The sequence below is a fragment of the Salinibacterium sp. NSLL17 genome, assembly GCF_015864935.1.
Classification (GTDB): Bacteria; Actinomycetota; Actinomycetes; order Actinomycetales; family Microbacteriaceae; genus Rhodoglobus.
In genome coordinates, this window is the sequence record NZ_JADYWH010000001.1 from 1,537,510 (window position 1) to 1,768,195 (window position 230,686).

Below are 230,686 nucleotides of genomic sequence, written 5' to 3' on the forward strand. Positions count from 1 at the left end.
GTGCGCCGCGAGTAACTGTCGTGGTCAGCGCCGCGGCTCACGTGACGATCGATGTGGCATTGCGGTACCTCGGATTTGGCACGCGTTCGCTCGTGACCGTCGACGCCGATGACCAAGGCCGGATGCGCGCGGACAGCCTGCGCGACGCGCTCGCCACCGTGCGTGGCCCCGTGATCATTTGTGCTCAAGCCGGAAACGTCAATAGCGGTGCGTGCGATCCTCTGCGCGAGATCGCCGAGATTGCCAACGAGGCGGATGCGTGGCTCCACGTCGATGGGGCGTTCGGTCTCTGGGCCCGCGCCAGCGCTGAGCTAGCGCCCCTCGTCGACGGCATTGAGAACGCAGATTCATGGTCCACCGACGCCCATAAGTGGTTGAACGTCCCCTACGACAGTGGCGTCGCGATTGTGAAGCACGCGGCCGACCACCGTGCGGCGATGAGCGCATCAGCGGCCTATCTCATCCAGACCTCAGGGGCTGAGCGCGACGCAATCGATTGGGTTCCAGAACTCTCACGGCGGGCCAGAGCGATACCGATTTATGCCACATTGCGCACGCTGGGCCGCAAGGGCGTCGACGACCTGATCGCGCGTAGCTGCAGGCGTGTTCGCCACATGGCGTCGACTCTCCAACGTGAAGACGGTGTAGACGTGCTCAACGAGGTTGTGCTCAACCAAGCGCTCGTGCGGTTTGCCGATTCTGACGACGTCACTCGTGCGGTCGTTGCTGGCGTGCAAGCGGAAGGCACCTGCTGGGTCAGCGGCACAACGTGGAACGGGCACGCGGCAATGCGAGTCTCGGTCACCAATTGGGCGACGACCGAACGAGATATTGATCTCAGCGCTGCCGCAATTCTTGAGGTCTACAGTGCCGAGCGAAGTCGCGGCATCCAATGATCTAGTAGCGCCGGTGAGCGCGCTCTGGATCGAACGGGCCGGTGAGCGTGCAGGCGCTTTGTTCACTCTCGTTGATCGGTCTATCCCTCATATTTGTTGCACTATCTGTTCTGAGTACGGCTCGGCATACCCGCAAAACATTGGTATCGCCTTAGGATCTGTGCATGGCATTCCACGACGACGTTGACGACGCGAACGATGCGAACGACAAAACGTCTTCAGAGCATGAGTTCGAACTACCCTTTCCGAAGCCCGCAACCGGCACATCTCCCGGTGCGGACTCGGCGAATGACACGACCGCTGACGGTCTTGTCGACCTGAGCGAAGCATCCACTGACGGCATTTTCAATCTGGATGCTGCGCTCAATGCAGATACGTCTGTGCCGGCTGCGCCGCCCGCAGACTCTGTCGCACCGCCAGCGCCGCCCGTTGGCGCCTCAGGATTTGCGCCCATCGACCTCAACGAAGAGTTCCAGCGCTCCGACGTCGCAGATGCGCTCGACCAGGGAATGCCTCCTTGGGCCATGGCGCCCGCTCCTGATCCCACCCAGGCTGTTTCGCAGCTCGATGCTCCGAGTGATGCAGATTCCGAGCACGCCGTCGCACCGTCAGCAGCCGATGACAACGATGACGACGACCCCTACCAAATTCCTGCTGATTACACGACGCCAGATTTCTTCGCGTCCCGTATTTCTCGCCGACGCACTCCAGAAGAAATGGAAGCCCACGCTGCGGCAGTAGACGCTGAAAGCGACGCATTGGCTACTGCTCTTGCCGCTGGCGAGGCTGCAGCTGCCGGTGAGAGCGCAACTGCTCCGACTGAGCCTGCGCCGGTCGAATCCGCAGCCGCTCAATCAGCAGCCGCTCAGTCCGCACCGGATGATTCCGCGGCAACCGAATCTGCCCCCGTTGAATCTTCGCCGCTCGATGCTGCGCCAGTCGCACCTGAGCCGCTCGCGTCAGAATCGGTCGAGCCAGCCCCCGTTTCTGCTGACGCCATTGCGCCTGCCGCGGACGAGTTCGATGAAGATCTTGGTGCGTTCGATCTTGGCGCTACCGAGGGCGCAGATGACTCCGAAGAGTTCAGCTTCGAATCGCTCTTTGCAACGCAGGAACCAGAAGCAGCTGCGCCTCACGCGCCCGCTGAAGACGCACCGTCCGGTGACACACACTGGGCAGAGGTTTCCCCTGTCGCGGGTGACAGCTCCGATCCAATTTCAGCCGAATCGGATGCACCCGCTAACCACATCTGGAAGCTCGGGCCGCTTGAGCCCAACGTTCAGGGCTCCACTCCCGCACCGGCTCCTGTAGAGGAACAGGCTGCAGCAGAGGCGCCTCTTCCTGTGGAAGAAGTCATCGACGGTGCCCCCATGTGGAACCTCGACGGCAAGGATGCACCGGCCGTTGTCGAGGCACCGAGCCTGAATAGCGACGGGTTCCTTTCGCTCGATGAGGTTCTCACTCCTGACTCCGACGTTTCGGATATTGCGAGCGACGCTACTGTGCCCACAGCTGAAGAGGTCGCGCCGCAGGAAGACGCGACCGACTCAACTCTTGCCGATGCCGACGCGAGCACAGCTGCTGACGACGACGCTGAATCAAGCGAGTTCGCTAGCGCCCCGTCCGTCGCGAGCGTTTCGGCCTTCGACCTGGATGCTGCGTTCCGCGAAGCCGCCGATCCTGAGCCCTCTGCTGAGAACTCCACGAGTGAATACCTTGCGCCGCCCACGCCTGAGTCCGTGATCGAGCCTGAGTATGTCGCGGCACCAGCAGATCCGGCAGATTCAGTGGCCGCAGACGAACCAGCGTCGACGACGGAGCCCGAGCCGATCGAGGCCTTCGAAGAGGCGACCGAAGCGGTTGCCGAAGAGCCTCTCGACGTGTTCTTCCCCGCGCCGGCCGCAGAGACTGCTCTCGAAGAACCAGAGGGATTTGGCGCGGTTGAGTCCGCAGTCGCCGACGCTGACGACACTGCGGAATCCAACGACGCTGCCGAACCCAGCGAAGTCTCCGAACCTAGCGAAGTCGCAGAAGTCACTGACGCGGCCGAAGTAGATTCACCCTTCACGCGCCGTCAGTCGTTCATCGCACCGGCTGATGAGGAGCCGGCAGCGATTGCTGCAGACGCCGTCGAAACTTTCGACAGTGTGGCGCCCACGACTGAATCAACAGCTGCCATCGCAGAAGTTCCCGAGGTCGTTGAGCCCGTAAATCTCGCTACTGACGCTGTCGAATCGGCGTTCGTTTCAGAACCGGAAACAGAAGCGGAACTAGAAGCCGAAGCAGAAACCGAAGCAGCGTCTGAGGCAACGAGTGCTCCTGAGACTGAGATTGCTTTTGAGGCTGTGACGCTTCCTGAGGCCCCGAGCGCCCCGGAGGCAGCTGACGTTGTCGCTCCCGCGTTTGAACTCCCGGCCGAGCCCTTCGTCGAGTCTGCGGAACCTGCCGAACCCGTCCAGCCGAGCCCAGTTCAGGCCGCGCCGTTCGTTTCGAGTTTTGCACCGGAAGCATCCTTCGTCCCGGTCGCGGAACCAACTCCCGCGGCAGAAGAAATTCCAGCAGCCCCAAACACTCCCGTTGCGGACGAGTCGGCGACTGCGGAAGCACCGGCAGCGAGCGAAGAACAGCCTGCTAGTGCAGAAACTGCGACAGAGGACGACGTCCCGACGCCTCCCACCCGCCGTTCGATGGCGGATGAAGACATTCTGAACTGGGCAGACAGCCCCGAAAACCAGTCAACGGGAACGCTGAGCGTCATTGAGGTTCTCGAAGCTCAGTTGCGATTGCGCGAAGAAGAAGCCCGGGAGTACCGCGAATGGGAAACTACATTCCGGTCCCGAGGCGGCCCCGTCGCCGATCAAGTCATCGAGCAAGTTCGGTCCGAATTCTCGGAGGTCGTCGACCACGATGAAGCGCCCTCTGCGGCTGCGGAGACTCACACGCCGGTCGAGCCCCAGGCAGAGACCGCGCACGTCGACATTGATCAGGCTGCTTCTCACTCCGCTGGAACAGCCAGCGAATCAGCGGATGCGCCTCCCGCAGTGCCGGAAGAATCGTCCGCCACAGTTGCACCCGCGCCAGCACCCGCTGCGGCCCAATTGCCGTCGTGGGACGTTCCGCCGCCCAGCGAGTCGTGGTCGCCTCCCGCGGACTTCGAAGACGAGATCCCCTTTGCTGCTCACGCAGATCCGACCGGGTCGATCACAATTCCTGTTCTAGGCGACGACTCTGAGCAGCCGTCTAATGAGCAGCCGTCTGTCGAGCAGCCTGCTGCTCCGGCAGCGGCTACCGAGCCCATTGCCGACCCCGCAGCTTCTTCGTTCGATGCCGACTCCGGCTTTCTTTCCTTGGGCGATGCTCCGGAAGCTCCCGCGGGCGAAGCGGAAGCTGCCGAAACGCCTGATGCTGCCATCGTTCCTGAAGCGCCGGTAGTTTCCGAATCGTTCGCTGCGCCCGAGTTGCCTTTCGCCACACTGCCAGCAGCTGCGCCCGAGGCGCCCGCCGCGCCCGAAGCGACTGACGAGACCGCAGCTCCGGCCCCATCTGACGTTCAGGCTGCTCCTGAATTCCCCGCCGACGAGGATGGCGACTACGACGAGGTCGAATTCGCTCCGCCTGCTCTCGTGGAGCCGGACGTCGCGCCGAGCATTCCGCGCGCGAACCTCGACGAGCATGTCTCGTTCGGTGATTTCGGATTTGCTCCGCCGCCCGCAGACGGCGCATCGGACGAGGTCAACGCTGAGGCGGCCTCCGCTGAATTCGCTGTCGACTCGGCCGCTGATGAAAGCGACGCACCCTTCGCGTTCGATCTCCAAGCGGACCTGCCGAGCACCGCAGCATCGACGCCTGCTGAGGCGCCGATTGAAACCGAGCAGGACTCCGCAGAAACGACTGCTGTGGCCTCCGAGCCGGTTTCGGAATCTGTTCCCGACGATTCTGCAGCAGCGACCGCCACAACGGAGGGTGCTGCAGCTTTCAGCTTCGCCTCGACCGAGACTCCGAAGTACGTCGCATCGGAGCCGATCAGCTTTGATGACCTGCTGAAGACCGATGACATCGTGGATGCTGACGTCGATTCCGACGCCGATGAAGCGGATGTTGATCCATTGCAGGCGCTCCTCGCGAACGCCGCACCGCCTCTCCATGGTGACCCGCTCTCTGAAGTTCAAACTGGCTCGATGCCCATTGCCCAAGCCGCATTTGAAGCGGACGAGTCGGGAACGGATGACGCTGTTGACGACAGCGACCGCCTTTCGTACCCGACAGAGCTGTCCACCGCCGCATTCAGCGCCGGTGTGAGGGCTGCGCCAATCGACAGCGCTGCGCCAATCGACAACGCTGGCGCCGAGAACGTTCGCGCTGATAACGCCGATGACGAAATTCCCTTTGCCGCTGGGGCGGCAGGTGCTGCGCTTCTTGGTGGCGCTGCCGTTGCTGGTGCTTCGCTTGCGTCGCAGCCGGCACCAACGGGCGCTCCGGCACCTCTCGCTGCACCGCCAATCACTGAATCAAGCGCGGCTGCGCCAGCGCCGATCGATTCAATGCCTCAGCCAGTTGCTCATTCAACATCAGTTGTTGCTCAGCAGCCGCTCGGTCTTGATGAGGTCGCTCCTACTGCGCAGCGCGTCTTCAGCCTTGAGGAGAGTGGCCTGGAGCCGACTCCGGTTGATCGCCGCATCGGTCACGCCGCACGTCTCTTCTGGCTGTGGTTTGCTGCCAACTCGTCCATCGTGAGCCTCGGTCTCGGTGCAGCGGTATTCGCTGTGGGGATGAGCCTTCGCCAGTCGATCGTCGCTATCCTCGCGGGTGTCGCGCTGTCCTTCATTCCCTTGGGCCTCACAACTCTTGCGGGCAAGCGCAGCGGCCAGCCAACCATGGTTGTCTCGCGGTCGACGTTCGGGCTCCTCGGCAATATCGCTCCGTCGGCGGTTGCCTTAGTCGCTCGACTCTTCTGGGGCGCTGTGCTCTTGTGGGTCTTGGCTTCTTCGGTCGCCATTGTGCTGATCGGCTCCGACCTCAACGGTGGTCTTGGCGACCGACAGTTGCTTCTCATCGCATTGGCACTGTCGTTCCTGATCGCGCTGGTAATCGCTTTCGCCGGTTACCCGCTGTTTGCGCGCATCCAATTGATTCTGAGCATCATCTCGGGTGTGCTGATTGTGGGCCTCATCGGCTTCACGGCGCAGTACATCGACGTTTCGCAGGCGCTCACCACTCCCGACGGTTCGTGGCTGCTGACAGTCACCGGCGCCGTCTTGGTGTTCAGCTTCCTTGGTTTGGTGTGGGCCTATAGCGGTGCAGATATTGCCCGTTACCAGCGCCCGTCCTCGAGCGGTCCAGCGTCGATGTTGTCTGCCACCTTTGGTGCAGCACTTCCCGCCTTCGTTCTCATCGCCTACGGTGCGCTTCTTGCGGCTTCCGACCCCGCAATTGCTCGCGGTTTCCTCGCTTCGCCACTCGACACCCTGCTGCTCTTGCTGCCGAGCTGGTACCCGATTCCGTTGCTGCTTGCTGCTGCACTGAGCTTGCTCTCGGGCATCACGCTGAGCCTCTACTCCGGTGGTTTCGCCCTCCAGGCAATTGGAGTGCGGGTGCCGCGTCAGTGGTCAATCGTCATCGTTGCGGTCGTGCTCGGTGCTCTCGGTATCCTCTTCGCCTTCGGCATCGATGGTGGAATCAACGAACTGTTCCGGGATGTCGCAACCACGCTTGCGGTCCCCACCGCTGCGTGGGCGGGCATCTTTGCTTCGGAGACCATGATTCGCACTCGCAAGCTCGACAGCGCTGGGCTGCTTGCTCGCGGTGGAGTGTATGCCGATGTCCGTTGGGTCAACCTCGGTGCCTACATCGTGATCTCGGTGATCGGCTTCGCTCTCACGAGCGCAACGATCAGCTGGCTTTCGTGGCAGGGGTACGGCTTTACGGCACTCGGCGTTGATCTGAGTTCTGACCTCGCCGGCACCGACCTTGGTGTGCTCGTCGCGCTTGGCCTCGGAATCCTGACGCCCCTGGTGGCAGGTATTCCAGCGATTCGTCGTCAAGAGGCCGAGCAGCCTGAGCGCGCACCGCGTCCCGCCTAGACTGATCGCGTGTCTACTACTGTCGCTCATGTCCTTGCCGCGGCCGAACGGCTCTGGCCTGCATCCGGTGCCGAGTCGTGGGATGCGGTGGGGTTAGTCGCGGGAGACCTCGACGCCCCGGTGTCTACGATCTCTTTCGCGGTCGACGCGGTCATTGACACCGTCGACGAGGCTATTGCTGGTGGCGCGGACATGCTCATCACGCACCATCCGCTGCTCCTGCGCGGGGTCACATCCATAGCCAGCGACCGCTACAAAGGAGCGGTGCTGACCAAGCTTGTGCGTGCTGAGTGCGCTCTGTTGGCCGCCCACACGAACGCGGATGTCGTAGAAACCGGAACGTCAGGTCGCTTCGCCTCCACACTGGGCTTGTCGTCGATCGCCCCCATCGTCGCCGGTCAGACTCCCGATCGCGGCATTGGCCGCACGGGGCGACTGCCGGAGCCGATGACGCTCGGTCGTCTCGCTCGCCTGATCGCGGAGATTCTCCCGCCCACGGCTACCGGCGTTCGTGTTGCTGGTGATTTTGAGCAACTCGTTCAATCGGTGGCGTTGTGTGGGGGAGCGGGTGACGCATACTTGAACGAGCCTGCCGTGTTGGCGTCGGATGTCTACATCACGAGTGATCTGCGGCATCATCCGGCTTCTGAAGCTCGTGAGAATGCTCGGCTCCTGAATGGCCCAGCGTTGATCGATGTCTCGCATTGGGCGAGTGAATGGTTGTGGCTCGACGCTGCAGCCGAAGAGTTGCGGGCATTGCTGCCAGACGTAACGATTACGGTGAGCGAATTGCGCACCGATCCTTGGGATTTTGCGGTTGTGCAGTAAGCACACCGGTATACAGAGAGAAACATGACTATGGCATTGACCGCTAGCCCCGCTGATCAGGCGCTGCTCCTCGACCTGCAGGCCTTTGACACGAAGATTGCCCAGTTGGAGCACCGTGCAAAGAAGCTTCCTGAGCACGAGAAACTTACCGAACTGAAGCAGCACCGCGACAAGCTTCAGTTGACGATGTTAGAAGAGCGTGGCATCAAAGAAGACATCGAGCTCGAAATGAGCCGCGTTGAGTCGGATGTCACGGTGGTTGAGGCTCGCATCGCCCGTGATACTTCGCGCCTTGATGCGAGTTCGTCGGCCAAAGATGTTGCTGCGCTTGAGCAGGAGCTCGCCGCGCTGCGCACCCGTTTGAGCAACCTAGAAGACATTGAGCTTGCCGTCATGGAGAAGCTTGAAGCCCAGCAGAAGGTTGTAGACAATCTGACTGAGCAGGCGGACAACCTCCGTACCCAGGCCGCCGAGCTCGAAGCCAGCCGCGATGAAGCCCTCGTCGTCATCGAGGCGGAGTTGGGCACGACCCGTACCGGTCGCTCTGCTTTGCAGGCTACGATCCCGGACGATCTTTTGGCGCTCTACGAACGTCAGCGCGAACGTTACGGTGTTGGCGCTTCGCTGTTGCGCGGGGGAGTTTCGCTGGCATCCGGCGTGAAGCTCCTCGAGAACGAAATGCAAGAGATTCGGGCCGCAGCACCTGACACCGTGATCATGTGTGCCAGCAGTGAAGGCATTCTTGTTCGCACCAACGAGTCGGGACTCTAACCGCTCGTTGAACGCTAAGCTTGGCAGTTGAATGGGTCGGCAAGACGGTCGCGTTATCCGTTTAGGGTACCGAGGAACGTCCGGGCTCCGCAGAGCAGGATGGTGGGTAACACCCACCCGGGGCAACCCGCGAGAACAGTGCAACAGAAAGCAGACCGCCACAGACTTCGGTCTGGGGTAAGGGTGAAACGGTGGTGTAAGAGACCACCAGCGGCCGGGGTGACTCGGCCGGCTAGGTAAACCTCGTCCGGAGCAAGATCAGACAGAAGACGCTAAGGCTGCTCGCCGAGTCTTCGGGTAGATCGCTAGAGGTGTGCGGCAACGTACATCGTAGATAGATGACCGTCCAGCACGAGATTTCGGTCTCGTGTGAACAGAACCCGGCGTACTAGCCGGCCCATTCCTCAGTCTGAATGTGAGCGTCAGGCTCAGCCAGACTCGCCCGTGCGGTCGCCGAGTGCCTCTAGACGACGCCCGAAGTGCCCAAAAGCGTACCGATGAGGAACGTGGTGGCGAGGGCGAGCGCTCCACCGATCACAATCCGCAGCGTTGGTCGCACCCAGCTGTTGCCGCCAACACGCGCCGACAGCGCCCCGGTGATCACCAGTGCTGTCAAGACGGCGATGAAGGTCGCTAGGACCCGGATGGGTTCTGGTGCCAGCAGGATGGCGGCGAGCGGCAGCACTCCACCGATCGTGAACGCGAGCGCAGAGGCCCCGGCTGCTTGCCAGGGGCTCACGACGGCGTGTTCGGTGATGCCTAGCTCCGCTTCGAGGTGGGCCGCTAGAACATCGTGTTCGGTGAGCTCCTCTGCCACGCGTTGCGCTGTTTCTGCGCTGATTCCTTTAGCTCGGTAGATGGCCGCGAGCTCGGCGAGTTCCTCCTCCGGCATCTCGGCGAGTTCTCGTCGCTCTTTCTCGATGAGTGCCCGCTGGCTATCGCTCTGGCTGCTCACGGAAACATATTCTCCCAAGGCCATCGAGATGGCGCCACCGACGAGGCCGGCGACTCCCGCGGTGATCAGGGGAGCGATGGCGGAGGTCGCACCAGCGACGCCGACAACGATTGCAGCAACAGAGACAATGCCATCGTTCGCGCCAAGAACTCCAGCGCGGAGCCAGTTCAGGCGCCCAGCGATGTCGCCGGAATGGGGTTCATTGGTGTGAAAGCTCATGGCTATTCCTTTACGGCGAGGGCGGCAGCACCGAGAATGCCAGCGTTGTTGCGAAGTTTGGCGGGCACGATCGGCGTCTTCAACTTCAGCAGTGGGAGAAACTTTTCGTGGCTTTTTGACACGCCGCCACCGACCAAGAAGAGGTCGGGGGAGAAGAGCAGTTCGAGGTGGGTGTAGTAGCGCTGGAGACGCTTTGCCCACGCTTTCCAACTGAGGCGGCGCCGTTCCTTCGCGGAGAATGACGCGCCTTTTTCGGCATCCTGGCGCCCGATGGTGAGATGACCCAGCTCTGAATTCGGAACGAGGGTTCCGTTATAGATCAGCGCACTGCCGATACCGGTGCCGAGCGTTGTGAGCAAAATCAGACCGGGTACGCCTTGAGCCGCGCCGTAGCGCACTTCGGCGACGCCAGCGGCATCCGCATCATTGACAAAGCGGATGTCGCGGCCGAGGGCCTTCTCGAATAGCGCTTCGGCCTCGAGACCGATCCACTCTTTGGAGATGTTTGCGGCAGACATCGTCTTGCCGTTGCGCACGATTGCGGGGAAACATACGCCAACCGGCATCGACTCGGGAATTCCGCCGAGTTTTTCGATGAGCTCAACGACGACCGCGACGATCGCATCAGGTTTGCCCGATTTGGGCGTCGCGATCTTCATCCGGTCGCTCACCAGCTTGCCGGTGTCGGTGTCGACAATGGCCCCCTTGATTCCGGTGCCACCGATGTCGATTCCTAGAGCCTGAGTCATGCTGTCCTCTTTCGCGTGGTTAGGGGAGCGTCAGATTATTACGGGAGAGTCAAAACTTCGGTGCCACGTTCGGTGACGACCATTGTGTGCTCGAATTGTGCGGTCAAGCTCTTGTCGCGAGTGGTGACGGTCCAGTCATCGGCCCACAAATCCCAATCGTTGGTCCCGAGGGTCAGCATGGGTTCGATGGTGAAGACCATTCCCACCTCGATGACGTCGTCGAACTGCGGTGCGGAGTCGTAGTGGGGGATGATGAGGCCGGTGTGAAAAGCACGGCCAACGCCGTGTCCGGTGAAGTCGCGAACCACGCCGTAGCCGAAGCGCTTTGCGTAGGACTCAATCGCCCGGCCGATCACGTTGACCTGACGCCCAGGGGCTACGGCCTTGATTCCCCGGTTAAGCGCTTCTTGCGTGCGTTCAACGAGATTGCGAGCGTCGTCAGAAACGTCGCCGACGAGGAAAGTCTTATTGAGGTCACCGTGCATGCCATCTTTGTAGGCGGTGATGTCGATGTTGATGATGTCGCCATCTTTGAGCACCGTGTCATCCGGAATGCCGTGACAAATAACCTCATTGATGCTCGTGCAACACGACTTCGGGAAGCCACGGTAGCCCAGCGTTGACGGGTAGGCACCGCGGGACACCATGTACTCGTGCGCGATCTGATCGAGGTGTGCGGTAGTGACTCCGGGGGCAACCGCCGCACCAACTGCTTCGACGGCGCCGGCGGCAATGGTGCCTGCGGCACGGATGCGGTCTACTTCTTCAGCCGTGTAAACATCTGAACCGGTGAAGGTGCGCGGCGCCTTCTTGCCCACGTATTCGGGGCGGGTAATAGCCGAGGGGACGGCAAGTTGGGGTGGGACTACTCCCGGAACGAGGTGACCAGAATTATTCCGAGGCATTTCAGCAGTCTAACCGCGTAGCCTTGCTCTCGACGAAGGGACGAACCGCATGGAGCAATGGTGGTACAACCACAAGACCGGCGAAGTCGAAGAAGGACCGCAGTCGCTAGCCGTAGATCGTGATGGCCCATTCGATACTCGGGCTCAAGCCGAACACGCCCCGCAAATCATCGCGGAGCGCGCACGCAAGTGGGCAAGCGAAGATTCTGAAGACTAGACGCTCGGAGCACTCACGGGCTGTTCCCGGCCGAGGAGACTCCTAGTAGGAGTGCTCCTCTGTCGGGTACGTACCCGCGGCCACATCGGCGCGGTACTCGTCGACAGCGCCCGCGAGCGTTGCGCGCAAATCGGCGTACTGCTTAACGAACTTGGGGATGCGTCCCTTGGTGAGGCCCGCCCAGTCAGTCCAGACCAGAAGCTGCCCATCAACGTGAGGGCCGGCACCGACACCGATTGTCGGAATCGACAGTGCTTCGGTGATCTTGGCTGCGGCATCCGCGGGAACCATCTCGAGCACGACGGCAAACGCGCCAGCCTCTTGAACGGCGAGAGCGTCGGCGAGCAATTGCTCAAACCCTTCTCCGCGACCCTGGATGACGTGGCCGCCGAGACCGTGCTCGCTCTGAGGAGTGAACCCGATGTGAGCCATCAACGGGATGCCGGCATCCACGATGCGTCGGATCTGTTCGGCGCTGCGCACACCGCCTTCAAGCTTCACGGCGTGTGCCCCGGTCTCTTTCATGAAGCGGAACGCGGTATGAAGCGCCTCCTCGGAACCTGTTTCGTAGGACCCGAAAGGCATATCCGCCACGACAAAAGCGCGGGTAACAGCGCCGGCGACGGCGCGCGTCAGGGGGATCAGGTCATCGATGCTTACAGGCAGAGTGGTGTCGTAGCCATAGACATTGTTGCCAGCGGAGTCGCCGACCAGCAGGAAGTCGATGCCGGATTCGTCGAAGATTCCAGCAGTCAGCTGGTCGTAACTGGTGAGCCCAACGATCTTGATTCCGTTCTCTTTCGCCGTCTGAAAATGGCGAGTGCGAACTCGTTTGAGCTTGGCTTGGGCTTCAGCGGCGGCAGAGTCAGTCATAGCCGCCAGTCTAACGACACCGGCGCAGGGTTCAATTGGGCTACCACGGCGGCGAGTGCGCTGCAGAGATGCCCTAGAGCAAGTACCCTTAGAGCGGCAGAATCGATGTCGCAATCTCGCGGCAAAGCACGGATCGAGGGACTATATGTCAATGGACAAGCAGCGCGATTTCGTTCTTCGCACAATTGAAGAACGTGGCATCAAATTCGTTCGACTCTGGTTCACGGATGTTGTGGGAACGCTCAAGAGCGTTGCTGTTGCGCCCGCCGAGATCGAGGGTGCATTCGCTGAGGGTCTTGGCTTCGACGGTTCTGCCATTGAAGGGTTCACGCGCGCCTATGAAGCAGACATGCTCGCGCATCCCGATCCCACCACTTTTCAGATTTTGCCGTGGCGCGGAGAGATCGACCCCACCGCACGCATGTTCTGCGACATCACGACGCCTGATGGCCAGCCCGCAGCATCTGACCCTCGTAACGTGCTCAAGCGCACGCTCGAGAAGGCAGCTGAGCGTGGCTTCACGTTCTACACGCATCCCGAAATCGAGTTCTACCTTCTCAAGTCGAGCAAGCTCAAGAATGGCAGCCCGCAGCCGGTAGATTCCGCTGGTTTCTTTGACAACGTTCCTGGCGGCACGGCACACGACTTCCGTCGCCGTTCGGTGCGGATGCTCGAAGACCTCGGCATCTCGGTAGAGTTCAGCCACCACGAGTCCGGCCCCGGCCAAAACGAGATCGACCTTCGTTACGCCGACGCACTCACCACTGCAGACAACATCATGACGTTCCGCACTGTCATCAAAGAAGTTGCCATTGAGCAGGGCGTGTACGCCACGTTCATGCCGAAGCCGATGTCTGGCCAGCCAGGCTCGGGAATGCACACCCACATGTCGCTCTTCGAGGGCGACCAAAATGCGTTCTACGACGCCAGCGGGCACTACCAGCTGTCGAAGGTTGGCCGCCAGTTCATGGCCGGCATTCTCAAGCACGCTCCGGAGATCACGGCTGTCACTAACCAGTTCGTCAACTCCTACAAGCGCTTGTGGGGCGGAGACGAAGCTCCGAGCTTCGTCACGTGGGGGCACAACAATCGTTCGGCTCTCGTACGAGTTCCGCTGTACAAGCCCGGCAAGGGCCAGAGCGCGCGCATTGAATACCGTGCTCTCGACTCGGCAGCAAACCCCTACTTGGCTTACTCGCTGTTGCTCGCCGCTGGGCTTAAGGGCATCGAAGAGGGCTACGAGCTTCCGCTCGAAGCCGAGGATGCCGTTGGCGACCTGTCCGAGCACGAACGCCGTGCCTTGGGTTACGAACAGCTTCCGTCGAACCTGAACCATGCGCTGAGCATTATGGAAAACTCCGAGCTCGTCGCAGAGACGCTCGGGGAGCAGGTGTTCAACTTCGTGCTGCTCAACAAGCGTCGCGAATGGAAGGCGTACCGGGCTCAGGTCACTCCCTACGAATTGGAGAGCAGCCTAGAGATCCTCTAGACCCTCCGTCACCATGTCGTCGCCGCCATACACTCTGACCGAACTCGCCAAGCTGGGTTTCTTGGAACTCAGCGAGGCCCGAGAGCGTCTTGTGGCGCTCGACCGCCCCGAAGTGCCCGCAGCGTTATTCGCGCGCGCAGCAGACCCCGATCAGGCTCTTCGGCTGCTCGTGGAACTCTCCGAGGGCTCACCGCAGCAACTCACGCCAGTGCTGGCCAACGACGAGGCCGCAGTGCGACTGGTTCGAGTCCTTGGCGCGTCTTCGGGGCTTGGCGACTTCTTTGTGCGGCATCCGCAAGAACTCGACGCGATGTGTTCGCCCATTGCGCAGCCCTACTCGCCCGAGGAATACGTTGAGCTCCTCACCGAAGTCACCAACGACCTCGAGGGCGAAGACGCGTGGGTTGCCTTGCGGGTTCGCTATCGGCGAGAGCTCGCGAAGCTGACCGCCTGGGATCTCGCGCAGGAAGACCCTCTTGCTGCTGTTGACCGTGTGGCAATGGCGTTGGCCGACTTAGCCGGTGCCGCGCTGGAAGCCTCACTGTCTGTGGCACGCCGCTCGGTGAACTTTCCAGAAGCTGACATCGCCGCTACCCGGATTGCCATCATTGGTATGGGCAAGGCCGGCGCCCGTGAACTGAACTACGTGTCGGATGTCGACGTCATTTTCGTCACTGAACCTGACGGTATTAGCGCCGACCGTGCGGTCACGATCGCTACCCCTTTGGCGGTGCAGACGATCCGCGGCATCCAAGACCTCACGGTGGAACCCGCACTGTGGGAGGTCGACACCAACCTTCGCCCTGAGGGCAAAGACGGTGCCCTTGTGCGCACGCTTGAATCGCATCTTGCCTATTACGATCGCTGGGCAGAGAGCTGGGAGTTCCAAGCACTTCTGAAGGCTCGCCCTCTTGCGGGCGACTGGGAGCTCGGCGGTCGCTACATTGAGGGCGTTTCCCCGCTCGTGTGGTCCAGTGCGTCTCGTGAGAACTTCGTGGCGTCAGTGCAGCGGATGCGCGAGCGTGTCACCGAGAACATTCCACCGCAGGAACGCGATGTGCAACTCAAGCTCGGCCCGGGTGGACTTCGCGATATTGAGTTCACGGTTCAGCTGCTGCAGCTCGTTCACGGACAAAGTGACGAAGGGGTGCGTCAAACGTCCAGCCTGCGCGCTCTCATTGCTCTCGCCGAACACGGTTATATCGGCCGCACTGAAGCTGGCGAGTTCGCTCGGGACTACCGCTTTCTCCGGCTGCTGGAACACCGCATCCAGCTGTCGAGACTTCGCCGCACCCACCTCATGCCGCGAGATCAAGATGACCTGCGCGTACTCGCTCGTGCGACGGGCATTGCGACAAGCGCGAAGGATCTCACCGAGCAGTGGCAGCGCACCAAGATTGCCGTGCGCAGACTTCATGAGCGCCTGTTTTATCGCCCGTTGCTCTCGGCCGTGGCCGCTTTGCCCGAAGAAGGCCTCGCGCTCTCGAGCGAGCAGGCCGTCGCTCGACTGGCCGCTATCGGCTTCCTCGACCCCAAAGGCGCACTAGCGCACATTGCGGCGCTCACCGGCGGCGTCTCCCGGCGGGCCACTATCCAGAAGGCTCTGCTGCCCGTGATGTTGCAGTGGTTCTCAGATGGAGCCGATCCTGACTACGGCCTCCTCGCGTTCCGCCGGCTCAGCGAAGCACTCGGTGAGGCGTACTGGTTCCTGCGCATGCTTCGCGATTCTTCTGGGGCTGCAGAGCGGCTTACTCATGTGCTCTCGGCATCCAAATACGTGGGTGGGCTCTTCGAGCGCATCCCCGAAGCTGCAGCGTGGCTGGAGCACGACAAAGAACTCAAGCCGCGCTCTCTTGCGGTGTTGCAAGACGAAGCTCGGGCCATTGTCGCCAGACACAAAGGGCACGAGGATGCCGCGGCCAAGGCGTTGCGCACAGCCCGTCGCCGTGAGATCTTACGCTTGGCCATCGGCTCGATCGTGGGAATGACCACGATTCAAGAGCTGGGCCGCGGGCTCAGCGACGTTACAACGATGATGCTCGAAGGAGCGTTGGCGATTCTCCGTCCAGAACCTGACGGAATAGAGTTCGGGATTATCGCCATGGGGCGTTTTGGGGGAGCCGAAGCAGGTTTCGGTTCCGACACCGATGTCATGTACGTCTACCGGGCAACGGACGGTACTAACGAAGAGGCTGCCAAACGAGCTGACAAGCTCGCCAAGGGGCTCACTCGCATCACTGAGGACGTCAAGCTTCCGCTCGATCTCGACCTCGACCTTCGACCCGAAGGCAAGAATGGGGCCATCGTGCGCTCCCTCGAATCGTATGCGGCCTATTACGCCCGCTGGTCGCTCACCTGGGAAGCTCAGGCGCTCTTGCGCGCCCGTGGCGTTGCCGGCGACGCCGCGCTGCTCACTGATTTCGAAGCACTCGCGAACCGCGTTCGCTACCCCTCCGTGATTTCGCCGCAGGACGTGCGTGAAGTCAAAAGGATTAAGGCTCGCGTGGAGTCTGAACGTCTTCCGCAGGCCGCGGATCCGTCCCGCCACCTCAAACTAGGCCGCGGTTCACTCAGTGACGTCGAATGGTTCGTGCAGCTCTTGCAGCTTCAGCACGGAGCTACGGTCGAAGGTTTGCGCACAACCTCAACGCTCGACGCATTGAATGCGGCGGTCGCCGAGAAGCTCGTCACTGCCTCCGACGCGGCTCGCCTGCGCGAAGCGTGGGTTCTCGCCTCCCGCGCACGTTCGGCTATCACCCTGTGGACCTCAAAGACCTCGGATGTCTTACCCACGGATCGACTTCAACTCGAGGGTGTTGCCCGCATGCTCGAATATCCACCGGGCTCAGCGAGCAAGCTCGAAGAGGACTATTTGCGCGCCACGCGTCGCGCTCGACGCGTCTTTGAGCGCCGCTTTTATGGCGTCGCTAATGTGCCGAGGTCGTAAGGCTCGAGGCAAAGTCTGGCTGCTTCTGCCATCGGCTCGGGTTGCCCTGAAACCGCTCCGAATGTTACGGGCATGTTAAACCTGTAACCACTTATGGTGCCAACGAGCGTCCCCCGGGAGCCTGAAAATCGTGTACCCCATTGTGGGGCAGCGGGTGGGTGCATCCTCGGCAGCCCCTGCTCCGTGCGCTAGGGGCAGACTACTAGTTCTACCCATAAATGGGGCGTCGAGCTGTGGCCAATAGGGTTCCTGACGTGCACTTTTCCGCCTTCACCCGAACTCGCTTTCGGCTCCGGTTGCGCCGGGATTCGAGCGATTCGCGCCCTCCTAGTGGGGTACAAAATTGTGCACAAAATGCGACAGCCTAAGTGCCGACACTCTTCTCGAACTCCTGACCCGGGTGAGACCACCTGGAGGTGTAATACGACGAAATACCCGTATTGCGGTGGGCAAATCCATCGGGCAATAATCAAGCAACTCACCGCTGAGAAGCATCCTCAGCGTCGCGGATGATCACCTTTCCCAATCACAATGTCGGGGGCATCCGTGTTCATATTTATTCTGCAACTTCGCCACATGATCGAGGGTCACCCTGAGATCTACATGTTCGCAATCTACTCGTCGCTCATCTGGGCGCTGTGGTTGCTCAAAGTCGTGTTGTCGTCGCGCTACCGTCCGTATACGGGCACGTTCACCGGAACGACGAGCGTAGTAGTGCCCGTGCTCGATGAGCCGGAGGATCTCTTTCGGGATGTGCTCGCCCGCATGGTCGAGCAACAACCGTCTGAGATCATCGTCGTCATCAACGGTGCGCCGAACCCCACACTGGAACGCATCAGTGAAGAGTTCGCTCCGCTGGTGCGCTGGGTGCACACGCCGATTCCCGGTAAGCGCAATGCCGTGATGATCGGTACGGAGCTGTCGACAGGCGACATCACCGTTCTCGTCGACTCCGACACCGTCTGGACCGACAACACCCTTTCGGAGCTGGTGCGGCCGTTCGCTGACGCGAAGGTCGGCGGCGTCACAACACGTCAGCGCATCCTTGAACCGGAGCGAAGCTGGATCACTCGCTGGGCTGACTGGCTGGAGAACTCGCGAGCTCTCTACTCGATGCCCGCTCAGAGCGTGCTCGGACAGGTCGGTTGCTTACCGGGGCGCACCATTGCGTTCCGTCGCTCGATCATGACGCGCGTCATGGACCGCTTCATGAACGAACGTTTCATGGGCGTATTTCTTGAAGTAAGCGACGATCGCACTCTGACCAACCTTGCTCTTCAAGAGGGTCACCGCACGGTGTACCAGCACACCTCGCTCGTCTATACCGATGCGCCGCTTGAGGTCAAGAAGCTCTACAAGCAGCAACTGCGCTGGGCTCGTGGCAGCCAATACAACACGCTTCGCATGCTGCCATGGATGCTGGGGCACGCACCAGTACTGGCCGTCTTCTTCCTGATGGACATTATCCTGCCGTTCCTTTTGGCTGGAGTGATCGCTGGTTGGATCTATCGCGCCATCAGCGGACAGGGATACAACTTCTACGAAGGGTTCCTCTCGGAGTATGGCGTTCAAAGCGGAGTGCTTCTCGTGCTCGCGCTCATGGTGGTGTCTTCGGTACTGAGCATGGCGATCCGACAGATTCGGCACCTCTCAGAGAAACCGATGGACTTCTTCCGCTTGCCGGCGTTCATCATCGTGTCCACTGCCTTCCTCATGCCCATCCGCCTTATTGGATTTTTCAGGATGGGGCATGCCAGCGGCTGGGGCACCCGTGCCGGGGCCTATGCCGGAGGTAACTCCAACGACCTCTTGGTCGGACAGCTCGACCACGACAGTGCGACGATCGCCGACCTGGACTTCGAACCAAGCACTGCTACTGGTGCTGTTGCCGTGCTGGAAGCGCCTCCGAGGCGGTCAACACGAGCAGCTGCTCCTGCGGCGCCACAGCGACGCCGGCTCAACCCCAAGGCCGCATGGCCTTACGTGATCGGTTTTTCAATCTTTGCAGTAGAGGCGGTTTCCATTGTTTTCTTCTCGTAGTTCCCATGTCCGAAACGGTGCAGCAGCCTGGTGGGCTGTCAGCAGCAGCCGAACCCGCTGGACGGGAGTCGGCAGTGCCGCGCTCGTGCTCACGCTCGGTGCGACAAGCGCATTCGTCTGGATTTCACCCAGCAGCACGGTAAATCAAGCTCTCAGCACGGCAGCAAAAACGGTTCTCCAAGCGGACACCGTGGCCGAGGAACGCGCTGACTGGGAGGCAGAAAAAGAGAGCCTGCTGTCGGAGATTGATGAACTTGAAGCGTCGATTGGTGTCGCCAAGAACAACCTGAAAGAAACGAATGCCCAATCGGCAGCGATCCAACAAGAGCTCTGGTCTGTTGAAGGAACGCTGAAAGCTCTTCAATCCAGTCGAGCCGAAAACGCGACGGTGGCGTCACCGTCGAAGTCGAACACGCCCAATACTTCGTCGGGTCCCGCAGCTATTACTGCCCCGTCAAAGGCCGCGATCGTGAACCCAGCCTCGACGTATCTCGGGCTCTATACCGAACAAGCACCGTTCAACTGGGCGACGTACGACTCGACCGCTACCAAGGTGGGCAGCAACCCGAACGTTGTCGGCTACTTTGGCGGCTGGGATGAGGACTTCCGTGCGAATGCGGTCACGCGTTCGTGGGAGAAGGAAACACTTCCGATTCTTACCTGGGAGTCACGACCAATTGGTTCTGGCAACGATCAGGTAGAAGAGCCCGACTACACGTTGCCCGCTATCATCGGCGATCCTGAAGCGGGCACGCCGGGAACATTCGATGACTATTTGCATCAATACGCGAAAGACATCGTGGCGACAGGACTACCTCTCGGCATCCGACTGGACCACGAGATGAACGGTGTCTGGTATCCATGGTCCGAGACAGACGGCCAAGGCAATTCGATTAACGAGAACCGCGTTGGTGACTTCGTCACTATGTGGCAGCACGTCCACGATATCTTCGCCGAGGAGGGGGCCAACGATCTCGTGATCTGGATCTGGGCACCCAACATCATCAATAACCTTCCGGCGACGCATCAATCGTCGGACTTCCTCGACGGGTTGTATCCGGGCGACGAATACGTGGACTGGGTGGGACTGTCGGGGTACCTTCGCCCCGCTTACAAGCCGGAGAACGACTTCACCTTCAGCTACACGTTTGACGCAAGTTTGAACGAGTTGCGCCGGATCACTAATAAACCAATCTTCCTGACGGAAATCGGAGCATCCGAGACGGGGGGCCACAAAGCCGGTTGGGTGACCAGTCTCTTCGAGTCGCTGGCGAAGCCAGAGAACGACGACATCATCGGAATCTCGTGGTTCAACCTTGCGGTGACCACCTACGTCGAGGGTGAGCGCTCGACCAATGACTGGCGCATCGACTCTCGCGCAGATTCTCTCGCCGCCTTCATCGAGGGCTTGGCGCGACCTGACAGCGATTTCACCCTCACCGCACGCTGAACCGATGAATAAGGAGCACAACATGAACAGCACAGCACCTTCAGCCCAGAACACCATCGGTCAGTATGGAGACGCAGAACGTCCCCGACTGAGCGTCGTCGGCACCGGATATCTCGGTGCGACTCACGCAGCGGCTATGGCAGAAATGGGGTTCGATGTCATCGGCGTCGACACCGATCCGGCCAAAGTAAAGCAGCTCAGCGAAGGAAAGGTTCCCTTCTTCGAACCAGGACTTCCGGAGCTCATCCGCACGCACGTTGCGAGCGGACGATTGCGGTTCACGACAGACCTTGCTGAGGCTACGGCGAATTCCGACATCCACTTCATCTGTGTCGGTACGCCCCAGCAGCGGGGGAGTAACGCTGCAAACCTCGATTACGTGGAGGAAGCTACGCGACAGGTCGCCCGCTATCTGACCCACGACGGCCTAATTGTCGGCAAGTCGACCGTGCCGGTAGGAACGGGAGCGCGCTTGCGTTCGATCATCGCCGATTCTGCCCCGGCAGAGGTGAATGTTGAGTTGGTGTGGAACCCTGAGTTCCTGCGAGAGGGTAAGGCAGTCGAAGATACGCTGCGCCCCGATCGGATTGTTCTGGGCGGAGTGTCACCGCGTTCTGAAGCAGCAATGCGTGCCGTCTACGCCATTCCCATCGAGACGGGAACCCCCGTGATCGTGTGCGATCTGCCGACCGCTGAACTCGTCAAAGTGAGCGCGAATGCCTTCTTGGCGACAAAGATCTCCTTCATCAACGCGATTGCCGAAGTGTGTGACGCCTCGGGCGCTGATGTAGCAGTCCTGGCTGACGCACTCGGCCACGACGTGCGCATTGGGCGGCAGTTCCTCAACGCAGGGCTGGGCTTCGGGGGCGGATGCCTTCCCAAGGACATCCGGGCGCTCATCCACCGATCGAGTGAGCTCGGCGCTACCAAGGCTGCGGCGTTGCTGCAGCAGGTCGATGAGATCAACATGTCCCAACGCTTGCAAGTCATCGGTCTCGCGATCGATGCCTGTGGTGGTTCGGTTCTCAACCGCAGAATCGGTATCCTCGGTGCGGCCTTCAAGCCACTGACTGACGATGTGCGGGATTCTCCAGCGCTCAACGTTGCGGCCGCACTCCATCTCCGGGGAGCTCAGGTCGTCGTCTACGACCCCGAAGCATCCGAAACAGCTCAGCGGATGTTCCCCACGCTCACCTATGTCGACTCGGTCGATGAGGCTGCCGCGGGATCGGACGCCCTCTTGGTCTTGACGGAGTGGGATGAGTTCAAGGCCAGCGACCCTGTGGCGCTTGGGCAGATAGTCGGCAGCCGCGTCATGATCGATGCCCGTAATTGCCTCGACGCCGCGACGTGGCGTGCAGCTGGTTGGTCGTTCAGCGGGCTAGGGGCGTCGTCGTCACGTGCTCCTGTAATCGATGGCATCGGACTGGACCTGACTCGTCGCACGCCGCAGCTCGTGAGCGCCTACTAACTCAGCCGGGACAAATAATAAGGGCCGCATCCCGAAGGATGCGGCCCTTATTGTGTGCTGTGTTAGCGCTTAGACGCCGAAGTACAGTTCGTACTCGTACGGGTGCGGGCGCTGTGCGAACGGAAGCAGTTCGTTCGTACGCTTGTAGTCAATCCAGGTCTCGATGAGGTCCTTGGTGAAGACGTTGCCTTCCATGAGGAACTCATGGTCAGCTTCGAGAGCAACAAGTGCTTCTTCGAGCGAAGCGGGCACCTGAGGAATCAGGCGTGCTTCCTCGGGAGGCAGCTCGTACAGGTCCTTGTCAACGGGCTCGTGCGGCTCAGTCTTGTTCTTGATGCCGTCGAGGCCAGCCATGAGCTGAGCAGCGAACGCGAGGTAAGGGTTACCCGATGCATCCGGTGCGCGGAACTCAATACGCTTTGCCTTGGGGTTCGTTCCGGTGATCGGGATACGGATGGAAGCCGAACGGTTTCCAGCCGAGTACACGAGGTTCACGGGAGCTTCGAATCCGGGGATCAGGCGGCGGTACGAGTTGACCGTCGGGTTGGTGAAGGCGAGCACAGCAGGTGCGTGCTTGAGCAGTCCACCGATGTACCAGCGAGCGGTGTCGCTGAGTCCGCCGTAGCCCTTTTCGTCGTAGAACAACGGGGTTCCGTCGTTCCAGAGCGACTGGTGCGTGTGCATTCCCGAACCGTTGTCGCCGAAGAGCGGCTTCGGCATGAAAGTTGCCGTCTTGCCCCACTCGTTGGCGGTGTTCTTGACGATGTACTTGAACTTGAGGATGTCGTCACCGGCGTGAACGAGGGTGTCGAACTTGTAGTTGATCTCACCCTGACCTGCAGTGCCGACCTCGTGGTGGCTGCGCTCAACCTCGAGTCCAACATCGATGAGCTTCATGACGATGTCGTCACGGATGTCTGCGTGCTGGTCAACGGGGGAGACGGGGAAGTAGCCGCCCTTGAAGGGGGTCTTGTTGGCGAGGTTTCCGCCGGCTTCGGTGCGTCCGCTGTTCCAAGCGCCTTCGCTGGAGTCGACTTCGTAGAAGCTCTTGTTGGCGCTTACTTCGTAGCGAACATCGTCGAAGATGTAGAACTCTGCTTCGGAGGCAAAGAACGCGGTGTCGGCGATCCCGGTCGAAGCGAGGTACTTTTCGGCCTTCTTGGCAACCTGGCGCGGGTCGCGAGCGTAGATCTCGCCGTTGCGGGGGTTGTAGATGTCGAAGATGATGACGAGGGTGCGCTCGACGCGGAAGGGGTCGACGTAGGCGGTCGTGACGTCAGGGATCAGTTGGAGATCCGACTCGTGGATCGACTGGAAGCCACGGATCGATGAACCATCGAAGAGCTGGCCGACAGCGAAGAAGTCTTCATCAACTGCGGCGGCGGGGATGTTGAAGTGCTGCTGGATACCGGGGAGGTCGGTAAACCGGATGTCGACGAACTTGACGTCTGTGTCCTTGATAAAATCAAGAACCTCAGACGAATTGGAAAACTTCGGATGAGACATTGAGTGGAACTCCAAGGGGTTCATTTGATGATCGGCTGTCGTTACAACCATCTCTTAGGGTACAGAAGAAGGATTTCGCAATCATCTCCGAATTGTTTCCGGCATGTTACGGAGCTGCGATTCGTTAGGCTGAACCAGTGAATCAGCATCAAGAAATTCCCGATGAATGGCCAGGTAAGCGCTTTGGGCTCCCAGCGGAAGGCCCGCGTTCGATTGGCCGACTGGGGCGCAGGCTCGTTGCTCTCGCTATCGACTGGGGCTTTGCCGTCGTCGTATCGATAGCGTTTTTCAACTACGACGCGTTCGCCACTCTCGGTGTTTTCGTCGCAGCCCAGATCGTTGTGCTGATCACCACAAACGGCAGCTTCGGACATCTCATCACTGGAATGCGCGTCGTTCCCCTTGCTGGGGGCTACCTCGGCATCTGGCGGCCCATCGTGCGCACTCTGTTGATGGCGCTCGTCATTCCCGCCGTCATTTGGGATGTCGATCAGCGAGGTATGCACGACCGCATCGCAGGCACGCTGCTCGTTCGACGCTAACCTCCGGGTTAACGCGACAGAGCCGACGAGCACAGTCGCTCATTGGCTCTGTGGCTCATCGGCTCTGGAAGCGCGAAAGGGTGATGCGGATTGTTAGGCGCGCTGTGAGCGCTGTGCGCGGGCCTTCATGGGGTCGACTCCCTTAGGAATCGGGAGGCCGTTCTTGTCGAGTGACGTCAGCCGGTTGGAGACTGCGAGAATCTCGGGCTTGCGAAGAACGTTCTTGAGACGGCCGAGGGTGGGTGCGAGCTTGTGCAACGCAACGGAGTCCGCGTCGGGTCCGACATAGATGAAGTGCACGGGAACATTGGGCAGGAAGCGATTCATCTTGCGACGCTCATCTTCCAACATCTTCTGCGTGCGGCTGCGGGGTCCTTCGCCGATGAGCGCGATGCCACCCTTGCCGATTGCGCGGTAAACAGCATCCTGCGTCTTAGGGCTGATCGCAACAGGCATTTCGCTCGCGGTCCAACCGCGACGCAGCGAACTCTTGAGCACGGCACCGACAGCACCGGGCTGGCCGGCAATTTGCGAGTAGGCGGCGCGTTCTGCGCGGCGTCCCAAAACAATGAGGAACGCGAGAAGGCCAGCCATTACACCGGCAATGATGTAAAGCACGAACCCGAAAACGTTGTCCCCGGCGAGAAGGAAAGCCAGAACGAGCCCGACCACAATGGGCAAGAGGAAAGCCAAGAGGAAGAACCAGATTGCGAGGTTGTCGTAGCGCCTCGTCATTTGGAAGACCTGGTACATCTGCTTGATGCGACCGGGTTCTTTTTGAGCCTTCGGAGCCTTCGGAGTCTTTTCGCTGCGTGCCATGCATCTAGGATACGGCCTCTGACGCCTCTATGGATTCGAAGTTCTCACGCGAGGCGTCCGTCGGCCCGTGCGGAGCACTATTCCGAGTCCTGTCCTGAGTGATCTTGTGCGATGGTGCTTGTCCACAAGCGGCTGCTGCAAGCGTCAGCGGGCGCGTATGAGGGCAAATGATGGAGTTGTGAATGACGACTCGATAGCTGGCTACCGCACGGTACGCACCCTCGCAGAGGGCTTATCCTCACGACTTGTTCTCGCGTGCCCGAGTGGTGATATCGAACGGGACGACGCCTCGAGCGTGCGTGTGATCAAACGCTTGCTTCCCGACAGCGGAGCGCTCGACCTGCTCGCCGAGATTGAGTGTCTGTCTCTAGTGCAGGGCGCTCACGCCGTCGAACTGGACGATATCGCGGCGGCCCCTGATGGCTCGCCGGCGCTGATTACGCACTGGCGCACCGCGATAACGCTGAGGCGCGTTATGCGTGAACGACAAACGCTGCGCCCCGGAGAGGTAATCACCATTCTTGCGCCGCTCGCTGCGGCATTGGATCGAGTGCACCGTGCCGGCGTCGCTCTCGGAAACCTGACAATGGACGCTGTGCACTTCGATAGCTCCGGAATGCCCTTCTTTGGAGATTTTGGCTCGGCTCGATTGCACGGCAGCATTCCAACACCAGCGGAGCTGTGCGAGGCGCCGTGGTTCCAAGAAGACCGCTCAGCCTATGCCGTCACGGCAAGCGGCGTCATCGCGGCGATGGCGCTGGAGCATGACCTCCGAACGCCGATCGCGGAGCTTTTGGCTTGGCTGTCCAGCGAGGAGCACATGCGCAGTGCTGAGTGGCAGTGGGAATGTGAACGGCGGCTGTTTGCGCTGGGAGCACCAGAGCCGGTGCGCCTGGGTCCCGCTGAGTCGACGCAGACGTTCGATGCTGTTCAGCACGCACGGGGTAGCGCGGTGACACCACATGATCGACCGCGTCCGCCGCGAACCGAACTCGATTCGGTGGTTGCCCTTCCGGAGTGGCTTCAGGGCAGGGTGGGCGAACTGGTTGCCGCGGCGAAGGATCAGGCTGTGCGCGGCAAGACGATTCTTCGGGACTGGTGTCGCCCGATCAGAAAGCGCACATGGGCTCTCGCTGCAGTCGGTGCGCTCTGTGTGGCGTTGGCGGTTGTTGTCGCGTCTTTTGACGGCACCGAAGCCCCGGCCGCTGTCGCTTCTGCTGATGGCGATTCGTCGGCAGCAGAGTCTCACCCCGAACGCGAGAACGAGGGGGAGGAGATCGCCGTTGGCTCATCAGAAGAGGGCGCCTCAGAGTCGTGGCGCAACGACCTCCCGGCTGAGCCCAAGGCGGCCCTTGACGCGTTGCTTTCGACTCGAAACGAGTGTCTACGGGATCTGTCGATTGAATGCCTTGAAGCAGTTTCCCGTTCCGATTCACCTGCGTTCGCCGCAGATTCTGCCCACATTCACAATGTGTTGAATGGTGCAGAGTTATCTTCCGACGTTCTGTTGACTGCCGCGGATGCCGCAGAGATTCAGCGGCTCGGAGACAGTGTCCTGTTCGAGTTCGTTTCTGCCGATGAAAGCAAACCGGCCTCGCTACTTCTAGTGAAGAGCGAGGCCGGTTGGCGAATCAGGAGCTATACGCTACCTGAGTGAACTGAGATCAGTTAGATTCCAAGCTTGTCAGCGAAGTCTCCGCCTTCGAGGCGGTTCTTCACGTCCACGAGGAAGCCAGCAGCGTCGGCCCCATCGACGATGCGGTGATCGTAGCTGAGCGCGAGGTAAACCATCGAACGGATGCCGATGGAATCACCATTGGCATCGCTGATCACTACGGGCTTCTTGGTCACGATTCCGGTGCCGAGGATTGCCGACTGCGGCAAGAACACGATCGGAGTGTCGAAGAGAGCGCCACGTGAACCGGTGTTGGTTAGCGTGAACGTTCCGCCCGAAAGCTCGTCAGGGGTCAACTTGTTGTCGCGGGTGCGCTGAGCAAGATCTGCGATCTCGCCAGCGAGTCCTGCGATGTCGAGTGACGCAGCGTCGCGGATAACGGGCGTAAGCAATCCACGCTCGGTGTCCACTGCGATGCTCATGTTCTCCTGGGCGGGGTACACGATGGCATTGTCTTCGATCGTCGCGTTGATGATCGGGTGAACGGTCAACGCTTCTGCGGCAGCAAGGGCAAAGAACGGCAGGAATGAAAGCTTCGTGCCAGTCTTAGCCAAGAACTCGTCTTTCACAGAGTTGCGGTAGTTAGCAACTGCAGTGACGTCAACTTCAACGACGGAAGTGAGCTGAGCAGATGACTGCATAGAGAGAACGGCACGCTCGGCGATGACCTTGCGTAGTCGCGACATCGGAACGGTGGTTCCCCGCAACGGCGAGACTTCCCGAGCTGCGGGCGCCGCGGCAGCAGGTGCCTCTGATTCAGCATCAGTTGCGGCTTCGCTTGCAGCGAGAACGTCCTGCTTGCGGATGCGACCGCCGACACCAGTTCCCGTAAGCGTGCTTACGTCGACGCCGCGCTCGTTTGCGAGCTTGCGCACGAGAGGAGTGAGGTATCCGGCTTGCGAGTCATCGCTGTCAGACGCTTCCTCGGCGGCGGGAGCCGACGCGGCAGGTGCAGCTTCGGCAGCAGGTGCCGCTTCGGCAGCGGGTGCCGCTTCGGCAACAGGTGCAGCTTCGGCAGGGGCCTCGGGCGCGGCGACCGGCGCGGCAGCAGCGGCGGGAGCCGCTGATTCTGCGGCGGGCTCGGCAACTGGCGCTTCAGGCGCAGCAGGCGCTTCGGCTTCAGCAGCGGGCGCCTCGACGACGGGAGCGGGCTCGGCCGCGGGGGCTTCAGCAGCGGGTGCTGCAGCCTCTTCGGCGGGCGCTTCGGCGGCAGGTGCTGCAGTCTCTTCAGCGGGAGCCTCTGCTGCAGCGGGAGCCGCTTCGGCAGGTGCTTCCTCAGCGGCGGGAGCAGCATCTGCGCCGCCCGATCCGTCGCCGATTTTTACCAGCGCGGTGCCAACTTCTACTGTTTCGTCTTCGGCAACCAAGATCTCTTCGATGACTCCGGCAACGGGAGAAGGAATCTCCGTGTCGACCTTGTCAGTGGAGACCTCGAGCAGGGGCTCGTCAACCTCTACACGCTCGCCGACTTGCTTCAGCCAGCGGGTCACCGTGCCCTCGGTGACACTCTCTCCGAGTGCCGGAAGGTTAACGGATTCGCTCATCAGTACTGCTCCTTTGTGATGCTTGTCATCAATAGCTTAGTTCCGTGGTTAGGCGGAGCCTAGACCGCGTGCAGCGGCTTGCCGGCCAGGGCGAGGAATGCCTCGCCGAGAGCCTCGTTTTGGGTGGGGTGTGCGTGAAGCAACGGGGTGATGTCTTCGGGGTGTGCTTCCCAGTTGACGATCAGTTGTGCTTCACCGATCAGTTCGCCAACGCGGGCTCCGATCATGTGAACTCCGACGACTGGACCGTCGACTACGCGAACGACCTTGATGGAACCAGCGGTGCCGATGATGGCACTCTTGCCGTTTCCGCTGAGGTTGTAGTCGTAGGCCTTGACGTTCTCAGCGCCGTGGGCTTCGATCGCCTTTGCTTCGCTCAGGCCGATGGACGCTACCTCGGGGTCGCTGTACGTGACCTTCGGAATGTGGAGGTCATCGATCACGATGGGCTTGAGGCCAGCGAGTTCTTCGACAACGAAGATTCCTTGCTGGAATCCACGGTGAGCGAGCTGGAGGCCAGGAACGATGTCTCCGACGGCGTAGACGCCAGGAATGTTGGTGGCGAGGCGCTCGTTCGTGAGAACGAAGCCGCGGTCCATCTCAATGCCGACTTCTTCGAAGCCGAGTCCAGCGGTCGACGGGCCACGGCCGACGGCAACGAGCAGGAGCTCGGCTTCGACCGTTTCGCCGTTTTCCAAAGTAACGACGACGCCGTCGTCGTTCTGCTCGACGCTCTTGAAGCGAACGCCGGTGTGGAAGTTAATGCCACGACGGCGGAATGCTCGTTCAAACTGCTTGCTGACCGACTCGTCTTCCATGGGAACGAGGTGGGGGAGACCTTCAATAATGGTGACGTCGGCTCCCCAGCTCTTCCAGACGCTCGAGAATTCAACGCCGATGACGCCGCCACCGAGCACTGCGACCTTCTTCGGAACGAAGTCGAGTTCAAGTGCCTGTTCGGAGGTGATGACGCGGCCACCGATTTCGAGTCCTGGCAGCGAGCGAGAGTAGGAGCCAGTCGCCAAAATGACGTTCTTGCCTACTACGGTGTCTTCGCCAACCTGAACGGTGTTGGGCGCGACGAGCTTGCCTTCGCCCTCGATGACGGTGATACCGCGCATCTTGATGAGGCCCTGCAGGCCCTTGTACTTGCTCGCGACGATGTCTTGGCGGTACTTGGTTACCGCTGAGATGTCGATGCCGTCGAGTGTGGCGGTGACGCCATACTTCGCTGCTTCGCGCGTCACGTCAGCGACCTCTGCGGAGTGCAAAAGCGCCTTGGTCGGAATGCAGCCCACGTGCAGGCAAGTGCCACCGAGCTTGTTCTTCTCGATCAGGCCAACGGTCATCCCGAGTTCGGCGGCGCGCAACGCAGCTGCGTAGCCACCGCTTCCTCCACCAAGAACGACAAGGTCAAAATTGTGCTCAGCCAATACAGCAGCTCCTCTGTAAGGAAATTTTTCGTCGGAACGCACTGTGTGTAGTCAGTGCGACCGGATGGTGCGGAAAGATCCCGCGTTTAAAAAACCTTACTACGGACGAGAAAATTCCTCGGCCAGTTCAATGAGTGTTCGAACACCGATTCCAGTGGCGCCCTTGCCGACGTAGCCCCAACCTCCGCCGCGGTTGTCTGACGGACCGGCAATATCGATGTGAGCCCACGGGATGGTTTCGGTGCTGTTGGGGCGCTTTCCTACGAAGTCCCTAAGGAACGCGGCCGCGATGAGCATGCCTCCAGCGGTGTTGCCTGGCTTGATATTGGCGATATCGGCAATATCAGACGCGAGCAGTGGGCGGAGTTCAGGGCTAATCGGCATCGCCCAGAAGGGCTCGCCCACACGGTCTGCAACCGCGACCACTTGGTTGACGAGAGCTTTATCACCCATCGTGCCGGCGTAGCGGTTACCCAAAGCGACAACGGCTGCGCCGGTGAGTGTTGCAATGTCCACGATGGCGTCGGGGTTCTCTTCGCTGGCAGCGACCAGACCGTCAGCCATGACAAGTCGACCTTCGGCATCCGTGTTGAGAACTTCGACGGTTTTTCCGCCGCGGATTGTCAACACGTCATTGGGTCGAATTGCGCTGCCAGAGGGCATGTTCTCGGCGAGGCAGAGCCACGCGGTCAATCGCACGTTGGTGCCGAGCTTCGCGCACGCTTCGACAACGGCCATGACAGTCGCTGCTCCGCTCATGTCAAACTTCATGCCGATCATGCCGAGTCCAGGCTTGAGCGAGAGCCCGCCCGAATCGAACGTGATTCCCTTGCCAACAAGTGCGAGGTGCTTTGCGGAGTCAGAAGGGGTGTAGCTGATTTTTACGAGGCGAGGACCGCGAGTGGATCCTTGGCCGACTCCGAGAATTCCACCAAAGCCGCCCTCTTCGAGTTCTTTTTCTGCGTAGACCTCTACTGCGACGTTGTCGAGCGACGCGAGTTCACTCGCACGATCGGCGAAGGTTTCGGGGTAGAGCTCTCGGGGGGCCTCGTTGACCATGTCGCGAGTGACGTGCGTGGCATAAGCGATTACGGTCGCGCGTTCAATGAGCGCGGCATCCGCAATGGGGCTCACTACGGTGATGTCGGTTGCGAGCTTCTTGCTCGCTTCGGGAGTAGTTGAGCGATAAGCATCATAGGAGTAAGCGCCGATCGCAGCGCCCTCGAGTACAGCGAGCGTTTCCTCACTCGACTGCGCTCCGAGGGACAGAGTGATGTGCGGTGCCCCTCGCAATTGGCGAGCGGCTGAACCGGCGGCGTAACGCAAGGATTCGACGGTGGGGGAGGCATCTCCGAGACCGATGAAGGCGACTGCCGGAGCGGCGATATTGGTGGCAGGAATGCGGTGAAGTTCGTCAGCGGCACCGGTCGCGCCAATGACGCTCAGGGCCTGCTCGAACGCTGCAAGTTGCGACGACGTGTCTACAAGCTTCGGCCCGGTGTCGGTTTTCACCACCCCGATAACGAGAACATCGGATTCGACTTCGGAGGCGGGCGCGGTGGACAAGTGCAACGTAGCAACGGTCATGTCCTCATGATAACCAGCATCCGCCTTCGTGTTCGCTAGGAGCTTGACGCTGTGGAGCCGAAACAGAAGGATGCCATCGCACCCGCGATTAGAGTGGAGGCATGCGAGATCCAGCCGGTTTATATGACATCGCCACCGATGTTGCTGGAGTGCCGCGCGGTCTTCCTCTTGTAGCGGGACTCACGGGCTTTGCGGATGCCGGTGGTGCCGTCAGTCAAGTGAGCCAATATCTGCTCGACACCCTTGAACGCACCGTTGTCGCATCGTTCGACAATGATGCTCTCCTGGACTACCGAGCGCGTCGTCCCACGATCTATTTTGATCAGGACCATTTGAGTGACTACCGTCCAGCCAAGCTCGAGCTTTACTTGGCGAAGGATGAGCTGGGGCAGCCCTTCCTGCTTCTCACGGGTTACGAACCTGACTTCCAGTGGGAGCGATTCTCGGCAGCAGTGTTGAGGCTCATTTCGAAGCTCGACGTTAAGTCGACCACGTGGCTGAGTTCCATCCCGATGCCGGTGCCGCACACGCGCAGCATCGGGGTCACCGTGAGTGGCAATCGCTCGGAGCTCATCGACTCACTTTCAGTGTGGAAGCCCCACACTCAGGTGCCTGCTAACGCAATGCATGTGATTGAGTACCGCTTGCAGGAGATCGGGCATCCCGTCGCCGGCTTCGTGCTTCTCATTCCGCACTACCTCGCCGACACCGAATGGCCGACCGCTGCCGTAACGGCGCTCGAGAGTGTGAGTGCTGCAACCGGATTGATCTTCCCCACGGATCGCCTTCGTGAAGAAGGGCGCGCATTCGTCGCAAAGATTGATGGTCAGGTTGAGAGCAACCAAGAACTTGCTCGCCTAGTAGGAACGTTGGAAGAGCGACACGACAACTACATGGAAGAGAACCCCATGCGGTCGCCGTTGACGGATGAAGCTGGAGAGCTGCCTTCAGCAGACGAAATCGCCGCCGAGTTGCAGAAGTTCCTTGCCATCAAACGCGCTGGTGACACTGACGGCACCTCTGGTCTCCCTTTGTAGTACCCGCGGTGTGCGGCATCCGCGATTCTCTTCGCTGGGGCTAAGGGTGTCCGCTTTGCTCCGTCACCCGCATGGTGCGAAGCATGAGAAAAGCGTGGCATAATAGGAGTAAGACCCGGTCTTGTTTCTCGATCTGTTTCGCCATGCGGTGAGATGGGCGGAGGCTTGACATGGGTCTTAGTACTGCCCGAAAACCTCAGAAAGGTGTTCAGATGGCGACCCGAACGAAGGCTGCAGAGTCCGCACCCGCAGCAAAGCAGGCTCCTGCTAAAGCAGCCACAAAGGCTGGCACGCGTAGTAAAGCTGCCGCTGCAGTCGAAGAAGTAGCCCCCGACGCAGAAGGCGCCGAGAGCACGACTACTAAGGCAACGACGAAGAAAGCTGCGACGACGAAGTCGACTGCTGCTGCGTCAACCGCCAAGAAGCCTGCCGCCAAAAAGCCGGCGACGAGGAGCAAAAAGGCAGCTGCAGCTGCAGCTGCAGAAATCGTTGAGGCAGACGGCGAAGAGGCGAAGGCCGAAGACGAGCAAGAAGAAAAGTCAACGAGTAAAGACGAGGCGTTGCCCACAGGTGCGCTCGTTCTTTCGCTCGTCGATGACGAAGACGAAGTTCCTGTCTACTCGGCAGCCATTACTGGCGCTACCGCCGACCCTGTCAAGGATTACCTGAAGCAAATCGGTAAGGTTGCTCTGCTCAACGCCGCTCAAGAAGTTGAGCTCGCGATGCGCATTGAGGCCGGCCTCTTCGCTGAAGACAAGCTTTCACAAATGGCCCCCGGTGAAGTGCGTTCGACTCTCGGTCGAGAACTTCAGTGGGTAGCTAAAGATGGTCAGCGGGCCAAGAGCCACTTGCTCGGTGCCAACCTCCGCCTCGTCGTATCGCTCGCTAAGCGTTACACCGGTCGCGGCATGCAGTTCCTTGACCTCATTCAAGAGGGCAACTTGGGTCTGATTCGTGCAGTCGAGAAGTTCGATTACACCAAGGGCTTCAAGTTCTCGACCTATGCAACGTGGTGGATCCGTCAGGCCATTACACGCGCGATGGCAGACCAGGCTCGCACCATTCGTATTCCTGTGCACATGGTCGAGGTCATCAACAAGCTTGCTCGCGTTCAGCGCCAGATGCTTCAGGACCTTGGTCGCGAACCTACCCCCGAAGAGCTGTCGCGTGAGCTCGACATGACGCCAGAAAAGGTCGTCGAGGTTCAGAAGTACGGCCGCGAGCCCATCTCGCTTCACACACCGCTTGGTGAAGACGGTGACAGTGAGTTCGGTGACCTTATCGAAGACACTGAAGCAGTTGTTCCGGCGGATGCTGTGGGCTTCACGATGCTGCAGAAGCAGCTTGAAAGCCTTCTCGATTCCCTTTCGGAGCGCGAAGCCGGAGTTATCCGCATGCGTTTCGGCCTGGGCGACGGAATGCCCAAGACTCTCGACCAGATCGGCGACACGTTCGGCGTAACTCGCGAACGCATCCGTCAGATCGAGTCCAAGACGATGGCGAAATTGCGCCACCCGTCACGCTCGCAGTCACTGCGCGACTACCTCGAATAGGCCAATAATGGGTGCTGAAGCGAACGCTGGAAAAAGTCTCACTGTTGAGGTTGATGGGGCCGTCTATGAACGGCTTCCCATCAAGACTCGATTGGTGGTTCGTGAAGACGACATCGTTCAGGTCGTATCGGAGTACGCTTCGTCTGTCGTGCAGGATGGCGACCTGTTTTTCGTGACCGAGAAAATCGTGGGCATCACTCAGGGGCGGGCCTACCCGATCTCTGAGGTCGAGCCACGCAAGCTTGCGACCTTCCTCTCGAAGTACGTTACGAAAACGTCGCACGGTATCGGTCTCGGCATGCCCGAGACGATGGAGATGGCGTTGAGGGAGTGCGGAACGCCGCGCATCCTGTTCGCGGCTGCTGTCGCAGCGGTGACCAAGCTTGTGGGGCGTCGTGGCGACTTCTATCGCATTGCCGGGCCCAAGGCTCGTGCGATCGATGGTCCGACGAAGAACACCATTCCGCCTTACAACTCGCACGTGGTGCTCGGCCCCGCGCGTCCAGATGGTGTCGCGCAAGACATCAAGGTCGCTCTCGGCCGCAACATTGAGGTTCTCGTCGTAGACATCAATGACTTCGGTGGCAACATCCTCGGGTCAACGACAACCAAGGCCAACAACGCGCTCGCGCTCAAGGTATTGAAAGACAACCCTCTAGGGCAAGATCACCAAAGTACGCCGCTTGGCGTCATCCGTCGGGCTTAGCAACACTTCGGCACCAGCCAGCCACCGCAAGGTGAACTGGCCGGGGGAGCAATGCCCTAGAAGTCGATGACTTCGCGGAACTTGGGCAACAGGCCTGTCTTGATTCCAGTGAGACTCGGCTTCATCTGAAAGACACCAGTGTTGTAGTTGCCCTCGATGATTGCCGGTCCGTTTGGCGTGATCGCGACGTCCCAGCCGACATACGGGATTTCTGGGATGATGCGGCTGACCGTGTCGAGCATGGCGAGCACGTCGTCGTACAGCGGAACCTGAAACCCCACGATCGGGGTGCCGGTCTGGGGATGCACGGTGAAGGTGTTGGCGTACTTGTCGAAGGCGCCGTAGTTGGCAATTCCGGTCTTTTCGTCGAGCACGGTGTACATGCCACCACGACCATAGTTGTCAACGTCGGCGCCATTGCCCATTCGCAGCACGGCTTCCATTATGTGCACATCGGTGCCATCGAAGAAGGTGATCATCCGCAACGAGTTCACGCTGGTGGGGCAGAGTGCAGACATCCCGGGGTGCTGCTTGAGAAACGCTTCGACCAGGAACTGGCGCTTGTCCATGAGCTCTCGGTACAGAGCATGCGCGTCAGCGAGATCGTCGCCGCCGTGCTTTTCGATGCCGGCACCGCTCATGCTGTCGACAACCTTCACCATGATGGGGTCATGGTGCGCGACGAACTCGACGAAGTCAGCTTCGGAAGCCGTTCTCAAGTCGAGCCAGGCTCGACCAAGCCACTTGTCGAAAGTGGTGTTGAAGGTCGGCTTGTCATAGAAACGTTCGCGGTACTCGCGCTGGTTGTACTTCACAACGATGGAGTTGGCGTTGCCGCTCGTAATCCACGTGCGGCGTTCAGCACGACTGAGAACGTTGAATTCGAACTCTTCGTAGTCGAGGTAGCCCGCTTGATAGACAAGGGAACACCACACCATGTCGAGCAGAATCGCAATCACGGGCGTACCGCTGCGTTTACTGATTGCTCGCGCGACGGCGAGCATGTTTGATACGTCGAGCGAGATAAGTCGCGACACGTAGTGCCGGATGCGCTTCACAGTTCTCCTACGAAGGTCATACCGACACACGTGTCGGCGGCGAGCAAACTATCTGATGATGCTCAACGCTACGTTATGCATTCAGACGGCTGGACTCGTCGTGCCACTTAATCGCTGTCGGGAACAGCTTGTCTTTGAATTTGGCGCCGTGGTGGGCGCAAAAGAGAAGATCGCCACTGGCGAGCGTGGCGCGGATATATGCCTGCGCGCCACAACTGTCACAGCGGTCAGCCGCCGTGAGGGTGTAGTCCATCTCATCGACTGGGGTGTCTTCGGTTGCAATGTTCGACATGGCCTACTCCTTCTTGCTTGCGGTTGTTATTCCGTACGCCTATACAAGCATGGGTGCCTGAAGATTCTTCCTACATTGCGGGCATTTCGCTCAGCGCGTAGCGCGGTTGACGGCTGGCGGTGTGCACGGGGCAGCGGGTGTCGGTGAGCAGCAATGTCGGGCGGAGAACGTACTCTAGAAGATGGCCTTCCGTCGTCAAACCCTAGGAGATCACTATGGCGAGCTCTGACTACTCAGCCCGTCACCTGTCCGTACTCGAAGGGCTTGAAGCCGTTCGTAAACGTCCGGGTATGTACATCGGCTCCACCGACTCCCGCGGGCTCATGCATTGCCTGTGGGAGATCATCGACAACTCGGTGGACGAGGCGCTCGATGGGCACGGTTCAGAGATCAACGTCATCCTGCACGCCGACGAAAGCGTTGAGGTTCGCGACAAGGCCCGTGGCATCCCGGTCGATGTTGAGCCCAAGACAGGTCTCACCGGCGTCGAAGTGGTTTTCACCAAGCTGCACGCGGGCGGAAAGTTCGGTTCGGGCTCCTATGCCGCATCTGGCGGGCTCCACGGAGTGGGCGCTTCGGTTGTGAATGCCCTTTCGGAGCGACTCGACGTCGAAGTCGACCGCAATGGCAAGACCTACGCGATGTCGTTCCATCGCGGCGAGCCAGGCACTTTCGCCGATACAGGTGAACCAACTCCGGATGCTCCGTTCAGCCCCTACGTGTCGGGCAGCGAACTGCGCGTTATTGGCAAGGTTCCCAAGGGGCGTACTGGCACAAGAGTGCGCTACTGGGCTGATCGCCAAATCTTCACGAAGGGCGCGAGTTTCCAGTCTGAGGGGCTGATCGACCGCCTACGCCAGACCGCGTTCCTGGTTCCTAACCTCACCCTGAATGTGTCAGATGAGCGTGGTGAAGAACCCATCCGCGAATCGTTCTCGTTCGAGGGCGGCATCTCTGAGTTCGTTGAGCATCTGGCCGTTGATCCACCCATCACCGACATTTGGCGCCTCACAGGATCCGGCGGGTTCACTGAGAGTGTGCCGGTGCTGCAAGACAATGGCCACATGGTTTCCACCGAGGTCTCCCGCGACTGCGTCGTGGATGTTGCACTGCGCTGGGGCACCGGCTACGACACCGTGATCAAAAGCTTCGTCAACATTATTGCGACGCCCAAGGGCGGAACGCACCTCGCAGGGTTCGAGCAAAGCCTGCTCAAGTTCTTGCGTGCCGAAACGGAGAAGAACGCTCGTCGCCTGAAGCTCGGTAACGACAAGCTCGATAAGGATGATGTGCTCGCGGGCCTCACGGTCGTGTTGACCGTTCGTCTTCCTGAGCCGCAGTTCGAGGGGCAGACCAAGGAGATCCTAGGTACACCTGCGGTACGGGCGATTGTCGCCAAGGTGGTGGCGGCCGCGCTCTCCGAGCGCTTTACGTCAACCAAGCGAGATGACAAGTCACAGGCAGCGCTAGTGCTCGACAAGGTCGTCGCCGAAATGAAGTCGCGCATTTCTGCGCGCGCTCACAAGGAAACTCAGCGTCGCAAGAACGCGCTTGAAAGCTCGAGTCTTCCCGCCAAACTTGTTGACTGCCGCTCCAACGATGTCGCAAACAGCGAATTGTTTATCGTCGAGGGTGACTCGGCGCTCGGCACAGCGAAGCTCGGCCGCGATAGCGAATACCAGGCCCTTTTGCCCATTCGAGGCAAGATTCTCAACGTCCAAAAAGCATCCATCAGCGACATGTTGTCGAATGCGGAGTGTGCGTCGATCATCCAAGTCATTGGAGCTGGTTCGGGGCGTAGCTTCGATTTGTCGACAGCGCGCTATGGCAAGGTCATCATCATGGCCGATGCAGACGTCGACGGCGCTCATATCCGCACGCTGCTGCTTACGCTCTTCTTCCGCTACATGCCCGACATGATTCGCGACGGGCGGGTGTACGCCGCAGTGCCGCCACTGCACCGCGTCGTCGTAATCAATCCGGGCTCTAAGCCCAACGAGACTATTTACACGTATTCCGAAAAGGAACTCAACGGCGTGCTCGCCGGGCTCAAGAAATCGGGCAAGCGCTATCAGGATCCTATTCAGCGCTACAAGGGCCTCGGCGAGATGGATGCCGACCAGCTGGCAACCACCACAATGGATCGCAACAACCGCGTACTCCGTCGCGTGAATATTTCGGATGCCGAGAGCGCGGGAAGTGTTTTCGAGCTTCTGATGGGCAACGAAGTTGCTCCGCGCAAGGAGTTCATCATTCAGGGGCAGGGTCTCGACCGGGACCGCATCGACATTTAGTTGCCAAGCGGATGCGGGGCGTCGTCGACGGCCCGGCACTGATGGTGAACGAAGCAGCGAGAGGGCTGCCCTCTGAATCAATCAGGTGGCAGCCCTCTCGGACGTGCGGCTGTGTCTGTTGCTGCTCGGTAGCCAGCGGTCCTACGGCGTAGTGCCGATGGACCCGACGACGCTGTCGAGTGGCATGCCTGAGCCGTCTCGCTTGGTACGTTCGGTCGGCAGCTGGCGCACGGCACCATCCGGGCCGACCGCCGTTGCCGGGACTGCTCCGACCCACGCCAGGGTGAGCACATCTTCGCCCTTGAGCAGAGAATGCGCCCGCACTCCGCCGGTGCCGCGGCCTTTCGCTGGGAACTGGGAAAACTCACTGAGCTTCACCCGGCCCGGATCTGTGCCCGGGATAGTGACGCTTGAGCCTGAGATCGTGACGGCAACGTTTTCGGAGTCAGCATCCAGTGCGTCGAAGAAGATTACTTCGGCACCAGAACTGACCCGCACACCTGCCATGCCGCCGGCGCTCAGCCCCTGAGGGCGAACAGCAGACGCCGCAAAGTGCAGCAGTTGAGTGTCGGAGGTGACAAACGTTAGCTCTGCGTCGTCGGCGCTGTGAGCCGCACCCACGAGTTCGTCTCCCGGCTTGAGCGAGATGATCTCGAAGTCCGGTTTTGACGGCCAGACGCCCGGTGTGACGCGTTTGACGGTGCCTTGGCGAGTAGCGAGAGCAACGGGCTGATCACTCTCGAGCGACACAATCGCCAACACACGTTCTTTCTTGTCGAGCGTCAAGTACTCACTAATCTTGGCGCCGGCACCGAGCTGAACAGAACTCGTTGGCACGTTGGGCAGGTCTATTGCAGTGAAGCGGATGAGTCGGCCGCGGTTCGTGATCGCACCGATCTCAGTGCGGCTTGTCGTTGTCACGCGCGAACGGATTGCGTCGTGCTTCGAACGACGCGACCCGGCCAAAACGGTGTCGCCCTCGCTGATTCCGACTCGAATGATTCGTCCCGTTGTCGAGAGCAGCACCACGCACGGCTCGTCGGCGATCTCAAGCACAGGCTGGTTCTTGCGCGCAGCTGCACGTGATGTTGTGGCGATGGAGGCAGGAGCTTCTGTCAGCAGCGTGCGTCGCGGTGTTCCAAATTTCTCCGCCACGGCGTCGAGTTCGTTTCCGACGAGTGCTCGGATGAGAGTCTCATCGGCGAGCAAGGCCTGAAGTCGAGCGATCTCGGCCCGAAGTTTCTCTGCCTCGGCTTCCAGCTCGATGCGGCTGAATTTGGTGAGTCGACGCAGGCGCAGCTCAAGAATGTACTCGGCTTGCAACTCGCTCAGATCAAAGACCTCGCGCAGGCGTGTGCGAGCTTGATCGCTGTCGTCGCTCTGACGAATGACCTGGATCACTTCGTCGATGTCCACGATCGCGATCAGCAAACCTTCGACCAAGTGCAGGCGTTCGAGGTGACGAGCAAGGCGATACTTGCTTCGACGAGTGACCACCTGAAGGCGGTGCTTCAAAAAGACTTCGAGCAGAGCTTTCAGCCCGAGCGTCTGCGGGCGCCCATCGACGAGAGTGACCGCATTGATGCTGAAGTTGTCTTCGAGCGGCGTCAGGCGGTAAAGCTGCTCGAGTACGGCATCCGGACTGAAACCGGTCTTGATGCCAATGACGAGGCGCAGCCCGTGGTTACGGTCGGTGAGATCTGTGACATCAGAGATGCCGACAATTTTCTTGTTGTTGACGCCATCCTTGATCTTTTCAATGACGCGTTCGGGGCCAACCAAGTACGGCAGCTCGGTAACGACGAGTCCCATCTTGCGGGCAGTGATTGACTCCACGGTTACGGTGGCACGAGTCTTGAACGCACCACGACCGTTCGCGTAGGCGTCTTTGACTCCGCTGAGGCCAATGATCCTTCCTCCGGTGGGGAGGTCGGGGCCGGGCACAAACTGCATAAGCTCTTCGAGCGTCGCGTCGGGATTTGCGAGCAAATGCCGCGCCGCCCCCACGACCTCAATGAGATTGTGCGGTGCCATATTGGTGGCCATACCAACGGCGATACCGCTGGCGCCATTGACCAAAAGGTTGGGGAAGGCTGCGGGCAACACTTCGGGCTGCGTAGTCGAGTTGTCGTAGTTGGGCACGAAGTCGACAACGTCTTCATCGAGATCATCCGTCATGGCGATCGCGGACGCTTGCAGGCGTGCTTCGGTGTACCGCGGTGCGGCGGGGCCGTCATCCAGCGAACCAAAGTTGCCGTGGCCATCGATGAGGGGCACTCGCAGGATGAAACTCTGCGTCAGACGCACCATGGCGTCATAAATGGAGGCATCACCGTGGGGGTGAAGCTTTCCCATGACGTCACCGACAACGCGCGACGACTTGACGTGGCCCTTTTCTGGGCGCAGTCCCATCTCGCTCATTTGGTAAAGAATGCGACGCTGGACGGGTTTCAGGCCGTCGCGCGCATCGGGGAGTGCGCGCGAATAGATTACGGAGTACGCGTACTCCAAGAACGAGCCCTGCATCTCGGTTGTGACATCGATGTCTTCAATGCGTTCGCCGGCAGGGGAGTCTGGGGTGGGTTTAGTGGGAGTAGCCATAGGATTGCCCTAATGTTACCGGCGCTCAACCCAGACTCAGCGAACCTTACCGATGTGTTGTCAAGTTCATTCCAGGCAATTGCGGGCGAGGAGAATCGGCTGAGCCTGCCTCCCGTGCGCCACGCCGTCGTGTTGCTCGTCGACGGCCTCGGCGCGCATAACCTCAAGGCCCGTGTGGGGCACGCGAGAACTCTGGCCGGTGCGTTCTCAAAGAGTGCCGTTATCCAGTCGGGATTCCCCACCACTACAGCGGCGGCAATAGCGAGCCTGACGACAGGCCAGCGAGCAGGACAGCATGGACTGGTGGGATACAGCGTTCTCGACGCAGGCAACGATCGTGTTATCAATCAACTCTCGGGATGGGATTCCCGCATCGACCCGGCGACGTGGCAGCGGGTGCCGACTTTGTTCGAGCGCGCTACGGAGCGCGGTTTCACTGCGGTGGCGGTCGGAGCCGCTCGCTACCGAGCTTCGGGCTTCACTCACGCGGTCTTGCGCGGTGCACGGTATGTCGCAGCGGGTTCCCTCGCCGAGCGGCTGCGTGTAGCCGTAGCGGTGGGGCACGCCAGCGCCGAGCCGTCACTCACCTATGTCTATGCGCCAGAACTCGATATGGCAGGTCATGCCAATGGCTGGCAATCACCCCAGTGGACGCATGCGCTCGAGTCTCTTGACTCTGCGTTGGCGAGTGCCGTGCGCGAACTCACTTCCGACCAAGGGCTTCTGGTCACCGCCGATCACGGAATGATCGATGTGCCTCATGAGTCACACGTGTTATTCGACACAGCCCCTGAACTGCTCGACGGCGTCGCCTACGTTGCGGGGGAGCCGCGCTGCCTTCAGCTGCACCTCGCGCCCGAGCTCGCTGCAACAGAGCGAGCGGCGGTGCTTGATCGGTGGCAGCAGGCTGAGGGGCAACGTTCGTGGGTCACGAGCCGCGACGCTGCGATCGCTGCGGGGTGGTTCGGTGAAGTACACCCCGAAGTCACGCCACGTATCGGCGACATTATTGTCGCCGCACGTAAGGGGATCGCGTACTACGACTCCCGCGTAACTAACAACGCTGGTCGAAAAATGGTCGGACAGCACGGATCTTGGTCAGACGAAGAGCTTCGTGTTCCGCTACTGAGATTCGGCGCCTTCGCTCGCTAAGCGGGGTCTTCGTCTGGCTTCGTACCGAAGACGATGTCGTCCCAGCTCGGCATAGCGACCCTGCGGCGCCGTGATTTCGCTGTCGGCTGTGGTGCGGTTGCCTGCGGCGGCGCTGGTGCATCGCGGCGTTGCTCTGCGGCGGGCGGATCAAGCAGGCGCATCGACGGCTCGGAACCGGATGGGGGGCTCGACTCGTCATCGTCGGATTCAAAGTTGGCCGGCTCCCGTTCGCCGCGGCGACGGCGAAGAGCATCGAGCAAGTCTGCAGTCTGGTTGCCGACACCCGCTTCAGCGCTGCGATCGCGCATTACAGGAAGTTCCGCCGGCTTGATGGGGGCGGGCTCGTCGTGGAGTTCATCAACGTCGAATGCTCCGCTGTCGAAGCGTGCGGCATCCGTATTCCCCTCAGCGGGCGCAACGGCGCGAAGTCGGGGGATTAGCGCACCGGTGGATTCGCCCTGCTGCGAGAGAGTCTTAGCTTCGTTATTGAGCGGCAAAAGAGACTGACGCTTCGGGTCGTACTGCCAGCGCGCATCGTGATCGATGCTGTTCGAGCTGAACGAAAGTTTGACCGTCCAGCCATTCTCAGGATCTTTCCAGCTAGCCCAACGCTCGTCGGCGGCGTTGACATCCACAAGTCGTTCGCGAATAGCGGATCCGAAGGTGCGTGACGACGTCAGCGAGTCCGTTTCGCCCGCGACATGTACCGGCACCCCGAGCGCAGATTTGACGACGAATTCGCGTTCAGCGACGACAGGCCCCTCGAAGCGCTCGATGTAATCGATGTCGGCTCCCGTAAGGCTCGCAACGTCCTGGGCGGACATTCCTGCCCGGATATGCGCCTGAATCTCACGGGGAGCAAGCTTGGGGCCGCTGCCTGTCTGGGCTCGGCTCTGTCGCAGACGTGACTGCAACACGTTGTCAACGGCGAGACGGAAGCGCGTTCCGTCATTGCTCGACACGATCAGCGCACCGTCTTGTACTTCGATTACCCGAAGGTCTTCCATAGTGAACTTCTCCAGCCCTCACGATTCCCTTTAGGGTCGCACGCATTGAGTGGTTTATATGGGAATAACACGCCTCCATGAACAGTTATCACAGGCGCTGCACAGTGATGCAGAATTGGCGGTTTGCAATTCGTCTCGCTTTCATGGAGACTGTGCCCGCCGATTCCGGTGATTCAACGTAAAAAAGAAGTGGATGGGCATGGCCACCGACTACGACGCACCTCGTAAGACCGACGACGACTCCGAGTCGATCGAGGCTCTTAAAGAGCGTGTTCCTGACAAAATGTCGGGCTCGGTTGACGTCGACGATTCAGACAACCCGGCGAACTTTGAGCTTGCCGGCGCAGACCTTTCTGACCTGGACCTCGATGTGGTCGTTCTGCCTCCACAGGCGGACGAATTCACTTGCGTGAGCTGCTTCCTCGTGAAGCACCGCTCGCAGGTCGACCACACAACCAAGCTGGGCGCTATTTGCCTGGAGTGCGCAGCCTAGACTGCGCGATTGCTCCAGCTAACAATTCGGGAGTGCGACTCGACAACAACCAATACGGTGTCGGGTCGCTCTCATCGAGTAGCTCAAGTTTGACCACGGGCGAGACCCACCCTCGGATCATCAACCAGGCACGCGCATCCAGTCGCTGCCCGCGTTCGAGCGTCGCTTCATCACCGGTGTAACTCGTGACTTCGCCGATGATGGCTATCGGCAGCCGAGCACTTCCCGCACGAAGCTCCTTGTCGTCGACAGTGATCTTTGGTGCAGACCACAGCAGGAACAGCACGATCCCGATGTAGAGCACTGCTGCGGTGATGTATCCCACAAAGATATTGATCGGCAGGAACACCAAAATGCTCGCGGGAATGATGAGTGCGGTGCTGATGTAGAGCCACGCTGTGGGCCACAAGCGTTCACGGTAGTAAGTCACTCATCCATTACACACTGATTTTGCGTCGGGCGTTTCGGGCCGACGCCTTATTTGCACTAGCCTCGACTCGTGATTGACAACGTAGAGGTGCTTATTTCAGCAGGCCAAACACCTGCGTACGCGCACCCGGGGGATGCCGGTGCTGACCTGTATTCGGCGGGTAACTACACTCTCGCCCCCGGTCAGCGTGAGACTGTCGCGACGGGCGTCTCGATCGCCCTGCCCGACGGCTATGTGGCGTTCGTGGTGCCTCGCAGCGGTCTTGCTGCCCGCCACGGCATCACGGTGGTCAATAGTCCAGGAACTGTGGATGCCGGCTACCGGGGTGAAATCCGCGTTACGTTGCTCAATACTGATAGTTCAGCCACATTCGAGATTGAACCGGGCGATAGAATCGCGCAATTGATCGTTATGCCCGTTTCTCGGGCCAGATTCATTCCCGTTTCTACTCTTCCCGGAAGTCATCGCGGTGAGTCGGGCTTTGGTTCGACTGGATACCGCGCAGAGTCAACACAACAAGGAGCCACTTCGTGAGCGACACCACTGAAACCGATCAGCCGCAGGATCACCCGAAGTCCGCGCCGGAGAATCGTGCGACTGATGGTCCTCTCGACGAAAGCGAAGCGAATGCGGTTCGCCCGTATGTCGATCTCGGTGGCGTGAAGATTCTTCCGCGTCAAGAGCTTCATTTGCGCCTCGAAGTCGAGGAAGCAAGCAAGCGCGTTGTCGCCGTTGGGCTCGATTACGCCGGTTCGACCCTCCAAATTCAACCTTTTGCTGCGCCCCGGTCAAGCGGACTCTGGCACGAGATTCGTGAGCAGATCATCGATCAGGTCCACACGCAGGGTGGGACAACGAAGGTCTCTGATGGTCCTTTCGGTCCTGAGGTATTCGCTGAGATCCCTGTCGCCGGCAAACCGGGCGAGAAGCGAATCGCGCGTTTCGTCGGCGTGGATGGCCCGCGCTGGTTCCTGCGGGGAGTAATCGCCGGTGAGGCGCTTACTAGTCAGGAAGCAGCAACCAAGATCGAAGATTTGTTCCGCTCGATTGTGGTCATCCGTGGCACTACGCCGATGCCTCCTCGTGACCTTATCCCGCTCCACATGCCAGCAACGGGTGAGAAAGAAACTCAGGCGTGAGTTCGGTCGACGAACCGTCGAACGCCCCTGGCGATGATCAGGTTTCCGCGGATCCGACGGTTCGTGAAGCGTTAGCCGCGGCGGCCCGTCGTTCTGCCGTTGGCCACGTTGCACCAGGGGAAGCACCGACCTCTGGCGCTCTGCTGGCAGCAATGGGAGGAGTGCGCGGCTTGGTGGAGTCCATTTTGCCGGGGCTCGCTTTCTTGGTGATCTTCACGATCACTCAAGAGTTGGTCGCTTCCGTCGTGGCTCCCGTCATCGTGGCGTTGGGTTTCGTCGCCGTCCGTCTAGCGACGAGAACTCCGGTCTCGTCAGCGATGGTGGGTGTTGTCGGCGTTGCGCTCTCTGCAGGCCTTGCGCTTTTTACCGGCCGTGCTGAAGACAACTTTCTCCTCGGTTTCGTCATCAACGCCGTTTTCCTGGTCGCGATCGTGGTGAGCGTGATTGCGCGACGACCCCTCGTTGGCCTTATCGCGGCGTTGCTGGTGCCAACCGCAGCTGATTGGCGAGAGGACAAGGCAAAGTTTCGCGTTGCACTCATCGCAACCGTGCTCTGGGCATGCCTATTCTCAGTGCGATTGGGTATCGAACTTCCCCTTTATTTTGCCGAAGCAACCCAGGCCTTGGCGACCATGAAGCTTCTCCTCGGCGTTCCGCTGTACGCCGCAGTGCTGTGGGTTACATGGCTTCTCATGCGCACGGCTTACGGGCGCACAGCGTCCGAGTAGTTCTTCACCATCGCCGTGGCGTCGAGGCGAGCGGATGACGATGGTGTATATTTATCTCGACGTCAAGATACTTTTGGCCGCGATCGCAGCGCGCTTGTTGCGATTCAGCCTTAGGCTTGCCTTGCTGGATGCAGCGCACGCTCCGCGCAAGGATTGAAGAACCGTAGCAAGGGAGATGACAGTGTCGACAGTCAATAGTTTTGGGTCGAAAGACACCCTCACAGTCGGGTCATCCGACTATGAAGTGTTCCGCATCGACAAGGTAGCGGGATACGAAAAGCTACCGTTTAGCCTCAAGGTTCTGCTGGAGAACCTGTTGCGTACAGAAGACGGTAAGAACGTCACGAAGTCGCAAATTGAATCCCTCGGGTCGTGGGTGCCCAGTGCAGACCCCGACACCGAGATCCAGTTCACGCCTGCACGCGTTGTTATGCAGGACTTCACGGGTGTTCCGTGCATCGTCGACCTCGCCACTATGCGTGAGGCGGTCGCTGAACTTGGGGGAGACCCCACCAAGATCAACCCACTCGCGCCTGCAGAGCTCGTGATCGACCACTCGGTCATTGCCGACCTCTTCGGTTCCGACAATGCGCTTGAGCGCAACGTTGAGCTTGAGTATGAGCGCAATGGTGAGCGCTACCAGTTCCTTCGTTGGGGCCAGAGCGCGTTCGACGACTTCAAGGTTGTTCCTCCGGGAACCGGAATCGTTCACCAGGTCAACATTGAGCACCTTGCTCGTGTCACCTACACGCGTGAAGTTGACGGCAAGACTCGGGCATTCCCCGACACCCTCGTCGGCACCGACTCGCACACCACGATGGTCAACGGCCTCGGAGTGCTCGGGTGGGGCGTCGGTGGAATCGAAGCCGAGGCAGCAATGCTTGGCCAGCCCGTTTCGATGCTCATCCCCAAGGTTGTCGGTTTCAAGCTCAACGGCACGATCCCCGCCGGCGTCACCGCGACCGACGTTGTTCTTACGATCACGCAAATGTTGCGCCAGCACGGCGTCGTTGGCAAGTTCGTTGAGTTCTACGGTGAGGGAGTCGGCGCAGTGCCGCTCGCCAACCGTGCAACTATCGGAAACATGAGCCCCGAGTTTGGTTCTACTGCCGCGATGTTCCCCATCGACGACGTGACCCTTGACTACCTGCGCCTCACCGGTCGCAGCGACGAGCAGGTCGAACTCGTCGAAGCGTACGCAAAGCTTCAGAAGCTCTGGCACGACCCGAGCGTCGAGCCTAGCTACAGCGAATACATCGAGATGGATCTCGGAACCGTCGTTCCGTCGATCGCTGGACCGAAGCGCCCTCAGGACCGCATCGAGCTCACCAAGGCCAAGAGCCAGTTCGAGATCGATCTCAACAACTACGCCTCGATGGATCACTCCAAGGTCGACGCTGCGGTTGAAGGAACGTTCCCGGCATCCGATCCTGTAGGTCTCACTCCGCAGGATGAGGACTCGGCTCACGAGCGTTCACACTCGCACGCTAGCCATGCGCCTTCGACGGCCTCGCAGCCGACTTCGGTCAAGGTCGACGGCGGAGAGTCGTTCACAATCGACCACGGTTCGGTTGCCATTGCTGCAATCACGTCCTGCACGAACACGTCTAACCCTTCGGTGATGCTTGCTGCTGGCCTCTTGGCTCGCAATGCGGCAGCTAAGGGCTTGAAGTCGAAGCCGTGGGTCAAGACCACGCTGGCTCCCGGCTCTAAGGTTGTCACTGACTACTACGCCAAGTCGGGACTTGATGAGTCGCTTGAGGCCCTCGGTTTCTACACCGTCGGTTATGGCTGCACTACGTGTATCGGTAACTCCGGTCCGTTGGAAGATGAAATCTCCACCGCGATCAATGAGAACGATCTTGCGGTCACCGCAGTTCTTTCCGGTAACCGTAACTTCGAGGGTCGCATCAACCCCGACGTGAAGATGAACTACCTCGCGAGCCCGCCGCTGGTTATTGCTTACGCCCTTGCCGGAACGATGAACTTCGACTTCGACAACGATGCACTTGGCCAGGACCAGGAGGGCAACGATGTCTACTTGAAGGACATCTGGCCCGACGCCGCCGAAGTTCAGGCGACGATCGATTCCTCGATTGACCGTGAGATGTTTACCCACGAGTATGCGGGTGTCTTTGACGGTGACGAGCGTTGGCAGAATCTGCCGACGCCGACCGGTTCCACTTTCGAGTGGGATGACGAGTCGACTTACGTGCGTAAGCCCCCGTATTTCGAGGGAATGACCATGGAGATCACGCCGGTCAGCTCGATCACGGGTGCTCGCGTTCTCGCCAAGCTGGGTGACTCGGTCACGACCGACCACATCAGCCCCGCCGGTTCGATCAAGGGTGACAGCCCCGCTGGTATCTACCTCGCGGAGCACGGCATTGACCGCAAGGACTTCAACTCCTACGGTTCGCGTCGGGGAAACCACGAAGTAATGATTCGCGGAACGTTCGCCAACATCCGTCTTCGCAACCAGCTTCTCGATGGCGTTGAGGGTGGCTACACTCGCGACTTCACCACGCCGGATGCCGAACAGTCGTTCATCTATGACGCAGCTCAGAACTACGCAGCTCAGGAAACTCCGCTCGTCGTTCTTGGTGGCAAAGAGTACGGCTCGGGTTCGTCGCGTGACTGGGCAGCCAAGGGAACAAGCCTGCTCGGTGTCAAGGCCGTAATTTGCGAGAGCTTCGAGCGTATTCACCGCTCGAACCTCATCGGAATGGGCGTTCTGCCCTTGCAGTTCCCTGAAGGCCAGAGCTGGGAGTCATTGGGACTTGACGGTACCGAGAGCATCAGCATCTCGGGCGTCGAAGAGCTCAACGATGACCGCATCCCGAGCACCTTGCACGTTGTGGCCGAGCCGACCGCTCACTCGCCCGAGGGCAAGGCAACGATTGAGTTCGACGCGAAGCTTCGCATCGATACTCCCGGTGAAGCTGACTACTACCGCAACGGTGGCATCCTTCAGTATGTATTGCGTTCGCTGGTCTAACTAGCGGATACACGACAGGCGCGCGGCGGAGAGCATCGCTCTCGCCGCGCGCCTTTTGTGTGTGCTGCTGAGGCTGTGGGTCGTCCCAGAACCTCATGCACATTTGTTCAAAACGCGCACGAAGAAGCCTAGACTGGATGCATGAATTTACTCGAGGGAATCAACGGTCCCCGAGATCTTGACGGTCTCTCCACGGCGCAACTTACTCAACTCGCGCAAGAGATTCGTGAGTTTTTGATCGAGAACGTTTCGCGGACTGGAGGGCATCTTGGCCCCAATCTGGGCGTTGTAGAACTCACCACCGCTATTCACCGGGTGTTCGATTCCCCGCGGGATGCTGTGGTGTTTGATACCGGACATCAGAGTTACGTTCACAAGATTCTTACCGGTCGCAAAGACTTCGCGAAGCTTCGGTCGCAAGGCGGACTCGCGGGGTATCCGCAGCGTTCCGAATCCGAGCATGACATTGTCGAAAGCTCGCACGCGTCTAGTTCCTTGTCCTGGGCTGACGGAATCTCCCGTGCTTTCGAAATGACGGGGCAGGGCGATCGGCACGTGGTTGCCGTTGTGGGTGATGGTGCCCTCACCGGCGGCATGACGTGGGAAGCGCTCAACAACATTAGTGATGACAACAGCCGCAACCTCGTGATTGTCGTCAATGACAACGGTCGTTCCTACGCGCCAACTATTGGTGGCATGGCACACTTCCTCAACAGCGTGCGAACGCGGCGTTCCTACCGCTCGCTCCACGGCTCAAGCGAGCGATTCTTTGGTGCATTTGGTGGGCCTGGGCGCGCTCTGTATCGCGGTATCCGCGGTGGCACCCACGGCTTCCTCTCACGCTTCAGCAACAACGAAGCCCTGTACTCCAATCTCGATATCAAGTACTTGGGTCCGGTTCACGGCCACGACATCGGTGCACTCACCGAGGCACTCCAACAGGCGAAGTCGTACGGTGCGCCGGTAATCGTTCATGCGATTACCGAGAAGGGGCGTGGCTACGAGCCTGCTCTTATGGATGTCGCTGATCAGTTCCATGCGGTTGGCCAGATCGACCCGGTGACAGGCGAACCGATCGAACCCAGCGGTGCGGCATCCTGGACCTCGGTCTTTTCTGAGGAGATCGTCAAGCTTGCGGATGAGAATCCACGACTCGTCGGTATCACTGCAGCGATGTTGCGCCCTACCGGGCTTCACCGCTTTGCAGAGAAGTATCCCAAGCGGGTCCATGACGTTGGCATCGCCGAGCAGCATGCGGTCACGTCTGCCGCCGGACTCGCTTTTGGTGGGTTGCATCCTGTTGTGGCGCTCTACGCCACCTTCATGAACCGGGCGTTTGATCAAGTTTTGATGGATGTCGCACTCCATCGTGCCGGAGTAACCTTCGTGCTCGACCGAGCCGGCGTGACCGGTCCCGATGGCGCCAGTCATCACGGAATGTGGGATCTTGCGCTCTTGCAGGTCGTGCCCAACATCCGCATTGCCGCACCTCGCGACGCTGCGCGCCTCCGTGAGGAGCTGGGGGAGGCTGTGGCGGTCGATGATGCGCCAACCGTTATTCGCTTCGCTAAGGGCACTGTAGGCACCGAGTACGACGCCGTGCGGCGCACTGATGATGGCGTCGATGTGTTACGGGAAGACGATCAGCGTGATGTTCTCATCGTTACGGTCGGTTCGATGGCTAAGACCGGGTTGCAGGTCGCTGAACTCCTTGCGGCTCAGGGCATTGGCGCCACTGTGATCGACCCTCGCTGGGTGGTTCCGGTGCCCAAGAGCGTGATTGACTTTGCTGCTGACCACCGCATCGTGATTACGATCGAGGATGGTGTGCGCGTGGGAGGAATCGGCACGCGCATCAGACAAGACATGCGGGCCAATGGTGTCGATACTGCGGTAAACGAGTTGGGATTGCCTGACAGCTTCCTCGACCACGGTAGTCGCGATTACATCCTCGACCAGGTCGGGCTGACACCTCAGCACATTGCTCGCGATGTGGTCGCTCAAGTGTTGGGGAGCAAGATCCCCGTGGCTCGTCCGCTGGCGGATCGCGACTCCGAAGAGTTCCGCTTGCCCGCCGAGCGCGGCTAGCCGCCTCGGGCCGAACGCCCGAGTAGTCACTGTGGCATTGCGGCGAAACCCCTTGACTAACAGCCGAAGGCCCGGTTCAGAACTGATCTGAACCGGGCCTTTGACGGATACCGTCTATCGACGAGGGGCTACTGCACTCCGCGAATCGGCGGGTTGTGGAACGTGCTGCCGAACGCTCGCTCCGATGCTCCCGCGCGGTCGAGGTACGGTGTGACGCCACCCATCTGGAACGGGTAACCCGCGCCGAGAATGAGGCAGAGGTCGATGTCCTCCGCCGCGGCAACGACGCCGTCTTCGAGCATCCGGTGAATCTCATCGGCCAGACCATCTTCGATCCGGATCTGAAGCTCCTCGGCCGTCATCGGCGTGTTTCCGCCCTTGACGATCTCGACGGCCTTCTTGGAGACGCCCTTTGACTTGCCCTTGTTGTCGCGGTCGAAAATGAATCCGAGTTCGGCGAGCTTGTGAAGGTTCTCACTCTCGAAGAACCGGTCAGGGAACGCGGCGTGGTGAGTATCAAGAACGTGAGCGCCGACCTTGAGACCAACCAACTCGAGGAGTTCGAAGGGAGTCATCGGCAGACCGAAGGGGCGCGTCGATTCTTCAACAACTTCGAACGGCGTGCCGGTATCCACAGCGTGCATGGCCTCGCCGAGCACCTTAGCGAGAATGCGGTTCACGACGAAACCAGGGGTATCGGTCGTGATAACAGCGTTCTTGCGGAGGTTCTTGGCCGTAACCATGGCTGTTGCGAGCGACTCATCGTTGGTGTGCGGGGTCTTCACGACCTCAATCAGCGGCATTACTGCCACCGGGTTGAAGAAGTGGAAGCCCACGACGCGCTCAGGGTGCTTGAGCTTGGCTCCGATTTGTTCCACCGACAGGGAGGACGTGTTCGTCGCCAAGATCGTCTCGTCAGAGATGTACTGCTCGACTTCAGCAAAGACGGCCTGCTTAGCGCCGAGTTCTTCATAGATGGCTTCAATAACCCAGTCGCAGTCAGCGAAGTCAGCCTTGTTGGTTGTGCCCGTGACGAGAGCCTTGAGACGGTTGGTGTCGTCAGACGAGAGACGACCCTTCTCATGCAACTTGTCGATTTCGGTGTGAATGGCGGCAACGCCGGCATCCGTTGCGGTCTGGTCGAGGTCAGTGATGACAACGGGGACCTGCAGTCGACGGACGAAAAGCAGTGCGAACTGACGTGCCATGAGCCCGGCGCCAATAACGCCAACCTTGGTCACCTTGCGCGCAAGCTCCTTGTCGGGAGCTCCCGCTGGGCGCTTTGCGCGCTTCTGCACGAGATTGAAGGCATAAATGCTCGCCTGGAACTGGTCACCGGAGATCATGTCGGCGAGAGCGTTGTCCTCTGCTTCGAAACCGGTCTTCTTGTCGGTGTTCTTGGCGGCCTTGAGCAGCGCGAGAGCAGCGTAAGGAGACTTGGCAACGCGGCCGATGCGGTTAGCCAGCATCTTGTCGGCGATGCCGATAGCGACATCCCACTTCACGGTGCGTTCGATCTTGCCCGGCTCGTTCTTGCGCTTGACCTTGGTGGTGCCAGCGATGACTCCGTCGGCCCAGCGGATTGAGTCTTCAAGGAAGTTTGCCGGACCAAACATGGCGTCGGCGATGCCGAGTTCGAAGGCCTCTGGGCCCTTGAGCATCCGGTTGTTCTTGAGTGGGTTTTCGATGACGACCTTGAGGGCGTTTTCGATACCGATCAGGTTGGGGAGCAACCACGCGCCACCCCAGCCAGGAATCAGTCCGAGGAAGACCTCGGGAAGCGCGAACGCAGGAACCGAGCTGTCGATCGTGCGGTAGTCAGCGTTGAGAGGAATCTCAACACCGCCACCGAGGGCAAGCCCATTGACGAATACGAACGATGGCACGCCAAGTTCGCTGAGCTTGCCGAGCGCCCAGTGGCCCAACTGAGCCATCTGCTTGCCGGTCTCGCGGTCGGGGATTTCGCTTACCTTTGAGAGGTCAGCACCGGCCGCGAAAATGAAGGGCTTGCCCGTGACAGCGACACCGTGGATTTCGCCAGCGGTCGCGCGTTCCTTTTGCTCGTCGAGGACCTTCGCGAACTCGAGCAGAGTTGCCGGGCCGAGAGTGTTTGGGCGGGTGTGGTCCTTGCCGTTGTCGAGCGTAATGAGCGCGAGAGTGCGACCCGCGGAGAGCGGTACATCACGCACGAAGGAGTGAGTAATTACCTCGTCTTTTGCGAGGTCCGAAAGACGTGCGAACTGTTCGGTCATTGTTACTTTGCTCCCTTGTAGTTCGGGTTTTCCCAAATGACTGACCCACCCTGGCCGAGACCAACGCACATCGCGGTGAGGCCGAACTGCACCTCGGGGTGCTGTTCAAATTGGGCAGCAAGCTGGATCATCAGGCGAACACCCGACGACGCAAGCGGGTGGCCCATCGCGATAGCGCCGCCCCACTGGTTGACACGAGGATCTTCGTCATCGATGCCAAAGTGATCAAGCAGCGACAGAACCTGAACCGCAAAAGCTTCGTTCAGCTCGAAGAGGCCGATGTCGTTGATCGTCAAGCCAGCCTTACGGAGCGCCTTCTCTGTGGACGGGATCGGGCCGATGCCCATGATCTCCGGTTCCACGCCAGCGTAGGCGAAGCTCACCATGCGCATCTTGGGCTTCAAACCAAACTCGCGTGCGGCATCCCCGCTAGCAATAATGCTGGCGGTTGCACCGTCGTTCAGCCCGGAAGCGTTGCCAGCGGTAATGCGTCCGTGTGAACGGAACGGCGTCTTGAGCGCTGCAAGGCCCTCAAGAGTGGTTTCGGGGCGCAAGCCCTCGTCGCGGGTGGCCAAGCCCCAGCCGGACTCGCTCTTGGTGGCAACCGAGATGAGGTCAGGCTGGATGTTGTTCGCGTCGTACGCGGCGGTGGCGCGCTGTTGGCTGCGCAGCGCGAACGCGTCGGAGCGTTCCTTGGTGAGATGAGGGAAACGGTCGTGTAGCTTCTCGGCCGTGTTGCCCATGTTGAGAGCTTCAGGATCGACGAGCTTTTCTGAGAGGAAACGAGGGTTGGGGTCAACGCCCGAGCCCATCGGGTGGTGGCCCATGTGCTCGACGCCACCAGCGATTGCGAGATCGTAGGCGCCGAACGCGATGCCGCCAGCCACGTTTGTGACGGCCGTCATGGCACCGGCACACATGCGGTCGATCGCATAGCCGGGAACAGACGTGGGCAGTCCAGCCAGCAAAGCAGCGCTGCGACCGATCGTGAGACCCTGATCGCCGGTCTGAGTTGTTGCCGCGATAGCGACTTCGTCGAAGCGATCCTTGGGGATTTGCGGATTCCGCTCCAGCACACCAATCATCGCCTTGACGACGAGGTCATCGGCTCTGGTATTCCAGAACATGCCCTTCTCGCCTGCACGTCCAAACGGAGTACGGACTCCATCTACGAATACAATCTCAGTTTCCTTGGCCACAATGCCTCCACTAAATCCTTGGATGTAGCACTGATCCTAGGCTGGGGAGATTAGCGGATGGAATCCTTTGACTGTTCCTACGACTTGGTGTCCGCGGAGTCCTCAGGCGTTTGGTTGGCTTCGACAAAGGCTTCGGCGATTGACTGTGCAGATACGTCAAGTTGCCAGCGGCGGGCGCCGAGCGCCGTGAGGGCGTCTGAGATGCTGTCGACCGTGATCTCCGCCGGTGGGTTCCATGCCACACGCCGCAAGTGATCGGGCGTGAGCAAGTTCTCAATGGGGATAGACATCTCTTCAGAGAACTCTGCCATGAGGGCACGAGCCGCTTTGAGGCGACGATCCGCTGCGGGGTTCTTGTCTGACCACACCCGTGGTGGCGGCAGAGTGTCGCTGGCCACTCGCGATGCTGGAATGTCAGTAGACGCTAGCCCGGCCAAAATGGCCTGCCACCAGCGATCAATCTGGGTGCGGCTCGCGCGCCCGCTGAATTCTCGGAGGCTCGACAGCTCCCGCTTCGACTCCGGCAGCAATTTTGCGGCAGACAGCAGGGCGGAGTCTGGAACGAGGCGGCCAGGGGCAGTATCGACTTCTCGCGCGTAGGCGTCGCGGGCCAACCACAGCTCGCGCGCTACAGCCAAGTTTTTGCCGCCGCGAATGGAATGAACTCCACTCAGCCGGCGCCATGGTTCGGCGCGCACGTGACTCAAGTCACGAGCAAGAACTGACTCGAATTCTTGGCGCGCGATTTCGCTCTTGTCGTCGCCCTCAAGAACGTCGCCGAGCGCCTCGCGAAGATCTACGAGCAACTCAACGTCGAGCGCGGCATACACGAGCCACGACTGGGGAAGTGGCCGCGTAGACCAGTCCGCTGACGAATGTTCCTTTGCGAGATGGATGCCCAACAAGTGTTCCACGACGGTTCCGAGTCCCACCCGCGGGAGGCCAGCGATCCGCGCCCCCAGTTCGGTATCGAACAAGCGCGTTGGGTGGAGGCCAACTTCACGCAAGCAGGTGAGGTCCTGTGTCGCTGCATGCAGAATCCACTCTTCCTCAGCGATAACGTCGTTCAGCTCGCTAAAGTCACCAATGGCCGGCGGATCGAACAGAAAAGTACCCGCACCGCGACGGAAGATCTGGATGAGATAGGCGCGCTGCGAGTAGCGGTAGCCGCTTGCTCGTTCTGCGTCTATTCCGATAGGGCCATGGCCGGCAGCGATGGCTGCCACGGCGGCAAGATATTCGTCCCGATCGTCAATGACGTCAACGGGAACATGAGGGGCTTGGGTAGCGTGCGACTCGCCCTCGGGGGCTGCACTGTCGGTGGCGCTACTCACGCCCAGCTCTACGGGCCGACAACATAGTGACTCCTTCATTCGTGGGAGGAAGTCCGGCAAGCATGCAGACTAACTCGCTCCAGCCTTCCACATGTGCGGCGATATCGAGGTCTTGGGGGCTCCAAGACGCGCGAAGTTCGATTTGGGCGCCATCCGGTTGGGACTCAAGTTCGCCAAATCCAGTGGAGAGAATACGGGTCGCGGTTCCCGACACCTGGTCGTATTGTGCACCCCTGCTATCGAGAGCATCGACGAGCCAGGACCAGGTAACTTCACTCAGAAACTGGTCAACACCGATCTCGGGTTCGAGCGGCGCCTGAGCAAAACAGATGATCCGGAATTCGCCCTCCCACGCCTCGGGAGACGAGGGGTCATACAGAAGCACGAACCTGCCAGTGCCAAGATCGGAGTCTTCGCCGTGACGAGAGGGTGTGACATCCGCAGCCAAAGCAAAGGACCACGGGGCAATCTGCGTTGGTGCTGAAATCTCGGTAATGGCGAGCTCAGGGCGCAAAGTCGCAGCACGAAGCGACTCAACCGCTGAAGCAAATGCCGCGGGTGGTGTTGGTCCAGCTGGCGAATCGGGCACGAGTGAAGATTAGGCTTTAGGAGAACGATCGCTAGTGAGGCACGCCGCGCTAGGGCGGCTGCGAGACGGAGGTTTAGGGATGCGGGCACGGGATCGCTTGCGCATAGTCGCCGGAATCGCCGGCGGGGTCGCTATCGGGGCGGCCGCAATCGCCGCGATCGGAGTAGCGGTCGGTGCCGCGCTTTCAGTCTTTGTAGCGCGTCGTGTGGTGACGCCGCCGGGCCGAGCCGACAGTAACCTGCGAATTCTCGCTGTGGGGGAGTCCACGATCGTCTTGTCGTCGGCAGAGGAGAGCAGAGCGCCCGGTCGATTCAGCCTGTGGTTCGCCGACGAAACCGGATTCGCACGCATCGGGCCCGTGGTTTCGCAGGGCGCGCAGTGGGTTGCGCGGGAACTCATCGACGTTGAAACCGGTGTTCCGCATCCGGGAGACAACGCGCGCACGAGTGGATGGTTTTATCTGACGCCGGCTGGGCTAGGGCTTAAGTACTCTGAGGTGCTGATTCGCACAGAGCTCGGCTTCGCGCCCGCGTGGTTGATCCCCGCGGATTCGCCGAGCGCCACGTGGGCAATCCACATTCATGGTCGAGGAGTGCAGCGGCCAGAGACAGTGCGCGCGCTAGGTGAGTTTCACGATGCTGGAATCACTTCGCTGTCAATTTCGTACCGGAACGACACTGAAGCGCCCGATTCGGCAGATGGCCGGTATGGCTTAGGTTCCACCGAATATCGCGATGTTGACGCCGCGATCGCCTACGCACGTTCCGCTGGTGCCGAGCGCATTATTCTCATGGGCTGGTCAATGGGCGGAGCGACTGCGCTTCACACGCTGATCCGATCTCGCTATCGAGACATGATTATGGGGCTGGTGCTCGACTCGCCTGTCATCGCCTGGGGTCCGACGCTCGCGCTGCACGGCGACTTGAACCGCATCCCGTCGTTGATTCCTCGTGCTGCGGTAGCTGTACTGGGGAGCGACCAAGCCCAGTTTCTCGTGGGAACGGAGAACCCACTCGACTTCGCCACGCTGAACTTCGTCGAGCGCGCTCACGAGCTGGATCGCCCTATTCTGCTTATGCACAGCGAAGACGATGGCTACGTTCCCGTCGAACCCTCTCGAGCGTTGGCCGAGGCTCGACCTGACATTGTCACCTACGAGGAGTTCGACACCGCAGGTCACACGCGATTGTGGAACTATGACAGCGAACGCTGGCTATTGGCCATCCGCTCGTGGCTCGCAATCCAACGGGGTGTGGATGCTGCCGCTGACGTCACCGACGTAGCGTAGGGCTCACGACACGGGGTCGATGCGCACTATCCCGGCTGCGTGGCCTCTCTGAGCGAGAGCAGTTACGCGATGCTCTTCAGTCGAATTTGTCGCTTTGCCCGCGCCAACATGCCCGTCATGCCGCGCAATCTCAGCGGACTAACGGCTTTGGCAAGTCCCAGAGACTGCGGGTAATCGTCAGAGAGTTCTAATACCTCTTTGCTACTGAGGCCCGACAATCCTTGCGCCAAGATCGAAGCGAAGCCCCGAGTGGTCGGCGCCTCTGGTGGTGCCGTCGCGAACATGTGTACGACGTCGTTTTCGACCTCGATGAAGATGAAAACGGGGGACTGGCACTCCTCGACCCGTTCGAACAAATCGGGGTGGTCGCGGTACCGGTCTGGCAACTCCGGAAGCTCGTTCGCGAACTCCAGCAGGAGCTGCAGCCGATCCCGTAGTTCGAGCCCCAGAAAGTCGTCACGAATTTCGGCCAACTGGGATGGGATCTGCTGCTCACTCACCGCTTTAGTCTAACGGGACGGAACGTCGCCAGGTTCAGTGCCGACCGTGATCGGTACAGCAACCAAGGAGCCCCACTCGGTCCACGAACCGTCGTAGTTGCGCACGTTCTCGAAGCCCATCAGGTAGTTCAGAACGAACCAGGTGTGGCTCGAACGCTCGCCGATGCGGCAATAGGCCACTACTTGGTCGCCATTTTTGAGACCAGCGCCCTCACGATAGATCGCGTTGAGCTCATCGAGTGGACGGAAAGTTCCGTCTTCTGCAACTGCCTTTGACCACGGCACGCTCTGCGCGCTCGGGATGTGACCGGCACGCAGGGCGCCTTCTTCGGGATACGCGGGAGCGCTTGTGCGTTCGCCGCTGTACTCCTCGGGGGAGCGGACATCGATCAGTGGGTTTCCCAAGTGGGTCAGCACGTCGTCGCGGAACGCACGAATAACTGAGTCATCGCGCTCGATGATGGGGTACTCGGTGGGCGTCGGAGTGGGAACTTCGAGGGTGTATTCACGACCATCCGCTTCCCACTTGGCGCGGCCACCATCCATGAGGCGTACGTCTTCGTGGCCGAACAAGGTGAAGACCCAGAGAGCGTAGGCCGCCCACCAGTTGGTCTTGTCGCCATAAATGACCACAGTCGTGTCGCGCGCAATCCCGCTGCGTGACATGAGTTCGGCAAACTCTTTGCCATTGATGTAATCGCGAGTCACCGGGTCATTGAGGTCGGTGTGCCAGTCGATCTTGACAGCAGTGCGAATGTGTCCGGTTTCGTAGAGCAGTACGTCTTCGTCGGACTCGACGACAACGAGCCCTGGCTTGCCGAGTCGTTCTTCAAGCCAGTCTGCAGTGACCAATCGTTCCGGGTGCGAGAACTCAGCAAATTGCGGGGCTGGGTCGTGTTCGATAGTCATAGCTACCTCCGATTGTGGGTGGAAAAACTGGTGCGGGCTTCAAACTAAGCTTGATGGGTCCCTTGCCCAAGAAATTACGCATTCGCCGCTGATTACACCGCGTTGCCGTAAGACTGCGAAAAATAACCGAGGCTGAGAATGAGCGCTACTGCGCCTACGACTCCTGAGCGTCTAGTCGATCGTATCCCGTCGTTGACCGGAGCGCAGATGCTTGCCGAACTTGTGCCTCCGCGCCAGTTCACCGGCGCGACTTTGGAGTCGTACCGCCCCGACCGGGACTACCCGTCACAGGGTGCTGCCGTAGCAGCAATGCGCCACTTTCTCACTAGTGCGCAGAAGGCCAAGCTCTTCTCTCGCAAGAAGGCGCCGGTGGCGAAGCCGGGCGTGTACCTCGATGGCGGATTTGGCGTTGGCAAGACTCATTTGTTGGCTGCGCTGTGGCACCAGACCGCTGGCCGCAAGTACTTCGGAACCTTCATCGAATACACCGCTCTCGTTGGCGCGGTCGGCTACGCGCCTGCAGTGCAACTCCTCAAGGGTGCGACCCTTGTCTGCATTGATGAGTTCGAGCTTGACGATCCCGGCGACACCCGCCTTATTTCGCGGCTGCTCTCGGAACTGGTCGCATCGGGAACAAAAATCGCGGCGACATCAAACACTCCTCCCAACGCCTTGGGAGAGGGCAGATTCGCCGCCCAAGACTTTTTGCGAGAGATCGACTCTCTCTCTGCCAAATTCGAAACGATCCGAATTGATGGTCTCGATTACCGCCGACGTGACACCGGTGCGCATGCGATTGCGGTGGATGATGCGGCCGCCGCAATTTCCGCTGTGCAGGGGGTCGTAACCCTCGACTCCTTCGACGGAGTGCTCAAGCACTTGGCTGGCGTGCATCCTTCACGTTACGTCAAGCTCATCGAAGGCGTCGACGCGATTGCCTTGACCGGCGTTCACGAGTTCACCAACCAGACAGATGCACTGCGATTTGTGGCTTTTGTGGATCGGCTCTACGACGCCCAGATCCCGGTTTACGCCGAGGGCACTCCGCTCGATGCGGTATTCCCTGACGACATGCTTGATGGGGGATACAGCAAGAAGTATCTCCGAGCAGTTTCCCGCCTCATCGCCCTCACTTCTAACAACGCCTAGTACGATTCGCAGTACTGGCTAGGCGCTCGGTGATCCTGGCAGTGTGCGGGGTGTCTGAGCGGGATCTAGAGGGCCGGGGAGGCTGACGTTGGTGGGAGACGTAGCGACGGCAACTATCGGCGTGGTCGCGCTCGTGACACTGCTGTTCTCCCTACTCGTGCTGTACTCAAGCACGCTGCCGGCTGTGAAATGGCGGAGGCTCGTTCTGGAGTCGCTCGCTTGCGCGATTCCAGGTGCTCTGGCCTGGGCATTGATCGTTCCCGCAATGGGGCTGAGCCTGCGTTTTGTCATGATGCCGTCGCTGGGGGCTCTCGGCGCTGTGTGTTGCCTTCTGGTGACGCTCGTGTCCCGAAGCTCAGGGGCGTCACTCGTTCGAAGTATCGCGTATAGCTGTGTGTGGGCAGTCGGCGTCTATGTTCCCATCGCCGTGCGAACGTTTGAGCCCTTCGGAACGACGACGCCGTTGGGATTGAACCCCATCGACCACGGCGGTGCGCTCGTCATGAGTGTTGCGGTTGGGGCGAGCATGCTCGCGGTGCTGGTGGTAGAACGCCACTCGCTCATCAGGGGCGCCCGAATGACGCTCCCGGCGCCAGTCGGGGTCATCGCCCTCGTCGGAGTTGTCCTGTCGTGGCTGCTGTGGCTCGTAGGGGCCGAATTTGCCCTCGACGACGTTGTAGGCCTCATCCTCACAAACGGAGCCGTGAGCGCGGTATTTGGCGTGATCGGCTGGGTAGCGGTGCAGCTGATCAACCATGGAGTGGTTGGGCTGAAGTCACTCGCCGGTGGCGGTGTAAGCGGCTTGATCGCGGTTACCGCAGGTGCGCCGCTGTTCACTCCGGTATCCGCAGCAGTTGCGGGGTTGATCGCCGGTGCCGTGGCCTGTGCCTTTACCGTTCGAAAAGGATCACCCCTGGGCAATCAGCTTCGCTTTCTCGTGAATGCGCATTTGATGGGCGGGAGCATCGGAGTGGTTTCGCTCGGCGTTCTCGCGACCGGGTCGGGATTCTTATTCACCGGTCAGACCTACATCGTCGAGCAGCAGTTTTTGAGCGTTGTTGCCACAGCAAGCTATGCGTTCGTGGTGTCGTCAGTCTTCTGGTGGCTGCTCGGAAGGATCAGGAGCGTTGTCGAGGGCCCCCGGCCGCGTATCCTCTCCTCGCACTGAACGAGTCAGGAGCGTTGCCCCGGCGAGTGCTGCAGGCATCGCGACGACCGCGCCGAAGGGAATAAGGAATACCAGATAGGTAGCAGCCCCGAACCCGACCGCCCGGGCGCGATTGCCGCGAAGGGCGCGGCGCCGAGCAGTGAGATGCAATCCACGAGCCTCAAAGGGGATGTTGCCCAGTTCGACGACGAGAAGCCAGCCGCCGAGCAGCGCGCCAGCGGTAGCAGCAACGATGCTGCCCACCACTGGGATAAAGCCGAGGACGAGAACGAGAATGGCCAACCCGACTGTCGGAATCAGTACGCGAATACCTTCACCGATGCCCCGGCGAAAGTCCTTCCAAAACCCCAGCGGCTGCTGTGCCGGGGGAGCGCCGTAGACCGCATCCACGTGGGCCGAAATTTTGCGGTAGAACGCATCACCCACCATCAACGTCGCGGTTGTGTAGGTGTTGACTACGAGCAGGATGCTGGCGAGCACCACCGCCAAGCCCGCGGCGAACTGAGTCGCGCCCTTTGCAAGCTCGCTCCAGTCGTTGGCGAATGGCGTAATAAATGCGGCCACCGTTTGGATGTTCGCGAACAGAGTCGCGAGCACAGCAATAGCGACAACACCAACAATTGCGGCTGGAACCATTCCCAGGACCATGAGGCGAGGCGCGCTAATCCATGTCCGAAAACCTCGAAACAAAAAACTCGCACCAACGAAGAACTCGCGGATGGCCGACGGGCGTTTCGGCGAAAGCGTAGTCATGTAGCCAAGGCTACTTGGCCAGACAGAGTCGACTCTCCCGCGAGAACAGGCTTGTGAGCTGTTCAGACGTTCTAAATTTCAGTGGGCGATACCGGACTCGAACCGATGACCTCTTCCGTGTGAAGGAAGCGCGCTACCAACTGCGCCAATCGCCCGCAGAGCAATCTTCGCATATCTTGACGACACGCTCGCCGCCGAATTGGAAGTTCACGCACTCTTCGTATACAGTCATCTAGCACGCGAAAACGGGTAACCGAATAGCTTGTAAATGCGGATGTGGCGCAGTGGTAGCGCATAACCTTGCCAAGGTTAGGGTCGCGAGTTCGAATCTCGTCATCCGCTCAAGTGGGAAGTGTCAGCCTCGCTGGCACTTTCCATGTGCGGTGGAGTGGCCGAGAGGCGAGGCAGCGGCCTGCAAAGCCGTATACGCGGGTTCAAATCCCGTCTCCACCTCGTAACGAGTGTTTTACGTAACTAAATAGCATGAGCGATTGGCGCAGCGGTAGCGCGCTTCCCTGACACGGAAGAGGTCGCTGGTTCGATCCCAGTATCGCTCACAGATGAAGCCCCGGTTCGCCGGGGCTTCTGCTTTTAACTCCCTAGCGCGCACGTGTGCGAAAGCCAATGGCCCACGCGAAGTCAGCGTGGCTCCCTCCCCGCGGCATGAGAGTGCGCGACGATAGGGCCATGGGGAAAATCGGGGAACCGTCACGCCAGAGTGAAGCCTTTGTGAAGCTCCTGCTCGACGAAGGACTGGCGACCCGCAGCCAAATTGCTGAAGCCCGCGCAGTCAAAGCACGCTCCGGCGTTCACATCGACCAAACTCTCGCTAGCCGTGGGCACCTCGACGACGCCACGTTGGTGGATGTGATCTCCCGCGTCTGGGGCATTGATCGTGCCACCATGTCTGACGTCGATGGTGACTTCGCTCGCCGGTGGAGCGGGCAGCTGTACATTGCCGAGAACTGGATGCCTCTCCGCGAGTTGCCAGACGGCCGCGCCCTCGTCGCGACCGCTCGGGTTCCGGACGAAGAACGCAGCGAAAGAATCGCTGATGCGCTCGGGCGAGACGTTGTCTTTGTGGCGGCGACATCCGCCCAGATCTGGCACACCATTCTCGATGTCTTTGGGCCGCTGATTGCCGATCAGGCCGCGAATGAATTGTGGAACCGCAATCCGGTGTTGTCGGCGAGAACTGTTGCGTCCCGCGGCCAGAAGATCGGTTTGCTCATACTGCTTATCGTCTTTGTGATCGCTCTGGTGCTCTGGCCGGTAACAACGGTGATCACCCTCATCGCGATCACCAGCCTGGTATTTCTCGCAGGCACAGCCTTCAAGTTCTTTATTTCCTTGCGCGGAGCGCGGTTCGATCTCGTCGAGCGGGTGTCTGCTCGTGAAGTCGAAGCGCTCAATGACGACGACCTGCCGCGCTATACAGTGCTCGTGCCGGTTTTCAAAGAAGCAAACATCGTCGCCCAGCTGGTCAGGAACCTAGGGGATATCGATTGGCCGACTAACCGGCTTGAGGTCTTTGTCTTGATCGAGGAATCTGACGATGAAACACGAGCGGCGTTCGAGGCGAGCTCTCCACCCGATCACTTTCAAATCATCACTATTCCTGCCGGGCACCCGCAGACCAAACCGCGGGCCTGCAACGTTGGTTTGTTCTTCGCAACGGGCGACTACCTAGTTATTTTCGATGCAGAAGACACGCCTGAGCCTGACCAGCTCAAAAAGGCCTATATTTCGTTCCAGCGCGGCGGCGAGAAGACGGTGTGTGTTCAGGCAGCGTTGAACTATTTCAATGCCAGCGAAAACGTGTTGACCCGGATGTTCTCGCTCGAGTACGGCTACTGGTTCGACTACATGTTGTCTGGCCTCGATTCGCTCGATTTACCTATCCCGCTTGGCGGCACTTCGAACCATTTCCGCACCGAGGCTCTCAAGAGCCTCGGGGGATGGGACCCGTACAACGTCACCGAAGACGCCGATTTGGGCATCCGTGCCAGTGCGCTCGGCTATCGCGTCGGCGTCGTGAACTCGGCAACGATGGAAGAGGCCAACAAGTCCATTCCCAATTTCATACGGCAGCGCAGTCGGTGGATCAAGGGCTACATGCAGACCACCCTCGTGCATGCGCGTCGGCCGGTGGCACTCATGCGAGAGATCGGGTTCTGGCGATTCTGTAGCTTCGTCCTGCTTATCGCCGGCACGCCAGCCACCTTCTTAGGGGTGCTGCCGTTCTACGTGCTCACGGTTCTGTCTCTTGTTCTGCCTACAGAATTTGTGGGGCAGTTCTTTCCCGTGTGGTTGCTCTGGGTGTGCTTTCTCAACTTCATCATCGGCAGCTCGATCATGGTGTATTTGTCGATGATGGGGCCCTATAAACGGGGAACATTCGCCCTTGTTCCCTGGGCGCTGCTGAATCCCTTGTATTGGATTTTGCACTCGATTGCGTCCTACAAGGCGCTCTGGCAGCTCATCACGAAACCGCACTACTGGGAGAAGACGGAGCATGGCCTGACAAGCCAGACCAATCATGAGTGAGCCGCTGACGAATACGCGGGCGCTACGTATCGCGACCCGCCCGCCACGCACTCGCCTCGATGTCTGGCCGCGGCGCACTCCTCGACGGTGGATGCTCCGTGGGGTCTTCGCGCTTCCCTATGTCATCTTTGCGCTCGTCGTTTCAGCGCTTGGAGCGACAGACTCGCCCAACGCCACCCTTGTTGCGCGAGCAACCCAGATAGATTGGCAGCGAGCAGACGCTCAATGGCTGGGAGATATTTTCCCGCCTATCAGCACCCTGCTGGCAGCTTTTGTACCTGGTGGGGCGCTGACGCTCTCGATCATCGGAGCGCTGAGCGCCGGAGTCTTCTTGCAGAAGCTCATCGAGATCATGGTGCAGCGGCGCTTCGCGCGATCCACGATCGTGATCCTGATGATGGCGCTCGCGCTCAACCCGCTCTTTTTCTACAACGCGACTCAAAACTATGCTGCGTTCTTGGGGCTTATTCTCTTCGGCCTCGGGATGTCACACATCGTGAGATTTGTGGCGTGGGGTAACACAGAGTCCGGTTTTCGGGTCGGAATCTACTTCATGGTTGCCGTTCTCACCGATGTGACAGCACTCGTTTACGTCACCGCTGCGGCCCTCTCCGCGCCCATCCTTCGCCATCGTCGCGCGGGAGTGTTCGGCGCTCGACGGGCGAATGCGCTCGTCATCCTCTATCCTGCTGCGTCTGCGCTCATTTCCCTCGCCGTGCTCAACGCTCTGTTTCTCGGACGTCCATTTGCCGGGGCAACGCAATCGGCGTTTATCGGATTCGGCGATCGACTCGTTATCGTTGGCCAGTTCTTCAGCACTGTTGAAGGCTTCTTCGTGATCGCACCACTTGTCAGTGCGTGGCTGGTTGCGCTCATCGTTCGCAGGCCGGGCGCGATCATTATTTCGACCCTTGTCTTCGCGGCCTTTATCGTCGGGTTCGCCCTCGGGCTCTTGCCTGACGGCTCGACCGGAAATATTTTCATGGCGATGACACTTCTTGCTATCGCCCTCATTCCTACGGCTCGCAGCGCCCGGGGAACGCTAATGATCTCGCTCGTGGGGGTGCTGCAACTCCTGATTGGGTGGGCTAACGCGCTCACCAGTACGGCACTTGCTCTGTGGGCGAGCCAGATCTTTGGTGGCTAGCGCATTGAGTGACGCGAAGTTGTCGGTATCGCGGCTAAAGTTGTTGTGTGAGTAAGACTGGATTCGACCTATTTACCGACCGCAACGTCGTCGCCATGCGCGTCAACGGTGAGCTGAAAGACCTTGCCTCGACGGTGACCGACACGGATGAGGTCGAGGCGGTCACTATCGACTCGCCTGACGGACTCAACATCCTTCGCCATTCGGCGGCGCACGTCGCGGCACAGGCGGTTCAGACGATCAACCCCGAAGCGAAGCTTGGTATTGGTCCACCCGTGACCGATGGTTTCTACTACGACTTTGACGTCGAGGAGCCGTTCACGCCCGAGGATCTCAAAGCGATCACCAAGGCGATGGATCGCATCATCCGTCAGGGTCAACGTTTTCAGCGTCGTGTTGTGACGGAGGCTGAAGCTCGTGAAGAGCTCGCCAACGAGCCGTACAAGCTCGAACTGATTGGCCTCAAGGGCGCCGTAGCCGAGGGCGATGCTGACGCTGACAATGAGTCAGTCGAGGTCGGCGGCGCCGAGCTCACCATTTATGACAACGTCGACGGCAAGACCGGCGAGGTTTACTGGAAAGACCTGTGCCGCGGGCCGCACCTGCCGAACACTCGCATGATTGGCAACGGTTGGTCGCTCACACGTACCGCCGCCGCATATTGGCGTGGTTCGGAGAAGAACAAGCAGCTTCAGCGTGTGTATGGCACGGCGTGGCCGACCAAAGACGAGCTTCGTGAGTACCAAGCTCGTCAAGAGGAAGCTCTCAAGCGCGACCACCGCAAGCTTGGTGCTGAGCTAGACCTATTCTCTTTTCCAGACGAAATCGGTTCTGGACTCGCTGTCTTCCACCCCAAGGGCGGAATCATCCGTCACGAGATGGAGGACTATTCGCGCCGGCGTCACTTGCAAGAGGGCTACTCGTTCGTTAATACTCCTCACATCACCAAGGCGGCTCTGTTCGAGACCTCCGGTCACTTGGGCTGGTACAAAGACGGCATGTTCCCACCGATGCACCTCGATGAGGGCCGCAACGAAGAGGGCGAGATCACTCGCCAGGGCGCCGATTACTACCTCAAGCCCATGAACTGCCCGATGCACATCCTGATTTACAAGTCGAGCGGACGCTCGTACCGCGATCTTCCGATGCGCCTCTTCGAGTTCGGCACGGTCTACCGCAACGAAAAGTCCGGCGTCATTCACGGCCTCACGCGAGTTCGTGGCCTCACGATGGACGACGCGCACATTTTCACCACGAAGGAGGGGATGAAGGAGGAGCTCACGAACACCCTCAACTTCGTTCTTTCGTTGCTGCGTGACTACGGTCTGACCGACTTCTACCTTGAGTTGTCGACGAAGGATCCAGAGAAGTATGTCGGCGATGACGACGTGTGGGACGAAGCGACGCAGACCCTTGCTGAGGTTGCAGCCGAATCCGGTCTAGAACTTGTTCCTGACCCGGGTGGGGCGGCGTTCTACGGCCCGAAAATTTCGGTTCAGGCTCGAGACGCTATCGGCCGCACGTGGCAAATGTCCACGGTGCAGCTCGACTTCAACCTTCCTGAGCGTTTCGAACTGGAATACACCGCTGCGGATGGTTCACGCCAGCGTCCGGTGATGATCCACCGTGCCCTGTTCGGTTCGATCGAGCGCTTCTTCGGTGTGCTCACTGAGCACTACGCCGGAGCATTCCCGGTCTGGCTGTCGCCGGTCCAGGTTGTTGGCATCCCCGTTGCTGAGGCCTACGAGGAATACTTGGGTGGCGTGATCGATCAGCTCACAGCGCTCGGTGTTCGCGCTGAGCTTGATGCCTCGAGTGAGCGGATGCAAAAGAAGATCCGCACTCACACCAAATCGAAGATTCCGTTCCAGCTCATTGCTGGTGAACAGGATCAGGCTGCGGGTTCAGTGAGCTTCCGTTTCCGTGATGGAACTCAGGAGAATGGCATCCCGATTGCTGATGCCGTCGCGCGCATCACTGAGGCGATCGCGACCCGAGCGCAGGTTTAGTCCGTGCAGGATTACGACGGTTCGGAATTGCCTGCGGGGGAGTCGAGTGCTGACTTCGCTGCGGTTCCCGATGCCTTCCAGCGGCTGTGGACACCGCACCGCATTGCCTACATCATGGATCAGTCGCAGCCTGACAAGGACGACTGCCCCTTCTGCGTTGCGCCGACCCTTGACGACGAGAAAGCGCTGATCGTCGCGCGCGGTGAGCACGCTTTCGTTCTGCTCAACCTCTTCCCCTATAACAGTGGCCACCTCTTGGTGTGTCCCTATCGGCACGTGCCCTTGTACGACGAAGCGACGGATGAGGAGACGGCAGAGATCGCGTCGCTCACTCAGACAGCGATGCGAGTGCTCCGCGAAACGTCGAAGGCTCACGGTTTCAATATCGGGATGAATCAGGGTGCGCTAGCGGGCGCCGGTATCGCTAATCACCTGCATCAGCATGTTGTTCCGCGGTGGGCAACTGACTCGAACTTCTTCCCGATTGTGGCCGGAACGAAGGCCATTCCTCGGCTGCTTGGTGAGGTTCGCGAAGAACTGGCGAAGGCCTGGCCGACGAACCACTGAGTTCAAATTGGCTGCATTCTTTTGAGGGCTCCGGTCTTAGCGTTGTAGCTATGAGCGAGAACACTTCATCCAACGAATCCGGTACGAGCCGCGTTAAGCGCGGACTGGCAGAAATGCTTAAGGGTGGCGTCATCATGGATGTCGTCAACGCTGAGCAGGCAAAGATCGCTGAGGATGCCGGCGCTGTTGCCGTCATGGCCCTCGAGCGCGTTCCTGCCGACATCCGTTCGCAGGGTGGAGTAGCTCGCATGAGTGACCCCGACCTCATCGACGGCATCATTGACGCAGTTTCAATCCCCGTTATGGCCAAGGCCCGAATCGGACACTTCGTTGAAGCTCAGGTTCTTCAGGCGCTCAAGGTCGACTACATCGACGAGTCCGAGGTGCTGAGCCCCGCAGACTACGTCAACCACATCGATAAGTGGAACTTCGACGTTCCCTTCGTCTGTGGCGCAACCAACCTTGGCGAGGCGCTTCGTCGCATCACCGAGGGTGCTGCGATGATCCGATCAAAGGGCGAGGCGGGCACGGGCGACGTTTCTGAGGCGACCAAGCACATCCGCACCATCAAGGGCCAGATCAATGAACTGCGCTCGAAGTCAGCTGACGAACTGTACGTTGCGGCTAAGGAACTTCAGGCCCCCTATGAGCTCGTGCGCGAAATCGCGGAGACGGGAAAGCTTCCCGTTGTACTCTTCACGGCCGGCGGCGTAGCAACTCCCGCCGATGCTGCTCTGATGATGCAACTCGGTGCCGATGGAGTCTTCGTTGGGTCCGGAATCTTCAAGTCGGGCAACCCGGCGCAGCGCGCGGCCGCAATCGTGAAGGCGACGACCTTCTTCGATGACCCGAGCGTTATTGCCGCTGCCTCGCGCGGACTCGGTGAGGCCATGGTTGGCATCAACGTGTCTGACCTTGCTGCTCCCCACCGTCTCTCTGAGCGTGGCTGGTAGTCACACGGTCGATCAGCTCCCTATCGGAGTATTAGCTCTCCAGGGTGACTTCCGTGAGCACCTCGCTGTGCTCGAACTGCTGGGCGAAACCGCAATCGCGGTCAAGACTGCTCAGCAGCTTGAGCATATTGCTGGACTCATCATTCCCGGCGGAGAGTCGAGCGTGATCGACAAGCTCTCTCGTCTCTATGGGCTGTATGACCCGATACGCGAAGCGATTGCGGGCGGACTTCCGGTCTATGGCACGTGTGCGGGGCTGATCATGCTGGCAGATACTGTGCTCGATTCGATCGACGGGCAACGGTCTTTTGGTGGGCTGGATGTCGTGGTGCGCCGTAACGCGTTCGGGTCACAGACTGACTCCTTCGAGACGGACATCCATGTGCCGGAGTTGGGTGACGTGCCCGTTCACGCCATCTTCATTCGGGCTCCTGTTGTCGAATCCGTTGGCGCGAGCGCGCGAGCAATCGCAACGCTTGACGATGGGCGGATTGTGGCTGTCGAACAGGGAAACCTTCTCGGTACCTCCTTTCATCCGGAGATCACGGGAGATACCCGTTTTCACGAGTACTTCGTTTCTCGCGTGCGCGCTAAGCCATAGTTCCTGCATCATGGGGGAATGCAACTGTACGCAGACCTTCCCGCCCGCAGAGCTCGCCAGATTACGGCCGATGTGTTCTCGCTAGCATTCATTGTTCTCTGGATTGTGATCGGCAGTTGGGTTTACCAACTCATTGCAGCGTTCCAAGAGCTCGGCGCTCAGATGCAGGATGCCGGGGCAGGCTTCCGGTCGACGATGGTCGAGCTGGGAGACACCCTCGGCGCTGTTCCGCTGATTGGATCGGGCATCCGCGCTCCTTTCGATGGGGCGAGTGATGCCGGGGCTGCGCTAGAGGCGGCAGGGCGGAGTCAGCAGGAGACGGTTCTGGCTGCGGCTACTCTGGTTGGCGTCTTCATCGCTGTGGTTCCGGTTGTGCTGATACTGCTCGTGTGGTTGTTGCCACGAATCCGATTTGCTGTGCGAGCGGATGAGGCCAAGAAACTTCTCGCAACGCCGGGCGGCACCAATTTGCTCGCGCTTCGCGCACTGGCTTCTCAGAATTTGACCGCGTTGTCTCAGGTTTCCGCTGATCCGGCTGCCGAGTGGAGGGCAGGGAACGCCACCACTGTCGCCCGGCTCGCCCAGCTTCAATTGAACGATGTCGGTGTGCGCACGAGGCTTGATCAGGCCTAGCGCGGGGATTCGCGCACGCGGGACCTCGCGAGGCCAGATAGAATAGCCGTCATGTCAGGGCATTCTAAATGGGCAACTACCAAGCACAAGAAGGCGATTACTGATTCTCGCCGCGCGAAGTCATTCGCGAAATTGATCAAGAATATCGAGGTCGCCGCCAAGATTGGCGGAGCGGACCTTGCGGGCAACCCGACTCTTGTCGACGCCATCCAAAAGGCTAAAAAAACGTCGGTTCCCAATGACAACATCGATCGTGCGGTCAAGCGTGGCTCCGGCCAGCTTGGCGACGCCATCGAGTACCTCAACATCATGTACGAGGGCTACGGTCCCAACGGCGTTGCTCTCCTGGTTGAATGTCTTACCGACAACAAGAACCGCGCGGCAGCCGATGTTCGCACGATCATGAGCCGCAACGGTGGCTCGTTGGCCGATCCCGGCAGCGTTGCGTACAACTTTGAACGCAAGGGCGTCATCTCGATCACCAAGACTGAGGGCGTCACCGAAGACGACATTCTCATGGCAGTGCTCGACGCTGGTGCTGAAGAAGTCATGAACCATGGCGAAGGCTTCGAGGTCATCACCGATACAGCTCACCTGGTTGAGTCGCGCAACGCGCTTCAAGAGGCTGGCATCGACTATGACGCCTCGGAAGCCGAGTTCGTTCCGAACGTCAAGGTCGAAGTCGACGCCGATACTGCCCGCAAGGTTTTCAAGCTGATCGATGCGCTTGAAGAGTCCGACGACGTTCAGAACATCTACTCCAACTTTGACATCACGCCTGAGGTTCAAGCCGAGCTTGACGAGGACTAGTCGATGACGCTGCGTGTGATCGGGATCGATCCCGGGCTCACGCGGTGCGGCATCGGTGTGGTCGATGTTGCGCCCAATCGTCGTGCGACTTTGGTGTACGTCGGTGTAGTCCGCACTCCGCCAGCAATGGCATTGGAAGAGCGGTTGCGCGAGATTGGTGACGGTATTGACGCCATCATTGCCGAGTTCGCTCCACAGCAGCTCGCGCTTGAGCGAGTCTTCGCCCAAAACAATGTGAGCACGGTGATGGGCACGGCCCAGGCCAGTGGCGTCGCGATGTATGTCGCCGCACGTCACGGCATCCCGGTGACGTTGCATACACCTACCGAAGTGAAGCTTGCCATTACGGGCTATGGCGGTGCGGAGAAGAAGCAAGTGGGTGCCATGGTGGCGCGCGTGCTCGGTCTCGCTGAAGCACCCAAGCCAGCGGATGCCGCTGATGCGTGTGCGTTGGCGATCTGTGGTGCCTGGAAGAGCGGCCCCGGATTCACAGCAGCACCCGTTGCAGCACGAAGCGGAGCGGCAGGCGCACCAGCGGAATCGTCACGCTCAACCGGGCTCACCCCTGCTCAGGAGGCGTGGCGGTCAGCAGAGAAGTCAGCGGGTGCTCGTAGGCTGAACCTATGATTTCTTCGCTTCGTGGCACCGTTCTCGCCGCGGTCGGAACTTCGCTGGTTGTTGAGGTCGGGGGAGTCGGCCTGAGTGTGAGCGTGACTCCCGAACATGCCCTGTCCGTGCGGGTGGGCGCTGAAGCCCAACTCAATACAGCGCTGATTGTGCGGGAAGACGATCTAGCGCTCTATGGTTTCCGCACCACCGACGAGTTAGACGTGTTCAACTTATTGCGCGGCGTCACCGGTGTGGGGCCGAAGAGCGCGATGGGTGTTCTCGCCGCTCTGACCCCTGACGATGTCGCGCGAGCTGTCGCTGAAGAAAACGACTCCGCGTTCCGCAAGGTATCGGGTATCGGCCCCAAGACTGCCAAGCTCATCGTGTTGAACCTTGCCGGCAAGCTCATTGTTTCTGCGCATCGGCCCACCGCTGCAGCACCGCGCTCTACGTCTGTGTCCGAACAAGTGTCATTGGCCCTTCAAGGCTTGGGCTGGGCCGAGAAGCTCGCTCAACCCGCAGCTGAAGGCGCGGTTCAGGATGCCGACGAGTCGGAGCAGAGTGATGTGCAGGCGATTCTGCGCCGCGCCCTGCTGCTTGTTGGCTCGCAGACCGGCAAGGCGGGTCTCTGATGGCGGAGAACGATGACGTCGTGACTTCAGGCGTCGAGTCGGATGCCGAACTTGCGTTCGAGGGTGCCCTCCGTCCGAAATCTCTCGACGAGTTTGTCGGCCAGACGAAGGTTCGCGGTCAGCTGCAGTTGCTCTTGCGGGCGGCAGCGATGCAGAATCGCACGGCTGACCACATTCTTCTTGCCGGTCCTCCCGGGCTCGGCAAGACCACGTTGGCCATGATCGTCGCTCACGAGAGCGATCGCCCGTTGCGCATGTCAAGTGGCCCAGCTATTCAACATGCTGGTGACTTGGCGGCGGTACTGTCGTCGTTGCTTCCCGGCGAAGTACTGTTCATTGACGAGATCCACCGCATGGCACGCTCCGCAGAGGAGATGCTGTACCTCGCGATGGAAGACTTCCGCATCGACATCATGGTGGGCAAGGGAGCGGGAGCGACATCCATCCCGCTCGATATCGCGCCCTTTACTCTGGTCGGTGCCACGACGCGTTCGGGCCTTTTGCCGAACCCGTTGCGCGACCGTTTCGGTTTTACAGCCCACCTCGAGTTTTATGACGAGGGCGAACTTGAGCGAGTGCTGGCTCGAGCTGCGACGATGTTGGAGCTGGATATCGACAAAGAGGCGATTGCAGAGATCGCCGGGCGCTGTCGCGGCACACCTCGAATCGCCAATCGTTTGCTACGCCGGGTTCGCGACTACGCGCTTGTTAACGGTATTCCTGCCAGCACGGATGCGGTCCGTGCGGCGCTCGAACTCTACGACGTTGACGAACGTGGTCTCGATCGCCTTGACCGCGCCGTCATGCACACGGTCCTCAGCCGTTTCGACGGGGGACCAGTCGGTCTCAGCACGTTGGCTGTCTCTGTCGGTGAAGAAGCGGAGACAGTCGAATCCGTTGTCGAGCCATTCCTCGTTCGGATCGGCTTGTTGTCTCGCACCCCGCGAGGCCGAGTGGCAACGCGCGCGGCGTGGGAACATTTTGGAATGGCTGACAGGAATTCGTCGCTGTTCAGCGATGAACTATAGTTTTACTGGCTTAACACGCGCATCAGCTTGAGCGCCAGGCCCACAGACCACCGAAAGGTACCTCATGGATCCTCTTTCTATTGCGATGCTCGCCATCCTCGGCGTGCTCATCTTCTTCATGTTCCGCAACAGCCGTAAGCGCAAAGCTCAGATGGAAGAACTGCGTGAGCAGATGATTCCTGGCGTCGAGGTCATGACCAACTTCGGTCTCTTCGGAACTCTCATCACGATGGACACTGTCAAGAACGAAGCTGAGATCGAAATCAGCAAGGGCGTTATCGTCAAGGTCCACAGCCAGACTCTTGCGAAGGTTGTCGCTGAAGACGCCGTCGAAGATGGTTCACCTCGTTCGGTTGAAGAAGCGATGGAAATCGCTAACCGCGAAGCAGCAGAGCGCGAAGCCGCTGGCGAAGCTGCTGTGTCCGAGACTGACCCGGAGTTCGGCGAGCTTTCCGACTCTAAAGACGACAAGTCGTCTAAGTAGAAGAACGAGTTCCAGTAACCCACTAGTGTTGAGAGTCGTCCTCCCCGGGGGCGACTGTCCAACGGCGTGCGATCCTGCACTGCTCTGTCAAGAAAGCTGAGTCAAATAGGTGGCAAGAACAACCCCTGTGAAAAACGCGTGGCGAGCCATCGTCTGGCTCACAGCACTCACGGTGGGGCTCGCCGTTTTGATCGGTGCTGGCTCCATGTTCGGTGCGGCCTCCTGGGCCCCGAAACTTGCGCTTGACCTTGAGGGCGGAACGCAAATCGTTCTCGCTCCTCAGCTCGAGAGTGGTCAGACGGTCACTGGCGAGCAGCTGACACAGGCTGTGTCGATCATTCGTGATCGGGTCGATGCCAGTGGTGTTGCCGAGGCAGAGGTCACCACTCAAGGTGCTAGCAACGTAGTGGTCTCGATCCCAGGCGTTCCTGACGAAGAGACGCTGAAGCGCATCCAATCGTCGGCAAAGCTCGAGTTCCGTCCGGTTCTGTACACGGATGTTGCGGCAACGTCGACGGCGACCGAAACTCCGGAGCCTACCGACACCGCTACACCTGATGGTGAAACTGCGACGCCGACTCCTGAGCCGACGCTCGCGACGACCCCAACGGCAGCACCTACCGATGCCAGCGACCTCAATTGGATTACTGAGGCGTTGTTCGATGAATTCACTAACTTTGACTGCGCTTCGCTGGATAACTTCAGCGTCGCGCCGGCGGGCGAAGCCCTCATCACGTGTGATTCCGATGGGCTGTACAAGTACATCCTCGGCCCGGTCGAAGTCGAAGGAAGCACGATCACCGACGCCTCGAGCGGACTTGTCACGAGCTCGCAGGGCATCAGCACTGGCCAGTGGGGCGTCTTCCCGACGTTCAACGCTGAAGGAACTGCGGATGTCGCTGAAATGACGACTCGCCTCTTCGGTTTCGATGAGACCGACCCGCGCAACCGGTTCGGCATCGTTCTCGATGGTCAAGTGATATCGGCCCCGACTACGCAGGGTGTCATCACCGGTGGAAACCCGCAGATTTCGGGCAGCTTCACTCAAGAGACTGCTGAGATTCTGGCTGACCAGCTCAAGTTCGGTGCACTGCCGATCGGGTTCGAAGTTCAGAGCAGCGAGAATATTTCCGCAACTCTGGGTAGCAACCAGTTGAACTCCGGATTGATCGCTGGGCTAATCGGTCTTCTGCTCGTTGTTATCTACTCACTCTTCCAATATCGACTTCTCGGTTTGGTGACGGTTGCATCGCTTATTGTCGCCGGCGTACTCACGTACTTGGTCATCGCGTACCTGTCGTGGCGTCATGGCTATCGCCTCTCACTCGCTGGCGTTGCGGGTCTCATCGTGGCTATTGGTTTCACAGCGGACTCGTTCATCGTCTACTTCGAGCGGATTCGCGATGAGCTCCGTGACGGACGTTCACTCACTGGTGCGGTAGAGGCCGGCTGGAAGCGCGCATTGCGCACGATCTTTGCCGCCAAGGCTGTCAACCTGCTCTCTGCGGTTGTGCTCTTCGTTCTTGCCGTGGGCAACGTTCGAGGCTTCGCACTCACGCTGGGAATTACGACGGTAATTGACGTACTCGTTGTGGTGCTGTTCACCCACCCGGTTCTTCAATTGCTCGCAACCACCCGGTTCTTCTCGAGTGGTCACCGTTTGAGCGGACTCGACCCCAATGCGCTCGGTGCGATCTATCGCGGACGAGCACAGTTCCGCACTCCGGCCCCCTCGAAGAACAAGACAGGCGCAAGCCGCGAAGCTGCGCGTCGACAGACTATTGCTGAACGTAAAGCTGCTGAGCTGGCAGGTACTGCCTCTGATGCCAGTTCAGATGGAAAGGACTCCTGATGGCTAGCTTCTCTAAGTTCGGCAACGACCTCTACACCGGCGACGTATCGATCAACTTCATCGGCCGCCGCAAAGTTTGGTACACGCTGGCCGCGGTATTGCTCGCCGTTTCCATCGTCGTACCGGCGCTGCGTGGCGGATATGTCTTCGGCATCGAGTTCACCGGTGGATCACAGTTCCAAATTGACTCGGTTGAGCAGCTTTCGGACCCAGATGTTAACGCTGAGGCCCAGACGCTGGCCACAGACACTGTTATCGATGTTGTAGCGGAAGCTGATCCCAAGGTCACCGTCGTCGGGACGAACTCGCTCCGTATTCAGACGGAGCAGCTTGAGACCGACGAGTCCAACGCCGTGCGTGACGCTCTTGCTAACGCGTTCGATGTCGAAAATGACCTAGTGGCGGCATCCTTCGTTGGCCCCTCGTGGGGCGCCGACATCACGAGTTCAGCCCTTCGTGCACTCATCGTCTTCATCGCCCTCGCCGCGATCATGATGGCAATTTACTTCCGAACCTGGAAGATGTCGATCGCCGCAATGATCGCATTGCTCCACGACATCGTGATCACCGCTGGTGTATACGGAGTCTTCGGTTTCGAAATCACTCCATCGGCGGTGATCGGATTCCTGACGATCCTAGGTTTCTCGCTGTATGACACCGTCGTTGTGTTCGACAAGATTCGAGAGAATACGTCGGAAGACGGCTCTGAATCGCGTCGCACGTTCGCGGAATCAGTGAACCTCGCGGTGAACCAGACTCTCGTTCGTTCGATCAATACCGGTGTCGTCGCGGCTCTGCCCGTCGCTGCCATCCTGTTCATCGGTGCTTACGTGCTTGGCGCAGGAACACTGCGCGACATCGCTCTGGCGTTGTTCATCGGTATTGTCGTCGGCACATATTCCACGATCTTTATCGCTGCTCCGCTCTATGCCCAGTTCCGCCAGAACGAGCCAGCGATCCTTAGCCGCACCAAGCGACTGACCGCTGCCCGCGCTGCAGACAAGGGCGGCAAGTAGCCACTGTGGGCGCACGAACGGTTGTTCGCGCGCAAGCAAAAGCGCTGGTTTGTTGTGGTCGTGAACTTCTTGCTCTCGAACGCGTCCTAGAATCGATCTAGGAGGGAGCGGAATGAGCGATTCGCAGCAGTCATCAGCTTCTTTTCGCGCGCTCCTTCCGCGTCTGTTTTCGCGAGCTCAACCGGCGGGTTCGGTCGAGAAGCTTCTGCGCACCGTCAAGGCGAGTCACCCCAAGGCAAACCTTGCTCTGATCGAGCGCGCGTATGCCGCAGCATTTCGGGCGCACGACGGCCAGAAGCGCAAGAGCGGTGAGCCGTACATCACTCACCCGATTGCCGTTGCGCAGATTCTTGCGGAGCTCGGCATCGGTGAGAAGACGATTGCCGCGGCGCTGCTGCATGACACGGTAGAAGACACCGCCTATTCTCTCGACGAGCTTCGCCTCGAGTTCGGCGATGAGATCGCCATGCTCGTCGACGGCGTCACCAAGCTCGACAAGGTGAAATACGGCGACAGCGCTCAGGCGGAAACTGTTCGCAAGATGATCGTCGCGATGTCGAAAGACATTCGCGTGCTGGTAATCAAGCTTGCTGACCGCCTCCACAACGCCCGTACGTGGGGCTTTGTTCCTCGGGAGTCTGCCTCGCGCAAGGCGCAGGAGACCCTGGAGATTTACGCTCCTCTCGCCCACAGGCTCGGTATTCAGGCGATGAAGACCGAGCTTGAAGATCTGTCGTTCGCGGTGTTGCACCCGAAGATCTATGTCGAGATCGAAAGCCTGGTCTCAAAGCGAACCCCGCAACGTGACGAATTTGTCAAGCAGGTTATCGCGTCGGTGAAAGACGACCTCAGAACGTCGCGGATCAAGGGAACCGTCGCCGGCAGGCCCAAGCAGTATTACTCGATCTATCAGAAGATGATTCTGCGGGGTCGGGAGTTCGACGAGATTTATGATCTGGTCGGTATTCGCGTGCTCGTAAACTCGGTACGCGATTGCTACGCCGTGCTCGGATCGATCCACGCTCGCTGGAATCCGATTCCTGGTCGCTTCAAGGATTACATCGCAACTCCCAAGTTCAACCTGTATCAGTCACTTCACACCACAGTCATCGGACCTGATGGTCGTGCCGTCGAGATCCAGATTCGAACGAACGAGATGCACCACCGTGCTGAGTTTGGTGTTGCTGCACACTGGAAGTACAAGGACCGTGCCGCTGGTAAGGCGATTGAGTCAGGCCCAGCAGACAATGACATGGCGTGGTTAGCCCACATCACTGACTGGCAGGCAGAGACCTCTGATCCCAGTGAGTTCCTCGAGTCGCTGCGCTTCGAAATTGGCGCGAAAGAGGTGTACGTCTTCACTCCTCAGGGCAAGGTAATCGGCCTGCCTGCTGGCGCTACCCCTGTCGACTTTGCCTACGCAGTGCATACGGAAATCGGTCACCGCACCATGGGCGCCAAGGTCAATGCCCGTCTGGTTCCGCTTGAGACGGTACTCAACAGCGGGGACTCCGTCGAAGTCTTCACATCGAAGAGTCCGGATGCGGCACCGAGCCAGGACTGGCTTGGGTTCGTCAAGAGCACGCGAGCGCGCAACAAGATCCGTGCCTGGTTCACAAAAGAACGCCGAGACGAGGCCATCGAGCAGGGCAAAGATGCCATTGCTCGAGCGATGCGCAAGCAGAACATGCCCCTTCAAAAGCTCATGAGCCAAGAGTCTTTTGCCGAGCTTGCTGCGAACATGCGCTACGAAGACGTATCCGCGCTCTATGCGGCTGTTGGCGAAGGGCACATTTCCACTCAGTCAGTGATTGAGAAGCTTGTTGGATCTCTGAGCGCTGGAACCGAAGAAGACGACGGCGAGCTCACCTTCCCCGCTGCGGGCAAATTGCGTCCCTACAAGCATTCAGACTCAGGCATCCTAGTGCGAGGCGCGCCGGATATTCTGGTGAAGCTTGCACGCTGCTGTACTCCCGTTCCCGGCGATGACGTCGTCGGCTTCGTTACTCGTGGAGCTGGCGTTTCGGTTCACCGCGCTGATTGCAAGAACGTGCAGTCGCTTCTCGATGAGCCCGAGCGCATGATCGAAGTGGAGTGGGCTCCTACGTCTAAGAGCTTGTTCCTCGTTCAAATCCAGGTTGAAGCTCTCGACCGTGCTGGACTGCTCTCTGACATCACCAAGGTGCTCAGTGAGACCCATGTCAACATACTTTCGGCTACCGTCAACACGTCGACTGCGCGCCTCGCGATTAGCAAGTTTGTTTTTGAGATGGGCGACACGACTCACCTCGACCGTGTGCTCAACGCCGTACGGCGCGTAGACGCTGTCTACGACGTCTATCGGGTCAATAGCGGCTAGCTGGCAGAGGTGAGCGCTGCGGGAGACTGTAGCGCTGCTAAGCGCGCGAGGGCGATTCGCTTTTGTGGCAAGTTTCGGCGCGCGTTGAGCGAATCGACGCACTGACCGTAGTCGAGTTTGCCCTCGGCCATGAGCACTCTGACTGCAGCCTCTTCTCGGGCTCCAAATGGTTCGCTAAAGCGGACGAGGTCAAAAACTGTGCGCAATCGAGACGTGACGCTAACGCCCGACACCGTGTCGATGTCATCATCGGTGATGACGACCTCCCGGAGCACCGCATTCAGGCTTGGATGTGGTCGCGTTCGGGCGCCAATGGCTACGCACAACTGGTGGCGAGCCGGGGGATTGAGGGCAGCGCCCCACACCCAGGCGGCTGTCATCCGTTCGGCAATTATGCGGGCATCCAAGACGACGCCGAGTGCACGGGCGCGTAAATGAATGGTGTCGAATTCATCGATCGGGCAGAAGCACTGGTCAAGAGCGAACAGTTCACCGTCGAGTGCGGCGCATTGGAGTTCCGCTAGCGGCAAATCGATCGCGCTGAGCACTGGGGGGAGTCGTGGTGTCATGCGTCTATCGTGCGGTCGCGAGCAACCGCACGAAGACAACATCAGCGATTCAGTGGAGAACTAATCACCTGTGGACAACGACCTACTTGAGAGCGCCCAACCATGCCTTGCGGGCATCGAGCGCATCTTGGGCTGAGGCGATCTTCTTTGCATTGCCCGTGGCCTGGGCTTCCGCCAGTTCTGCCTCAAGCTTTGCGATCGCTTCGTTGAGTTGACCTAGGAAGCCTTCTGAGCGTTCTTGACGCTCAGGGTTGTTCTTGTGCCAGTGGTCCTCGTCGAGCTTGCGCACGGCAGTCTCGACCTTGCGGAGGCGTTCCTCAGCGGTCTTGATCTTGTCGCGGGGAACTTTGCCAATCTCATCCCAGCGCTTCTGAATCGAAAAAAGAGCCTTCTTGGCTTGCGCACGATCAGTTGCAGTGAGCAGCGGCTCGGCTTCGTCGAGCAGCGCTTTCTTCAACTCCCAGTTTGCGGTGAACTCGACGTTGTCGTGAGCATCAACTTCTGACTTAGCGGCGTAGAGCACGTCGCCGGCCTGCTTGAACTTCGCCCAGAGAGCGTCGTCAAACTTCTTGCCCGCGCGGCCAGCAGCCTTCCAGCTATCGAGCAATCGACGGTAGGTGTGGATGCCCTCGGCACCCTGCGCGGCAAGAGCCTCTGCTTCGTCGACAAGAGCTTGCTTGTCTGCGCGCGCCTTCTTGTGCGCGGAATCTAGTTCGGCGAAGAAGGCACGGCGGTGGGTGTCGATTGTGCTGCGCGCTGCACGGAATCGCTTCCACAATTCGTTCGCTTCGCTCTTGGGAAGGCGAGGACCGTCAGTCTGATGGGCTTTCCAGCGCGCAAAGATGTCGTCCATCTGAGCCGTGACTTGCTTCCATTGCGCTTTGGCCGGATCGCCAGCAGCGAGCGTCTCTGCCTCAACAACGAGTGCGTTGCGGGCAGCAATTGCCTCCGTGAGGGCAGCTTTCGCTTCTTCGCTTTGCTGTTCTGTGAGCTTCGATACGGAACCGCCAAGCGCCTGCACTCGCGTAAGCAGTGCTGCGAGGTCGCCGACAGCGTTCGCTGTGGCAATCGACTCGTTGAGTGCTGTAACAGCCTTCGCAACGTCAGAGGCGGGAGCGCCGTTCTTGACCCGCTGTTCAAGCAACGTCACTTGCCCAGCAAGTTCGTGATACTTGCGGGTGAAGTAGGCCAATGCCTCTTCGGGAGTTCCGTCAGGGTACTGGCCGACGGCACGTTCGCCGTCCGCCTCGCGGACGAATACGGTGCCTGTCTCGTCGACGCGGCCCCACTCGTTCTGGTTCTCTGTAGCCAATTACTTCACCTTGCTGCTTATGCCGGAAGTTGCTGCCGGGTTACCCAAGCTTAGGACAACCGTACTCACGGTCGCTGACGCTGTTATTGGATCGTGAAGCCCGTGATGCTTGTGGCAGTCACCGGGGCCCCATCTTGGGCATCGCCAACGATGCCGCCAGCGACGATCTCCGATTGGAGAGCGTCGAGTCCAGAGGTGACCTGACCGACGATGCTGTAGCCGCCGGCCGTGTCATCAGGAATGATCGCATCGTCAAAGACGATGAAGAATTGACGGCCATTCGAGAAAGCGTTGTCGCCCGTTCGTGCCATCGCGATGGTGCCTGCGGGGTAGAAGCCGCCGACTCCGGAGTTTTCAACGGGGCCGTAGGCATAGTCGGGGTCGCTCGCGCCGGTGCCGTCCAGCGAACCGCACTGAATCAATCCTGCGTTATCGGTGACGACCAGCCGGTGGCAGACGGTGCCAACGTAGTAGTCGGATGCCGCGGAGTCGACCAGAGAAGCCACGGCTTGTGGTGCCGCTGCGCCGTCGAGCTCAATGCCGAGTGCGACATCGTTGAGAGTAAGTTCCCCAGACCACGTGCGGGCTTCGGCGAGAGCAAGATCCGGAACATCCCCGACATTGCCGGGTTCGGTGGCTTCGGCCTCCGGGGTGAAGGACGGCGCAGGCTCTGGAGTTCCCGGCCCTGCCGAGAAGTAGAAGACCTGAGCCGTAGCTACGAGCGCGATGATGACAAGACCGACGCCCACGGCGAGAACGTTGTCACGCTTGCGGCGAGCCACGGTCTGTTCATGCACTGACGCACGCGCAGTGTAGAGGCGCAGTCGTTCCCGAGCTTCTCGTTGCTCGCGGGAATGCTTCTTGCTGGATGCCACCATTACTCCTTGAAGAATCGCGGACGTCGCCGCTGTCGTAGGAACGCCACAATGAACCTTACGGTCTCCCGGGAATCTCAACCAAACGCCACGACGCCCGAACGTAATGAAGGTGCACTGTGCCGACGGTCAGTGCGGGCGATTACGATTGAGCTATGGATGCTTCCGCAACTCTGCACAGCGGAGCAACACCTCTTGCCGTGCGCATGCGGCCGCTGACTCTCGACGAGATCGTCGGTCAGAAACATTTGCTGCAGCGCGGGTCGCCGCTGATGAGTCTCGCAAACGATGCCGAAGGCAGCCATGGTTCGGCATCCATTATTTTGTGGGGCCCGCCTGGCACCGGTAAGACCACAATCGCTAAGGCGATCGCACGGGGGTCTCAACGAAAGTTTGTAGAGCTTTCTGCGGTCACCGCCGGCGTGAAGGATGTGCGTCAGACCATGGAAGAGGCGCTGACTGCCCGCGATCTTTATGGTGTGTCTACGGTTCTGTTCCTCGATGAGATTCACCGTTTCACTAAGGCACAACAGGATGCGTTGCTTCCTGGGGTAGAAAACGGCTGGGTCATTCTGATTGCGGCGACGACAGAGAATCCGTCGTTCTCCGTGATTTCACCGCTATTGTCGCGGTCCCTGTTGCTGACGCTCAACCCGCTTGACGACAACGATCTGGGGGACTTGGTCGATCGCGCGGTCTCAGACCCCCGAGGGCTTCGGGATGCGGTGGTGCTGGAGCCTGAAGCGCGCGCACTCCTCATCCGACTGTCATCCGGAGATGCGCGCCGGGTGCTGACTGCGCTCGAAGCTTCCGCTGTTTATGCATCGAATGACGAAGACGCAGCAACTCCAGCGCTAGTGACGGCAGAACATGTCGCGAATGCTGTTGATCGCGCCCTATTGCGTTACGACAGAAACGGTGATGAACACTACGACGTGATCAGCGCCTTCATTAAGTCTGTGCGTGGTTCTGACGTTGATGCCGCGCTCCATTACTTGGCACGCATGATCGAAGCGGGGGAGGATCCCCGTTTCATTGCGCGGCGCGTGATTATTAGCGCGGCGGAAGACGTGGGTGTTGCCGACCCCCAAGCGCTCGTCATTGCCGTAGCGGCCGCCGATGCGGTGCAGCTCATCGGAATGCCCGAAGGCCGCATCCCGCTGGCCGAAGCTGTTGTTTATCTGGCGACAGCCCCGAAATCGAATGCTGCCTATTCCGCTTTGGATGCCGCGATAGCCGATGTGCGTGCAGGCAAGATTGGCCGGGTGCCCAAGCCGCTTCGCGATGCTCACTATCCGGGTGCCAAACGTCTCGGCCACGGAAAGGGGTATCGCTACTCTCACGATTCTGAGTTTGGAGTGGTGAAGCAGGAGTACCTTCCCGATGTCTTGAAAGGCACCGAGTATTACACTCCGACGAACAACGGCAACGAACGCGAAGTGTCTGCCCGGCTCGTCAAACTGCGAGAGATTATTCGCGGCGAATAGCTGCCTCAACTCGCGCTCTGGCTCGGTGTGGCGAGTCGTGGCCTGCAGGGTGCTGCCGTGATAGAGTTACACGTCCCAACGATACGGTTTCGGCGCGCGGCTGCAATGAAATCGAATATCGCGGAACACCGGTCTGTAGCCGACCAGGTTCCCTAGGGTCATCCCTCTACTTCGTCTGGTGTGTTGTGTACGCGCGTTCGCGTGCGAGTGATCGCCAGATTGTTCTTACTTGAATCAATCGAAAAGGATCCTGTGTCTACTAAGTCACGTACCCGTAGCAAGACTCGCCTGTCGCGCGCGTTGGGCATTGCCCTCACGCCGAAGGCTGCCAAGTACCTCGAAAAGCGCCCCTATGCTCCCGGTGAGCACGGCCGCACCAAGCGCAAGCAGGACAGTGACTATGCTGTTCGTCTTCGCGAGAAGCAGCGTCTGCGTGCCCAGTACGGCATTCGTGAAGCTCAGCTGAAGATTCAGTTCGAGGAAGCTCGCAAGACCGCTGGCCTGACCGGTGAGAACCTGGTTGAGCAGCTCGAAATGCGTCTCGACGCTCTGCTCGTTCGTTCGGCAATCGCTCGCACGACCGCACAGGCTCGTCAGATGATCGTTCACCGCCACATCTTGGTTGATGGCCAGCTCGTCGACCGTCCCTCGTTCCGCGTTAAGCCGGGACAGCTCATGCACGTCAAGGCTCGCAGCGAAGGCATGGAAATCTTCCAGGTCGCCGCAGCTGGCGGACACGTGGATGTTCTTCCTAAGACTCCTGGTTACCTCGAAGTTGAAATCGACAAGCTGCAGGCACGTCTCGTACGTCGCCCCAAGCGCGCCGAGGTTCCCGTGACCTGTGAAGTTCAGCTCGTTGTTGAGTACTACGCAGCACGCTAACTACTGAAAGAAAGGGCCGGAGCTTTTGCTCCGGCCCTTTCTTGGTTTACGGCGGAGTTCGGCACGATTGTCGAATACCGTGTACTTGTACCTTTTCTTCAGATTGACGGGAGTAGCCATGACTGGTGGAGATATCGCAGGGCTCATTGCAGCCGGAGTGTTCGCAGTGCTGGTGGCATTGCTCGCTGTTCCTCTTCTCAAGCTGGGGAAGGTCTTTGACGAAACCAGCACCGCCATCCGTGGGGTGAGCGATAACCTCGATCCCATGCTGACGGAAGCCACGACAACGATTTCGGAAACTAACCGTCAAATCGCGCGCGTGGACGCCATCACTCGCAATGTGGAAGAAACGACGGGCAACATTTCTGCCCTCGTCGCCCTCGGCGCGGCCACCGTCGGCGGCCCGTTGATTAAGATCGCAGGCTTCAGCGCCGGAGTTCGGGCCGCTGTCCTGAGCCTTCGCCCCAAGCGCCGTCGCTGAGGCGTCGAAACCGCCTAAGCTAATACGGTTCGTGTTACCCCCAATCTGAAGGAGAAATCATGAAAGGCGCAGTCCTTTTCGTCGTTGGAATTGCCGTTGGGTTCGTGGCAGCACACCAAGTCGCAAAAACGCCAGAGGGAAAGCAGTTCTTCTCCGACGTTGACAGCAAAGCACGTGAGTTCACGAGTGCTGTTGTCGATGGCTATCGCGAACGCGAAGCAGAGCTTCGTGACGCCGTAGCGGATGTCGAAGAAGCAGTAGCTGACTTCTCTCAGCGTTCTAAGTAAGACCATCAGGGCCCTTGGGCCGCATCATTGAGTTCCCGGGGATCCCCATGCAAACCGCAGAAATCCAAAAACGTTGGCTGACCTATTTTGGTGAGCGTGGCCACACGATCGTTCCATCCGCATCGCTTGTCAGTGATGATCCGACACTGCTCTTTACTGTCGCCGGAATGGTTCCGTTCGTCCCCTATCTGACTGGTCTGGTCCCGGCTCCGTACGACCGTGCTACCAGCGTGCAGAAGTGCATCCGTACCCTCGACATCGAAGAGGTCGGCAAGACGCCACGCCACGGCACGTTCTTCCAGATGAATGGCAACTTCTCGTTTGGAGATTATTTCAAGAAGGAAGCCATCCAGTTTGCATGGGAATTCCTGACGCTGCCAGAAGATGAGGGCGGACTCGGTTTTCGACCTGATGACCTCTGGGTCACCGTGTACGAAGATGACGACGACGCTGTTGCATTCTGGAAAGAGACAGCAGGACTGCCGGATGAGCGTATCCAGCGACTCGGCATGGACAGCAACTATTGGTCGACCGGGCAGCCGGGGCCAGCTGGACCGTGTTCGGAGATCTTCTTCGACCGTGGCCCCGCTTATGGTGCAGATGGTGGCCCCGCCACCGATGACGACCGTTACGTCGAAATCTGGAACCTCGTCTTCATGCAGTACTTGCGTGGCGAGGGCAAGGGCAAAGACTTCTCGATCCTTGGTGAACTTCCGAAGCAAAATATCGACACTGGTATGGGGCTTGAGCGCGTCGCGTTCCTCAAGCAGGGCGTCGAGAACATGTACGAGATCGACCAGGTTCGCCCTGTCCTTGACAAGGCGGCGGAGCTCGCCGGACGCACTTACGGCGCCGACCACGAAGCTGATGTTCGGCTGCGTGTAGTCGCTGACCACGTGCGTTCGAGCCTCATGCTGATCTCGGATGGCGTGACCCCCGGCAACGAAGGCCGCGGCTATGTGCTGCGTCGTCTGCTCCGTCGCACCGTGCGCGCGATGCGACTCTTGGGCGTCGAAGGCACCACCTTCGCAGAGCTCTTCCCGGCATCCCGCGATGCCATGAAGGCGGCGTATCCCGAGGTGGAGAAAGACTACGATCGCATCTCCCGGATCGTGCTCGCTGAAGAAGACGTCTTCATGCGCACCCTCGCGAGCGGCACCACAATTCTCGACACTGCAGTAGAGAACACGAAGAAGTCAGGCGCGACTGAGCTGCCAAGCGACACCGCATTCTTGTTGCATGACACCTTCGGATTCCCCATCGACCTCACTCTGGAGATGGCTGCTGAAGCGGGGTTGAGCGTCAATCGCGACGCTTTCGACACCCTGATGAAGCAGCAGCGCGATCGCGCAAAGGCGGATGCCGGCTCAAAGAAGCAGTTCTTGGCAGACCTTTCTGTTTACGGCGCGTTCCGTGCTCTCGGCGAAACGACGTTCACCGGCTACGACACCCTGGAAACCGAGTCCAGCGTGATCGGCATCATCGTTGACGGCGTCTCAGTGAGCCGGGCCACGACCGGGCAGACGGCTGAAGTCATCCTTGCCGAGACTTCGTTGTACGCCGAGTCTGGTGGACAAGAAGCGGATGCCGGTGCCATCGTGGGCGCCAGTTTCCACCTTGAAGTTCTCGATGTGCAGCGCCCGGTTAAGGGCCTCATCAGTCACAAGGTCACCGTCACAGCCGGCGAGGTCGGAGTCGGAGATCCTGCTTCTGCGCTTGTTGACGCTGAATGGCGTCGCGGGGCGACTCAAGCTCACTCGGCTACCCACGTCATCCACGCAGCATTGCGTCAGATCTTGGGCGATGACGCTCACCAGTCTGGTTCCTACAACAAGGCCGGCTACATGCGCCTTGACTTCTCTTGGTCGCAAGCGCTGTCGGTTGAGACGAAGACCGAGATCGAAGAGGTTGCCAACACTGCAGTGCGCGACAACCTCGAGGTCTCGACGCGCATCATGGCCTTGGACGATGCCAAGGGGCTCGGCGCTATGGCGCTGTTCGGAGAGAAGTACGGCGACACAGTGCGCGTTGTCGAAATCGGCGGCCCCTGGTCGCTCGAACTCTGTGCAGGAACGCACGTTGCACGGTCATCCGAAATCGGACTGATCTCGCTGGTAGGGGAGTCGTCCGTTGGTTCGGCCAACCGGCGAATCGAATCTCTCGTAGGACTCAATGCATTCCGCAACTTCGCGACGGAACGCGCGATCGTGTCTGAACTGACGACGAATCTGAAGACTCCGCGCGAACAGCTTCCTGACCGTATCGCCGAACTGCTGGCCAATCTGAAAGCGGCTGAGCGCAAAATTGCTCACCTGGAGGCCGGTCAGCTGTCGCAGCGTGTTCCTGCGCTCGTGGAGACCGCTCGTGTTGCCGGCTCTGTGACTGCTGTCATTGAGAATGTTGGCGAGTTGGCTTCGACCGACGATCTGCGCGGTCTTGTTCAGTCGGTGCGCGAACGGTTGGGTGCAGAGTCGGCAGTAGTCGCCCTCGCAGCCACCATCGGTGACAAGCCTGCCGTGATCGTCGCAACCAACGAGGCCTCACGGGCGCATGGCTTCAAGGCGGGCGAACTGGCCAAGGCTGCTGCTGGCGTGCTCGGCGGTGGCGGTGGCGGAAAGCCAGATATTGCTCAAGGTGGCGGTGCACACCCCGCGGCTATTCCCGACGCCCTCGCTCTCATTCTGTCGAGACTGTCGGCGTAACCGATGCGTTCGGGAACCAGAATCGGCGTAGATGTCGGCAAGGTCCGCGTCGGGGTCGCTCGCAGCGACCCCCACGGGATGCTGGCGACACCGGTCGAGACTGTTCAGCGAGCCCAGAAGAGCGTGAAGCGTATTCTCGCGCTTGCGGAAGTGTATGACGCTGTCGAGTTCGTTGTCGGGCTTCCGATTGCGCTCTCTGGCCGGGATACCGCGTCGACGGGCGATGCGCGAGAGTTCGCTCAGCAACTCGCTAACAAGTCGTCGCTGCCCGTGCGACTGGTGGATGAGCGGATGACGACGATGACGGCGCAATCCGCTTTGCGTGCATCCGGTCGAACCACGAAGAATTCACGGTCGGTGGTCGATCAGGTTGCCGCCGTTATAATTTTGCAACATGCCCTCGACTTCGAGCGCTCGGCGGCCCGCCCGCCCGGAGAGCTCGTGGACCCGACGCAAGGATCCTGAATTATGGCTGACGAACCCAACTGGGAAGACATTTTCGGCGAGCAACCCGCCGAGAGTGCTCCTAAGTCAGCGCGCGAGGCTGCCGCGCACGGGACCGATCGTTCCGCGGAGTCGGGCCAGCCAGCTGACAGCGGCACCCCCGCCGAGCCGGCGAACCCCGCGAACCCCGCAAACCCCGCGAACCCCGCTGACCCAGCGAACCCTGTCCTGGGCTCAACGCCACCGGCGGCGAGTGGTCAGCCCATGACCCGTCGCGAGGCTCGGGCGGCGCAAGAGGCCGCGGCTGCCCGGCGGGGCGGCGATCCGCACCTTCCCGCTGTGACACAGGCGGCCCGAGAAGCCGATGCTTTCGCCACCTTTGAACAACTGACCGCCGGAACGGCAGAGTCAGGCAATGATGCCGCCGCAGTGCCCGGGGCGACGGTGCCCGCGCAGGGCGATGGCGATGGAGGAGCGCCCGGTCGCAAGAAGCGTCGGTGGGGGCTCATCATCGGGCTTCCACTGCTCATCATCGCGCTCCTCGGCGCAGGAGTCGCTGCGTACGCCTGGGTCAACTACGAAGACAAAATTCGCGAAGTGATGGGCTGGGAAATTCCCAATGACTTTGAGGGTTCGGGCAACGGCGAAGAGGTTATCGTCACAGTTAATTCGGGCGATATCGGCTCGGACATCGCTCGCAGCCTGAATGTTGCCGGCGTCACGATGAGCTTTGACGCGTTCTATGACCTCCTCTTGGCACAAGAAAGCGACCCAGCGTTCTTTCCCGGAAACTACTCGCTCCAAAAGGAGATGAGCGCGCAATCAGCTCTCGATGCGCTGCTCGATCCCGAGAATATCGTGACGGACAGGCTTCTCATCACTGAGGGCACCACGCTGCCGAATGCGCTTGAGATCATTTCTGAAACGACCGGTATTGCCTTGGCAGATCTGCAAGCGGCATCCGGAGACCTTGAGCACTTCGGGCTTCCGTCGGAAGCGGTGAGTCTCGAGGGGTATCTATTCCCCGCGACGTATGAACTCGATGGCAACCAGGATCCGTACGCCGTGCTCGACCTGATGGTCAACACGATGTACGAGAAGTTGGATGCCGCTGGCGTTGCTGTCGAAGACCGCTACCGCATTCTGACGATGGCGGCGCTCGTGCAACGCGAAGCCGGGCCCAACACGGACGACTTCTACAAGATCGCGCGCGTCTTCTACAACCGGCTCGACCAGGACATGTTGCTGCAGTCTGATGCCACCGTCGCCTATGGCACCGGCAACCTACACACGGTGTGGACGACGGATGCCGAACGTGCGGATGCGAGCAACCCCTACAACACGTACGCGAACCCCGGCTTGCCGGTCGGCCCCATCGGCCTGCCAGGCGAACTGGCGATTGATGCGGCGCTGAACCCTGCAGAGGGAGACTGGCTCTTCTTCGTGCCGATCAACCTGGCCACGGGCGAAACAGTCTTCACGACCAACGTCGACGACCACGAAGCAGCGGCACAGCAATTGCGCGACTGGTGCGCAGCGAGTGACGAAAATGGGAGCTATTGCTAGAGAATTCTGAGGTGCCGGCCGAGGCATCCGATCGTTCGAAGCTCGCGGTACTCGGGTCGCCGATTACGCACTCCTTGAGCCCCACGATTCATCGCGCGGCGTATGAGACGCTCGGGTTCGACTGGGAATATGACGCCGTTGAGCTGACGGGGGAGTCGCTTCCTGCGTTCTTAGGCGCGCTCGACCGGCGTTGGCGAGGTCTCTCTCTTACGATGCCCCTCAAGCGTGACGTAGTGCCCTTGCTCGATTGGGCGGATCCGCTCGTTGAGCTCGTCGGCGGAGCGAACACTGTCGTAGTGAGCGAAGGGCGCCTTCGCGGGTACAACACGGATGTCGAAGGCGCGATGCGCAGTTTTCTCGACGCGGGCCTGTCGAACTTAGATTCCGTGTGGATTTTGGGAGCAGGGGCCACTGCAGCCTCACTTCTCGTGGCATCCATTCGCATGGGCGCTCAGAGTATCGAGATTTTTGCACGCACTCCTTCGAAGGCGGAGCCGTTGAAGAAGCTCGGCGAGTCTCTTGGCGCCACCGTCACGCTGCGGCAATGGCAAGAAGCGGCCACTGCGACCACGACGCCCGACGTCATCATTACGACGGTTCCGGGGGGCGCAATGGATCTCCGTTTCGCCGAAGCTGTGCGCACCACCTCTGTGCTCTTTGATGTCGCCTACGACCCGTGGCCGAGTGATATTGCAACGAGCTGGTTCGAAGCGGGCGGCACCGTAATCTCGGGGCATGATCTCTTGATTAATCAGGCGATCGCACAAGTGCGCATCTTTGCCGCCGGTACCTCCGACGTGCCACTGCCTCATGAGGCAGACGCAATCGACGCGATGCGCGCTTCAATTGAGCAGCCCGAGGGGCACAACCATCCGTAACTGATGGCGCGAAAGTGTCACCCGCTCATGTGGGAGGATTGACGCATGCTTCGATGGTTAACGGCCGGTGAATCTCACGGCCCAGAATTGGTCGCGATCCTTGAGGGGATGCCGTCGGGCGTCCCCATTTCTCCTGAGCAGATTCAGGCGGATCTTGTGCGTCGCACGCTCGGCTACGGCCGGGGTGCTCGCATGAAGTTCGAGCAGGACGAGTTGACCCTCAGTGGCGGAATTCGTTTTGGCGCAACGATGGGAAGCCCCATTGCGCTGCGGATCGGCAACACTGAGTGGCCTCGCTGGGTGGATGTAATGAGCCCCGTTCCCGTCGATCCCGAAACCCTGCCGAAGGGTCGCGGTGCCGCTCTCACGCGCCCTCGCCCGGGGCACGCCGACCTCGTCGGCATGCAGAAATACGACTTCGCCGAGTCCCGCAATGTTCTCGAACGGGCCAGCGCCCGCGAGACTGCAGCTCGGGTGGCGCTCGGAGCGATCGCTCGTGCCTTCTTGGGCGGGCTCGGCATCCGTTTGGTCAGTCACACCCTGTCGATCGGCACCGTTCGTTCGCCCGAGGGAAGCGCGCTCCCTGCGCCAGACGACGTCGCGACGCTCGATGCTGATCTGCTGCGCTGCTTCGACCCCGCTACCTCTGAGCGCATGGTCGCCGAAGTCGATCAGGCTCACGAGGACGGCGACACTCTTGGCGGAGTAGTCGAAGTTCTCGCCTATGGTCTTCCGCCCGGGCTCGGTTCGTACACACATTGGGATCGTCGACTCGACGCTCAGCTCTCTGCCGCGCTCATGGGTATCCAAGCTATTAAGGGTGTCGAAGTCGGCGATGGCTTCGAAACCGCTGTTCGTCGCGGTTCTGTTGCTCATGACGAACTCGTGCAAGACACGGACGGCATCTCACGATTGAGCGACCGCGCTGGCGGTATCGAAGGCGGCATGACAACCGGCACCGTTTTGCGAGTGCGCGCAGCGATGAAGCCGATCTCCACCGTGCCTCGCGCTCTGCGCACCGTCGATGTTGCGACCGGTGAAGCCGCCGTTGCTCATCATCAACGTTCAGACGTGTGCGCCGTGCCAGCAGCCGGCGTTGTTGCTGAAGCGATGGTCGCGTTGACGCTCGCTAACTCAGTACTCGAGAAGTTTGGGGGCGACTCGCTTGGTGAGACCAAGCGCAACCTCGACTCCTACCTCGCATCGATCCCAGAATCGCTCAACACCACACGGGCTTCGCGTGCTGAATGACAGCGGTGCGCTCGTCGTCATCATCGGCGCACCAGGCTCAGGTAAGACGCGCGCGGGCAAGAAGCTGGCGAAGATTCTGGATGCCCCGCTTATCGATACCGACAAAGTAGTAGTGGCATCCCACGGACCGATTCCGGAGCTTTTCGCTGAGTTCGGCGAAGAATACTTTCGGGAACGAGAGCGTGAAGCGGTCGCCAATGCGCTGCTTGAACCTGCTGTCGTAACCCTGGGCGGGGGAGCAGTGCTTAATCTCGACACGCAGGCTGACCTCGCTTCGCACCGTGTTGTCCAACTGACCATGTCAAAAGCTGCGGCTCGGCTTCGAATCGCCGGCAGCAAGCGCCCTCTGGCAAAGAACGCGGACGAGTGGGAGAAACTCGTTGACGCTCGCCGCCCCATTTACGACGAGCTTTCGTCGCTCACGATCGATACCTCACTGAAGCCAATGGAAAAAGTTGCGCGCGAGATCGCCGACTGGTTGGGAACCCAACAACAATGACTGAAACCACGATCATCCCGGTCGCCGGGACCAATCCTTACGACGTTCTCGTCGGCCACGGTTTGTTGCCGAAACTTGCGGAACAGCTTGGTACCCGCGTCGCGAAGGTGCTCATCATCCACCCGGCGACGCTTGGCGCGCGTGCAAACGCGCTGCGCGACTCGCTCTCGGAGAAGTACGAAGTGCTTCTTGCCGAGGTTCCGGATGCCGAAGATGCGAAGCGAATCGAAGTTGCCGCATTCTGCTGGCAGATCATGGGCCAGACCGATTTCACGCGCACGGACGCCGTCATCGGGTTCGGCGGCGGGGCATCAACCGACCTCGCGGGCTTTGTCGCGGCGACGTGGTTGCGCGGCGTGAAGCTTATTCAGTGCCCGACGAGCGTCGCCGGAATGGTTGATGCTGCCGTCGGTGGTAAGACGGGTATCAACACCGCTGAGGGCAAGAACCTCGTGGGCGCTTTTTACGCGCCGAGCGCGGTTGTTGCCGACCTCGATGTTCTTGACGATCTTCCTCGCAATGAGGTTTTGGCTGGCTTCGCGGAAATCGTGAAGTGTGGCTTCATCGGTGAGCCCGAGATCCTCGACCTGATCGAAGCCGATGTGGATGCTGTGACTGATCCGCACTCGGAGTCGTTCCGTCGTGTCGTTGAGCTCTCGATCGGGCTCAAGGCCCGGGTCGTTGGCGAAGACTTTATGGAGAAGGGCCTGCGCGAGACGCTCAATTACGGCCACACTCTTGGCCATGCAATCGAGCATGCCGAACGCTACCGCTGGCGTCATGGTGCCGCAGTGTCGGTCGGAATGGTGTTCGCTGCCGAGCTTGCGCATCTTGCGGGTTCGTTGAGTTCAGACGTGGTGGACCGTCACCGCAGCATCCTGCAGTCGCTGAGTCTTCCCATCGACTACCCGCTCGGCCGCTGGAACACGCTGCTCGCCACGATGCAGCGTGACAAGAAGGCGCGCGCCGGCATGATTCGGTTTGTCGTGCTCGACTCCGTTGGTCATACGTCGATGCTCAATGGTCCCGACGAAGCCATGCTCTACTCCGCCTACCAAGAAGTCGGGGTCTAGCGGGTCATCCTCGCTAGAGTGGAGCGGTGACTACAGTATTCGTGCTCAACGGGCCCAACCTCGGTCGGCTCGGCAGCAGAGAACCCGATGTCTATGGCGGGGGAACGCTCGTCGACTTGAGCGCCGAGCTTGACGCTCACGCGCTGACGTTGCCCAACGCGGCATCCATTGTTCTCGATTTTCGCCAGACTGACAGCGAGACCGAACTCATTTCCTGGCTTCATGAAGCTGTGGATGCCGGTGCTCCCGTCATCATGAACCCCGCGGCGTTCACTCACTATTCGTATGCGCTTCGGGATGCTGCAGCTCAAGTGTCAGGCGCTGGACTGCCTCTGGTTGAGGTCCACATCACGAACCCACACACTCGCGAAGAGTTCCGTCACACCAGCGTGATCTCGGGAGTTGCCACCGGAGTGATCGCCGGCTTCGGTTTTGAGTCCTATATTCTTGCCCTCGACGCGGTTGCTCGACGACTCAGTTAGACTCGAACGTTGGTTTTTGTCGCTAGTCGACTCAATCGCGCTTTTGCTCGTTAACAGAAACGGATTTACGCATGGCCTCTACCGCTGACATCAGGAACGGCGTCGTTCTCAACATGGACGGTGGATTGTGGACCGTTATTGAGTTCCAACACGTCAAACCCGGCAAGGGTGGTGCTTTTGTTCGCACCAAGGTGAAGAACGTTCGCTCGGGTAAGACCGTAGACCGCACGTTCAACGCCGGCGCCAAGATCGAAACCGAAACAGTTGACCGTTCCGAGTTCCAGTACCTGTACAAGGATCTCGAGAACTTCGTGTTCATGAACACGAGCGACTACGACCAGATTACCTTGAGCGAGACTGCCGTTGGCGATGCTGCGAACTTCATGCTGGAAAACCAGAATGTCGTTATCGCGCTGCACAACGGTGAGCCGCTCTATGTAGAGCTTCCGGCATCCGTAGTTCTCGAAATCACGTACACCGAGCCTGGCCTTCAGGGCGACCGTTCCACCGGTGGCAGCAAGCCCGCCACCGTGGAGACCGGTTACCAGATTCAGGTTCCGCTGTTCGTGGAACAGGGCACTCGCGTCAAGGTTGATACTCGTGACGGCAGCTACCTCGGTCGCGTGAACGACTAAATGGGGGCCCGCAGCAAGGCGCGTAAGCGCGCGCTTGACGTCATGTACGGCGCGGATGTCCGCGGTGAGAGCATCAACGCAGCTCTCGCGGCCGAATCTTCGCGCGCAATGAGTGAACCCGCCCGTGCAACAGCATGGGCTTACGCCCAAGACATCGTCGTGGGCATCACCGAGCACGGTGAAGAGATCGATGAACTCATCGAAACTTATTCGCAGGGGTGGCCTTTGAACCGCATGCCTGCGGTTGACCGTGCTCTGCTCCGCATTGGTCTGTGGGAAATCATGTACAACGACGAGGTCCCGACGGGTGTCGCGATCTCCGAGGCTGTTGAATCAGCAAAAGTGCACTCCACCGAAGACTCCGCCGGATTCATCAACGGTTTGCTCGGTCGCATCGCGGCCAGCACCGAGTAGTTCGACTTATGTGACGTAGCGTTACGCCTTTGCGTGACGCTACGTTACGACCTCGCTGGCCAGCGCTTTCGTGCGGCCCTAGCGTTCAGGGATGAGTTCTTCCTCCCTTCGCGACAGCACGGCTGCCGATGCGCTGTCTGTCTCCATTCACGACCTTTCGCGCCGCTTTGGCGACCGCGTGGTCTTGAGCGAACTCTCACTCGAGATCGCAGCAGGAGAGATTGTCGCGCTGATTGGCCCGTCTGGTTGCGGTAAATCAACGCTGCTACGCCACATCGGTGGCTTGGATAGCCCTACCGGTGGCTCAATCGCTATCGGAGGCACTCCCGTCACTGGGCTGGATGCTCGCTCCGCGATCGCCTTCCAGGAGCCTCGCCTTCTTCCGTGGCGCTCCATCACCCGCAACGTCGAGGTGGGGCTCCCGCGCGGTAAGCGCGCCCACGACGATCGGGACCGGGTTGCCGCACTGCTTGCGCTGGTGAAACTTTCCTCGTCGGCCCATCTTCGTCCCCGGGAAATCTCCGGTGGTATGGCCCAGCGTGTGTCGTTGGCGCGGGCATTGGCTCGTCGTCCGGGCGTACTTCTGCTCGATGAGCCGTTTGGTGCTCTCGACGCTCTGACTCGCCTGTCAATGCAGGACCTGCTCCTTGATCTCCACGCCGCAGAGCCCGCGACGATCGTCATCGTCACTCACGATGTCGATGAGGCCCTGTATCTCGCCGACCGCGTGATTCTGCTTGGCGCAATTGACGCCGAGGAGAACGCCGCTCAGGCGAGCATCCGCTCCACCGTCGTCGTGCCGGGGGTTCGCCCGCGCGACCGGGGGAGCGGAGATCTTGCCGAACTACGGGCTGAGTTGCTCGAAGGGCTCGGCGTTCCCACCCATCACCTCGCGGCGCGCTAGCGTCCGCTGACCTTTTCCACCATCCATTCTCATTTCTCTCCCCTGAAGGAAACAATGTCTCCCCGTTCTCGTATCGCTTCTGTTGCCGCTGGTGTTCTTGTTCTCGCTCTTGGCGTCTCGGGCTGCGTCGAAGGCGAAGGCTCGTCGCTCTCGCCCGATGCCCCTGACTCTGCCGCCGGATGGAGCAGTGACCAACTCACGGTCGACTTCGCAACGTACAACCCACTCAGCCTCATCATCAAAGAAGAGGGCTGGTTAGAAGAGACGCTTGGCGACGACGTTGAAGTCACCTGGATTCAGTCATCAGGCTCCGCCGCAGCCAACGATGCGCTCCGCTCCGGCTCACTCGATGTCGGGTCAACGGCTGGTTCCGCTGCCCTTTTGGCGCGAGCCAATGGTTCGCCAATCAAGACGATTGATGTCTACTCGCAGCCCAACTGGTCGGCAATCGTTGTTGCCGCCGATTCGGACATTCAGTCGGCTGACGACCTTCGCGGCAAGAACATTGCGGCCAATGCGGGAACCGACCCCTATTTCTTCCTGCTCCAGACTCTTGCGGAGGCCGGTATCGGCCTCGACGAGGTTACGATCACGCAGCTTCAGCACGCCGATGGAAAGACCGCGCTCGAAGCGGGAACTGTAGATGCGTGGGCCGGGCTCGATCCACTCATGAGCGCATCCGTCGTCAACGCAGGTTCGCGCATCGTTTACGACAATCCTGATTTCAATAGCTATGGCTTCCTGAACGCTACAGAGAGCTTCCTCGAGACATCACCTGACCTCGCGCAGCTCGTCGTTGATGCGTATGAGAAGGCGCGTCAGTGGGCCGCCGATAGCCCGGATGACGCTGCAGCGATCTTCGCGGATGTCGCCGGCATCGATCTCCCCATTGCCAACTCTGTGCTGCTGGAGCGCACGAATCTTGCGATCGACCCCGCGCCCGGCCAGAAGCAGCTCGACGTTCTGAATGTCATTGGCCCGATCTTCGTTGACTCAGGTGCCGTTGCGGAGCAGTCGCAAATCGATGACGCTCTCGCCTCACTCTTCGAAACAACGTATGTCGACGCTGCGGACCCGAGTCGTGTCAGTGAATAGCGGAACGCCGGTGCTCGAGCGGCCTCTGGTCGACGACGCGGCGGGTGCCCCGGTGCCCGTCGCGTCGGCGATACCACGGCCGCGACGCCGTTGGGTGCGGGCCGCCATCCTCGGCGCAGTGATTCCCATCGCCGTGATCGTTCTCTGGCAAGCGATCGCGACATCGGGGTTGATTCCGAGCTACCGGCTGCCGACGCCGCTCAGCGTGTGGGCCGCGGGAGTCGATCTCTACGAGCGCGGAGTGCTCTACCAACACATCGCGATCTCCACGCAGCGCGTGCTGCTGGGGTTTGGAATTGGGGCCATCGTCGGACTGGCGCTTGCTTCGATTGTCGGGCTCTCGGCGCGGGCATCCGAACTCTTCGCACCGACTCTGGGCGCATTGCGGGCCGTGCCGTCTCTGGCCTGGGTACCGCTTCTTGGGCTCTACCTCGGTCTCAACGAAGACTCGAAGGTGGCTCTCGTCGCTATCGGAGCGTTCTTTCCGGTCTACACGACCGTCGCCCCGGCCCTTCGGCATGTGGATGCTCATCTTGTGGAGCTGGGACGTAGCTACGGCTACTCCGGTCCGGCGTTGCTGAGCCTCGTGCAGTTGCCCGCCGTAGTTCCCGCCGTTATTTCATCGCTACGTCTTGCGCTAGCCCAAGCGTGGCTCTTCTTGGTCGCGGGGGAGTTGCTTGGCGCCTCGCTCGGGCTGGGGTTCTTGCTCGTGGATTCGCAACAAAATGGCCGAATAGATCGACTGTTTCTCACGATCATCCTGCTCGGCATTCTGGGCAAGGGAACCGATGGAGCGGTTGGTTTACTCGAACGGTTCTTACTGAAGCGTTGGGGGTCGTAGCGCTGCCGCGAGCGCGGTATAGTCGGTGAAACAGATTTCCTTTAAATTCCGTCCAGAGAGGCGGGGAAGGAGGTCAGAATGTCTGTACGCACCGTCTTGCAGCATGCTGATATCACCCGAGCGTTGACTCGGATTTCCCATGAAATCCTTGAGTCCAATCGCGGTTCCGACGATCTCGTCATTCTCGGTATTCCTACGCGTGGGGTGACCCTCGCTAAGCGGATTGCGGCGATCATCCAGTCGGTCGACTCCACGTCCGTGACGTCAGGTGTACTCGATGTCACGATGTACCGCGATGATCTGGCTCAGAATCCCACTCGAGCAACTGGCCCGACCGACATTCCTGCGGGCGGCATTGACGGCAAGACCGTCGTGCTGGTCGACGATGTGTTGTATTCCGGGCGCACCATCCGTGCGGCACTCGATGCTCTGGGCGATCTCGGCCGCCCTCGCGCTGTGCGGCTCGCGGTTCTGGTCGATCGTGGCCACCGGGAATTTCCGATCCGGGCCGACTTTGTGGGCAAAAACCTGCCGAGCTCCATGGAGGAGCGTATTAACGTGCGCCTTGAAGAGATCGACGGATCGGATGAGGTGACGATCTGATGAGGCACCTACTCAGCACCCAGGGTCTGCCCCGCGACGAAGCTATTGCGATTCTCGATGTCGCCGAAGATATGGCAGCCGTCTCCGAGCGCGAAGTGAAGAAGCTTCCGACGCTGCGCGGCAAGACCGTGATCAACCTCTTTTTTGAAGACTCAACGCGCACGCGCATCTCGTTCGAAGCGGCGGCGAAGCGACTGAGCGCCGATGTCATCAACTTTGCGGCCAAGGGATCGAGCGTCTCCAAGGGGGAGAACCTCAAGGACACCGCTCAGACTCTCGCTGCCATGGGAGCCGACGCGGTCGTCGTTCGACACTGGGCATCCGGCGCTCCGAAGACCTTGGCCGATGCTGGCTGGATCGATGCCGGAATTGTGAACGCCGGTGACGGCACGCATGAGCATCCGACTCAGGCTCTGCTCGACGCTTTCACGATTCGTCGTCGTCTTCACGGGGCTGCTGCTCGGGGCAAAGGTTTGGACGGCGTGACCGTCACGATCGTGGGAGATATCGTTCACTCTCGAGTGGCACGCTCGAACGTGTGGTTGCTCACAACGCTTGGCGCTCACGTGACGCTCGTCGCCCCGGCGACTCTTCTTCCCGTGAACATCAGCGGTTGGCCTGTTGAGGTCTCTTATGACCTTGACCACGCGATCGCCCAGGGCCCCGACGTCATCATGATGTTGCGAGTGCAGGCCGAGCGCATGAAAGCAGCATTCTTCCCTAACGCACGCGAGTATTCACGGCAATGGGGTCTCAATGATGAACGGATGGCGGCCCTGCCAACAAGTAGCATGGTTATGCACCCTGGGCCGATGAACCGCGGCCTAGAAATCTCGGCTGGAGCCGCGGATTCGCCACAATCGACAGTGCTCGAGCAAGTGGCGAATGGCGTCTCGGTCAGAATGTCGGTGCTGTATCACTTGCTGTCCGGAGCTGTGGAGCGGTGAGCGCGGGATTTATGCCTGCCGCCCCTGATTGCGTACTAATCCAGAGAAGAGGACTCTCGTGAGTATCAGAATCGTTAGCGCCACGCTGCCCAACGGTGAGCGCGCCGACTTCACGATTGAGCGCGGCGTTTTCACCGACGCGACATCCGCTGATCGCACGATTGATGCCTCAGGCCTGCAGGCTCTGCCCGGACTTGTTGATCTCCACACTCACTTGCGTGAACCTGGCTTCGAGCAGAGCGAAACGGTGCTTTCGGGCAGTCGTGCTGCTGCGATGGGTGGCTTCACCGCCGTCTTCGCTATGGCCAACACCATGCCGGTTCAAGACACCGCTGGAGTTGTTGAGCAGGTTCAGTCGCTCGGTATTGATCACGGGTACGCGACTGTGCGCCCCATCGGCGCTGTCACCGAAGGGCTTGACGGCGTCAAGCTTTCGGAGATCGGTGCCATGGCCAATTCGCGAGCCGGCGTGCGCGTTTTCTCCGATGATGGCAAGTGCGTTCACAACGCGTTGCTCATGCGTCGCGCGCTCGAATATGTGAAGACGTTTGACGGTGTTGTCGCTCAGCATGCTCAGGAGCCGACGCTCACTGTTGATGCGCAGATGAACGAGGGCGCAGTATCCAGTGAGCTTGGTCTTGCGGGCTGGCCTGCCGTCGCAGAAGAGTCGATCATCGCGCGCGACGTGCTCCTCGCCGAACACGTGGGGGCACGCCTCCATATCTGTCACCTGTCGACCGCTGGCTCGGTTGACGTCATCCGCTGGGCTAAGGCTCGCGGAATTGCTGTGACGGCAGAAGTGACGCCTCACCACCTGCTTCTCACTGAGGAACTTGTGCGCGGCTACGACGCTCGCTTCAAAGTGAACCCGCCTCTGCGTCGTGACGAAGACGTTCACGCGCTTCGTGCCGCTCTCGCCGACGGAACCATTGACATCGTCGCTACCGACCACGCGCCGCACCCGCCAGAGGCAAAAGAGTGCTCGTGGGCAGAAGCCGCGTTTGGCATGGTCGGTCTTGAATCCGCTCTCAACGTTGTTCAGCAAGCTGTCGTCGATACTGGTCAGTTGAACTGGACGGATGTCGCGCGCGTTCTTTCGCAGAAGCCGGCCGAGATCGGTCGCCTCGACGGCTACGCGACCCCGTTCGCTCTCGGCTCGGCCGCGAATCTCGTGCTGCTCGACCCGAGCGCACGGTCAACGTTCTCGACCGAATCCCTGCGGGGCAAGAGCACGAACTCGCCCTACCTAGGCCGCGAACTCCCTGGCCGAGTGATGACCACCATCCACAACGGCTACGAAACCGTTCGCGATGGCGACGTCGTCGATGCGACTGAGGTCGCTCAGCAGGCCAGACTGGCTGAAAGCGAGGCAGCGAATGTCTAAAGACGTCTCACTGCTCATCGTGATCGGCATCCTGGTTATCTTGCTGGCACTCATGGTTGCTGGCTGGTATTCACGAAAGCGACGACAGGCTCACATCGGGCTCCCGGTTGAACCGCCGGCTGACCTCGCCGACACTGACCTGCGGTTTAGCGGCAAGTACGTATCGACCACGGTTGCCGGCGATCAGCTCAACCGTGTGAACGTGCACGGCCTGGGTTTCCGGGCGAACTGTTTGCTCGAAGTGCATCCCGAAGGCATCGTCGTCTCGCGCGCGGGATCAGACGATCTCTGGCTTGCTCGTGACACAGTGCGCGGCATTTCCCGCGCTACCTGGACCATCGACCGTGTGGTCGAAAACAACGGATTGCAGGTGATCGAGTGGACGCTCGATGGCACTGCAGTCGATAGTTATTTCCGAATGGACGACCCCGAGACGTGTGAACGCGCTCTCGATACAGTCGTCGGCAATGAAAGGCAGTCCCTGTGACTTTTGAACCTGCAGTGCTCGTCCTTGAAGATGGCACACGCTATCTCGGTCAGGCCTACGGCGCACGCGGTCAACGCCTCGGCGAAGTAGTCTTCGCCACCGGCATGACCGGCTACCAAGAGACGATCACCGACCCCAGCTATGCGGGCCAGATCGTTGTCATGACGGCACCGCACATCGGTAACACCGGTGTGAATGATGAAGACCCTGAATCCTCACGAATTTGGGTCTCCGGTTTCGTCGTGCGCGATGCGAGTCGCGTGGTGTCGAACTACCGTGCCGATGGATCGCTGGATGACGACCTCGTCACCCAGAACATCGTCGGCATCAGCGGCGTCGATACCCGCGCGATCACCCGTCGCTTGCGCGACTCCGGCTCCATGCGCGGAGGAATCTTCTCCGGCGCGGATGCTGAACTCAGCGACGCCGAGCAACTTGCCGCGGTCACCGCCGCAGCACAGATGAGCGGCCAAAGCCTGTCGTCTGAAGTGTCGACATCTGAGGCCTACGTTGTTGCCGCAGTGGGGGAGAGCATCGGCCGCTTGGCTGTTCTTGACCTCGGAGTGAAGACGTCAACGCTCAACTACCTCGCCGAGCGAGGCTTCGACGTTCATGTGCTGCCCCAGACCGTTACTTTCGACGAGCTGCTGTCGATCGAGCCGGTCGCCGTCTTCTATTCGAACGGACCAGGCGACCCGTCGGCATCCGACGCTCACGTTGCACTCCTCACAGAGGTGCTCAAGAAAGGGCTTCCTTTCTTCGGTATCTGTTTCGGCAACCAGCTTCTCGGTCGCGCACTCGGCTACGGCACCTACAAGCTGCCGTTTGGCCACCGCGGAATCAACCAGCCCGTCATCGATGTGCAGACGCAGCGCACCGAGATCACCGCCCACAACCACGGCTTTGCTGTTGATGCTCCGGTCGGCGAGATCAGCCAATCACCGGCAGGTTTTGGCCGCGTCGAGGTCAGTCACGTCAACCTCAACGACAACGTTGTTGAAGGACTTCGAGCCCTCGATATCCCCGCATTTTCTGTGCAGTACCACCCCGAGGCGGCCTCAGGCCCCCACGACGCCAATTACCTTTTCGACAGGTTCCGCGACCTTGTCCTCGAGAACGCAAAGGACAGTAAGTAATGCCCAAGAGAGAAGATATTTCCTCGGTACTGGTCATCGGCTCCGGCCCGATCGTTATCGGTCAGGCCGCAGAGTTCGACTACTCCGGAACGCAAGCCTGCCGCGTGCTGCGTGAGGAGGGCATCCGAGTAATCCTGGTGAACTCGAACCCGGCCACAATCATGACTGACCCCGATTTCGCCGATGCAACCTACATCGAACCGATCACGTGGGAAGTCATCGAGTCGATCATTGCCAAGGAGCGTCCGGATGCGCTGCTGCCGACATTGGGTGGCCAGACCGCTCTCAACGCAGCGATCGAGCTCGACGCTCACGGCATCCTCGAGAAGTACAACGTCGAACTGATCGGCGCGAACCTCGAAGCGATTAACCGTGGTGAAGACCGCCAGATCTTCAAGCAGCTCGTGATCGATTGTGGGGCCGAGGTCGCGAAGTCCTACATCGCGCATACGGTTCCTGAGGCGGTTGAGTTCGCCGAGGATCTCGGATACCCACTCGTGATCCGCCCCTCCTTCACGATGGGCGGCCTCGGCTCGGGCTTCGCGTATTCACGTGAGGAACTGATCCGGATGGTCACCGACGGCTTGCACCAGAGCCCCACGACCGAGGTGCTGCTCGAAGAGAGCATCCTGGGCTGGAAAGAGTACGAGCTCGAGCTCATGCGCGACACGTCAGACAACACCGTTGTCGTGTGTTCGATCGAGAATGTTGACCCGGTCGGTGTTCACACCGGCGACTCGATCACGGTGGCTCCGGCGCTCACGCTGACCGACCGCGAGTACCAGAACCTTCGCAATATCGGCATCGACATCATCCGCGCGGTTGGCGTCGACACCGGCGGCTGCAACGTTCAGTTCGCTATCGATCCCGCTACCGGGCGAGTGATCGTCATCGAGATGAACCCCCGCGTTTCGCGGTCGAGTGCTCTGGCGTCGAAGGCAACGGGCTTCCCGATCGCCAAGATCGCAGCCAAGCTCGCCATCGGCTACCGTCTCGATGAGATCCCCAATGACATCACGAAGGTCACCCCGGCGAGCTTTGAACCGACCCTCGACTACGTCGTGGTCAAGGTTCCGCGGTTCGCGTTTGAGAAGTTCCCGGCGGCAGACACCCGCCTCACGACCACGATGAAATCGGTCGGTGAGGCCATGGCAATCGGTCGCAACTATTCGACCGCTTTGCAAAAGGCTCTTCGTTCACTCGAAAAGCGCGATTCGAGCTTCCACTGGAAGGGCGAAGTCGGCGACAAGGCTGAACTATTGGCTCTGTCGTCCATTGCGACCGATGGTCGTATCGTCACGGTGCAGCAGGCGATGCGCGCTGGCGCCACGACCGAAGAGGTCTTCGAGGCCACCAAGATTGATCCGTGGTTTGTCGATCAGATCGCTCTCATCAACGAAGTTGCGGTTGACATTGCGGATGCCGCAGAGCTGTCAGCCGCATTGCTCACGCACGCCAAGAACCACGGTTTCAGTGACGCGCAAATCGCTGAGCTTCGGGGGACCACTGAGGCAGAGGTTCGCGACCTGCGTTGGGGACTCGATGTGCGCCCCGTCTTCAAGACGGTCGACACGTGTGCCGGAGAGTTCCCGGCTCTCACCCCGTACCACTACTCAAGCTACGACTCCGAGACTGAAGTTGCCCCGAGCGATAAGACGAAGGTCATCATTCTTGGTTCCGGCCCGAACCGTATCGGTCAGGGAATTGAGTTTGACTACTCGTGTGTTCATGCCTCGTTCGCCCTCTCTGATGCGGGCTACGAGACCATCATGATCAACTGCAACCCCGAGACGGTCTCGACTGACTACGACACGAGTGACCGTCTCTACTTTGAGCCGCTCACGCTCGAAGACGTGCTCGAGATCGTCCACGCGGAAAGCCAGAGTGGCGAACTCCTCGGAGTGATCGTGCAGCTTGGTGGCCAGACGGCACTTGGTCTTGCTCAGGGTCTCAAGGATGCCGGCATCCCGATTTTGGGAACAACGCCCGAGGCGATCGACCTTGCCGAGGAACGTGGTTTGTTCTCCAAGATTCTCGACAACGCCGGGCTGCTCGCACCCAAGAACGGCACTGCCACGAACCAGACCGAAGCGATTGAAATCGCCGAACACATTGGGTTCCCGGTTCTCGTTCGTCCCTCGCACGTTCTTGGTGGGCGTGGCATGGAGATCATCTATGACTCCGAGGCTCTCGCTGACTACTTCGAACGGGTTCGCGATGTCGTCATCATTTCGCCGAGCTCACCGTTGCTCGTCGATCGGTTCCTCGATGACGCGATTGAGATCGATATCGACGCGATTTACGACGGCACTGAGCTCTACGTCGGCGGCATCATGGAACACATCGAAGAAGCCGGCATTCACTCCGGCGACTCTGCCTGCACCCTTCCTTCGGTCACTCTTGGCCGCGACGTGCTCAAGCGCGTGCGGGAAGCAACCCTCGCTATCGCGGAAGGCGTCGGCGTGCGCGGCTTGCTGAACGTGCAGTTCGCGATCGGTCAGGGCATCCTCTACGTGCTCGAAGCCAACCCGCGTGCCAGCCGCACGGTTCCGTTCGTATCGAAGGCACTTGGGATTCCGCTCGCGAAGGCTGCGGCTCTCGTCATGGCCGGTTCAAGCATCCGCCAACTCGTCGACAGCGGACTGCTGCCGATTCTTGACGGCTCGCAAGTACCGTCGACGTCGCCGGTCTCGGTGAAAGAAGCGGTACTTCCGTTCCGACGCTTCCGCACCGTTGAGGGCCAAGTCGTTGACTCGGTTCTCGGCCCGGAGATGCGTTCCACCGGTGAGGTTATGGGTATCGACTCGAACTTCCCCAAGGCATTCGCCAAGAGCCAAGAGGCTGCGTACGGCGGGCTGCCCGATAGCGGGTCGGTATTCGTGTCGGTTGCTGACCGCGATAAGCGTGCCGTCATCCTGCCGGTTCTGCGCCTTAGCCAGCTGGGCTTCACGATTCTCGCCACCGAAGGCACCGCCGAGATTCTCGCGCGCAACGGCATTGAGGCTCAGGTCGTGCGCAAGTACTTCATGGGCCAGGAAGCAAATGCTGCTGAACCGTCGATCGTTGAAATGATCAACGACGGCAAGGTGGATGTCGTGATCAACACGCCAAGCGGACGCAGTGCGCGTGCCGATGGCTACGAGATCCGCACCGCGACAGTCGCCGCCGACAAGCCGATCTTCACGACCATGGCCCAGCTTGCGGCCGCTGTCGCGTCGTTTGAAGCTATTCGCGACGGCTTTGATGTGCGTTCGCTTCAGGACTACGCCTTGGATCGCGCCGCCGAGCTCGAGAAGGTAGCCAACAATGCCTAGTTTCTCCTCACGGCTTGCGCAGACCTTCGAAGAGTTCGGGGGAGTGTGCATGGGAGTGGACCCGCATCCGTTCCTTCTCGAAAGCTGGGGCCTCTCCAATGACGCCCACGGCGTGCGCGAATTCGCCCTCCGTGCGGTGGATGCTGCCGCCGGCAACGTGGGAATGATCAAGCCCCAAGTCGCTTTCTTCGAACGCTTCGGGTCTGCGGGTTACGCGATTCTCGAGGAGTCTTTCGCCCTGGCGCGCTCCGCCGGTTTACTCGTGATTGCCGATGTGAAGCGTGGCGACCTGTCGTCGTCCGTCGATGCTTATGGGCAAGCCTGGCTGACGCCGGGCTCACCCCTGGAGGCCGACGCAATGACTGCCGTGGCCTATCAAGGAGTGTCGGAGCTGTCTGGGCCATTCGAACTTGCTCGCTCAGCGGGCAAAGGAATCTTCGTGCTGGCGGCAACCTCTAACGCTTCGGCGCACAGCATCCAATCGGCGCGAATCGCTGAAGGTGAACACGCGGGCGCGACTGTCGCCGCTAGTGTCGTGCGCGATGTGGCGGCCCTCAATACTGAAAGCGGGCTTGGATCGTTTGGTGTCGTAATCGGTGCGACGGTTGAGGTTGCCGACTACGGCATCCGCAACGGTGAACTGGTTGACTTGCCCATTCTTGCTCCAGGGTTCGGCGCTCAAGGGGCGCAGGTCGAGCAGGCCCGCGAACTGTACGGTGATGCCGTCGCGAATACGATCGTGACCGTTTCCCGCAGTGTGCTGCAAGAGGGTGCCAGCCAGATTCCGGCAGAGCTTCGATCGCTGCGCTCGCAACTTCGTGAGCAGGTTCGCTAATGGGACCTCGCCCGGAGCCACCCGCCGTTGACCGTGCAGCGGCATCTCGCGCGGCAATTGCCGCGCGACGCGCCCGGGCTTCTGTCAAACGTGAAGTTGCTGAGCGCGCTCGAACCGCCCTCAGCGTCGCTCGCACAGCATGGGCTCAGCCCGACAGCGCAGAAGCTCGACTGCTCGTGCGCGAACTACTCATGAGCGTTCCCTCTCTCGGGCCAACCCGGGTCGAATCGATCATGGCCGATCTGGCTATCGCCGATCGCAAACGGGTCGGCGGCCTCGGTCCGAAACAGCGTGAACGCCTCACAAATTACTTGTCAGAGCGTCAGGGGCCTGAGCCAACACGACTCGTTGTCTTGGCTGGTCCGACCGCTGTCGGCAAAGGTACCGTCTCCAGTTTTATCCGCGACAACCACCCCGATGTGCTGCTGAGCGTGTCAGCGACTACTCGTAAGCCCCGTCCGGGCGAGGTGAACGGTGTTCACTACTATTTCGTGACCGACGACGAGTTCGATTCTATGATCGCGAATAATGAATTGCTGGAGTGGGCGGTAGTCCATAATTCCTATCGTTACGGCACTCCACGACCTCCGATCGATATCGCACTCTCTGAGGGAAAGCGCGTGATGTTGGAGATTGATCTGCAGGGTGCACGCTCGGTGCGCAAGGTTATGCCCGAGGCACTTTTGGTCTTTCTTCTGCCGCCAACCTGGGAAGAATTGGTGCGCCGCTTGATCGGTCGCGGCACCGAGGATGCCGCAGAACAGAGCCGTCGTTTGGAGACCGCCAAGGTCGAAATGGCGGCCCAAGAAGAGTTCGATGTGAGAGTCGTGAACACAGAAGTAAGCCAAGCGGCTCAAGAAGTCGTAGAATTGATGGATGCGCCCGCTGGCGCGACCACTTCCCACTCCAAGGAGCACCCTCATGGCTGACAAGAACTCGGGCATCATTGATCCCCCCATCGACGAACTACTGTCGAAGGTTGACTCCAAGTACCAGCTCGTTATCTTCGCTTCGAAGCGCGCTCGCCAGATCAACGACTACTACGCTGACCTCCACGAGGGCAGCCTCTTCGACAACGTCGGACCGCTCGTAGATTCCACGATCGACGACAAGCCGCTGTCCGTTGCTCTCCACGAGATCAACGAAAACAAGCTCGAGCTCAAGCGCCTCAGCAACGAATAGAACCTTTCGGTGGCCGCGCTCAACATTGTCGTCGGTATATCCGGCGGAATAGCTGCCTATAAGGCGGTGTCCGTTGTGCGTGAGCTGGTGCTCGCGGGCCACGACGTTCATGTCGTGGCCACGAGCAACGCTCTCAAATTCGTGGGTCTTCCCACCCTTGAGGCCATCAGCCGAAATCCGGTTCACACCGACCTCTATGAGGGTGTGGACGAAGTACGGCATGTCTCTGTCGGCCAAGCCGCAGATGTCATCGTCGTCGCTCCCGCTACCGCGAATACGATCGCTAAGATCGCGACCGGTCAAGCGAGTGACTTCCTCGGCAACACCATCCTCGCGACCCGTGCGCCCGTCATTGTGGCGCCGGCGATGCACACCGAGATGTGGCAGAACCCGGCGACCGTCGCCAACATCGAGACGCTACGTTCGCGTGGCATCCGCATTGTTGGTCCAGAGTCTGGCCAGCTGACTGGTTCCGATAGCGGGCCCGGTCGGATGTCTGAGCCCAGCGACATCGTCGCCGCGGTCCTCGAAACCGTGGTCTCCTCGCGCGACCTCGTCGGTCGCTCGGTGCTGGTCACGGCGGGTGGCACTCGGGAACCCCTCGATCCTGTGCGCTTCATCGGTAATCGTTCGAGCGGCAAACAGGGCGTCGCTCTGGCAACGGCAGCCGCGGCGCGCGGCGCTGATGTCACCCTCATCGCCGCCAATCTTGAGGTTCCGCTTCCTGCCGGGGTTCGCTGCATCCAGGTGTCTACGACCCTGGAGTTGCAATCAGCGGTGCAGGCTGCAGCGGAGTCGGCCGATGCCATCGTTATGGCGGCGGCGGTTGCTGACTACCGCCCAGCCGAGACTGCTCAATCGAAGATCAAGAAACGCAGCGATTCGAGCACCCTCGAGTTGCGTCTTGAAGAGAACCCCGACATTTTGCGTGGTCTCGCGGCAGAGAGCCCCGAGAGCCAAATCGTCGTGGGCTTCGCTGCGGAGACTGAGCCTCAAGACGCTGCGCTGCTTGAGTTGGGCCGCGCAAAGATCGCCCGTAAGGGCTGTGACTTCTTGGTCATCAACCGCGTCGGGTGGACTGAAGGTTTTGCCTCAGACCGTAACACCGTGATCGTCATCGATAAGGTCGGCGATAGAGTGGGTGAGGCAAGCGGAAGCAAGTTGTCGGTGGCTCACCGCATTCTGGATCTTGTGTTCGCAGCCCGCTGACATCCATTCATCACTACCGGAGACGGCTTATGACTTCGCCCCTGCGCACCTTCACCTCAGAGTCTGTTACCGAGGGACACCCCGACAAGATCTGCGATCAGATCAGTGACAGCATTCTTGACGCTTTGCTCGAGGAAGACCCGAATGCTCGGGTCGCTGTTGAGACTCTCGTGACAACGGGGCTCGTGCATGTCGCCGGTGAAGTGACGACAACCGGCTACGCCGACATCCCCGCGATTGTGCGTGATCGCATTTCCTCCATCGGTTACAACTCGTCTGATGTTGGCTTTGACGGTCGTTCGTGCGGTGTGTCCGTCTCTATTGGTGCACAGTCACCCGACATCGCTCAGGGTGTTGACCGTGCGCTCGAAGCGCGTGAAGGCAATTCAACAGACTCGCTGGATGTCTTGGGCGCTGGCGACCAGGGCGTCATGTTCGGGTACGCCACTAATGAGACTCCGCAGCTCATGCCCGCCCCTGTCTGGTTCGCTCACCGCATGGCCGAGCGTCTCGCGGCTGTGCGCAAAGAGGGGCTTGTCGACTACCTGCGTCCCGACGGAAAGACTCAGGTCACCGTGGGCTACGAGGGATCGGTGCCGCGCAGCATTGAAACCGTCGTGTTATCGACGCAGCATTCGCCCTCGGTGTCAACCGCTCAGTTGCGCCGTGAGATCGAAGAACTCGTCGTGCGACCGATTGCGGAAAGCTCGGGCCTCGACCTGTCGAATCTGCAATCAATCGTTAATCCCAGTGGCCGTTTTGAGATTGGCGGCCCTCAGGGCGACGCCGGTGTCACCGGTCGTAAAGTCATTGTGGACACCTACGGTGGGGCATCCCGTCACGGTGGGGGAGCATTCAGCGGTAAAGACCCCTCGAAGGTAGACCGCTCGGCAACCTATGCCATGCGCTGGGTGGCGAAGAATGCGGTTGCCGCAGGTCTTGCTGATCGTCTCGAAGTGCAGATCGCGTATGCGATTGGCCGGGCAGCACCCGTCAGCCTGTACGTCGAAACCTTCGGCACCGGCCATGTGTCGGACGAGGCCATTCTGGGCGCGATCCATGAGGTCTTCGATCTGCGCCCGGGCGCGATCATCCGCGATCTCGATCTCTTGCGTCCCATTTACGCGAAGACTGCAACCTACGGTCACTTCGGTCGTGAGCTTCCTGAGTTCACCTGGGAGCGCCTTGACCGCGTTGAGGCTCTTCGCGGGGCCGCCGGGCTGTAGAGATGAGTGAAGCATCCATCGCTCGGGTGCTCATTGATTCGCCGCTGCCCCAACTCGACAGACTCTTTGACTACGCGGTTCCCGAGAAGTTTCGTGCCGAGGCGCGCGCTGGCGTTCGCGTCAAGGTGCCGCTGCGCACGCTCGGCCGGCTTGTGGAGGGCTGGATCGTCGAGCTCACCGACACCGTCGCCTACGCCGGCAAACTCAGCGAGCTTGAAGCAGTAATCTCCCCGTTCCCCGTGTTGTCTCCCGAGGTGTGGACACTAGCGCGCACGGCGGCGGATCGAGCGGCGGGCAACGCAGCTGATGTGCTGCGGTTGGGCATCCCGAAACGTCATGCTCGGGCGGAGAAGTCACTTCTCGACCCCACGACGGTGACGTACGAACCGCTCCCTGAAGCACGTGCAGTGTCGTACTTCGACGCGGGTGCCATCGGCACTCTTATCGCCGAGCACAAGCGGGCCGCGCTGGCCGCACCGACCGGCGTAGCGGAGGTCGCTCCCGGCGTGTGGGTTGGCCGTTGGGCTGTCACGATGGCCGAACTCGCCTCGCAGGCTCTTGCTGGCGGCACGACTGCGATTCTGGCGACCCCCGACTTTCGTGATCAGGAACAACTTGAGGCAGCCGTCGCGGCTCTGCTGCCCGCTGAGCGCGTGTTGAGATTGGATGCTCGCCAGAGCGTTCAGAAGCGCTACGGCAACTTTCTGCGCACCCACGAAGACACCCCGTTCGTCATCATCGGCAATCGTTCCGCGGTGTATGCACCCGCGTCTAACCTCGGGCTGATCGTGGTGTGGGATGACGGGGATCCGCTCTACAGCGAGAACCTCACGCCCTACATCCATACGCGGGATGCCGCGCTGCTCCGCCAAGAGCAACAACAGTGCTCGCTGGTGTTCATGAGCCATTCGCGCAGCACCGAAGTGCAACGACTCGTTGAAGTCGGGTGGTTAGCGGCCATCAGCCCCGGCGGCATCCGACCGCCAAAGGTGATTCCCACCGCAAACCAGGAGAGCCAGGACCGCCTCGCAGCCCTTGCTCGTATTCCCTCATCAGCGTGGAAGGCGGCGCGCGCCGGGCTCGACGAAGGTCCCGTGCTCGTGCAGGTGGCGCGCCCCGGCTACGCACCCCGCTTGGCCTGCGCCGAGTGCTCGCAGACTGCCCGCTGCACCACGTGCGCCGGGCCGCTTGCGCAACACTCTGCCTCCGCCACTCCCAGCTGTGTCTGGTGTGGCGCGCTTGCCGTCAAGTGGCGCTGTCGCGAATGTGACGGCACCCGACTGCGCATGGTGGGGTCGGGCACCGGCCGTACCGCGGACGAACTGGGGCGCGCCTTTCCTGGCTATCGAGTGATCGTCGCCGACGGCGAGCATCAAATCCTCACGGTGGCGAACGAACCTTCGCTCATCATTGCCACTCGCGGTGCAGAGCCGATCGCGGAGGGCGGCTACCGCGCCGTCATCCTGCTTGACGGTGCCGGAATGTTGGCGCGAGAGAGTCTGCGCGTCGCCGAGGACTGTCTGCGCGCGTGGTCAAATGCGATTGCTCTCGGCGCTGACGGCGTCCCCTCCGTCGTGGTCGGGGTCGGCGGTTCACTCGCGACGGCACTTGTCACGTGGCGCCAAGAAGATTTCGCGCAAGCGGAACTCGCCGATCGCCGTGAGTTGCGGTTTCCGCCGGCAGTGCGGGTCGCGACTCTCACGGGAAAAATTCCGCTCGTTTCGGATGCGATTAGCCAGCTGCCGGTCGCTCCGCTCGATGTGCTCGGCCCCGTCGATCTGCCCGAAGGGCTGGTTCGCACCATCATCCGTTTCGACTACAAAGACGGAGCAGCCGTCGCTGAGCAACTCAAAGCACTCGTGGTGGCGGCCACGACAGTCTCCCGCAGCAGCCGCAAACCGGGGGCTCCACGCTCCAGCCAGCCGGCGCCAGGGCTACGCGTTCATCTCGACGATCTGGAGCCGTTTGTTGACCTGTAGCCCCAGCGTGCACCCGTTCGGGCCATTTCGCGAGACAATTGGGGGATGACTTCGTTGCGACTTCTTTTTGCCGGTAGCCCCGAGGTTGCTGTTCCCAGTCTCGACGCGCTCTTGAACTCCGAGCACGAGGTAGCTGGCGTCCTCACCCGCACCGACTCGCCGCAGGGCCGTCGACGCGTCATGACATCGACGCCGGTGGCCGCGCGCGCTGAAGAAGCGGGGATCAGCGTGATTCGCGCCAATCGGCTCGACGCCGCTGCAGCATCCGCGATTACTGACCTCACCGTTGATCTGGGCGTCATTGTGGCCTATGGCGGGCTTGTTCCGGCCTCAGTTCTCACGATTCCGCGGCTCGGGTGGATCAACCTCCATTTCTCTCTCCTGCCTCAGTGGCGCGGAGCCGCCCCGGTGCAGCGCGCGATCATGGCGGGCGACACCGTCTCAGGCGCAGCGGTCTTTCAACTCGTCGAACAGCTTGATGCTGGCGACGTTTTCGCGACGATGACTGAACCGATTGGCGCCCAGCAAACAGCAGGGTCGCTCCTGCAACAGTTGTCCTTCTCGGGCGCTGAGCTGCTCAGCCGCGTGGTCGACTCCATCGGCGCAGGCACTGCCACCGCAGTTCCGCAAACCGGCGATGTGACTCTCGCGCCCAAGCTGTCGCTCGAAGACGGCCGCATTGACTGGACAGAGTCCGCTCAGACAGTGCACAACCGCATTCGTGGCGTGACGCCAGAACCCGGTGCCTCGACGACAATCGACGGAGCACGACTCAAGGTTCTCGAGGCCGCGATCGCTCGCGACGTCCCGACGCTCGCGCCGGGGCACTTCGATTTCGTCGGCAAGAAGGTGCTGGTCGGTACCGCAACCGAACCCCTTGAACTTCTCCGGGTCCATCCCGAGGGACGCAAAGCAATGGATGCCGCAGCCTGGTGGCGCGGCCTTAACTCAGAATCAGAGGTGGTGGCTTCGTGAGCTACGCACAGTCAGCCCGTCGGGTCGCGCTCGACGTCATCATGGCGGTGCGCGAGTCGGATGCGTACGCGAACCTTCTTCTTCCCGTGCACCTGGAGCGCGCGAAACTCTCGAGCGCGGATGCCGGCCTTGCCACCGAACTGACCTACGGCACGCTGCGCATGCAGGGCTATTACGACGCGGTGATCGCTCAGGCGGCCGGCCGCGACGTGTCCAAGATCGACCCGCCTGTGCTCGACGTGTTGCGCCTCGCCACGCACCAGTTGCTGTCGATGCGCGTTCCCTCGCACGCGGCAGTGGATGAGTCGGTGCGGCTCGCTAAGACGATCGGATCGCGTTCCGCGGTCGGGTTTGTCAACGCGGTGCTGCGTGCGATCACGAAGCACGATGCTGATACGTGGCGCGAGCGAGTGATTGGTGCTGCAAGCTCGGGGGAGCAAGCCCTTGCGGTGGCGTATTCCCATCCGTTGTGGGTGACCCGGGCTTTCCGGCAGGTATTGGTCGCTGAGGGTCGCGAAGCTGAGCTCGAAGGTTTGCTCGCAGCAGACAATGTTCCGGCCCGGGTATCGGTCGCGGCGCTTCCTGGATTCTCGGAGGTCGCCGACATCGACATCACGCCGGCAGAATATTCGCCCGTTGGCGGAACTTTGCGTGAAGGAGACCCGTCGAAGAACTCGGCTATCGCCGCAGGGCGCGCTCGTGTGCAAGACGAAGGCTCCCAGATTGCGGCACTCGCGCTCAGCCGCGCTCGGCCCATCGTGGCCGGGGAGTCGTGGCTCGATATGTGTGCCGGACCGGGTGGCAAAGCCGCTCTGTTGGCCGCGGAAGCTCTGAAGGGTGGTGCCGTGCTCACCGCCAACGAACTGATTCCGGCCCGCGCCAAGCTCGTTCGCAACGCCCTCGCGGTCTTCGACGCTCCGCCTGTGGTCTGGGAGAAAGACGGCATCGATATCGGCGAGGAGCATCCCGAGCAGTTTGATCGCATCCTTCTCGATGCGCCGTGCACCGGCCTCGGTGCGCTACGCCGTCGCCCTGAAGCTCGCTGGCGCAAACAACCCGGCGATGTCGCTCAGCTGGGCGCGATTCAGACGGCGTTGCTGCAATCAGCATTGAAGGCACTCAAGCCGGGCGGAGTGTTGGCGTATGTGACCTGCTCGCCTCATGCCGCCGAGACAAAGGCGATTGTCGGTTCTGTGCTGCGCAAGGCTGAGGGCATCACCAAGATGGATACGCCCTCCGTGGTTCAGAGTTTCTCGAAAGCAGAACTCGACCTGCCGGAGGCAACTCATGTTCAGCTGTGGCCACACCGTCACGGAACAGACGCCATGTTCATCCAACTCCTTGTCAAAGCAGACTCCTAGATAGGCTCTCGGTATGTCAGTGCGCATTAGCCCCAGTATTCTCGCCGCCGATTTCGTTAACCTTGAGCGGGATATCGCGAAGATTTCGAATGCGGATTTCGTCCACGTCGACATCATGGACAACCATTTCGTGCCCAACCTCACGTTCGGTCTCCAAATGACAGAGCGTATTCAACAGGTCTCGTCGATTCCGCTCGATGTGCACCTGATGATCACCGATCCCGACCGCTGGGCCCCCGACTACGCCGATCTCGGTGCCTATGGTGTTACTTTCCACGCCGAGGCGGCAGCGGATGCGGTGGCCCTCGCCCGCACGCTGCGGGCGAAGGGTGCGCGAGCGGGCATCGCGGTCAAGCCGGGCACCGCCATCGAGCCGTACCTCGAGTTGCTCGAGGAATTCGACCAGGTTCTCGTGATGACGGTCGAACCGGGTTTTGGCGGCCAAAGCTTTATGGAAGAGACAATGCCGAAGCTGCGACAGCTGCGGGAGCTGGTCGACAAGCGCGGTCTCGACGTGTGGCTCGAAGTTGATGGCGGTGTCGATGAGCGCACGATTGAGATTGCCGCAGCTGCGGGTGCCGACACCTTTGTCGCGGGCTCCTCGGTGTATCGCGGAGACGATCCCTCGTTGCGTGTCTCAGAACTTCGTGAGCGCGCGAGCGCGCACCAGCACTGATCATCGCCGCCGCGTGACCACGCCGCCGAGAGCGAACATGGGCTCACGCGGCATCCACTAGCGCCGGTTTTAGTTTTGTTTCTGGTTGACTGGTCATATGACCGATTCAGGAAAAACTAAGCCAGAGGTCGAGTTCTATGCGGGCGATGCCCCCACCGAACTCGTCATTATTGACATTGAAGAGGGAACCGGCGCCGAGGCAACTGCTGGTTCCACCGTTGACGTGCACTACTTGGGCGTCGACTTTGAGACTCTCGAAGAGTTCGACTCCTCGTGGAGCCGCGGCGAGTCCATCAACTTCCCGCTGATGGCGCTCATCAGTGGTTGGCAAGAAGGAATCCCCGGCATGAAGGTGGGCGGCCGTCGCCAGCTCATCTGCCCGCCGCACCTCGCTTACGGTCCCGCAGGCGGAGGGCATCAGCTCTCCGGCCGCACGTTGACCTTCGTGATCGACCTGCTCGGCACGAACTAGTAACCCCACGTTCGAGTCATGCGGCAAGGGACCGCCCTCCGGGGCGGTACCCTTGACGTGTGAAAGACTTCGACGCACTTTTTGCTGAACTCAGCCGCAAAGCGGTAGAACGCCCGGCCGACTCCGGTTCGGTTGCCCTATTGGATGCCGGAGTGCATTCGATCGGCAAGAAGATTGTGGAAGAGGCTGCCGAAGTATGGATGGCAGCCGAGTACCAGTCGGATGAAGAAACCGCAGACGAAATCTCCCAACTCATTTATCACCTTCAGGTTCTGATGGTTGCTAAAGGGCTCAGCCCCGAGGACGTGTGGCGACATCTCTGATGTCCCTACGACCACTTTTCGCACCAACTGACTGAGAGCTGACATGTTAAGAGTTGCAGTGCCCAACAAGGGTTCACTGAGTGAGACCGCTTCCGAAATGCTGTACGAAGCGGGCTACACGGGCCGTCGCGATCCACGCGCGTTGAATGTGCGTGACGACCGCAACGGCGTCGAGTTTTTCTATCTTCGCCCTCGCGACATCGCGACTTACGTGGGCTCGGGAGCGCTCGACGTAGGAATCACCGGCCGAGACCTCCTGCTGGATTCCGGATCCACCGCGACAGAGATCGCCAGCCTCAACTTTGGCGATTCCACGTTCCGTTTCGCCGGGGAGCCTGGCCGCTTCACTGAACTTTCCGATCTCAACGGTGTTCGCGTTGCCACGAGCTACGCCGGGCTCGTCGGTGCCTTCCTCGAACGCAATGGCGTCACGGCAGAGCTCGTCAGCCTCGACGGTGCCGTTGAATCTGCGATCCGACTTGGTGTTGCGGATGCCGTGGCCGACGTCGTGTCGACAGGCTCAACCCTGCGCGCGCAGGGCCTCGAAATTTTCGGCCCCGTGATCCTCGATTCAACTGCTGTGTTGATCAGTTCAGGCAACGAGGTTGAGGGCAGCGCCACGCTCCAACGCCGCCTGCAGGGTGTGCTTGTCGCCCGCCAGTATGTGTTGATCGACTACGACGTGCCGGTAGCCCTCCTCGAGGCTGCGACGAAGGTGACTCCCGGTATCGAGAGTCCAACCGTTTCTCCGCTCCAAGACCCCGCGTGGGTTGCGGTGCGCTCAATGGTGCGTCGCGTCGATACCAATCAGGTGATGGACGAGCTTCACGCGGTTGGGGCGCGAGCGATCTTGGTCAGCGCGATTCACGCAGCGAGGATCTAAAATGGCGGTCGCAGTTCGGGTCATTCCGTGCCTCGATGTCGCCGACGGCCGTGTCGTCAAAGGCGTCAACTTCAAAGATCTCCGCGATGCGGGTGACCCGGTTTCCCTCGCGCGGCTCTACTACGAGCAAGGCGCTGACGAGGTGACGTTTCTCGATGTCACGGCCACAGTCGAGGGACGCGCAACGATGTATGACGTCGTGCGGTCCGCAGCCGAGCAAATCTTTATTCCCTTGACGGTCGGTGGGGGAGTCCGCGAGCCAGACGATGTCTCCAAGCTTCTCGCCCACGGCGCAGACAAAGTCGGGGTCAATAGTGCCGCTCTCGCCCGACCACAGCTCATTGATGACATCGCCCACCGCTTTGGTGCCCAAGTCCTCGTGATGAGCCTCGATATCAAACGGCGTGGTGATGGCTGGATCGTCACGACCCATGGCGGCCGCACCGAAACAGACCGCGACGCGCTCGAGTGGGCGCGCGAGGCGATGGAACGAGGAGCGGGCGAACTACTCGTCAACTCAATCGACGCGGATGGCACGAAAGAGGGCTTCGACCTCGAACTCGTGTCCGCGATCAGTGAGTTTGCGACAGTCCCGGTCATCGCCAGTGGCGGAGCGGGCAAGGTCGAACACTTTGCGCCGGCTATCGACGCCGGCGCCGATGCCCTGCTCGCGGCATCCGTTTTCCACAGTCGCCAGTTGACGGTGGGAGACGTTAAAGCTTCACTCAACAGTCATGGATTGGTTACACGATGAGCGATGAACTCACTCTTGAGACCGTCAGCGATGTGCTTGAACGCGCGCAGTTTGCTGCCGATGGTTTGTTGCCGGCAATTATTCAGCAGTGGGACACCAAAGAGGTGCTCATGCTCGGGTACATGAACGCTGAGGCGCTCACCCGCACGCTCACCGAGGGACGCGTGACGTTTTATAGCCGCAGCCGCCAAGAGCTGTGGCGCAAGGGCGACACGAGTGGGCACCGTCAATACGTCCGCACTGCGGCCCTTGATTGCGACCGCGATGCACTGTTGGTCGGAGTGGAGCAGGTTGGTCCTGCATGCCACACCGGCGCTCATTCCTGCTTCGAAGTAGACCCACTCGTACCTCATCAGGGGTTTTCTCATGAATAGCACGACGAGTCGCGAGGAATTCGAGGCGCTGGTTTCCGGCGGCAATCGCGTTGTCCCTGTTATCCGTCAGCTCTTTGCCGATGGTGAAACTCCCGTTGGGGTGTATCGAAAGCTCGCCAAGGCGAACCCGGGAACGTTTTTGCTTGAGTCGGCGGGCCAGGGTGGCATCTGGTCACGCTTCTCCTTCGTGGGCGTCGCCAGCTTCGGTGTTCTCACCCAACATGAGCACGGCGTCGAGTGGATTGACTATGGGATGCCGCGCGAGCGAATCCTCGGTGATGACTGCCCGACGGCGCCGCTGGAAGCCCTCGCTCATCTCAACGAGCGTTGGAAAACGCCGCGCGTCGAGGGGCATCCTCCGCTCACCGGCGGCCTTGTCGGGTTCATTGGTTGGGAGGCTGTTCGCGAGCTGGAGAACCTTCCCGATGCCCCGCGCGCCGACTTCGAGGTTCCGAGCCAGGCGCTGAGCTTTGTCTCCGACCTCGTGGTGCTCGACCACCGTTTCGGCACCGTCATGCTCATCTCGACTGCGCTGAACGACGGGCATCAGGATGTCGAGGAGATGTGGACCGAGACCCAGTCCCGCCTCGACGTGCTTCAGTCTGGCCTCGCTCAACCCACGGACGCCTTCCTCGCTGATGTGGATATCGAGATCGATCCCGAGCCAACGTCGCGCTCCACGCCGGCGGAGTACGCGAAGGCGATCGAGAAATCGAAGGAGTTCATCCGCGACGGCGATGTCTTCCAGGTTGTCATTTCGCAGCGGTTCGACCATGAGGTTTCGGCGACTCCGCTTGATGTCTATCGCGTCTTGCGCACTCTTAACCCGTCGCCCTATATGTATTTGCTGTCGCTTGTTGACATGGATGGTCGTCCGTATTCGATCGTCGGCGCGAGTCCGGAAGCACTCGTGAAGGTTTCCCAAAAACGCGTGCACATGCATCCCATCGCCGGTTCACGACCTCGTGGCGCTGACACCGAGCGAGATCTTGAGCTCGCCGAGGAACTGCTCGCCGACACGAAAGAACGTGCCGAACACCTGATGCTTGTTGACCTCGCGCGTAATGACCTCCTGAAGGTATGTACGCCGGGTACCGTCGCCGTCACCGAGTTCATGCAGGTCGAACGATTTAGCCACATCATGCACCTCGTCTCCTCGGTGGAAGGCGATCTCAGGCCTGAAGCCTCCGCTGTCGATGTGTTCCGTGCTACTTTTCCTGCAGGCACGCTCTCGGGCGCGCCCAAGCCCCGCGCCCTTGAGATTATCGACGAGCTAGAACCCGCCCAGCGTGGCGTCTATGGGGGAGTCGTGGGCTACTTCGACTTCGCCGGCGATGCTGATCTCGCGATCGCCATTCGCACGGTCACGATCGTGGATGGCGTTGCTCGCGTTCAAGCCGGAGCTGGCCTTGTTGCCGATTCCGACCCTGCCGCCGAGCACCAAGAGGCTCAGAACAAGGCTGCGGCGCCCCTTCGCGCTGTCGCGGTCGCTAATGCGATGACTCACCTCAGCTCATGATCTGGAAACGTTCACGTTCGATCGTGCTGAGCAGCCTGGTGTTGCTCGGTGCGGTAGTAATGCTGTCGTGGACTCAGCGCTGGTTCACGATCACACTCCAGGATGAGGTGAGCGTCGAGGTGCTGGGCAGCGATGTTGCCGGGGCACTTGCTGCGCTCGCGCTCTCGACTTTCGCGCTCGTCGCAGCCCTCGGCATCGCATCGGTCACTGTACGGCGTGTTCTCGGAGTCATTGCCGCCATCGTGGGGGCAATCATCGTTGCAGTCAGCCAGGCGACGCTTGCCGACCCCGCCCGCGCAGCCTCGGAATTGATTACGGAGGCGACGGGAATCAGCGGCATCGACTCAATCCGTTCCTTAGTAGTCGCTGTTGACGGTAGTGCGTGGTCGTTCACAGCACTGGTCGCCGGCGTCCTCATCATCGCTATCGGCATCGCTGCCGCAGTTTCCGCTCGGCACTGGCCGACCGCAACCAAGAAGTATGACCGAACGACCACGGTTATCGCCGATGATCCGGCATCACAGTGGGATGCTCAAAGTCGAGGATTGGACCCGACAGAGGGCTGATTGGCAACGCCAAGCGGGTTACTCCCGCTACAATTTAGGATCAGCAAAGAATGGAGCCTGATGAGTACTGATACTGACCCCGGCCACGGAAATTCCCCGGCGGCATGGACCGCTGTAGTGATCATGTTGGTCGCGTTCACGATCGGAACGCTCGCTTTTTGGTTCAACGTGGCATGGCTGGTGTACGCATCGGCTGGGCTGGTCGTCGTTGGTCTCCTTGTTGGCCAGGTGCTGAAGAAGCTTGGCTATGGCGTGGGTGGCGACAAGCTCACCCCCAAGCCGCACAGCTAGAGTGCTCTCCGATTTAGTTGACGGCGCGCTCGAAGATGCCGCCGTCCGTCGTGAGTCCGTCAGCCTTGCTGATGTAGAGCGTGCTGCCGCTGATGCGCTTCCGGCGTTAGATGCGCTGGAGGCGTTGTCTCCTCGCGAGCGAGTTCACATCATTGCGGAGATCAAGCGGTCAAGCCCGTCTCGTGGTGCTTTGGCTGAGATCAGCGACCCGGCGTCGCTTGCGACGTCCTACCAAACTGGTGGAGCAAGCGCGATCAGCGTTCTGACTGAACAGCGTCGTTTTGGTGGTTCTCTCGAGGACCTCATGACGGTGAAGTCGATCGTGCGCCTCCCGGTGCTTCGCAAGGATTTCATTGCTGAGCCGTATCAAGTGTTTGAGGCGCGAGCTGCTGGTGCTGACCTCGTTTTGCTGATCGTGGCGGCCCTGGAGCAAGAGAAACTTCGCACGCTCTACGACCTCATCGTCGAGCTAGGCATGACGCCGCTCGTCGAAACACACTCCGCAGACGAGGTCTCTCGTGCTCTCGACGTTGGCGCAAGCCTCGTCGGCGTTAACGCGCGCAACTTGAGCACTTTCGAACTCGATCAGAATCTGTTCGGTGAGCTTGCCGACCAGATTCCTAGTGGAGTCATCCGTATCGCAGAATCAGCGGTCAAAACGGCCGCTGATGTCGCGCACTATCGCAACGCCGGCGCCGATGTGGTTCTGGTTGGCGAGGCTCTCGTCACCGGTGATCCGATCGCCACGTTGCAATACTTTTTGGACTGCTAATGCTGAAAGATGAACTGGGCCCCTACTTTGGTGAGTTCGGTGGTCGATTCGTTCCTGAATCGCTCATCGCTGCTCTCGACGAGTTGGATGCCGCCTATAACGAAGCCAAGAATGATCCGGAGTTTGTCGCTGAGCTTGCCGAGCTTCACGCAAGCTACACCGGTCGGCCGTCGATTATCACCGAAGTACCGCGGTTTGCGGAGTACGCCGGTGGGGCTCGCATCATTCTGAAGCGCGAAGACCTCAACCACACGGGTTCGCACAAAATCAACAATGTGCTCGGCCAGGCGTTGCTTGCCCGTCGCCTGGGCAAGACCCGCCTCATTGCTGAGACCGGCGCCGGTCAACACGGCGTTGCAACGGCCACCGCTGCTGCGCTCTTCGGAATGTCATGCATCGTGTACATGGGGGAGGTCGACACCGAGCGTCAAGCGCTCAATGTTGCCCGCATGCGGCTTCTTGGCGCCGAGGTTATTCCGGTCACTGCAGGGTCGCGCACTCTCAAGGACGCGATCAACGAGGGTTTGCGCGATTGGGTAGCCAACGTCGATGACAGCCACTACCTCATGGGAACTGTTGCTGGCCCGCATCCCTTCCCCGTCATGGTTCGCGACTTCCACCGTGTCATCGGTGACGAAGCTCGTGAGCAAGTCATCAAGCTGACGGGCGCACTGCCGGATGCCGTCGTGGCGTGCGTCGGTGGTGGCAGCAATGCCATGGGTATTTTCCATGCCTTCCTCGACGACGCCGATGTTGCGCTCTACGGCTACGAGGCCGCTGGAGAGGGCCACCTGACGGAACGTCACGCCGCTACGCTCACTCGCGGTCGTCCCGGTGTTCTCCACGGGGCGCGCAGCTATATGCTGCAAGACGCTGAGGGCCAAACTGTCGAGTCGCACTCCATCTCTGCCGGTCTCGACTACCCCGGAGTTGGCCCTGAGCATTCGTGGTTGAAAGACATCGGTCGAGCCAACTATGAGCCCATTACCGATGCTGAAGCCATGGATGCGCTGCGCCTGCTCAGCCGCACCGAGGGCATCATTCCCGCAATCGAGTCGGCACACGCCCTCGCCGGAGCGATCAAGCTCGGCAAGGAACTTGGTCCGGATTCGGTGATCCTCGTGAACCTCAGCGGCCGCGGTGACAAAGATATGGAAACTGCGGCGGAATACTTCGATCTGATCGATTCGGCTGAGAAGGCGTCAGCGGAGGACAGGAAGGCGTCCGACAAGAAGGCCGCCGACGAGCAGAACGCTGCGGGGGATAAGCCATGAGCGCTGTAGAAGAAGCAATCGCTCAGGCCAATCGTGACCGTGCGGGTGCCCTCATCGGCTACTTGCCTGTCGGTTTTCCCACTGTTGCTGAGAGCATCGAAGCTGCTGTGGCCCTCGCAGAGAATGGCGTCGACGTCATTGAGCTCGGCCTGCCGTACTCAGACCCCGTCATGGACGGCCCTGCTATTCAGAAGGCTACCCAGCTCGCTCTCACGAACGGTTTTCGCCTCCAGGACGGCTTCGACGCGGTCGCCGAGATCACGTCTCGCGTGTCGACGCCTGTCGTTCTCATGAGTTACTGGAATCCGATCATGCAGTATGGCGTCGATCGTTTTGCCGACGAGCTGAAGGCTGCTGGCGGAGCGGGAATCATCACGCCAGACCTCGTGAGCGATGAGGCCGCTGACTGGATTGCCGCCTCCGAGCGCACCGGTCTTGACCGCATTTTCTTGGCGGCTCCGTCCTCCAGCGATGAACGGCTCGTGCGCGCTGTTGAGGCCAGCACCGGCTTTGTCTATGCCGTATCTACCATGGGTATCACCGGTGCTCGTTCCGACGTAGATATCGCGGCCAAAACCCTCGTGGCACGCTTGCGTGAGGCAGGCTCCACGAGTGCGTGTGTCGGTCTGGGTATCTCCACTGCTGAGCAGGTTCGCGAAGTTCTTACCTACGCGGATGGCGCCATTGTGGGGTCCGTTTTCGTTAGTGCGTTGTCTTCCGGTGGGGTGGATGCTGTCGCTAAAACGGCCGCGTCGCTTTCGACCGGTACTCTTGCTTAGTCGCAGTTCAGAAAGGTCACCGTTTTGTCACTAATGCCGTTGAGCATTCCCAGCCCGCCTGATTCATGGGCGACGCTTGTTACCCTTCCGTTTGGCCAGTGGTTCAGCAACCTGGGCCTCAATTTCGGCGGTACGGTCGTGATTCACACGTACGCGATCTGCATCCTGATCGGCATTATTGCGGCAACATGGCTGACGTCACGTCGGTTGACTCGTCACGGTGCTGAGCCCGGGATTGTCATTGACATCATCATTTGGGCTGTCCCTCTTGGCCTTGTGGGTGCACGTTTGTATCACGTGTTCACCCACCCGGGCGATTACTTCTACGATGGCGCAGACCCTTGGGAGATCATTCGCATCTGGAATGGTGGAAACGCCATCTTCGGATCGCTGATTGGTGGTGCTGTCGGTGCCTACATCGGTGCTCGCCTGACGGGCATCCGTTTCTGGAGCTTTGCGGATGCACTGGCGCCCGCAATTCTGCTCGCTCAGGCCATTGGCCGCCTCGGTAACTACTTCAATCACGAACTCTTCGGTCAGCCGACGGCTTTGCCCTGGGGCCTCGAGATCGAGGCGGGCAACTCGGCTATTCCGGTTGGCCTGCCGGTTGACACTCTCTTCCACCCGACCTTCCTGTACGAAATGGTCTGGAACGTCGTCGGAATCGTCTTCTTGCTCACGATGGAGCGCCAGTACGGCTTCGTCAAGAAGCACGTTCTTGGCCTCTCCGTTCCTGTTTTCGCTGCAGTCGGTCCCGTTCGGTTGCAGTGGGGCAAGGTCTGGGCCTTGTACATGATTTGGTACGGAGTCGGCCGCTCATGGTTCGAATCGATCCGTATTGATCCCAGCGAGGTCTACTTCGGTTTGCGCGTGAACGTGTGGGGAGCCATCCTTACTGTTGCGCTCGGTATCCTGCTCTACGTCATTCAGTCTCGCCGTCACGTTGGTCGCGAAAAGAGCGCCTACGTCGACGGTCACGTCTGGAGTGCCGATGGTGTTGTAAACTCCGATGAAAGATATTCCGAGCATGACATTGTCGTCAGCGCTGCGGAGGAGTCCGCTCCTGTCGTAGATTCGAAGTAGTCCGCCACAAGCGGCCACACCCCCTCAGGCCTGAATCAGGTACTGATTTTCTTTGGGCCATAGAAGTCCCTCTCCGCACCAGTAATACGTGAGGACGGTACGGCATGGCTGTTACCCCACCCTTTGAACGCTTTGGTTCTATTCCCGCAGCACAGGGAATGTACGACCCATCCAATGAGAAAGATGCCTGTGGCCTTGCCATGGTGGCGACGCTTCGCGGCACGCCGGGGCATGACATTATTGCGACGGCTCTAGAAGCGCTGCGCAACCTTGAACACCGCGGGGCCGTAGGGTCCGACGCGGGCACCGGTGACGGTGCTGGCATCATGACGCAGATCCCGGATGCCTTCTTCCGCGATGTTGTCGACTTTGAGCTGCCTTCTGTTGGCCGCTACGCCGTCGGCATTGCGTTCTTGCCGCTCGACAGTGTTGCTCGTGATGACGTCAAGCGCGGCATTGAGAAGCTAGCGGAAGAAGAAGACCTCACTGTCCTCGGGTGGCGCACTGTGCCGATCCAGCCGGGGGAGCTCGGTTCGCTCGCACGGGGAGCAATGCCCGCATTTGAGCAGCTCTTTCTGCAGTCGAAGCGCGTTGACCTCAAGGGCACGCTTCGCGGCATCCACCTCGATCGCCAGACCTACCGCTTGCGCAAGCGGGCTGAGCGGGATCTGCACGTCTACTTCCCGTCGCTGTCGTGCCGCACCATTACCTACAAGGGAATGGTCACGACTCTGCAGCTCGAGCCGTTCTACCCTGACCTGTCAGATGAACGCTTTGCCTCGAAGCTCGCTCTCGTGCACTCGCGGTACTCCACCAACACGTTCCCCTCATGGCCGCTCGCACAGCCGTTCCGTATGGTCGCCCACAACGGTGAGATCAACACGGTGCAGGGAAACCGCAACTGGATGCGCGCACGCCAGTCGCAGCTTGAATCTGCCGTTTTCGGCGATATCAAGGACATTCTGCCGGTCAACACGCCTGGCGCTAGCGACTCGGCGTCGTTCGATGAGGTTGTTGAGCTTCTCAACCTCGCTGGCCGTCCGCTGCCGCACGCCATGATGATGATGGTTCCGGAAGCGTATGAGAACCAGACAGACACCGATCCTCGTCGCCGTGCATTCTACGAGTACCACTCGATGCTCATGGAGCCGTGGGATGGTCCAGCCGCCCTGGTCTTCACCGACGGTTCGCTCGTAGGCGCGACTCTCGACCGCAATGGGCTTCGCCCCGGTCGCTACCTTGTCACCGACGATGGTCTTGTCGTGTTGGCGAGTGAGATTGGCGTCTTCGATATTGAGCCGACGAAGGTCGTGCGCAAGGGTCGGCTTCGCCCGGGCAAGATGTTCCTTGTCGACACGGCTGCCGGTCGTCTTATTGAAGATGATGAGATCAAGGCCGAGCTTGCCGCGTCGCGTCCCTGGGCTGAGTGGCTCGAGAGCGGCCGCATTGCTCTCGAAGAACTTCCCGAACGCGAACACATCGTGCACACGCCGGCGTCAGTTACGCGCCGCCAACGTACCTTCGGTTACACCGAGGAAGAAGTTCGCATTCTCATCGAGCCAATGTCGCGACTCGGTGCAGAACCGCTGGGCGCCATGGGCTCTGACACTCCCATTGCCGTGTTGTCTCAGCGACCCCGTTTGCTATTCGACTACTTCACGCAGCAGTTTGCTCAGGTTACGAACCCGCCGCTTGACTCGATCCGCGAGGCCGTCGTCACGTCGATGCGCCTCGGGGTTGGCCCTCAGCGCAACTTGCTCAGCGCAACTCAGGACCACGCTAGGCAAGTAGCGCTAGCGTTCCCGGTGATTGACAACGATGAGCTAGCGAAGATCCAACACATCGAGCCTCATCCTGGCAGCCGCTTAGCTACCACGATCAAGGGTCTCTATCGTGTGGATGCTGGTCCGTCCGCGATGCAAAAGCGTCTTGACGAAATGTGCGCGGAAGCTGACGCAGCAATCGCCGACGGCGCAGAATTCATCGTGCTCTCCGACCGCGATTCCAACAAGGATTTGGCACCGATTCCGTCGTTGCTCATGTTGGCAACGGTTCACCACCACCTCATCCGCCAAGAAGAGCGCATGAAGGTCGGCATGATCGTCGAAGCTGGCGACGTGCGTGAAGTTCACCATGTTGCGCTTCTAGTGGGTTATGGCGCTTCCGCCATCAACCCGTACCTCGCTATGGAGTCAGCTGAAGAGCTCGTGCGTAATGGCACGATCACCGACATCACTCCCGAGAAGGCTGTTCGCAACCTGATTACCGCGCTCGGTAAGGGCGTTCTGAAGATCATGTCCAAGATGGGCATCTCTGTGGTCAGTTCCTATGCTGGCGCTCAAGCTTTCGAAGCTGTTGGTTTGTCGCAGGCGTTCGTTGACCAGTACTTCACAGGAACCACGAGCATCTTGGGGGGAGTCGGTCTCGACGCGATTGCACGCGAGAACGCTGCCCGCCACGTAGCGGCGTACCCCGAAGACCGCGCACCCACGGTTCACGAACGACTCAACACGGGTGGCGAGTACCAGTGGCGTCGCGAGGGTCCGCCCCACCTCTTCAACCCGGAGACCGTATTCAAGCTGCAGCACTCTACTCGCACGCGCCGATACGACATCTTCCGCGAGTACACCTCGAAGGTCGATGAGCAGGCCGAAGCGCTGATGACCCTTCGCGGGCTCTTTAAATTCAACATGACGGATCGCACGCCGGTTCCGATTGATGAGGTTGAACCGATCTCGAGCATCGTTAAGCGCTTTAGTACCGGTGCGATGAGCTATGGATCGATTAGCAAGGAAGCGCACGAAACGCTTGCTATTGCGATGAACCAGCTCGGCGCGCGCTCGAACACTGGTGAGGGCGGGGAGGATGTCGATCGACTTCTTGACCCCACTCGCCGCAGCGCCATCAAACAGGTGGCATCCGGTCGCTTTGGCGTCACGAGCATGTACTTGACGCACGCTGACGACATTCAAATCAAAATGGCTCAGGGAGCGAAGCCCGGTGAGGGTGGCCAGCTTCCCGCAGGCAAGGTTTATCCCTGGATTGCGCGCACTCGACACGGCACGCCAGGCGTCGGCCTCATTTCGCCGCCTCCGCATCACGACATCTATTCGATCGAAGACCTCAAGCAATTGATCTTCGATCTCAAGCGCTCGAACCCTTCGGCGCGGGTGCACGTCAAGCTCGTGAGCCAAAAGGGCATCGGTGCTGTTGCTGCCGGTGTCACGAAGGCAAAGGCCGATGTTGTTCTGGTGTCCGGCCACGATGGCGGAACGGGTGCTAGCCCGCTCAACTCGCTCAAGCACGCCGGAACGCCGTGGGAAATCGGTCTTGCGGAAACGCAGCAGACGCTCATGCTCAATGGCATGCGCGATCGCGTTGTGGTGCAGGTAGATGGCCAAATGAAGACCGGTCGCGACGTCATTATTGGCGCGCTTCTCGGTGCCGAAGAGTACGGTTTCGCCACCGCACCTCTCGTTGTCTCTGGTTGCATCCTCATGCGTGTGTGTCATCTCGACACGTGCCCGGTCGGTGTTGCCACGCAAAACCCCGTGCTTCGGGAGCGCTTCACCGGCAAGCCAGAGTTCGTCGTCAACTTCTTCGAGTTCTTGGCTCAAGAAGTTCGCGAATACCTCGCTGAGCTCGGCTTCCGCACTCTTGAGGAAGCCATTGGCCACAGCGAGATTCTCGACGTCAACCGCGCTATTTCACACTGGAAGACTGACGGTCTCGACCTGTCGCCCGTGTTCAATGGTCCGGAGTTCAGCGACACTGAGCCTCGCACGCACGCTGTCGAACAGGACCACGAGCTTGCTGAGCACTTTGATCAGCAGCTGATCGCCCTGAGCGAGGCTGCTCTTGAACGCAAAGAGCCTGTCTCGATCGATCTCCGCGTTCGCAACACCGACCGCGCGGTCGGCACGATGCTCGGTCACAATGTCACGTTGCGCCACGGTGAGCACGGCTTGCCCACCGACACGATTTCGATCACGCTGCACGGTTCTGCCGGTCAGTCGTTGGCCGCGTTCGTTCCGGCCGGTATTTCGATCAAACTGTATGGCGATAGCAATGACTACGTCGGAAAGGGATTGTCTGGCGGTTCCGTTGTAGTACGCCCTGATCTGACGAGCACGTTTGCGGCGGAGACCAACGTCATCGCCGGAAACGTCATTGGTTATGGCGCTACGAGCGGCAGCATCTTCATTCGCGGCAAGGTTGGCGAACGATTCATGGTGCGCAACTCGGGAGCCACTGCCGTCGCGGAGGGAGTGGGAGACCATGCCCTGGAGTACATGACCGGTGGCCTCGTTCTCATTCTGGGAGCCACAGGCCGCAACCTCGGCGCTGGTATGTCGGGCGGCACCGCCTACATCCACCAGCTTCGCGAGGAGCGCGTCAACGGTGACTCACTGAGTTCCGGCGAGCTTCAGCTGAGCGGACTCGGCGGCGCCGACGTTGAGATCGTCAAGGATCTTCTCGAACGCCACCTCGAAGAAACCGGCTCGGTCGTTGCCGAAGGCATGCTGGCAGACATGGATGCCACGGCAGCCCAGTTCACGAAGGTTACTCCTCGTGACTACGCGGCTGTCATCCAGACTCGAGAGACTGCAATAGCCGAGGGACTCGACCCCGACGGGGACGTTACCTGGGCTCGAATTAGGGAGGTAACCGGTGGCTGATCCCAAGGGATTCCTCAAGGTTCAAGAGCGTGAATTGCCGAAGCGGCGGCCTGTCAGCCTTCGGTTGATGGATTACAAAGAGGTCTACGAGCAGCAAGAATCGGGTGAACTGGCCCGTCAAGCTGGTCGCTGCATGGATTGCGGTGTGCCGTTCTGCCATCAGGGATGCCCGTTGGGCAACCTGATTCCCGAGTGGAACGACCTTATGCGTCGCGGCGAGAGCGCTGAAGCAATTGAGCGCCTCCATGCGACAAACAACTTTCCGGAGTTCACCGGACGTTTGTGTCCAGCACCGTGTGAGAGCTCGTGTGTTCTGGGAATCAATCAGCCTGCCGTCACGATCAAGCAGATCGAAGTCTCGATCATTGATCAGGCGTTCGCCGACGGTAATGTCACTCCGCATCCTCCGGGACGTTTGACGGGTAAAACTGTTGCTGTTGTCGGTTCGGGGCCTGCCGGCCTTGCGGCTGCTCAGCAGTTGACGCGCGCTGGCCACACGGTCGCTGTTTTCGAACGTGAAGATCGCATCGGTGGATTGCTGCGCTACGGCATCCCCGACTTCAAGATGGAAAAGCGCCACATCGAGTTGCGTTTGGCTCAAATGCAGGCCGAGGGAACTCGTTTCCGTGCCGGTGTGAACATCGGTGTCGATATTTCGTGGAGCGATCTTCGCACCCGCTACGACGCTGTCGTAGTTGCTACCGGATCTACCGTGCCGCGCGATCTGCCCATCCCCGGCCGCGATGCGCTCGGCGTTCACTTCGCTATGGAGTACCTCGTTCAGTCGAACCGCGCCGTTGCCGGCGACACCGTGAGCGAGCAAGTCACCGCAGAGGGCAAGCACGTCGTTGTTCTCGGTGGTGGCGACACTGGTGCTGACTGCATCGGCACAGCTCACCGTCAGGGTGCACTGTCGGTCACAAACCTGGCCATTGGTATTCAGCCTCCCTCGGAGCGCCCGGAACACCAGCCGTGGCCATTAACACCGACCCTGTTTGAGATGTCGAGCGCCCACGAAGAGGGCGGCGAACGTGAATACCTTGCATCGACGGTGGAGTTCTTGACGAACTCGGTCGGCGAGGTTCGTGCGATTCGTGTCGCTGAGACCGAGTTCCTCGACGGCCGTCGTGTTCCCAAGGCTGGAACCGAGCGGGAGATCCCTGCCGATCTGGTTCTTCTTGCACTGGGCTTCACCGGGCCTGAGACCGAAACACTCTCCACACAGCTTCCCCTCGAAGCGGATGCGCGGGGAAACCTCTCGCGCGACGAAAGCTACGAGACCGCAACCCCCGGCGTCTACGTTGTCGGGGATGCCGGCCGTGGGCAGTCGCTCATCGTGTGGGCTATCGCCGAGGGAAGGGCTGCAGCATCCGCCGTAGATCGCTACCTTGAAGGGGAGACGCAATTGCCATTCCCTGTTCGCCCAGACGATCGCGGCATGTCTCTCTAGAAGTTCCACCACCACTACCACCACCACTAACCCGTCAAAGGAAGTTATGAGACGCGCAAAAATCGTCGCGACACTCGGCCCGGCTACGTCGAGCTACGAGAACATCAGAGCAATCATCGATGCAGGTGTCGATGTTGCCCGGATGAACCTCAGCCATGGAAGCTACGCCGTCCACGAAGAGGTGTACGCGAACGTTCGTCGCGCCGCCGAGGATGCCGGCAAGCCGGTAGCAGTGATGGTTGACCTCCAGGGTCCCAAGATTCGTCTCGGAAAGTTTGAGGACGGCCCCTACGACCTCGCGGTCGGCGACATCTTCAAGATCACTATCGACGACATCGTGGGTAACCGCGAGATTTGCGGCACCACGTTCAAGGGTCTTCCTCAGGACGTTGCTCCCGGTGACTTCTTGCTCATTGATGACGGCAAGGTCAAAGTTAAGGTCGTGAGCGCGACTGACACGGTTGTCACAACTGAGGTCATCGTCGCCGGTGCGGTTTCTAACAACAAGGGCATCAACCTTCCCGGAGTTGCGGTCAATGTTCCTGCTCTGTCAGAGAAGGATGAAGACGACCTGCGCTGGGGCCTCAAGCTCGGCGCAGACCTCATTGCTCTTTCTTTCGTGCGCAACGCAGAAGACATTGTTCGCGTCCACGAGATTATGGACGAAGAGGGCCGTCGGGTTCCCGTCATCGCAAAGATCGAGAAGCCTCAGGCCGTCGACCACCTCGAAGCGATCATCGATGCGTTCGACGCCATCATGGTTGCCCGTGGTGACCTGGGCGTAGAGCTTCCTCTCGAGGCTGTTCCGATTGTGCAGAAGCGCACCGTTGAACTCGCGCGTCGCATGGCGAAGCCGGTAATTGTCGCGACTCAGATGCTTGAGTCGATGATTTCCAGCCCCGTGCCGACCCGTGCTGAAACATCTGACGTCGCGAACGCAATCCTCGATGGTGCTGATGCCGTCATGCTCAGCGGTGAGACGAGTGTGGGGGAGTACCCCGTGATTACCGTTCAGACCATGGCGAAAATCGTTGAGTCCACGGAAGAGCACGGTCTCGACCGCATCGCAAAATTGGGCACCAAGCCCAAGACTCAGAGTGGTGCGATTACTCTTGCGGCAGCCGAGGTCGCTTCGTTCGTTGAGGCGAAGTTCGTCTGTGTCTTCACGGAGTCGGGAGACTCTGCGCGTCGTATGTCGCGTTTGCGCTTCCGTATCCCTATGAAGGCGTTCACTCCGAGTCCAGAAATTCAGCGTCGCATGTCGCTGATTTGGGGCATTGAGTCGTTCATCGTTGACCGCGTTACGCACACCGATGAAATGTATCGCCAGGTAGACGAACTTCTGCTTGGCCAAGAACTCGCTGAGGTTGGCGACAAGGTCGTCGTGATTTCGGGATCCCCTCCCGGAATTTCGGGCTCCACTAACGACCTGCGAGTGCACGTGATCGGCGATGCTGTGAACGCCAAGGCACCCGCGTGGGCTACGAAGTAGCGTCAGCGCACTAATAAACGCCCAGCAGCGGCACGAACTCTCGGGTTCGTGCCGCTGTTGTCGTTAACAAGAAAAACCGGGAGCACGTGCTGCTCCCGGTTTTTCGTGTAAATGTTGTGCCGAATGTGGGACTCGAACCCACACGTCCTTTCGAACAAAGCATTTTGAGTGCTCCGCGTCTACCATTCCGCCAATTCGGCTGACTACAACGCTGAATAGAATACCGTAGGCTTGCACTTGTGACTGACCAAAACACCAATCAAACTGCTCCCCGCCGCGTTGTCGTTGCCGAAGATGAATCGCTCATCCGCATGGACATTGTCGAAATCCTGCGGGATGCCGGCTACGAGGTTGTCGGAGAAGCGGGTGACGGCGAGACTGCTGTTGCGCTCGCTACCGAGCTTCGCCCCGACCTGGTCATCATGGATGTCAAGATGCCTCAGCTCGACGGAATCTCCGCTGCGGAGCGCCTCAGCGCCAACCACATCGCCCCTGTCGTACTGCTGACTGCCTTTAGCCAGAAAGAACTCGTAGAGCGGGCTTCTGAGGCCGGAGCGCTGGCCTACGTGGTCAAGCCCTTCACCCCGAACGATCTTCTTCCGGCAATCGAGATCGCTCTCAGCCGTTACACACAGATCCTCACCCTCGAGGCTGAAGTGAGCGACCTGGTTGAGCGTTTCGAGACCCGCAAGCTCGTCGACCGCGCTAAGGGACTGCTGAACGAGAAGATGGGGCTCAGCGAGCCTGACGCTTTCCGTTGGATTCAGAAGGCATCCATGGATCGCCGCCTGACGATGCACGATGTGTCTCAGGCCATCATCGACCAGCTCAGCGCCAAAAAGTAGCGGGCGCCCGCACCTTCTCCTCTGGGGTTCAGTTGCGGGCTCTCAACGCCGCTGAGAACTCCTAGCGGGGTTTCGACACGCCCGCCGCTACGCGGTTGGGCGATCTTTCAGGATGTTCGTAATCCGGATGGTGGAGAGCCGACGTTCTTCCTCATCGCGGATAACGATTTCATGTGTCGCTAGAGTGCGCCCGAGGGCGATCGCGGTGCAGGTAGCGGTGACGATGCCCGAGCGCACGGAGCGGCTGTGGGTCGCGTTGATTTCGATTCCCATCGCAACACGACCAGGGCCGGCGTGGATCGCCGACGAAATTGATCCGAGGGACTCGCCGAGCACAACGTGAGCGCCTCCGTGCAGGATGCCGATCACTTGAGTGTTGCCTTCAACGGGCATCGTTGCGACGGATCGCTCTGCGCCAAGTTCGAGAAACTCAATTCCCATTTTTCGCGTGAGAGAGCCGCCCCCTGACTCGACAAGTCGCGCAAATAGTTCGGGATCGAGGTCATCGGGGTACTTCACAGAGGGTGTCCTTCGCATTCGGCCGTTTCCGCTGTCGGCAGCCGCGGCTAGGCTGGCTCCGTGTCGGATTCCCAAAAGCCTACTCTTATGATCATTGATGGCCACTCGTTGGCCTTCCGAGCCTTTTATGCGCTCCCCGTCGACAGTTTTCAGAACCGCGAGGGGCAGCACACCAATGCCATCCACGGTTTCTTGTCGATGCTGATTTCTCTCTTGCAGAACGAGAAACCTACGCATTTGGCCGTTGCCTTCGATATTTCACGGTACTCATTCCGTACACGGGAGTATCCCGAGTACAAGGGAACCCGTGGCGAAACGCCGGTGGAGTTCGTGGGGCAGATTCCCTTGCTCGAAGAGGCCCTCAAGGCGATGGGCATCCAAACCCTGAGCAAAGAGGACTACGAGGCTGACGACATCCTCGCCACCTTGGCGCACGAGGGCTCAGAGAACGGCTTCCGCGTTCTCGTGGTCTCCGGTGACCGCGATGCCATTCAGATGGTCAACGACAACGTCACCCTGCTGTATCCGAATGCTCGCGGTGTTTCTGAACTCAAGCGTTACGACCGTGACGCGGTTTTCGAGCGGTACGGCATCGAGCCTCACCAGTATCCGGATGTCGCAGCTCTTGTCGGAGAAACCAGCGACAACCTGATCGGCGTCGACAAGGTGGGGGAGAAGACTGCAGTCAAGTGGATCAACCTCTACGGCTCTCTCGATGAGGTGTTGGCTCACGCCGAGGAGATCAAGGGCGTTGTAGGCCAGAACCTTCGTGATCAGATTGATCGCCCCGTTCGCAACCGCAAGCTCAACCACTTGCTCACCGATGTTGAGCTTCCGGTCAATGTCGGCGATCTCGATCGCCGTGCGATCGACGAGGCTGCTGTACGTGAGGTGTTCGATCGCCTGCAGTTCAAGACGCTCCTGCAGCGCGTGATGAAGATTTCTGCGGTCGAAGGCGGCGGTGATGCGCAATCGTCGTCAGCAGCGAGCGCTCCTGACGATGCTGCAGCTATTCCTGCCGTGCGCACCATGGTTGACGAAGAGTTGGCCAAGTGGATTGCGACCAATAGCAACGGCAGTACGTCACCGCTGGGGCTCACCATCGCGAGTGTTGATGGTGTTGTCACCGGGCTTGGTCTTGCGACGGTCTCGGAGACTGCCTTTGTGCCGTGGGCGGCGGATCGCCCTGACTATGACGCGCTCACACAGTGGCTCGCAAGTGACGCCCCCAAGTACATGCACTCCGCTAAGTCCCAGCTCAAAATTGCCGCCAACTGCGGCCTAACGATCGCGGGCGTGGCGTTCGACACAACGCTCGCGTCGTGGCTCTTGAAGCCGGGCGGCAAGCCTGAAGAGCTTGAGTCTCAGGTGTACAACTACCTCGGCGAAACCATCGAGCAGGGCGACCCCAACCAGTTGGTTCCGGAGACTGAAGAACTGAGTCCCGCCACCAAGTCGTGGTACGTCGTTCGCTTGGCTGCTTACCTTGCTGGGCGCCTCGACGAGGGCTCTCTGGCTGTGCTCACCGATATTGAGATGCCGCTCGTGCCTGTCTTTGCTCAGATGGAACGCACGGGCATTGCGGTCAACCGCCAGTTGCTTGACGACCTCAGTAACTCCCTCAGCACGACCGCGGCCGATGTCGCCCGCAATGCGTTCGAGGTCATCGGTCGCGAGATCAATCTCGGTAGCCCCAAGCAATTGCAAGAGGTTCTCTTCACGCAGCTTGAGATGCCCAAGACTCGCGCGAACAAGACGGGCTTCTCGACGGATGCCGCGAGCTTGGCTGACCTCCAGGAACAAGCACCGCATCCGTTCCTCGACTTGCTCTTGCAGCACCGCGATGCCACCAAGCTCGTGCAGATCATTACCGGCATCGAGAAAGCTATCGATGCGTCGGGCCGGGTGCACACCACGTACGAGCAGGCCGGATCGAGCACCGGCCGAATCGCGTCGAACGATCCAAACCTGCAGAACGTGCCAGTCAAGACGGCAACCGGGCGCCAGATTCGTGCTGCTTTCGAAGCGGGAGAGGGGTATGACACGCTTCTCACCGCTGACTATTCACAAATCGAAATGCGCATCATGGCGCACCTTTCGGGCGATGAGGGGCTCATTCAGGCTTTCAACGAGGGCGAAGATCTTCACCGCTTCGTTGGCTCTCGCATCTTCGGCGTTGAGCCGGCCGATGTCACTCCCGAAATGCGTACCAAGGTGAAGGCAATGTCCTACGGCTTGGCATACGGGCTGAGCGCGTTTGGCCTGAGCAAACAGCTTCGTATCGAGACGAGCGAAGCCAAAGCACTCATGACGGATTACTTCGCGCGGTTTGGCGCGGTGCGGGACTACCTCCGCAACGTTGTCGAGCAGGCCCGAGTTGATGGGTACACCACAACGATTTTCGGCCGCCGTCGGCCTTTCGGAGATCTCACGTCAAAGAACCGAGTGTTGCGCGATAACGCGGAACGTCAGGCACTCAATTCGCCCATCCAGGGCTCGGCAGCAGACATCCTCAAGCGGGCCATGCTTCAGATCGATGGCGATATCCGTGAGGAGGGCCTGAAGTCACGAATGTTGCTTCAGGTGCACGACGAATTGGTGTTCGAAATCGCTGGAGGTGAGCTCGAGCGAATGACTACTATTGTTCATGAGCGAATGTCAGGGGCTGCAACCCTGTCGGTTCCGCTTGATGTGCAGATCGGCACCGGTCACAACTGGGATTCGGCGGCACATTAGGCTCGCACCGTGCGGCATCCACTCTCAGAGCACCCCACAAAGGAGCAGCGGTGAGTAGCACAACGGTAGTTATTGGTTCACAGGTTGGCCTGCACGCGCGTCCCGCTTCTGTCTTCACGCATGCCGTTGCGCAGTGCGGAATCACGGTGATGCTGACGGATGCCGCGGGCTCAACGATCAACGCCGGCAGTATCCTCGGCGTGCTCGCGATGGGTATCGGCTATGGCGATGTCATCACTCTCAGCTCAGACGACGAGGCGGCGGAGTCCGTCTTGGCGTCCCTCGCCGAGCTGCTCGAACGCGAACTCGATAGGCCCTAGCGTGACCTCGGGGCGGATTGCCCGCCCCATCAATTCCCGACGATCAATCAAGGAGCCAGACAACGATGTCCGATTTGACGCCCTCTACTTCGGAAGCTGCAACCTCGGGTCGGCAGGCTACGCCGCTCGATGCGATTGCTGAGGAATGGGTCACCACTCTGGTTGAACTAGACCCGACCATCGGAACGTATATCGGTTCGCCGGGACAACACTCGGGGTATGCCGATTATTCGCCCGAAGGGCATGCTCATGTCGTGGCGTCGACCAGGGACATTCTTGCTCGGCTCGAAGCCGCACCGGTGATGGATGACGTTGATCTCGTTACAAAGTCCGACATGGTCTCCACTCTGAAGCTCGATCTAGAGTCCGATGCCGCGCAATTGTGGAAGCGCGATCTTAATAATCTGGCGAGTCCCGCCCAAGAGATTCGTGGCGTTCTCGATCTGATGCCGACCGCATCGAGCGAAGATTGGTCCGTGATTGCGGAGCGCCTGCACAATATTCCGCAGGCGATCAATGGCTACATCGCCACTCTTCGTCACGGTATGGATGGGGCAGTGGTTCCTGCGCAGCGTCAGGTTGCCGAAGTTGTGGCGCAAGCCCGCCAGATCTCAGCCCCCGGAGGATTCTTCGAGTCGTTCATTGCGCAGGCTGAGGCTGTGGGCGGCGACAGCGCTCTCCAAACAGCGCTGGCTGATGGCGCTGCCGTTGCGGCATCCAGTTATCAGCAACTTGAGCGTTTTTTGAGTGACGAGCTTGCTCCGCGGGCGACACCTCAGGATGCTTTTGGACGCGAGCTTTACGCGTTGCAGTCTCAACGCTTCCTCGGTGCCACGGTCGACCTCGATGAAACCTATGAGTGGGGGATTGAGGAACTGGCGCGCATGACTGCTGAGCAAAAGCAGATCGCGCACGAGATCAAGCCGGGAGCATCCATCGCCGAAGCAATCGAGCTTCTTGACTCTGACCCTTCGCGAACGCTGCACGGCACCGATGCCCTGCAGAGGTGGATGCAGCAGCTCAGCGATGAAGCCATCGAAGCGTTGGCAGGCACCCACTTTGATATCGCAGAGCCCATGCGCGCGTTGGAGTGCATGATTGCGCCGACTCACGACGGAATCATCTATTACACGGGGCCGAGCGATGACTTTTCGAGGCCGGGTCGCATGTGGTGGTCTGTGCCGGAATCGGTCACTGAGTTCACCACGTGGCGCGAGGCGACAACCGTCTATCACGAGGGCGTTCCCGGGCATCACCTCCAGATCGCCCAAGCCGTCTATAACCGCGATCAGCTGAATACCTACCGTCGGCAGCTGTCGGGAACCTCTGGCCATGCCGAGGGATGGGCGCTCTATGCTGAGCGGCTGATGGCGGACCTCGGTTTCCTCGACGACCCTGCCAATCGACTCGGGATGCTCGATGGTCAGCGGATGCGTGCTGCCCGCGTCGTTCTCGACATCGGTGTCCATCTCGGCAAGCCCAAGCTCACTGGTTCGGGCGTCTGGGATTGGGATTATGCTCTCGATTTCATGACGAACAACGTCACGTTAGATCCCGCCAATGTTCGCTTCGAAGTGAACCGTTATTTCGGTTGGCCAGGACAGGCACCGTCATACAAGGTGGGGCAGCGCATCTGGGAGCAGCTGCGCGATGAGTGCAGTGCCATTGAGGGCGCTGATTTCTCACTTCGTGAGTTCCACCGTCGTGCCCTCAATGTGGGTGGCGTTGGGCTGGATACCCTTCGGGCCGCGCTTCTGGCCCCCTACACAGCACGCTGATCTTCGGCAGGATTTTCGCTCGAGAAGTCTGAGGGATCCCGCAGCACGAGATACCTCGAAACACGGCCGTTAAGTGGTTGGTTTTACCGCCGTCAAAGCGCTAGGCTGGAGTGTCGCATTTGTGACTTCTTATTCGCCTGCCTACGGCGAGCACACAGATTCATTTCGCCGTCGGCCCAATTATGCGCTTTTCGAAGCGTGACCCATACCGGAGCAACTACTACATGACAAACGCAACGACTGACAAGGCACCCAAGCAGGTCGCCATCAATGACATCGGATCTGCTGAAGATTTCCTCGCCGCAGTCGAAAAGACGCTGAAGTTCTTCAACGATGGTGACCTTATCGAAGGTACCGTCGTCAAGATCGACCGTGACGAGGTTCTCCTCGACGTCGGTTACAAGACTGAGGGTGTTATCCCCTCTCGTGAACTTTCCATCAAGCACGACGTTGACCCCACTGAGGTTGTCAACGTCGGTGACACCGTTGAGGCCCTCGTTCTTCAGAAAGAAGACAAAGAAGGCCGCCTCATCCTCTCCAAGAAGCGCGCACAGTACGAGCGTGCATGGGGCGACGTCGAGAAGATCAAGGAATCGGATGGCGTTGTCACTGGTTCGGTCATCGAGGTTGTCAAGGGTGGACTCATCGTCGACATCGGACTTCGTGGGTTCCTCCCCGCATCGCTCATCGAGCTTCGCCGCGTTCGTGACCTCACGCCGTACCTCGGCCAGGAGATCGAAGCCAAGATCCTCGAGCTCGACAAGAACCGCAACAACGTTGTTCTGTCGCGCCGCGCACTCCTCGAAGAGACGCAGTCGGCAAGCCGCACTTCGTTCCTCAACAACCTCGCCAAGGGCCAGGTTCGCAAGGGTGTCGTGTCGTCGATCGTCAACTTCGGTGCATTCGTTGACCTCGGTGGCGTAGACGGCCTCGTCCACGTTTCTGAGCTCTCGTGGAAGCACATTGAGCACGCTTCAGAAGTTGTTGAAGTTGGCCAGGAAGTTACGGTTGAGATTCTTGAGGTTGACCTCGAGCGCGAGCGCGTGTCGCTGTCGCTCAAGGCAACGCAGGAAGACCCGTGGCAGGTATTCGCCCGCACCCACGCAATCGGACAGGTTGCTCCCGGTAAGGTCACCAAGCTCGTTCCGTTCGGTGCGTTCGTTCGCGTCGCAGACGGCATCGAGGGCCTCGTGCACATCTCCGAGCTTTCGGGTAAGCACGTTGAACTCGCCGAGCAGGTTGTTTCGGTTGGCGACGAAGTATTCGTCAAGGTCATCGACATCGACCTCGAGCGTCGTCGCATCTCGCTTAGCCTCAAGCAGGCTAACGAGGGTGTTGACCCCGAGGGTACCGAGTTCGACCCGGCACTCTACGGAATGCTCACCGAGTACGACGACCAGGGCAACTACAAGTACCCCGATGGTTTCGATCCCGAGACCAACGAGTGGAAAGACGGCTTCGAGTCACAGCGCGAGAAGTGGGAGCAGGACTATGCTGCAGCCCAGGCGCGTTGGGAACAGCACAAGAAGCAGGTTGCCGCCGCAGCGATTCAGGAAGAGTCGATCAGCAGTGCACCCGCCGGAGCATCGTCGTTCTCCAACGACGACGCTGCAACAAGTGCAGGCGCGGGCACGCTCGCAGACGACGAGACTCTCGCCGCTCTGCGCGAGAAGCTCTCGAGCAACAACTAGTAACACTTAGCTGAACAGTGTGGCCAGTCTCCTTCGGGAGGCTGGCCATACTCAGTTAACGAGCCACGGCTGTCCGCTGAATGATCGGCGGCAAGCGGGCGGGGGAGTGCTCTGCTCAGCTGGCGAGCCTGAGCGGGGGTGCCTAGGTTGTGCGCTTTGTGGCGCGTCGCGCTCGTCGAACTCGTGCAACCAGCCACGCCACGAGCCCGATGAGGGCAAGCGTTCCGATGACAGGAACAATGAGCGCCATCAGACTGAGCAGTACGCTACTGATGTCCTCTGCGGCGCTGACCACTGGTGCAGCCGCTCCGGCAGTAGCGGCGTTGAGCACAGGGCGTGCAGCCATTTTGGTGGCGTGCGTGCCGAACGCAAGAATGATTCCGATAACGACGGGCACCCACGCCTCTGACGTGAAAAACGATGCTGGATCGGTGACCACTGCTGTCTCAGAAGCGGCACCCGTACCGAAGGCGATACCGCCTGCTGCGGGACGCACGATGGTCTGAATCCAATCGTTCACGGAATCCACGACGGGCACTTTGTCGGCGATTACTTCCACGACGAGCAGCACCCCGAGAACGGCGATCACCCAGGGGTTTTCGAGCCACGACCATGCGGCGGGCAGCTCTACAAAGTCAAAGACTCGGCCAGCGATGCCCAATATGAGAAGCGGAATATAGGCGTTGAGGCCAGCCGCAACGGCGAGGCCGCTGCCGGTGAGTATTTCGAACATCCGCTCTCCCTTTCAACAGGCTGAGGTTAGCATTGAGGAATGCACTTGATAGCGCTCACCGGTGGGATTGCTTCGGGAAAGTCGACTGTAGCTAAGCGGTGGGCCGAACACGGAGCTGTCGTCGTCGACGCGGATGCTCTCGCCCGCGAAGTGGTTGAGCCAGACTCCCCGGCGCTGGCCGCGATCGTTGATCATTTTGGCGCAGACGTGCTGAACGACGATGGATCTCTCAACCGCCAGGCTCTCGGCAGTATCGTTTTTGGTGACTCGGATGCCCGTCAGGCTCTTAACAGCATCACCCATCCGGCGATCAGTCGGCTCGCCCAGCAACGTTTCGCTGCCGCCTACGATCGCGACCCTGAGGCGCTGATTGTGTACGACATCCCCTTATTGGTGGAGTCGGGTCAACCCGTCGATAAGTTCTCGGCAGTAGTGACGGTTGAGGCTGATCCAGAAACTCGCATTCAGCGTTTGATCGAGCACCGCAACATGCCGCGCAGTGAGGCAGAGGGGCGCGTCGCGTCTCAAGCGTCGAGCGCCAATCGCAGAGCGGTGGCCGACTTCGTCGTGGATTCCGGAGCCGATTTGACGGATACAGAACGTCATGCTGACGAAGTGTGGCAGTTGCTTCGCGACCAATTAGTGAGTTCGCGCTAAGCGTTCGCTTGGCGACTCCGTTTTCGGGTCGTTGTCAGTGCCGGTGCCTACACTTGAGGTATGGAACCAACTCGCTCAGTACGTCCTTTTGAGGTAATTAGCGAGTACTCACCTTCCGGAGATCAGCCTCAGGCGATCCGCGAGCTTGCTCAGCGAATCAATGCCGGCGAAACCGATATTGTGCTGCTCGGCGCCACCGGCACGGGAAAGTCGGCAACAACCGCGTGGCTTATCGAACAGGTGCAGCGACCAACGCTCATCATGTCCCACAACAAGACTCTTGCCGCTCAACTGGCTAACGAGTTCCGGGATTTGATGCCCAACAACGCGGTGGAGTATTTCGTTTCGTACTACGACTACTACCAGCCCGAGGCCTACATTCCGCAGACAGATACCTTTATCGAGAAGGACTCGTCGGTCAACGCCGAAGTCGAGCGACTGCGACATTCCACTACCAACTCTTTGCTCAGCCGCCGCGACACGGTCGTGGTCTCCACAGTGTCGAGCATTTACGGGCTTGGCGCTGCTGAGTCCTATCTTGAAGCGATGATCGCCCTGCAGGTGGGAATGCGCATCGATCGCGAAACGCTCATCCGCAAGTTTGTGGGAATGCAGTATCAGCGCAACGACTACGACTTCTCGCGGGGAAACTTCCGCGTGCGCGGCGACACCATTGAGATCATTCCGGTGTATGAAGAACTCGCGATCCGAATCGAGATGTTCGGAGACGAAATCGAGGCGCTCTACTCCCTGCATCCGTTGACCGGCGACATCGTCAAGAAGATGGATTCGGTGTCGGTTTTCCCTGGCACCCACTATTCGGCAAGCCCCGAAACGATCAAAACCGCAATCGTGTCCATTCAGGAGGAGCTCGCCGACCGGCTTGCCGTGCTGGAGCGTCAAGGAAAGCTTCTCGAAGCTCAACGCTTGCGTATGCGCACGACCTTCGACATCGAAATGATGGAGCAGATCGGTTTTTGCAACGGCATTGAGAACTATTCTCTCCACATGGATGGGCGCCAACCCGGCGAACCACCAAGCTGTTTGCTCGACTACTTTCCGGATGATTTTCTCGTGGTGCTCGATGAGTCGCACGTCACGGTGCCTCAGATCGGCGCCATGTACGAGGGCGATGCCTCACGAAAGCGCACTCTTGTGGAACACGGGTTCCGCCTCCCGAGCGCGCTCGACAATCGCCCGTTGAAATGGGAAGAGTTTCTTGAGCGTGCCGGCCAGAAGGTCTACCTTTCTGCGACACCGGGCAAATACGAGATGGGTATCACTGACTCCGTTGTCGAGCAGGTGATCCGCCCGACAGGACTCATCGATCCGCAAATCGTCGTTAAGCCGTCGAAGGGTCAAATTGACGACCTTCTCGAACAAATCAGGCTTCGCGTCGAGAAGAACGAGCGTGTGCTCGTCACCACGCTCACAAAGAAGATGGCTGAAGAACTCACCGAATTCCTTTCGGAGAATGGTGTTCGGGTGCGCTACTTGCACTCTGACGTCGACACGCTACGCCGCGTGGAGCTACTCACCGAGCTCCGACAGGGCATCTATGACGTGCTCGTGGGCATCAACCTCCTTCGGGAAGGGCTTGACCTTCCCGAAGTGTCGCTCGTCGCGATTCTGGATGCAGACAAGGAAGGCTTCTTGCGGTCGTCCACATCACTCATTCAAACCATCGGGCGTGCCGCTCGAAATGTCTCCGGCGAGGTTCACATGTACGCCGACGTCATTACGCGATCGATGGCGTTTGCGATCGAGGAGACTGATCGTCGCCGCGAAAAGCAGGTGGCATACAACACCGAGCACGGTATTGACCCCCAGCCGCTACGCAAGAAAATTGCTGACATCACTGATGCCCTTCTCCGTGAGGGCGCTGACACCGCAGAGCTGCTCGCCACCCGCAATCGTGACGGCAAGAAACGCACTCCGACGCCCAAACTGGCGCGGGAAGGAATCGCTGCCGCCGGCGGAAATGATCTTGAGAATATCATTGGCGATCTCAACGAACAGATGCTTCAAGCGGCATCCGAGTTGAAGTTTGAGCTTGCTGCTCGATTACGAGATGAAGTTCAGGAACTCAAGAAGGAACTGCGCCAGATGGAGCAGGCTGGTCATTTAAAGTAGTGGCCAGCGTTTCGTGCATCGCAATCATGCGGCGCTCCTGAGCGAAGGAGTCGTGGGGGAGTGCGGTCGTTCGCGCCGCCCCACGTCGTTCCTCTACCGGGATATCGGCAAGAACTCTGAGCGCGTGAGCGATATGAGTAAGATCCGGAGCCACCGTGAGTCCACCGCCATCGGCGAATGCAATGTGCTCCTTGCTCGCGGTTGTGATAATCGTGGGAGTGCCCGTAGCGAGGGATTCCAGAGCTATGGCCTGAGCGCACGATCCGTTTGTTGTGACGATCGCAAGGTCTGCAGTCGCAAAGACTTCTGCTCGCTCCACCAGCGTGAGATCGTGCGCGCTCAGAAATTGAACTGAAATCCCCACCGCACTTCGTTCGAGCCGGGCACGCAGCGGGCCATCGCCCAAGATCACCAAATGGAGGTCCTCGCCCTGAGAAGCTCGGTGTCGCACTGCGTCAATCGCGACTGAGACCGCTCCCGCGGAGGTGAGCGGCGCCGCACATACGACGACCAATTCGGCGCCGCTTGAGTCGCGGAGAGTGCTGTTGTGGCGCAGCGGAGAGAACACTTCGACGTTTACCCCTGACGGGATGCTCACAACGCGATTGTCGGGAGCGGACGTCGTTGCAGGGTCGGTCGCCGTGCTCGAGTTTTCGTGGGTCGCAGAATCGGAACCCTGCGCGCCGACTACCCCCGTGTGAATGACCTGGTCGAACCCCAGTGGGGTGTGTGCCGTAGCCCACTCGGCTTCGTCATCGTCCGTGAGGAGCACGGCCGGCACACGGTTGTCGCGAGCCCACGCGCCCAGTTCGCGAGCACTGAGGCGGTCGGCGACTTCGATCTGATCGGGCACAAGCTTTTCGAGAGCACGGCGCACAGCTTTGGCGATTGGAACGAATCCGCGGGATAATGCTCGGCCACGAGCGGGGACCGTGACCACAGTGCCGTATTCGGTCCAGGTCACCGATGACTCGGCTCCGGGGATGATGATGGAGAACTCGTGCCCGGCTGCCTGATACGCCAGACCACGAGAACGCACAGCGCTTGAAGGCAATAAGGCTGGTGCCGAGTAAAAGCTCGTAACGTGCGCAATGTGCATTCACCCATTATCGCGGGGACGAGCACTCTGTGCTGGGCGAACGTCCAGACAATGTCAGCGGTTTCCGTAGAATAGGAAGAGTGACTACAGCACAGTCGATTCCTAATTCTCACCTCAGCGTCCGTGGCGCTCGGGTTCACAATCTCAAGAACGTTGACCTCGAGATTCCGCGCGACTCTCTCGTTGTCTTCACTGGTCTTTCCGGGTCAGGCAAATCGAGCCTCGCGTTCGACACTATTTTCGCAGAGGGCCAGCGACGCTACGTCGAATCGCTTTCGGCCTATGCGCGTCAATTCCTAGGCCAGGTCGATCGGCCAGACGTCGATTTCATTGAGGGACTCAGCCCGGCGGTCTCGATTGACCAGAAATCCACGAACCGAAACCCACGGTCAACCGTCGGAACGATCACAGAGATCTACGACTACATGCGACTGTTGTGGGCGCGCATCGGAGTTCCGCACTGCGCCGTGTGCGGCGAAAAGATTGAGCGCCAATCGGTGCAACAAATTGCCGACCAACTGATGAAGCTTGAGAGCGGCACACGCTATCAAATTGTCAGTCCCGTCGTTTCTCAGAAAAAGGGCGAGTTCGTTGATCTCTTCGCGGAGCTCGCCTCGAGCGGTTACTCCCGCGCCATCGTGGATGGCGATGTCATCCAGCTCAGCGAGCCTCCCAAGCTGAAGAAGCAGTACAAACACGATATTTCTGTCGTCGTTGACCGGTTGGTGGCAAGCGACGACATCCTTACGCGCCTTACCGATTCACTCGAGACCGCACTGCGACTCACCGACGGAACTGTCGCGATCAACTTTGTTGACGAGGAGGGGGATGCCGCGTGGCGTTCGTTCTCCGAGAAGCTGTCCTGCCCCAATAATCACCCCATCCAGCTCACCGAAATCGAGCCACGCACCTTCTCATTCAACGCCCCTTTCGGCGCGTGCCCGGAGTGTTCGGGGCTCGGTACCCGCATGTCGATCGACGCAGAGCTCCTCATCGCCGATGATTCAGTCAGTCTCTCTGAGGGCGCAATCTTGCCCTGGACGAACTCGGGCAAGGGTCTCTATAACTACTTCGAAAAGTTGCTCGGCGGCCTAGCCCTCGACCTTGATTTCTCGCTCGACACTCCGTGGGGCGATCTCCCCGAAGATGTTCGCGAAGCAGTTTTGCGAGGCAACGATTTCAAGGTGTCCGTTAAGTGGAAAAACCGCTACGGGCGCGAGATGAAGTACTCCACGGGGTTTGAGGGAGTGATTCCCTACATCGAGCGCAAATACCTCGAGGCGGAGACAGATGTTCAGCGCCAGCGCTATGCGGCGTATCTCCGCGAGATTCCCTGCCCCGTATGTGATGGCAAGCGTTTGAAGCCAGAGGTCTTGGCCGTTACTGTCGCTGACAACAGCATTTCTGACATCTGCGAGCTCAGCCTCATCGATGCCTACGGCTTCATGAATGAACTGGTTCTCTCTGAGCGGGATGCCCACATTGCTGCTCAAGTGCTTCGCGAAATCCGATTGCGCCTAGAATTCTTGGTCGAGGTCGGCCTGAGCTATCTGAACCTCGCACGTGCGGCCGCAACATTGAGCGGTGGCGAGGCGCAACGCATCCGACTGGCGACCCAAATTGGCTCCGGTCTCACAGGCGTGCTCTATGTGCTCGACGAGCCCAGTATCGGACTTCACCAGCGTGACAACCGACGATTGATCGAAACTCTCGTCAAGCTCAAGAACCTCGGCAACACCCTCATCGTGGTTGAGCACGATGAAGATACGATTCGCACCGCCGATTGGGTTGTCGATATTGGGCCTGGCGCCGGCGAACACGGTGGAGAAGTCGTTCACTCCGGTTCCTACGAAGAGCTACTCACCAATACACGGTCGATAACCGCTGACTACCTGTCGGGGCGTAAGGCCATCGAAACGCCGAAGAAGCGTCGCCCGATTGACAAGGCGCGCCAGATTACCGTTGAGGGAGCGAAGGCGAACAACCTCAAGAACGTCACCGTCAAATTCCCGCTTGGCACGTTCACCGCGGTCACGGGCGTCAGTGGTTCTGGAAAATCAAGCCTCGTCAACGACATCCTCTACAAGGTCCTTGCCAACGAACTCAACGGTGCGCGCCAGATTCCAGGCAAGCACACGCGAGTCACGGGCCTCGAGAACCTCGACAAGGTAGTTCATGTCGACCAGAACCCGATCGGACGCACTCCACGATCCAATCCCGCCACGTACACGGGCGTCTTCGACAAGATCCGCACGTTGTTCTCCGAGACCGCGGATGCGAAAGCTCGAGGATACTTGCCCGGTCGCTTCAGCTTTAACGTCAAGGGCGGTCGCTGCGAGAACTGTTCGGGTGACGGCACTATCAAGATCGAGATGAACTTCTTGCCCGACGTGTACGTCGCGTGTGAAGTGTGCGGGGGAGCGCGCTATAACCGCGACACCCTCGCCGTAAAGTACAAGGCCAAGAACATCGCTGAAGTGCTCGACATGCCGATCAGTGAGGCCGCGGACTTCTTCGAGGCAATCACGAGCATTCACCGTTACTTGAAGACGCTCGAAGAGGTCGGGCTTGGCTATGTGCGTCTCGGCCAGAGCGCGACAACTCTCTCGGGCGGTGAGGCACAACGAGTCAAGCTTGCTACTGAGCTCCAGCGCCGATCGATGGGGCGCAGCGTCTATGTGCTCGATGAGCCAACGACAGGTCTCCACTTCGAAGACGTGCGCAAGCTCTTGTTGGTGCTCAACGGTCTCGTTGATAAGGGAAACACTGTCATCGTGATCGAGCACAACCTTGATGTCATTAAGTCTGCTGACTGGCTCATTGATCTCGGCCCCGAAGGCGGGTCTGGCGGCGGAGAGCTGCTGTCCGTCGGAGCTCCCGAGAAGGTCGCCAAGGTCGCGGGAAGCCACACTGGCCAGTTCTTGGCTGAAGTATTGAGTGGCAATCGTGTCTAGGCCGCTGGGAGTCAACGGTGGCTAACACTGTTCCTTGGCGCCCGCGCGCAGGAGACATCCCTAACCAGCCTGGCGTCTATCGGTTTACTGACGATAAGAAGCGCGTGCTCTACGTGGGAAAAGCGAAGAACTTGCGCGCCCGTCTCAGCAACTACTTTGCACCGCTGACCACTCTTCACGAGCGCACTCGACGGATGGTGCTCACCGCAACAAACGTTGAGTGGACGATCGTCGGCAATGACTTTGAAGCGCTGCAGCTGGAATACACCTGGATCAAAGAATTCGATCCGCCGTTTAACGTTCAGTACAAAGACGACAAGTCCTACCCGTACCTTGCGATCACGATGGGTGATCCTGTTCCACGGGTGCTTGTCACGCGCAATCGTAACCTGCCCAATGCGCGATACTTCGGCCCCTATTCGCGCGCGTGGGCCATCCGCGACACGGTCGATGTGATGCTCAAAGCTTTCCCGATGCGCAGCTGCTCGACGTCGGTCTACAAGCGCGCCCAACAAACTGGTCGCCCCTGCTTGCTCGGCGATATTGGTAAGTGTGCGGCGCCCTGTGTCGGCCGAGTGACGCTCGAAGCGCATAAATCGATTGCACTAGATTTTGCGTCGTTCATGGGAGGCAACGACTCTCGAATGCTCAACTCAATCAAAGCCAAAATGGCAGAGTCCGCAGCGACTCAGGAGTATGAGGCGGCCGCGCGCTATCGTGACCAAATTGGGGCGATGGAGACAGCGCTCGCTAAAAACCAGATCGTGTTGTCCGAGGATGTGGATGCCGATTTCTTCGGAATTGCGCACGATGAGCTCGCAGCCGCCGTGCAACAGTTCATTGTTCGAGGCGGCCGAATTCGCGGTGTTCGTGGATGGGTCGTCGATAAAGAACTGGATGTCGAACTCGGCGGACTGGTCGAATCTGTGTTGCAGAACGCCTACGACGACACCGTCCCACCGCGCGATGTCCTCGTGCCAGCGCTGCCAGAGGACGGCACTGCGCTGGAAGAGTGGCTAGCGCAGCGCCGTGGGCCGGGCGCGCGCGTCCGTTTGAGGGTCGCGCAGCGGGGCGAAAAGGCGTCACTGGCGCAGACCGTGGAGACAAACGCTAAGAACGCGCTCATGCTCTATAAGTCGAAACGGAGCGGCGACTTCGTTGCTCGTTCGCAGGCGCTGGCAGATATCCAGGAAGCATTGGGAATGACCGAGGCTCCGCTTCGGATGGAATGTTTCGACGTTTCGCACCTCTCAGGCACGAATGTGGTTGCATCCATGGTCGTCTTCGAAGATGGACTGCCTAAGAAGCAGCACTACCGGCGTTTCAATATCCCCGAGACCACCGACGACACTGATTCGATCTACCAGGTCCTCACGCGTCGGCTTGCCTATCTTGCCGCCGGGAATGCGGTCCCTACTGCAGCTGAAGCTCAGGCGACTTCGCCCAACAAGACGCTCAGTACGGGGGAGCCCGATGAGGATGCCGCAGCTTCTGCGGAGCTCGCGACAGATGTCGTGGCTCCTTCTCCCAAGTTTGCTTATCCGCCCCAATTGCTCATCGTTGATGGTGGGCAACCGCAGGTTTCAGCGGCACAGCGCGCTCTCGAGGAGTCCGGCGTTTCCGGTATCCAACTCGCTGGAATTGCTAAGCGACTAGAAGAGATCTGGCTGCCCGACTCTGAGTATCCGGTTATTCTTCCCCGCAATAGTGATGCGCTTTTTTTGATTCAACGCATCCGCGATGAGGCGCACCGCTCCGCAATTACTCATCAGCGTCAGCGAAGGTCAAAGGACATTTCCTCGATCCTCTCCACTGTTCCGGGCCTCGGCCCGTCCCGCATCAAGGCGCTGTTGCAGCACTTTGGCTCCGTCGCTCGGCTCAAGGCGGCAACGCCCGAACAGATCACAGAAGTCCCGGGAGTAGGAGAGGCGACTGCTGCCGCGATCATCGAGAAGCTCGGTCAGCGCTAGCTCAGGTAGTCTGAAGCCACCATGAAACCCGTGACAGAGCAGCAAGAAGTTCTTATTGTGACTGGCATGTCGGGCGCCGGTCGTTCGACCGTCGGCAACGCGCTAGAGGATCTCGGCTGGTATGTCGTAGACAACTTGCCACCTCAGATGCTTCTGCCTCTTGTGGACCTCGCTCACCGCGCCGGAGATTCCCTCCCACGCGTGGCTGCGGTTATCGACGTGCGTGGTGGCAAACTCTTCTCGGATGCCCAGCATGCAATTGAGGCCCTCCGTGCTTCCACTTCTCTTCGGGTTCTTTTTCTTGATGCCGAAGATGCCGCGCTGGTTCGCCGTTTTGAGCAGGTCCGCCGGCCGCACCCTCTCCAAGATGAGGGAACCCCGCTCGATGGAATTGCTGCCGAACGAACCCGTATGGCGGAGATTCGCTCCAGTAGCGACATCATCATCGACACTACAGACCTCAACATCCACCAGTTGGCGATGACCATCATCGAAAAGTTCTCTGCGGAGAGCGACGCTGGATTGCGTATTACTATTGAGAGCTTCGGATTTAAGTACGGACTTCCAGCAGACGCCGACATGGTTGCTGACTGCAGATTCTTACCTAATCCCTTTTGGGTGCCCGAGCTCAAAGCATTAGACGGACTCGATGAACGCGTCCGTGCCTATGTCGTTGGGGCGCCAGGAGCACAGGAGTTCGTTGCAGATTATGCGCGAGCCCTCGAACCTGTATTCGCCGGGTATCAGCGCGAGAATAAAAGACACGCAACGATCGCGATCGGCTGTACTGGTGGCAAACACCGTTCGGTTGCGATTGCCGAAGAGCTGTCAGCTATTCTTAGCGGCCTGCCCGGTGTAGCCGTAAGCATTAAGCATCGGGACCGTGGACGAGAGTAGATTGCTCATCCAACAGAACCGCCATCTTGGAAGGAAGGCCAGTTAGTGGCATTAACTGCTGAAGTCAAAGACGAACTGGCACGAATTCAGTTGGGCAAGACGACTGAGCGCGCTGCAGAGCTCGCAACAATTTTGCGGTTCTCGGGTGGTCTCCATCTGATTTCCGGACGTATCGCCGTCGAATCTGAGCTGGAAAGCGAATTGCTCGCTCGCCGTGTGCGGCGCGACATTGCTGAGCTGTACGGCGTTCGCTCTGAGATTTCGCGCGTTGCGTCTTCCGGTGGCCGGCGTACGAACAATCTTCTGGTGCGCGTTCTCGACGGGGGAGAGACCCTCGCTCGCCAGACTGGACTTTTGGATGCCCGCCGCCGCCCCATCCGCGGCCTCCCGAACCGCGTGACTACTGGCGGCCGCGGTGAACTCGCTGCTGTCTGGCGTGGGGCGTTTCTTGCGGCAGGCTCGCTCACAGATCCGGGTCGCTCGGCCGCTCTCGAGGTAACCTGCCCTGGCAACGAGGCCGCAATGGCGCTCGTTGGCGCTGCAGGTCGACTCCGCGTCGCCGCAAAGGCACGCGAGGTTCGCGGTGTTCACCGTGTCGTTGTTCGCGATGGCGAAGCCATTAGCGCCATGCTCACGATCATGGGCGCCGAGACGACTGTGGTGAGCTGGAACGAATTGCGTCAACGTCGCGAAGTTCGCGCCACCGCCAACCGCCTAGTGAACTTTGACGATGCGAACCTTCGCCGTTCGGCGCAAGCTGCTGTTGCCGCGTGCGCCCGCGTCGAACGCGCTCTTGAGATCTTGGGGGATGACGTGCCGCAGCACCTGCGTTACGCCGGCGAACTTCGCCTCAGCCACCGAGACTCAAGCCTGGACGAATTAGGCCACCATGCTGATCCGCCGATGACGAAGGATGCTGTTGCTGGCCGCATCCGTCGGCTACTGGCAATGGCGGACAAGCGCGCAAGCGACCTCGGTGTAGCCGGTACTGAAGCAAACCTTCCCGCTGAGTTGGACGAGGCTTAGCGTTCCCTCCATACGACACGTGCGTCGGATGGACGTGGTTAGACTGGATGTATCTCACCTGACCGTGCTCGCCAGCCGGCGCAGGAATCACGATCCTAGGAGGACTTCCGATGGCTGATTACACGCTTCCAGAACTTTCGTACGACTACTCCGCGCTCGAGCCAAGCATCAGCGCCATGATCATGGAGTTGCACCACAGCAAGCACCACCAGGCATATGTCACTGGTGCGAATGCTGCGATCGCGGGGCTTGCTGAAGCTCGCGATTCCGGAAACCTCGCCAATGTGAACAAGCTCGAGAAGGATCTCGCGTTCAACTTGGGTGGACACATCAACCACTCCATTTTCTGGACCAACATGTCGCCCAACGGTGGCGACAAGCCCACCGGCGACCTTGAGAGCGCCATCGACGACCACTTCGGCTCGTTCGATAAGTTCACGGCACACTTCACAGCGACCGCTATGGGTGTGCAGGGTTCAGGCTGGGCAGTGTTGGCTTGGGACTCCATCGGTGAGCGCCTCATCATCGTTCAGTTCTTCGACCAGCAGGGCAACTTGCCTGCGGGCATCGTTCCTCTCCTCATGCTTGATGTGTGGGAGCACGCCTACTACCTCGACTACAAGAACGTGCGTGCTGACTACGTCAAGGCGTTCTGGAACATCGTTGACTGGGCCAACGTTCAGGACCGCTTCAGCGCAGCGCGCTCGAAGACAAACGGTCTGCTGCTACTCTCGTAGCGGCATCGTGGCCGGGTTAGGCCCCGGCTTTAGCCCAGTCTCCACCCAAGCAACACCCCCACCACTACAGCACGACGCGTCCTAGACGCCTGATTTTCTGGAGCAACAGTGAGCGTAAAAATCGGTATTAATGGTTTCGGTCGCATCGGTCGCAACTTCTTTCGAGCGGCAATGGCTAAGGACAGCAACATTGAAATTGTTGCGGTCAACGACCTCACAGACAACAAGACCCTCGCTCATCTCCTCAAGTACGACACCATCACTGGTCGTCTAGACGCTGAGGTTACGTTTGATGACGAGCAGATCGTCGTCGACGGCAAGGCAATCAAGGTTTTCGCTGAGCGCGATCCCTCGAACCTCCCGTGGGGCGAGCTTGGCGTCGACATCGTCATCGAGTCGACCGGTCACTTCACCAAGTCGGCGGATGCCGCGAAGCACATCGCTGCTGGTGCCAAGAAGGTCATCGTTTCGGCGCCGGCTTCGGGCGATGACGTAGCAACTCTGGTGCTCGGCGTCAACGAGGGAATCTACGACCCCGCCGTTCACAACATCATCTCGAACGCATCGTGCACGACCAACTGCCTCGCACCGTTGGCCAAGGTCTTCATGGACAACTTCGGAATCGACACCGGGTTCATGACGACTGTTCACGCGTACACCGCAGATCAGAACCTTCAGGACGGCCCGCACGGAGACCTTCGCCGCGCTCGCGCAGCAGCGCAGAACGTCATCCCGACGTCGACTGGTGCAGCTAAGGCACTCGGCTTGGTCATCCCTGAGCTCGTCGGCAAGCTCGATGGTTATGCACTTCGCGTTCCCGTCATCACTGGTTCGATCACTGACCTCACCATCACGACTTCGTCTGAAGTTACGGTCGAGCAGGTCAACGCGGCGTACAAGGCCGCGGCTGAGGGCCCTCTCAAGGGCATCCTCAAGTACACCGAGGACCCCATCGTTTCCACCGACATCGTCGGCGACCCACACTCGTCGATCTTCGATGCAGGACTGACGAAGGTCATTGGCAACCAGGTCAAGGTCGCTTCGTGGTACGACAACGAGTGGGGTTACTCCAACCGCCTCGTTGACGTTGCAGAATACGTCGGCGCCCGCCTCTAACATCCAACGACTATGAGCCTCAGAACTCTTTCAACGCTTCCCGACTTGCGCGGTAAGCGCGTGATCGTCCGTTGCGACCTGAACGTACCCCTCAAGGACGGCCAGATCACGGATGACGGTCGCATTCGTGCATCGTTGCCCACGCTCAACGCACTCATCAATGAGGGCGCTCGCGTCGTCATCGTGTCTCACCTGGGTCGCCCCGGTGGTGAGCCCGATGCTCAGTACAGCCTCGAGCCGGTCGCACAGCGGCTCTCGGAGCTGTTGGGCAAAGCCGTTGTGTTCGCTAAGGACACCGTCGGGCACGCCGCTGAGCAAGCGGTTGCCGAGCTCGACGATTGCGGCGTAGCGCTGTTGGAGAATCTGCGGTTCAACTCCGGTGAAACCTCAAAGTCAGAGACGGAACGCGAAGAGTTTGCCGCCAAGCTCGCTCGCTTCGGCGACGCGTTCGTCTCTGACGGTTTCGGAGTAGTTCATCGCAAGCAAGCAAGCGTGTTTGAGTTGGCTAAGGCCCTCCCGAGTGCTGCTGGTTTGCTTATCGAGACTGAACTTGGCGTTCTCGAGCGCCTCACGGTAACCCCAGAGCGTCCTTACACGGTCGTGTTGGGCGGTTCTAAAGTTTCTGACAAGCTCGACGTCATCGGCGCGCTTCTTCCGCGCGTTGATTCGTTGCTCGTTGGTGGCGGAATGCTCTTCACCTTCCTTGCCGCGCAGGGCTACAAGGTTGGAGCTAGCCTCCTTGAAAACGATCAGCTCGATACAGTCAGGGGCTATATCGCCCAGGCTGAAGAGTTGGGTGTCGAGATTGTTCTTCCGACAGACATTGCAGTGGCCGCTTCGTTCGGGCCGGATGCCGCTCACACAATAACGTCGGCTCAAGCGATTGAAGACACCGAGTTCGGTGCTGCTGGCATCGGACTCGACATCGGGCCGGACACTGCAGCTCGATTCGCCGAAGTAATTCGGGCCTCCAAGACTGTTTTCTGGAACGGGCCTATGGGCGTGTTCGAGTTCCCAGCATTTGCGGCAGGAACGAAGGCAGTCGCGCAAGCGCTCACGGAGACAGATGGGTTCGGCGTTGTCGGTGGTGGCGATTCTGCCGCGGCCGTTCGCGCATTAGGTTTTGACGACGACCAGTTTGGTCACATTTCTACGGGTGGCGGTGCGAGCCTCGAGTTTCTCGAAGGCAAGCAGCTCCCCGGACTGGAGGTACTTGGATGGCAAAGGTAAAGCGCGTCCCGCTTATTGCGGGCAATTGGAAGATGAATCTTGACCATCTTCAGTCAATCGCGTTTGTGCAGAAGTTGGCATGGACGTTGAAAGATGCAAATCACGACTTCGGTGTCGACGGTGCAGAGGTTGCGGTGTTTCCCCCGTTCACCGATCTGCGTTCGGTGCAAACCCTCGTCGCAGCGGACAAGCTTGACGTACGCTTCGGCGGCCAAGATCTTTCCGAACATGATTCGGGTGCATACACGGGAGAAATCTCCGGTGCGTTCCTGTCATCGCTTGACTGCCGCTATGTGCTAGTCGGTCACTCCGAGCGTCGCACGATGCACGGAGAAACCGATGAGCAGCTTGCTCGCAAGGTTGCCGCAGCGCTGAAGCACGGCCTCGTGCCGGTTCTGTGCGTCGGCGAGACCGCGGATGACCTCGAAGCTCACGGTCCTAGTGCTGTCCCCGTCGCTCAGCTGAAGGCCGGACTCGCTGGACTCTCTGGCACGCCAGAGCTCGTAGTTGCTTACGAGCCCGTCTGGGCTATCGGCTCGGGCAAGGCCGCGACGCCTGAACAGGCCGAGCAAGTTGCGGCACGACTGCGCGAGACCCTCGCCGAGGTGCTCGGCGATGATGTCGCTGCGGCCACACGAATCCTCTATGGCGGTTCCGTGAAGTCAAGCAACATTGCGAGCCTCATGCGCGAACCCAACATTGACGGCGCTCTTGTGGGCGGTGCAAGCCTTGATGTGGCGGAATTTGCCAGCATCTCGCGCTTCTCCAAGCACGTCGGCACCTAGCCGTTATACTGTTCGAGGCCGGAACGGCCTGTTCGAAAGGTTCTTTGTGGAAATTCTCCAAGTTGTGCTGCAGGTATTGCTCGGCATTACGAGCTTGCTGCTCACACTTCTCATCCTTCTTCACCGCGGACGCGGTGGAGGTCTCTCCGACATGTTCGGCGGGGGAACCACGTCCAATCTGGGTGCTTCCGGTGTTGCAGAACGCAACCTGAACCGCATCACTGTGATCCTGGGCGTCGTATGGATCAGTTGCATCGTCGTACTCGGTCTCATCACCAAATACAACGGCGCTTAAGAACCTCCAGCTTTAGCAAACGAAGGAACACAGTGGCAGCAGGCGGAAGTGCAATTCGTGGGTCGCGCGTTGGCTCGGGCCCGATGGGGGAACAAGATCGTGGTTTTCACGCTGAACGCGTGCAGATCTCGTACTGGGACGCTCTCGGGAACGAAACCGTAAGGTCGTTCTCGGCGAACGTTCCCGACGACGAAATCCCCGCGACGATTGATTGCCCGTCGTCCGGTCTTCCCGCGGGCCGCGACAAGGAGAACCCGCCGTCGGCTTCGAAACTGGAGCCATACAAAACCCATCTTGCCTACGTCAAAGAGCGTCGCAGCGATGACGAAGCGACTGAGCTCCTCGATGAGGCTCTTCTGCAGCTTCGAACCCGTCGTGGCACGGCTACCGCGGAATAGCACGATCGCTGTCAGCGTGGTCTTTTAACATCGCATAGTGCGGTCGACACAAGCCTAAGAACAGAGGCCCCAACCGAATCGGTTGGGGCCTCTGTTCGTTAAAACCGCATCTGAGGTTTAGTGCTCGTCCGTGGAGTCTGCGCTGGTCCAGAACTGCCCAGGATCGATCAACGATGCCGGAACTTGGGCTGCGGCGTCGGAATCGACAAAGAACAAGGTTTTGCGACGGCCTTCAAGGCCCGCTGCGGGAACCTCGTTGTAGCTGGCACCGGCCAGAGTGAGTCCCAACGCGGACGCTTTATCGCTTCCGGCAACGACTGCCCAGATTCGAACTGAAGAGTTGATCACCGGCAGCGTGAGGCTAACTCGTTCATCAGGGGGCTTGGGGGAGTTGCGCACAGCAATAACGGTTCGCTCGGTTTCACGGATGCCTTCACGCTCCGGAAAGAGCGAAGCAATGTGACCGTCCGGGCCGACCCCGAGGAAGACGATGTCGAAGTTCGGGTACTTGCCGTTACGTGCGGAGTGAGCTGCCAGGTCGTTGGCATAAGCCTGAGCCGCGTCATCCAGAGTGAGACCCGAGTCGGATGCCGCAACGGCGTGGACACGGCTGGGGTCGACGGGGATGTGATCGAGCAGAGCAGCGCGCGCCTGCACATCGTTGCGCTCGGGATCGCCGGCAGGCAGCCAACGCTCATCGCCCCACCAGAAGTTAACGCGTGACCAGTCAACACCGTCGCGTTTGGACGACTTATTGATGGCTTCGAGAACTGCTATCCCCATACTTCCACCGGTAAGAACCACGGTTGCTTCATCGAACTCGGCGATGAAGTGGGGGACTTTCGAGAGAAAGCGCGCAGCAACAGCTTTCGCCAGCTTCGCTTTATCGGTGTGGACTATCGCACGACGTTCGTTACTCATTCGCTCTTCGCCTTCGTAGAGTTGTTGATCTGAACCCCAGTGATCTCGCTGACACCGTGACGAACCACGTCACCAAAGAGGCTGTCAGGGTCGAGGCGGCGGAGTTCTTCCGCCAGGCAGTCGCGAAGACTGCGCCGTGGCAGCGAAATGTCGTGCACGGGCTGGTCTGGCTGTGTCAACGTTGCGATGTTGGCCATGTTGCGCTCGAGCGTGATCGTGCCCGATGCTCGCTCAAGGATGACGGCGTGGATGCCGGTGGGAACAGGCGAGCCCTCAGCGACGTGCAGCGTGACCTTCACTTTGAGCTGCATCTGCAACCAGGCTGCGAGCAGCATCGTGGAGGCGGAATCGGCGGCGCCACTGACGGTGACGGCGGTGATGGCCTCGTACGGAGGCTGATCCAGCACAGCGGCAAGCTGCGCGCGCCACAGCGTAAGTCTGGTCCACGCGAAGTCTGTGTCACCAGGTACGTAGGTCTTGCACATGCGGTGCATCGCATCCAGCGGGTTGGTGCTGGCAGCCGCATCGGTGATGCGGCGCTGTGCAATACGACCGATTGGTGACTGTGAGGCACTAGCAGGGCCTTCACCGGGCCACCACGCGACGACGGGAGCATCGGGCAGGAGCAATCCAGTGACGAGGCTCTCTTGGTCGAGTGCGGCATCTCCGTGGGCGGTGACAACGATTACCTCGCTCGCACCGGCGTCTCCGCCAACACGAATCTGAGCATCAACGCGAGCGTCGTCGTCACGAGCGGATGACGCGCTGCTCGTCGACACAACCAGTACACGCATCGGGTGTTCACGCGAGGCGTCGTTTGCCGCTTCAATTGCTTCTTCTTCGTTGCCGAACTCGGTCGCAATGATGAGCGTGAGCACGCGACCTAACGCGACCGCACCGCCATCCTCTCGAATGCGCACGAGCGCTTTCGAGATTTTCGCGGTTGTGGTGTTGGGCAGATCAACAATCATGGTCGTCTCCAGACTCGTCCATCGCGTTCCATGAGGTCGTCGGCAGATTTGGGACCCCACGTGCCTGGACGGTACTGCTCCGGTGCGCCTTGCGTTGCCCAGAACTCTTCAATGGGATCGAGAATCTTCCAGCTAAGCTCTACCTCTTCGTGACGGGGGAACAGCGGCGGATCGCCAAGCAACACATCGAGGATGAGTCGCTCGTAAGCTTCGGGGCTGGCCTCGGTGAACGCGTGGCCGTAGCCGAAGTCCATTGTGACGTCGCGCACATGCATTTCGGCGCCGGGAACTTTCGATCCGAAGCGAATCGTGACGCCCTCATCGGGCTGTACACGGATTACGAGAGCGTTTTGCCCCAGCGCCGAAGTGCGGCTCTCTTCAAAGAGATACTGCGGAGCGCGCTTGAAGACGACGGCAATTTCGGTGACCCGTCGTCCGAGACGCTTTCCAGCGCGGAGGTAGAACGGAACGCCTGACCATCGACGCGTGCCAATGTCGAGGCGAATCGCTGCGTAGGTTTCTGTCTCGGATTCGGGATTCATCCCGTCTTCTTCGAGGAAACCGGTGATCTTTTCGCCACCTTGCCAACCGCCGGCATACTGCCCGCGCGCGGTGTGCTCGCCAAGATTGTCAGGAAGGCGAACCGCCGAAAGTACCTTCTCCTTTTCGGCGCGCAGATCCGCGGCGTCAAAAGAAACAGGTTCTTCCATCGCCGTGAGGGCGAGAAGCTGAAGGAGGTGATTCTGGATGACGTCGCGAGCTGCGCCGATTCCGTCGTAGTACCCGGCCCGGCCCCCAACTCCGATGTCCTCTGCCATCGTGATCTGAACATGATCGACGTGGTTGGAGTTCCAGATCGGCTCAAAGAGCTGATTGGCAAAGCGCAACGCGAGGATGTTCTGAACGGTCTCTTTGCCCAGATAGTGATCGATGCGAAACACACTGTCGGGAGGGAATACCGATTCAACGACGTCATTGAGCTCGCGAGCCGTCGTGAGATCGCTACCGAATGGCTTCTCGATGACAACGCGACTCCACTGCCCGTCGCGTTGTTCTGCGAGCCCGGAGTTACGGAGCTGCTCCGTTACCTGCGGGAATGACTTCGGAGGGATCGAAAGATAGAACGCGTGGTTGCCCATCGTGCCTCGCTCACTATCCAAGTCGGAGAGTGTGTCCTTCAGGCGTTCGAAGGCAGCGGCATCATCAAACTCACCCTGCACGAAGCGAATGCCTTGAGCCAGCTGCTTCCACACATCCTCGTCAAAAGGCGTGCGAGCGTACTGTTTGACAGCGTCGTGAACGACTTTCTCGAAGTCTTGGTCTTCCCAGTCTCGTCGAGCAAAGCCGACGAGTGCGAAGCCTGGGGGAAGTAGCCCCCGGTTGGCGAGGTCATAGACAGCCGGCATGAGCTTCTTGCGCGACAAGTCGCCGGTTACGCCAAAAATGACCAGAGCGCTCGGACCAGCAATACGGTTAAGCCTGCGGTCAGAACTCAACCGCAGGGGATTGAATTCAGCACTGATGTCAACGGGGGACATACTTCTCCTCTACGTGCGGCACGTACGTGCTGCAGCTATCCGATCGCGTCGAGAACCTGCGGCAACGACACCTTCGGGTTCGATACCGTGAGGCTCAAGACGGGGCGGCCGTGCTCAGCAAGCACGCTAGCGTCACCGGCAGCCTGAGCGCGGATGAGCTGTCCAAACGTGAATGGACGGTCGGGAATCTGCAGATCAGATTCTTCGACCACAATGATTTGAAGGAACACACCAATTGCAGGCCCGCCCTTGTGGAACTGACCAGTGGAGTGCAGGAACCGGGGTCCCCAACCGAAAGTGACTGGGCGCTTGGCGCGCGCCGCAGTCTTCTCTCGAAGTTCCGAAAGTTCCGGGTAGCCAGTGCGGTCGGCGTAGACCTGAATGGCGACGTAACCGTCGTCATCGAGGTAGGACAGAAGCGAAGACACAACTCCGGCGAGGTCGCTGCTATCAGCCACCACGCCCTCGGTGCCCCGAACCTCGATGTCGCCAACCGAGAAGGCAGGCGCCTGCTGAGGAGTCGGGTTATCAATGAGTTCCCGCGCTGCGTTCTTTGCAGCCTCAACATCGGGCTGATCAAAGGGGTTGATGCCGAGAAGGCGACCAGCGACGACAGTGGCGTACTCCCAGAGCAGCAACTGTCCACCGAGCGAACCAGCGATTTCAATCTCGCCCTCTGCTACCTCTTTGGTGTCGTCCCAGTCTCCGACGAGTCGAACGATTTGGAGGTCATCCAAACCTTCCGTGACCTCGGGGGAGTCAGTGCGCAGGACAACGGGAAGAAGTCCCTTGCCGAGCTTTCCCGTCGACTCAGCGATGAGCTGCTCAGCCCAATCTCCAAAGCCGAGGATGTGGGTTCCGTCGGTCACGATGCCGAGCTTGTTTTTCAGCGGGTCAGTTCCTGCAATCGCAGCGCCAAGCACGAGGCCAGGGTTGCTCTCGTTGTCGACAGCAAGCTCAACCATGACGGCTTCGGCCTCGTCGAGAAGCTCGGTCAGATCGACACCAGCCAGTCCAGACGGAACGAGTCCGAAGGCGGTGAGCGCCGAGTAACGGCCGCCGACGTTGGGATCAGCGTTGAACACGCGGTATCCCGCAGCGCGAGCCGCGACATCCATCGGCGAACCGGGATCGGTGACGATTACGATGCGCTCCCGTGGGTCGATTCCGGCATCCGTGAAGAACTTTTCGTAGATGCGTTTCTGGGAATCAGTCTCGAGCGTAGAGCCCGACTTGGACGAGATGACGACGGCCGTCGACTGAAGACGATCCGCGAGGGCAGCCTGCACCTGTGCGGGGTCTGTCGAGTCGAGAACTGTGAGTTCAACTCCGTACGTGCGAGTAATGACCTCAGGGGCAAGCGACGAACCGCCCATACCGCCGAGGACAAAGTGATCCACGCCGTCGGCGCGCAGTTTGTCGCGCAGAGCGTAGATGTCCTCGATCATCGGCCGACCGACGGAAACAGCTTCGACCCAGCCCAGGCGCTTCGCCGACTCTTCTTCGGCCGCAGGGCCCCAGAGAGTTGCGTCGCCGCCAGTGATGCGGCTTGCAACTAGATCATTGACGAGCTGCGGAACGATGCGGTCGACGGCTTCTGCCGCCGCACCGGATACTGCAAGCTTCACACTCATTTCGCGGCCTCAAGAGCAGCTGACACGGTGTCGAGCAGCTCGTTCCAGGACACGATGAACTTCTCAACGCCCTCCTTTTCGAGCAGCGCGGTCACCTCGTCATACGAGATTCCGAGTGCGGAGAGTGCGTCGAGAGTGAAGTTTGCCGCGTCGTAGTGAGCCGTGACCTGCTCGCCCTCGATTACGCCGTGGTCGAAGGTCGCTTCAAGCGTCTTCTCCGGCATCGTGTTCACCGTCTCGCCAACGGCAAGCTCCGTGACGTAGAGCGTGTCGGGCAGGCTCGGGTCCTTCACACCGGTGGAAGCCCACAGCGGACGCTGCTTGTTTGCGCCAGCGGCAATGAGAGCCTGAGCGCGCTCCGTAGCGAAGGCGTTCTCGTAGACCTGGTACGCAAGACGAGCGTTTGCAATACCGGCCTTGCTCTTGAGAGCCTTGGCGTCATCGGTGCCGATCGCGTCAAGACGCTTGTCGATCTCGGTGTCGACGCGGGAGACGAAGAACGACGCGACCGAGTGAATCTTCGAAAGGTCGTGGCCGGCAGCCTTCGCCTTCTCCAAACCAGTGAGGTAAGCCTCGATAACTTCGCGGTGACGCGCCAAGCTAAAGATCAAGGTGACGTTGACGCTGATTCCGGCTGCGATCGTTGCAGTGATGGCCTCAAGGCCCTCAACGGTCGCGGGAATCTTGATCATTGCGTTCTCGCGGGCAACCTTCGCCCAGAGCTGCTGAGCCTGAGCAATCGTGCCAGCGGCATCATGAGCCAGTCCAGGTTCAACCTCGATCGAGACTCGACCATCGCGGCCGTCAGTTGCGTCATATACGGCGCGGAAAATGTCGCTGGCGGCAGCAACATCATCGGTCGTGATCTCGAACACAGCATCAGTGACGCTCGTGCCCTTGGCCGCCAGAGCAGCGACCTGCTCGTCGTAGGCCTCGCCCTTTGCCAACGCCGTGGCAAAGATCGTGGGGTTAGTCGTGACGCCAACAACGTTGCGTGAAGCAATGAGCGACTGGAGTCCACCCGAGTTGATTCGCTCACGCGAGAGGTCGTCGAGCCAGATGCTTACGCCGACGCCCGAGAGCGCTGCGGTGGGTGTTTCGTTAGTCATTTCTTGTCTCCTTATCTGGGGCGCCTAGACGGCGTCCAGAGAATCGCGTGCAGCGGCCACAACGGCCTCGGTGGTGATTCCAAACTCACGGAAAAGAGTCTTGTAGTCGGCGGATGCTCCAAAGTGATCGATCGAGATGCTGCGACCTGCGTCGCCAACGTACTCGCGCCATCCAGTGGATACTCCTGCTTCAACCGATACGCGTGCACGCACAGTAGAAGGCAAAACGGACTCGCGGTATTCCGCGGTCTGCTCGGCGAACCACTCAAGGCTAGGAGCGGATACGACGCGCGCATTGATTCCGTCAGCCTTGAGCGTCTCGCGCGCTTCCACAGCGAGCTGCACTTCAGAACCGGTGGCAATCAGGATTACGTCCGGAGTTCCGTTCGGCGCTTCAGCGAGCACGTAAGCTCCCTTGGCTACGTTCGCAGCGGAAGCGAAGGTCTCGCCAGACGCGTCGGCATCCCCACGATCGAATGTGGGCACGTTTTGACGGGTGAGGGCGATACCCGCTGGGCCGTTACGACGCTCAAGGATGGTCTTCCAGGCCCAAGCGGTCTCGTTGGCGTCGGCTGGGCGAACTACGTCCATGCCAGGAATCATGCGCAAGCTAGCAAGCTGCTCGATCGGCTGGTGAGTAGGACCGTCTTCGCCGAGGGCGATCGAGTCGTGAGTCCAGACAAAGATCGACGGCACACCCATGAGAGCGGCCAGTCGAACAGCAGGACGCATGTAGTCGCTGAAGATCAGGAACGTTCCGCCGAAAGCACGAGTGTTTCCGTGAAGAACGATGCCGTTGATAATCGCGCCCATGGCGTGCTCGCGGATACCGAAGTGGAGTACGCGGCCGTACTCGTTTCCGCTCCACTCGCCGGTGGAGTGCTCGCTCGGCACGAAGGATTTCGCCCCGGCGATGGTGGTGAGGTTCGATTCGGCGAGGTCGGCAGAGCCACCCCACAGCTCGGGCATGATGGCACCAATAGCGCCGAGTACCTTGCCGCTTGCCGCACGAGTCGAGACGTCTTTGCCTGCTTCGAACTGGGGGAGTGCTTCTTCGACGCCCTCAGGCAATGCACCAGAGAGAACACGGTCGAGCAGAGTCTTGCGCTCGGGGTTTGCCGCAGCCCACTTGTCGAAGGATTCTGTCCACTCAGCGCGCTGTTGCTTGCCACGGTCGATAGCTTGACGCGTGTGAGAAATAACGTCGTCGTCGACGACGAAGCTCTGTTCGGGATCAAAGCCGAGAGCCTTCTTAGTGCCAGCAAGTTCTTCAGCGCCCAGAGCGGATCCGTGGATCTTTCCGGTGTTCTGCTTGCTGGGGGCTGGCCAGCCGATAATGGTGCGCAGAATGATGAGCGAAGGCTGGTCGGTGACGGACTTGGCGTCTTCGATCGCGGCGTTGAGCGCCTCGACGTCTTCGACGTATTCGCCGGTCTTCTTCCAGTCGACGACCTGTACGTGCCAGTTGTAGGCCTCGTAGCGCATCTTAACGTCTTCGGTGAAGGCGATGTTGGTGTCGTCTTCGATAGAGATCTGGTTGCTGTCGTAGATCGCAATGAGGTTGCCGAGCTTCTGGTGTCCCGCGAGGGACGAAGCTTCTGCTGATACGCCTTCTTGAAGGTCGCCATCACCGGCAATGACATAAACGAAGTGATCGAAGGGGCTCGTGCCTGCTTCAGCCTCAGGGTCAAATAGTCCACGCTCGTACCGTGCTGCGTAAGCGAAGCCGACAGACGATGCGATTCCTTGCCCGAGAGGGCCCGTGGTGATTTCTACACCCTTGGTGTGCCCGTACTCGGGGTGCCCCGGAGTGAGCGAGCCCCACGTGCGTAGAGCCTTGAGGTCGTCGAGTTCAAGCCCGTACCCCGCGAGGTACAACTGAACGTACTGAGTCAATGAGCTGTGGCCCACCGAGAGAATGAACCGGTCGCGGCCAATCCACTGATCGTCGCTCGGATCGCGACGCATCACCTTCTGAAAGAGCAAGTACGCTGCAGGCGCCAAACTCATCGCGGTACCGGGGTGACCGTTACCTACCTTCTCAACAGCATCTGCCGCCAGAATTCGAGCGGTGTCTACCGCTTTGTTGTCGATGTGATCCCATTGAAAAGCTGCCATGAGAATAATGACCCTTCTGCAAGCGAAGTGCCTAGCCAGAAACGGCTAGGGCACATGAACGACCCGCCACACGCCTTCGTTGGCTCGGTCAGTGGTTTTGCCGTAGTGCACTGGTGGTGCGCGCGAGCATGCCACCGACAGGCGGGCACCCCAAGTATAGGGAACCCAGTAGATGATCGCTCCCTTGCTACGGTGACGGTCAGCAGTTTTTGTTATGCGGTTTAGAATCGTAGGTATGGATGTCACTTTAGAAGCCCCCACGCAGCAGCAACGCATTGGCATCCTTCGCAAGATTCGCGCTTACGTTGCTCTCACGAAACCGCGGGTCATCGAGCTTCTGCTCGTCACCACGGTGCCCGTTATGGTGCTCGCCGCTGGCGGAATCCCTAATCTGTGGCTGGTTTTGGCCACCTTGGTCGGTGGAATTCTCAGCGCATCCTCGGCTAATGCCTTCAATTGCTACATCGACCGCGATATCGACCGCGTGATGGCCCGCACCAAGAACCGACCTCTCGTGACAGGCGAGCTCAGCGACCGCGAGGCTCTCTTGTTCGCGTGGATCAGCGGAGTCGGCTCGGTTGTGTGGCTCGGGTTGCTCACGAACTGGCTTGCAGCAGCGCTGTCGCTGTTCGCGATCCTCTTCTACGTTTTCATCTACACGCTTCTTTTGAAGCGTCGTACACCCCAGAACATCATTTGGGGTGGCATCGCCGGTTGCATGCCCGTGCTTATTGGCTGGGCTGCCGTCACCAATGATCTCTCGTGGGCAGCGTGGATCTTGTTCGCCGTTGTCTTCCTTTGGACGCCGCCGCACTACTGGCCGTTGTCAATGAAGTACCGGGCTGAGTACCAATCTGTTGGCGTTCCCATGCTCGCTGTCGTTCGTGGCCGCGCCGCTGTCGGACTCCAGGTGATCTTGTACGCCTGGGCAACCGTCGCGTGCTCGTTGCTTCTTGTACCGGTTGCTGACATGGGCATCGTCTACACGCTCGTAGCGAGCCTGAGCGGCGCCTGGTTCATTATCGAATCTCACCGTTTGTACTCGACGGCGATCCGTCATGGAGACGTCAAAGCTATGCGCGTATTCCACAGCTCGATCAGCTATCTGACGCTCGTATTCCTCGCGGTGGGCATCGACCCGCTGCTGCCGTTCTAGCAGACACAGCAACACCGGGTCGCACCTCGCGGGCTACGTTGTGGCGAAAGACTTCTCGTCGGCTGCCGCTCGCTGCGTAACGCTGGGGCGCAGCGAGAGCACTACGGCCGTCATAGCGGCCGCAATTGCACAAGCAATAACCATGTGGCTACCGACCAGAAGGATCGGCAGTCCACTACGGGACTGAATGATTCCGATTGTGGCCTGAACGACTTCGAGCACGAGCAGAATCACTGCGAAGTCAAGGATTCGACGGTGGCCGCCCTTGGCGAGCAGAATCACCAACGCGAGAGTCGTGGCGAGAAGCACATAGCCCGGCCAGCTGTGGACGTGTTGCAGGATGCCCGCATCCAAACCATTGCGCGCCGTGCCATCGTCGCCCGCGTGCGGACCAGCACCGGTCGTGAGAATACCGGCAACGATCGTCAACGCGACGAAGAGGCTCGTCACATGGGTCACGATCGTGATGGGGCGCGACACTTCACTCTGGGTCCCACGAAGCCCGGTCCAGACTCGATAGACGAGGGCCGCGCTCACCGCGACAAGGATCGCTGAGATCGCGTAGTGAACGCCTACGATGCTGGGGTCGAGCTGAACGCGCACGGAAAGCCCACCGATGAGTCCCTGAAGAACGGTACCGCCGAGGATCAGAAGGGCGAGCGACATCAGGTCGCGACGTTCACGGCGGATTCGCAGCACCATAAGAACCATCAGGATGGCGACGAACCCCACGATGATCGATAGCAGTCGATTGCCGAATTCGATAGCGCCGTGCAGCCCCATCTCCGGGGTTGCCACGAGAGATGCGTCGGTGCACAGCGGCCAAGTAGGGCAACCGAGGCCAGAACCAGTCAATCGAACGGCCCCGCCCGTCGCCACGATCAGTATTTGGATGACTAGCGTCGCCACTGCAAAAATTCTCACTCGAGTGTCTACAGATTGGGGCAATCGTGCGATGACGGCGTTCACGGCCGTACCTCCTGTTATTTCGGGCTTCTGCCTGTAGAATGGATTGCGTTCAGGAACACAGCCCACGCCGGGAAGTCAATGTTGACAGCGAGAGAATCTTTCGCTCGTCCTGTTTCAGTCTAAGTTCGCCCGCGCAGTGTTGTGACACAGCGCACGCGGCCCCACTAAATATTCCCGGCAAAGTGCTGTGCGAAGGAATGCCAACGCAGCCACCTTGGTTGATAGGGGCAGGAAAAGAGGTACCAATGTCCGACGTGCTGATCGATCGTCCGGAACTCAATGGCATGGGCCAGTATGAGTTTGGCTGGGCTGACTCCGACGTTGCGGGAGCCTCTGCGCGACGGGGCATCAACGAAGAGGTCGTTCGCGACATCTCTACGCTTAAGAACGAGCCTGAATCTATGCTCAAATTGCGGCTCAAGGGCCTTGAGCTCTTCGGGCGCAAACCGATGCCGAAGTGGGGCGCCGACTTGTCGGGCATCGACTTCGACAACATCAAATACTTTGTGCGCTCCACTGAAAAGCAGGCGCAGACGTGGGAGGACCTTCCCGCAGATATTCGCGATACCTACGAGAAGCTGGGTATTCCGGAGGCAGAACGCAACCGTCTGGTTTCGGGCGTTGCTGCACAGTATGAGTCCGAGGTTGTTTTCCACTCGATCAACGCCGAACTTGAAGCCAAGGGCGTCATCTTCATGGACACTGACACGGCGCTGCGCGAGCACCCCGAGTTCTTTGACGAGTACTTCGGCACTGTGATTCCCGCCGGCGACAACAAGTTCGCTGCGCTGAACACCGCCGTGTGGTCGGGTGGCTCCTTCGTTTACGTGCCCAAGGGCGTCCACGTTGAGATCCCGCTTCAGGCCTACTTCCGTATCAACACGGAGAACATGGGCCAGTTCGAGCGCACGCTGATCATCGCTGATGAAGGTTCGTACGTTCACTACATTGAGGGCTGCACGGCTCCGATCTACAAGTCGGACTCGCTTCACTCGGCCGTCGTTGAGATCATCGTGAAGAAGGACGCTCGCGTTCGCTACACGACGATTCAAAACTGGTCAAACAACGTGTACAACCTCGTCACCAAGCGCGCTATCGCTCACGAAGGCGCAACCATGGAGTGGATCGATGGCAACATCGGTTCCAAGGTCACGATGAAGTACCCGTCGATCTACCTGGTGGGGGAGCACGCAAAGGGCGAAACCCTTTCGGTGGCCTTCGCAGGCCCCGGCCAGCACCAAGACGCCGGAGCCAAGATGATCCACATGGCGCCGTACACGACATCCTCGATCGTCTCGAAGTCTGTGGCGCGCGGTGGTGGTCGTGCTGGTTATCGTGGAGAAGTCCGCGTTGACGAGAAGGCCCATCACTCAGCAAACACTGTTCGCTGTGATGCGCTGTTGGTCGACACTATTTCGCGCTCTGATACGTATCCGTCGATTGACATTCGAGTGGATGACGTTCAGCTTGGCCATGAAGCAACGGTTTCCAAGGTCAGCGCTGAGCAGCTCTTCTACCTCCAGTCGCGCGGCATGGAAGAAGATGAGGCGATGGCGATGATCGTGCGTGGCTTCATCGAACCCATCGCGCGCGAACTGCCCATGGAGTACGCCTTCGAACTCAATAAGCTCATTGAACTGAGCATGGAAGGATCCGTCGGCTAAATGACCGTCGTTACACCAGAACAGCACGGACTCACGGCTCACAGCGACGGTGGATGGGACGCAAGCGAAAAAGGCTTCGTTCCCGTTCAGACTCGCTCAGCACGCCCTCAGTCTTTCGAACACACCGATTTCGCTCCCGTCAACGGGCTAGAAGCGGAGTGGAAGCTCACGCCAGTGAAGCTCATCAAACCGCTCCTTGACGACGCACTTGACGGCGCTCCCTACGCGATCGACACCGAGGCCCCTGAGGGCATCAGTGTCGAGTGGGTAGCGCGTGACGACGCGCGCATTGCTTCGGCAGGCGCGCCAGAAGAGCGTGCCTCCGCCAATGCGTGGACCAACTTCGAGCAGGCCCTCGCCATCACCATTACGGGTGAAGAGCACTCAACCGTGCGAATCTCTCGCTCAGAGTTGGGCAGCGCTGCACGCGCCGGCCACATCGTGATTACCGCGCGCCCACACAGCAACGGCACCGTCATTGTGGAGTCCACTGGCTCCGCACTTCTCAGCGAGAACGTTGAGGTCGTTGTTGAGGAAGGCGCAACGCTGAACTTTGTCAGTGTTCAGGACTGGGCAGACGACGCTATCCATCTCGCGAGTCATTTCGTACAGGTCGGACGCTCAGCCACGCTCAAGCACACGATCGTGTCGCTTGGCGGCAAGGTTGTTCGCGTCAACCCTTCGGTGCACTTGTCAGGCGAAGGCGCCGACGGCGAACTCTACGGTCTCTATTTTGCGGATGCGGGACAACACCTCGAGCAGCGTGTTTACCTTCACCATGAAGCGGCCCAAACTCGTGGTCGCGTCAGCTACAAGGGTGCCCTTCAGGGCACCGGAGCGCGCACCGTATGGGTCGGAGACGTCCTCATCGGCCCTCACGCTGCCGGCACCGATAGCTACGAACAGAACCGCAACCTCGTTTTGACCGAGGGAACGCGCGCTGACTCGATCCCGAACCTTGAGATTGAGACTGGCGACATCCAGGGTGCCGGCCACGCTAGCGCAACCGGCCGTTTCGATGATGAGCAGTTGTTCTACCTGCAGGCTCGCGGTATCTCCGAGTCAGAAGCACGACGCCTCGTCGTGATCGGCTTCCTCTCTGAGATCGTTCAGAAGGTCGGCGATGAGCAGCTCGAAGCCCGCCTTCACACCGCCATTGAGGCGGAGCTGGAAGGAACCATCTCGTGACCGCTCAGCGCGTGTGTGGCGTGGACGAACTTGAACCCAACAAGGCCTACCGCGTAGAGCTTGAGGGCACAGCTATCTGTGTCGTAAAAGACTCTGCCGGCACGGTCCATGCCATCGGTGACACGTGCACTCACGGCGACATTTCGCTTGCGGAAGGTTTCGTCGAAGACGGAGCCATCGAGTGCTGGGCCCACGGCTCACTCTTTTCGCTCGACACCGGTAAGCCCTTGAGTTTGCCCGCCTATGAACCTGTACCGGTCTTTGTAGTGAAGATCGACGACGACGGAGGGGTCCACATCGATCCCGAGGACACCGTCGCCATCGAGAGCTAATAGCTCTCCATACGAGACCATTAAGGAAAGAAATAATGTCAGTATTGTCAGTCAAGGACCTGCACGTCAGCGTCGAAACCGAGCAGGGCACGAAGCAGATCCTCAAGGGCGTCAACCTTGAGATCAAGCAGGGCGAAACTCACGCCATCATGGGCCCTAACGGTTCGGGCAAGTCCACGCTTGCCTACACAATTGCGGGTCACCCCAAGTACCACGTCGAAAGTGGTTCCATCACGCTCGATGGTGTTGAGGTGCTCGACATGAGCATCGACGAGCGCGCTCGCGCAGGTCTCTTCCTCGCGATGCAGTACCCGGTTGAGATTCCCGGTGTCAAGGTCGCTGACTTCCTGCGCACAGCGAAGACCGCTCTTGCTGGCGAAGCTCCGGCGCTTCGCCCCTGGATCAAGGAAGTCAACGGTGCGATGAAGGCACTGCGTATGGACAAAACTTTCTCCGACCGCAATGTCAACGAAGGCTTCTCCGGTGGCGAGAAGAAGCGCAACGAGATCCTCCAGCTTGAACTGCTCAAGCCAGGCTTCGCAGTTCTCGACGAGACAGACTCCGGCCTTGACGTCGACGCCCTCAAGATTGTGTCCGAGGGTGTTAATCGCGCGCAGGAAGCAACGGGTCTCGGGCTGCTGTTGATCACTCACTACACGCGTATCCTTCGTTACATCAAGCCCGACTTCGTTCACGTCTTTGTTGATGGTCGCGTTGCTGAACAGGGCGGACCCGAGCTTGCAGATCGCCTTGAAAACGAAGGTTATGATCGATTTTTGACCGACACGAGCGTAGCGTAGGCGTATGTCTACTGTTTTGGCGCCCGCCCTTTTCGACGAGGTCGAAGAGGCTCTCAAAGATGTTGTAGACCCTGAGCTTGGGGTCAACATTGTCGACCTCGGACTCATCTACGACCTCAGCTGGGATCCCGAGAACAACGCACTGATCATCAGCATGACGCTCACGTCCGCGGGTTGCCCGTTGACCGACGTTATCGAAGAGCAGATTGCACAGTCGCTCGACAATGTCGTAGAGGCATTTCGCATCAACTGGGTCTGGATGCCCCCGTGGGGTCCAGAGAAGATTACTGACGATGGTCGCGACATGATGCGGGCTCTCGGCTTCTCGATCTAGCGTAGGCTTCTGCGCCTCGCAGATTCCGGAACTTGTTGGTTCGGCTCTGCAGCACGGGAATCGTGTTGCAGAGCTTTTCTCCATGCGTAGGAGAGCAAGGTTGCAGCGAGGACCACTTTGATTGCTGCGCCGACTAGAAACGGTGTGACCCCGATATCGACGAGGTCCGGCACGGTGTACTCGCGGCCCAGACGAGACAGCGCGCGCGCCAACCCCAGCAGTCCCATTGCGTAAATGGCCGCCGCTCCCAGAGCTGCAGCTGCTGTTGTCTTCCAGAATGTTCGATCCCAGCGCCGCTCGGCAAGCGCACCCATCAGCCAGGCGCCAACGATGTAACCGATGATGTAGCCGCCTCCGGTGCCCGTCAGTACGTCAAGCCCTCCGCCAGCGTCACTAAAAACCGGGAGCCCCAGCGCGCCAAGCACGGCGTAGAGCACCATCGCCAGGGCTGCCCGAGTTGCCCCCAATGAGAGTCCTACGATCATGACGGCGAGTGTCTGACCAGTAATCGGAACTGGGTACAGAGGAATCACGAACTGCGCAGCCAGCGCAGTGAGCCCCGCTCCAGCCACAACGTAGATGACGCTCGCGGCCCAGTTCGGCCCGAAGATGAGATCAACAATAGTTGGCTTGAACAATCGAGTAGCGATGCTCACGATGGCAGCCTCTTGCCTTTCTAATCTCCGAACTGCACTGCGCAGTGGATGGTAGGAAGTAGACTAGTTGGTTGGTGCTGTCGCCCACTAACCCCAACCCCCAAGATTTGGACGTTTTGCCGTGCTTGCTGTGCATGATCTCGAGTTGCGCGTTGGCGCACGCATGCTGATGCAGGGCGTCAACTTCCGTGTCGATCGCGGAGACAAAATTGGGCTGGTTGGTCGCAACGGCGCTGGCAAGACCACGCTCACTAAGACGCTCGCCGGGGAACTCGAATCCACAGGCGGCAAGATTGAGCGCACCGGCGAGATCGGGTATCTCCCGCAAGACCCCCGTTCCGGAAATCCGGAAGACCTCGCCCGCACCCGCATTCTTGATGCTCGCGGCCTCGGCAGCATCGTATTGAAGATGCGTCAGGCGCAGGACGAGATGGGCAGCAGCGATGCCGCGGTGAGCACCGCTGCGATGGATCGTTACGGCAAGCTCGACGATCAGTTCATGGCCTTGGGCGGATACGCCGCCGAGGCTGAGGCAGCTTCCATCGCCAGCAATCTGAGCCTTCCCGATCGCATCCTTGACCAGCAACTCTCCACGCTCTCGGGTGGTCAACGCCGCCGCATCGAACTTGCGCGAATCCTGTTCTCTGGCGCAGACACCATGCTCCTCGATGAGCCCACAAACCACCTCGACGCCGACTCTGTTGTGTGGCTGCGAGAATTTCTGAAGAACTTCAGTGGCGGTCTGATCGTGATTAGCCACGATGTTGAGCTAGTCGAAGACACTGTTAACAAGGTCTTCTACCTCGACGCGAACCGTCAGCTTATCGATCAGTACAACATGGGTTGGAAGCACTACTTGCGCCAGCGCCAGTCAGATGAGGAACGCCGCAAGAAGGAACGTGCCAACGCCGAGAAGAAGGCATCGACCCTTCAGGCTCAAGCTGCTCGCTTCGGGGCCAAGGCCTCCAAGGCGGCGTCCGCTCACCAGATGGTTGCTCGAGCCGAGAAACTGCTTGCCGGTCTCGACGACGTTCGGACCGCTGATCGCGTTGCCGCTCTGCGCTTCCCCGATCCTGCTCCCTGTGGTCGTACGCCGCTCATGGGCCACAACCTCAGCAAGAGCTATGGCTCGCTCGAGATCTTTGCGTCCGTCGACCTCGCAATCGATCGCGGTTCGAAGGTAGTCATCCTCGGCTTCAACGGTGCGGGAAAGACGACCCTGCTCCGGATGCTGGCCGGCGTCGACGAGCCAGACACCGGTGAAGTCGAAGCTGGTCATGGCCTGCGCATTGGTTACTACGCTCAAGAGCACGAAACCATTGACGTCAAGCGCTCTGTTCTCGAAAACATGGTGTCGTCGTCGCCGAACATCACTGAGATGGAAGCACGTCGAGTTCTCGGCTCCTTCCTGTTCAGTGGGGATGACGCCACGAAGCAAGCCGGCGTGCTGTCGGGTGGAGAGAAGACCCGTCTCGCTCTCGCAATGATCGTCGTCAGTGGTGCCAACGTGCTCCTCCTCGATGAGCCCACTAACAACCTTGACCCGGCCAGCCGTGAAGAGATTCTCGGTGCTCTCGCGAGCTACACGGGCGCTGTTGTACTTGTAAGCCACGATGAGGGCGCTGTCGAAGCCTTGAACCCTGAACGAGTTCTGATCTTGCCTGACGGCATCGAGGACCACTGGAACAAGGATTACGCCGACCTCATCAGCCTCGCCTAGCTAGGGGAGCGCGGCGACGACGACGCATCCGGCTTATTCCGCGAGCGGAAGCGTCGGGTGCTATTTAGGCGTCGAGGATCGCGTCTTCGATTTCCGCATCAGTAGGACCGCGTTTCACTGCCTTGTCGCGACGTTTCTTAGCGCGCTCCCGTTCAGCGGGATCCTCTTCGTTGACGAGACGATACTCCTGACGCACAGCCCAGGCGAGCCCAATGAAAGCAAGCACGCCAAAAGCGACCCACTGGAAGGCGTAGGAGAGATGCGCGCCTTCATCGAGGAGAGGTTTCGGGTAGGCCAGTGGCATATCGGCCACCGCGGGGGACTCAGACGCCAACAGGCCGTACCCGCCGACATAGGTTGGTTCGCCCACTAGTTCAGCAACGGTCGGCAAATGAATAGTCGCGATCTGTCCTTCGGGCGCTGAGCGGTTGTAGACCGTTGGTTCGCTCGGCTTGAGTCGGAGGACAAGGTCAACCTGTCCCGTGGGGGCAGCGGGCACAAAATCGGGTTCGTCTTGGCTGTTTCCCGACGGAACCCATCCGCGGTCGACAGCAATAATTTCGCCGCTGACGAGCTTGAAAGGCACGAGCACTTCAAATCCCGGCTGGCCACCATACGGTCGCCCGCGCACAAGAAGTTGTTCCGCAGTCAGGTATTCCCCAGTGACGGCCACCGACATCCACTTGTTGTCGACATCGAACTCATCGAGCTCAGGCATCACGCTCGCGAGATCCTGAGGCGTTGCGTCCCAGTTGTCACTGACGCGCGCAACTTCAGCGGCCGCTTCCTCCCGCCGGTCAAACTGCCAGTGTGAGAGAAAAACGCAGCCGATAGCGAAGGCGATGACCAAGGCTAGGTACCCAAACCACCGGCGAGAAAAAGCGAAGCGCCACCGATTCATGCGCCGCTCCCATCCGGAACCACAGAAACGGCCTCAGTGAGATCGCTCACTACGACAGGAAAATTGCGGGTTGTTAGATACTCACTGAGGTAATCGACGTGGTCATTGCACGCCAGCCACACCTTCACCCGATCCAAGCCGTGGATGCGCGGATTTCGCCAGTTAACATTCCACTGCGCGGGCGCTGTGCACCCTGCGCGCGAACACTGTTGTGTGCTCGGGCCGCTCTCACCGATCACCGAGCGGCCTCATCCGTTCCTTGTGCGCCGAAGGAGTCACCTGAGGTCAACGCGAATTGGCCTGGCGTAGTGACCGTGTCTCCACGCCGGGAACCGACGTTGGCCATCACGACGGCAACGTACGGGAGAACGACAGCACCAAGCACGGGCAGCACAAGCCACCACCCCCGCACAAAGACGCACAGCAGGACGCACACGATGCGGATCCCCATAGCTATGGAGTAGTTAATGACACGGCGACGCCGTTCATCATCGGGCCGCTCAGGGAGCGACGTAATCGACTCAGGAGTGTTCATGGGCTTTCTTAGGTTGCCGAGGTGACTGCACCCTAAGCCTACGCCGCTGCTGGCGACTATATGCTGGGAACCATGAGCACCACAGCAACTGAATCACGAATCGTTCTCGTCACCGGCGGTAACCGCGGTATTGGCCGAGCAATTGCCGAAGAGTTTGTGGCTCAGGGCTACCGCGTGGCCGTCACCGCCCGATCGGGCACGGGCCCCGAGGGCACCCTCACGGTGACCGCAGATGTCACGGATGCGGCAAGCATCGATGCTGCCTTCAGCGAGGTTGAGTCCAAGCTCGGCCCCGTCGAGATCGTTGTAGCGAATGCCGGAATCACCCGCGACATGCTGCTGATGCGCATGAGCGATGACGACTTCACCGATGTCATCGACACCAACCTCTCTGGAGCTTTCCGCGTCGTGAAGCGTGCGTCCAAAGGCATGATGAAGGCCAGATTTGGCCGCGTCATCCTCGTCTCGAGTGTTGTAGGCCTGCTCGGCTCGGCCGGCCAGGTCAACTATTCCGCCTCCAAGAGCGGACTAATTGGACTCGCTCGGTCTCTCACCCGTGAGCTTGGCAGCCGGGGGATCACCGCCAATGTTGTTGCTCCCGGCTTCATTGAGACCGACATGACTGCGGCGTTGCCTGCCGAGCAACAGGATGCCTACCTCAAGCAGATTCCCGCGAACCGTTTTGCACAGGCCACTGAAGTCGCAAAGGCGATCACGTGGCTTGCCAGCGACGATGCCGGCTACATCTCAGGCGCGGTCATCCCCGTCGATGGCGGACTAGGAATGGGTCACTAGCGAGGTTTCGTTCTCGAGTCTCTAGCCGCGGAGGCCCAGTAGCGGTAGGACCGCGCTGAGGTCACGCGTGTCAATGTGCACGTCAGCATTCGCTCGCACAATCGGCTTAGCCGTGATACCGATGGAAAGCGCGGCAGCGGCCATCATCAATAGATCGTTGGCGCCGTCACCGACCGCAATGGTGCGAGACAGGGGAGTGTCGGAGTCGGCCGCCCACTCTCGCAGTGAATCTGCTTTGGCCTGAGCGTCGATTACGGGGCCGAGGACAGCGCCCGTGACCAGACCGTTCTTCACTTCGAGGCGGTTAGCGCGGGCGTAGTCCAGACCGAGACGCGCAGCAAGAGGATCAAGAAGCTCATGGAAACCGCCAGAAACTGCTGCAACACGGCCGCCGGCCGCTTTGACGCCAGCTATGAGCTCCTCAGCGCCGTTCGTGACGCGGATGTCGCGAGCACACTCGGCAATCACTGACTCGGGCAGTCCGGCCAGGGTCGCTACTCGCGCTCGAAGGCTCTCTTCGAAGTCAAGTTCCCCGTTCATCGCGCGCGTAGTGATCTCCGTCACCTGCGGCTCGGACCCTGCCCGCGCAGCGAGTAACTCGATTACCTCGTTCTCGATCAACGTGGAGTCGACGTCAAAAACTACGAGAAATTGTGCCAAGGCGAGGACCCTTCAATCGACGGTTCATGTCGTGGGTTTCGAGAACCGCACGACTTCACTCGTCAGACTATCGGGATCGCCCTCGTTGCCTCGCCCATGGGAGCCAGCAAAGCAATAGGATGAACACATCATGGCTAGCGTTCTCACCTTCTCCGACGTCACCGTCACTCGTAGTGGCAATACGATCCTCGACTCTGTTTCTTGGAGTGTAGAAGCTTCCGATCGGTGGGTGATTCTCGGTCCCAATGGGGCAGGCAAGACCACGCTGTTGCAGCTGGCCGCCGCTCAGATTCATCCAAGTTCGGGAGAGGTCACGGTGCTCGACAGCACTCTTGGCGCCTCCGATGTATTTGATGTGCGTCCGCGCATTGGTTTCGCCTCGACCGCTCTTGCCCGCCGCGTTCCCGGCAACGAGAGTGTTCTCGATGTTGTCTTGACCGCTGCATACTCGGTGACGGGTCGCTGGAACGAGCAGTACGAGAATGTCGACGTGCGTCGTGCACGTCGCGTGCTCGCCGAGTGGAGTCTCTCGCACTTGGAAGAACGTCGGTTCGGCGATCTGAGCGATGGCGAGCAAAAGCGGGTGCAGATTGCACGCTCCGTGATGACCGACCCAGAACTACTCTTGCTCGATGAGCCGGCAGCAAGCCTCGACCTCGGCTCGCGTGAAGAACTAGTTCAACTCCTGAGCGGTTACGCTCAGGCAGATACCGCGCCAGCAATCGTGATGGTGACGCACCACGTGGAAGAGATTCCGCGAGGATTTACCCACGCGCTGGTTTTGTCCAAGGGTTCCGTGCACAGCGCGGGTAAGATCGATGACGTTGTTACGTCAGAGAACTTGAGTGCCGCTTTCGGTCTCGAACTCATCATCACAAAAGACTCCGGCCGCTACACCGCGCGTGCTGCCTAATCCTCTGATAGGCTTGTGTGTCGGTCCGCGTGACCGCCTACGTCTTTTATTTATTCAAGAACCCAGGGAAATCCAATGAAGTCCGAGACCCACCCCACATACATGCCCATCGTCTTTCGCGACCTCGCGTCTGGCTCCACGTTCCTCACTCGTTCAACTGTGACGAGCGAGAAGACGATCGAGTGGGAAGACGGAAACACCTACCCGGTCATCGACGTCGAAATCTCCTCCGAGTCGCACCCGTTCTACACGGGTAAGCAGCGCATCATGGACTCCGCAGGACGCGTTGAGAAGTTCAAGAACCGTTACAAGGGCTTCGGCAACTAGTAACACCCAGTTTTTTCCTGAAGGCGATCGGTTATCCGGTCGCCTTCAGTCGTTAACGGCACGACCTCATTCGTGCACCGTCACCGTGCGGCAGCAACAGCAACCACAGAAAATGCGCAACGTTCCACAGAACGTTGCGCATTGCTGATTAAGGCTGGGGGAGCGCTACTGCGGGAACGAGCGTACTGGCCACTCCAGGTTCGCCACGAAGCTCTCGTCGCCCTTGGACCTGCGGATGAACTCCTGAAAGCTTGCCGACTGCTCGGCGTACCAGCGCTGTTGCAGCGCGTGCAATTCGCCAAATGGAATGCTGAGCTGCTCCGTGTACTTCAGGAGCAAGGCCTGAGCAACGCGGGCGGCAGCGATCGCATCGGCGCCGGCGTCGTGCGCATCGTCCAGAGTGACACCGTACAGCGCCGAGGTCGCTTCGAGAGTGCGCTTGCCCCGGCGGTAACGATCAACGCCTTTGTCGATAACCAGGGGATCGATGACGATATACGGCTCCGCAAGGCCCTCGATTGAATGCCGGCGACATTCGCGGTCGAGCAGCGAAAGATCGTATGGCGCGTTGTAGACGACCAGGGGAATGCCCTGTGCGCACGTGTCTTTCAACGTGTTCGCAATCTCAGCGACGACAGTCGCCGCGTCTCGACCCTCAGCTCGTGCTCGTTCAGTAGTAATTCCGTGAATCGCGGCAGCGCCATCCGGAATCTCAATGCCCGGGTCGGCGAGCCAATCCCACCGAGACGTCACCACTCCCACCTCATCGACGAGGGCGATACAGGCGGAGACGATGCGACTGGTCTCCACATCGACGCCAGTGGTTTCAAGATCGAAGGTGGCTAGGGTGCCGGAGTTGCTCATGAACTCAGCGTAGGGCGAGACACTGACACCGGGAACTCGGCTCGCGGAGTTGCGGCGTCGAACTCGCTGGGCAACGCATTCGAAGCCAGGATGTCAGCAACCACCGGCACACTGCATAAGATTGTGTGAATGAGACCAGCATCGCCGTACGGAGCACTGCTCGACGCCACCCCGGCGAGGCACTCCGTTGTTGATGTGCTCGGCTCATCAACGCACTACTGGGAGTACGGCCCGAAAGATGCCGACACCGTTCTGGTTCTGGTGCATGGTTTTCGGGGCGACCACCACGGCCTCGAGGCAGTCTGTGCTCACATTCGCGGCATCCGCATCATTAGTCCCGACATTCCGGGTTTCGGTGCGTCCGAGCCGCTCAGCGGTCGGGCACACGACATCGAGGGGTATGCGCTCTGGCTTCAGAGCTTCGTCGAACGACTCGACCTCGACGGGAGCGCCATTATTCTCGGGCATTCCTTCGGATCGATTGTGGTCTCTGCCGCACTTGCCCGTGGCCTTGTTACGCCACGGCTCATTCTCATCAATCCCATCGCAGCGCCGGCACTCTCGGGGCCCAACGGCGTGCTCAGCAAGATAACGCTCTGGTTTTATCAACTTGCGCGTGCTCTGCCGCACGCGATCGGCGCGCCGATGCTCAGCAACTGGATCGTCGTGCGGGTGATGAGTCTTGCCATGGTGAAGACTCACGACCCAGAACTTCGACGCTGGGTCCATCACCAGCACCACGCGCACTTCAGCAGTTATGCCAATCGCGACAGCCTGCTTGAAGCCTTCGAGGCATCCATCGGATCGGACGTCAGCATGTTTGCCTCGGAGATCACCGTTCCCACGCTCTTGATCGGGGCTCGCAATGACCCCATCAGTCCCGTTCCTGCTCAGGAGCGACTGCACACGCTCTTCGCTGACTCACAGCTCGAAATTTTCGACAACGTTGGCCACCTCATCCACTACGAACGGCCGCGCGAAGCCGCCGAACTGATCGTTAGGTTCCTGAATGCGGGAACAGTTGCGGAGCCAACCTCATGAAAATCATTTTTGATTGCCGCTACACGCGCATCGGCCGCCACGACGGCATCAGCCGCTATGGGGCGCGCCTCGTCGAGGAATTGAGCAAGCTGCACCCCGTGACGATGTTGGTTTCCGACAAGCGCCAACTCGAGCTGCTGCCTGACTTGCCCTGGGAACTGGTGTCATCACCCACGGGCATCCTAGAACCGCTCGTTGCCCTGCAGGTCAATAAGCTGAAGCCGGATGTCGTATTCACCCCCATGCAGACGATGGGCCCGTTCGGTCGCAAGTACACTCTCGTCACGACAGTGCACGACCTCATCTACTACAAGCACCCCACTCCGCCTCACAACCTGCCATGGGCAGTGCGTGTCATGTGGCGTGCGTATCATCTGACCTGGGCTTTCCAACGGGCACTTTTGAACAGAGCAGATGCCCATGTCTCCGATTCCCAGACGACACGTGACCAGATGCTGGAGCATAACCTCACGCGCAACCCCATTGCCGTCGTGACTCTTGGCACCGATAGTCCAGCCGAATACGTTCCCCGGGTGGCACCGACGACTCGCGAACTCGTCTACATGGGCTCGTATATGCCGTACAAGAACGTCGGGCTGATTGCTCGTGCACTCCACGATCTGCCCGGCTACACCCTGCACCTGATGAGCCGCGTAGACGAGACGACGAAGGCAGAGTTGACGGCACTCGCGCCGGAGTCGAGCCTCATCTTCCACAACGGAGCAAGCGACGAGGTCTACTCGGAGACACTCTCGCGGGCGACCGCTCTTGTGACAGCATCTCGCGATGAAGGCTTTGGCCTTCCACAGGTTGAGGCGATGGTTCTTGGCACGCCGGTGGTCGTCAGCGATACGGCGATCTTCCGCGAAGTTTCAGGCCCCGCCGGCGGATTCTTCAACCCAGACAAACCTTCAGAACTAGCACGGGAAGTCAAAGCCCTCGAGGATCCCGCTACCTGGCAAGCGCGTTCGACCGCCGCTCGGCAACGGTCTGCAGAGTTCACTTGGCAAAAGGGTGCCGCAACGCTTTACCAAGTCCTTCAGGATGCCGTATCTGCCCGCGAGGCGAAAAAGAACGGTTAGAGAGAAGCTACCCGTCACCCTCGCGTCGAGCTAGGGCGTTCTGTGCTGCGAAGTCGTCGCCGCCCTGGCGTTCTGATTCCTCTTCGATGGGGTCATCGAAATCGATGAGCGTCAGTGTGCCTTCGTCGTGGCGGAAGCTATGCACTGAGCCGTTGGCGATTCGTCCGTGGGGGTGCCCCGGAGCGACCGTGGCGAGCACCGTCGCGATGACTCCGCCGTGAGCCACCACGATGATTGACTCGCCGTGATGGTGCTCGGCCAAACGAACGAGAGCGGGAACCACACGCTTCGCTACATCCTCGCGTGGCTCTCGGCCAGGAACCTCAACGTCGGTCGGATAACGGGCATCGATTTCACTATCGGTGCAGCCTTCGGCAACTCCATAGTTGCGTTCGACAATCGCGGCTACGGGTTGGGGAGCAGGAAGCCCGACGATGCCCGCAATAATCTCTGCGGTTTCCATCGCCCGTGAGAGCGGACTCGCGAAGATACCGTCCCACTGACGGCGAGCAAGAAGTTGCCCAGTTGTGCGTGCCTGCTCGCGACCCGTGTCATTGAGAGGAATGTCGGTACTGCCCTGAATGCGACGCTCGAGATTCCAGTCAGTCTCTCCATGGCGCACGAGATAAATGAACACAACGCTCCGTTCACAACACAATGATCAGCACAGAACACTCGGGCGATCTGCGCTGCTAGGCAGCTAAGCGCTCCACAAGTTCGCCAAGAACTGCGGAAGCGCCACCATCGATCTTAACGTCGGCGCGCTTATCGGCTTTGGTCACTCCACGATTGATGATGACAAGGGGGATCTTCTTGCGCATCGCTCGCTCAACAAGGCGGATGCCGGAATTGACGACGAGAGATGACCCCGCGACGATCATGGCATCCGATTGGTCCACGAGCGAGGCACCCAGCTGGAATTTTCTCGTGGGAACGAACTCGCCAAAGAACACGACATCCGGCTTCAGAATGCCGCCGCAGACGGTGCACTCGGGGATCACGAAGTCATCGACATTGTGCACGTCAGCATCGCCGTCTGGATTAAGCGTGTGAGAGTCATCTTGTTCGAGCCACGGGTTCAGTTCAGAGATGCGGGCAGCTAGGGGAGTGCGGGCAAAATACTGTCCGCATCGCAAGCACCGAGCACGATCGATGCTGCCATGCACATCAACAACACGGGTGGAGCCAGCGCGTAAGTGCAAACCATCGACGTTCTGAGTCACGATGCCGTTGCTGATCCCTCGGCGTTCAAACTCGGCAAGGGCATCGTGGCCCTCATTCGGCGTCGAAGAAGCGAAGCGTTTCCAGCCAAGGTGGCTACCAGCCCAATAGCGTTTGCGAAAATCGGGCGAACTCTGGAACTGTTGAAAAGTCATCGGATTACGCACCGCGGCGCCTTCACCGCGATAATCGGGTATGCCCGAATCGGTGCTAATCCCAGCGCCGGTGAGTACGCTAATGACCTTGCCCTGAAGCAGTTCTGCAGCACGATCGATTTCGTTGCTGATCGGGAGTGTGTTCACTCTCCAAGCGTAAGCACTTCAGGCTCGTCCTCTGCCATTTCAGATTCACCTGATGGCGAAACCGCACAGTAGGGAACACACCGTGAACGTCATCCGGGTAACCGATCTCTCCGATCCTCGCCTTAGCGACTTCGCCAACCTCACGGATGTTGCTCTGCGTCGCCGCACAGAACCGGCTGGCGGTCTCTACATTGCCGAGTCGTCCAAAGTGATTGCGCGTGCACTTCGGGCCGGGCATGTGCCACGCGCGGTACTCGTTCTCGAACAGTGGCTCGACGACGTGGCCGAGTTGCTCGGAGATTCTCCGGTTCCGGTGTACGTGGGGGAGTCGCAGCTGCTTGAACAGCTCACCGGCTTCAACCTGCACCGCGGCGCCCTGGCATCCATTCACCGTCCTGCCCTTCCCAGCGTTGCCGATCTAGTGGCGGATGCGCGCCGCATCGTCATCCTGGAAGACATCGTTGATCACACCAACGTCGGCGCAATTTTCCGCTCTGCCGCTGCGCTTGGAGCGGACGCCGTGCTCATTACGCCACGGTGCGCCGATCCGCTTTACCGGCGGAGCGTGCGGGTCAGCATGGGAACGGTTCTTCAAGTGCCGTGGACTCGCCTCCAGAACTGGCCTGCTGACGCGGCCGATCTCAAGGCCGCTGGCTTCCATCTCGCAGCGCTCGCCCTCAACGATGACTCCGTCGACCTCGATACCTTCGCCGCTGACGCCCCTGAGAAGGTTGCGCTGATCTTGGGGACAGAAGGCGATGGTCTTTCTCTGAGCACGATCGAAGCGGCCGATACCGTCGTCAAGATTCCGATGATGCACGGCGTCGATTCGCTCAATGTCGCCGCCGCCAGCGCAGTGGGTATGTACATGCTTCGAGCACGCTAGCCACCGCCATAGCTTCACCTGTTAGCGTTATCCGGTGCCGCTGACTCAACGCCAAATCTTCCGTCGCCGTCGTATTGTCGTATTTTCTGTTGTTGGTGCCGTTCTGGCGACAGCGTTCTATCTGCCGCTGACGCTACTCGCGCCGCTCGACGAAGTTTCGGCCCACGTTCTCCCCCTTGATGCACCGGTGCCAACGGAGCCCGAACTCACCCTTCCCAGCTATGGCGCCTCGGCGATCGGCGCCCTCGACCGCCCCGGCGTGCTCGCGCAAGCGGGCAGCACTGATGCGGTTCCCATCGCATCGATTACGAAAATTATTACCTCTCTTGTAGTGCTCGACGCTAAACCGCTTGAGGTGGATGAAGCGGGCCCGACCATTACGTTCGGACCGACCGACCTCGACTACTACTACGAACAGCTCGCGCAATACGGGTCGGTTTCACCGGTCTATGACGGCCAGCAGCTGTCTCAACGCGACGTCATGACTGTTGTTTTACTCCCCTCAGCCAATAACTATGCTCAATCACTCGCGCACTGGGCATTCGGCTCTGAGGAAGCGTTCGTCGCCGCGGCGGCAACGTGGCTGGCTGACAACGGCCTCGAAAATACGACCCTCACAGAAGCATCCGGAATTCAGGAAACGAATCGAAGCACGGCGGGCGACCTCACTGAAATCGCGCGCTTGGCGATCGAGAATCCGGTCATCGCGCAAATCGTATCGACCTCATCCGCAGACATTCCGGGTATCGGTGCAGTTCACAACAGCAACCAACTTCTCGGCATCGACGGCGTCGACGGGATCAAGACGGGAACTCTCGACGTGGGGTGGTCCTGCCTTCTGTTCTCCGCCGACGTGACCGTTGGTGATGAAGTCATCACCCTGGTTGGCGCGGTCGTCGGCGGGCCAGACCACCCCACGATCAATGCGGCGATTCGCGAGCTCATCGCGGATGCCACTGCCGGGTTCTCCGAAGTTGAAGTGGCGACAGATGGGGAAGAGTTCGCGGACTATGACACGCCGTGGGGCGATGAGTCTGCTGCGATCGCTGCGTCGACCGTTACGGCTGTGGTGTGGGGCGAGGATGAGATCTCCGTAACAGTGGAAGCTGCCCCTGTTCGCCTTGCTGCGGCCGGGGAAAACGCGGGCACGCTTCACGTGCAGGTCGGCACGGAAACCTTCGAGATCCCACTGGTGTTTAGCAACGAGATCGATGATCCAGGGGCCTGGTGGAGGCTCACAAACCCACAAAGTTTGTTTTAGTTATGGAATAAACACGGCACTCACAGGAGGTCGCGATAAGGTGGAGTGCATCTGGAGCACCTGCTCGATTGACAAATGGCTGGGAAGTCATTCAAAACATCTGAGGTCACGTGAGTAGTTCTCTCTCAGCCGATCCCACACGAATCATCAAGACTGGGCCCCGCGGAGTCGGTAGCCCGATGAGCGAATTCGCATCATTGTTGCGCACCGTTCGCGAAGCAGGTCTGTTGCGTCGCAACAGACGCTTCTACATCATCACTTTTGCCGTGATTACCGTCGCTATGGCCGCCGCTTGGGTTGGTTTCGCGATGCTTGCCGGCACGTGGTACATCTTGTTGATCGCCGCGGCGATGGGCATCATTTTTACGCAATACGCATTTTTGACACACGAACTGGCGCATCGCCAAGTTTTTCAGTCCAGCAAGCTCAATGACACTCTGGGGCGGCTTATGTCCGACCTCGTCGTGGGTATTAGCTACGCCTGGTGGATGAACAAGCACTCGCGTCACCACGCGAACCCCAACACGGTCGATAAAGACCCTGATATTGAGACTGACTTCATTATTTTCCAGAAGGAAAAGACTGTCGGCCTCAAGGGTATGACTAAGTTCATGGCGAAGCGCCAGGGCTACCTGTTCTTCCCAGCGCTTTTGCTTGAGGGCTTCAACCTTCATTCACACGCTTTCCAAGAGGTCTTCAACTTCAAGAAGAAGGTCGACAAGCGCTGGCTCGAGATCAGCCTCTTGCTCGTGCGCAACATCGGCTACCTTGCCGTCGTGTTCAGCTTCCTCCCGCTCGGCATGGCATTTGCCTTCTTGGGCGTTCAAATGGGAATCTTCGGGCTTTACATGGGCGCATCGTTCGCTCCCAACCACAAGGGAATGCCGATCTTGCCCAAGGGGTCGAAGGTTGACTTCCTGCGTCGTCAAGTTCTGACGAGCCGCAACATCCGTAGTGGTGTGTTCATGAACCACTTCATGGGTGGACTCAACTTCCAGATCGAGCACCACCTTTTCCCCACGATGCCGCGTCCGCATTTGCCTCTCGCCGCTGAAATGGTGAAGGAGTACTGCAAGACCAAGGACATCAAGTACACCGAGGTCGGACTCGTCACGTCGTACGGCATCGTGATTCGCCACCTCAACGAAGTCGGCCTGAGCGCTGACGGCGATCCCTTCGACTGCCCCGCAGCCGGTCGCACCGGTTACACCGGGTAGCGAGCTAAGAAACATAAGAAAAGAGGGCCCCTGCCAATGGCAGGGGCCCTCTTTTCGTCTCCAGCCGCTCACTAGCGGTGCGCTGACCACGCGGGTGCTGTGGCGCGCGTTGATGCCCTCACGGGCCTCCTAGAGTCCGTGAGGGGCGCTTACGTTTAGAAGCCCGGTCGTTTCGCTGTGACGTTGTCGCCCGACGACTGGTGACGGATTCGACGCAACACCCACGGCACGAGGTGTTCACGCGCCCAGCCAATGTCTTCGACGCGCGCTTCGCGCCAGAGACGCGGAGGAAGCGGCTCTGGCCGGAAAGGTTCAAGTTCGTTGGCAACATTGAGCGAGTCGAGCACCATGCGAGCCACCGTGTGATGACCAACGGGGGAGAAATGGAGGCGGTCGGGTGACCACATGCGTGGGTCGCCGAGTTCGCGCAGGGCCCACATGTCGGCGACAACGGCATCGTGGCGTTGGGCTACAGCGCGAATGTTTTCATTGTAGATGGCAACCTTGCCGCGCATGCGATTGAGGACGGGAGTCATCCCGATATCAGGGCCGGTAAAAAGCACGACTGTAGCGCCATCCCGGCGAAGCTGCTCCACGAGAGTATCTACGCGCTGAGCGACCTCATCGGCATCCGAGCCTGGGCGGATGATGTCATTACCGCCAGCGGAGACGGTGATGAGATCAGGCTTGAGCTCCATTGCCGGCTTGAGCTGTTCAGCGGCAACCTGGTTGAGCAGCCGACCGCGAATTGCCAAGTTGGCATACGCAAAGTCTGGTTTGTGGGCGCCGAGCACTTCCGCAACGCGGTCAGCCCACCCGCGGTTACCGCCGGGGGAGTTGGGTTCGGGGTCGCCGATGCCCTCTGTAAAGGAATCTCCGATGGCAACATATCTGCTCCATGGGTGTTGTTCTTGCATACGTCTAGCCTGTCTCAAAATCTGCCTGTGCGCTACCCGGGTGGTTCCTGTGAACAGCCTGTATTGCTTTGACCCCCGGATAGGGCACGTGGTTATCTCTTCTCTGTTGGTTTTCATACCGAAGACCACTTAACAACCGTTTGGAGAACACACAATGGGAATCATCGGCTGGATCGTACTGGGACTCATCGCCGGAGCTATCGCTAAGGCAATCTTGCCCGGACGCCAGGGCGGCGGTTGGCTCGCAACACTCCTTCTGGGTGTCGTTGGAGCACTCGTCGGAGGATTCGTGGGAGGCGCCATCTTTGGCATTGGCCTCGAAGAGTTCTTCTCCATCGAAACGTGGCTCGTAGCCATCGGCGGCTCAGTGCTCGTGCTCTTCCTCTATGGACTGATCACGCGCGGCTCACGTCGCTAAACACTCTTGGGTAAAAGGGGCGGTGCACTTCGGTGCACCGCCCCTTTTCTGTCGTTGCCGCGGTTCTCCGGCGACGGTGTCCGAGTCTTGTCCTCACCGTCAGAGGCACCTGCGACAATGGCGCTATGGGTAAGCAAGACGGTCGCACGCGGCATGTAACCGCGCCGGGCGTTGACGACAGCACTGCCACCATCCTGCACGTCGACATGGACGCGTTTTTCGCCTCCGTCGAGCTGCTCGATCACCCCGAGCTCATCGGCAAGCCCGTCATAGTGGGACACAACTCCGTTCGCTCAGTGGTCACAGCTGCGACCTACGAAGCTCGCAAGTACGGCGTCAATTCTGCGATGCCCATGGCCCTTGCTCTGCGCCGGTGCCCGAATGCAATCGTCCTAGAGCCACACTTTGAGCGCTATCAACATTTCTCTTCCGTCGTCTTCGATATCTGCGACCAGCTCACACCCAAGGTGGAACGGCTGGGCATCGACGAAGCATTTCTGGATGTCGCGGGCGCACGTGCCATCTACGGCTCACCCATCGAGGTAGCCACACTGCTGCGCCGGCGGGTATTTGCAGAGACCGGCCTCGTCTGTTCGGTAGGGGCCGCCGCATCCAAGTACGTGGCGAAGGTCGCGTCGGGGTTGTCTAAGCCCGATGGACTGCTGGTTATTCCTGCCGACCAGACGATCGAATTCTTGCATCCGCTGCCCATCACCGCCCTGTGGGGCGTCGGCGGCAAGACTGCCGAGTCGCTGCAGCAGCGTGGTTTCAGCACAATCGCAGACATCGCCCATGCAGACCGAGAAACTCTGACGCGCGCGGTCGGTGAAGCTGGCGCAGTGAAGCTCCACAACCTCGCCTGGGGCAACGATCCCCGCAGCGTCGTTGAGCGTGCCGCAGAGAAGAGCATCGGGCACGAGACGACCTTTGAGTACAACGTGTTAGATGCCGATGAGATCCGCCGCGAATTGCTCCGGCTCTCCGGGAAGGTTGCCGCACGGTTGCGAGGCGCTGGAATGGAGGCGAGCACCGTGGTGTTGAAGCTTCGGTTCGAGGATTTCAGCACAATCACCCGGTCGAAGAAATTGCCCGACCCCACCGATCTCGGCCGCACCATTTACGAGACCGTGAGAGACGTGTATGCCGACTTCGCTCGCGAAGGTCGCCCCGTACGCCTTGTCGGCGTGCGCGGTGAGCAACTCGTCGAACCGGGCGGCGGACAGCTGAGTTTGTGGGACACCACCGACGGATGGCGAGACGCCGAAGAGGCCATGGAAGCGGCATCCGCTCGCTTCGGAACCGGTGCCATTGGACCAGCGCGTCTCCTGGGCTCGCAACGTTCAGAACGGCCGCGCCTAGGTCAACGCGACTAATCGCTCGCGCTTTTCACGCCCCCAGGCCCGAAACACTCCGAACACGAACTCGGTTGTCAGTAGAGAACGGTAAAGTCTTATCAAGTGAGCACTCCATTGCCTGGCCCCACCGTGGGCACCTTCGCGGCGGAACACCTCTCACCGTCGTACCCTGAACGCGCCGCCCGAGGCACCGCATCCAAATTGCGGGCGTGGCAGGCAGAAGCCCTCGATCTCTATTTTGAGAAAGAGCCCCGCGACTTTCTTGCCGCCGCAACTCCGGGTGCAGGAAAGACCACATTCGCACTCCGCCTGGCCGTTGAACTCTTCGCCAGACGGGAAATCGATCGTGTGACCGTCGTGGCGCCGACCGATCACCTCAAACGCCAATGGGCCGACGCCGCCAACCGCGTCGGAATCCGCCTCAATCCCTCGTTCTCCAATGGAGACGCGTGGGGTGGTCGCCGTTTCCACGGTGTCGCCGTCACCTATGCCCAAGTCGCCATGAAGGCGTCGCTGCATCAGGAAATCACAGATTCGGCCCGCACCCTCGTGATTCTCGATGAAGTGCATCACGGCGGAGACGCCCTCAGCTGGGGCGATGCCATCCGCGAATCGTTTGGCCGTGCCACCCGGCGGCTCTCGCTCACCGGCACCCCGTTCCGCAGCGACACCGCCCCGATTCCCTTCGTGACCTATGCGCCCAATCATGAGGGCATCCGCACTTCGGTCACTGATTACAACTACGGTTACGGTCGCGCGCTCGAAGACGGCGTTGTTCGTCCGGTCATCTTCATGGCCTACGCCGGCAAAATGCGCTGGCGTACCCGCATGGGCGACGAGATGGAAGCCCGCCTCGGTGAGGGCGACACTAAAGACGTCACCGCGCAGGCGTGGCGCACAGCTCTTGACCCCAAGGGCGAGTGGATGCCGGCGGTGCTGCGGGCAGCAGATCGTCGCCTCAGCGAAGTGCGGCATTCGGTCCCTGATGCCGGAGGGCTCGTCATTGCGACCGACCAGCTCACGGCTCGCGCCTACGCCACACTCATCAAGGACATCACGGGGGAGTCCGCCACGATCGTGCTCTCCGACGAGAAAGAGTCATCGTCGCGCATCGAGAAGTTTGCCGAAAGCGATAGTCGCTGGATGGTGGCCGTGCGCATGGTGTCTGAAGGTGTCGACGTTCCGCGACTTGCCGTCGGCGTGTATGCGACCTCGGCATCTACCCCGTTGTATTTCGCTCAAGCTGTTGGTCGTTTTGTGCGCACCCGTCGCCGCGGTGAGACAGCATCAATCTTTTTGCCGAGCGTTCCGAACCTGATGAATCTCGCCGGCAAGCTCGAGAAAGAGCGCGACCACGCTCTCGATCGCAAAGAGTCGCCCGATGACCTGCTCGATGACAGCCTTCTCGATGCAGAGAACCGTGAAGAGAAGACCAGCGATGAACTCGCCGACGAGTTCACCTGGGAAGCCATTGAGTCCGAAGCAAACTTTGACCGGGTGCTCTTCGACGGCGCCGAGTTTGGTTTTGCCGCCGAACCGGGCAGCGACGAAGAGCTCGACTTCATTGGGCTTCCCGGCATTTTGGAGCCAGAGCAAGTGCGCGAACTTTTGCTGCAGCGCCAAAAGCGCCAGTCGAAACGCGCCGAGAGTCGCCCCAAGGAAGAACAGCCGCCGCCCCTGTACCGCACGCTCAAAGAACAGCGAACCCTATTGAACAACCTCGTGGGCCGCAGAGCGAAGCTTTCTAACGAAGCGCACGGATTGATCCACGCGGAACTCCGTCGCGTCTGTGGCGGTCCTGCGGTTGCTCAGGCTACGGTGACGCAATTGCAGACCCGCATTGATTACCTGCGTAAGGGCATGCACTAGTCGCTAGCAGCGAGGCCTCACAGGTGTCGCGTTGTGCGTTTCGCCGGGCGAGACGCGAAGACCGCCGGGTGCTGCGCGTGTGGTTAGTCGTGCATCCGTCTATTAACAAGAAAACGCCCCCGGTATAGGACCGGGGGCGTTCTCATTACTGAACTATCAAGATCAGAGGGGGCGGATGTTCTCCGCCTGGGGACCCTTGGGTCCCTGTGTGATGTCAAACTCAACCTTTTGGTTCTCGTCGAGCGACTTGTAGCCATTTGTTGCGATGGCCGAGTAGTGGGCGAACACATCAGGACTTCCGTCCTCGGGGGCGATGAATCCAAAGCCCTTTTCTGCGTTGAACCACTTGACGGTACCTAGTGCCATTTAAAACTCCTCCAGGAGCGTTCCTCAGGCCCCGACAGTCGAGGCCTCATTCATGCCTTTGTCTAGAACATGAACGATGGCCTAAGGCTATATCAGGAAAGCCCTGCATGTGTCATCTATTTCGAAAAAGTCACATAACGGTAATGAAGTCGTCATCAGTGGAAATCTCGTGATCGGGTGTGGGGGAGCCCCGAAAGCGGTTCAAAGCGGTCTGCGACAATATTAATCACACCGTCAACGGAGCGTTCAAGAACGCCACGAACGATGAGCGCTGCGCTGTCACGAGCCACTCGACGGTAGCGCCCCCAGACTCCAACACTGCAAATAACATTGATAAGGCCGGTCTCATCTTCGATGTTCATGAACGTGATTCCGCTGGCCGTTGCGGGACGTTGGCGATGAGTGACAACACCGCCAATTTCGATACGACGCCCGGATTCAGCGGTCATCAGGTCGGTTGCGCTCAGGATTCCTCGCGCGCTCAGGGCCGACCTCAGATGGGCAACCGGATGGCTTGCCGGCGAAATCCCCGTAGACCAGAGGTCGGCCATCAGATCATCCACCGGGCTCGACATCGAAAAAAGTGGCGGCTGAACGGTGACCATACTGTGGGGAAGATACTCCTCGCGATCCTGTGCCGCGCTACCCGCATTCCACATTGCTTCACGACGAGTGAGCTCGAGAGAGTCGAAAGCTCCCGCCGCTGCCAAGGCCTCCAATTGTTTCGTCGTGAGACCAACCCGCCGCACCAGATCATTCATCGACACGAACTCGCCGGACTCCCGTGCGGCCACAATTTTCTCCGCAATCGCCGTTCCGACACCCTTTACTTCGTCAAATCCCAGACGGACCGCAAATGCTCCGTCACGGCGGTGGTCGTCGGTATCGAAGGGCGCTGAACGGTCGAATGGTCCAACGGGAGGTTGTTCTGCATCGAGGCAGCGGTCGCTTCCTGTCGCCTCGACCCCGTCACCCAACGCTTCCAATCCGGCAAAGACACCCGAGCGCTGGAGGTCAGGGCCCAGCACGACCACACCGTGACGGCGGGCATCCGCCACCAAAGATTGCGGCGAATAGAAACCCATTGGTTGCGCCCGCAGCAGAGCAGCCAAGAACGCAGCGGGGTAGTGGAGCCGCACCCAGGCACTCGCGTACACGAGAAGCCCAAAGCTCAAAGCGTGGCTCTCGGCAAAGCCAAACCCGGCAAAGGCCTGGATGCTTTCGTAGATACGGTCGGCATCCGCGTCGATGATGCCGTTGCTTGCCATTCCCGCATAGAGCTTGGTGCGCAGCTTGTCGATGCGTTCAATCCCACGTTTCGACCCCATTGCCCGACGGAGCAGATCGGCATCGTCAGCCGAGCATCCGCCAACTGCGACCGCAATTTGCATCAGCTGCTCTTGAAAAATCGGAACGCCAAGAGTGCGTTCGAGCGGCTCTTTCAAGTTGGGGTGCAGGTAGGTGATCGGTTCGGCACCCATCTTGCGACGAACATAGGGATGCACAGCACCACCCTGAATCGGGCCGGGGCGCACGAGCGCAATCTCGACAACAAGATGGTAAAACTCGCGCGGTTGAAGACGCGGCAGCAGCCCCATCTGAGCACGGCTCTCGACCTGGAAGACGCCAATGGCATCTGCTCGACACAGTTGGTCGTAGACGCCCTGCTCTTCAGCGGGGATAGTCGCAAGATCCCATCGTTCGCCCAGCGCCTCGTCAACGAGATCGAAACTGTATTGCATCGCCGACAGGATGCCGAGACCCAGCAGGTCGAACTTGACCAGCCCCATCCACGCACAGTCGTCTTTGTCCCACTGCACCACGGTGCGTTTGTCTTTGCGCGCGTGCTCAATCGGCACGACCTCACCGACCGGTCGCTGCGTGAGCACCATGCCGCCCGAGTGGATGCCGAGGTGCCGCGGAAACTTCATCACCTGCTGGGCAAGCTCCAACACCGAATCGGGGATGTCATGGTCAACTCCCGAAACGTCGGAGCCCCAGCGCTCCATCTGCTTCGACCACGCATCTTGCTGCCCTGGGCTGTGCCCGAGGGCTTTCGCCATATCGCGCACCGCAAACCGGGGACGGTACTGAATCACGTTCGCGACCTGCGCCGCGTTCTCGCGCCCATACCGTTCGAACACGTACTGGATCACTTCTTCACGACGCTCGGAGTCGAAGTCGACATCGATGTCTGGTTCCTCTTCTCGCATCGCTGAAATGAAGCGCTCGAACGGGAGCTTGTACCGCAAAGGGTCAACCGCCGTGATCTTGAGCAGGTAACAGACCACAGAACTGGCGGCCGAACCTCGCCCCTGGCACAGGATGCCGCGCCCGCGCGCAAAGGCGACAATGTCGTGCACGATCAGAAAATAGCCGGCAAAGTTTTTCTCTTCGATGACATCAAGTTCCCGCTGAATGCGTGCCCGGTTAGCTTCCGACAATTCAATAGAGCGGTCTTTTACTCCGGCCCACGTCAACTCGCGCAACCAGCTCGCGGGCGTGTGCCCTTCGGGAACGTCCTGATCAGGAAGTGCCGGCTTCGCCTGCCGAAGTTCGAATGCTGCCTCGTCTGCGATCTCCACTGTCGTCGCTACTGCTCCGGGATAACGCGCAAAAAGAGCAGCCATCTCAGCTCCCGACCTCAGATGGGCTGTGCCTGCAGCCGGAAGCCAGCCATCCATTTCGTCGAGACTGCGACGAGCCCGCACTGCCGAGATTGCCGAGTGCAAGTGATGCTGGCGAGGAGTCGCGTAGTGAGCGTTTGACGTTGCAACGACCCTCAAGCCGCGTTCGGCCGCGAGCACGACAAGAGCATCGTTGAGAGCGGAGTCGAGCGGGTAACCGTGGTCGAAGAGTTCAACGATCACCGCCTTTGGCCCGAATAGCTCACTGAGCCGATCAAGCTCCGCTCCTGCCGCGAGCATGGATGCCGTGGTAGGAGCGCCATTACCCTCGGGGCCGCTGAGCGCACGACGAACCGCCCCCTTGCGACATCCCGTGAGCACAAACCAATGCCCGGATGCCAGCTCGGCGAGTTCGTCGAGATCATAACGAGGTCGCCCCTTTTCGCCGCCAGCCAATTGAGCTCGCGTAATGGCCAAGGCAAGACGGTGGTAGCCCTCCTCTTTTCGAGCAAGCACGAGAAGATGATCGCCTTCGGGGTCGGCTATACCGTTTTGGGGCCCGCTGAGCCCGAGCGAGAGCTCGGCGCCAAACAGAGTGCGCAACCCCAATTCAGCGGCAGCCTCGGCCATGCGCACAATTCCATAGAGCCCATCGTGGTCGGTGAGAGCCAGAGCACTCAGCCCAAGCCGCGCTGCTTCTTCTGCGAGCTTCTCGGGCATACTCGCGCCATCGAGAAAACTGAAACTTGAGTGGGCATGCAACTCTGCATACGGCACGGTGGTGGCGTCCGGGCTCGCCGCGGCTGCCTCGTCGGTCGGCGGCGCGCTGGGAGCGATGTAGGGAGCGCGTTTGCTGGAGACCAGCGACATAGCTCGACCATCACCGGCTTCACCAATCGGCGTGACGGTGCCAAAACCGGACAGCGTGCGTTCAAGCTGCCGCCACGGTATGGGTGGATTAGACCATGCCATCAGTCATACCTCGCTTCAGCCCACCAACCGCCGTCATCGAGCACAAGCAGCCACGCACAGCCGGTGTCGTCAACAGCTTGAAAACGCCACGAACGACCAGGAGAATCTGCCTCCCACCAGCGCTCAGCGAGCGGCCACGGCCCCGCCCACGCCGTGAGGGTGCGGGAACGCGAATCGCTGGTGGAAAATTGGGCGGGCGGTGCAGCAACGTGGCCACGCTCATCCACCGACACCGTGGTGCCATCTTCGGCGAACACGTGCACGGCATGACGGGTGGAGAAGACTGTTCCCGGTAGTGGAGCAGGTAAGACGCCGGGCCACGGTCGTTGTGGTGATCGTTCGGTGACGCTGCGATCGCCCCACGCGGTGAGCCGTTGACGCGATTGCAGAGTGCGCCCACCCTCAATCGTGGGCACAAGAACACCACCGTGACCGAGCATGCTCTGCACTCGAGAAAGTCCGTGATGGATGCGCGGCTCTAGCCCCGACCCCCACAGCCCCGTCTCATGATTGCCGATCTCATCCACTGTTTCGGGCACGATGCGCACCCGGCTAATGCCCGAGCTGAGCCCGGCTTCGATGAGATTGGACCCTTGCACTTGCCAGCGCACGCGGTCAACAACATCGCTGGCGCTGAACGACCGCGGATGCAACCACACCCGTTCGGCGACCTCACCCGATTCTGAATCAAGTTCGATTCGAATCGCGGTCGCCACCAGTCGAGCCCGCACAAGGCCCGCTACAAAATCGTCGGCGCGACTGCGAATACCGAAGGCAACCTGATCTACGCGATCAAGGGCAGGTTCAAAGTCGATCACGACGTCAAGGTCGAGTGGGGGAGTACGTGCGATAAAAGCCTGCGGATCCCGGCCGCTGGCAAGAGCGTGCAGTCGACCGCCGAGTTCCCCAAAACGAGAGCGAACGTCGAAGCGATCGAGGTTCGCAAACTCACCCAGTGTTGAGATGCCGAGTTTCATCAACAGCGTCACGATGGGTGGCTCTTCTAATACCGCAATCGGAAGTGGCGCCAAAAATTCGGCAGAGCCGCCAGCGGGCACCAACCGCACTCGCCCTCCTCGCGAACGCGGGTCTGCGGCAATGGTGCTGCGCGCAGCGTGAACCGCAGTGAAAAGAGCGTCAGCGATGCCTACCCGTGCATCGGATACCGCAATCTCATTTACCCGATCGACAACAGTCAACGCCGCGGCTTTCTCTCCGCCGTAATACTGGGCAGCACCCCGCACGCGAACGGCACACATGCCTGGTCGCAACACCTGCACTCCCGGAATCAGCTCTTCGACCCCGGCAAGCACTGGTTCGAACGCTCGACTGTCGAGAGCCGGATCGTAGGGTCGGTCGATAATTCCCGGAAACCGCGACTGGGCTTCTCGCAGCCGCAACCCGCGAGTGATGCCCTCGGCGCGAGCAGATGCTGCCGCCGCAAAGACAAGCCCATTCTCGATGAGGACGAGCGGGGCATCCGCTGGCAACTTCTCCTGTTGTCGCGCAGCAACCACGGGCCAATCCGGAGCCCAGAGGACCAGAACTCGGGGGAGTGGCTCAGGCAACGCCCCCGACCTGCCATTCATGCCGAGACCTGCTGCGGCAAAAGCGTCAGCGGCGCAGGAGCCATCTCCGGCGCGCCATAAGCACGAATTTGTTCCGAAGCATCAGGTAGCCAGATGCGTGCGCTGCGTGGTCGCCCCGCATTCTTGCTCGTCACCGTGACCGTCACTTCACGCGCAGCCAAATGCCCATGACCGTTGCCAATACCGTGCCACTGGCTCTCGCCCAATGACACCATCGCCTCACTCTGCGGCCACGACCCCACCATGAGCAGCGTTGATTTGCGTTGCCTGAGCCGCGAAGCCAACCTGGCCACCGCAGAATCGGATGCCCGTGCCGGTGGGCGCGCGACGACGACCTCCACAACGTCAGCAATCGCTGCTGTCACCGCCAGCCACTGGTCACCCGGATGCGGCACCAGTACGAGTCGTTCAAGATCGACCCCGAATCGTTGAGCAGCTTCGATCCCGAACTCGGGAATCCCCACGACAGCACACCACGACCCTGCTGCGGAGGGAGCGGCTAAGAGTGTCATGATGAGCATCGCCGAACTATCGACCGAGTAGACGCTGCCCTGCTGCAAACCGCCGCCAGGTAGTAACGACGCAATAGCGGGATGCGTGGGAATGAGCGTTGAGCTCAGCGTGCGGGACTGCATCTGGCTGATGCGGGACTGCAATTCAGCGACGCGTTCTGCCGCCGTGAGTGTGCTCCCGACACGGGCTTCTCGCCCAGCCGAAAACTCTTCAGCGGTCGCTGAAGTGGCGGAGACGGATACAGGGGACACCTGTTCATATTCGAACATATGTTCGAGTGTGTCAATTGCGTACGACATCCATCGGCGTGTCTTTGCGATGTCGCCGGCATGTTCTAGCGTTACCCCGTGAGTTATATCGAAGCAGTAGATCTCAAGAAGACGTATACGCCTAAGGGCGCAGCCCCGGTGCATGCCCTCGACGGCCTCAACTTGGAGGTTCCTCAGGGCACGGTAACGGCTCTGCTTGGTCCGAATGGTGCGGGCAAGACGACCACCGTGAAAGTCCTGACGACACTCATCCGCCCCGATTCAGGTTCAGCGACCATCGACGGTGTCGATGTCATCGCTTCCCCTGAGCGCATCCGCCCCATGATTGGCGTCTCCGGCCAATATGCCGCCGTCGATGAGAACCTCACTGGCTTCGAGAATCTCGATATGGTCGGCCGGCTTTACCACCTCGGCGCTAAGCAATCTCGCGAGCGAGCACGCGAACTTATCAACCTCTTCGACCTCACCGAAGCCCAAAACCGTCCCGTCAAAGGATTCTCCGGCGGCATGCGTCGCCGCATTGACCTCGCCGGTGCCCTTGTTATGCGCCCACCGGTGCTCTTTCTCGACGAGCCAACCACCGGTCTCGACCCGCGCAGCCGCATTGGCATGTGGGACGTCATTACAACGCTCGTGGGGGAGGGCACCACTGTGCTCCTCACCACCCAATACCTTGAAGAAGCAGACCAACTCGCCGACAGCATTTCTGTCATCGACGACGGCAAGGTCATTGCCCAGGGCACCTCAGATGAGCTCAAAGCATCCATCGGCGGTCAGAGAGTTGAAGTGAGCCTCGTGTCGCGGGATGACGCGACCGCCGCCCACGAGATCCTCACTCGTTTCGGCAGCACCGAACCTGCCGTGAGTCTCGACGGCCGCGGCCTGACCGTCAACGCGGAAGATGCTCCCGCCGCGCTGCAGTTGATTCTCACGGAGTTCGCGAGCCGCGGCATCCAGCTCTACGACGCAGGAATGCGTCGCCCCACTCTCGACGATGTGTTCCTCAAGCTCACCGGACACACGGCAAGCGCCGACGAAACCGACACTGATACGACGGATGCAGCACCAGCACAGAAGGCACAGAAATGACCGCCACAGCACCCACGACAGCACCGAGCCCGACCGCCACGTCATCGGTCATGAACTGGCTGAATGACGGGTGGATCACCACCCGTCGCAACCTCATCAAGATCAAGCGTGTGCCCGACATCCTGGTCTTCACCACGTTGCAGCCCATTATGTTCGTGCTGCTCTTCACCTACGTCTACGCCGGCGTGATCGATATTCCCGGCAGCACGTACACCGAGTTCATCATGGCCGGCATCTTTGCTCAGACCGTGGTGTTCGGGTCAACCTATTCGGGCTCGGCGATGGCCCAGGATCTCAAAGACGGCATCATCGATCGCTTCCGCACTTTGCCCATGAGTCCCTCCGCGGTATTGGTCGGTCGAACCAACGGTGACCTTCTCATCAACTCGATATCGATGATCGTCATGATGGCCACGGGTTTGATTGTCGGATGGCGTATCAACTCGAGCCCGTTCGAAGCGATCGCTGCGATCGCACTGCTCTTGCTCTTTGCTTACGCGCTCTCGTGGGTGATGGCGTTTATCGGAATGAGCGTGCGCAGTCCCGAGGTCATCAACAACGTCTCGTTCTTGGTGCTCTTTCCACTGACCTTCATCTCCAACGCCTTTGTTCCCGCCGAGACCCTCCCGGGACCGCTACGCACGTTCGCTGAGTTAAACCCTGTCTCAGCTCTCGTTCAGGCAGCCCGCGAGTTGTTCGGAAACACCCCGGCCGGGGCGGTGCAGTCCGATGTGTGGTCACAACAGCACCCGGTCCTTACGGTGCTGATTGGCATCGTCGTGATGCTCGCAATTTTCGTTCCGCTCGCGATCCGCAAGTTCGCGAGCATCAGCACGCGCTAAGCGTGAGAGCGCGACCACTCCTTGAAGAATCTAGGCAGTGGACTCCAACGGTGCTAAGGTGCGGATACTTAGAGACGCCCCACCCACCGGGGTAATTGCGCCACGATAAACCTCCGGGCGCACTCCGACACCGCCCGAAACGGAGTTCGAGATGTTCGCCACCCTTGGACACGTCGTCATGAAACTCTTCATGCTCGCCTGGGTCCACACATCTCCTCATTCGTGGCGCGGACTCCCCAAACCGGAGGCTGGCCCACCCGTCCTCGCCGACGGACCCCACGTCCAGAAGGTTCTGCTGTGCGGCTCCGGAATCGTCGTGGGATACGGGGTTGCGTCTCACGAACTTGCCCTCGGGGGATCGCTCGCTCGCTCGCTCGCCGCTCTGACGGGTCAGGGCATCGAGGTTGCGACCGTCACGAGTGCTCGGCTGACAACACGCGAGGCGCAAGCAAAGGTCGCAGTAAGTGACCTCACCGATGTGAAAGCGGTCGTCTTGTCCTTCGGCGTCTTCGAGTCACTCACTTTCACCCCGGCCCGCACATGGGGACGCGACATGGCACGGCTCGTCGATTTTCTACTAGAGAACTCCACACCCGATGTCGGAGTCTTCATTTTGGGATGCGTGCCGCCCAAGATGTCACGCTTTCCCGATAGCTATCAACGCCGCATCCACCTGATGACCGAGCGCTACAACACAGAAATTGAGCGGTTGGTGGCACACCGCGAGCATGCCCACTATGTGCACTTCTCGCCACCCATCGAAGACCCTGAGGCAATCGACGGCCGTCAAAGTTATCGGGCGTGGGCCGACGCCATGGCCCCCGATGTCGCAGAATTCATTCTGAGCGGCTCGGTCAGCGAATAGTCGTTGGACCTTGTGCGGTTAGCCCTTGCGCGGTTGGGGACGGAAGCTCTTTGCGCGCGCGGGGCGCTTCGACGCACCCTTACCGTTGTGGGTGCGTCCCGATGATCGAGCTCCGGTGCCCTTTTTATTTCCACTTCCCGACTTCTGAGCCGCTCGGCTCGGGGGAGCGTCCTCGGCAGCATCGTTGGCGGTTCCGGTCCCGCGCGAGCTGCGCGCCGTGCGACCACGCACGATGCCGATGAACTCTTCCACGAGCGGGTCGACTGAACCATCGCGCCAGACCACGGCAACCTGCCACTCGGGGCCGTCGTCGAGCATTCGGGCAACAACGTCTTTTCGTGTCAACGCTCGAGCAACTGCTTGGGGCAGAACAGCAACCCCCACGTTGGCAGCGACGAGCTCGACCGCATCGCGCCAGTCGCCACGAATAACGTTCTCGGCTTCCAGCTCAGCGAGAGCAAGCGAATCAAGCGCTTCGATGGCATGCCCCTTGGGAACAACAACGACGGCGCGCTCCGTATAGAGCGGAATAGCGGCGAGCGGCCGATCACTGTTCTCAGCACGGTCTACCGGAAGGCGCAGCAATGCGACGTCAGCTGTGCCCGCCCGCAGCATGTCGAGCGCAGCCTCTTGTTCTGCTGCGACAAGATCGAGAGTCGTCTCGGGCAGGCGTTCATTCCAGACGCGAGCCCACTTACCGGGAGTCGCTCCGAGCACAAATGCGACCGTGAATGGTGAAGACATGTCTTCAGGTTAGTCTTGGGGGGTGCCAGTCCAGACCATGAAGCCCGCAACCGTCGCCAAAAAGCTGGGGATTTACCTCCCCGCCGCTCCGGAAGAGTTCCGCGATTCCGAGATCAGTCGCGAACAGTTCGCAGAATTGCTCGCCACTCCGCCCGAGTGGCTCACGCAGTTGCGTGCAGAAGGACCGCACCCACGGCAGGTTGTCGCCCAAAAGCTCGGCGTTTCCACGTCGGGGCTCGCCCGCGCCGGAGCACCCGACGTCATGACTTCGGATGAAATCAAGGCACTTCTCGTCGAAATGCCTGCGTGGCTCGTCGAGGAGCGCGCAGTTCACGCCGCCGTCAACAATGAGAACGCGCGAATCAAGACAGAGCGCGCCGCCAAAGCAGAACGCAAATAATTTCAGTTTTCCTCATTCTCGCTGGTTCTGAATAGTTTTCAGCTCTATACTCGTTACCTTGAGGGTGCCCGTGTCTGGGCGTTCGGGTGGGGAATTGATTGCTACGTAGCTATGCTGCGCTATTGGCGTGGCCAATAGTCAAACTGTGGCTTGCAGTGAAGCCACAACGGTGGCGCGCGCTCACTCTTCCCGCTGATGACCCCCGCGTCGAAGCGATTGGCCCCGATCCCGACCGCGTACTCCTTCTCGGTCCAGGAAAATCATCGGGCTATGGCGTGCACACGCATCAACTCGGACTCGGCGGTCATCTCGCTCGAGAACTGTCATCCCTGACCCAGCGCGGTTGCAGCGTCGACATTGTCTCCGACCCCTCGATGTCTGCCGCTGATACCGGTGTCGTCATCCGATGGGCAAACCTTGAACGATTTGACGCCCTTGTGCTCACGCTCGGCGGGGGAGATGCCCTGCGTTTCCGATCCCTTTTCGCTTGGCGAAGGGATGTCACTGACCTGTTGAACACGATCGAAGAGTGCGGCGGCGGCGCAATGCACACGTTCATCGTTGGCGTAGCTCCGCTCGATGACTTCGTGTCGCTTCCCGCACCGTTGCTGCGCATCGTTAACCACAACGTCGCCAATCTCAACGCGATTAGTCAGCAGTTGTGCTCTACTCGCCCGAGCGCGACCTTCGTTCCCGCCACGGCATCTGCGGGAAACACTCGGGTGTCGCTCGATAGCCCCACCTACGAGCACTGGGCCCGCGCACTTGCGCCCGCCGTTGCGCGTTCTCTCACTGCCGTGGCTGTGCCTCCCACTGAACGCCCCGGTTCGATCGTCACTCCGCCACCATTCGAGAGTTCAGTACTCACCCGCAAGACGGTGTCGACATCGTTGGCAACAATCATGAATTCGGCGCGCGAGCTTTTCGGCACAGCAGGCGCCGCTATTACCTTCCATGATCAAGACGCCCACTGGTTCACGTCGATATCGGGCGTTGGCTCGATGCATCGTGATGAAGCTGGCGCGTTCTGCAGCGCAGCGTTCACGGATCGTGGTCTTGTCGTTTTGGAAGACACCCTGAACGATGAACGGTTTGCCGATCATCCGTGGGTCATCGAAGGCCCGCGCATCAGGTTTTATGCTGGCTACCCGGTAGCAGCCCCCAACGGCGACATCGTGGGGGCCGTGTGTATCTTCGATACGGGGCCGCGCCGCTTCGATCCCAGCCACGAAACATTGCTGCGCGAGCTCGCTCATCGTGCAGAGACGGCGATACGCAGTCGATAATTGCCGTACCTTGGATACGGAGGTCATTTCTGAACTCCGAGAAAGGCTCCAATGTCTGGCACTGAGTGCATCCACGGCTTCGAAAACGGTCTCTGCGATTCCTGCTTTCCGAAGGCTGTCCCTGTCAAGCCGGTAACGCGTGCCACGACCTCTTCTCGCACCAAGCGAGTTCCCGGAACTCCTCGCGCGTCGAGCGCGAAGGTCCCGTCGCTGTCGGACCAGCGTGTGTATCACGTCACGCACATCAGCAACTTGGAGAGCATCCTTCGGGAGGGTCAGCTCGTCGCGGCCGCCTCAATTGAGGATGCAATCCTCGACATCAGTTCGCCCCTCACTCGCGAGCTCCGCGGCGCAGCATCGCTCAGCACCGGCGAGCCTGTTGACCGCTACGTTCCGTTCAGCTTGGTCCCGGAATCCGCCGCGTGGCGCGAGCTCCGTGCCGGCGCCTCAGAACCGCGCTGGTCAGATGCCGCTCGCACTGCAACTCCCACAGATTTCGTGTTCTTGGTCAGCACTGTTCGCGCTCTCGGCGAGGATGCCGTTCTGGCAGATGGCGACGCCGCAGCAAGCTTGACGCGCTTCGCCACTGATGAAAAGGCCATCACCCGGATGCTCGGCAACCTGCGTGCCGATGAGCTCACCGACGACGCTGAAGTTCTCATTCATGGCTCCTTCGCTTTCGACGATGTGCAACTCGTCGGAGTTGCCAGTGACAAGGCTCGCGAGCGTGTGAAGTCGCTTCTTGATGGCGCCTCGTTTAAGACGAAGGTGGCGGTTTATCCGCCATGGTTCATTCTGTAAAGTTCGCGGTACCGTTGGTACATGGCCAACGACTTTTCGCACCACCCTGTTGATCCCACGTCGGCTGCTGCCCTCGCTGCAAGCGGATTGCGTTACGACCTAGTCGATACGTCTAATCGGGCTGCGTTCGAGGCGTGGTTTCAAGCTGATTCCCGTGGATTTCACGGCCCGGCGATGTCGAAAGAACAGGTCGATTCAAGTTTTGCCGGCGTAACGTATCGCCGCACGATCGGTGTTTGGGATGACCGCTTGGTCGCCCCGGAGGTTCCGGTCGCAACCACCAGTTCGTGGACCGAGCAGTTGACGGTTCCTGGCGGCACGAGCATTGCTGCGTGGGCTATCAGCTCGGTCACGGTGTCGCCGACGCATCGTCGTCGCGGAATCGCTCGTTCGCTTCTCGAAGGCGAACTGCGCTCGGCCGCTGCGATGGGTCTGCCGATGGCGATGCTCACCGTGTCGGAGTCGACGATCTATGGCCGCTTCGGATTCGGTCAAGCCGTCTTCGCTGCTGATCTCACGATCGATACGACTCGGGCTTCGCTCGTGGCTCATGAGCGCCGTGGCACTCTGCAGCACGTGGCACCCTCCGTCTTCGTCAGCGAAGCGCCTACGGTGTTTGAGCGTGTCCGTCTGGCCACTCCGGGACAAATCGCCGTGTGGCCGCTGCGCTGGGAGCAGATCGCCGGCACTTCGCCCGGCGATGAGGAGTACACCAAGAACACCCGTGTGGTGCGATTCGATGACGAGAGCGGAACGCCGCGCGGATTCGTGGTGTACCGGGTGGCGGCCGGCGGAGCCGACTTCACCCACCACAAGCTCACGGTCGATTATCTGCTGGCTGAGACTCCGGAGGCCTATGAGGCGCTGTGGCGCTTTGTGTTGGAGGTCGACCTGGTGCGTGAGGTGAAAGCAGAACTTCGCTCTATCGATGAACCGTTGCTGTGGCTGCTGTCCGACATGCGTGCCGCCAGAGTGTCCCCAATTGACCACTTGTGGTTGCGCATCCTCGATGTGCCCGCCTCGCTCACCGCTCGCACGTACTCGGCGTCAGCCCAGCTCGGATTCGACGTCAGCGATGACCTCGGCTTCGCGCACGGCCGCTTTGTGCTCTCGACAGATGACGCCGGGATGCCGCAGGTGCGTCAGGTAGACGATCTTCCCTCCGATATTGCCTCGGTGTCCCTCTCGGTCAATGAACTCAGCTCGCTGTATCTCGGCGGAGTCACGGCATCAGCGCTGGTTGCTGCCGGCCGCGTTCATGAGCTGACTGAGGGTGCTGCGGCGGTGGTGGAGCGTGTGTTCCACGCACCGACGACGCCGTGGTTGAGCATCTGGTTCTAGCCGTCACTCGTGCGCTGCTGGGCGTTGCTCACGGCGAACAGTGCGAGAATGAGTCCATGACTGCTGCCCTGAATCATGTCCACGATCTTGCCTCTTTTGTCTCCGCATCACCGTCGTCTTTTCACGCCGTAGCGGAGGCTGCGCGCCGCTTGCGTGACGCCGGTTTCAGCGAATTGCACGAGGCTGATGACTGGAATGGCGCGCGCACTCGCAAGGCAGCGAAGTACTTCGTGATCCGCGACGGTGCGATTGCGGCATGGATTCAGCCGACGAAGGCTACCGGCACGACGCCGTTCCGCATCCTCGGCGCCCACACTGATTCACCAAGCTTCAAGCTCAAGCCAAAGCCCACCACAGGCTCGGAGGGGATTCTTCAGGCCGGAGTTGAGATCTATGGTGGCCCGCTACTTAACTCGTGGCTTGACCGCGAGCTTGAGTTTGCTGGCCGGGTTACGTTCCGCGATGGCAGCACTGAGCTTGTACGCACCGGTCCGTTGCTGCGTTTTCCGCAGCTCGCCATTCACCTCGATCGTGGCGTCAATGACAAGCTCACGCTCAAGCGCCAAGCTCACATGAACCCCATGTTCGGTTTGGGCGAGCGCGACGACGCCGACGTGCTCGGTCATCTCGCCTCAATCCTGTCGTCGAAGGCAAAGAATCGTTCTGCTGAGGACATCGACGGGTACGACATTGTGGTTGCGGACACCGCGGCTCCCGCCGTCTTTGGTCTCGATGATGCGCTCTTCGCCTCCGGTCGTCTCGACAACCTGTCGTCAGTGCACGCCGGTCTCGTCGCTCTGCTCGGTCTCGACACCAAGCTCGATCACATTCCGCTGTTCGTCGCGTTTGACCATGAAGAAATTGGTTCGGCATCACGCTCAGGTGCTGGCGGGCCGTTCCTCGCCGACCTCATTGCCCGCATCAGTGCTGGTTTGGGCGGTTCCGAAACGGATCGGATGCGTGCCGTCGCTGACTCCTGGTGTCTGTCGTCGGATGCCGGCCACGCCGCGCACCCGAACTACCCCGAGCGTCACGATCCCGCCAACCGTCCGCGTCTTGGTGGGGGACCGCTGCTCAAGATCAACGCGAACCAGCGCTACGCCACCGATGCGCTTGGCGCTGCGGAGTGGGCTCGCGCGTGCCGTCAGGCTGGCGTTGAGTACCAAGAGTTCGTGTCGAACAACGACATGCCCTGTGGCTCCACCATCGGGCCCATTACGGCAACCCGGTTGGGTATCCGAACGATTGATGTGGGGCTTCCGTTGCTCTCGATGCACTCCGCTCGCGAGTTGTGCGGCGTCGCTGACCCGCTGGCGCTCAGTTCAGCAATCGCCGCGTTCTTCTCGCCCGAGTAAGGCGAGCGCTCGGCGCCCCAAGCCCGGCTGTACCGACAGCGCGCTCATGCGGCATCGCCGCTGATCGCCACGCTGTCTAAGCCGCGACGAGTTAGAACAGGGGAGCGATCTCGTCGGTTGCGCCCGGCAAGCTAGCGTCACTCGCAGTGGCTCCGGGGTAACCGGGGCCTGCGGGGCAGACCGAGCGACGCTGGAATGCTTCGGCAGCACCGCGCGCTCTGACATCCGCAGCCTCGTTGAGCGGATGCCCTACGTGCCCTCGGACCCATTCGAAGCGGTAGCGGCGGTCGGTGATGGCGTCGTCAATCTGCTTGATGAGGTCGACGTTCATGACGGGCTTGCCATCGCCTTTGCGCCAGCCCTTTTTCTTCCAGCCGGGCATCCATTTGGTGATCGAGTTGATGACGTACTGGCTGTCGCACAAGATCAGCAGATCATCGTCAACATGCGCCGTTGCCCGGAACAACTGCAGCACCGCCATGAGCTCACCCTGGTTGTTGGTGGCGTGATCCCAGCCGCCAGCCGCCCAGGTGTTGTCGTCGACGTACCACGCCCATCCGGCTGGCCCGGGGTTGCCGAGCGCCGATCCGTCAGCAGCAGCAGTAATCGTCATAACAACCTTTCGAAGAACTCGCGGAGTGAGAGAACTGCCGCGTCCTATCGACTCTAGTAGCTGGTTATCACCACAGATTGTGCGGCACACACCTCTCTGAGGACGAATCGGTTTTAGGGTAGTACCGTGCCCGAAAACCCCACTCTTGTTCCTGCGCTTGAAATCAGCGGACTTACCAAGCGTTTTGGTGAGAAACTCGCCGTCAACGCTGTCGACCTCACGGTTCCCCGTGGATCTTTTTTCGGCCTCGTTGGTCCCAACGGTGCTGGCAAGACCACGACGCTCTCGATGGCCACGGGCCTTCTCCGGCCCGATGCCGGCACTGTTTCCGTGCACGGTCTTGATGTGTGGAGCAATCTGGTCGAGGCAAAGAGGCGCATCGGCGTGCTGAGCGATGGTGTTCGGCTCTTTGACCGCTTGACAGGCCTTCAACTCGTAACCTACGCGGGCCTCTTGAGCGGGATGGACCGTGCCGTCGTCGCGGAACGCGCCGCTGATCTTCTCGAGTTGTTCGACCTCGATGCCGTGAGTGGCACGCTCGTCGTCGATTACTCCGCCGGCATGACGAAAAAGATAGCTCTCGCCTGTGCTCTGATTCACGCCCCGCAGTTGCTCGTGCTCGACGAGCCGTTTGAATCCGTCGATCCGGTGTCTGGCGCCAATATCCGTGACATTCTGCACGGGTTCGTTGAGTCCGGCGGCACCGTCATCGTGTCCAGCCACGCCATGGATCTCGTTCAGCGCATGTGCGACCATGTTGCCGTAATCGCCGATGGTCGAGTGCTGGCATCCGGAACAACGGATGAAGTTCGCGGCTCATCGACTCTCGAGGACCGCTTTGTGGAACTCGTCGGCGGGCGCCGTCACGGAAAGGGCCCCGAGTGGTTGCGCATCTCGTAAGGCTGCGCTTCAGGCTCCTTGCCAATTCGCTCACTCGAAGTCCGTGGCAGGCGGTTGCCGTGGTGCTCGGCACTGTCTACGGCATGTTCATGCTGTTCCTCGTGATCGTGGGCCTCCTCTTCCTCAGTACGGCCCCCGAAAGCCTCGGGCGCACCGTCAGCGTTGTTGGCGGTGCCATTCTGGTGCTGGGATGGACCTTCCTACCGCTGCTGAGTTCGGGCATCGACGAAACGGTAGACCCGGCACGGCTCGCAACCTTCCCCATCCCCATCAACACGTTGCTGCTGGCCCTCGCCGTGAGCGGAGTTCTTGGGGTCCCCGGAATCATCACCACTCTGGCCGCGCTTGCAACGAGTCTGGTGTGGTGGCAAACGCCACTCATCGCAATCGTCGCTCTGCTCTGTGCGGCAATCGGTGCCCTCACGAGCGTCGTAGGGTCACGGATGCTCGCTGCCCTCACGGTGCGCATCTCGTCGGGGCGTCGAGCTCGTGAAGCAAAGACAGTGCTCGTGTTGATTCCGCTCTTGCTGCTCGGGCCGGCGGTGCTCGCGCTATCCACATTGTTTCGTGAGCTTCGAACCGTGCTTCCGATCATCGCCGACGTGGTGGCCTGGACGCCGTTCGGGGCTATTTGGGCTGTTCCTGGTGATCTGGCTCTCGGGCGGCCGGGCGCAGCAGCTCTGCACGCCCTCGTCGGCATCGGCACGCTCATCGCAGCGACCGCGGTGTGGCGCTGGGCATTGGATCGCGCCCTCGAGCGCCCGGCGACCTCCACATCCCACAGCAGTGCTCAACGCGGACTCGGTTGGTTTGCTGTTTTCTCCGGCACTCCCACGGGCGCCGTGGCAGCCCGCGCACTCACCTATTGGGCGCGCGACCCGCGCTACGCACAGTCGCTCATCAGCGTGCCGCTCGTGCCCGCGATCGTATTCTTCTATAGCGGAGCAAGCGGCGATTTGAGCGGTCTGCTCTTCGTCGGCCCCATCGTCGCGGTGCTTCTGGGCATGTCGATCTACACGGATGTGTCGTACGACAACACCGCTTTCAGCCTCCACTTGCAGTCCGGGGTGAGCGGCCGCGCCGATCGATGGGGAAGGGTGATCGCCGTGAGCGTCTTTGCCGTCCCTACGACGATCATCCTCACGGTTGCGAGCGTCTGGGTCAGTGATAGCTGGGAGAGACTGGCCGGGATGCTCGGCATCTCCCTTGGCCTCTTCATCACCGGTCTGGCACTGTCGTCGCTTGTTTCCGGTCGATTCGCGTTCGCTGTGCCAGCTCCCGGAGACAATCCATTTAAGTCCCGCCCCGGCGGGGGATTCACCCTCATGCTCTCGATGTTTGCATCGTGGACCGCATTGGCGCTCTTGGCTCTTCCCGAAATGGTCCTCGCCATTATCGGCTTCGCAACGTTCAACCAGTCACTCGGCTGGGTCTCTCTTGCCGTCGCACTCGTGCTGGGAGGCACGCTGCTGATCATTGGGGTGCGCTGGGGCGGAAAGCTGCTCGATGACAACGGGCCAGAGATGCTGGTGCAACTTCAACGCCAGAAGTAGCAGACCGTCGCTCTGAGCGTCGGCACTTCACAAGAATTGCCGAGCAGGCTAACGCGTGAGCAGCTCCGCCCGCTGAGGGTTAGCTTCGAACCAATCGGAAACGTACCAGCACATCGGCAGCACGCGCAGCACCGAATTCACTTCGACATCATCGACCGCAAACTTCACAAGCTGGGCCGCGTAACCCTTGCCGCGGTGAGCGGGCTGGGTATACGTGTGGTTGAAAGAGATAGAAGATCCGTTAGTGCGATAGTCCGCAACGGCAACTAGCGCGCCATCAACTTTCATGATGTACCGCGCAGCATCTTCCTCATGCACAAACTCTGTAGCCATAACTCTCTACCCTAGGCCGGAAGTGCCGCTTCGATGGCACCAACGATGGCCGGGTCATCCGGAACCACCGTCGGGCGAAAACGAGTGACGTCATCACCTGGCGTCACGAGGAACTTTTCGAAGTTCCACGCGACTCGACCAGCTTTGCCTGAACCATCCGCCGTCTTCTTGAGCTCGGCGTACAACGGGTGGGCTGACTTGCCGTTGAGCTTGACCTTCTCAAACATGGGGAACGTGACGCCCCAGGTCGTGGAGCAGTATTCCGCAATCGCTTCTTCCGTGCTCAGTTCCTGCAAGAACTGATTACTGGGGAAGCCCAAGACAGTGAAACCGCGATCACCATACGTCTTCTGCAGTTGCTCCAACTGCTCGTACTGGGGCGAAAGGCCACACCGTGATGCCACATTGACTATGAGCACCACTTTGTCTTGATAATCCGCCAGCGTCGTCTGGTTGCCGTCAATAGTGGTGAGGGGAATGTTTCTCAGTTCGGTCACGTTTCAAAACTACGCCCGCAGTCTGTACGCGCGCCGACGACATTCCGAATGTTGCCAGCGAGGGTCGGTAGCATGGGAGTTTCCCCACTTCCGCATTCGTGCGGTTCACCGAAAGTGAGTTCATGCCCGATAGCCCCCTGTCAGCAAGCGCGTACGAGGTGCTTGGTGTTGAGGCGTCGGCATCGGAGTCTGAGCTGAAGAAGGCATTTCGGCGGGCGCTCCGGGAGACTCATCCCGATACCGGGGGAGACCCCACACGGTTCGCAGCCGTTCAGGATGCGTGGGAACGTGTCGGAACGCCCGAGAAACGACGTCACTACGACGCCGGGGCTGGATCACACGCTCGCTCCGCCTCCGGTAGTTCTTCTTCATTCTCGTCACGCGGGTCGGCGCCACCGCGGGAGGATTCCCGACCCCGCGCTCGAACCCACGGTCACCCCGGAGGATGGCGCCGAGAACGATTCCTCGCCAGTATGCGGGAATGGGCGGGCCGCGGTGTCTCGCTCGACAACCCTTACGACCCAGCCCTAGTGCGGAGCGCTCCGCGCGAAATTCGCCGGACCCTCGCCGACGCCCTCGCCGAAGAAGCGACCGCCCGCACCGTGAGTGCTCTCGGCATTGGGTTCACCATTTGGCACGACGTCTCCACCGGCCCCCCTGAGCGCAAAATCGATCACGTGGTACTCGGCCCGACAGGCCTCTACGCGATGCTCTCAGAAGACTTTGGTGGGCCCGTGAAGGTGCGCCGCGGCGAACTCATTGGGCCTGACGTTCAGCCCGAGAAGCCCATGCACGAACTTGCCTCGCGCGCCAAAACTCTTAGTCGGCAGCTGAAAGTCAATTTCACCTGCTTCGTGATCGTCGTGCCAGACGATGCGCTCGCCCAGCCCCAAGAATCACTCGGCACCGTCAAAGGTCAACCTGCCGTTGCGGTGCGTCAGAGCGTTCTGGCGCATCTGCTTCGCACAGGCCCAGAGTCGAGCCACGGGCGCCAACTGGGCGGCAACGAACTCTTTGATGTTCGCACTCGACTCTCGAACGGCATCCGCTTCGTCGAATAGCGAGGTGCCGGTCGCTGTTTCACGCGGCGACACTGAGCGTTCATCTGCGAGAAGCGCTTGGTGCGGCTGACGGTGTTGATCGCGGGAGTAGGGTGAACCCGTGAACACCAACGCCACGCTTGCTCGGCGATTGACCACAACTGATGCGACGGTCATCGGTGTGGGATCAATGATCGGTGCCGGAGTCTTTGCGGCGTTTGTTCCCGCGGCTCAGGCAGCAGGCGCCGGACTGCTAATCGGCCTAGGCATCGCAGCGATAGTCGCGTGGTGCAACGCGGCAGCAAGCGCCCAGCTGGCTGCGGTGTATCCCGTCGCGGGTGGCACCTATGTCTACGGTCGAGAGCGTTTGGGCCCCTGGTGGGGCTATTTCGCGGGGTGGTCCTTTATCGTCGGCAAGACGGCCAGTTGTGCCGCCATGGCTCTCGTTTTCGCGGCGTACGTAGCGCCGGACGGATGGGAAAAGCCCGTCGCTGTGCTTGGCGTGGTGGCTCTCACGATCGTGAACCTTCTCGGGGTCACACGCACTGCAGCAGCCACAAAGGTGATCGTCGTCTTCGTACTCGTAGTGCTTGTCGGCGTGTTGATAACCGTTGCGGCGTCGCCCCTCGTGGAACCCGAACCGCTCTCTCTCTCGGGGCCGATCGATGCGTACGGCGTGCTTCAATCAGCCGGCATTCTCTTCTTTGCATTCGCTGGCTACGCTCGGATCGCGACACTCGGCGAAGAAGTGTCCAATCCACACCGCGCCATCCCTCAGGCGATCATGATGGCTTTGGCAATCACGGCCGGGCTCTATCTGGTGCTTGCAATCACGATGTTGTCTGTCCTCGGCTCTGAAACCCTCGCTGCCTCTCAAGCGCCGATTGCTGACCTACTTGTCGCCGCTGGCTGGGGCTGGGCCACGGGCCTGATCTCGCTTACCGCTGGCGTAGCTGCGTTGGGCGCACTGCTGGCATTGATGGCGGGGATTGGTCGCACCGCCCTCGCAATGGCTCGAAACTCTGACCTACCGCGCTGGCTAAATGCCGTGCATCCTCGTTTCAGGGTCCCTCACCGCGCAGAATTGGTGCTCTCCGGTGTTGTAATCGCCGTCGTGCTTGTGTCGGACCTTCGCAGCGCAATCGCGTTTTCGTCCTTCGGCGTTCTGCTGTATTACTTTGTTGCCAACATCGCAGCCTTTACTCAACCTGCGACGCAACGCCGCATTCCCCGAGTCATCAATGTCATTGGGGCACTCGCGTGCCTCGTTCTCGTCGTCACGGTTCCGGTAGTGGGACTCGCGGTTGGAGCAGTAGTCCTTATGATGGGGATTCCTGTACGTTTGCTCTCCAAACGCCAATCTCGCAAACTTTCTGACCATGACGCATAGGCTGGTTCTCTCTTAAGAAAGAGGTAAATAGGTTCGTGATTCGCGTAATTAGCTACAACCTTCGCAAGCACAAGGCCGCCATCGAACTTGATGCGCTCGCCCAGACTCCTGATCTCGATGTTCTCTGTCTTCAAGAAGTCATTTCGTCTCAATTGCCCGACGAAATTGGGGGATTACACTTGGCAGACTCGACCAAGAACAATCGGCTTGGCCTTGCCGTCTATTACCGCCGTGACCGCTACGAGCATCGCGCTAGCCAGTCGTTCGAGCTAAAAAAGTCTCTGCATGACCGCATTTTCACCCCGACCACTGAGCGCTTGGTCGGCACCCATCTTGTCGATCGCGCCACTGATGAGGACATGATCGTCGCATCGTTCCACGCGGCACCGCTGACCGCGCTCAATTCGCTTCGCCGTAACCAAATCAAGGCCGCGCACGAGATGCTTCACACCCTCGGGTCAGGTTCGCCTATCTTGATGGTCGGGGATTACAACTACCCTCTCTTCAAAGATGGCCTGACGCAGCGCGTCAAGCAGACTGGGTATGACCTTTCGTTGAGCGATCGCACCACGTACACGAACTACAAGTTCTTCCGTGGGCACTTCGATTTCGTCACATCGCAGGGGTTCTCGATCGAGGGCGTCGAGACGCTTGCGCGAGGGGTATCCGACCACTTGCCCATCTTGGTGACGGCCTCGTACGGCACTGAGAGCACGCATAAGTCAACAATGTCGGCTGAGCCGCTCGCGAGCTAACTCTCCACTCTGTGAGTCACACAACGAGGGCCCACTACGCAATTGCGTAGTGGGCCCTCGTTGTCTGTCGCGAACGTTGTTTGTCACGAACGTTCTGTGCTGCGAACGTTCTGTGCTGCGAACGATGCCGTCAGCGGACTGTGACTAGCTTTCGCCGCCGAGATTTCCGGCAAGACGCTCGTGCATGTACTGGCTGGCTTCGTTCATGCCGACGAGAACGACGCGCTTTTCTAGACGCTCGTATTTCGTCGTGATCGCGTCTAGCGCCGCAACCGTCGATGCGTCCCAAATGTGGGAGTTCGACATGTCGATGATGATGCGGTCCGGGTCATCGGTGTATTCGAACTGTGTTGTGAGGTCATTGCTCGAAGCGAAGAACAGCTCTCCGTTGACACGGTAGTAGGCGGTCGGCACAGCCTCGTCATCGGGCAGCGTGCGCTCAACTGTCGCGAAGTGCGCAACGCGGCGTGCAAAGGCAACCATCGCGACGATCACTCCGACTAGCACGCCAATTGCAAGGTTTTCGGTTGCCACTACGACGGCAACGGTTGCGACCATCACGGTCGTTTCGCTCTTCGGCATGCGCTTGAGCGTCGACCAGCGGATGCTGTGCCAGTTGAACGTCGAGATTGAGACGATGATCATGACTGCGACCAGCGCGGCCATCGGGATGATCGCGACGACGTCGCCCAAAACCACCACCAGGATGAGCAAAAAGATGCCGGCGAGGAAGGTCGAGATGCGGGTGCGCGCTCCCGATGCCTTCACGTTGATCATGGTCTGGCCGATCATTGCGCAGCCGCCCATGCCACCGAAGAGACCGGAGAGCACGTTGGCAACGCCCTGGCCCCACGCCTCGCGAGTCTTACGCGAGTGGGTGTCGGTAATGTCGTCGACCAGCTTGGCGGTGAGGAGCGATTCGAGCAGTCCCACGAGAGCCATTGCGATCGCGAACGGTCCGATGATCTGGAGAGTCTCCAGGGTCAGCGGCACGTTGGGAATGAAGAGCTCCGGCAGACTACGGGGAAGTTCACCTTGGTCGCCAACGGTGGGGACTGCAATGGCCATCGTGACTGTGATGACTGTCAGGAGCACGATAGCGACGAGGGGTGCGGGAATCACCTTTGTGAGTCGTGGCATCAGCACCATAATGAACAGCCCCGCTCCGACGAGGGGGTAGACCATCCACGGCACGTGAATGAGGTGTTCAAGCTGAGCCATGAAAATCAGGATCGCGAGCGAGTTCACGAAGCCAAGCATTACGCTGCGCGGGATGAAGCGCATGAGCTTGGCAACACCAATCACGCCAAGGAAAACTTGAAGCAGACCGCCGAGGATGACCGTCGCGATGAGGTAGTCCATGCCGTATTCACGCGCGACGGGCGCGATCACGAGAGCAATCGCTCCGGTAGCCGCAGTAATCATTGCGGGGCGGCCGCCAAGGAAGGCGATGGAGACAGCCATCACGAAGGAGGAAAAGAGCCCAACTCGTGGGTCGACTCCGGCGATGATCGAGAACGAGATTGCTTCAGGGATCAGGGCGAGAGCAACGACCAACCCGGCCAAAACCTCTCTAGTGAGGATGCGTGGCGTGCGCAGTGCCGTCATTACTGACGGATCTGCACGGTACCGGTTTGACTTGGGTGCTTGAGCAATGGCGATGAGATTCTCCTACGGACAGTGCTGCGCGGTCGCGCGGCGGGAAAAAGAGTGAGGAGCCTGAGTGCGTGATTCGCACGACTCATTGCCGGCGACAATGCTGACAAGAGACCAGAGATGATCCGATCAGACGAGAGCGGACGACAGTAGGTGTGTCTGAGTCCTCGTCCACGATAGCCGATCGCGCAGATTCATGGGTGACTCCCAGCCTGCGCGACGCCGTTAGAACAGTCGGGTGCGCGTAAAGACGCCAGCGAAGAGCGCATGGGTCAGAGGAAGCGCCGAGCTAATCATCAGCACCAGGCCGAACGTCGGATCGGTGGCGCGCAGCAGAATGCCACCGATGAGAAGCGCCGTGAAAAGAACAGAAGAGAGCACACGACGAACTAGCTGTTCAATGGCGCGAAGGCGCTTATCGGCGCTTGGCGTCTCGACGGCGAGTTGGCCACGCTGCATGAGGGTCGCAACGCTCTCGAGTTGCTGCGGGAGGCGCAGAATGAGGCCAGCGGATGACAGAGCTTGTTTCGCGAGCTCCTTCACTGTTCCGCCGCCTTCGTTTCGGGCAAGACGTGCGGCGAACGGCTCAATCGCGGTCCACACGTTGTAGCCGGGGTTGAGATCGCTGGCGACGCCAGACGTCACCGACACTGCACGGATGATGAGCAGAAAGTTTTCGGGTAATTGAAACGGCATGGTGCGTACGACTTCGCTGAATTCGTTGCCAAACGCACGAAACTCTTGGGGATCGACCTGTTGAAGTTCGCTAAAGCCCATTCCGCCGAAGCGGTCGAACAGTTCTCCCATGGCGCGTTCGAGAGGCGCGCTTTCTGCAGTGCGCAAGAGGATTCCCATGTCCCGCACGCTCGCGACCAGCCCGGGGGCATCTCTCGCGGCTGCCGCAATGATGAGGCGTTGAAGACCGCGACTGAGGCTCTCGGGAACTTCGCCCATCATCCCGAAGTCGATAAACGTCAGCGTCCATGCCGGGATGGACACGTCGGCACGGGCAGGATCTGCCGGCGTCACGAAGATGTTTCCCGGATGCGGGTCGGCATGGAAGAAGCGATGAATGAAGAGTTGTTCAAACATTGCGCGCGACAACTCGTCGGCAACTTCGGCAGGATCAATTCCAGCCGCGATAAGCCGTGCATGATCGTTGATCTTGATGGCGGTCGCGTCGGCGAGGGTCAGAATCCGGCGAGTCGACCGCTCCCAGACCACATCAGGAGCGCCAATGCGGGGGTCGTCAGCGAAGTTCTCCGCGAAGCGTTCAGCGTTGCTGCCCTCATTGAGATAGTCAATCTCTCGCAAGCTAATAACGGCGAACTCTTCGAGCAGAGCGGGCAGATCGACGCGCCGAGATACAAAGCGAACACGACTGAGCCATCGGGCAACCCGGCGAAGGGCTGCGAGGTCGACGGTGATGATGTCGGCGATACCTGGTCGCTGCACCTTCACTACGACACCGGAGAAACCGACATCCATCGCGTCGCTAGGAGTGAGGCGTGCTCGGTGCACTTGACCGAAGGATGCCGCGGCCACGGGCGTTGCATCGAAGTAGTCGTAGGCACGTTCGAGAGGAATGCCCAGTTCTCGTTCGACACTCTCGCGGATGAGTGTGAAATCGACCGCAGGAACTTCATCCTGCAGTCCCTCAAGTTCGCGCGTGATCTCGCCCGGAAGCACGTCGAGGCGCGACGACATGAATTGCCCGACTTTGATCATGAGCCCGCCGAGGTCGACCGCGAGGCTGTGAAAACTCCGAGCGATATGGGCTGCACGCGCAAGACGGCGTCGGGCAGCAATCCGTTCGAGCCCGAAGCGTGGCAGAACGAGTTCGAACCACCACTCGAGGACCATGTACCGGGCAGCAAAGCGCAGGATACGACGATAGCGAGCGCGCAGCTGTCGAGTGTCGGTCATCAATTCTCCCTAGTGCCGACGATGGCGGCTTGTCCGCTCAGTCTTGGGCGAGGATTGCGTAAAGCTTACGGCGCGCATCATCGATGACACTGATGGCTTCTTCCACCTGTTCGGGGTTTCCGGTGCGCATCAGCGGCACAACTGCCTCCGCCAGTTTCGCGGCGGCGTGGGGGAGTGCGGTGGGGCGCGAGGAGTCCTTCGCTTCAGAGTTCTCCCACGGAGCTGGGCGGCCAGCCTGAGCTTCGCCGTGGCCCTTCTCAGTGAGCGTGTAGGTCTTCTTGCCGTCGGCTTCGTGCGCTTCGATCAGGCCTTCGTCCGCGAGCAACTGAAGGGTGGGATATACGGAGCCGGGGCTCGGCTTCCACGCTCCATTACTGCGCTTGTCAATTTCTCGAATGATTTGGTAGCCATGCATCGACTCCTCCGCCAGCAGGGAGAGGATGGCGACGCGAACGTCTCCGCGGCCCATGCGGGGGACTACGCGACGTTCGAACTCGGAGCGCACGTTGTCGAGCGCGTCCCAGAGTCCTTTGCCTGCGTGGTCAAATGCGTCTGCGAACGGACGGCGAGAATCCCGGCCGCCGGTTCCGAATGAGTTGTTCATGCTGATCCTCCAGTCGGTGGATGCGGGGCACGAGCGGCCTCGCCGATACTCAACGATACATCGTTACCATTCGCTCTCCACAAAGCTCAGCGAACCCGAAGCATTCTCGTCGATGGCTGCGGCAACCGAGTCAGTTCGCTGTGATCGTGCAGGTGGGAGGAGTTAACTGGGGGCATGGCAGCTACCGTCTCAGATCAGCTCATCGGCCAACTACAACACGCAGGGGTCACCCGCATCTACGGAATCGCGGGTGACAGCCTCAACCCCATCGTCGACGCGGTGAGGCGCACCGGCGGGTCCGCCAAAGGCGGCATCGATTGGATTCATGTCCGCAACGAAGAGGCCGCAGCATTCGCGGCCAGCGCCGATGCACAACTGACCGGACAGCTCGCGGTCTGCGCCGGCAGCTGCGGGCCTGGCAACCTGCACCTCATCAATGGCCTCTTCGATGCGCACCGCAGTGGAGCGCCGGTGCTGGCAATAGCCAGCCAGATTCCCTCGGCTGAAATCGGCAGCGAATACTTCCAAGAGACTCATCCTGATCGTCTCTTCGTCGAGTGCTCAAACTACCGCGAACTCATCTCAACGGCCGCACAAGCTCCCCGAGTTGTGAACTCCGCACTTCGCCATTCGATTAGTCTCGGCGGAGTTTCCGTCATCACGCTTCCCGGAGACATCGCCGGGCTTGACGCTGTCGGCAGCGCACCACAGCTGGCTCGCCCGGGTATTCCGGTCTTGGCCCCTGCGGCTACCGATGTGGCGTCTCTCGCTGAGGCCATCAATTCATCAGAACGGATCGCGATCTTCGCGGGAGCCGGAGTGGCGGGCACGCACGATGAGGTCGTAGCGTTCGCAGATCTGCTTGCCGCTCCGGTCGGCCACACCCTCCGGGGCAAAGAATGGATCCAGTACGACAACCCGTTCGATGTCGGGATGACCGGAATGTTGGGTTACGGCGCAGCGCACGATGGCATCCACGATGCCGATCTCCTCATCCTGCTCGGCACCGACTTTCCCTACGAACAGTTCTTGCCCGATGGCTCACACGAACGAATCGCTCAAATCGACACGAAGGCAGAGCATTTAGGGCGACGCACCAACGTCGACATCCCTGTCCACGGCGACGTGGCAGCCACTATCTCCGCCGTGACACCGTTGATCACGAACCGCCCCAACCGGAGCTTTCTGGAGAAGACCCTCAAACGTCATCACCGTCTGTTGAATAGCGTGGTTGACGCCTATGCCAAGAATGTCGACAAGAAGATTCCGATTCATCCTGAGTTCGCCGCGTCGCTGCTCGACGATCTCGCCAGCGACGACGCGATCTTCACGGCCGACACGGGCATGTGCAATGTATGGCAAGCCCGCTACATCAACCCCAACGGCCAGCGCCGTCTCATCGGCTCGTTCCTGCACGGCTCGATGGCGAACGCTCTACCTCAGGCCATTGGCGCTCAAATGAGCCACCCTGACCGGCAGGTGATCGCAATGTGCGGTGACGGGGGACTTTCAATGTTGATGGGCGAATTGATTACCGTCGCCGCGCACAAACTGCCGGTAAAGATCGTCGTCTTCAACAACTCAACCCTGGGCATGGTCAAGGTCGAGATGCTTGTTGACGGGTTTCCCGACTTCGGCGTGGATGTTCCGTCCGTTGACTTTGCGGCGGTAGCGAATGCTCTCGGAATCTTTGGCCAGCGAGTAGAAAAGCCCACCGACATCCACTCGGCACTTGAAGCGGCGCTCGCCCACGACGGGCCAGCGCTCGTCGATCTCGTCACCGATCCGCTTGCGCTGTCACTTCCGCCCACCATCACCGGAGAAATGGCCCGTGGATTCGCACTTGCGATGTCGAAAGTTGTCATGAATGGGGGAGCGGGCGAGGCTGTGAAGCTCGCGAAAAGCAACATTCGGTTGCTCCCGGGCGCCCTGTAACCCGGCCATATCAGGCGCCTGCGGAAGCTCCCACGAGTTTCTGCAGGCGCGCATTCTGGCCCGGGTGATCCGTCAGGGCAAAAAAATAGCTCGGACCCATAATCATGGATCCGAGCTATTTCGATGTCTTACGACACCTCGCTGTGCGCGAAGGGGGACTTGAACCCCCACGCCCTTTCGGGCACTAGCACCTCAAGCTAGCGCGTCTACCAATTCCGCCATCCGCGCGCATCTGCGGCGCTACAAGAGCACCGCCGAGATAAGAGAATAGCATCCTTTTTGAGCACCAGATGACGCCATGAATAACCACCAGCGAGAGTCCTGTTTCGGGTATGCCGTGGCGTGCAGATATTTACTGGCGAGACGGCTAGCGTGGGCATATGACTTCTGAGCCAGAACTCGAGCGCACAGCACGCATTGCGCAAGATCTCATCCGTTTTGATACTTCCAACTATGGGGAGGGTCGATCGAACGGCGAGGCTGATGCAGCCGAATACTTGGGTGCGTTGCTCGAGGAGATGGGCCTCACCACTCAATACTTCGATGCTGCCACCGGCCGCACGACGGTCATTGCCAAGGTGAAAGGCAGCTACGACACCGAGTCTTCTGCGCCGCACGCGAAAGAGCGTCCCGCGCTCATTCTGCACGGCCACACGGATGTCGTGCCGGCTGATCCCAAGAACTGGTCAGTAGATCCGTTCGGAGGAATCATCCGCGACGGCCTCCTGTGGGGCCGCGGCGCTGTGGACATGAAGAACATGGATGCCATGATCATCACGGCGCTCGGCGACATCCTGGGTGCCGGCAAGCGCCCCGCTCGCGACCTCACGATCGCCTTCTTCGCTGACGAAGAAAACGGCGGCGAATACGGTTCGCACTTCATGGTCAAGAAGCACCCCGAAATTTTTGCGGGAGCAACCGAAGCCATCAGTGAGGTGGGCGGCTACTCTGTCGATCTCCAGGGCCAACGCGCTTACCTTCTGCAGACGGGCGAAAAGGCTCTTATGTGGATCAAACTCACCGCTCGGGGCATGGCCGCTCACGGCTCGCGCGTTATCAGCGACAACGCTGTCACGAAGCTCGCGGAAGCTATCGCGATCCTTGGCCGCCAAGAGTGGCCAGTGCATCTCACTGACACTACGAAGCTGCTCATCTCTGAGCTCTCGCGCATTCTCGACATTGATCCAGAAGAGGTCGGTCCCGATCAGTTGATTCTGGCTACCGGTACCGCATCCGGGTTCCTGCAGGCGACGTTGCGCACCACAAGCAACCCGACGCTACTGAAGGCCGGCTACAAGCACAACGTTATTCCAGACGTCGCAGAAGCACTCGTCGACATCCGCACTCTTCCCGGCGAAGAGGATGCGGTGCTCGCGCAAGTGCGTGCACTCTTGCCCGATGAGATCGAGATCGAGATGATGCACCGCGACATCGGCCTCGAAACAAGTTTCGATGGGCCCCTCGTCGATGCGATGGTCGCAAGCCTCGGAGTCTTCGATCCCGGTGCCCCTGTTTTGCCGTACCTCATGTCGGGTGGCACGGACAACAAAGCGCTCAAGCTTCTCGACATCACCGGCTATGGTTTTGCTCCGTTGCAGTTGCCGCCCGAGATCGACTTCCCGGGGATGTTCCACGGCGTTGACGAACGTGTGCCGTTGGACGCATTAGTCTTTGGCAGGCAGGTCTTGGGAGACCTGCTTCTCAAGTACTAGTTCTTACCTAAACGGGAGCGTTCCATGGGGTTCATTGAGGCCATAATTCTCGGGCTTGTTCAGGGCCTCACGGAGTTTCTTCCGATCTCTTCGAGCGCCCATTTGCGCATCATGGGCGAGTTTTTGCCCTCCGCGAGCGACCCGGGTGCCACATTCACGGCAATCACCCAGTTGGGCACTGAGCTCGCCGTCATCCTCTTTTTCCGCAAAGATATCGCTCGCATTCTGAGTCGCTGGTTTCAGCAATTCCGAAAGCCTCATGGTTCCCACGGCGAGAAGATCGATCGGAATCATCCGGATGTACGGCTCGGCTGGCTTGTCATCATCGGCACTATTCCCATTGTGCTCGTGGGCTATTTCGCTCAGGAGTACATCCGTTCGACGTTCCGTTCACTCTGGTTGGTTGCCACAGTCCTGATCGTGTTCGGCATCATCTTGGGAATCGCTGACTACCTCGGCAAGCGCACGCGCGCTCTGGAAGACATGAGCTACGGCCATGGCATCACGATCGGCCTTGCCCAGATGCTCGCCTTGGTGCCGGGTGTCTCACGGTCAGGATCGACGATGACAGCGGGCCTCGCTCTCGGCTACACGCGCCCCGCTGCGGCACGCTTTGGCTTCTTACTGGCGATCCCTGCCGTCTTCGGCAGCGGACTCTATGAGCTCGTGCACAGCTTTGGCGAGCCCAACCAAGTATTTACCTATGCAGAAACGGCCGTCGCCACGGTGATTGCATTTTTCGTGGGCTACGTCGTGATCGCAGCGCTTATGCGCTACATCGAAAAGCGTTCGTTCCTGCCGTTTGTCATCTACCGCGTGGTCTTGGGCGTGACGCTGTACGTGCTGCTGTCGCTCAACGTGATTCAGCCGGTCTAGCCGCACTAGAGTTTCGGGCCGGGCTCGTCATGTTGCCCTGGCCCTTTCCACGGTCAGAACACCGAACAGAGCGCGATTAGTCCTTGCCGCGCCACGGCTCGTCGCCGGCGGCACCCGGATCGGGCTTGTCATCGCCGCTTCGCAAGTACTTCTCGAACTCTTGAGCAATTGCTTCACCGCTGGCCGAAGGAGAGTCGACCGTGTCGCGAGCACGTTCGAGCTGCTCGATGTACGACGACATGTCATCGTCTTCACCGGCGAGAGCGTCAATGCCTGTTTCCCAGTCGGTCGCTTCAGTCACGAGATCGCCGCGGGGAATCACAACATCCACAATTTCTTCGAGCTTGTCGATGAGAGCGAGAGTCGCTTTCGGCGATGGTGCGTTGTGCACATAGTGCGGAACGGATGCCCAGATCGACATCGTCGTAATGCCGCTAGCTTCTGCGGCCTGGCCGAGTACCGACAGGATGCCAACGGGGCCTTCGTAACTGCTGCGCTCGATGTCCAATGCGGTGCGAACGGCAGAATTTTCGCTCGACGTGAAGACTGAAATGGGGCGAGTGTGGGGCACATCGGCCAACATCGCTCCGAGGAACACGATCGAGGAGATGCCGTTGTCGACCACGGTCTCGAGGATGTCGCGGGTGAATGTTTTCCAGGAGCGCGAGGGTTCTGTGCCGAGCAAGAGATAGATGTTCGACTGATTGTTGGCGCTCAACTGCAGTTCTGCATCAGCGGCGATACTCTCAGGACGCTCGGCGTTGGGGCGAGACGGGCCGTACATTGTGACCGACGGCCACGTCATGACGCGGTTGCCGTCGTCGTCGTGGGAGAGCACTGGACGGTTGAACTGGTAGTCGAAGTATTCTTCGGGATCGACTTCTGAGATGGGATACACGTCGAGTTGCTCTTTGAGCGATCGCACTGCGCCGCTCGCTGCTTCACCGGCGTCGTTCCACCCCTCGAAGGCGACGACGAGGAGTCGTCCGTTCGCAAATGGGGTGTTAGTCACTGGTCTCCTTGTGGTGCGTGGCAGGAATGTTGTTCAGTCAAGGATAGAACTACGATGGTCCGTTGTGACTCACTCCACTCCGGCGGCCGTCTTGTGGGACATGGACGGCACCCTCATCAACTCCGAACCGTACTGGATTTCTGCGGAAACCACGCTTATCGAATCGTTTGGCGGCACTTGGACGCATGACGATGCCATGGCCTGTGTGGGCAAAGGACTTTTCGAGTCCGCTCGAGTCATGCAGACGAAGGGCGTCACTCTCGACGCCGTCACGATCGTTGACCGTCTCACCGACAGTGTGATGGCGCAACTCAAGGAATCCGGCATCCCGTGGCGACCGGGAGCTCGCGAACTATTGCAAGAACTGCGCACTGCTGGTGTTCCCACCGCAGTCGTCACCATGTCAGTCGGCCGCATGGCTCATCACGTTGTCGAGAACCTGGGCTTTCACGGCTTTGACGCCGTCATCTCCGGGGACGACGTCGAAAATGCTAAACCCCATCCTGAGGCCTACCTCGCGGGCGCGGCGGCACTCGGTGTCGAAATCACCGACTGCGTTGCCATCGAAGATTCCCCTCCCGGTGCCACTTCGGCATTCGCCTCGGGTGCCACTGTCATCGGTGTTCCCTTCATGGTGGACATCCCCGAGGACAAAACCCACGCACTCTGGCCAACTCTTGACGGCCGCACCCTGAACCATCTCTCCGAACTGCACACAAAGGTGACCACGCGATGAGCGACGTATTCCGACGACAGAGTGGCCCCTTCCGCGAAGGGGACCGCGTACAACTCACCGGCCCCAAAGGGCGCCTCAACACGGTGACTCTCGAAGCTGGGGGATCGTTCCACACTCACCGTGGCGTCCTCAGCCACGACGTCATCATCGGTCAGCCGGATGCCAGCGTTGTAACGAGCACCAATGACATCGAATACTTGGCGATGCGCCCGCTGCTCACCGATTTCGTCATGTCGATGCCGCGCGGTGCCGCAATCATTTATCCGAAGGATGCCGCCCAGATCATCGGCCAAGCCGACATCTTCCCTGGCGCCCACGTTGTAGAAGCCGGTGTCGGTTCAGGGGCGCTCTCGCTATGGCTGCTGCGCGCCATTGGCGCGAGCGGACAGTTGAACTCCTTCGAGCGTCGTGAAGAGTTTTCTGAGATCGCTCAATCGAACGTCGAGACCTTCTTAGGCGCGAAACCCACGAACTGGACGGTCACGGTTGGCGACCTGCAGGAGCAGTTGCCGGCATCCGTTGAGCCAGGTTCTGTTGACCGCATCGTGCTGGACATGCTCGCGCCCTGGGAGTGCATCGAGGAGTGCGCCGACGCGCTCACTCCCGGCGGAGTGTTGCTCTGCTACATCGCAACGGTCACCCAGCTGTCTCGTGTCGCGGAGGCGATCCGCGCTACTGGCCTCTTTACGGAGCCCGATTCCAACGAAACGATGGTGCGCGGCTGGCACGTTGAAGGACTCGCCGTTCGCCCAGATCACCGCATGGTCGCCCACACTGGTTTTCTCATGACGGCCCGTCGTCTCGCGCCAGGATCAGTACTGCCCGAGCTCAAGCGTCGCGCCTCAAAGACTGACTTCAAGGACGAAGATGTCGAAGTCTGGACACCCGGAGCGCTCGGCGAACGAAACGCCAGCGCCAAACGTCTCCGCAAGACGGCGCGCGAAGCGAAGGCCGCGGCTGAGGCCGGCGCTTCTGACCGGTAGAGTGTTGGCGATGTCTGTGACGATGAAAAGAGTGTTTGTGCGCAAGCTTGCAGTGGTGGCCCTCAGTGCCGGAGTTGTTGTCTCGTTGGCTGGTTGTGCCAATGGTCCGTTGAGCTTCGCGGACTGCACCCCGGTTTATTCCTCTGGCTCCAATTCCGCGCTCGTGAGTGCTTCTGGCGCTCTCAGCACCGACCCCGAGGCCGAGTTCCCCACTCCGCTTATTTCAACGGATGTCGAGAGCGAGCTCGCTATTGAGGGCGACGGCGATAAGGTCGGCGCTGGTGACATCACGACCCTCCAAATCACGATTTACAGCGGCGAGACCGGCGAACAGCTCATCTCGACCGGACACGACACCGCGGGATTGCGTGTGGCTGTCACCGAGGGTGCACCGCACTTTGGTGACATTGCTCAGTGTGCGACTGTCGGTTCGCGCATTGTGACCACGGGCACGGCAGGCGACATTCTCGGCACAGAGAACATCGCTCAGAACCAGCTTCCGCTCGCCGACGACGACACCATCGTGATGGTGAGCGACGTCGAAAATCGTTATCCCGGCAAGGCAGATGGAGCCAACAAGCTCGCTCCTGCAGGATTCCCCTCCGTTGTGCTGGCTCCGAATGGTCAGCCCGGTTTCACGTTCCCGTCCGGCGATGTGCCGAGTGACCTCATGTTCACGGCGCTGAAGGTAGGCTCTGGCGCGCCTCTCGAAGAGGGCGACGCAGCAGTAATGCACGTGAGCGGAATCGAGTGGGGTGCTGAAAGCACGTTCACCAATAGCTGGGCAGAATCTGGCGTTCCCGGAACCTTCCTCGTAACGGGCACAGAGACCGCCGATTCGAGCCTCCCTCCCGGACTCACCGAAGCCCTCATCGGCCAGACTGTTGGCTCGCAGGTGCTCGTCGTGTTGCCCGCGGATGTCGGCTTCGCCGCTGATGCCTTGCCGACTGGCGTCACGAGCGGCGCCACCCTCGTCTTCGTATTCGACATCCTCGGAATTCAAGAGCAGTAACCGCAACCCACGACACGGCCGGGTGTCAGAGACATAGGATTTGACTCGTGCCAACACCGAAAGTACCCAACGAAGAACGGCTCTTTAGCCTCGTTTTGGCGTTGCTTTCCACCGAAAATGGGCTCACAAAGAGTGAGATCCTGTCGACGGTGCAGGGCTATCGCCAACGCTTCGTACACTCGGGGGATAACGCGAACCTTGAGCGCCAGTTTGAGCGCGATAAGGACGACATTCGCGAGCTTGGGGTTCCGCTCGAAACGATCGAGCCTCCCGAGCAAGCGGGCAACAACCAGAATCTTCGCTACCGCATCCCTCGCGTCGACTACGAACTTCCCGAGGACATCAAGTTTTCGGCGGAGGAATCCACGCTTCTCGGTCTCGCCGCGATGGTGTGGCGTGAGGGTTCTCTCTCTGAGGGTTCACGCCGTGCCATGGTGAAACTCCGATCGCTCGGCATCGAGACGGCGGAGCCGGTCCTCAGCTACGCGCCACAATTGCGGGTGCGCGATGCATCCTTCGAACCGCTCCGCGAAGCGATGGATCGGCGCGTGCTTGTCAGCTTCGAGTATTTGAAGCCGGGGGAGCAGTCATCGACTACTCGGCTCGTGGCGCCACTCGCGCTCGTGCAACATCAGGGCCGCTGGCACCTGTATGCCAAAGACCCGAAGACGGAACAGTTCAAGACGTTCCTCTTGCGACGCATCGTCAGCGACATCCAGCGCAGTAAAAAGACATTCGACTACGTAACGGATGACGCCGCTGCTCAGGCCTTGTCTGGGCTTGAGCAGGTCTGGCAGTCCAACGTCGCTGTGCTGCGGGTGGAACCCGGCACCGACGCCGCTACTCGTCTGGGCAAACGTCGCGGAGCGGTGTTGCAGCCGGATTGCATGCTTGAGGTCAACTTCACTGACGTCAACATCATGGCCGACGAGCTCGCCAGTTTTGGGCCCGAGGTTGTTGCAGTGTCTCCGCCCCATTTGCGGTCCGCCGTTATTGAACGACTCACGAGAACGGTGGCAGACCATGGCTAAGAAAATTCCGCCGCTGCGCGCTCAAGACAAGCTGGTCTTTTTGCTCGCGCTCGTGCCTTATCTCATGGACCGTGACCGCGTCAGTGTCGCAGAAACAGCTCTTCACTTTGGCGTGCCCGAGCAGAACATTCGCGACGCAGTGCGACTCATCGCGGTTTCAGGAATCCCTGGCGATACCGCTACCTATCAGGCAGGCGATCTCTTCGATATTGCCTGGGACGACTTCGAAGATAACGACCAGATCGTGTTGACGCACCTGGTCGCTATCGATGACACGCCACGTTTCTCCGCTCGTGAAGCGTCTGCGCTCATCGCGGGCTTGCAGTACCTCTCGAGCCTGCCCGAGCATGCTGATCGCGAAGCTATCGCAACCCTCACCTCGAAGCTGTCACGGGGAGCATCCGCGCAACCAACGGCCGTCGCGGTGGAGTCGAGCGCGCTCGACGAGACGCTTGCCCTCATCCGTGAGTCCGTAGCAGCGGGTACCCAAATTGAGTTTGACTATCGCAACTCGCGCGGCGAGTCCGAGCGGCGCCGGATTGACCCGCTCCGGGTTGAATCAGTGGACGCGGACTGGTACGTGCGTGGCTTGTGCCATTCACGGGAGGATGTGCGCACCTTCCGTCTCGACCGCATCTCCAAACCGGCGATGACAACCGAGGCGATCACGCACACTGCTGGCGATGTGAACTTGCCGGAAACGCTCTTCGATACTTCTGCCGAAGACATTGAGGTCACCGTCGAAGTGGCCCGGAGCGCCATCGGCCTGCTGGGGGACTACGTGCCAGAAGATGCTGTTCTGGTACCCGCGGGGGATCGCGTACGCACGGTGGTTCGTGTTCCCCACTTTCACGGTCTCAAGCGACTCATCGCTGGCCTCCCCGGCGTCGTAACCGTCGTGGCGCCCGACGAGGCCCGACGTGCGGTAGCGGGCTGGGCCCAGGCTGGGTCCGACCTCTACGCGGAACAGCGATAGGTGCCGCGATGATTGCATGGTGGGGCTGGCTGCTCATCTGGGTGGGGCTCGTACTCATCTTGGTCGCGATGCTGGGCGTTGTTGCGTGGATCTTGTTCCGTAAGGCAATGGTTCTGATGAAGGATCTTTCGGATGTCGTCGAGAAGACGTCGATTCTGGATGTCGAGTCGGAGAAACTCAGCAAGCCACAAGTGGCAATTCTCACCGAGATGGTGGAGATTCGCGATCGCCATGAAGCGCACAAGCGCCAGCGCGCTGAAGTCAAGCTCGCTAGGCACGAACGCCGCATTGCTCGCGCTAAGACAATCACTAAGCGCGACGCTTTTCAGATGCAGTGGCCCAAGGAGTGGTCATAGGTGGGCTGGGTCTTTGCTGCTGGCCTGATTCTCATCGCTCTGCTCTGGTTCGCAACGTGGTTGCGACGCCGGACTATCCGGGCGTATTTGCTCACGGCCGGCGCGCAGACAGCGGGCATCAGTAGCGAGTATCGCCGCCGACGGCGAGCTCCCCGCATTGCGGTGCGCTACACCGACAGCGCGGGAATCGAGCGAGTAGTCGTGAAGTCGTTGGTGAGCGCGGGCGATGCGCAATTGCTCGCGAAACCCGCCGTGGTGCTGTACCACCCCAAGCATCGCAGCCGTTCTGATTACGTTCTTCTCGGCTTTGGGCGACAGCCTCAACGGTGGTTCCCCGTTGAGTTCGCACCGCGCGAACCATCAGCCCGATAACGGTTCATTGTTCGGCGCATCACGGCAAATCTAGGTATGATTGGCCAACGCAGCCTTCGATTTTTAAGGAAGTTCTCCATGCTCGGCAATCTCAGCGGTTGGCACCTCGTTATTCTCTTGGTCGTCATCCTCTTGCTCTTCGGCGCACCGAAACTTCCTGGGCTCGCGCGCAGTCTCGGCCAGTCAATGCGCATCTTCCGCAGCGAGGTCAAGACGATGAAAGACGAGAACAGTTCCGATTCCCCAGCCGACACTTCGGCGGATTCGAACAGCGACACTCCTCCTAAGTCCTAGCCCCTATGGCAGTTCGCGCCGAGAGGTGGCGTTCCAAGAGTGAAGAACGGATGTCACTCGGCGCGCACCTCGTAGAGCTCAAGAAGCGGTTGTTCATTTCCGCGATTGCGATCATTGTGACCGCTATCGCAGGTTTTATCTTTGCGAATTTCTTTATCGACGCCTTGCGCGCACCGATTACCAACATCGCTGACGCAACCGGCCGCGGTGCCGCTCTCAACTATGACGCGGTAACTCAAGCATTCGATATCCGTATGCAGATCGCGTTCACGGTGGCGATCGTCGCCGCAAGCCCGGTGTGGCTGTACCAAGTCTGGGCGTTTTTGGTTCCCGGCCTTGTGCGCAAAGAAAAGCAATATGCAATTGGCTTTTTAGCAACCGCGATTCCCCTGTTTCTCGCAGGGTGTGCCGCCGGCTGGTATGTAATGCCGAACATCATCACGCTCATGTTGGGCTTCGCGGGTGACCAAGATCTCTCCAATCTGAACGCAAAGTACTACTACGACTTCATCGTGAAGCTGCTGCTCTCGGTTGGGATCGCTTTCGTATTGCCCGTTTTTGTGGTGCTTCTCAACTTGGTGGGGGTGCTGTCGGCGAATGCAATTCTCAAGGGGTGGCGCGTCGCCATTTTGACGATCTGCATCTTCACCGCAATCGCTACGCCTGCCGCCGACGTCATTTCAATGTTCCTGCTCGCCATTCCGATGATCATTCTCTACTTCATCGCAGCACTGATTGCGTGGCTTCATGATCGACGTGCGGCCAAGAAAGCTGCCGCCGTTGACGCCGAGTTGCGAGCAGAAGGCTAAGCAATCACCGTTTAGGCTGTAGTCAATGACTGAACTGTCTCCCGCCGAACGGTACGCCGCGGCAAAGAAGCGTCGGGGATACCCCGTTCTTGAAGCCTTTCGCGCCAGCCAGCGCTTCGATCTCGATGAGTTTCAGATCTCAGCCTGCCAAGTTGTCGAAGACGACAAGAGCGTTCTCGTCGCTGCTCCGACTGGAGCTGGCAAGACGATCATCGCTGAGTTCGCTATCTACCGCGCCATGCAACTCGATGGGCCGAAGGTGTTCTACACGGCGCCGATGAAAGCGCTGAGCAATCAGAAATTTCAGGAGCTCGTCGCCGAGTACGGCCCCGAGAACGTAGGGCTGCTCACCGGTGACACAAACGTCAATGCCAGCGCGCGCATTGTGGTCATGACCACCGAAGTGCTGCGCAACATGCTCTACGCCAAGTCTGACCTGCTGAAGAACCTCAGCACGGTCGTGATGGATGAGGTGCACTTCCTGGGCGATCGCTTCCGCGGCGCCGTGTGGGAAGAAGTGATCATCCATTTGCCTGAGGACGTCCACATGGTCTCGCTGAGCGCGACTGTGTCGAACGCTGAGGAGTTTGGTGACTGGCTGCAGGCCGTTCGGGGCGATACCGAAGTAATCGTCTCAGAAGACCGCCCAGTGCCTCTGGAGCAGCATGTGCTCGTGGGCACGAAGCTCATTGACCTCTTCGACTCGTCAGGCTTGGCCGCAACGAACCGCGTGAATCCAGAACTCGCGCAGATGGCGCGCTTCGGTGGTCGAAGCCAGAGTGTCGGCAATCGCAGAAAGAGCAGTCGCCATGACTCTCGTGGCGGTCGCCCGGCACGTTCTCGCATGGATCGCGCCGATGTCGTCGCAATGCTGTCGTCAAAGAATCTTGTGCCAGCCATTTTCTTCATTTTCAGTCGCATGGGCTGTGATCAGGCGGTGAATCAAGTGTTGCGCGCGGGCGTTCGCCTGACGACGTCCGAGGAGCGCGACGAGATTCGCGAGATCGTGGAGGCTCGCTGCCGCACGCTTCTCGATGAAGATCTGGCTGTTCTCGGCTATTGGGATTGGCTGAGCGGTCTCGAGCGGGGCGTTGCCGCCCATCATGCTGGCCTTCTTCCCGCATTCAAAGAGGTCGTCGAAGAACTTTTCCAAAAGAAGCTTGTCAAGGCTGTTTTTGCGACAGAGACGCTCGCGCTCGGCATCAACATGCCGGCCCGCACCGTTGTGCTCGAAAAGCTTGAGAAGTTCAACGGCGAAGCCCGCGTTCCGATTACTCCGGGGGAGTACACCCAGCTCACCGGTCGTGCCGGCCGTCGCGGCATCGACATCGAGGGTCACTCCGTCATCCAGTGGGTGGACGGGCTCGACCCGCAGGCGGTGGCATCCCTCGCGTCACGCCGCACCTACCCGTTGAACTCGAGCTTCAAGCCGACCTACAACATGGCCGTGAACCTCATCGAGCTGTTCGGTCGGGAGCACACTCGCGAGATTCTGGAATCGAGTTTCGCGCAATTCCAAGCCGACCGCGCTGTCGTTGATTTGGCTCGCAAGGTTCGTTCGCAGAAGAACTCGCTCGACGGATATGCCAAGTCAATGGAATGCCACTTGGGCGACTTTGGCGAGTACTCCCGCATCCGTCGTGAACTCAATGATCTTGAAAAGAAGTCGCAGCCCAAGAACGATGCGGGGCACCGCGCCGAGCGAGAACGGCGTCAGCGCAAGCTCGCCGATCTGCGTCGCCAGATGCGCAAACACGAGTGCCATGCCTGTCCAGAGCGCGAATCTCACGCACGCTGGGCCGAACGCTGGTGGCGCCTGAAGCGCGAGACGGATCAGCTGACTCGTCAGATTCAGAACCGCACAGGAGCGGTTGCCAAGATCTTCGACCGCGTCACCGATGTGTTGACCAAGCTCGGTTACATCGAGCCGGGAGCCAACGGTGAAATGACGATCAACTCCTACGGCCGCACGCTGCGACGCATCTATGGAGAACGCGACCTCCTCGTTGCCGAATCACTGCGACACGGGTTCTGGAACGAGCTCGACGCCCCCTCTTTGGCCGCTATGGCTACGACGCTGGTGTACGAGCCCCGTCGCGACGAAGGTGACCTCAGCGATCGTTACCTCCCGCGTGGTGCCTTCCGTGAGGCCTTCGACAAGACGACCACGCTGTGGGCAGAGCTCGACGATCTCGAGCGTGACAACCGTCTCCCCGGCAGCCAACCACTCGCGGCTGGGCTCGCGCTCGCTATGTACCGCTGGGCGAATGGAGCCAACCTTGACTCCGTGCTCGATCTCGCGGATATGGCTGCGGGTGACTTTGTGCGCGTCACCAAACAAACAATCGACCTTCTTGACCAGCTCTCGGTCGTCGCTGATGGCAATGTCGGCCCGACCGCGCGCAAGGCGCTCGACGGCATCCGTCGCGGAATCGTCGCCTACAGTTCTGTCGCTTAGGCTCGAACGCGTGATGCCCGATAAACCCGTTGCTGTGCTGCCCTTCTGGGCTGCGATTGTAGTTGCACTGGCATCCGGCCCCATTTTGGATGCAGGGTTCCCAGACAAGAGCGTCTGGCCGATGACCTTTGTCGGCATCGCGCTCGTGCTCATCGCCCTTCGCGGGCGGAGCTCCCGTGGGGCATTTCTCGTCGGTTTCCTTGGCGGAATGGCGTTCTATTTGACGCACATCTCCTGGGCATCTCTCTTTTTGGGCCCTGTGCCGATGCTGGCACTCTCGTTTCTTGAGTCGCTGTTCGTCGCGCTCGGCGGGCTCGCAATCACCCTGGCCTATCGCTGGTTGCCGCGCGCTTTTGGAGCGGGCTGGGGAGCAACGCTGGGCCTCGCCGTTGTGGTTTCAGGACTCTGGACGGCGCGCGAAGCGTGGATGAGCGTCTGGCCCTATGGCGGCTTCTCCTGGGGCCGCGTTGCTCTATCTCAATCGGAGAGCCCGCTTGCAGCCCTCTTCCCGTGGCTCGGCGTCTCGGGCGTCAGCTTCGTAAT

Annotated in this window: 205 protein-coding genes, 6 tRNA genes and 1 other RNA gene (2 of these 212 running past the window's edge); 154 read left to right on the forward strand and 58 right to left on the reverse strand. The window is 59.9% G+C overall.

The window, feature by feature from the left end:
* The 5 genes from I6E51_RS07525 to rnpB all read left to right on the forward strand — a co-directional run.
* Positions 1-896, forward strand: the 3' portion of a protein-coding gene (locus tag I6E51_RS07525) for an aminotransferase class V-fold PLP-dependent enzyme (protein WP_197109868.1). Its footprint begins 508 nt before the window's first position; the window shows 896 of its 1,404 coding nt (coding positions 509-1,404); its start codon lies beyond the left edge, outside the window; the stop codon is at positions 894-896.
* 164 nt (positions 897-1,060) lie between these two features.
* Positions 1,061-6,976 carry a cytosine permease gene (locus tag I6E51_RS07530; protein WP_197109869.1) on the forward strand — a complete coding sequence of 1,972 codons (5,916 nt, stop codon included), beginning with the start codon at positions 1,061-1,063 and terminating at the stop codon, positions 6,974-6,976.
* A gap of 9 nt (positions 6,977-6,985) precedes the next feature.
* Positions 6,986-7,804, forward strand: coding sequence for a Nif3-like dinuclear metal center hexameric protein (locus tag I6E51_RS07535; RefSeq protein WP_197109870.1), 819 nt, complete (start codon positions 6,986-6,988; stop codon positions 7,802-7,804).
* A 24-nt stretch (positions 7,805-7,828) separates the two neighbouring features.
* A complete protein-coding gene (locus I6E51_RS07540; RefSeq protein ID WP_231599686.1) occupies positions 7,829-8,575 on the forward strand; it encodes a zinc ribbon domain-containing protein in 747 nt (248 codons plus the stop codon).
* A gap of 32 nt (positions 8,576-8,607) precedes the next feature.
* Positions 8,608-8,979, forward strand: an RNA gene (gene rnpB / locus I6E51_RS07545) — RNase P RNA component class A.
* A gap of 59 nt (positions 8,980-9,038) precedes the next feature.
* On the opposite strand, the gene I6E51_RS07550 is transcribed toward rnpB, so the two are convergent.
* From I6E51_RS07550 to map, 3 genes are read right to left on the reverse strand one after another with little or no spacing between them, the layout of a single operon-like run.
* A complete protein-coding gene (locus tag I6E51_RS07550; protein WP_197105768.1) occupies positions 9,039-9,749 on the reverse strand; it encodes a VIT family protein in 711 nt (236 codons plus the stop codon).
* Between the two features lie 2 nt (positions 9,750-9,751).
* Positions 9,752-10,498, reverse strand: a complete 747-nt coding sequence (gene ppgK, locus I6E51_RS07555) for a polyphosphate--glucose phosphotransferase (protein WP_197109871.1) — start codon at positions 10,496-10,498, stop codon at positions 9,752-9,754.
* Between the two features lie 38 nt (positions 10,499-10,536).
* Complete coding sequence (gene map, locus I6E51_RS07560; RefSeq protein WP_197109872.1) at positions 10,537-11,403, reverse strand: type I methionyl aminopeptidase; 867 nt, start codon at positions 11,401-11,403, stop codon at positions 10,537-10,539.
* 49 nt (positions 11,404-11,452) lie between these two features.
* On the opposite strand from map, the gene I6E51_RS07565 reads away from it, so the two are divergent.
* The gene (locus tag I6E51_RS07565) at positions 11,453-11,620 is read left to right on the forward strand and encodes a methionine aminopeptidase (protein ID WP_197105765.1); all 168 of its coding nucleotides are present in this window, start codon (positions 11,453-11,455) and stop codon (positions 11,618-11,620) included.
* A gap of 42 nt (positions 11,621-11,662) precedes the next feature.
* On the opposite strand, the gene panB is transcribed toward I6E51_RS07565, so the two are convergent.
* The gene (gene panB, locus I6E51_RS07570; RefSeq protein WP_197109873.1) at positions 11,663-12,493 is read right to left on the reverse strand and encodes a 3-methyl-2-oxobutanoate hydroxymethyltransferase; all 831 of its coding nucleotides are present in this window, start codon (positions 12,491-12,493) and stop codon (positions 11,663-11,665) included.
* Positions 12,494-12,644: 151 nt separating this feature from the next.
* On the opposite strand from panB, the gene I6E51_RS07575 reads away from it, so the two are divergent.
* The 5 genes from I6E51_RS07575 (at position 12,645) to I6E51_RS07595 (ending at position 21,890) form a co-directional block, all read left to right on the forward strand.
* Complete coding sequence (locus I6E51_RS07575) at positions 12,645-13,982, forward strand: glutamine synthetase family protein (RefSeq protein WP_197105763.1); 1,338 nt, start codon at positions 12,645-12,647, stop codon at positions 13,980-13,982.
* Between the two features lie 13 nt (positions 13,983-13,995).
* The gene (locus tag I6E51_RS07580) at positions 13,996-16,929 is read left to right on the forward strand and encodes a bifunctional [glutamine synthetase] adenylyltransferase/[glutamine synthetase]-adenylyl-L-tyrosine phosphorylase (protein WP_197105762.1); all 2,934 of its coding nucleotides are present in this window, start codon (positions 13,996-13,998) and stop codon (positions 16,927-16,929) included.
* A 546-nt stretch (positions 16,930-17,475) separates the two neighbouring features.
* Entirely contained in the window at positions 17,476-18,969 is a 1,494-nt protein-coding gene (locus I6E51_RS07585) for a glycosyltransferase family 2 protein (protein WP_197105761.1), read from the forward strand.
* A complete protein-coding gene (locus tag I6E51_RS07590) occupies positions 18,953-20,419 on the forward strand; it encodes a glycosyl hydrolase (protein ID WP_197109874.1) in 1,467 nt (488 codons plus the stop codon). The genes I6E51_RS07585 and I6E51_RS07590 overlap by 17 nt, the downstream gene beginning before the upstream one ends.
* Positions 20,420-20,441: 22 nt before the next feature.
* Positions 20,442-21,890, forward strand: a complete 1,449-nt coding sequence (locus tag I6E51_RS07595) for a UDP-glucose/GDP-mannose dehydrogenase family protein (protein ID WP_197109875.1) — start codon at positions 20,442-20,444, stop codon at positions 21,888-21,890.
* 69 nt (positions 21,891-21,959) lie between these two features.
* On the opposite strand, the gene glnA is transcribed toward I6E51_RS07595, so the two are convergent.
* The gene (gene glnA, locus I6E51_RS07600) at positions 21,960-23,396 is read right to left on the reverse strand and encodes a type I glutamate--ammonia ligase (RefSeq protein ID WP_197105758.1); all 1,437 of its coding nucleotides are present in this window, start codon (positions 23,394-23,396) and stop codon (positions 21,960-21,962) included.
* Between the two features lie 137 nt (positions 23,397-23,533).
* Here glnA and I6E51_RS07605 point away from each other — a divergent pair, with 137 nt between their 5' ends.
* Positions 23,534-23,938, forward strand: coding sequence for an RDD family protein (locus I6E51_RS07605; RefSeq protein ID WP_197109876.1), 405 nt, complete (start codon positions 23,534-23,536; stop codon positions 23,936-23,938).
* A 93-nt stretch (positions 23,939-24,031) separates the two neighbouring features.
* Here the strand turns inward: I6E51_RS07605 and I6E51_RS07610 are convergent, their stop codons facing one another.
* Entirely contained in the window at positions 24,032-24,757 is a 726-nt protein-coding gene (locus I6E51_RS07610) for a DUF4191 domain-containing protein (RefSeq protein ID WP_197105756.1), read from the reverse strand.
* Between the two features lie 178 nt (positions 24,758-24,935).
* Between I6E51_RS07610 and I6E51_RS07615 the strand changes: the two genes are divergently transcribed.
* Complete coding sequence (locus I6E51_RS07615) at positions 24,936-26,414, forward strand: hypothetical protein (RefSeq protein ID WP_197109877.1); 1,479 nt, start codon at positions 24,936-24,938, stop codon at positions 26,412-26,414.
* An 11-nt stretch (positions 26,415-26,425) separates the two neighbouring features.
* On the opposite strand, the gene sucB is transcribed toward I6E51_RS07615, so the two are convergent.
* From sucB to I6E51_RS07630, 3 genes are all read right to left on the reverse strand, one after another.
* On the reverse strand, positions 26,426-27,976 hold the full coding sequence (gene sucB, locus I6E51_RS07620) for a 2-oxoglutarate dehydrogenase, E2 component, dihydrolipoamide succinyltransferase (protein ID WP_197109878.1): 1,551 nt from the start codon (positions 27,974-27,976) through the stop codon (positions 26,426-26,428).
* 59 nt (positions 27,977-28,035) lie between these two features.
* Positions 28,036-29,409 (reverse strand): dihydrolipoyl dehydrogenase, encoded by a 1,374-nt coding sequence (gene lpdA / locus I6E51_RS07625; protein WP_197109879.1) that lies wholly within the window; start codon positions 29,407-29,409, stop codon positions 28,036-28,038.
* A 99-nt stretch (positions 29,410-29,508) separates the two neighbouring features.
* Positions 29,509-30,996 carry a leucyl aminopeptidase gene (locus I6E51_RS07630; protein ID WP_197109880.1) on the reverse strand — a complete coding sequence of 496 codons (1,488 nt, stop codon included), beginning with the start codon at positions 30,994-30,996 and terminating at the stop codon, positions 29,509-29,511.
* Positions 30,997-31,097: 101 nt separating this feature from the next.
* On the opposite strand from I6E51_RS07630, the gene I6E51_RS07635 reads away from it, so the two are divergent.
* The 3 genes from I6E51_RS07635 (at position 31,098) to I6E51_RS07645 (ending at position 34,292) form a co-directional block, all read left to right on the forward strand.
* Positions 31,098-32,033, forward strand: coding sequence for a proteasome assembly chaperone family protein (locus I6E51_RS07635; protein ID WP_197109881.1), 936 nt, complete (start codon positions 31,098-31,100; stop codon positions 32,031-32,033).
* Positions 32,034-32,245: 212 nt separating this feature from the next.
* Positions 32,246-33,586 (forward strand): RNA polymerase sigma factor, encoded by a 1,341-nt coding sequence (locus tag I6E51_RS07640; protein WP_197109882.1) that lies wholly within the window; start codon positions 32,246-32,248, stop codon positions 33,584-33,586.
* Between the two features lie 7 nt (positions 33,587-33,593).
* Positions 33,594-34,292, forward strand: coding sequence for a coenzyme F420-0:L-glutamate ligase (locus I6E51_RS07645; RefSeq protein WP_197109883.1), 699 nt, complete (start codon positions 33,594-33,596; stop codon positions 34,290-34,292).
* Between the two features lie 56 nt (positions 34,293-34,348).
* Here the strand turns inward: I6E51_RS07645 and I6E51_RS07650 are convergent, their stop codons facing one another.
* Entirely contained in the window at positions 34,349-35,350 is a 1,002-nt protein-coding gene (locus I6E51_RS07650; RefSeq protein ID WP_197109884.1) for a sugar-transfer associated ATP-grasp domain-containing protein, read from the reverse strand.
* Between the two features lie 73 nt (positions 35,351-35,423).
* Positions 35,424-35,642, reverse strand: coding sequence for a hypothetical protein (locus tag I6E51_RS07655; protein ID WP_197105747.1), 219 nt, complete (start codon positions 35,640-35,642; stop codon positions 35,424-35,426).
* Between the two features lie 215 nt (positions 35,643-35,857).
* On the opposite strand from I6E51_RS07655, the gene I6E51_RS07660 reads away from it, so the two are divergent.
* Entirely contained in the window at positions 35,858-37,936 is a 2,079-nt protein-coding gene (locus I6E51_RS07660; protein WP_197105746.1) for a type IIA DNA topoisomerase subunit B, read from the forward strand.
* A 141-nt stretch (positions 37,937-38,077) separates the two neighbouring features.
* Here the strand turns inward: I6E51_RS07660 and I6E51_RS07665 are convergent, their stop codons facing one another.
* Positions 38,078-40,537 (reverse strand): DNA topoisomerase (ATP-hydrolyzing) subunit A, encoded by a 2,460-nt coding sequence (locus tag I6E51_RS07665; protein ID WP_197109885.1) that lies wholly within the window; start codon positions 40,535-40,537, stop codon positions 38,078-38,080.
* A 12-nt stretch (positions 40,538-40,549) separates the two neighbouring features.
* Between I6E51_RS07665 and I6E51_RS07670 the strand changes: the two genes are divergently transcribed.
* A complete protein-coding gene (locus I6E51_RS07670; RefSeq protein ID WP_197109886.1) occupies positions 40,550-41,689 on the forward strand; it encodes an alkaline phosphatase family protein in 1,140 nt (379 codons plus the stop codon).
* Here the strand turns inward: I6E51_RS07670 and sepH are convergent.
* On the reverse strand, positions 41,686-42,696 hold the full coding sequence (gene sepH, locus I6E51_RS07675; protein WP_197109887.1) for a septation protein SepH: 1,011 nt from the start codon (positions 42,694-42,696) through the stop codon (positions 41,686-41,688). The two genes, I6E51_RS07670 and sepH, sit on opposite strands and share 4 nt — an antisense overlap.
* 199 nt (positions 42,697-42,895) lie before the next feature.
* Here sepH and I6E51_RS07680 point away from each other — a divergent pair, with 199 nt between their 5' ends.
* Positions 42,896-43,189 (forward strand): DUF4193 domain-containing protein, encoded by a 294-nt coding sequence (locus tag I6E51_RS07680; RefSeq protein ID WP_100389298.1) that lies wholly within the window; start codon positions 42,896-42,898, stop codon positions 43,187-43,189.
* Here I6E51_RS07680 and I6E51_RS07685 read toward each other — a convergent pair.
* On the reverse strand, positions 43,164-43,619 hold the full coding sequence (locus I6E51_RS07685; RefSeq protein WP_197105742.1) for a DUF3093 domain-containing protein: 456 nt from the start codon (positions 43,617-43,619) through the stop codon (positions 43,164-43,166). The two genes, I6E51_RS07680 and I6E51_RS07685, sit on opposite strands and share 26 nt — an antisense overlap.
* Before the next feature lie 69 nt (positions 43,620-43,688).
* On the opposite strand from I6E51_RS07685, the gene dut reads away from it, so the two are divergent.
* From dut to dxs, 5 genes are all read left to right on the forward strand, one after another.
* Entirely contained in the window at positions 43,689-44,153 is a 465-nt protein-coding gene (gene dut / locus I6E51_RS07690; protein ID WP_197105741.1) for a dUTP diphosphatase, read from the forward strand.
* Entirely contained in the window at positions 44,150-44,758 is a 609-nt protein-coding gene (locus tag I6E51_RS07695) for a DUF3710 domain-containing protein (protein WP_197109888.1), read from the forward strand. Before dut ends, I6E51_RS07695 begins: the two co-directional genes overlap by 4 nt.
* A complete protein-coding gene (locus I6E51_RS07700) occupies positions 44,755-45,486 on the forward strand; it encodes a DUF3159 domain-containing protein (protein WP_197109889.1) in 732 nt (243 codons plus the stop codon). The genes I6E51_RS07695 and I6E51_RS07700 overlap by 4 nt, the downstream gene beginning before the upstream one ends.
* A gap of 181 nt (positions 45,487-45,667) precedes the next feature.
* Entirely contained in the window at positions 45,668-48,484 is a 2,817-nt protein-coding gene (acnA, locus tag I6E51_RS07705; protein ID WP_307783865.1) for an aconitate hydratase AcnA, read from the forward strand.
* 141 nt (positions 48,485-48,625) lie between these two features.
* Positions 48,626-50,572 (forward strand): 1-deoxy-D-xylulose-5-phosphate synthase, encoded by a 1,947-nt coding sequence (dxs, locus tag I6E51_RS07710; RefSeq protein ID WP_197105737.1) that lies wholly within the window; start codon positions 48,626-48,628, stop codon positions 50,570-50,572.
* Between the two features lie 128 nt (positions 50,573-50,700).
* Here dxs and I6E51_RS07715 read toward each other — a convergent pair whose 3' ends face one another.
* The 4 genes from I6E51_RS07715 to I6E51_RS07730 form a co-directional block, all read right to left on the reverse strand.
* Positions 50,701-52,824, reverse strand: a complete 2,124-nt coding sequence (locus tag I6E51_RS07715) for a 3-hydroxyacyl-CoA dehydrogenase NAD-binding domain-containing protein (RefSeq protein ID WP_197109891.1) — start codon at positions 52,822-52,824, stop codon at positions 50,701-50,703.
* A gap of 2 nt (positions 52,825-52,826) precedes the next feature.
* A complete protein-coding gene (locus I6E51_RS07720; RefSeq protein ID WP_197105735.1) occupies positions 52,827-54,023 on the reverse strand; it encodes a thiolase family protein in 1,197 nt (398 codons plus the stop codon).
* A 77-nt stretch (positions 54,024-54,100) separates the two neighbouring features.
* Entirely contained in the window at positions 54,101-55,357 is a 1,257-nt protein-coding gene (locus I6E51_RS07725) for an HRDC domain-containing protein (protein WP_307783866.1), read from the reverse strand.
* Positions 55,350-55,946 carry a DUF3000 domain-containing protein gene (locus I6E51_RS07730; RefSeq protein ID WP_197105733.1) on the reverse strand — a complete coding sequence of 199 codons (597 nt, stop codon included), beginning with the start codon at positions 55,944-55,946 and terminating at the stop codon, positions 55,350-55,352. The genes I6E51_RS07725 and I6E51_RS07730 overlap by 8 nt, the downstream gene beginning before the upstream one ends.
* 79 nt (positions 55,947-56,025) lie before the next feature.
* Here I6E51_RS07730 and I6E51_RS07735 point away from each other — a divergent pair, with 79 nt between their 5' ends.
* The gene (locus I6E51_RS07735; protein WP_197109892.1) at positions 56,026-57,234 is read left to right on the forward strand and encodes a S9 family peptidase; all 1,209 of its coding nucleotides are present in this window, start codon (positions 56,026-56,028) and stop codon (positions 57,232-57,234) included.
* Positions 57,235-57,296: 62 nt separating this feature from the next.
* On the opposite strand, the gene I6E51_RS07740 is transcribed toward I6E51_RS07735, so the two are convergent.
* Positions 57,297-57,734, reverse strand: coding sequence for a SufE family protein (locus I6E51_RS07740; protein ID WP_197105731.1), 438 nt, complete (start codon positions 57,732-57,734; stop codon positions 57,297-57,299).
* A 9-nt stretch (positions 57,735-57,743) separates the two neighbouring features.
* Positions 57,744-58,643: a sulfurtransferase gene (locus I6E51_RS07745; RefSeq protein ID WP_197105730.1), complete on the reverse strand. Its 900-nt coding sequence runs from the start codon at positions 58,641-58,643 to the stop codon at positions 57,744-57,746.
* 138 nt (positions 58,644-58,781) lie between these two features.
* Here I6E51_RS07745 and zapE point away from each other — a divergent pair, with 138 nt between their 5' ends.
* Both zapE and I6E51_RS07755 read left to right on the forward strand, forming a co-directional pair.
* The gene (zapE, locus tag I6E51_RS07750; protein ID WP_197105729.1) at positions 58,782-59,792 is read left to right on the forward strand and encodes a cell division protein ZapE; all 1,011 of its coding nucleotides are present in this window, start codon (positions 58,782-58,784) and stop codon (positions 59,790-59,792) included.
* 91 nt (positions 59,793-59,883) lie between these two features.
* A complete protein-coding gene (locus I6E51_RS07755) occupies positions 59,884-60,960 on the forward strand; it encodes an ammonium transporter (RefSeq protein WP_307783867.1) in 1,077 nt (358 codons plus the stop codon).
* On the opposite strand, the gene I6E51_RS07760 is transcribed toward I6E51_RS07755, so the two are convergent.
* Both I6E51_RS07760 and I6E51_RS07765 read right to left on the reverse strand, forming a co-directional pair.
* Positions 60,883-61,713 carry an EI24 domain-containing protein gene (locus I6E51_RS07760; protein WP_197109894.1) on the reverse strand — a complete coding sequence of 277 codons (831 nt, stop codon included), beginning with the start codon at positions 61,711-61,713 and terminating at the stop codon, positions 60,883-60,885. The two genes, I6E51_RS07755 and I6E51_RS07760, sit on opposite strands and share 78 nt — an antisense overlap.
* 82 nt (positions 61,714-61,795) lie before the next feature.
* A tRNA-Val gene (locus I6E51_RS07765) sits at positions 61,796-61,868 on the reverse strand.
* Positions 61,869-61,983: 115 nt separating this feature from the next.
* Between I6E51_RS07765 and I6E51_RS07770 the strand changes: the two genes are divergently transcribed.
* The 18 genes from I6E51_RS07770 to I6E51_RS07855 all read left to right on the forward strand — a co-directional run bounded on the left by I6E51_RS07770 (position 61,984) and on the right by I6E51_RS07855 (position 78,960).
* Positions 61,984-62,055 (forward strand) — tRNA-Gly (locus I6E51_RS07770).
* A 40-nt stretch (positions 62,056-62,095) separates the two neighbouring features.
* Positions 62,096-62,166, forward strand: a tRNA-Cys gene (locus I6E51_RS07775).
* Positions 62,167-62,198: 32 nt separating this feature from the next.
* A tRNA-Val gene (locus tag I6E51_RS07780) sits at positions 62,199-62,270 on the forward strand.
* 130 nt (positions 62,271-62,400) lie between these two features.
* On the forward strand, positions 62,401-64,260 hold the full coding sequence (locus I6E51_RS07785) for a glycosyltransferase (protein ID WP_231599688.1): 1,860 nt from the start codon (positions 62,401-62,403) through the stop codon (positions 64,258-64,260).
* Positions 64,253-65,407, forward strand: coding sequence for a hypothetical protein (locus I6E51_RS07790; RefSeq protein WP_197109895.1), 1,155 nt, complete (start codon positions 64,253-64,255; stop codon positions 65,405-65,407). The genes I6E51_RS07785 and I6E51_RS07790 overlap by 8 nt, the downstream gene beginning before the upstream one ends.
* 95 nt (positions 65,408-65,502) lie before the next feature.
* Complete coding sequence (gene thrS, locus I6E51_RS07795) at positions 65,503-67,416, forward strand: threonine--tRNA ligase (protein WP_231599966.1); 1,914 nt, start codon at positions 65,503-65,505, stop codon at positions 67,414-67,416.
* 3 nt (positions 67,417-67,419) lie between these two features.
* Positions 67,420-67,983 carry an HIT domain-containing protein gene (locus I6E51_RS07800; protein ID WP_197105724.1) on the forward strand — a complete coding sequence of 188 codons (564 nt, stop codon included), beginning with the start codon at positions 67,420-67,422 and terminating at the stop codon, positions 67,981-67,983.
* Positions 67,984-68,033: 50 nt separating this feature from the next.
* Positions 68,034-68,936 carry a pyridoxal 5'-phosphate synthase lyase subunit PdxS gene (gene pdxS / locus I6E51_RS07805; RefSeq protein ID WP_197109896.1) on the forward strand — a complete coding sequence of 301 codons (903 nt, stop codon included), beginning with the start codon at positions 68,034-68,036 and terminating at the stop codon, positions 68,934-68,936.
* Entirely contained in the window at positions 68,926-69,537 is a 612-nt protein-coding gene (gene pdxT / locus I6E51_RS07810) for a pyridoxal 5'-phosphate synthase glutaminase subunit PdxT (protein ID WP_307783868.1), read from the forward strand. The genes pdxS and pdxT overlap by 11 nt, the downstream gene beginning before the upstream one ends.
* 18 nt (positions 69,538-69,555) lie before the next feature.
* Positions 69,556-70,170, forward strand: coding sequence for a hypothetical protein (locus I6E51_RS07815; RefSeq protein WP_197109898.1), 615 nt, complete (start codon positions 69,556-69,558; stop codon positions 70,168-70,170).
* 51 nt (positions 70,171-70,221) lie between these two features.
* A complete protein-coding gene (locus I6E51_RS07820) occupies positions 70,222-70,980 on the forward strand; it encodes a YebC/PmpR family DNA-binding transcriptional regulator (RefSeq protein ID WP_197109899.1) in 759 nt (252 codons plus the stop codon).
* Positions 70,981-70,983: 3 nt separating this feature from the next.
* Positions 70,984-71,607, forward strand: coding sequence for a crossover junction endodeoxyribonuclease RuvC (ruvC, locus tag I6E51_RS07825; protein ID WP_197105719.1), 624 nt, complete (start codon positions 70,984-70,986; stop codon positions 71,605-71,607).
* Positions 71,604-72,221, forward strand: coding sequence for a Holliday junction branch migration protein RuvA (gene ruvA / locus I6E51_RS07830; RefSeq protein ID WP_197105718.1), 618 nt, complete (start codon positions 71,604-71,606; stop codon positions 72,219-72,221). Before ruvC ends, ruvA begins: the two co-directional genes overlap by 4 nt.
* Positions 72,221-73,249 (forward strand): Holliday junction branch migration DNA helicase RuvB, encoded by a 1,029-nt coding sequence (ruvB, locus tag I6E51_RS07835; protein ID WP_197105717.1) that lies wholly within the window; start codon positions 72,221-72,223, stop codon positions 73,247-73,249. The genes ruvA and ruvB overlap by 1 nt, the downstream gene beginning before the upstream one ends.
* A gap of 64 nt (positions 73,250-73,313) precedes the next feature.
* Positions 73,314-73,733: a preprotein translocase subunit YajC gene (yajC, locus tag I6E51_RS07840; RefSeq protein WP_197105716.1), complete on the forward strand. Its 420-nt coding sequence runs from the start codon at positions 73,314-73,316 to the stop codon at positions 73,731-73,733.
* A gap of 109 nt (positions 73,734-73,842) precedes the next feature.
* Positions 73,843-75,585 (forward strand): protein translocase subunit SecD, encoded by a 1,743-nt coding sequence (secD, locus tag I6E51_RS07845; RefSeq protein ID WP_197105715.1) that lies wholly within the window; start codon positions 73,843-73,845, stop codon positions 75,583-75,585.
* Entirely contained in the window at positions 75,585-76,601 is a 1,017-nt protein-coding gene (secF, locus tag I6E51_RS07850) for a protein translocase subunit SecF (RefSeq protein ID WP_197105714.1), read from the forward strand. Before secD ends, secF begins: the two co-directional genes overlap by 1 nt.
* Before the next feature lie 112 nt (positions 76,602-76,713).
* Complete coding sequence (locus I6E51_RS07855; protein WP_197105713.1) at positions 76,714-78,960, forward strand: bifunctional (p)ppGpp synthetase/guanosine-3',5'-bis(diphosphate) 3'-pyrophosphohydrolase; 2,247 nt, start codon at positions 76,714-76,716, stop codon at positions 78,958-78,960.
* Here I6E51_RS07855 and I6E51_RS07860 read toward each other — a convergent pair.
* From I6E51_RS07860 to I6E51_RS07870, 3 genes are all read right to left on the reverse strand, one after another.
* A complete protein-coding gene (locus I6E51_RS07860) occupies positions 78,957-79,529 on the reverse strand; it encodes a hypothetical protein (protein WP_197109900.1) in 573 nt (190 codons plus the stop codon). The two genes, I6E51_RS07855 and I6E51_RS07860, sit on opposite strands and share 4 nt — an antisense overlap.
* An 82-nt stretch (positions 79,530-79,611) precedes the next feature.
* The gene (locus tag I6E51_RS07865; RefSeq protein ID WP_197105711.1) at positions 79,612-80,841 is read right to left on the reverse strand and encodes a DUF349 domain-containing protein; all 1,230 of its coding nucleotides are present in this window, start codon (positions 80,839-80,841) and stop codon (positions 79,612-79,614) included.
* 83 nt (positions 80,842-80,924) lie between these two features.
* The gene (locus tag I6E51_RS07870; RefSeq protein WP_197109901.1) at positions 80,925-81,719 is read right to left on the reverse strand and encodes a peptidylprolyl isomerase; all 795 of its coding nucleotides are present in this window, start codon (positions 81,717-81,719) and stop codon (positions 80,925-80,927) included.
* Positions 81,720-81,871: 152 nt separating this feature from the next.
* On the opposite strand from I6E51_RS07870, the gene I6E51_RS07875 reads away from it, so the two are divergent.
* From I6E51_RS07875 to pyk, 47 genes are all read left to right on the forward strand, one after another.
* A complete protein-coding gene (locus tag I6E51_RS07875; protein ID WP_197109902.1) occupies positions 81,872-83,203 on the forward strand; it encodes a replication-associated recombination protein A in 1,332 nt (443 codons plus the stop codon).
* Between the two features lie 252 nt (positions 83,204-83,455).
* On the forward strand, positions 83,456-84,085 hold the full coding sequence (rpsD, locus tag I6E51_RS07880; RefSeq protein ID WP_010202678.1) for a 30S ribosomal protein S4: 630 nt from the start codon (positions 83,456-83,458) through the stop codon (positions 84,083-84,085).
* A gap of 118 nt (positions 84,086-84,203) precedes the next feature.
* Positions 84,204-84,566 (forward strand): DUF948 domain-containing protein, encoded by a 363-nt coding sequence (locus I6E51_RS07885; RefSeq protein ID WP_197105708.1) that lies wholly within the window; start codon positions 84,204-84,206, stop codon positions 84,564-84,566.
* Positions 84,567-84,625: 59 nt separating this feature from the next.
* Positions 84,626-84,853: a hypothetical protein gene (locus I6E51_RS07890; RefSeq protein WP_197105707.1), complete on the forward strand. Its 228-nt coding sequence runs from the start codon at positions 84,626-84,628 to the stop codon at positions 84,851-84,853.
* A 47-nt stretch (positions 84,854-84,900) separates the two neighbouring features.
* A complete protein-coding gene (gene alaS, locus I6E51_RS07895; RefSeq protein WP_197109903.1) occupies positions 84,901-87,555 on the forward strand; it encodes an alanine--tRNA ligase in 2,655 nt (884 codons plus the stop codon).
* Positions 87,556-87,558: 3 nt separating this feature from the next.
* A complete protein-coding gene (ruvX, locus tag I6E51_RS07900; RefSeq protein ID WP_197109904.1) occupies positions 87,559-88,020 on the forward strand; it encodes a Holliday junction resolvase RuvX in 462 nt (153 codons plus the stop codon).
* A 3-nt stretch (positions 88,021-88,023) separates the two neighbouring features.
* Entirely contained in the window at positions 88,024-89,565 is a 1,542-nt protein-coding gene (gene mltG, locus I6E51_RS07905) for an endolytic transglycosylase MltG (protein WP_231599689.1), read from the forward strand.
* The gene (locus tag I6E51_RS07910) at positions 89,559-90,443 is read left to right on the forward strand and encodes a shikimate dehydrogenase (protein ID WP_197109905.1); all 885 of its coding nucleotides are present in this window, start codon (positions 89,559-89,561) and stop codon (positions 90,441-90,443) included. Before mltG ends, I6E51_RS07910 begins: the two co-directional genes overlap by 7 nt.
* Positions 90,444-90,488: 45 nt before the next feature.
* Positions 90,489-91,694, forward strand: coding sequence for a chorismate synthase (gene aroC, locus I6E51_RS07915; protein WP_197109906.1), 1,206 nt, complete (start codon positions 90,489-90,491; stop codon positions 91,692-91,694).
* The gene (locus I6E51_RS07920; RefSeq protein ID WP_197105702.1) at positions 91,684-92,193 is read left to right on the forward strand and encodes a shikimate kinase; all 510 of its coding nucleotides are present in this window, start codon (positions 91,684-91,686) and stop codon (positions 92,191-92,193) included. The genes aroC and I6E51_RS07920 overlap by 11 nt, the downstream gene beginning before the upstream one ends.
* A complete protein-coding gene (gene aroB / locus I6E51_RS07925; RefSeq protein ID WP_197109907.1) occupies positions 92,190-93,266 on the forward strand; it encodes a 3-dehydroquinate synthase in 1,077 nt (358 codons plus the stop codon). Before I6E51_RS07920 ends, aroB begins: the two co-directional genes overlap by 4 nt.
* Positions 93,267-93,292: 26 nt before the next feature.
* Complete coding sequence (locus tag I6E51_RS07930) at positions 93,293-93,748, forward strand: type II 3-dehydroquinate dehydratase (protein WP_197109908.1); 456 nt, start codon at positions 93,293-93,295, stop codon at positions 93,746-93,748.
* Between the two features lie 71 nt (positions 93,749-93,819).
* A complete protein-coding gene (gene efp, locus I6E51_RS07935; protein ID WP_197105699.1) occupies positions 93,820-94,383 on the forward strand; it encodes an elongation factor P in 564 nt (187 codons plus the stop codon).
* Positions 94,384-94,797, forward strand: a complete 414-nt coding sequence (gene nusB / locus I6E51_RS07940) for a transcription antitermination factor NusB (RefSeq protein WP_197105698.1) — start codon at positions 94,384-94,386, stop codon at positions 94,795-94,797.
* Positions 94,798-94,888: 91 nt separating this feature from the next.
* Positions 94,889-95,701 (forward strand): ABC transporter ATP-binding protein, encoded by an 813-nt coding sequence (locus I6E51_RS07945; protein ID WP_197109909.1) that lies wholly within the window; start codon positions 94,889-94,891, stop codon positions 95,699-95,701.
* 54 nt (positions 95,702-95,755) lie between these two features.
* On the forward strand, positions 95,756-96,796 hold the full coding sequence (locus I6E51_RS07950; protein WP_197109910.1) for an aliphatic sulfonate ABC transporter substrate-binding protein: 1,041 nt from the start codon (positions 95,756-95,758) through the stop codon (positions 96,794-96,796).
* Entirely contained in the window at positions 96,789-97,637 is an 849-nt protein-coding gene (locus I6E51_RS07955; protein ID WP_307783869.1) for an ABC transporter permease, read from the forward strand. Before I6E51_RS07950 ends, I6E51_RS07955 begins: the two co-directional genes overlap by 8 nt.
* A 78-nt stretch (positions 97,638-97,715) precedes the next feature.
* A complete protein-coding gene (gene pyrR, locus I6E51_RS07960; RefSeq protein WP_197109911.1) occupies positions 97,716-98,240 on the forward strand; it encodes a bifunctional pyr operon transcriptional regulator/uracil phosphoribosyltransferase PyrR in 525 nt (174 codons plus the stop codon).
* Complete coding sequence (locus tag I6E51_RS07965; RefSeq protein WP_197105694.1) at positions 98,240-99,187, forward strand: aspartate carbamoyltransferase catalytic subunit; 948 nt, start codon at positions 98,240-98,242, stop codon at positions 99,185-99,187. The genes pyrR and I6E51_RS07965 overlap by 1 nt, the downstream gene beginning before the upstream one ends.
* A 58-nt stretch (positions 99,188-99,245) precedes the next feature.
* Positions 99,246-100,571, forward strand: coding sequence for a dihydroorotase (locus I6E51_RS07970; protein ID WP_197109912.1), 1,326 nt, complete (start codon positions 99,246-99,248; stop codon positions 100,569-100,571).
* Positions 100,564-101,058, forward strand: coding sequence for a hypothetical protein (locus I6E51_RS07975; protein WP_197109913.1), 495 nt, complete (start codon positions 100,564-100,566; stop codon positions 101,056-101,058). Before I6E51_RS07970 ends, I6E51_RS07975 begins: the two co-directional genes overlap by 8 nt.
* On the forward strand, positions 101,055-102,194 hold the full coding sequence (gene carA, locus I6E51_RS07980) for a glutamine-hydrolyzing carbamoyl-phosphate synthase small subunit (protein ID WP_197109914.1): 1,140 nt from the start codon (positions 101,055-101,057) through the stop codon (positions 102,192-102,194). Before I6E51_RS07975 ends, carA begins: the two co-directional genes overlap by 4 nt.
* Complete coding sequence (gene carB, locus I6E51_RS07985) at positions 102,194-105,508, forward strand: carbamoyl-phosphate synthase large subunit (protein WP_197109915.1); 3,315 nt, start codon at positions 102,194-102,196, stop codon at positions 105,506-105,508. Before carA ends, carB begins: the two co-directional genes overlap by 1 nt.
* A complete protein-coding gene (gene pyrF, locus I6E51_RS07990; RefSeq protein WP_197105689.1) occupies positions 105,501-106,343 on the forward strand; it encodes an orotidine-5'-phosphate decarboxylase in 843 nt (280 codons plus the stop codon). The genes carB and pyrF overlap by 8 nt, the downstream gene beginning before the upstream one ends.
* A complete protein-coding gene (gene gmk / locus I6E51_RS07995) occupies positions 106,343-107,272 on the forward strand; it encodes a guanylate kinase (protein ID WP_197109916.1) in 930 nt (309 codons plus the stop codon). Before pyrF ends, gmk begins: the two co-directional genes overlap by 1 nt.
* The gene (rpoZ, locus tag I6E51_RS08000; protein ID WP_197105687.1) at positions 107,265-107,525 is read left to right on the forward strand and encodes a DNA-directed RNA polymerase subunit omega; all 261 of its coding nucleotides are present in this window, start codon (positions 107,265-107,267) and stop codon (positions 107,523-107,525) included. Before gmk ends, rpoZ begins: the two co-directional genes overlap by 8 nt.
* 9 nt (positions 107,526-107,534) lie before the next feature.
* Positions 107,535-108,734, forward strand: a complete 1,200-nt coding sequence (gene coaBC / locus I6E51_RS08005; RefSeq protein WP_197109917.1) for a bifunctional phosphopantothenoylcysteine decarboxylase/phosphopantothenate--cysteine ligase CoaBC — start codon at positions 107,535-107,537, stop codon at positions 108,732-108,734.
* A 29-nt stretch (positions 108,735-108,763) separates the two neighbouring features.
* On the forward strand, positions 108,764-109,960 hold the full coding sequence (gene metK, locus I6E51_RS08010; protein WP_197109918.1) for a methionine adenosyltransferase: 1,197 nt from the start codon (positions 108,764-108,766) through the stop codon (positions 109,958-109,960).
* 2 nt (positions 109,961-109,962) lie between these two features.
* Positions 109,963-111,939, forward strand: a complete 1,977-nt coding sequence (locus tag I6E51_RS08015; protein WP_197109919.1) for a primosomal protein N' — start codon at positions 109,963-109,965, stop codon at positions 111,937-111,939.
* Positions 111,940-111,993: 54 nt separating this feature from the next.
* Entirely contained in the window at positions 111,994-112,914 is a 921-nt protein-coding gene (gene fmt, locus I6E51_RS08020) for a methionyl-tRNA formyltransferase (protein WP_197110173.1), read from the forward strand.
* Positions 112,911-114,275, forward strand: coding sequence for an RsmB/NOP family class I SAM-dependent RNA methyltransferase (locus I6E51_RS08025; RefSeq protein WP_197109920.1), 1,365 nt, complete (start codon positions 112,911-112,913; stop codon positions 114,273-114,275). The genes fmt and I6E51_RS08025 overlap by 4 nt, the downstream gene beginning before the upstream one ends.
* 13 nt (positions 114,276-114,288) lie before the next feature.
* The gene (gene rpe, locus I6E51_RS08030) at positions 114,289-114,951 is read left to right on the forward strand and encodes a ribulose-phosphate 3-epimerase (protein ID WP_197105682.1); all 663 of its coding nucleotides are present in this window, start codon (positions 114,289-114,291) and stop codon (positions 114,949-114,951) included.
* 97 nt (positions 114,952-115,048) lie between these two features.
* Positions 115,049-115,423, forward strand: a complete 375-nt coding sequence (locus I6E51_RS08035; protein WP_197105681.1) for an FKBP-type peptidyl-prolyl cis-trans isomerase — start codon at positions 115,049-115,051, stop codon at positions 115,421-115,423.
* A 59-nt stretch (positions 115,424-115,482) separates the two neighbouring features.
* Positions 115,483-115,746 carry a phosphoribosyl-ATP diphosphatase gene (locus tag I6E51_RS08040; RefSeq protein WP_197105680.1) on the forward strand — a complete coding sequence of 88 codons (264 nt, stop codon included), beginning with the start codon at positions 115,483-115,485 and terminating at the stop codon, positions 115,744-115,746.
* Between the two features lie 43 nt (positions 115,747-115,789).
* Positions 115,790-116,629 (forward strand): ATP phosphoribosyltransferase, encoded by an 840-nt coding sequence (gene hisG, locus I6E51_RS08045; RefSeq protein WP_197105679.1) that lies wholly within the window; start codon positions 115,790-115,792, stop codon positions 116,627-116,629.
* Between the two features lies 1 nt (position 116,630).
* Positions 116,631-117,383, forward strand: coding sequence for an imidazole glycerol phosphate synthase subunit HisF (hisF, locus tag I6E51_RS08050; protein WP_197105678.1), 753 nt, complete (start codon positions 116,631-116,633; stop codon positions 117,381-117,383).
* Entirely contained in the window at positions 117,380-117,757 is a 378-nt protein-coding gene (gene hisI, locus I6E51_RS08055; protein WP_197109921.1) for a phosphoribosyl-AMP cyclohydrolase, read from the forward strand. Before hisF ends, hisI begins: the two co-directional genes overlap by 4 nt.
* Positions 117,750-119,276, forward strand: coding sequence for an anthranilate synthase component I (locus tag I6E51_RS08060; protein WP_197109922.1), 1,527 nt, complete (start codon positions 117,750-117,752; stop codon positions 119,274-119,276). Before hisI ends, I6E51_RS08060 begins: the two co-directional genes overlap by 8 nt.
* Positions 119,273-119,842, forward strand: a complete 570-nt coding sequence (locus tag I6E51_RS08065; RefSeq protein WP_197109923.1) for a Trp biosynthesis-associated membrane protein — start codon at positions 119,273-119,275, stop codon at positions 119,840-119,842. Before I6E51_RS08060 ends, I6E51_RS08065 begins: the two co-directional genes overlap by 4 nt.
* A gap of 60 nt (positions 119,843-119,902) precedes the next feature.
* A complete protein-coding gene (locus I6E51_RS08070; protein ID WP_197105674.1) occupies positions 119,903-120,133 on the forward strand; it encodes a DUF6704 family protein in 231 nt (76 codons plus the stop codon).
* 1 nt (position 120,134) lies between these two features.
* Entirely contained in the window at positions 120,135-120,905 is a 771-nt protein-coding gene (trpC, locus tag I6E51_RS08075) for an indole-3-glycerol phosphate synthase TrpC (RefSeq protein ID WP_197109924.1), read from the forward strand.
* Entirely contained in the window at positions 120,905-122,179 is a 1,275-nt protein-coding gene (gene trpB / locus I6E51_RS08080; RefSeq protein WP_197109925.1) for a tryptophan synthase subunit beta, read from the forward strand. The genes trpC and trpB overlap by 1 nt, the downstream gene beginning before the upstream one ends.
* Positions 122,176-122,958 (forward strand): tryptophan synthase subunit alpha, encoded by a 783-nt coding sequence (trpA, locus tag I6E51_RS08085; protein ID WP_197105671.1) that lies wholly within the window; start codon positions 122,176-122,178, stop codon positions 122,956-122,958. Before trpB ends, trpA begins: the two co-directional genes overlap by 4 nt.
* Before the next feature lie 33 nt (positions 122,959-122,991).
* Positions 122,992-124,041, forward strand: coding sequence for a prolipoprotein diacylglyceryl transferase (gene lgt, locus I6E51_RS08090; RefSeq protein WP_197109926.1), 1,050 nt, complete (start codon positions 122,992-122,994; stop codon positions 124,039-124,041).
* 104 nt (positions 124,042-124,145) lie between these two features.
* Complete coding sequence (gene gltB / locus I6E51_RS08095) at positions 124,146-128,720, forward strand: glutamate synthase large subunit (RefSeq protein ID WP_197105669.1); 4,575 nt, start codon at positions 124,146-124,148, stop codon at positions 128,718-128,720.
* Complete coding sequence (locus tag I6E51_RS08100) at positions 128,713-130,170, forward strand: glutamate synthase subunit beta (protein ID WP_197109927.1); 1,458 nt, start codon at positions 128,713-128,715, stop codon at positions 130,168-130,170. The genes gltB and I6E51_RS08100 overlap by 8 nt, the downstream gene beginning before the upstream one ends.
* 46 nt (positions 130,171-130,216) lie before the next feature.
* Positions 130,217-131,662, forward strand: a complete 1,446-nt coding sequence (gene pyk / locus I6E51_RS08105; protein ID WP_197105667.1) for a pyruvate kinase — start codon at positions 130,217-130,219, stop codon at positions 131,660-131,662.
* 117 nt (positions 131,663-131,779) lie between these two features.
* On the opposite strand, the gene I6E51_RS08110 is transcribed toward pyk, so the two are convergent.
* Positions 131,780-131,862 (reverse strand) — tRNA-Leu (locus I6E51_RS08110).
* Positions 131,863-131,901: 39 nt separating this feature from the next.
* Between I6E51_RS08110 and I6E51_RS08115 the strand changes: the two genes are divergently transcribed.
* On the forward strand, positions 131,902-132,507 hold the full coding sequence (locus I6E51_RS08115; protein ID WP_197105666.1) for an ANTAR domain-containing response regulator: 606 nt from the start codon (positions 131,902-131,904) through the stop codon (positions 132,505-132,507).
* A gap of 87 nt (positions 132,508-132,594) precedes the next feature.
* On the opposite strand, the gene I6E51_RS08120 is transcribed toward I6E51_RS08115, so the two are convergent.
* The gene (locus I6E51_RS08120; protein WP_197109928.1) at positions 132,595-133,026 is read right to left on the reverse strand and encodes a PaaI family thioesterase; all 432 of its coding nucleotides are present in this window, start codon (positions 133,024-133,026) and stop codon (positions 132,595-132,597) included.
* Positions 133,027-133,113: 87 nt separating this feature from the next.
* Between I6E51_RS08120 and polA the strand changes: the two genes are divergently transcribed.
* From polA to rpsA, 4 genes are all read left to right on the forward strand, one after another.
* Positions 133,114-135,762, forward strand: a complete 2,649-nt coding sequence (gene polA / locus I6E51_RS08125; RefSeq protein WP_231599693.1) for a DNA polymerase I — start codon at positions 133,114-133,116, stop codon at positions 135,760-135,762.
* A 50-nt stretch (positions 135,763-135,812) separates the two neighbouring features.
* Entirely contained in the window at positions 135,813-136,082 is a 270-nt protein-coding gene (locus I6E51_RS08130) for an HPr family phosphocarrier protein (RefSeq protein ID WP_197109930.1), read from the forward strand.
* Positions 136,083-136,147: 65 nt separating this feature from the next.
* Positions 136,148-137,860, forward strand: coding sequence for a DUF885 domain-containing protein (locus tag I6E51_RS08135; RefSeq protein ID WP_197109931.1), 1,713 nt, complete (start codon positions 136,148-136,150; stop codon positions 137,858-137,860).
* 224 nt (positions 137,861-138,084) lie between these two features.
* Positions 138,085-139,551: a 30S ribosomal protein S1 gene (gene rpsA / locus I6E51_RS08140; protein ID WP_197105661.1), complete on the forward strand. Its 1,467-nt coding sequence runs from the start codon at positions 138,085-138,087 to the stop codon at positions 139,549-139,551.
* Between the two features lie 142 nt (positions 139,552-139,693).
* Here rpsA and I6E51_RS08145 read toward each other — a convergent pair whose 3' ends face one another.
* Complete coding sequence (locus I6E51_RS08145) at positions 139,694-140,284, reverse strand: DUF4126 domain-containing protein (protein WP_197109932.1); 591 nt, start codon at positions 140,282-140,284, stop codon at positions 139,694-139,696.
* Positions 140,285-140,323: 39 nt separating this feature from the next.
* Here I6E51_RS08145 and coaE point away from each other — a divergent pair, with 39 nt between their 5' ends.
* On the forward strand, positions 140,324-140,941 hold the full coding sequence (coaE, locus tag I6E51_RS08150; protein WP_197109933.1) for a dephospho-CoA kinase: 618 nt from the start codon (positions 140,324-140,326) through the stop codon (positions 140,939-140,941).
* Between the two features lie 60 nt (positions 140,942-141,001).
* A complete protein-coding gene (gene uvrB, locus I6E51_RS08155; RefSeq protein WP_197109934.1) occupies positions 141,002-143,074 on the forward strand; it encodes an excinuclease ABC subunit UvrB in 2,073 nt (690 codons plus the stop codon).
* On the opposite strand, the gene I6E51_RS08160 is transcribed toward uvrB, so the two are convergent.
* Positions 143,028-144,173, reverse strand: coding sequence for a glycosyltransferase (locus tag I6E51_RS08160; protein WP_197109935.1), 1,146 nt, complete (start codon positions 144,171-144,173; stop codon positions 143,028-143,030). The genes uvrB and I6E51_RS08160 overlap by 47 nt on opposite strands.
* Positions 144,174-144,253: 80 nt before the next feature.
* On the opposite strand from I6E51_RS08160, the gene uvrA reads away from it, so the two are divergent.
* From uvrA to I6E51_RS08210, 10 genes are all read left to right on the forward strand, one after another.
* Positions 144,254-147,127 carry an excinuclease ABC subunit UvrA gene (gene uvrA / locus I6E51_RS08165; protein ID WP_197105656.1) on the forward strand — a complete coding sequence of 958 codons (2,874 nt, stop codon included), beginning with the start codon at positions 144,254-144,256 and terminating at the stop codon, positions 147,125-147,127.
* Between the two features lie 17 nt (positions 147,128-147,144).
* Positions 147,145-149,097, forward strand: coding sequence for an excinuclease ABC subunit UvrC (gene uvrC, locus I6E51_RS08170; RefSeq protein ID WP_197109936.1), 1,953 nt, complete (start codon positions 147,145-147,147; stop codon positions 149,095-149,097).
* Between the two features lie 21 nt (positions 149,098-149,118).
* Positions 149,119-149,994: an RNase adapter RapZ gene (gene rapZ / locus I6E51_RS08175; RefSeq protein ID WP_197105654.1), complete on the forward strand. Its 876-nt coding sequence runs from the start codon at positions 149,119-149,121 to the stop codon at positions 149,992-149,994.
* 45 nt (positions 149,995-150,039) lie between these two features.
* The gene (gene whiA, locus I6E51_RS08180) at positions 150,040-151,020 is read left to right on the forward strand and encodes a DNA-binding protein WhiA (protein ID WP_197105653.1); all 981 of its coding nucleotides are present in this window, start codon (positions 150,040-150,042) and stop codon (positions 151,018-151,020) included.
* A 110-nt stretch (positions 151,021-151,130) separates the two neighbouring features.
* The gene (locus tag I6E51_RS08185) at positions 151,131-151,757 is read left to right on the forward strand and encodes a superoxide dismutase (RefSeq protein ID WP_197105652.1); all 627 of its coding nucleotides are present in this window, start codon (positions 151,131-151,133) and stop codon (positions 151,755-151,757) included.
* A 108-nt stretch (positions 151,758-151,865) separates the two neighbouring features.
* Positions 151,866-152,873, forward strand: coding sequence for a type I glyceraldehyde-3-phosphate dehydrogenase (gene gap, locus I6E51_RS08190; protein WP_197109937.1), 1,008 nt, complete (start codon positions 151,866-151,868; stop codon positions 152,871-152,873).
* Between the two features lie 12 nt (positions 152,874-152,885).
* The gene (gene pgk, locus I6E51_RS08195) at positions 152,886-154,103 is read left to right on the forward strand and encodes a phosphoglycerate kinase (protein ID WP_197109938.1); all 1,218 of its coding nucleotides are present in this window, start codon (positions 152,886-152,888) and stop codon (positions 154,101-154,103) included.
* Complete coding sequence (gene tpiA / locus I6E51_RS08200; RefSeq protein WP_197105649.1) at positions 154,091-154,888, forward strand: triose-phosphate isomerase; 798 nt, start codon at positions 154,091-154,093, stop codon at positions 154,886-154,888. The genes pgk and tpiA overlap by 13 nt, the downstream gene beginning before the upstream one ends.
* Positions 154,889-154,934: 46 nt before the next feature.
* Complete coding sequence (secG, locus tag I6E51_RS08205; protein WP_197105648.1) at positions 154,935-155,183, forward strand: preprotein translocase subunit SecG; 249 nt, start codon at positions 154,935-154,937, stop codon at positions 155,181-155,183.
* A 32-nt stretch (positions 155,184-155,215) separates the two neighbouring features.
* Positions 155,216-155,581 carry an RNA polymerase-binding protein RbpA gene (locus I6E51_RS08210; protein ID WP_197105647.1) on the forward strand — a complete coding sequence of 122 codons (366 nt, stop codon included), beginning with the start codon at positions 155,216-155,218 and terminating at the stop codon, positions 155,579-155,581.
* A 117-nt stretch (positions 155,582-155,698) separates the two neighbouring features.
* On the opposite strand, the gene pgl is transcribed toward I6E51_RS08210, so the two are convergent.
* The 6 genes from pgl to tkt are packed head-to-tail and all read right to left on the reverse strand — an operon-like array spanning position 155,699 to position 163,872.
* Entirely contained in the window at positions 155,699-156,502 is an 804-nt protein-coding gene (pgl, locus tag I6E51_RS08215; RefSeq protein WP_197105646.1) for a 6-phosphogluconolactonase, read from the reverse strand.
* Positions 156,499-157,473 (reverse strand): glucose-6-phosphate dehydrogenase assembly protein OpcA, encoded by a 975-nt coding sequence (locus I6E51_RS08220; RefSeq protein ID WP_197105645.1) that lies wholly within the window; start codon positions 157,471-157,473, stop codon positions 156,499-156,501. Before I6E51_RS08220 ends, pgl begins: the two co-directional genes overlap by 4 nt.
* Positions 157,470-159,011, reverse strand: a complete 1,542-nt coding sequence (zwf, locus tag I6E51_RS08225; RefSeq protein WP_197105644.1) for a glucose-6-phosphate dehydrogenase — start codon at positions 159,009-159,011, stop codon at positions 157,470-157,472. The genes I6E51_RS08220 and zwf overlap by 4 nt, the downstream gene beginning before the upstream one ends.
* Positions 159,012-159,046: 35 nt before the next feature.
* Positions 159,047-160,645 (reverse strand): glucose-6-phosphate isomerase, encoded by a 1,599-nt coding sequence (locus I6E51_RS08230; protein WP_197109939.1) that lies wholly within the window; start codon positions 160,643-160,645, stop codon positions 159,047-159,049.
* Positions 160,642-161,754, reverse strand: coding sequence for a transaldolase (gene tal, locus I6E51_RS08235; RefSeq protein ID WP_197109940.1), 1,113 nt, complete (start codon positions 161,752-161,754; stop codon positions 160,642-160,644). The genes I6E51_RS08230 and tal overlap by 4 nt, the downstream gene beginning before the upstream one ends.
* Positions 161,755-161,778: 24 nt before the next feature.
* Positions 161,779-163,872: a transketolase gene (tkt, locus tag I6E51_RS08240; RefSeq protein ID WP_197105641.1), complete on the reverse strand. Its 2,094-nt coding sequence runs from the start codon at positions 163,870-163,872 to the stop codon at positions 161,779-161,781.
* A gap of 235 nt (positions 163,873-164,107) precedes the next feature.
* Here tkt and I6E51_RS08245 point away from each other — a divergent pair, with 235 nt between their 5' ends.
* Positions 164,108-165,028, forward strand: coding sequence for a heme o synthase (locus tag I6E51_RS08245; protein WP_197105640.1), 921 nt, complete (start codon positions 164,108-164,110; stop codon positions 165,026-165,028).
* Between the two features lie 33 nt (positions 165,029-165,061).
* Here I6E51_RS08245 and I6E51_RS08250 read toward each other — a convergent pair whose 3' ends face one another.
* Positions 165,062-165,937, reverse strand: coding sequence for a COX15/CtaA family protein (locus I6E51_RS08250; RefSeq protein ID WP_307783871.1), 876 nt, complete (start codon positions 165,935-165,937; stop codon positions 165,062-165,064).
* Positions 165,938-166,242: 305 nt separating this feature from the next.
* Here I6E51_RS08250 and sufB point away from each other — a divergent pair, with 305 nt between their 5' ends.
* From sufB to I6E51_RS08275, 5 genes are read left to right on the forward strand one after another with little or no spacing between them, the layout of a single operon-like run.
* Positions 166,243-167,661, forward strand: coding sequence for a Fe-S cluster assembly protein SufB (sufB, locus tag I6E51_RS08255; RefSeq protein WP_197105638.1), 1,419 nt, complete (start codon positions 166,243-166,245; stop codon positions 167,659-167,661).
* Positions 167,662-168,849, forward strand: a complete 1,188-nt coding sequence (sufD, locus tag I6E51_RS08260; RefSeq protein ID WP_197109941.1) for a Fe-S cluster assembly protein SufD — start codon at positions 167,662-167,664, stop codon at positions 168,847-168,849.
* A complete protein-coding gene (locus I6E51_RS08265; RefSeq protein WP_197105636.1) occupies positions 168,846-169,181 on the forward strand; it encodes a non-heme iron oxygenase ferredoxin subunit in 336 nt (111 codons plus the stop codon). The genes sufD and I6E51_RS08265 overlap by 4 nt, the downstream gene beginning before the upstream one ends.
* A 35-nt stretch (positions 169,182-169,216) precedes the next feature.
* Entirely contained in the window at positions 169,217-169,981 is a 765-nt protein-coding gene (gene sufC / locus I6E51_RS08270) for a Fe-S cluster assembly ATPase SufC (RefSeq protein WP_197109942.1), read from the forward strand.
* Between the two features lie 4 nt (positions 169,982-169,985).
* Positions 169,986-170,315 carry a metal-sulfur cluster assembly factor gene (locus I6E51_RS08275; RefSeq protein WP_100388990.1) on the forward strand — a complete coding sequence of 110 codons (330 nt, stop codon included), beginning with the start codon at positions 169,986-169,988 and terminating at the stop codon, positions 170,313-170,315.
* Here I6E51_RS08275 and I6E51_RS08280 read toward each other — a convergent pair.
* Complete coding sequence (locus I6E51_RS08280; RefSeq protein WP_197109943.1) at positions 170,312-170,971, reverse strand: biotin transporter BioY; 660 nt, start codon at positions 170,969-170,971, stop codon at positions 170,312-170,314. The genes I6E51_RS08275 and I6E51_RS08280 overlap by 4 nt on opposite strands.
* A gap of 121 nt (positions 170,972-171,092) precedes the next feature.
* Between I6E51_RS08280 and I6E51_RS08285 the strand changes: the two genes are divergently transcribed.
* Positions 171,093-172,691 (forward strand): ABC-F family ATP-binding cassette domain-containing protein, encoded by a 1,599-nt coding sequence (locus tag I6E51_RS08285; protein ID WP_197105633.1) that lies wholly within the window; start codon positions 171,093-171,095, stop codon positions 172,689-172,691.
* Between the two features lie 64 nt (positions 172,692-172,755).
* Here I6E51_RS08285 and I6E51_RS08290 read toward each other — a convergent pair whose 3' ends face one another.
* Genes I6E51_RS08290 through I6E51_RS08295 form a run of 3 tightly spaced genes read right to left on the reverse strand, consistent with a single transcriptional unit; the run spans position 172,756 to position 174,127 of the window.
* The gene (locus I6E51_RS08290) at positions 172,756-173,592 is read right to left on the reverse strand and encodes an SURF1 family protein (protein ID WP_197105632.1); all 837 of its coding nucleotides are present in this window, start codon (positions 173,590-173,592) and stop codon (positions 172,756-172,758) included.
* Positions 173,589-173,828 carry a hypothetical protein gene (locus I6E51_RS14220; RefSeq protein WP_307783903.1) on the reverse strand — a complete coding sequence of 80 codons (240 nt, stop codon included), beginning with the start codon at positions 173,826-173,828 and terminating at the stop codon, positions 173,589-173,591. Before I6E51_RS14220 ends, I6E51_RS08290 begins: the two co-directional genes overlap by 4 nt.
* Positions 173,828-174,127 (reverse strand): DUF3099 domain-containing protein, encoded by a 300-nt coding sequence (locus I6E51_RS08295; protein WP_197105631.1) that lies wholly within the window; start codon positions 174,125-174,127, stop codon positions 173,828-173,830. The genes I6E51_RS14220 and I6E51_RS08295 overlap by 1 nt, the downstream gene beginning before the upstream one ends.
* 72 nt (positions 174,128-174,199) lie before the next feature.
* On the opposite strand from I6E51_RS08295, the gene I6E51_RS08300 reads away from it, so the two are divergent.
* Positions 174,200-174,922, forward strand: a complete 723-nt coding sequence (locus tag I6E51_RS08300; RefSeq protein WP_197109944.1) for a beta-ketoacyl-ACP reductase — start codon at positions 174,200-174,202, stop codon at positions 174,920-174,922.
* 21 nt (positions 174,923-174,943) lie between these two features.
* Here the strand turns inward: I6E51_RS08300 and serB are convergent, their stop codons facing one another.
* On the reverse strand, positions 174,944-175,582 hold the full coding sequence (gene serB / locus I6E51_RS08305) for a phosphoserine phosphatase SerB (protein ID WP_197105629.1): 639 nt from the start codon (positions 175,580-175,582) through the stop codon (positions 174,944-174,946).
* A gap of 130 nt (positions 175,583-175,712) precedes the next feature.
* Between serB and I6E51_RS08310 the strand changes: the two genes are divergently transcribed.
* Positions 175,713-176,495, forward strand: coding sequence for an ABC transporter ATP-binding protein (locus I6E51_RS08310; RefSeq protein ID WP_197105628.1), 783 nt, complete (start codon positions 175,713-175,715; stop codon positions 176,493-176,495).
* Positions 176,496-176,570: 75 nt separating this feature from the next.
* Complete coding sequence (locus I6E51_RS08315; RefSeq protein ID WP_197105627.1) at positions 176,571-176,822, forward strand: type B 50S ribosomal protein L31; 252 nt, start codon at positions 176,571-176,573, stop codon at positions 176,820-176,822.
* Positions 176,823-176,987: 165 nt separating this feature from the next.
* Here the strand turns inward: I6E51_RS08315 and I6E51_RS08320 are convergent, their stop codons facing one another.
* Positions 176,988-177,686: an exonuclease domain-containing protein gene (locus tag I6E51_RS08320; RefSeq protein WP_197105626.1), complete on the reverse strand. Its 699-nt coding sequence runs from the start codon at positions 177,684-177,686 to the stop codon at positions 176,988-176,990.
* Positions 177,687-177,815: 129 nt separating this feature from the next.
* On the opposite strand from I6E51_RS08320, the gene I6E51_RS08325 reads away from it, so the two are divergent.
* Together I6E51_RS08325 and I6E51_RS08330 are read left to right on the forward strand one after the other, a co-directional pair.
* Positions 177,816-178,727 carry an alpha/beta fold hydrolase gene (locus tag I6E51_RS08325; RefSeq protein WP_197109945.1) on the forward strand — a complete coding sequence of 304 codons (912 nt, stop codon included), beginning with the start codon at positions 177,816-177,818 and terminating at the stop codon, positions 178,725-178,727.
* Positions 178,724-179,809: a glycosyltransferase family 1 protein gene (locus I6E51_RS08330; RefSeq protein WP_197109946.1), complete on the forward strand. Its 1,086-nt coding sequence runs from the start codon at positions 178,724-178,726 to the stop codon at positions 179,807-179,809. The genes I6E51_RS08325 and I6E51_RS08330 overlap by 4 nt, the downstream gene beginning before the upstream one ends.
* A 7-nt stretch (positions 179,810-179,816) precedes the next feature.
* On the opposite strand, the gene I6E51_RS08335 is transcribed toward I6E51_RS08330, so the two are convergent.
* Both I6E51_RS08335 and I6E51_RS08340 read right to left on the reverse strand, forming a co-directional pair.
* The gene (locus tag I6E51_RS08335) at positions 179,817-180,446 is read right to left on the reverse strand and encodes a histidine phosphatase family protein (protein WP_197105623.1); all 630 of its coding nucleotides are present in this window, start codon (positions 180,444-180,446) and stop codon (positions 179,817-179,819) included.
* A 55-nt stretch (positions 180,447-180,501) separates the two neighbouring features.
* Positions 180,502-181,332, reverse strand: a complete 831-nt coding sequence (locus I6E51_RS08340) for a Sir2 family NAD-dependent protein deacetylase (RefSeq protein WP_197109947.1) — start codon at positions 181,330-181,332, stop codon at positions 180,502-180,504.
* 82 nt (positions 181,333-181,414) lie between these two features.
* Between I6E51_RS08340 and I6E51_RS08345 the strand changes: the two genes are divergently transcribed.
* The 3 genes from I6E51_RS08345 to I6E51_RS08355 all read left to right on the forward strand — a co-directional run bounded on the left by I6E51_RS08345 (position 181,415) and on the right by I6E51_RS08355 (position 184,696).
* Positions 181,415-182,218 (forward strand): RNA methyltransferase, encoded by an 804-nt coding sequence (locus I6E51_RS08345; RefSeq protein WP_197105621.1) that lies wholly within the window; start codon positions 181,415-181,417, stop codon positions 182,216-182,218.
* Between the two features lie 34 nt (positions 182,219-182,252).
* Positions 182,253-183,479: a D-alanyl-D-alanine carboxypeptidase gene (locus I6E51_RS08350; RefSeq protein ID WP_307783873.1), complete on the forward strand. Its 1,227-nt coding sequence runs from the start codon at positions 182,253-182,255 to the stop codon at positions 183,477-183,479.
* Between the two features lie 179 nt (positions 183,480-183,658).
* Entirely contained in the window at positions 183,659-184,696 is a 1,038-nt protein-coding gene (locus tag I6E51_RS08355) for an acyl-CoA desaturase (RefSeq protein ID WP_231599696.1), read from the forward strand.
* 155 nt (positions 184,697-184,851) lie between these two features.
* Here the strand turns inward: I6E51_RS08355 and I6E51_RS08360 are convergent, their stop codons facing one another.
* Positions 184,852-185,613: an SGNH/GDSL hydrolase family protein gene (locus tag I6E51_RS08360; RefSeq protein ID WP_197105619.1), complete on the reverse strand. Its 762-nt coding sequence runs from the start codon at positions 185,611-185,613 to the stop codon at positions 184,852-184,854.
* 154 nt (positions 185,614-185,767) lie between these two features.
* On the opposite strand from I6E51_RS08360, the gene I6E51_RS08365 reads away from it, so the two are divergent.
* From I6E51_RS08365 to I6E51_RS08375, 3 genes are all read left to right on the forward strand, one after another.
* Positions 185,768-186,031 (forward strand): GlsB/YeaQ/YmgE family stress response membrane protein, encoded by a 264-nt coding sequence (locus tag I6E51_RS08365; RefSeq protein ID WP_197105618.1) that lies wholly within the window; start codon positions 185,768-185,770, stop codon positions 186,029-186,031.
* 125 nt (positions 186,032-186,156) lie between these two features.
* Positions 186,157-187,404, forward strand: coding sequence for a DNA polymerase IV (gene dinB / locus I6E51_RS08370; protein ID WP_197109948.1), 1,248 nt, complete (start codon positions 186,157-186,159; stop codon positions 187,402-187,404).
* Positions 187,405-187,488: 84 nt separating this feature from the next.
* Positions 187,489-189,255 (forward strand): DEAD/DEAH box helicase, encoded by a 1,767-nt coding sequence (locus I6E51_RS08375; protein ID WP_197105616.1) that lies wholly within the window; start codon positions 187,489-187,491, stop codon positions 189,253-189,255.
* A 162-nt stretch (positions 189,256-189,417) separates the two neighbouring features.
* Here the strand turns inward: I6E51_RS08375 and I6E51_RS08380 are convergent, their stop codons facing one another.
* The 4 genes from I6E51_RS08380 to I6E51_RS08395 all read right to left on the reverse strand — a co-directional run bounded on the left by I6E51_RS08380 (position 189,418) and on the right by I6E51_RS08395 (position 195,591).
* Entirely contained in the window at positions 189,418-189,621 is a 204-nt protein-coding gene (locus tag I6E51_RS08380) for a cold-shock protein (protein WP_100389010.1), read from the reverse strand.
* A 155-nt stretch (positions 189,622-189,776) separates the two neighbouring features.
* A complete protein-coding gene (locus I6E51_RS08385; protein WP_197109949.1) occupies positions 189,777-193,220 on the reverse strand; it encodes an error-prone DNA polymerase in 3,444 nt (1,147 codons plus the stop codon).
* Positions 193,220-194,809, reverse strand: coding sequence for a DNA polymerase Y family protein (locus tag I6E51_RS08390; protein WP_197109950.1), 1,590 nt, complete (start codon positions 194,807-194,809; stop codon positions 193,220-193,222). Before I6E51_RS08390 ends, I6E51_RS08385 begins: the two co-directional genes overlap by 1 nt.
* Positions 194,806-195,591 carry a hypothetical protein gene (locus tag I6E51_RS08395; RefSeq protein ID WP_231599697.1) on the reverse strand — a complete coding sequence of 262 codons (786 nt, stop codon included), beginning with the start codon at positions 195,589-195,591 and terminating at the stop codon, positions 194,806-194,808. The genes I6E51_RS08390 and I6E51_RS08395 overlap by 4 nt, the downstream gene beginning before the upstream one ends.
* A gap of 78 nt (positions 195,592-195,669) precedes the next feature.
* On the opposite strand from I6E51_RS08395, the gene I6E51_RS08400 reads away from it, so the two are divergent.
* The 3 genes from I6E51_RS08400 to I6E51_RS08410 all read left to right on the forward strand — a co-directional run bounded on the left by I6E51_RS08400 (position 195,670) and on the right by I6E51_RS08410 (position 198,387).
* Complete coding sequence (locus I6E51_RS08400) at positions 195,670-196,680, forward strand: ATP-binding cassette domain-containing protein (protein WP_197105612.1); 1,011 nt, start codon at positions 195,670-195,672, stop codon at positions 196,678-196,680.
* Positions 196,677-197,522 (forward strand): ABC transporter permease, encoded by an 846-nt coding sequence (locus I6E51_RS08405; protein ID WP_197109952.1) that lies wholly within the window; start codon positions 196,677-196,679, stop codon positions 197,520-197,522. The genes I6E51_RS08400 and I6E51_RS08405 overlap by 4 nt, the downstream gene beginning before the upstream one ends.
* A gap of 151 nt (positions 197,523-197,673) precedes the next feature.
* Entirely contained in the window at positions 197,674-198,387 is a 714-nt protein-coding gene (locus tag I6E51_RS08410; protein WP_197105610.1) for a GDSL-type esterase/lipase family protein, read from the forward strand.
* 18 nt (positions 198,388-198,405) lie between these two features.
* Here I6E51_RS08410 and I6E51_RS08415 read toward each other — a convergent pair whose 3' ends face one another.
* On the reverse strand, positions 198,406-199,131 hold the full coding sequence (locus I6E51_RS08415) for a LysR family transcriptional regulator substrate-binding protein (RefSeq protein WP_197109953.1): 726 nt from the start codon (positions 199,129-199,131) through the stop codon (positions 198,406-198,408).
* A gap of 37 nt (positions 199,132-199,168) precedes the next feature.
* On the opposite strand from I6E51_RS08415, the gene I6E51_RS08420 reads away from it, so the two are divergent.
* The 5 genes from I6E51_RS08420 to I6E51_RS08440 all read left to right on the forward strand — a co-directional run bounded on the left by I6E51_RS08420 (position 199,169) and on the right by I6E51_RS08440 (position 204,314).
* Positions 199,169-199,531, forward strand: a complete 363-nt coding sequence (locus tag I6E51_RS08420; protein WP_197107118.1) for a DUF5997 family protein — start codon at positions 199,169-199,171, stop codon at positions 199,529-199,531.
* Between the two features lie 155 nt (positions 199,532-199,686).
* Positions 199,687-200,817, forward strand: coding sequence for a GAF domain-containing protein (locus I6E51_RS08425; protein ID WP_307783875.1), 1,131 nt, complete (start codon positions 199,687-199,689; stop codon positions 200,815-200,817).
* Between the two features lie 51 nt (positions 200,818-200,868).
* Entirely contained in the window at positions 200,869-201,618 is a 750-nt protein-coding gene (locus tag I6E51_RS08430) for a DarT ssDNA thymidine ADP-ribosyltransferase family protein (RefSeq protein WP_231599698.1), read from the forward strand.
* A gap of 21 nt (positions 201,619-201,639) precedes the next feature.
* Positions 201,640-202,959 carry a GNAT family N-acetyltransferase gene (locus I6E51_RS08435; protein WP_197109954.1) on the forward strand — a complete coding sequence of 440 codons (1,320 nt, stop codon included), beginning with the start codon at positions 201,640-201,642 and terminating at the stop codon, positions 202,957-202,959.
* A gap of 56 nt (positions 202,960-203,015) precedes the next feature.
* Positions 203,016-204,314, forward strand: a complete 1,299-nt coding sequence (locus I6E51_RS08440; protein WP_197105607.1) for a M18 family aminopeptidase — start codon at positions 203,016-203,018, stop codon at positions 204,312-204,314.
* Between the two features lie 91 nt (positions 204,315-204,405).
* Here I6E51_RS08440 and I6E51_RS08445 read toward each other — a convergent pair whose 3' ends face one another.
* Positions 204,406-204,927 (reverse strand): RNase H family protein, encoded by a 522-nt coding sequence (locus I6E51_RS08445; protein ID WP_197109955.1) that lies wholly within the window; start codon positions 204,925-204,927, stop codon positions 204,406-204,408.
* Between the two features lie 126 nt (positions 204,928-205,053).
* On the opposite strand from I6E51_RS08445, the gene I6E51_RS08450 reads away from it, so the two are divergent.
* Both I6E51_RS08450 and I6E51_RS08455 read left to right on the forward strand, forming a co-directional pair.
* Positions 205,054-205,827 carry an ABC transporter ATP-binding protein gene (locus I6E51_RS08450; RefSeq protein ID WP_197109956.1) on the forward strand — a complete coding sequence of 258 codons (774 nt, stop codon included), beginning with the start codon at positions 205,054-205,056 and terminating at the stop codon, positions 205,825-205,827.
* A gap of 59 nt (positions 205,828-205,886) precedes the next feature.
* Positions 205,887-207,380 (forward strand): transporter, encoded by a 1,494-nt coding sequence (locus I6E51_RS08455; protein WP_307783877.1) that lies wholly within the window; start codon positions 205,887-205,889, stop codon positions 207,378-207,380.
* Between the two features lie 48 nt (positions 207,381-207,428).
* Here the strand turns inward: I6E51_RS08455 and I6E51_RS08460 are convergent, their stop codons facing one another.
* Together I6E51_RS08460 and I6E51_RS08465 are read right to left on the reverse strand one after the other, a co-directional pair.
* Positions 207,429-207,713 (reverse strand): GNAT family N-acetyltransferase, encoded by a 285-nt coding sequence (locus I6E51_RS08460; RefSeq protein WP_197105603.1) that lies wholly within the window; start codon positions 207,711-207,713, stop codon positions 207,429-207,431.
* 11 nt (positions 207,714-207,724) lie between these two features.
* Positions 207,725-208,210, reverse strand: a complete 486-nt coding sequence (locus tag I6E51_RS08465) for a glutathione peroxidase (protein WP_307783878.1) — start codon at positions 208,208-208,210, stop codon at positions 207,725-207,727.
* A 122-nt stretch (positions 208,211-208,332) separates the two neighbouring features.
* Between I6E51_RS08465 and I6E51_RS08470 the strand changes: the two genes are divergently transcribed.
* The 3 genes from I6E51_RS08470 (at position 208,333) to I6E51_RS08480 (ending at position 211,395) form a co-directional block, all read left to right on the forward strand.
* Positions 208,333-209,271: a DnaJ domain-containing protein gene (locus I6E51_RS08470; protein ID WP_197105602.1), complete on the forward strand. Its 939-nt coding sequence runs from the start codon at positions 208,333-208,335 to the stop codon at positions 209,269-209,271.
* Between the two features lie 100 nt (positions 209,272-209,371).
* Positions 209,372-210,640, forward strand: a complete 1,269-nt coding sequence (locus I6E51_RS08475) for an APC family permease (protein WP_197109958.1) — start codon at positions 209,372-209,374, stop codon at positions 210,638-210,640.
* Positions 210,641-210,678: 38 nt separating this feature from the next.
* Positions 210,679-211,395, forward strand: coding sequence for an endonuclease/exonuclease/phosphatase family protein (locus I6E51_RS08480; RefSeq protein WP_197107114.1), 717 nt, complete (start codon positions 210,679-210,681; stop codon positions 211,393-211,395).
* A 144-nt stretch (positions 211,396-211,539) separates the two neighbouring features.
* Here I6E51_RS08480 and I6E51_RS08485 read toward each other — a convergent pair whose 3' ends face one another.
* The 3 genes from I6E51_RS08485 to I6E51_RS08495 form a co-directional block, all read right to left on the reverse strand.
* Positions 211,540-213,003 carry a SulP family inorganic anion transporter gene (locus I6E51_RS08485; protein ID WP_197109959.1) on the reverse strand — a complete coding sequence of 488 codons (1,464 nt, stop codon included), beginning with the start codon at positions 213,001-213,003 and terminating at the stop codon, positions 211,540-211,542.
* Positions 213,004-213,276: 273 nt separating this feature from the next.
* The gene (locus I6E51_RS08490; RefSeq protein ID WP_197109960.1) at positions 213,277-214,977 is read right to left on the reverse strand and encodes an AarF/ABC1/UbiB kinase family protein; all 1,701 of its coding nucleotides are present in this window, start codon (positions 214,975-214,977) and stop codon (positions 213,277-213,279) included.
* A gap of 37 nt (positions 214,978-215,014) precedes the next feature.
* Entirely contained in the window at positions 215,015-215,581 is a 567-nt protein-coding gene (locus I6E51_RS08495; RefSeq protein WP_197105598.1) for a PadR family transcriptional regulator, read from the reverse strand.
* Between the two features lie 174 nt (positions 215,582-215,755).
* Between I6E51_RS08495 and I6E51_RS08500 the strand changes: the two genes are divergently transcribed.
* Positions 215,756-217,516, forward strand: a complete 1,761-nt coding sequence (locus I6E51_RS08500) for a pyruvate dehydrogenase (RefSeq protein WP_197109961.1) — start codon at positions 215,756-215,758, stop codon at positions 217,514-217,516.
* Positions 217,517-217,660: 144 nt separating this feature from the next.
* Here the strand turns inward: I6E51_RS08500 and I6E51_RS08505 are convergent.
* A tRNA-Leu gene (locus I6E51_RS08505) sits at positions 217,661-217,744 on the reverse strand.
* Positions 217,745-217,896: 152 nt separating this feature from the next.
* Between I6E51_RS08505 and I6E51_RS08510 the strand changes: the two genes are divergently transcribed.
* A complete protein-coding gene (locus I6E51_RS08510; RefSeq protein WP_197109962.1) occupies positions 217,897-219,228 on the forward strand; it encodes a M20/M25/M40 family metallo-hydrolase in 1,332 nt (443 codons plus the stop codon).
* A gap of 24 nt (positions 219,229-219,252) precedes the next feature.
* The gene (locus tag I6E51_RS08515; protein WP_197105595.1) at positions 219,253-220,104 is read left to right on the forward strand and encodes an undecaprenyl-diphosphate phosphatase; all 852 of its coding nucleotides are present in this window, start codon (positions 219,253-219,255) and stop codon (positions 220,102-220,104) included.
* A 76-nt stretch (positions 220,105-220,180) separates the two neighbouring features.
* Here the strand turns inward: I6E51_RS08515 and I6E51_RS08520 are convergent, their stop codons facing one another.
* Entirely contained in the window at positions 220,181-221,116 is a 936-nt protein-coding gene (locus tag I6E51_RS08520; RefSeq protein WP_197109963.1) for a proteasome assembly chaperone family protein, read from the reverse strand.
* 64 nt (positions 221,117-221,180) lie between these two features.
* Here I6E51_RS08520 and I6E51_RS08525 point away from each other — a divergent pair, with 64 nt between their 5' ends.
* The 11 genes from I6E51_RS08525 to lnt form a co-directional block, all read left to right on the forward strand.
* The gene (locus tag I6E51_RS08525; protein ID WP_307783880.1) at positions 221,181-221,852 is read left to right on the forward strand and encodes an HAD family phosphatase; all 672 of its coding nucleotides are present in this window, start codon (positions 221,181-221,183) and stop codon (positions 221,850-221,852) included.
* Positions 221,849-222,835 (forward strand): tRNA (adenine-N1)-methyltransferase, encoded by a 987-nt coding sequence (locus I6E51_RS08530; protein ID WP_197105593.1) that lies wholly within the window; start codon positions 221,849-221,851, stop codon positions 222,833-222,835. The genes I6E51_RS08525 and I6E51_RS08530 overlap by 4 nt, the downstream gene beginning before the upstream one ends.
* Before the next feature lie 22 nt (positions 222,836-222,857).
* The gene (locus I6E51_RS08535; protein ID WP_231599990.1) at positions 222,858-223,847 is read left to right on the forward strand and encodes an FKBP-type peptidyl-prolyl cis-trans isomerase; all 990 of its coding nucleotides are present in this window, start codon (positions 222,858-222,860) and stop codon (positions 223,845-223,847) included.
* A 47-nt stretch (positions 223,848-223,894) separates the two neighbouring features.
* Positions 223,895-224,878: a YafY family protein gene (locus I6E51_RS08540; protein WP_197109964.1), complete on the forward strand. Its 984-nt coding sequence runs from the start codon at positions 223,895-223,897 to the stop codon at positions 224,876-224,878.
* Positions 224,871-225,854 carry a YafY family protein gene (locus tag I6E51_RS08545; protein WP_197109965.1) on the forward strand — a complete coding sequence of 328 codons (984 nt, stop codon included), beginning with the start codon at positions 224,871-224,873 and terminating at the stop codon, positions 225,852-225,854. Before I6E51_RS08540 ends, I6E51_RS08545 begins: the two co-directional genes overlap by 8 nt.
* A gap of 8 nt (positions 225,855-225,862) precedes the next feature.
* Positions 225,863-226,210, forward strand: a complete 348-nt coding sequence (locus I6E51_RS08550; protein ID WP_197109966.1) for a hypothetical protein — start codon at positions 225,863-225,865, stop codon at positions 226,208-226,210.
* Positions 226,211-226,582 (forward strand): hypothetical protein, encoded by a 372-nt coding sequence (locus tag I6E51_RS08555; protein WP_197105589.1) that lies wholly within the window; start codon positions 226,211-226,213, stop codon positions 226,580-226,582.
* Positions 226,583-226,660: 78 nt separating this feature from the next.
* Positions 226,661-226,876 carry a Sec-independent protein translocase subunit TatA gene (gene tatA / locus I6E51_RS08560; protein ID WP_197105588.1) on the forward strand — a complete coding sequence of 72 codons (216 nt, stop codon included), beginning with the start codon at positions 226,661-226,663 and terminating at the stop codon, positions 226,874-226,876.
* A gap of 50 nt (positions 226,877-226,926) precedes the next feature.
* Entirely contained in the window at positions 226,927-227,685 is a 759-nt protein-coding gene (tatC, locus tag I6E51_RS08565) for a twin-arginine translocase subunit TatC (protein WP_197105587.1), read from the forward strand.
* Positions 227,686-227,710: 25 nt separating this feature from the next.
* Positions 227,711-230,143, forward strand: a complete 2,433-nt coding sequence (locus I6E51_RS08570) for an RNA helicase (RefSeq protein WP_197105586.1) — start codon at positions 227,711-227,713, stop codon at positions 230,141-230,143.
* 13 nt (positions 230,144-230,156) lie between these two features.
* A protein-coding gene (lnt, locus tag I6E51_RS08575; protein ID WP_197110175.1) for an apolipoprotein N-acyltransferase crosses the window boundary here: on the forward strand, positions 230,157-230,686 show its start. It continues 1,036 nt past the right edge of the window; the window shows 530 of its 1,566 coding nt (coding positions 1-530); it begins with the start codon at positions 230,157-230,159; the stop codon falls past the right edge of the window.

Excerpts from the sequence above, each read along its gene's own strand:
- coaE (WP_197109933.1), top strand. The coding sequence starts at position 140,324 with ATGCACTTGATAGCGCTCACCGGTGGGATTGCTTCGGGAAAGTCGACT.
- I6E51_RS08440 (WP_197105607.1), top strand. The coding sequence starts at position 203,016 with ATGACTGCTGCCCTGAATCATGTCCACGATCTTGCCTCTTTTGTCTCC.
- map (WP_197109872.1), bottom strand. The coding sequence starts at position 11,403 with ATGCCTCGGAATAATTCTGGTCACCTCGTTCCGGGAGTAGTCCCACCC.
- I6E51_RS07630 (WP_197109880.1), bottom strand. The coding sequence starts at position 30,996 with ATGACCGTTGCTACGTTGCACTTGTCCACCGCGCCCGCCTCCGAAGTC.
- I6E51_RS07975 (WP_197109913.1), top strand. The coding sequence starts at position 100,564 with ATGTCTAAAGACGTCTCACTGCTCATCGTGATCGGCATCCTGGTTATC.
- mltG (WP_231599689.1), top strand. The coding sequence starts at position 88,024 with ATGGCTGACGAACCCAACTGGGAAGACATTTTCGGCGAGCAACCCGCC.
- sufD (WP_197109941.1), top strand. The coding sequence starts at position 167,662 with ATGACCGTCGTTACACCAGAACAGCACGGACTCACGGCTCACAGCGAC.
- I6E51_RS07540 (WP_231599686.1), top strand. The coding sequence starts at position 7,829 with ATGACTATGGCATTGACCGCTAGCCCCGCTGATCAGGCGCTGCTCCTC.
- I6E51_RS08070 (WP_197105674.1), top strand. The coding sequence starts at position 119,903 with ATGAGTACTGATACTGACCCCGGCCACGGAAATTCCCCGGCGGCATGG.
- efp (WP_197105699.1), top strand. The coding sequence starts at position 93,820 with ATGGCCTCTACCGCTGACATCAGGAACGGCGTCGTTCTCAACATGGAC.
- ruvC (WP_197105719.1), top strand. The coding sequence starts at position 70,984 with ATGACGCTGCGTGTGATCGGGATCGATCCCGGGCTCACGCGGTGCGGC.
- dinB (WP_197109948.1), top strand. The coding sequence starts at position 186,157 with ATGGGTAAGCAAGACGGTCGCACGCGGCATGTAACCGCGCCGGGCGTT.
- trpA (WP_197105671.1), top strand. The coding sequence starts at position 122,176 with ATGAGCGCTGTAGAAGAAGCAATCGCTCAGGCCAATCGTGACCGTGCG.
- I6E51_RS08290 (WP_197105632.1), bottom strand. The coding sequence starts at position 173,592 with ATGAATCGGTGGCGCTTCGCTTTTTCTCGCCGGTGGTTTGGGTACCTA.
- I6E51_RS08360 (WP_197105619.1), bottom strand. The coding sequence starts at position 185,613 with ATGCAAGAACAACACCCATGGAGCAGATATGTTGCCATCGGAGATTCC.
- I6E51_RS07670 (WP_197109886.1), top strand. The coding sequence starts at position 40,550 with ATGTTACCGGCGCTCAACCCAGACTCAGCGAACCTTACCGATGTGTTG.
- I6E51_RS08460 (WP_197105603.1), bottom strand. The coding sequence starts at position 207,713 with ATGGCTACAGAGTTTGTGCATGAGGAAGATGCTGCGCGGTACATCATG.
- I6E51_RS08330 (WP_197109946.1), top strand. The coding sequence starts at position 178,724 with ATGAAAATCATTTTTGATTGCCGCTACACGCGCATCGGCCGCCACGAC.
- tatC (WP_197105587.1), top strand. The coding sequence starts at position 226,927 with ATGTCACTCGGCGCGCACCTCGTAGAGCTCAAGAAGCGGTTGTTCATT.
- I6E51_RS07735 (WP_197109892.1), top strand. The coding sequence starts at position 56,026 with ATGCGGGCACGGGATCGCTTGCGCATAGTCGCCGGAATCGCCGGCGGG.
- pyrF (WP_197105689.1), top strand. The coding sequence starts at position 105,501 with ATGCCTAGTTTCTCCTCACGGCTTGCGCAGACCTTCGAAGAGTTCGGG.
- pgk (WP_197109938.1), top strand. The coding sequence starts at position 152,886 with ATGAGCCTCAGAACTCTTTCAACGCTTCCCGACTTGCGCGGTAAGCGC.
- I6E51_RS07760 (WP_197109894.1), bottom strand. The coding sequence starts at position 61,713 with ATGACTACGCTTTCGCCGAAACGCCCGTCGGCCATCCGCGAGTTCTTC.
- ruvB (WP_197105717.1), top strand. The coding sequence starts at position 72,221 with ATGGCGGAGAACGATGACGTCGTGACTTCAGGCGTCGAGTCGGATGCC.
- pyk (WP_197105667.1), top strand. The coding sequence starts at position 130,217 with ATGAGACGCGCAAAAATCGTCGCGACACTCGGCCCGGCTACGTCGAGC.
- glnA (WP_197105758.1), bottom strand. The coding sequence starts at position 23,396 with ATGTCTCATCCGAAGTTTTCCAATTCGTCTGAGGTTCTTGATTTTATC.
- I6E51_RS07640 (WP_197109882.1), top strand. The coding sequence starts at position 32,246 with ATGGCGACCCGAACGAAGGCTGCAGAGTCCGCACCCGCAGCAAAGCAG.
- I6E51_RS07870 (WP_197109901.1), bottom strand. The coding sequence starts at position 81,719 with ATGGTGGCATCCAGCAAGAAGCATTCCCGCGAGCAACGAGAAGCTCGG.
- I6E51_RS08035 (WP_197105681.1), top strand. The coding sequence starts at position 115,049 with ATGACCGATTCAGGAAAAACTAAGCCAGAGGTCGAGTTCTATGCGGGC.
- sufC (WP_197109942.1), top strand. The coding sequence starts at position 169,217 with ATGTCAGTATTGTCAGTCAAGGACCTGCACGTCAGCGTCGAAACCGAG.
- aroC (WP_197109906.1), top strand. The coding sequence starts at position 90,489 with ATGCTTCGATGGTTAACGGCCGGTGAATCTCACGGCCCAGAATTGGTC.
- aroB (WP_197109907.1), top strand. The coding sequence starts at position 92,190 with ATGACTGAAACCACGATCATCCCGGTCGCCGGGACCAATCCTTACGAC.
- I6E51_RS08550 (WP_197109966.1), top strand. The coding sequence starts at position 225,863 with ATGATTGCATGGTGGGGCTGGCTGCTCATCTGGGTGGGGCTCGTACTC.
- I6E51_RS07790 (WP_197109895.1), top strand. The coding sequence starts at position 64,253 with ATGAGTGAGCCGCTGACGAATACGCGGGCGCTACGTATCGCGACCCGC.
- uvrB (WP_197109934.1), top strand. The coding sequence starts at position 141,002 with ATGGAACCAACTCGCTCAGTACGTCCTTTTGAGGTAATTAGCGAGTAC.
- I6E51_RS08185 (WP_197105652.1), top strand. The coding sequence starts at position 151,131 with ATGGCTGATTACACGCTTCCAGAACTTTCGTACGACTACTCCGCGCTC.
- I6E51_RS08160 (WP_197109935.1), bottom strand. The coding sequence starts at position 144,173 with ATGCACATTGCGCACGTTACGAGCTTTTACTCGGCACCAGCCTTATTG.
- I6E51_RS08135 (WP_197109931.1), top strand. The coding sequence starts at position 136,148 with ATGTCCGATTTGACGCCCTCTACTTCGGAAGCTGCAACCTCGGGTCGG.
- I6E51_RS07950 (WP_197109910.1), top strand. The coding sequence starts at position 95,756 with ATGTCTCCCCGTTCTCGTATCGCTTCTGTTGCCGCTGGTGTTCTTGTT.
- I6E51_RS07890 (WP_197105707.1), top strand. The coding sequence starts at position 84,626 with ATGAAAGGCGCAGTCCTTTTCGTCGTTGGAATTGCCGTTGGGTTCGTG.
- I6E51_RS07595 (WP_197109875.1), top strand. The coding sequence starts at position 20,442 with ATGAACAGCACAGCACCTTCAGCCCAGAACACCATCGGTCAGTATGGA.
- I6E51_RS08515 (WP_197105595.1), top strand. The coding sequence starts at position 219,253 with ATGGGGTTCATTGAGGCCATAATTCTCGGGCTTGTTCAGGGCCTCACG.
- I6E51_RS07645 (WP_197109883.1), top strand. The coding sequence starts at position 33,594 with ATGGGTGCTGAAGCGAACGCTGGAAAAAGTCTCACTGTTGAGGTTGAT.
- I6E51_RS08300 (WP_197109944.1), top strand. The coding sequence starts at position 174,200 with ATGAGCACCACAGCAACTGAATCACGAATCGTTCTCGTCACCGGCGGT.
- I6E51_RS08470 (WP_197105602.1), top strand. The coding sequence starts at position 208,333 with ATGCCCGATAGCCCCCTGTCAGCAAGCGCGTACGAGGTGCTTGGTGTT.
- tal (WP_197109940.1), bottom strand. The coding sequence starts at position 161,754 with ATGACTAACGAAACACCCACCGCAGCGCTCTCGGGCGTCGGCGTAAGC.
- I6E51_RS07550 (WP_197105768.1), bottom strand. The coding sequence starts at position 9,749 with ATGAGCTTTCACACCAATGAACCCCATTCCGGCGACATCGCTGGGCGC.
- gmk (WP_197109916.1), top strand. The coding sequence starts at position 106,343 with ATGGGACCTCGCCCGGAGCCACCCGCCGTTGACCGTGCAGCGGCATCT.
- lgt (WP_197109926.1), top strand. The coding sequence starts at position 122,992 with ATGCCGTTGAGCATTCCCAGCCCGCCTGATTCATGGGCGACGCTTGTT.
- I6E51_RS08420 (WP_197107118.1), top strand. The coding sequence starts at position 199,169 with ATGAAGCCCGCAACCGTCGCCAAAAAGCTGGGGATTTACCTCCCCGCC.
- I6E51_RS08320 (WP_197105626.1), bottom strand. The coding sequence starts at position 177,686 with ATGAGCAACTCCGGCACCCTAGCCACCTTCGATCTTGAAACCACTGGC.
- I6E51_RS07655 (WP_197105747.1), bottom strand. The coding sequence starts at position 35,642 with ATGTCGAACATTGCAACCGAAGACACCCCAGTCGATGAGATGGACTAC.
- zwf (WP_197105644.1), bottom strand. The coding sequence starts at position 159,011 with ATGTCCCCCGTTGACATCAGTGCTGAATTCAATCCCCTGCGGTTGAGT.
- I6E51_RS08365 (WP_197105618.1), top strand. The coding sequence starts at position 185,768 with ATGGGAATCATCGGCTGGATCGTACTGGGACTCATCGCCGGAGCTATC.
- thrS (WP_231599966.1), top strand. The coding sequence starts at position 65,503 with ATGCGCGTCAACGGTGAGCTGAAAGACCTTGCCTCGACGGTGACCGAC.
- I6E51_RS08530 (WP_197105593.1), top strand. The coding sequence starts at position 221,849 with ATGAGCGACGTATTCCGACGACAGAGTGGCCCCTTCCGCGAAGGGGAC.
- I6E51_RS07565 (WP_197105765.1), top strand. The coding sequence starts at position 11,453 with ATGGAGCAATGGTGGTACAACCACAAGACCGGCGAAGTCGAAGAAGGA.
- rpoZ (WP_197105687.1), top strand. The coding sequence starts at position 107,265 with ATGGCTGACAAGAACTCGGGCATCATTGATCCCCCCATCGACGAACTA.
- sepH (WP_197109887.1), bottom strand. The coding sequence starts at position 42,696 with ATGGAAGACCTTCGGGTAATCGAAGTACAAGACGGTGCGCTGATCGTG.
- I6E51_RS07965 (WP_197105694.1), top strand. The coding sequence starts at position 98,240 with ATGAGGCACCTACTCAGCACCCAGGGTCTGCCCCGCGACGAAGCTATT.
- I6E51_RS08325 (WP_197109945.1), top strand. The coding sequence starts at position 177,816 with ATGAGACCAGCATCGCCGTACGGAGCACTGCTCGACGCCACCCCGGCG.
- I6E51_RS07715 (WP_197109891.1), bottom strand. The coding sequence starts at position 52,824 with ATGACCGAACAGTTCGCACGTCTTTCGGACCTCGCAAAAGACGAGGTA.
- I6E51_RS08015 (WP_197109919.1), top strand. The coding sequence starts at position 109,963 with ATGAGTGAAGCATCCATCGCTCGGGTGCTCATTGATTCGCCGCTGCCC.
- I6E51_RS07635 (WP_197109881.1), top strand. The coding sequence starts at position 31,098 with ATGCGAGATCCAGCCGGTTTATATGACATCGCCACCGATGTTGCTGGA.
- hisI (WP_197109921.1), top strand. The coding sequence starts at position 117,380 with ATGAGCGATGAACTCACTCTTGAGACCGTCAGCGATGTGCTTGAACGC.
- pgl (WP_197105646.1), bottom strand. The coding sequence starts at position 156,502 with ATGAGTAACGAACGTCGTGCGATAGTCCACACCGATAAAGCGAAGCTG.
- I6E51_RS07820 (WP_197109899.1), top strand. The coding sequence starts at position 70,222 with ATGTCAGGGCATTCTAAATGGGCAACTACCAAGCACAAGAAGGCGATT.
- I6E51_RS08380 (WP_100389010.1), bottom strand. The coding sequence starts at position 189,621 with ATGGCACTAGGTACCGTCAAGTGGTTCAACGCAGAAAAGGGCTTTGGA.
- ruvA (WP_197105718.1), top strand. The coding sequence starts at position 71,604 with ATGATTTCTTCGCTTCGTGGCACCGTTCTCGCCGCGGTCGGAACTTCG.
- I6E51_RS08220 (WP_197105645.1), bottom strand. The coding sequence starts at position 157,473 with ATGATTGTTGATCTGCCCAACACCACAACCGCGAAAATCTCGAAAGCG.
- I6E51_RS08435 (WP_197109954.1), top strand. The coding sequence starts at position 201,640 with ATGGCCAACGACTTTTCGCACCACCCTGTTGATCCCACGTCGGCTGCT.
- I6E51_RS08410 (WP_197105610.1), top strand. The coding sequence starts at position 197,674 with ATGTTCGCCACCCTTGGACACGTCGTCATGAAACTCTTCATGCTCGCC.
- pdxS (WP_197109896.1), top strand. The coding sequence starts at position 68,034 with ATGAGCGAGAACACTTCATCCAACGAATCCGGTACGAGCCGCGTTAAG.
- ppgK (WP_197109871.1), bottom strand. The coding sequence starts at position 10,498 with ATGACTCAGGCTCTAGGAATCGACATCGGTGGCACCGGAATCAAGGGG.
- I6E51_RS08535 (WP_231599990.1), top strand. The coding sequence starts at position 222,858 with ATGAAAAGAGTGTTTGTGCGCAAGCTTGCAGTGGTGGCCCTCAGTGCC.
- panB (WP_197109873.1), bottom strand. The coding sequence starts at position 12,493 with ATGACTGACTCTGCCGCCGCTGAAGCCCAAGCCAAGCTCAAACGAGTT.
- hisF (WP_197105678.1), top strand. The coding sequence starts at position 116,631 with ATGGCGGTCGCAGTTCGGGTCATTCCGTGCCTCGATGTCGCCGACGGC.
- I6E51_RS08570 (WP_197105586.1), top strand. The coding sequence starts at position 227,711 with ATGACTGAACTGTCTCCCGCCGAACGGTACGCCGCGGCAAAGAAGCGT.
- sufB (WP_197105638.1), top strand. The coding sequence starts at position 166,243 with ATGTCCGACGTGCTGATCGATCGTCCGGAACTCAATGGCATGGGCCAG.
- I6E51_RS07665 (WP_197109885.1), bottom strand. The coding sequence starts at position 40,537 with ATGGCTACTCCCACTAAACCCACCCCAGACTCCCCTGCCGGCGAACGC.
- I6E51_RS07875 (WP_197109902.1), top strand. The coding sequence starts at position 81,872 with ATGGATGCTTCCGCAACTCTGCACAGCGGAGCAACACCTCTTGCCGTG.
- sucB (WP_197109878.1), bottom strand. The coding sequence starts at position 27,976 with ATGAGCGAATCCGTTAACCTTCCGGCACTCGGAGAGAGTGTCACCGAG.
- ruvX (WP_197109904.1), top strand. The coding sequence starts at position 87,559 with ATGCGTTCGGGAACCAGAATCGGCGTAGATGTCGGCAAGGTCCGCGTC.
- pyrR (WP_197109911.1), top strand. The coding sequence starts at position 97,716 with ATGTCTGTACGCACCGTCTTGCAGCATGCTGATATCACCCGAGCGTTG.
- I6E51_RS08065 (WP_197109923.1), top strand. The coding sequence starts at position 119,273 with ATGATCTGGAAACGTTCACGTTCGATCGTGCTGAGCAGCCTGGTGTTG.
- I6E51_RS08510 (WP_197109962.1), top strand. The coding sequence starts at position 217,897 with ATGACTTCTGAGCCAGAACTCGAGCGCACAGCACGCATTGCGCAAGAT.
- I6E51_RS08145 (WP_197109932.1), bottom strand. The coding sequence starts at position 140,284 with ATGTTCGAAATACTCACCGGCAGCGGCCTCGCCGTTGCGGCTGGCCTC.
- I6E51_RS08495 (WP_197105598.1), bottom strand. The coding sequence starts at position 215,581 with ATGAACAACTCATTCGGAACCGGCGGCCGGGATTCTCGCCGTCCGTTC.
- I6E51_RS07660 (WP_197105746.1), top strand. The coding sequence starts at position 35,858 with ATGGCGAGCTCTGACTACTCAGCCCGTCACCTGTCCGTACTCGAAGGG.
- I6E51_RS08415 (WP_197109953.1), bottom strand. The coding sequence starts at position 199,131 with ATGTCTTCACCATTCACGGTCGCATTTGTGCTCGGAGCGACTCCCGGT.
- I6E51_RS08545 (WP_197109965.1), top strand. The coding sequence starts at position 224,871 with ATGGCTAAGAAAATTCCGCCGCTGCGCGCTCAAGACAAGCTGGTCTTT.
- I6E51_RS07815 (WP_197109898.1), top strand. The coding sequence starts at position 69,556 with ATGCAACTGTACGCAGACCTTCCCGCCCGCAGAGCTCGCCAGATTACG.
- I6E51_RS07785 (WP_231599688.1), top strand. The coding sequence starts at position 62,401 with ATGGGGAAAATCGGGGAACCGTCACGCCAGAGTGAAGCCTTTGTGAAG.
- I6E51_RS07860 (WP_197109900.1), bottom strand. The coding sequence starts at position 79,529 with ATGACACCACGACTCCCCCCAGTGCTCAGCGCGATCGATTTGCCGCTA.
- I6E51_RS08275 (WP_100388990.1), top strand. The coding sequence starts at position 169,986 with ATGTCTACTGTTTTGGCGCCCGCCCTTTTCGACGAGGTCGAAGAGGCT.
- I6E51_RS07610 (WP_197105756.1), bottom strand. The coding sequence starts at position 24,757 with ATGGCACGCAGCGAAAAGACTCCGAAGGCTCCGAAGGCTCAAAAAGAA.
- I6E51_RS07745 (WP_197105730.1), bottom strand. The coding sequence starts at position 58,643 with ATGACTATCGAACACGACCCAGCCCCGCAATTTGCTGAGTTCTCGCAC.
- I6E51_RS08295 (WP_197105631.1), bottom strand. The coding sequence starts at position 174,127 with ATGAACACTCCTGAGTCGATTACGTCGCTCCCTGAGCGGCCCGATGAT.
- I6E51_RS07530 (WP_197109869.1), top strand. The coding sequence starts at position 1,061 with ATGGCATTCCACGACGACGTTGACGACGCGAACGATGCGAACGACAAA.
- tpiA (WP_197105649.1), top strand. The coding sequence starts at position 154,091 with ATGGCAAAGGTAAAGCGCGTCCCGCTTATTGCGGGCAATTGGAAGATG.
- metK (WP_197109918.1), top strand. The coding sequence starts at position 108,764 with ATGACTTCGCCCCTGCGCACCTTCACCTCAGAGTCTGTTACCGAGGGA.
- I6E51_RS08485 (WP_197109959.1), bottom strand. The coding sequence starts at position 213,003 with ATGACGGCACTGCGCACGCCACGCATCCTCACTAGAGAGGTTTTGGCC.
- secF (WP_197105714.1), top strand. The coding sequence starts at position 75,585 with ATGGCTAGCTTCTCTAAGTTCGGCAACGACCTCTACACCGGCGACGTA.
- I6E51_RS08060 (WP_197109922.1), top strand. The coding sequence starts at position 117,750 with ATGAATAGCACGACGAGTCGCGAGGAATTCGAGGCGCTGGTTTCCGGC.
- I6E51_RS07680 (WP_100389298.1), top strand. The coding sequence starts at position 42,896 with ATGGCCACCGACTACGACGCACCTCGTAAGACCGACGACGACTCCGAG.
- rapZ (WP_197105654.1), top strand. The coding sequence starts at position 149,119 with ATGAAACCCGTGACAGAGCAGCAAGAAGTTCTTATTGTGACTGGCATG.
- I6E51_RS07580 (WP_197105762.1), top strand. The coding sequence starts at position 13,996 with ATGTCGTCGCCGCCATACACTCTGACCGAACTCGCCAAGCTGGGTTTC.
- alaS (WP_197109903.1), top strand. The coding sequence starts at position 84,901 with ATGCAAACCGCAGAAATCCAAAAACGTTGGCTGACCTATTTTGGTGAG.
- I6E51_RS08245 (WP_197105640.1), top strand. The coding sequence starts at position 164,108 with ATGGATGTCACTTTAGAAGCCCCCACGCAGCAGCAACGCATTGGCATC.
- carB (WP_197109915.1), top strand. The coding sequence starts at position 102,194 with ATGCCCAAGAGAGAAGATATTTCCTCGGTACTGGTCATCGGCTCCGGC.
- I6E51_RS08385 (WP_197109949.1), bottom strand. The coding sequence starts at position 193,220 with ATGGCATGGTCTAATCCACCCATACCGTGGCGGCAGCTTGAACGCACG.
- trpB (WP_197109925.1), top strand. The coding sequence starts at position 120,905 with ATGCTGAAAGATGAACTGGGCCCCTACTTTGGTGAGTTCGGTGGTCGA.
- I6E51_RS08445 (WP_197109955.1), bottom strand. The coding sequence starts at position 204,927 with ATGACGATTACTGCTGCTGCTGACGGATCGGCGCTCGGCAACCCCGGG.
- rpsA (WP_197105661.1), top strand. The coding sequence starts at position 138,085 with ATGACAAACGCAACGACTGACAAGGCACCCAAGCAGGTCGCCATCAAT.
- I6E51_RS08395 (WP_231599697.1), bottom strand. The coding sequence starts at position 195,591 with ATGTTCGAATATGAACAGGTGTCCCCTGTATCCGTCTCCGCCACTTCA.
- yajC (WP_197105716.1), top strand. The coding sequence starts at position 73,314 with ATGGATCCTCTTTCTATTGCGATGCTCGCCATCCTCGGCGTGCTCATC.
- gltB (WP_197105669.1), top strand. The coding sequence starts at position 124,146 with ATGGCTGTTACCCCACCCTTTGAACGCTTTGGTTCTATTCCCGCAGCA.
- I6E51_RS07575 (WP_197105763.1), top strand. The coding sequence starts at position 12,645 with ATGGACAAGCAGCGCGATTTCGTTCTTCGCACAATTGAAGAACGTGGC.
- I6E51_RS07885 (WP_197105708.1), top strand. The coding sequence starts at position 84,204 with ATGACTGGTGGAGATATCGCAGGGCTCATTGCAGCCGGAGTGTTCGCA.
- hisG (WP_197105679.1), top strand. The coding sequence starts at position 115,790 with ATGTTAAGAGTTGCAGTGCCCAACAAGGGTTCACTGAGTGAGACCGCT.
- I6E51_RS08500 (WP_197109961.1), top strand. The coding sequence starts at position 215,756 with ATGGCAGCTACCGTCTCAGATCAGCTCATCGGCCAACTACAACACGCA.
- I6E51_RS07855 (WP_197105713.1), top strand. The coding sequence starts at position 76,714 with ATGAGCGATTCGCAGCAGTCATCAGCTTCTTTTCGCGCGCTCCTTCCG.
- I6E51_RS08490 (WP_197109960.1), bottom strand. The coding sequence starts at position 214,977 with ATGACCGACACTCGACAGCTGCGCGCTCGCTATCGTCGTATCCTGCGC.
- I6E51_RS08430 (WP_231599698.1), top strand. The coding sequence starts at position 200,869 with ATGTCTGGCACTGAGTGCATCCACGGCTTCGAAAACGGTCTCTGCGAT.
- I6E51_RS08405 (WP_197109952.1), top strand. The coding sequence starts at position 196,677 with ATGACCGCCACAGCACCCACGACAGCACCGAGCCCGACCGCCACGTCA.
- zapE (WP_197105729.1), top strand. The coding sequence starts at position 58,782 with ATGAGCGCTACTGCGCCTACGACTCCTGAGCGTCTAGTCGATCGTATC.
- I6E51_RS08390 (WP_197109950.1), bottom strand. The coding sequence starts at position 194,809 with ATGAATGGCAGGTCGGGGGCGTTGCCTGAGCCACTCCCCCGAGTTCTG.
- tkt (WP_197105641.1), bottom strand. The coding sequence starts at position 163,872 with ATGGCAGCTTTTCAATGGGATCACATCGACAACAAAGCGGTAGACACC.
- I6E51_RS08310 (WP_197105628.1), top strand. The coding sequence starts at position 175,713 with ATGGCTAGCGTTCTCACCTTCTCCGACGTCACCGTCACTCGTAGTGGC.
- I6E51_RS08230 (WP_197109939.1), bottom strand. The coding sequence starts at position 160,645 with ATGAGTGTGAAGCTTGCAGTATCCGGTGCGGCGGCAGAAGCCGTCGAC.
- tatA (WP_197105588.1), top strand. The coding sequence starts at position 226,661 with ATGCTCGGCAATCTCAGCGGTTGGCACCTCGTTATTCTCTTGGTCGTC.
- I6E51_RS08315 (WP_197105627.1), top strand. The coding sequence starts at position 176,571 with ATGAAGTCCGAGACCCACCCCACATACATGCCCATCGTCTTTCGCGAC.
- rpe (WP_197105682.1), top strand. The coding sequence starts at position 114,289 with ATGTCAGTGCGCATTAGCCCCAGTATTCTCGCCGCCGATTTCGTTAAC.
- polA (WP_231599693.1), top strand. The coding sequence starts at position 133,114 with ATGATCATTGATGGCCACTCGTTGGCCTTCCGAGCCTTTTATGCGCTC.
- I6E51_RS08355 (WP_231599696.1), top strand. The coding sequence starts at position 183,659 with ATGAGCGAATTCGCATCATTGTTGCGCACCGTTCGCGAAGCAGGTCTG.
- dxs (WP_197105737.1), top strand. The coding sequence starts at position 48,626 with ATGAATTTACTCGAGGGAATCAACGGTCCCCGAGATCTTGACGGTCTC.
- I6E51_RS07945 (WP_197109909.1), top strand. The coding sequence starts at position 94,889 with ATGAGTTCTTCCTCCCTTCGCGACAGCACGGCTGCCGATGCGCTGTCT.
- nusB (WP_197105698.1), top strand. The coding sequence starts at position 94,384 with ATGGGGGCCCGCAGCAAGGCGCGTAAGCGCGCGCTTGACGTCATGTAC.